Source organism: Aminobacter sp. MET-1 (assembly GCF_026521175.1).
Taxonomy (GTDB): Bacteria; Pseudomonadota; Alphaproteobacteria; order Rhizobiales; family Rhizobiaceae; genus Aminobacter.
On record NZ_JAMSHL010000009.1, the window covers coordinates 56,074 to 221,897 of the forward strand.

Here is a 165,824-nt window from a genome sequence, read left to right on the forward strand (position 1 = left end):
AAGCAAAGGTCAAGAAGCAGACCGGATTGGGTGGAGTTCTCGCTCGGCTCAAGTCCCGCAAGAAGTGATGCCGTCAGGCGGAGGTAGCAGGCGATCATGTTTGGCAAGAGAGGAAATGACGACGGCGGCCGTTCGGCACCGAGTTTCCGTCCGCTTGCGACGCAGCCGTCGCCCGCCGCACCACCCGCCGACACCCTGGCAGCGCCGCGCCCCGCTGCACCTGCGCCGGCAGCGCCCGTCGCCGCTCCACGTCGCATGGTCGAGTCCACGCCGGCTTTCGCACACGAGCCACGCAAGCCTCAGCGCGAGCGCAGCGACAATTATTACGATACCAAGAGCCAGGTTTTCTCGGCGCTGATCGACACTATCGATCTGTCGCAACTCGCCAAACTTGATCCCGACAGTGCGCGTGAAGAAATCCGTGACATCGTCAACGACATCATCGCCATCAAGAACTTCGCGATGTCGATCGCCGAGCAGGAGGAGCTGCTCGAGGACATCTGCAACGACGTGCTGGGTTACGGTCCGCTCGAGCCGCTGCTGGCGCGCGACGAGATCGCCGACATCATGGTGAACGGCGCCAAGAACGTCTACATCGAAGTCAACGGCAAGGTCGAGCAGACCAACATCCGCTTCCGCGACAATCAGCAGTTGCTCAACATCTGCCAGCGCATCGTCAGCCAGGTCGGCCGTCGCGTCGATGAATCCTCGCCGATCTGCGATGCGCGCCTGCCTGACGGCTCCCGCGTCAATGTCATCGCTCCGCCGCTGTCGATCGACGGTACGGCGCTCACCATCCGCAAGTTCAAGAAGGACAAGCTGACACTCGACCAGTTGGTCAAGTTCGGCGCCATCTCGCCGCAGGGGGCGGAGGTGCTGAAGATCATTGGACGCGTCCGCTGCAACATCGTCATTTCAGGCGGTACCGGTTCGGGCAAGACGACGCTGCTCAACTGCCTGACCAACTATATCGATCGCGAAGAGCGCATCATCACCTGCGAGGACTCGGCCGAACTGCAGCTGCAGCAGCCGCATGTCGTGCGTCTTGAAACGCGTCCGCCCAACCTTGAAGGCGAGGGCGAGGTGACAATGCGCGACCTCGTCAAGAACTGCCTGCGCATGCGTCCCGAACGCATCATCGTCGGCGAGGTGCGCGGACCTGAGGTCTTCGATCTGCTGCAAGCGATGAATACCGGCCACGACGGCTCGATGGGCACGATCCACTCCAACAGCCCGCGTGAATGCCTGAACCGCATCGAATCGATGATCGCCATGGGCGGCTTTTCGCTGCCGCAGAAGACCGTGCGCGAGATCATCGTCGGCTCCGTCGACGTGATCATCCAGGCTGCCCGCCTCCGTGACGGCTCGCGCCGTATCACCCACATCACCGAGGTGATCGGTATGGAAGGTGATGTCATCATCACCCAGGATCTCGTCCTCTACAACATCAAGGGCGAGGACCAGAGCGGTCGCCTGTTGGGGCACCACGTCTCCACCGGCATCGGCCGCCCGCATTTCTGGGAGCGTGCTCGCTACTATGGCGAGGAATCGCGGTTGGCGACGGCGTTGGAAGCCATGGAGAAAGGAGCTGCCTGACATGCGGGAGTCCGATCTCAGGCACGCGGGGAGCTAGTCCATCATGTTCGGGCTCGACCCCACGATGCTGCTTTTCATCGTCCTCGCCGGCCTGAGCGCCGGGCTGGTCGCCTATGCGTTCCTGTACAGGCGCATTGAGAGCGAGAGCAACACCGAGCGCCGGCTGTCGACCATTCGCCAGGCCGAGACCGACCGTTCGGTGGTCAGGGCCTCGCGTGATCGCACCGCCGAAATAGCCAAGCGCCGCAAGTCCGTCCAGGACTCCCTCAAGGAGCTTGAGGAGAAGCAGAAGGCCAAGGATCGCAACATCAGGAAGCCTCCGATTAAGGTGCAGATCCGCCAGGCCGGCCTTCAGGTGACCATGGAGCGTTTCTACATCTACTCGGCTGTGGCAGGCGTTGCTGTAACTGCCCTGCTGTTTATCCTCGGTGCGCCGTTGATCCTGCTGCCGGGCGGCCTGCTTGTCGGTGCGGTCGGCCTGCCGCGCTGGTTTGTCGCCTTCCATCGCAATCGTCGGGTCAAACAGTTCCTCGAAGAGTTTCCCAATGCCCTCGACATCATCGTGCGCGCGGTGAAGTCCGGCCTTCCGCTGAATGACGGTATCCGCCTGATCGCGTCGGAATCGCCGGAGCCAGTGCGCGGAGAATTCCGGCGCATGGTCGAGGCTCAGCAAGTGGGCGTTTCGATCCCGGATGCCGCTTTGCGCATGACAGAGACCATGCCGTGCCCCGAAGCGGGTTTCTTCGGCATCGTCATCCAGATCCAGGCCCAGGCCGGTGGCAATCTCTCCGAGGCGCTGGGCAACTTGTCGCGCGTGTTGCGTGATCGCAAGAAGATGAAGGCCAAGGTCCAGGCGCTTTCGATGGAAGCGAAGGCCTCAGCTGCGATCATCGGCGCCTTGCCGATCATCGTCGCGACCCTCGTCTATCTGTCGAGCCCCAACTACATCATGCCCCTGTTCGTCACGAGCACGGGCCATCTTATCCTGGGCATCTCCGGCATCTGGATGTCGATCGGCATCTTTGTCATGCGCAAGATGATGAATTTCGAGGTCTAGCGGGAATGACCGATCAAGTCGTCAAGGCGCTCACCGATCCGTCATTCCTGATCGCATTGCTGGTCGGCATCGCGGTGTTCGCAACCGTTTTCACTGCCATGCCGTCGCTTATGGGCAATCCGCTCAAGGCGCGCATGAAGGCCGTGGCGCTCGAACGCGAAGAACTGCGTGCCAAGCAGCGTGTTCGCTTTGCGGCTGAATCCGACCGCAGGCAACGCGGCCTCCGCGAGCAGCAATCGATCAAGATGCGTTCTATCGTCGAGCGGCTGGACCTGCGTCGCGCACTTGTCGACGAAGGCACGCTCAACAAGCTGAAGGTAGCGGGCTTCCGCGGCCAGAACCCCCTGACGCGTTTTCTGTTTTTCCGCCTGGTGTTGCCCATTGTCGGCTTTGCGTTCGGCTTGGTCTACGTGTTCCTGCTCGGCGGTGTCGCGGACAAACCGCTGTTCATGAAGCTGTTTGTCTGCATCCTGATGGCCTATGTCGGCTTCTACCTGCCGGTGCTCTACGTCTCCAATCGGGCCACCAAGCGCAAGCAGTCGATCCAGCAGGCCTGGCCCGACGCGCTCGACCTGATGCTGATCTGCGTCGAATCTGGCATGTCGGTCGAGGCGGCGCTGCGCAAGGTTGCCGACGAGATCGGCTCCCAATCGGTCGATCTCGCCGAAGAGTTCGTGCTCACCAATGCCGAGCTATCTTATCTCAGCGAACGCCGCATTGCCTATGAAAACCTTGCGTCCCGGACCGGCCTGGACACCGTGAAATCAGTCACCCAGGCGCTGGTGCAGGCGGAGCGCTACGGCACACCGGTCGCCCAGGCATTGCGCGTGCTTGCAAGCGAAAGCCGCGACATGCGCATGACAGCGGCCGAGAAGAAGGCGGCCGCGCTGCCGCCGAAGCTCACCGTGCCGATGATCCTGTTCTTCCTGCCGGTGCTGTTCGCCATCATTCTGGGGCCGGCCGGCATCCAGATCAGCCAGCGCGGTCTCTTCGGCGACCAGCCGCACGCCAGCAGTGAGTAGGGCGACTGCTATTTGAGGAATGAAAAAACCGCGTCGGTCGACGCGGCTTTTTTTTTGATTCGGTCGCTGTCCTTAGGGTCAGTTCTTCTTCGACTTGCCTTCGGACTTGATCTGGTTCCAGGCATTCTGCTGCGACAGCATCGAACGAAGATAGGCTACGTTGGCCTGGGCCTGTTCGGGCGAAAGCTCCTGGCCGGCGATCTGTTCGGCCTCGTCGAAACGGCCCTGCAGTCCCACAGCCAGCGCGAGGTTCTGGCGAACGCGGCTGTCGGCGCCGGGCTGCGAGACAGCCGAACGCAGGTAGGTTTCTGCCGATTTCAGGTCGCCCTCGAGCACATAGGACATGCCGAGATTGGACAGGATCGAAGGTTCGTTCGGCTGCAGGTCGAGCGCCTTGCGGTAGAGATTGCGGGCTTCCTGCGTCTGGCCGAGCTGGTCGAGGATGGCGGCCTCCGCCGAGACCAGCTTCCAGTCGGGATATTCAGGGGTCTGGGCGCGGCGCACGGCGCTGAGCGCCGGCTGGAGTTCGCCCGATGCTGCCAGTGCCTTGCCATAGGCGGCGAGCACGTCCCGATCCTTGGGATAGCCGATGGCGAGCTTGCGCATCACTGCCAGCGACTGGTCGGTCTGGCCCTTGACCTGAAGGGCGGTTGCGTATTGCAGGGCAACCGGCTTGTTGTTGGGATCGCTGGCATATTTGCGCCCAAGCTCGGTGGAGGAGCCGGGCAGCGAACCGGTCGACATCTGGTCGACTGCGGCGCCCGAGCGCGAGATCGAGCCGGTGGTCATCTTGCTGGTGCCGCAACCGGCGACGCCCGCCATCAACAGCGTCACGAAGGCCGCTCTCGCAAGGCGTTTTCCCGTTGCGTTCATCGAGCGATTGGTCAACATCGGAGCTAGCTCTCCATTCGTCCGCGGCCGTTCGCCGGCCATCTTCCCGCCTTGGAGAAATAATCTGTTAACCCTAACGGATGGTTAAGGGCGTCCTGATGTGACGTGACATCCGACAGCGAAGGATAAGGAAATGCCGGTCGAACTTCTCGATGCCAAGCCAGACGATGCCCTGCCAATCCACCTGGTGGCCAAGGATGGCCTGGAGCAGGCCGGGTTGCAGCCGGCCATACGTGCCTGGGCCGAAGCCAATGGCTTTGCCGGCGAGGCGGGCAAGGTTCTTGCCGTGCCCGGGGTGGACGGCAATCTGGCCGGCGCGCTGTTCGGTACCGGCAAGGACGAGAACGGCCTTGGCTTCGGCGCGCTCGCCCGCGGCTTGCCTGTGGCCAACTGGCACTTTGCCCGGCAGCCGGCCCATCCGGAACTCGCCGCTCTCGGTACGGTCCTCGGCGGTTATGTCTTCACCCGCTACGGCAAGAAGCCGGGCAGGGAACTCGGCCTTTCGGTGCCTGAAGGTGTCGACAGTGCGCGGCTGAAGCGGCTCGTCGATGCAGTTTTTCTCGTTCGCGATCTGGTCAACACGCCGACCAACGACATGGGGCCGTCCGAGCTCGAGGGTGCTGTCAGGGCGCTGGCGCAGCAGCATGGCGGGCAGGTTGCGGTCACGCTCGGCGATGATCTGCTTCGCCAGAATTTCCCGATGATCCACGCCGTCGGCCGCGCTTCCGCCGATGCGCCGCGCCTGATCGACCTGACCTGGGGGGCTGAGGATGCGCCGAAGGTGACGCTGGTCGGCAAGGGCGTGTGCTTCGACACCGGCGGCCTCGACATCAAGCCGGCGTCCAGCATGCTTTTGATGAAGAAGGACATGGGCGGTGCTGCCAATGTCCTCGGCCTCGCCGCGATGATCATGGGCGCGAAACTGAAGGTTCGGCTCCGAGTACTGATCCCGGCCGTCGAGAACTCGATCTCTGCCAATGCGTTCCGTCCCGGAGACGTGCTCCAGAGCCGCAAGGGGCTGACGGTCGAAATCGGCAATACCGACGCCGAGGGACGTCTCGTGCTGGCCGATGCGCTCACACTCGCCGACGAGGAGCAGCCGCATCTGCTGGTCGACATGGCAACGCTGACCGGGGCCGCGCGCGTCGCACTCGGACCGGACTTGCCGCCGTTCTACACCGACGATGAGGCCTTGGCGGCAGAACTGGCTGCGGCATCACTCGCCGTCGAGGACCCTATCTGGCGCATGCCCTTGTGGAAGCCCTACGACGCCAAACTGTCGTCCAAGGTGGCTGACATGAACAATGTCACCACTGACGGTTTCGCCGGCTCGATCACAGCGGCGATGTTCCTCAAGCGCTTCGTCGACAAGACGTCGTCCTGGGCCCATTTCGACATCTTTGCCTGGAACCCGACCGATCGGCCTTACGGTCCCGTTGGCGGCGAGGCGCAGGCCATCCGTGCCTTGGAGAAGGTCATTTCGGCGCGCTTCGGCTGATCGTTCGGCGGGGCGGGGGCTCATACCTTCGCCCTGCCATCGTCTCAAAATCTTCTTGAATGAAACGGAACCGAAACAGATTGTGTGGATGCTGGCGGAATGCCGATCGCGTTGCGCCCGAGCCAGTCGCTGAAACTGCTGCAGCAGTTTGCCTTGTCCGAGGTGCGTGACGACGCGCCCGACCTGACGTTGCGCCAGATGGCGATCCTGTTGACCATCTATCTCGAACCGCCGCCGCACACGGTGCGCGGGCTTGCCGCCAAGCTGAACGTCAGCAAGCCCGTCATCACCCGCGCTCTCGACACTATGGGCGCGCTCAAGCTGGTGTCGCGCCACCGCGACGAGCTCGACAAGCGCAACGTGCTGATCAGGCGCACGGTAGAAGGCGCGCTCTATGTTGAGCGTTTGGGCGATGCTATCATCGCCAAAGCACTGGAGCTTCCGATTTGACCATCCACGACAGCCGCCTTCACGCCTTCCGCCCCGACCTTGCCGATGCTCGCCTTGAGGGGCAGGTTGCAGCCCAGCGCTTCGTCGCCGGCCGACCGGCACGCATTACGGCCTCCGTCGCCGATGTCCGCAAGGCCGGGCGCCCCGATTCGGGTCTCAACACGCAGTTGCTTCACGGCGACGACGTTCTGGTGTTCGACGAGGCCGAAGGGTTCGCATGGCTACAGGCTGAGCGCGACGGTTATGTCGGCTATGTCTCATCGGCCGATCTCGCGCCCCGCACGTTCGAGCCGACGCATCTGGTGACGGCGCTCCGGACCTTCGTCTATCCGGGACCCGATATGAAGTTCCCGCGCGGCGGCCAGCTGTCGATCGGGTCGCGCGTCGCTGTCACCGGTTTTGCCGAGACTCGCGGCACGAGCTACGGCATCCTGCCGTCTGGCGAGGCGATCGTGCTCCAGCATCTGGCGCCGCTGGGAACCACCGCCGACGATTTCGTTGCGGTCGCCGAACGCCTCATCGACACACCTTATCTGTGGGGCGGCTTCAGCGCCTTCGGCATCGACTGCTCGGGCCTCGTCCAGCTGTCGATGCGCATGGCCGGCAACAACGTGCTGCGCGATTCGGACATGCAGGAAGCGTCGCTCGGCACGCTGGTCGACGCCGGTCCTGATTTCTCGCGTCTGGAGCGCGGTGACCTCGTCTTCTGGAAGGGCCATGTCGCCATCATGACCGACACGGAAAACATGATTCACGCCAACGGCCACACCATGACCGTCGCCCGCGAGGGCCTGCGCGCTGCCATCGACCGTATCGGCTATCTCTATGGCGGGCCGACAGGTTTCAGGCGACCATGACTGCTTTCCACTCCCCGTGTACGGGGAGAGGATGCCGGCAGGCAGCTGAGGGGCGGCGCAAGCCTTAGAAGCCTGGTACAGCCCCTCATCCGGCCCTTTGGGCCACCTTTTTCCCGTAAACGGGGAGAAGAAAATTCGCCTCAGTACCCCGCCGCGCGGTCGACCAGGTTTTCCAGGGGGGCGCCGCGTTCAAAGGCGTCCATCTGCTTGAGCATTGGCCCGACGAGATGCGCCGGGTCAGACGTCGCGGCTGCGTGCGGCGTCACATAGACCTTGGGATGTCCCCAGAGCGGGCTGGTCTTGGGCAGGGGTTCGACCTCGAACACGTCGAGGCTCGCTTCCTTCAGCGTGCCGTCGTCGAGTGCGCGCAATATGTCGGCGTCGTGCTGCAGCTTGCCACGGCCAGCATTGATGAGCACGGAGCCGCCGAGCCCGTTGCGCCGGCGCAGTTCCTTGAGCAGCCCGTAATTGACCATGCCCTTGGTCGTGTCGGTTAGAGGCAGCAGCACGACAAGGATGTCGGTGGCGTTGAGGAACGGCACCAGCCCGACATCGCCGGCGAAGGTGGTGACACCTGCGACATCCTGCGGCCTGCGGCTCCAGCCATTGACGCGGAAGCCGATGGCGCTGAGCGCGTTGGCGGCGGCGCGGCCAAGATTGCCCAGCCCCATGATGCCGACGGAGATGTCCTCGGCCGGCCGCTGCGGTGGCTCGTGCCAGACCTTCTTGGTCTGCTGTGCCCGGTAGAGCTGGCCCTGGCGATGATGGTCTAGCACCCGCCACAGCACATATTCGACCATGTGCTGGGTCAAATTGTCGGCGACGACGCGGACGATCGGCACGTCTGGCAGGGTCGTGTCGGCGAAGACATGGTCGACGCCGGCGCCGATCGAGAAGATGGCCTTGAGGTTCGGCAGCTTGGCCAGCAGGCCGGGCCGCTGCTTCCAGACGACCGCATATTCGATGCTGGGATCGGCCTCGCCATTTGGTTCGAGCACCACTTCGCGCTCTTCCGACAGCATCTCGTACCAGCGCTGCGGGCTGAAACCGGTGATTGCGAGAAGTATCTTGCCCTTGGCTGCCATGCTGCTGTCCTGAATGCCCTGCTATTCGCTGACCACGCCCGACGGCGCTGTTTCGATCTTGAACGCCGCCGAGATCAGCGCCCTAGTGTAATCGGTTTGCGGGCGCTCGAAAATCTGCTCGGACGTGCCCGTTTCCACAACCTTGCCGTTGCGCATGACGATGACCTCGTTGGCCAGCGCGCGCACGACCTTGAGATCGTGGCTGATGAACAGATAGGCGAGGTCATGCTTGGCCTGCAGGTTGCGCAGAAGATCGACCACCTGCGCCTGCACGCTCATGTCGAGCGCCGACGTCGGTTCGTCCAGCATGACGAAGCGCGGCTTGAGCACCATGGCGCGGGCTATGGCTATGCGCTGGCGCTGGCCGCCGGAGAATTCATGCGGGTAGCGGAAGCGCGTCTCGGGATCCAGGCCGACCTCGCGCAGCACGTCGACGACCGCCTTGTCGCGCGCCGCGGCGTTGAGGCCGGGCTCGTGGATCTTAAGGCCTTCCTCGATGATGTCGGCTACGGCCATGCGTGGGCTGAGCGAGCCGAACGGGTCCTGGAAGACGATCTGGAGCTCGCGCCGGAGCGGCCGCATGGCGTTGAAACTGAGCTTGTCGATCTCGCGGCCGTTGAAGTCGATCTTGCCTTGCGACGAGATCATCCGCGCCAGTGCGAGGCCGAGCGTGGTCTTGCCCGAGCCGGATTCGCCGACGACGCCGACTGTCTGGCCGGCGCGGACCGCGATGTCGATGCCGTCGACGGCCTTCACATGGTCGACCGTCTTGCGGAAGAAGCCCTGCTTGATCGGGAACCAGACCTTTACGTCGGAGCCGGACATGACCGTCAGCGCCCCGGCATTCGTCTCCGGCGGCTTGCCCTTCGGTTCGGCCGCCAGAAGGTGCTTGGTGTAGCTGTGCTGCGGGTGGGCGAAGATCTCCTTCGTTGGACCCGTTTCCACGATCTTGCCGCGCGTCATCACGCAGACGCGGTCGGCAATGCGGCGGACGATGCCGAGGTCGTGGGTGATGAACAGCATCGACATGCCCTTGCGGGCCTTGAGCTTGGCGAGCAGTTCGAGGATCTGTGCCTGCACGGTGACGTCGAGCGCCGTCGTCGGTTCGTCGGCGATCAGAAGCTCCGGCTCGTTGGCGAGCGCCATCGCGATCATCACGCGCTGGCGCTGCCCGCCCGAAAGCTGATGCGGGAAGGCCTCGAGTCGCTTCCTGGGGTCGCGGATGCCGACCTCTTCGAGCAGTTCGAGCGTGCGGGCCTTCGCCTGCTTGTCGCCCATACCCTGGTGCAGGGACAACACTTCGACGATCTGCCGCTCGATGGTGTGCAGCGGATTGAGCGAGGTCATCGGCTCCTGGAAGATCATGGTGATCTTGTTGCCGCGCACCTTGCGCAACGCATTCTCGTTCAGGGCGAGCAGATCCTGGCCGCCAAACATGATGCGGCCAGATGGGTGGCTCGCAGGCGGGTAGGGCAGCAGCTTCAGCACCGAAAGTGCGGAGACCGATTTGCCCGAGCCGGATTCGCCGACCAGCGCCACGGTCTCGCCCTTGGCGATGTCGAACGAGATGTTGTCGACGGCGACAGTCGTCGTACCGCCCTGGGCGAAGGCGACTGTCAGGTCCTGGACGGAAAGGAGAGGGGACATACTCACTTGAATGTCTTCCTCGGATCGAAGGCGTCGCGCACCGCTTCACCGGCAAAGATGAGCAGCGACAGCATCAGCGAGATGACCACGAAGCCTGACAGGCCGAGCCACGGTGCATTGAGGTTGCGCTGCCCCTGCTTGAGCAACTCGCCGAGCGAGGCCGAACCGGGCGGCAGGCCGAAGCCGAGGAAATCGAGCGAGGTCAGCGTCGAGATAGAGCCGTTGAGGATGAAGGGCAGGAAGGTCAACGTCGCCACCATCGCGTTGGGCAGAAGGTGGCGGAGCATGATCGTCCGGTTGGGTACGCCGAGCGCGCGCGCCGCATTCACATATTCGAAGTTGCGGGCGCGCAGGAATTCGGCGCGCACCACGCCCACCAGCGCCACCCAGGAGAATATCAGCATCAGTCCGAGCAGGATGAAGAAGCCCGGTGGTAGGATGGCGGACACGATCAGCAGCAGATAGAGCACTGGGATCGCCGACCAGATTTCGATGAAGCGTTGGAACAGAAGGTCCGTCCAGCCGCCAAAATAGCCCTGCATGGCACCGGCCGTCACGCCGACCATCGCCGAGCCCAGCGTCAGCGTCAGGCCGAACAGCACCGAGATGCGGAAGCCATAGATGACGCGGGCCAGCACGTCGCGGGCCTGGTCGTCCGTGCCGAGCCAGTTCCAGTTGCCGACGGTGCAGTTGGGGTCGTCCACGCCCTGCGTGTAGCGCTGGCAGCGCACCTCCTTGGGGTACAGCCAGGATGGCTTTGCCGGTGCTGCCTCGGGAATCTCGTTGTTGGTGGTACGGTAGGAATATCGGATCGGCGGCCATATCGCCCAGCCATCGGCAGATATCGCCTCCTGCACCACGGCCATGCGGTAGTCGGTGATCGGCAGGAAGCCGTCGGCGCCGAGGAACGTCTCCTCCGGATAATCGCTGACGATGGGCGAGAAGAATTCGCCCTTGAAGCGGATCAGAAGCGGCCGGTCGTTGGCAATGAGTTCCGAGAACAGCGACAGCACGAACAGGACGAGGAAGATCCACAGCGACCAGTAGCCGCGCTTGTTGGCCTTGAAACTGTGCCAGCGACGCTTGTTGAGCGGTGAGAGCCAGGCCCGCTTTGCCGGCGGTGTCATCGTGTCGGTCGCGGACATCAGACGTCCCTCCGCTCGAAGTCGATGCGGGGATCGATCCAGGTATAGGTGAGGTCAGAGATCAGGCTGACGAACAGGCCCATCAGGGAGAAGATGTAGAGATTGGCGAAGACGACAGGATAATCGCGGTCGAGCACCGAGCGGAAGCCGAGCAGACCGAGGCCGTCGAGCGAGAAGATGTTTTCGATCAAAAGCGAGCCGGTGAAGAAGGCCGAGATGAAGGCGCCCGGAAAGCCGGCGATCACGATCAGCATCGCGTTGCGGAACACGTGGCCGTAAAGCACTTGCCGCTCGGACAGGCCTTTGGCGCGGGCGGTGACGACATATTGCTTGCGGATTTCGTCGAGGAACGAATTCTTGGTCAGAAGCGTCGTGGTGGCAAAGGCCGACAGCACGAGTGCGGTGAGCGGCAGCGTGACGTGCCAGAGATAGTCGAGGATCTTGCCGCCCAGCGACAGCTGGCTGAAGTTCTCCGACGTCAGGCCGCGCAGCGGGAACCAGTCGAAGAACGAGCCGCCGGCAAACAGCACCATCAACAGGATGGCAAACAGGAAGGCGGGGATGGCGTAGCCGACGATGACGACGCCGCTGGTCCAGATGTCGAAGGTGGAACCGTCCTTCACCGCCTTGCGGATGCCGAGCGGAATCGAGATCAGGTAGGACAACAGCGTGATCCAGATGCCGAGCGAGATCGACACCGGCATCTTCTCCAGGATCAGGTCGATCACCGAGATGTCGCGGAAGTAGCTGTCGCCGAAATCGAAGCGGATGTAGTTCCACATCATCATGCCGAAGCGTTCGAGCGGCGGCTTGTCGAAGCCGAACTGCTTTTCGAGCTTGGCGATGAATTCGGGGTCCAGCCCCTGCGCGCCGCGATACTTGGACGTGGTCTCGCCGCCGGCAACGTCGAAATTGGTGTGGCCGCCGACGTCGCCGCCGCCACCCGACAGACGGTCGCCGGCGTCGCCGCCCTGGCCGGTCAGCTTGGCGATGACCTGTTCGACCGGTCCGCCGGGCGCGAACTGGATGACGGCGAACGAGATTGCCATGATGCCGATCAGCGTCGGGATCATCAGAAGGATGCGCCGGAGGATATAGGCGCCCATCAGGCGATGCTCCCATGTGCAAACGGGGCTTCAGGAGCAGTCATTTCAGGTCTTGCCAATACGTGCAGCCTTGTCCTTGTCGAACCACCACATGGCCTCGACGGGAAAGCCGAAGTCCGGCTTCGGCTCCTTATAGCCGAACATGTCCCAGAAGGCGGCGCGGTGATTCGCCGAAAACCAATTTGGAATCCAGTCTAGCCGGGCGCGCAAGACCCGGTCGAGCGCACGCATTGCCGCTGTCAGCGCAGCCCGGTCGCCGGCCGCCCCGACCGCGTCGATGAGCGCATCGATGGCGGGATCAGCGGTGCCCGGAAGATTGGTCGAGCCCTGCAGGTTGGCCGAGCGCGAGTGGAACAGCCCGTCGATCTCGTCGCGGCTCGGCGTCGCCGAAAACGATGCCGCAGCCGATATGGCGTCGTAGTCGAAACTCGTCTGCCGCGCCTGGTACTGGGTCGAATCGACCATGCGTACCGAGGCGTCTATACCGATGGCCTTCATGTTCTCGACCCATGGCGAGAAGACCCGGACAAAACTGTCGTCGTCGACCAGCATTTCAAGGGTCAGTGCCTCGCCCCTGGCGTTGCGCAGGCTACCGCCCTGGCGGCTCCAGCCGGCGTCCGCCAGCAGCCGCGAGGCAGTGGCAAGCATCTTTCGGTCGCGGCCTGAGCCATCGGAGGCCGGCTGCACCAAGGCTTCGCCGAAGGCTTCGTCGGGGATCTTGCCGCGCAGGGGGTCGAGCAGCGCCAGCTCGGCAGGCGAGGGCAGGCCTTCGGCGCGGAAGTCCGATCGCTCGAAGGTCGACTGCGAGCGCTGGTAAGCGTCATAGAAGAGATTGCGGTTGGTCCATTCGAAGTCGAAGCACAGCGCAATGGCGCGCCGCACGCGGGGATCGCGGAAGCGTTCGCGCCGCTGGTTGACCGCCAGGGCCTGCATCGACGGCCGCTTTTCGCTCGGAAACTCCCGCTTCACCACCTTGCCCGAGGTGAAGGCGGGGAAGTCGTAACCGGTGGCCCAGATGCGCGAGGTGAACTCCTGGCGGAAAAAGATGTCACCCTTCTTGAAGGCTTCGAAGGCCGCCTGCCGGTCCTGGTAGAATTCGATGCGAATGCGGTCGAAATTGTAGAGCCCGCGACTGACGGGCAGGTCGCTGGCCCAATAATCGGCGACGCGCTCATATTCGATCGCCTGGCCGGCAAAGACGCGGCCGACCTTGTAGGGGCCCGAGCCGAGCGGCGCTTTCATCTGCGAAGCGTCGAAGGGGTTGGTTTCGAAGAAGGCCTTGGCCGGTATCGGATAGGTGGCGATGTCGAGGATGGTGCGGTCCGACTGCTTGCCGTCGAAGCTGAGCCGAAGCGTGTGTGGGTCGAGTGCCTTGGCCTCCTTGAGGTGGCTGAGCGGCAGGAGCAGGCTGGGATGCCCGTCCTTCTTGAACAGATCGAAGGCGAAGGCGGCGTCTTCGGCGGTGAACGGCGTGCCGTCATTGAAGCGCGCCTCGGGCCTCAGCGCGAAGTCGAAGCTGTTGCGGTTGTCGGAGATCGTTACCGATTGCGCCAAAAGGCCATAGATCGCGTCGGGCTCGTCGATCGCCCGCACCATCAGGGAATCGAAGCACATTTCCATGCGCGGCGGCGCGTCGCCGCGGGCAACGAAGGTGTTGAGCGTGTTGAAGGTGAGCGGGCTCTGGTTGAAGTACCAGTAGGCGGGTGAGAAGTTGAACGTGCCGCCCTTGGGCGCGTCGAGATTGACGAAGTCGAAGTGAGTGAAATCAGGGCCGTATTTCAGGTCGCCGAAGGCGGACAGCCCGTGCAGGCCGGTGCCGGTCGGACTTGCGGCGAAGACGCGGCTCGGGATGAGCGGGGCGGCGATGGCCGCCGCACCCAGTGCCAGGAATTCCCTGCGGGGAAGGCGCGTGTTCAATTGACGCCCTTGTACTTGGCGGCCAGCGCCGCTTCCTTGTCCTTGTCGATCCACCAGGAATCGAGGTCCACGCCAATGTAGCTTGGCTGCTTCTCGGGAATGCCGAATTTGTTCCAGTAGGCGATGCGCACTTTCCCCAGGTGCCACTGCGGGACCATGTAGTAGTTCCACAGGAGAACCCGGTCGAGCGCATGGGTGGCGGCCAGCAGGTCGTCGCGGTCGGTAGCGAAGATGACGCGTTCGACGAGCGCATCGACGACCGGGTCCTTGATGCCGGCGAGGTTGCGCGATCCGGGCGTGTCGGCGGCCTTGGAGCTGAAGAAGTCGCGCTGCTCGTTTCCGGGCGACTGCGACTGCTGGAAGCCCGACAGCGCCAGCATGTCGAAATCGAACGAGCGGGTACGGTTGATGTACTGGCTCTCGTCGATGATACGCAACGTCGCGTCGATGCCTAGGCGGCGCAGGCTGTCGATAAACGGCGTTGCCACGCGTTCGTCGATGGGGTCGTTGCCAAGGAACTCGATGGTGAACTGCTCGCCGGTCTTTTCATTGACCATCTTGCCGCCGCGGTTCACCCAGCCGGCTTCCTTGAACAACTGAACGGCGCCGCGCAGGTTTTCGCGGCCTGCCTGCGGCGTGTCGTAGAGCGGCAGCTTGAATTCCTGGGTGAACAGTTCTGGCGGCAGCTTGTCGCGGAAGGGCTCGAGTATCTCGAGTTCCTTGCCTTGCGGGATGCCGCTGGAGGCAAGCTCGCCGCCTTCGAAGTAGCTGTCTGTGCGCTTGTAGGCGCCAAAGAAGATGTTGCGGTTCATGGTCTCGAAATCGAAGGCCATGGTGAGCGCCTTGCGCACGCGCGGATCCTGGAACTGCGGCCGGCGCGAGTTCATCACATAGGCCTGCATCGGCTGCCCCGACGTCGTCGCATACTCGACCTTGGTGACGTCGCCAGCCTGGAAGGCCGGGAATGTATATTCGGTCGCCCAGCGTTTTGCGCTCGACTCGGCGCGGACATCCTGGAAACCACCCTTGGTGAATGCCTGCCAGGCGGCATTGTCGTCGAGGAAATAGATGTAGCGCCGCTTGTCGAAGTTCTCGCGGCCGACCTTCACCGGCAACTGCGCGCCCCAATAATCGGGCACGCGCTCCCAGACGATCTCCGAGCCCGGCTTGTAGCTCGAAATCTTGTAGGCGGCCGAGCCGAGCGGCGGTTCCTGCGTCGGGCGGGTGATGTCGCGCTTCTTGCCTGAAGCGTCGGTGCCCTCCCACCAGTGCTTGGGCAGAACCACGAGGTCGCCCATGATCTTGGGCAGCTCGCGGTTGCCCTTCTGGTCGAAATGGAACGTCACCTCGCGTTCGCCGGTGGCGACCGCCTCGGTCACATTGGCGTAGTACTTGTTGTAGAGCGGGCTGTTGGCCTTCAGCGTCTTGAACGACCAGATGACGTCGTCGACGGTGATTGGCTGTCCGTCATGCCATTTGGCGCGCGGGTCGAGACGATAGGTCGCCGAGGAAAAGTCCGCAGGGAACTTGTAGGCATCGGCGACGAGCGGATGACTGACGCTGCCTTCGTCGACCGACTGCTCCATCAGCGTGTCGTACAAAAGGCCGCCGCCGAAGCCGGCGAAGCCCGCTGCCGGATTGCCGGGCACGATGTAGGGATTGAAGCTGTCGAAGGTGCCTGATGTCGTCGTATTTAGCGTGCCGCCCTTGGGCGCATTCGGATTGACGTAGTCATACTGCTTGAAGTCGTCGCCATATTTCGAGGCGCCGATCAGCGCCGAACTCGTGTGCCACTCGCCGTCCTCGGCATGTGCCGGCATCCAGGCGCCCGAAAGAAGCACAGCCGCCATGCCGGCTGCTGCGATTGTCCTGTTCAGGCATGCCTTCATGGAGCTCCCCTTGGATCGTTATCTGGCGACACTCTAATTCATTCGCCGCGCATGGAAACTGCGGGCCCGACGATTGTCGTCGCTTGTTTGCCGAACATAACAAAAAAGCCGGGCTGAACCCGGCTTTTTCAAGATGCGTCGATGACAATTTGTTCAGTGGGACGTCGCCGGAGCCGCGCCCTCGGCAGGCTTGGCCTCGCCATTTGCCGGCGCAGCAGGTGCTGCACCTTCGGCTGGGGCCGGGGCGGCGCCGGCAGGTGCGGGAGCTGTACCTTCCGCCGGAGCGGCGGCAGGCGTCGCAGCCGGAGCAGCGCCCGGGGCCGGGAGCGGAGCCGGGCTGTCCGACTGCGAGTTCAGGTAGGCGATCAGGTTGGCGCGCTCGTCATCCTTCTTGATGCCGGCGAAGCCCATCGCGGTGCCCTTGATGTAGGCCTTGGGCGAGGTCAGGAAGTGGTTGAGGTGCTCGAAGTCCCAGACAACCGTGCTGCCCTGCGAGAATTCCTTCATGCCGCCCGAATAGGCGAAACCTTCATGCGAGGCCATCGGACGATTGACGACGCCCCAGAGGTCCGGGCCGACCTTGTTGGGGCCACCCTTCTCGATGGAGTGGCAGGCGGTGCACTTCTTGAAGACGGCAGCGCCCGCCTCGGCGTTGGCGCTGGCCAGCAGCTGGGCGATCGGCACGGCCGCCGCTGCAGCTTCGCCGCCACCGGCGCCAGCACCGGCCTCTTCGGCCGCTTCGATGGTGAAGCCCGGCTTTTCCGGAACCGGCGACGCGAAGATCGCATCCGACACCAGCGAGATCGAGAAGACCACGAAGGCCGTGCCCAGCAGACCGCCGAGCACCTTGTTCATTTCGAATGAGTCCATACGCCCCTGGCTCCCTTATCCGACAGCTCGCTGTCCTCTGCGACCGCTGCCGTGCGTCGGTAATGTCTATAGCCCGGCCGGACCGGGTCAAATCGCGCGGAAACTAGGTCTTTTGCTTGCCGGTTGCAACACATATAAGGGCGCTTCCAGTGAGACTTTTTGACACTTTCCAGCAGCCTTCGAGACAGCCGACCAATCAATGTCCACCCTTGTCCTGATCCCCGCCAGAATGGCCTCTACGCGCTTGCCGGGCAAGCCGCTCGCCGATATCGCCGGCCGCCCGATGATCGTCCATGTTGCAGCGCGCGCCACAGAAAGCGGTCTCGGCCGTGTCGTGGTCGCCACCGACACCGAGGCCGTCGCCGAGGCAGTGAGGGCGCAAGGCTTCGAGGCGGTGATGACCCGAGCCGACCATGAGTCGGGCTCCGACCGCATCTTCGAGGCGCTGACCAAGCTCGATCCCAAGAGTGAGGTCGAGACCATCGTCAATGTCCAGGGTGACCTGCCGACCATCGATCCAGGTATTATCCAGGCGGCGCTGAGGCCGCTGGAGAACGCTGTCGTCGACATCTCGACGCTTGGCGTGGAGATCACGCGCCAGGAGGAAAAGGTCGATCCGAACGTACCCAAGATCATCGGCTCGCCGTTGTCGGCCGAGCGCATGAGGGCACTCTACTTTACCCGCGCCACGGCACCGTGGGGCGACGGCCCGCTCTACCACCACGTCGGGCTCTATGTTTACCGCCGCACCGCACTCGAACGCTTCGTCAGTCTCAGCCCGTCGCCGCTCGAAAAGCGCGAGAAGCTGGAGCAATTGCGGGCGCTGGAGGCGGGCATGCGCATCGACGTCGAGATCGTCGACACCGTGCCGCTCGGCGTCGACACGCCCGAACATCTCGAGCGCGCCCGCGAACTTCTTTCAAAATAGAAAAGACAGGCCAGCCATGCCGACGACGACCAACAAGATCTCCTTCCAGGGCGAGCCGGGCGCCAATTCCGACACAGCCTGCCGCAACATGTTTCCCGACATGGAGCCGCTGCCCTGCGCGACCTTCGAGGACGCTTTCAATGCGGTGGAGACCGGCAAGGCCGACCTGGCGATGATCCCGATCGAGAACACGATCGCCGGTCGCGTCGCCGACATTCATCATCTCTTGCCGGAATCGAAGCTGCACATCGTCGGCGAATATTTCCTGCCGATCCATTTCCAGCTGATGGTCCTGCCGGGCGTGCAGCGCTCGGAGATCAAGACCGTGCATAGCCACATCCATGCGCTCGGCCAGTGCCGCAAATACATCCGCAAGAACGGCTGGAAGCCGGTCGTGGCGGGCGACACCGCCGGCGCCGCCAAGCTGGTGTCGGAGGTCAAGGACCGGACGATGGCGGCCCTTGCGCCGCGTCTCGCCGCCTCGCTCTACAGCCTCGACATGCTTGAAGAGAATGTCGAGGACACCGACACCAACGTTACCCGCTTCGTGGTGCTGACCAAGAACAAGCAGTGGGTCGAACGTCCGAGCCCTGATGCCAAGATGATGACGACCTTCATCTTTCGCGTCCGCAACGTGCCGGCCGCGCTCTACAAGGCGATGGGCGGTTTCGCCACCAATGGCGTCAACATGACCAAGCTGGAGAGCTACCAGCTGGGCGCCTTCACCGCGACGCTGTTTTATGCCGACATCGAGGGCCACCCTGATGATGCTGGCGTTGCGCATGCGCTGGAGGAGCTGCGCTTCTTCTCGCGCGAAGTGCGCATCCTCGGCGTCTACCCGGCGAGCGATTCCCGCGACGAGTGGAAGGTCGCCGACTGACCGGTCATCCGCCGCTCTCTAAACCTCGTCCGCCCAGGCGCGGATGAGGTGATGGGCGATGGCGTGGCGCGGCGGCACCCTCAGTTCGCCCGGATGGATGCCCGAGAGCATCTGTAGGACTTCCTCGCGCGAAAACCAGCGGCAGTCCTCGAGTTCGTCGGTGTCGGCGACGATATCCTCGTTCAGCGCCTCGCCGAAGCAGCCGATCATCAGCGAATAGGGGAATGGCCAGGGCTGGCTGGCGTAGTAGACGACACGGCCGAGGCGGATGCCCGCTTCCTCGAAGGTTTCGCGGCGTACCGCGGCCTCGATCGTCTCGCCGGGCTCGATGAAACCGGCCAGCGCCGAATACATGTTGGGCTGGAAATGGCGGCCGCGGCCGAGCAGGCACTTGTCGCCCGCAACCGTCAGCATGATCGCCACCGGATCGGTGCGTGGGAAATGTTCGGTGGCACAGGCGGTGCAGACCCGCTTGTAGCCGCCCGCCCGCATCTCTGAAGGCGCGCCGCAACGGCCGCAGAAACGGTGGCTGGCGTGCCAGGCGAGCAGGGCAGCCCCCTGTGCCAGCGCGCCAAGCGCTGCCTCGTCGACGATGGCCTGCGTCACCACGGAGCGGAAATCGACCGACTTCAGCGGTGCAGGCACGCTGTCCGGTTCGATGCCGACAGGCACCGCGAGCGTCGCTGTGCCGTCCGTGCGGCCGAGCAGTACCGCATCGTCCAGCCGACCGCCCAGCATCCTTGCCGTGGCCAATTGAAAGTAGGGATTTGCCATATCATTGGCGAAGTCGATGACCAGCCGGCCGGAGGCAACCAGAAGCAGGCGCGTTGCGGGCTCGGCGAGCGCCAGCCGGGCGGAATCGTCGCTGCGCTTCTCCGACTGGCGGTCGATGAGGTTGCCGGCAAAGCCGATGAACTGGCTCGCCTCCCGTTCGGGTGCGTTGGACAGGCTGAAGGGCATTTGGGAACTCTGTGAAATGAAGCGCTAGAGAGCAGTCTTGATGCTCTCTGCGAAGCGGTGGAGATCGTCGCTGCGGTAGGGTTCGCGCACGCCGTGCCCCCAGACAGGGCCAGGCCAACCCGGATCGCCCTCGGAGCGGGCAACGATGTGGAAGTGCAGCTGGCGCACGATGTTGCCGAGCGCGCCGCTGTTGATCTTGGTACAGCCGGTCACGCGTTTCAGCGCGTTGGCCACCATGTTGCTCTCGAAGGTGAGCATGGCCTGGTCGAGCGGGGTCAGGTCGTGCAGTTCCTCGATGCCGAGGCGCTGCGGCACCAGAATCAGCCACGGCCAGCGCTTGTCGTTCATGATGCGTAACTCGCACAACCCGAGCCACATCAAGGGCTCGCTGTCGGTGTCCAGACGCGAGTCCAGCGCAAACCCGGTGTTGAGCACCGACATCATTGGCGTTTCCCTTGTTTCTTCAAAAGCTAGAGCGTGGCCGCAATGGCTGCAAGCGAATCATTGAGATTGCGATGCCATGCTGTGCCGTGATGCTGATATGGTGTCGATGCACTGATATGCACTGAACGGAGGTCGCGATGTTGGCCGGTCAGATCGCACTTGCCTGTGCCGCAGCCTTTGCCGGTGCTGCATTCTACATCAATTTTGCCGAACAGCCCGCACGTCTAGGCCTCGACGACAAAAATCTGCTGGAGCAATGGAAGCCGAGCTACGCTAGGGGCTTCGTCATGCAAGCGAGCCTGGCTGTCGTGTCGGGGCTGTTGGGCCTGCTCGCCGTCTGGCTTTCGGCCGATTGGCGCTGGATCGTCGGCGCGCTGCTGATGCTCGCCAACTGGCCCTATACGCTGCTGGTGATCCTGCCCACCAACAAGCAGATCGAGGCGATAGCAAGCGACGATGCCGGCACGGCTTCGCGCACTCTCATCATGCGCTGGGGCACCTTGCATGCCGTTCGCACCGCGCTTGGCTGTGCGGCGGCAGTCGCCTATCTCTGGGCGCTCAATTCACAGGGCTTCTGAGGCGGTTCGGCGCACCTCCTCCAATCGCCGGCCTGGCTCTTGCAATTGGGCGAACAATTGCCGATATGGAGGTTGGGAGGTTGGTGGTGGACGATCCACTCGCCAACCGGGTCAGGTCCGGAAGGAAGCAGCCCTAACGAGCCCGGAACGGGTCATTGTTCCAGCCTCCCGCCTCTTCGCCCTTCTCCGCGTCATTGACGGCGTCCAGCCGTGCGGGCGAAACTCGTTTCGCGGAATCGACCCGACGGCGGTCGGGCAGGGGCGCCAGGACCACTAGGCGAGCGAACGGGGCGGATGAGCGAAGCCGGACAAACCGATAAGAGCAAGAACGGCGCCTACCGCGTCCTTGCGCGCAAATATCGCCCAGCAGATTTTGCGGCCCTCGTCGGCCAGGAGCCGATGGTCCAGACGCTGACGAATGCGTTTGCCACCGGCCGCATCGCGCAAGCCTGGATGCTGACCGGCGTCCGTGGAGTCGGCAAGACGACCACAGCCCGCATCCTCGCCCGTGCGCTCAACTACAAGACGGCTGATATCGACCGTCCGTCGGTCGACCTGACCATTCCCGGCGAGCACTGCCAGGCGATCATGGAAGGCCGCCATGTCGATGTCATCGAGATGGACGCGGCCTCTCATACAGGTATCGACGACATCAGGGATATCATCGAGCGCGTCCGCTACGCCCCGGTGTCGGCCCGCTACAAGGTCTATATCATCGACGAGGTGCATATGCTCTCGACGCAGGCCTTCAATGGCCTGCTGAAGACGCTCGAGGAGCCGCCGCCTCACGTCAAGTTCATCTTCGCCACCACCGAGATCCGCAAGGTTCCGATTACGGTGCTGTCGCGCTGCCAGCGCTTCGACCTGCGCCGTATCGACGCCGGCAAGCTCGTTGGCCACCTCTCCAACATCGCTCGCCAGGAAGGCATCGAGGTCGAGGACGACGCGCTCGCTATGGTCGCTCGCGCGGCTGAAGGTTCGGCGCGCGATTCGCTGTCGATCTTCGATCAGGCTATTGCCCACGGCGCCGGCAAGGTCACGGCGGAGGCCGTGCGTGCCATGCTCGGCCTCGCCGATCGTGCCCGCGTCGTCGACCTGTTCGAAAACGTCATGAAGGGCGATGTCGCGGCGGCTCTCGATGAACTCAGGGCGCAATACGACACCGGCGCCGACCCGGTCGCCGTGCTCAACGACCTTGCCGAATTCACCCATCTCGTCACACGCCTGCGCTTTGTGCCGACGGCAGCCGACGATGCGTCGCTGTCCGAGGACGAGCGCAAGCGCGGCCTGGAATTTGCGCAATCGCTCTCGGTCCGCGTGCTGTCACGCGCGTGGCAGATGCTGCTCAAGGGCATTCCCGAGGTGCAGTCGTCCAACCGGCCCGTGAGTGCCGCCGAAATGGTGCTGATCCGGCTGGCGCACGCCGCCGACCTGCCCACCCTCGACGAGGCGTTGAGATCGCTCGGCGATGCGCCGTCGCAGCCGGCAGGTGGCCCGCGCAATGGCGGCATGCCGGCAGGCGGCGGCAACGGTGGTCCGGCTGCGTCCGCCGTGTCGCAGGCGCGCATGCCGGTGACCAATGGCGGCGGCCAGGCGATGCGGCTGGTCGAGGCTGCGCCCGCGCCGGTGGCCTTTGCCGCGCCTCAGCCGCAGCCCGAACCCGTTGTCGACGCGGTGCCGGTGCGGTCGATGACCGAGCTTGCCAATCTGGCCGAGGCCAATCGCGAGATGGCCTTCAAGGTGCTGATCCGCCGCGCCGTGCGCCCGGTCCGCATCGAGCCGGGGCACATGGAAGTCAGCCTGACCAACGATGCCCCCAGGACTTTCCTCAACGACCTGACGGTCAAGCTCAAGGCCTGGACAGGCCGCCATTGGCTGGTGTCGCTGTCGAAGGAAGAGGGCGGGCCGACGCTGGCCGAGATCGAGGCCACCAAGCGCGAGGTCGCCCTGACCGACGCCAAGGCTGACCCGACAGTGGCAGCGATTCTGGCGCGCTTTCCCGGTGCCAAGATCATCGACGTACGGTTGCCGACGACGCCGGAGGCTGTGGATGCGGATACCGACGCCGAACCGCTGCCCGATCCGGGCATCGGGTTCGACAATGACGATGACGACCCGTTCTGAGACGAAAAGGACAAGACCATGAAGGATCTGCTCGGCCTTATGGGCAAGGCGAAGGAAATGCAGGCCAAGATGCAGGCCATGCAGGAAGAGATCGCACTGCTTGAGATGACCGGCCAGGCCGGCGGCGGCCTGGTGACGGTAACGCTGACCGGCAAGTCCGAGATGAAGGCGCTGAAGATCGACCCGTCGCTGGTCAAGGAAGGCGAGGGCGAGATCATCGAGGACCTGATCGTCGCCGCCCACAACGATGCCAAGGCCAAGGTCGAGGCAGCGATGCAGGAAAAGACCAAGGCTCTGACCGCCGGCCTGCCGATCCCGCCCGGCATGAAGCTGCCGTTCTAAAACGAGCGAATAGCGAACAGGGAATAGTGGCGCTTGGTTTTCAGGCGCCATTTCTCTTTGGACTGTTCGCTACAGATATTCCTGCCATCTGCGGGCGGTGACTTGCGGCTGCAGCCCTATGTCCTCCCATAGGCTTGATGGAGGGCGAACAGAACGCCGAGGTTTGCGCCGGCGCACTGTAATTTTGACGTAGTGAACAATTCTCTTCATGAAGGTTGAGGCGATGGCTTTCATGAAGGGCACTATCGTGCCATGCTTTTGTTCAGTAAAATGAAGTGTCCTCAGCGAGATACATGAGGAAAATTCATGCTGATTGCGCCGGGTCAGATACCTCCATTCCAGACGCTTCGGGCGTTTGTCGCGGTCGCGCGAGCGAAAAGCTTCACCAAGGCAGCCGACGTCCTGGGTGTCACCCAAACCGCCGTCAGCCATCAGATTGCACAGCTCGAGGGCTGGATCGGCGCCCCTCTCTTCTCACGCGACAGGAACGGCGTCCTGCCGACAAGGCTCGGCAACGAGCTGCTGCCCGATGTCTCCTCGCTGCTTGAAAATCTGTCTGATGTTCTGGGGCGCGCCCGCCGAGGCAGTTCCGCGAGCCGCAGGCTCAGGGTGTCGACGTCGCCCGAGTTCTCGTCGCAGTGGCTGGCGCCAAGGCTGCAGCAATTCTGCGCTGCCCATCCCGATATCGACCTGAGCGTGACGGTCGAATATCGCCGGACCCGGTTCGCCGCCGATGAGGTCGATGTCGCGATCTGGCTGGCCGGACCGGTGGCGGAACATGGCGCTGAGCCGCTGACCAACGACGAGGAATTCGTGGTTTGCGCGCCGATTCTGGACCGGGCGTTGCCGGAGAAGGACGGACTCACCGCAGCCCCGCTGCTGCGCTACGCCGGAGCGCGTCACACCGTCCTCGACTGGGGGCGGTGGCATGGCCAGATGTACGACCGGTCGCAGGCGGCGCCGGTCGAGGATTTCGACAGCGGACCGTGCTACCCGACTTTTGCGGAAATGCTGGAGGCGTGCCGCGGAGGCGAGGGCTTCGCTCTCGTCCGAAGCTCGCTGGTCGCCTCCGACCTGCGCGCCGGACATCTCGTCCGCTGCTTCTCGGAAAGCACGGTTTCGGATCTTCAATATCAGCTGGTGGTGAGCCCGGAACGGCGACGCGACGCCGAGGTGCTGGCATTTCGAACTTGGCTGTTCGCCGAGATGTCGGCAGCGCACAAAAGCTAGGCGCTGCCGGCCAGCCTGCCGCGCCGTCAGGTCCTAGAACTGCGTCACCACGCTGATTCCCAGTCCCTCGAAGCGGTCCATGGCCATCAGCGCCTGAGGCACCTCATCGAGGCCGATGTGCCTGCCTATGAGCATCTGCGGGGCAAGTTTGCCCACCTCGATCATCTGCATCATCGCTTCGTAGCGGAAGGCCTGCATGCCGTGGCTGCCGACGATTTCGAGTTCGTGGGCGATCACCTTGCCCATCGGGATCTTCGGATCGGCGTGGTCGCCGAGCATCAGCCCGACCTGGACATGGCGGCCGCGGCGCCGGAGATTGGCGATCGAGTTGTAGCAGGTGGCGGGGTGGCCGAGCGCGTCGAGCGAAAGATGCGCGCCGCCGGCAGTGAGTTCCCGCACCGCGCCGACCACGTCGGTCTCGCGCGCCGCGTTGATGGCCGCCACCGCGCCCATCCTGCGGGCGAAGTCGAGCTTGTCATCGGAGAGATCGATGGCAATGACATTCGCCCCGGCTGCCGCCGCGATCATGATGGCCGACAGGCCGACGCCGCCGCAGCCATGGACTGCCACCCATTCACCCGGCTTGACCCGGCCTTGATCGATGACCGCTCGGAACGAGGTGACGAAGCGGCAGCCGAGGCTGGCTGCCGTGACGAAATCCATGCTGTCGGGCAGTCGCACCAGGTTGGTATCGGCGAAGTCGACGGCGACATGTTCGGCGAACGAGCCCCAGGCGGTGAAGCCGGGCTGGAACTGGTGCTCGCAGACCTGGTGGTTGCCTGAGGTGCATTCGAAGCAGCGGCCGCAACCGCCGACGAACGGCACCGTCACCCGGTCGCCGGCCTTCCAGCGCGTGACCAGCGGCCCCGCCGCCACGACGATGCCCGCGAGCTCGTGGCCAGGCACATGCGGCAAAACGATGTCCGGATCGTGTCCCATCCAGCCATGCCAGTCGCTGCGACAGAGCCCGGAGGCCTCGACCTTGATGACCACGCCGCCGGATGCCGGCGCCGGATCGGCGACCCGCTGGACGCTGGGCGCCTGGCCGAACTGCTCGAAAAGCACTGCTTTCATTGCGCGATTTCCCGTTTCGCCTGCCATTTTGCACGGCCATTACCCGCGATCCTAGACGACGGCGACCGGCTTTCGCGAGCCCCGACAGGCAGCCACCCGGCGCTTGGCCATCTTTTTGCCCGAAAATGCGGGATTCTAGCCTCATTCCGGGGTTCGTGGCGGGCTTTGGAGAGGGGCGCTTTTGATCGCCATGAGATGGAAGATGCCGATTCTGGTCGGCGTCGTCGCATCCCCGTTTGTCGTGTCCGGCTGCACCACAAGCAAGTTGACTGACGGGGTCACAACCAGCTCGGTCAGGTCCTATGGCTACAGCGCCAAGGACAAGGAATGCCTGGCCAGGGCCATGTTCTTCGAATCCAATCGCTCGAGCCGCGATGGCCTTGTGGCTGTCGGCTCGGTTGTCATGAACCGCCTGAAATCGGGCGAGTATGGCGACAGCGTATGTGGCGTCGTCGGCCAGAAGGGCCAGTTCGCGCCCGGGGTGCTGTCCAAGCCGATGAATTCCGCAGCACTGCCGGACGTGCAGGCTGCGGCGGACGCCGTGCTCAAGGGCGAGCGCCACCCAAAGGTTACGCCCAGCGTCATGTTCTTCCACACTGCGGGCCTAAAGTTCCCCTACAAGAACATGCATTACACCACGGTTGCCGGCGGCAACGCCTTCTACGAGAAGCGCAGCCGCAGGAAACCGTTCCCGGGTGCGCCCGATCAGCAGGAGATGCTCGTCGCTTCAGCCGACCAGCAAACATTGCCCGGCATCAACGACAACAGCCCCGTCACCGTCGCCTCGGCGGCGACCGATGCATCTCTGGCCAGCGCCATGTCGTTTGAGGCGAGCCCCAAGCAGGCCGACGCCATTGGCGCGCTGATCGCTGCGCAGGACCGGCCGATGAATAAGTGAACAGGGAATAGCGAATAGTGAGTAGGGGTGTGCCCCGGCGGCGGTCGTGCTTCTTCACTATTCGCTACTCACTATTCACCAGTCGCTTTATACCCCTCACATGTCCAAGAGAATCGCCGGTCCCGAGATCGAACGCCTGATCCAGCTCCTCGCCAAGGTGCCGGGACTGGGGCCGCGTTCGGCACGGCGCGCAGCCCTGCACCTGATCAAGAAGAAGGAGCAGCTGCTGGCGCCGCTGGCCGCTGCCATGGGCGAGGCCGTCGACAAGGTTCGCGTCTGCTCGACCTGCGGCAATGTCGACACCTCCGATCCCTGCATGATCTGCACCGATCCACGGCGCGACCCGTCGACCATCATCGTCGTCGAGGACGTGTCCGACCTTTGGGCGCTGGAGCGGGCAGCAGCCATGAATGCGCGCTTCCATGTGCTTGGCGGCACGCTGTCGCCACTCGACGGTGTCGGTCCGGACCAGCTGACCATCAAGCAGCTTGTCACCCGTGTCGCCGAGGGCGGCGTGAGCGAGATCATCCTCGCCGTCAACGCAACTGTCGAAGGCCAGACGACGGCGCACTACCTGACCGACCAGCTCTCCGGCTTCGACGTCAAGGTGACCAGGCTGGCGCATGGCGTGCCCGTCGGCGGCGAACTAGACTATCTAGATGAGGGAACGTTGGCGGCAGCGCTCAAGTCGCGGACAGCCTTTTGACGCAATTGGCTTGCAGGGAGGTTGGATGAACAGACTTTCTGCACGGCTTTCGTTCCTTCGCCCCCCCCTCTGGCCAGAGGGGGGGGCGAAGAAACGCAAACTCTCAGTTCTGGCCGCCCTTGCCGCAGCACTCATCACGTTCGCCGCCCCCGCATCCGCCGCCCCCATCGACGACCAGTTCCAAGCCTGGCTCGCCAAGGATCTCTGGCCGGAGGCCAAGGCCAAGGGGATTTCGAAGGCGACCTTCGACGCGGCGTTCCAGGGTGTTTCGCCCAATCTCAAGCTGCCTGATCTGGTTCTGCCGGGCGAGAAGCCGCAGACCCCGAAGAAGCAGCATCAGGCCGAGTTCGGATCGCCAGGCAACTATTTCGCCGAAAAGACCCTTGGCGCGGTCACCGCAGGCGGCCGCACCCGCGCCGGCGCCAATGCAAAGACGCTTGCCGCAATCGAGAAGCGCTTCGGCGTGCCCGGTGGCGTGGTGCTGGCGATCTGGGGCCGCGAGTCCGGCTTTGGCGCAGCCAAGATGCCTTACGATGCCTTCGAGGTTCTGGGCACCAAGGCTTTCCTTGCCACCCGCAAGGACATGTTCCGCAAGGAGCTGCTGGCCGGCCTCGAAATGGTCCAACGCGGCATGGTCAGCCGCAAGGACATGCGCTCGTCCTGGGCCGGCGCGCTCGGCCAGCCGCAGTTCCTGCCGACGTCATTTTTGCAGCATGCCGTCGATTTCGACGGCGACGGCCGCGCAGACATCTGGAACTCCACGCCCGACACGCTGGCCTCCATCGCCAACTATCTCGTCCACTATGGTTGGGTGAAGGGCCGCGACTGGGGTTTTGAGGTGTCGGTGCCCGACAACGTCACCTGCGCGCTGGAAGGCCCCGATAAGGGCAAGAAGATTTCCGATTGGGCCGCCATGGGCATCACCCGCACCGGCGGCAAGCCGTTCCCGCAAAGCGAGATGCGTGCCGAAGGCTTTCTGATGATGCCGGCGGGGCGCAACGGGCCTGCCTTCATCGTCACGCCCAATTTTTACGTGCTCAAGGAATACAACGAGAGCGACGTCTACGCGCTGTTCATCGGCCACGGTGCCGACCGGATTTCCGGCGGCGACAGGCGTTTTTCGGGCAGCTGGGGCAAAGTCGACGGGCTCTACCGCTCCGACGTCGCTACTATGCAGCGCGGGCTTGTAAAGCTCGGCTACGACGTCGGCGGTGCCGACGGACTGCCCGGCTTCAAGACCCGCCGCTCGATCGGCGACTGGCAGGCGAAGAACGGCCGGCCGGCGACGTGTTTTCCCGACAAGGGCATCGTCGAGGCGATGCGGTAGTTTCCTTCTCCCCTTGTGGGAGAAGGGAAGGGTGGCTAAGCCGCCTTCGCCAACCCGGCGCCGACTTCCGCCAGGATCTCATACGAGCGCTTGCGTGCCTGATGGTCGAACACTTGCGCCGTCACCATCAGCTCGTCGGCACCGGTTCGGGCAATGAATGCCTCGACGCCGCGCTGGACGGTTTCGGCTGAGCCGACGATGGCGCAGGACAAGGTCTGAGACAGCATCTGGCGCGACATCGGGTCGAGATCGCGCTCGTAGCCTTCGACGGGGGCGGGCAGGCGGCCGGGCCGGCCGCTGCGCAGGTTGACGAAAGCCTGCTGCACCGAGCTGAACAACAGCTTCGCTTCCGCATCGCTGTCGGCAGCAACGATGTTGATACCGGCCATGACATACGGCTTGGACAGCCTCTCCGACGGCTGGAAGCGCGAGCGGTAGATCTCGATCGCGTGGTCGAGTTCGGTCGGCGCGAAATGCGAGGCGAAGGCGTAGGGAAGGCCAAGCATGGCCGCGAGTTGGGCGCCGTAGAGGCTGGAGCCCAGCACCCAGACCTCGACCTGCTCGCCTTCGCCGGGCACGGCGCGCAGGCGCTGGTCAGACGTCGCCGGCTCGAAATAGCCCATCAGTTCGACAACGTCCTGAGGGAAGTTGTCGACGCTTGCTTCGAGGTTTCGCCTGAGCGCCCGTGCGGTCAGCATGTCCGTGCCGGGCGCGCGGCCGATGCCGAGGTCGATGCGGCCAGGATGCAGAGCTGCCAGCGTGCCGAACTGCTCCGCAATCACAAGCGGCGCATGATTGGGAAGCATGATGCCGCCGGCACCGACGCGGATGGTGCTGGTGCCGGCTGCGACATGGGCGATCACCACGGAGGTCGCGGCACTGGCGATGCCGGCCATGTTGTGGTGCTCGGCCAGCCAGTAGCGGTGGAAGCCGAGTTTTTCGGCGTGGCGGGCGAGGTCGAGCGTGTTCTTGAGCGACTGGGCGGCGGTGCTGCCTTCGGTGACGGGCGAAAGGTCGAGCACGGAAAGGGTGGTCATGATGCGGCTCCGGCGGGATTTGTCCCGCCGGATATAGGAAGCGCTGGGGTCATCCACAAACCTTCCCGTTGAAGGTAAGTTTTGGTCCAGCCGTTTTCGACCGCCTTGGCCGGATGCGTCAGGCTGCCGGCGCCGTGTGCTCCACCGGCTGCGAGGCGGCCAGTTCCTTGCGCACCAATGGGGCCACCTTGGTGCCGTAGAGTTCGATCGCCTTCATGATCTTGGCGTGCGGCATGATGCCGATCGCCATCTGCAGCAGGAAGCGGTCGTTCTTGAACAGCTTGTGCTGGGCGACGATCTTTTCGGCCACCACTTCCGGACTGCCGACGAACAGTGCGCCCTTTGGGCCGCGCGACTGGTCGAAATGCGCCCTTGACGTCGGGCCCCAGCCACGCTCGCGGCCGATGCGGTTCATCACTTCGGCCTGTGGCTGGTAGAAGTCGTCGGCCGCCTGTTCGGTGGTCTCGCCGATGAAGCCATGCACGTTGATGCTGGTGGCGAGCTTGGTGACGTCCTGGCCGCCACGGCGCGCAGCCTCCCGGTAAAGATCGAACAGCGGCGCGAAACGGGCCGGCTCGCCGCCGATGATGGCAAGCGCCAAAGGCAGGCCGAGCACGCCGGCGCGCGCCGCCGACTGCGGCGTACCGCCGATGGCGATCCAGATCGGCAGCTTGTCCTGATAGGGGCGGGGATAGACGCCGCGGTCGTTGATTGGCGCGCGATGGGTGCCCTGCCAGGTTACGCGTTCGCTGTCGCGCAGGGCGAGCAGAAGGTCGAGCTTTTCGGCGAAGAGGTCGTCATAATCCTCGAGATTGTAGCCGAACAGCGGGAAGGATTCGATGAACGAGCCGCGCCCGGCCATGATCTCGGCGCGGCCGCCGGAGAGCTGGTCGAGGGTGGCGAACTGCTGGAACACGCGCACCGGATCGTCCGACGAAAGCACCGTCACTGCACTGGTCAGCCTGATGCGCTTGGAACGCTCGGCTCCGGCGGCAAGTGCCACTGCGGGGGCCGAGGCGGCATAATCGGGCCGGTGGTGTTCGCCGAGGCCGAACACGTCGAGGCCGACCTGATCGGCCAATTCGATCTCTTCGATCAGATTGCGCAGCCGCTGGTGCGGCGCGATGGCGCCGGGGCCGGCTTCGGGGCTGACGTCGGCAAAGGTGTAGAGACCGAGTTCCATGACACTGCGTCCTTGGGTTTGCTTTATCGTCAACAGGTAGCTATAGGGTGCGGCAGCCGCCAGCCTTCAGGCGGTGAACAATCTTTGTCGCTTCATGAACGGTCATGACGTTTCCTAGCTGCAACAAGCGGGGAAATCATGGCTGGCATGCGCAATTTGCGCTTGAACTTGCGCTTTCGCTGCGTATGTAAGCGGCGTCACTTGACTTCAGGGAAATGACTCTTGGCAATTTACAGGGAAAAGAACTTCGGCGAGCGGCGCGATGCCGCCGGCGCGGCGAAGAAAGCACTGCTCGAAAAATTCAAGGCCCGTCCGGCTGCCGACGATCCGGAAGTGATCGCGCGTCAGGCTGAACGCAAGGCCATCCTCGAGGCTCGCGCCATCCGCGAAGCCGAGAAGGAAAAGCTCCGTCAGGAACGCCTGGCACGCGAAGCGGCCGAGAAGGCCGAGCGTGAAGCCAAGGCCGAGGCCGAGCGCCTCGCTGCCGAAGCAGCCGCGCTGGAAGAAGCCGCGCGTCGCGAGGCAGAAGAAGGCGACCGTATCGCTCGCCTGCTCGCAGACGAAGCGGAGCGCAAGGCCAAGCGCGATGCGCGTTACGCAGCGCGCAAGGCTCGCGGCAAGCGCATGCCTCCTTCGGCCAACTACGGCTGATAGGCCGGAGTGCCGTGCGTCCCTACGGACGCACGAAGGACGCTTTGACTTACTGAGTCTGCCAGTCGAGCCTTCCGAAAGCCTTTTCGGTTTTCGGGCTGACGCGTGAGACAACAAGTCCGAAATTCATGACGGCTCGCACTGGAGATGCCAAGCTCCGGTCGCGGGCCGCTTGTGCACGCCTATGGGGCTGCGGTTGTACAGATCATGCTGGCTGGATGAAATTGCGGCCCGCCGGTGAGGGCAGGCCGCAGATATGTGCGATGATGTTCAGGCGACCAGCTTGAGGCCGACGATGCCCGACACAATCAGGGCAATGCAGGCCAGGCGAAGTGCTGTCGCAGGTTCGCCGAGCAGCCAGATGCCAAGCATCGCGGTGCCGACCGTGCCGATGCCGGTCCATATCGCATAGGCGGTGCCGACAGGCAGCGTCTTCAGCGCAAGGCCGAGCAGGCCAAGGCTGACGATCATCGAGGCGATGGTGAGCACCGTCGGCATCGGCTTGGAAAAGCCGTCGGTGTATTTCAGGCCGATGGCCCAGCCGATTTCAAACAGGCCGGCAAAAAAGAGATAGGTCCATGCCATGGAACGCTCCAGCAAGTTGGCGGGTCGTCCCGACCGATCTGTAAAGGGGGAGGTGCAGGGTCGTCCCTGCACCTTGGAAGATAGAAACTTCCGAGAGCCGATACAACCGCGCCAGCAGTCTTGCCGGGCATATCAGCTATGCGGTTTTACTTGTCCTTGAGCTTGGTGGCCTGCACCGGAGGCGCCTTGAAAGCCGGCGTTGGGGCAGGCTTCTTGGCGTCTTTCTTGGGTTTCCGGGCTTCCTTGCCCGCCTTCATCGCACCCTTGGCCATGATTCGTTTCTCCCGCTTCTGGAATGCTGAGTGAAACGCGAAGTCGCGCCGCTTGCAAGAGGGCGGAAACATGGCAGTGGGGCCGGTGCGGAAACCGCTTGAGCATCGCGGGGCGGCCGCTACATTGATCCGGACGAGGGATCGATGGCAGCGCAGTCGGGCTCCAGATTTGTCATTTTTGCGGCGATCGCCGGCAATCTGCTGATCGCCGCGACCAAATTCGTCGCGGCCTTCTTCACCGGCAGTTCGGCCATGCTTTCGGAGGGTGTGCATTCACTTGTCGATACGGGCAATGGCGGACTGCTGCTCTATGGCCTGCACCGCGCCGCGCGGCCGCCGGACAGACAGCATCCCTTCGGCCATGGCCGCGAGCTCTATTTCTGGAGCTTCATCGTCGCCCTGCTGGTCTTCGCGCTCGGCGCCGGCGTCGCCTTCTACGAGGGTGTGATCCACATCCTGCATCCCGAGCCGATAGAGAACCCGCTGGTCAACTATGTCGTGCTTGGGTTGTGCATGGTCTTCGAAGGCGGCTCCTGGTTCGTCGCGCTCAAGGAGTTCCGCCGCAGCAAGGGCAATCTTGGCTACATACAGGCCGTGCGCCGCAGCAAGGACCCGAGCGTCTACACCGTGCTGTTCGAGGACAGTGCGGCACTGCTTGGCCTCGGCATCGCTTTGGCGGGCATTTCGGCAGCGCATTATTTTGAACAGCCATGGATGGATGGGGCCGCTTCGATCGGCATCAGTCTGATTCTCGCCGCAACGGCCGTCTTCCTGGCGGTCGAAAGCAAGGGGCTGCTGATGGGAGAGCCGGCGCTGCCTGATGTCCAGGAGGCGATTCTCGTCATTGCCCAGGCCGATCCGGCGGTGGAAAAGGCGAATGGCGTGCTGACCGTGCATCTCGGCCCCGAGCAGATCGTCGCCGGGCTCAGCCTGGATTTCGTCGACCACCTCTCGGCGGCCGACATCGAGACCTGCGTCGAGCGGCTTGAGGCCAGGCTCAAGGCAGAGGTGCCCGAGGTGACGGCAGTGTTCGTCAAGCCGCAGACATCGGGGCGTTGGCACGAGCGCCGCAGGAAGATCGAGGAAGGCAGCGCCTCCTAGAGGCGTACCTCGAAAAGGGAGAAAAGTGATGAAGATCGAAGGCGGCTGCCACTGCGGCGCCATCACCTACACGGCCGAGGTCGATCCGGAGAAGACCGCGATCTGCCACTGCACCGACTGCCAGAAGCTGACCGGCACGGCATTCCGCATCACCGTGCCCGTGCCGGAGGACAAGATCCGGTTTTCGGGCACGCCGAAGATTTATGTGAAGACGGGCGAAAGCGGCAACAAGCGCGCGCAGGGCTTCTGCCCCGAATGCGGCTCGCATCTGTTTGCGACGTCGGTGGGCGAGGGGCCGAAGGTCTATGGCCTGAGGACCGGTACCTCCGACCAGCGCGAGCATCTTGTGCCGCGCAAGCAGGTCTGGCATCGCTCGGCCCTGCATTGGCTGCCGGAATTCGAGGGTATGGAGACGGTGGAGAAGGCCTAGCTCAGTCTTCTTCGACGACGCGCAGGCGCAGCTGGCCGGTCTTGGAATCGGCGGCCCGTGCCGCCTGCTGTCGTGGCGCTTCCTCGGCGTCGCCACCCTGGCCGGCGCCGAACTCCAGCGCCTCGATCTTCTGGCCGCGTTTGGTGACCTTGGACGTCGATACCAGGATGTCGTCGATGTCCTTGGAGGCCTGGCCGAAATGGGTCTGCAGCTTGCGCACGCGCTCGTCGACGCGGCCGACATCCTCCATCAGCCGGATCACCTCGCCCTGGATCAGATGCGCCTGCTCGCGCATGCGGGCGTCCTTGAGGATTGCCTGGATCACCTGGATCGACAGCATCAGCAGCGACGGCGAGACGATGACGACCCGGGCGCGGTGGGCACGCTGCACGACGGCTTCGAAGTTCTCGTGAATCTCGGCGAAAACAGACTCCGACGGCACGAACATGAAGGCCGTGTCCTGGGTTTCGCCTGCGATCAGGTACTTTTCGGCGATGTCACGGATATGCACCTCGATGTCCCGCCGGAAGGACTGGGCTGCAACTTTCTGAGCATCGGTGCCCTCGGCGGCGCGAATGGCATTCCATGCCTCGAGCGGGAATTTTGCGTCGATGGCCAGCGACGGCGCATCGTTGGGCATGCGGATGAGGCAATCCGGCCGGCTGCCGTTGGACAGCGTCGCCTGGAATTCATACGCGCCAAGCGGCAAGCCGTCGGCGACGATCGCCTCCATGCGCGACTGGCCGAAGGCGCCGCGCGTCTGCTTGTTGGAGAGAATCGCCTGCAACTGCACCACCTGGCCGGCGAGCGACTGGATGTTGCCCTGCGCCGTGTCGATCACCGCCAGCCGCTCCTGCAGCTTCGCCAGGCTTTCATGCGTCGACCGGGTCTGCTCCGCCATCGTCTGGCCGAGGCGCCCGGTCATGGCGTCGAGCCGCTGGCTGAGCGATTGGGTCAGCTCCGCCTGGCGCGAGCCGAAGATCTCGGCGACGGTGCCGAGTCGGCCCTGCATTTCGGACTGTGCCTGCAATATGCCGGCCATGCGGGCCTCGGCGTCGCGGGCGTGGTCGGCGGCTTCTGCTGCGGCCACCGAGCGCGCCTTGGCCGCGCGCCATAGCGCTACGACCAGCACCAGCAGCAGGGCAAAGATCAACAGTGCGCCGAAGGCCAGCGCCTGACCGAGCGTGACAATGGTGGCGCCAAGCTGGGCGACTGGTTCGGAGAGGATCGTGGAAAGCGGGCTCATCCGTCGCAACATAGCCGATTCGCGGCCCGATGTTAGATCAAAGCAAGAACATTGGCCGTAACTGCCGGTTGACGGTTTCCGCGGGACATCTTAGGTGAGGCACATGACGATCAAGCCGCTCATTATCCTGCCCGATCCGCTCTTGCGCCTGGTTTCCAAGCCGGTCGAGCGCATCGATGACGCCACCCGCAAGTTCGCCCGCGATATGCTCGACACCATGTACGATGCGCCAGGCATCGGCCTTGCCGCCATCCAGGTTGGCGAGCCGCTGCGCATGCTGGTGATCGACCTTGCCAAGGAGGGCGAGGAGCCGGCGCCGATGACCGTCATCAACCCCGAGATTCTGACTCGCAGCGACGATCGCTCGGTCTATGAGGAAGGCTGCCTTTCGATCCCTGACTATTATGCCGAGGTCGAGCGCCCGGCCCATGTGCGGGTCAAATATTTCGACGAGAACGGCAAGGAACACGAAGTCGAGGCTGACGGCCTGCTGGCGACCTGCCTGCAGCATGAGATCGACCATCTCGATGGCGTGCTGTTCATCGACTACATCTCCAAGCTCAAGCGCGACATGGTGATGAAGAAGTTCAAGAAGCTCGCCAAGGACCGCCCGCCGAGCCGCATGGCCGGCTGAAGCGGACTTGCCACGGGGGCTGGAAAGATGCTTGCCCGAACGGGTAGGCGAAAGACGCCCACCGCCTGACCTTGCTGATCGGAGATTATTCCGAGCGCATCTTGTCCTTCAACCTGAATGCGGCGGTATCGTACGGCAAGATCATCGCACTGAGGGAAAGCATAGGGCGACCGATACTCGCGATGGACGCCATGATCGCTGCCATCTGCATCGTTCATGGGGCTAAGCTGGCCACGCGCAACGTCGGGGACTTCGACGGGCTTGACCTCGGGCTCGTAAACCCGTTTGAAGCAAATGCCTGAATGGTCGGCTGTCGCCGGCCGGGCCTGTTTGCCGGACTGCATATCTTATGAGCCTTCGCGTCATCTTCATGGGCACGCCGGATTTTTCCGTGCCGACGCTGCGCGCCATCGCCGAAGCCGGCCATGAAGTCGTTGCCGTCTATTCGCAGCCGCCACGCGCCGCAGGCCGTCGCGGGTTGGAATTGACGCCATCGCCGGTGCAGCGTGAGGCCGAGCGTCTTGGTATCGAGGTGCGCACGCCGCTGTCTCTCAAAAGCGAGGCAGAGCAGGCGGCGTTTCGTGAATTGAACGCCGACGTGGCGGTCGTCGTGGCTTATGGGCTGCTGCTGCCTAAGGCGATCCTCGATGGCACCCGGCTCGGCTGTTACAACGGCCACGCTTCGCTTCTGCCACGCTGGCGCGGTGCGGCCCCGATTCAGCGCGCCATCATGGCCGGCGACACCGAGACAGGCATGATGGTCATGCGTATGGAGGAGGGGCTGGACACCGGCCCGGTGGCCCGACTTGAAAAAGTCGCGATTACACCCGAAATGACAGCCGGCGAGCTGCACGACCTGCTGATGCAGGCCGGCGCTGCCCTGATGGTGGAGGCGCTGGCCGAACTCGAGGCCGGCAGGCTGGAAACGGCGCCACAGCCATCTGATGGCGTGACCTACGCCAAAAAGATCGATAAAGCGGAGACGCGCATCGATTGGACTTTGCCCGCACCGGAAGTGGACCGCCGCATTCGCGGCCTTTCGCCTTTCCCGGGTGCATGGTGCGAATTCGAGCTTGGCGGCAAGATGGAGCGGCTGAAATTGCTGCGTTCCGGATTGACCGCTGGACAAGGAGAGCCGGGAACGGCTCTCGACGACCGGTTGGAGATAGCCTGTGGCAAGGGTGCCGTCAGGTTGGTCGAGGTGCAGAAGGCGGGGGGAAAACCCGTCACCGCGGATGAATTTCTGCGCGGTGCCAAGATCGTAAAAGGAATGAAATTGTCATGAGCATGATGTCGATCAGGGCGGCTACGCCGCGCGACCGCGAGGCGATCCGTCTCGTCGAGGAACACGCATTCGGTCAGCGGGCCGAAGCCGGACTGGTGGATGCGCTGGTCGCCGATGGCGACGCAATCGTCGAGCTGGTGGCGGAGGAAGACGGCCAGGTCGTTGGCCATATCCTGTTCTCGCGCCTCTATGTGCAGAACGGCGGCAAGACCTTCCCGGCTGTGGCGCTGGCGCCGCTGGCCGTCGAGCCCGATTTCCATGGCACCGGCATCGGCGGCGCGCTCGTGCGCGAAGCCCATATCCGCCTCAAGGATGCCGGCGAAGTGCTCGCCGTGGTGCTGGGCGATCCGGCCTATTACGGCCGCTTCGGCTACAATCGCGAGCGCGCGGCGAAGTTCGAGAGCGACTATCAGTGCGATGCGCTGCAGGCTCTGGCCTGGGGCGATGCGCCTGAGACCGGCAAGCTGGTCTACGCCTCGGCCTTCGGCACAGCCCTCGCTGCCTGACCAAGCATCCGCATGCCGCGCTATCGCCTCGATATCGAATATGACGGTCGCGCCTATGCAGGATGGCAGCGGCAGGCCGACAACCATTCGGTTCAGGCGGCGATCGAGCAGGCGGTGCTGAAGTTCTCGGGCGACCAGGTGACGCTGCGCGGCGCCGGCCGTACCGATGCGGGCGTGCATGCCACCGCACAGGTGGCGCATGTCGATCTCACCAAGGCCTGGGCCGACGACAAGGTCCGCGACGCGGTCAATGCGCATCTCCAGGCGGCTGGCGAGACGGTCGCCGTCCTTGCCGCGCGGCAGGTAGCAGACGAGTTCGACGCCCGCTTCTCGGCGACGGGACGCCACTATATCTACCGCATCCTCAACCGCCGCGCGCCGGCGGCGATCGAGCGCGGCCAGGTCTGGTGGGTGCCCAAGCGCCTCGATCACGAAGCCATGGCCGAAGCGGCCAAGGTGCTGCTGGGTCGCCACGACTTCACCACCTTCCGTTCGACCCAGTGCCAGGCCAACAGCCCGCTGAGGACGCTTGAGCGCTTCGAGGTGACGCGCCACGGCGACAGGATCGAGATCGCGGCTTCCGCCCGTTCCTTCCTCCACAATCAGGTGCGCTCCATGGTGGGCAGCCTGAAGCGCGTCGGCGAGGGCGGCTGGACGGCGGACGATCTCAAGGCCGCGCTCGAAGCGCGCAACCGCGCCGCCTGCGGGCAGGTAGCGCCGCCTGATGGCCTCTACCTCACTGGCGTCGACTACTAGACGGCAGCGGCTGCAGCGTTTCCGTTTTTCTTCGAATTGCGGAATCCCTCTATCTCTTTGTTTTTGCGCAATTCCGGACAGAAAACCGCTGCGCACTTTTCCTGGAATTGCTCTAGTAGATCGGGTTCGTCCCGAGCTTGGGTGCCGGCCACTCCTGGGTGATTTCAGGCTGTACGGGGCGTTCGAGATAGGTCGACAGCACCACATAGCTGCGTGTCGAGGTCACGCCAGGCGTGTCGTAGATGCGGGCGAGCAGCCCTTCGAGGGCGCGCGTGTCCTCCGTCCGCACCTTGAGCAGTATGCAGGCGTCGCCAGCAACGGTGTGGATCTCCTCGACCTCGGGAAATGACGAAACCGCCATCAGTTCCGGTGTCTTGCCCCAGCCCCGCGTGTCGACATGGACGAAGGCCAGCAACGGCTTGCCGACGGCCCGAGGGTCCGCCATCGCCACTGTCTGGCGGATGGCGCCCGAGCGGCGCATGCGCTTGACCCGCTCATGCGCGGCCGGCGCCGACAGGCCAACCTTCTCGCCCAGTTCGGCATAAGAGACTGTTGCATCCTCCACCAGGGCGCTTAACAGCCTTCGGTCCGCCGCATCGATGGCGCGCTCCGGCGGCCGGTTCTGCCGAATGCCGTCTGTTTCTTCATCCATGCGGAAATTCTCCGTTGAAGCTGAACATCATTCGGAGAATATGCGCCCATGTCGAACGTCGATCAATCTTTTCCCGCCGTCGTGGAGCCGTTGGCCCGCATCCCCAGGTCGGCCTATCTGCTGACGGCCTGCATCGCCGTCATCGGCTCCAATTCGCTGGTGCTGGGGCCGATCGCGCCTGAGGTTGCCCGCAGCTTCGGCACCTCGGTTCCGTTGGTCATGGCCGCAGCCTCGGCCTTCGGTCTCGGCACGGCGGCGAGCGCGTTATTTCTGGCCCGCTACATCGACCGTTTCGGCGCAAGAAGCATGCTGCAATGGGCGCTTGGCCTTTTGGCCCTGGCGCTAGCCGGCAGCGCTCTCGCGCCGACAATCCCGGTGCTGATCGCAGCGCAGCTTGTTGCCGGCATTGCCGCCGGCATCGCGCTGCCAGCGATCTATGCAAGTGCGGCGGCAATCGCCCCGCCCGGCCGCGAAAGCGGCACCATCGGGGTGGTGCTGACCGGCTGGACGCTGTCGATGGTCGCAGGCGTGTCGCTGTCGGCCGTCATTGCCGATCTCATCCATTGGCGCGCCGTCTTTGCTATCGTCGCCGCGCTGGCCTTGGCCGCAGTTGCGGGCGTGGCGGCCGTGTCGCTGTCAGACAGGCCCAGCGGTAGCGTTGCTCCGGCTCCATTGGAGGCGCTGCGCACGCCCGGTATCGTGCCGCTGCTGATTGCCTGCGGCGCCTTCATGACGGCTTTCTACGGCGTCTATGGCTATCTCGGCGATCACCTGCACGAGGCGTTGGGACGCCCGGTCAGCGCCAGCGGCCTGGCGGCCGTGTCCTATGGCATCGGCTTCGGCGCGGCAGCACTGCTCGACGGGATCGTCGACCGGCTCGGAGCCCGTCGCGTCATGCCCATCGCCTATCTCGCCGCCGGCGGCGTCTATCTGCTGCTGGCAGCGGTATCGGGCAGTTTTGGCGGCTTGATTGCGTCCATGGCGTTGTGGGGGCTGATCAACCATTTCGGGCTCAACGTTCTGGTCACGCGCCTGTCGGCGCTCGATCCTGCCAGGCGGGGCACCATCATGGGGCTGAACAGCGCCGTAACCTACCTGGCAGTCTTTGTCGGCACGACCGCATTCGGTCCGCTCTATCAGGCCCTGGGGTTCGCAGCATCGGCACTGGTGGCCGCCGCCCTGATGCTGGTCGCAGCCGCCGCCGCGTGGCATTGACGGGTCAGTTGGGCACGGAAATCCCGAGCAGCGACTTCATTGCCAGAAGCGCGATCAGCGACACGACAAACAGGCTGGCGAACACGGCCGAACCGATCGCTGCCCCCTTGCCGATGGCGGCGTTGGTCATGCGCCAGGTCAGTGCCATGGACAGGCCGAACAGGGCCAGGGACAACAGCGACCCGAAGCCCTGGGCATCGTCGGGCACCAGCATGTGCAGCAGGGCAGCCGGAAGCATCAGCCAGGCGATGATCGCCGAGGTCCAGTTGCTCGCCACGACATAGTGGACGAAGCGGTCGCCGACGCCGGCGCGGCGGGCGACGAGCGCAAAGACGACAAGCGGCACGATCCAGGCGCTGATGTCGACCAGGGCAAGGCTGACGACGGTGCTCAGCCGGTCATTGAACGCCGCCGATTGCACCGCGAAATCGTTGGCCAGGCCCACCCAGCCGACAATGAGTGCCGGCGCGGCGACCAGGATGGCGAAGAACGAGTTCCAGAAACCGTCGGCGCTGAGGTCGAGCAGGCGCAGGCCGTCGGGCTTGCCCAGCATCAGTCGCCAGGCACCCGACAGGCTCTGCTGGATTTCCTCGCTGGCCAACATCTGCCTAAGCCGTTACCCGAACCAGTCTTCGATGAAGCGCTGGTAGACCTGTGTCAGTTGTTCCAGTTCGGCAAGCGGCACGCGTTCGTCGACCATATGCATGGTCTTGCCGACAAGGCCGAACTCGACCACGGGGCAATAGTCCTTGATGAAGCGCGCATCCGACGTGCCGCCCGTCGTCGACAGCTTGGGCTTGCGCCCGGTGACGGCCTTGATCGAACCGGACAGGGCTTCGACCAACTTGTCGTCGCGGGTCAGGAAGACGTGGCTCGGCGTATCGCGCCAGACGATGTCGAACTCGATCGGCTCCTTGCGCCCCTTGCGGTACTTCTTGCGGCCGCTGGCCTTGTCCAAACGGTTGTGGATCTCGGCCTGCAGCGTCTCGGCCGTCCAGGTGTCGTTGAAGCGGATGTTGAAGGATGCCGTCGCCTTGGCCGGAATGACGTTCGTCGCCGGGTTGCCGACATCGAACGTCGTAACCTCCAGGTTCGACGGCTGGAAATCCTTGGTGCCCTTGTCGAAGACAGGGTTGAGCAGGGCGTCGACCAGCGTCATCAGCCCGCGCACCGGATTGTCGGCAAGATGCGGGTAGGCGGCGTGGCCCTGCCGGCCATGAACGGTGATCGTGCCCGACAGCGAGCCGCGGCGGCCAATCTTGATCATGTCGCCGAGCTGATCCGGATTGGTCGGCTCGCCGACCAGCGACGCGTCCCACTTCTCGCCGCGTCCGGCAGCCCAGTCGAGCAGCTTGACGGTGCCGTTGATCGACGGGCCTTCCTCGTCGCCGGTGATGAGTAGTGAGATCGAACCCTTGGGGCCGCCCTTGGCTTCGACATGGCGTGCGACCGCCGCGATGAAACAGGCGATGCCGCCCTTCATGTCGACGGCGCCGCGGCCGTACATCTCGCCATTGTCGATGGCGGCCGAAAATGGCGGATGCTTCCAGGTGGCCTCGTCGCCGACAGGTACGACATCGGTGTGGCCGGCAAACATCAGATGCGGCCCGTTGCCCGAGCGTCGCGCATAGAGGTTCTCGACATCAGGCGTGCCGGACTCCGAGAAGGTCGGGCGCTCCACGGTGAAGCCGAGCGGCTTCAGCATCGCTTCGAGTGCGGTCAGCGCACCGCCTTCGGCCGGCGTGACCGACGGGCAGCGGATGAGGGCGGCGAGGTTCACGGAGGGGTCTGTCGGCATTTTCATGGCGACAGCGATAATTGAATCGGTGCCCCCTGTCACGACGTTCGGTTGCCTCAGGGGCATCCGCCTCCAGCTTCGCTAAAGCGTCATGACCTCGCCTGAAGGAAGGCGACCGTCCGCTCGAGCGCAGTGCGGCCGGCGTCGACGTCGAGGTTGAACTGGTATTCGTGCGGCAGTGGCGGCTGGTAATCCCTGGCGAAGAACAGCGTGTCTGTCTTGACGCCGAGCTTCTGCGCGGCCTCGGCCAGCCGATGCGACTGTTCCTCCAGCGGATCGGCATTGCCGACGGTGATGAAGGCCGGCGGGAAGGCTGCGGTCATGTTCTCGATGATCGAGAATTGCCGGATGCGCGGGTCGCCGTCGAAGTCCCGGTTGCCGAGATAGGACCAGAACACGGTGCGCAGGAAGCCGCCGGCGGCACCGTCGAAATTGGCGAGTCGCGGGTCGTAGCCGCCGCAGTCGAGCACGATGCCACGCAGCGGGGCGGCGCCGATGGCAGGAACGATGTTCATGCCCTGTCCATAGCCGGGCGTGGTGACGACGTTGGCGAGCTGCGCCGCGATCTGGGCGCCGGCGGAATCGCCGGCAAGGAAGATGCGCGTGGGGTCGATGTAGAATTCCCCGGCCTTTGCATTCAGGAAGGCGAGCGCCTCATTGGCCTGGATGACGGGCGTGGGATATTTCGCAGCCGGCGCGATGGAATAGTCGATGCCGACGGCAACAAAGCCCTTGCTTGCGAGGATGCGCAGGTAATTGGCGACGTGCTCCTTGCTGCCTGAAATCCACGCCCCACCATGCACCCACATGATGACGGGCAAGGCCTTGTCGGTGCCTTCGATTTCGGAGGGATAGAACACGTCGAGCCTGTTGGCCGCGTCCGGTCCGTAGGGAACATCGAGCTTTTCCGCGATGCCGTCTGGCACATGCTTCTGCAACGCTGCCGCCGCCGCATCGCCGCCACGGTCGAAGAAGTAGCGGATGACGACAGCCGCCGGCCACGGGCTGAGCTGGAAGGCCGCGAAGCCGGTGACGGCTAGCACGATCAAAGCCCCCACCAGACCGATCAAAAGCCTCCTGAGCATCAGCCCTCCCAACGATGCATGTCGACGGCAGAGGATGGCACGTCTCGTGGAGGTCGGCGAGAGCTGGCGTTGCCAGGGAGGTCTGCCGTCACTCGGGCGGGGTGCTGGGATGCCCCATGGTTTCCAGTGGCCGCCGAAGACATCGGCGATTTTTAAGTCGCATTTTAAGTCTCCTGCAAGCAGCGACTGGCACTGTAGCGGTATGAGAATCGCCACGATCACCCATTGGGCCTACGGCATCACCGTCGTGCTGACGGCGCTTTCCGGCGTCTCGTTCATGTTGTCGTCCAACAGCGCCCTTCAGGAGCGCGCCGCGGCTGAAGCACATCTGACGCTCGACACGCTGAGCGAAGAGCTAGCCCTTGGCGCGGAAGTCCGCAGCGACGAGGCGAGGCTGTACGTGATGCGCGGCGAGGAGCGCCATCTCCAGGCATTCCGTTCGGATGAGGCTGCCGAACGGCGGCTGGAGGCTGTCACGTCGGAACTGGCCGCACGCGATCCCGCGCCGGCGGAAGCCGCCGCGCTGCAGGCGATCGACGGCCAGGCGGAGGAACTGGACAAGCTCGAAGCGGCCGCGATCCAGGCCTATCAGAATGGAAACAAGGCAGCCGCACAGGAAGCCCTTTTCGGCGCCGAGCATGAACGGGTTCAGAACGCTCTCCTCCAGACGGTCGCCCATTTTCGTGACCTGACCGCTGCACGCACGACCGCAGCACTCGATGCGGCGCGCGACCGCAGCAACTGGTGGAGCCTTGTCGCCAAGATCATGCTGGCGACCACAGGGGCGCTGTTTGTTGCCGTGCTCTATTTCGTCCTCAGCCGACGGGTGGCGATGCCACTGCGGCACATGACCGGGATCGTCAGTCGCCTGGCCAAGCAGGATTACAGCGTCGAGGTTCCGGTCAACCGTCGTGCCGACGAGATCGGTGAGATGAGCGACGCCATCGAGGGTTTCCGTACCAATCTGATCGAGCGCGAAAAGCTCGACGCCGAGCGACTTGCCGACCAGCATATGAAGGACCTCATCCTTCAGATGATGCACCGCGTGCAGGCATGCCGTGACCAGGGGGAACTGACCGACGTGGTCGTGCGCTTCGCACCGCAGATATTCCCCGACCTTGCTGGCGGTCTCTACGTTCTCAACGAAGGCAGGACATCACTGGCACGTGTCGGCCTGTGGCACAATCCGGAGCACTCGGCGGCGGAGTTCCCGGCCGCCGCATGCTGGGGCCTGCGGCGTGGCCGCTCACATCACAGCGGCGTCAATGGCGCCGATGTTCCGTGCCAGCATGTAAATCCGCCCGGCGTGGCGACGCTTTGCGTTCCCCTGACGGCCCAGGGCGACATGATCGGGCTGCTGTATCTCGAAGAGCGCGAAGATGGCGCACTCGAGCCGGCGGGTTCGCGGCTCTACCTCGAACTGATCGCCGAGAATGTCGGCCTCGCCATTGCCAATCTGCAATTGCAGGAAAAGCTGACGGCACTCGCCGTGAGCGATCCACTCACTGGCCTGTTCAACCGTCGGTTCCTTGACGAGACGCTGCAGCGGCACGCCCGAGATCATAGGGACGAGCCGGTTGCCTGTCTGATGATCGACATCGACCACTTCAAGCGCTTCAACGACCAGTTCGGCCATGATGCCGGCGACCTTGTCATGCAGTTCGTCGGACAGTCGCTGCGCGAAGCCTGTGGGTCATCAGGCGATGCTTTCCGCTTCGGCGGGGAAGAGTTCACCGCGCTTCTGCCGTCCTTCGGCGAGGCAGACGGGGTGGCGCTTGCCGACACGCTGCGCGAAAAGATCGGCGCCGTGGCGCTCTCCCATGCCGGCCAGGTTCTTGGCGCGGTCTCCGTTTCCGTCGGGGTGGCGGCCTCTCCAACGGGCGGTTCGGTCGAAACGCTTGTGACGCGGGCCGACGCTGCCTTGCTGGAAGCGAAAGCCGGTGGCCGCAACCGGACCATGGCCGCAAGCAAGATCAGAAAGTCGGCCTGAGGCCTCAGGCCGACTGACGATGCCATGTCCCGCATTGCATCGGGAATTGCCAGACGGGGTCTGCTGTCGCCTATAGTGGCTGCCGGGAGGGCCCATGGCCAAGGACCACCAGACAATCGTTGTTGCGGGTGCCGGCAGCATCGGCTGCTACGCCGGCGCGTGCCTTGCTCTTGCGGGACGTGATGTGCGCCTGCTGGCGCGGCCGCATATGGCTGAAACGATCAACCGCGAGGGGCTGGTTTTCAGCGATCTAGATGGTCGTCGTACGGCGATCGCGGGCAGGGCGATGACGGTCGACGCCGATCCTGCCGTTCTTGCCGATGCCGACATCGTGCTGGTGACGGTGAAGAGCGGCGACACCGCCGGCATGGCCGAAAAAATCGCCCGCCATGCCCCGGCCACTGCAACCATTGTCAGCCTGCAGAACGGCATCGACAATCCGGCACGGCTGCGCGCCGTGGTGGGCCAAAGACGCGTCGTTGCCGGCATGGTGCCGTTCAATGTCGTGCAGTCGGGCGAAGGTGAGCGCCCGCTGCGTGTCCACCGCGCCAGCGACGGCACTGTCCTGATCGAGGTCGGTGACGAGCCGCTGCGGGCGCTGCTCGATGTCGAGGGATTCCCGGTTTCTACTCATGCCGACATGGCCGGCGTGCAGTGGGGCAAGCTCCTGATGAACCTCAACAATGCGCTGGTGGCCCTGTCCGACCTGCCGCTGGCGACCGAACTGGCCGACCGGCGCTGGCGCCGCCTGTTGGCCGCCCAGATATCGGAGGCGCTGGCTGCGATGCGCGGCAACGGCATCGTGCCGGCCAAGGTGGCCGCCGTGCAGCCTGGCTTGCTGCCTTATGTCCTGCGCCTGCCCGACTGGCTCTTCCTGCGCCTGGCGAAACGTATGCTGGCGATCGATCCCGAAGCACGCTCGTCGATGTGGGAGGATTTGGTGCGCCACCGTCGCACCGAGGTCGACGATCTCCAGGGGGCGGTTGTCAGGCTGGCGCGCAAGGCCGGCATCGAGGTGCCGGTAACCGAACAGGTTATCGCGCTGGTGCGCGCGGCCGAAGCGGCCAAAGCAGGCTCGCCGCGATTGGCACCGGAGGCAATCGCCTAGCTCTGTCGCGTGGCCTCGATCAGCGTGATCTTCTGCCAGATTTTGCGCGACAGGTTCGAGCCGAGATCCTCGATGTCGTTGACGGCACCCGTGACCACCTCGTCCTGGATGGCCTGTGCGAACAGCGCCGCGAGTTTGCCGGTGACCGACAGCATTTCCGAGCAATAGTCGAGATAGCGGGCCAGCTCGGCCGGATCCTTGATCCGCTGCGGCGAATGCGCAGTCGGCGTGAACGTGCCCGAGAGTGCTGCCGGGTCCTTGGTCAGCTGGTGCATGTCGATGACATGGATCAGCGAGCGCAGGCCATGCAGCTCCTTGAAGATCTGCTTGCGCTTGAGACGCTGCTCGACGCTATTGAGGGCGAGGAAGCCGACGCCGCCAAGGATCAGCGTGTTGAGCGTTGCCTCCACGCCCTGCACGAAGTCGAAGGCGCCGGTCGAGATACGGTCGAAGGACAGGATCGAGCCGACGAAGACGAACATGCCGGCGCCAAGGGCGATCACCGACCAGGTGATGATCCTGAGCCACCAGATCGGCCGCGCCAGCTTTTCGGCCGCCGTGGCAAGATCGCGTGACATGACGACCAGTTCGGAGGCAACGCTGGCGAGGCCCGAATTCGGGAACCGGTCGCCGATGCGCGCCTCAAGCGACCGCGCGGTCTCTGCTATCTTTTCGGGATCGAGTGTTCTGTAGGACATCGCACCCGCCCCTCTGCCACTAGCGCGGTGCGTTGGTGTGCTCGCCGAACTGGTTCGGCCCGGGCGTGCCCGGATAGATGCACAGCGCCACGAAGGCGAAGATCGAGACGATGGGGATGAAAAGCGCGACCGCAAACAGGCCGGGCTTGTCGATGTCGTGCAGCCTTTTGACGCTGAAGGCGATATGCGCCCAAAGGAAGGCGAGGAAGATCAGGCCGAACAGGAACGACCACACCTGCCCGGCCGAACTCTCGGGGTGCACGCGCATGAACTGGTAGAGCGGGAACGACACCACCATCAGCATGAACAGGAAGCCAAGCAGATAGGCGGCGCGGTTGACGCGGCCTGAAAACTTGAAGAACAGCCAGAAGAAATCGATGTTGTTAGGCAAGCGGGTCCGGTCCGTATTGGTTTGCGCCGCGGTCGCCTTCTAGGATGCCCAGTTCTACCAGGATCCAGACACAGCCGATGACCGGAACGATTGCGATAAGGCTCCACCAGCCTGTTTTGCCGCGATCATGCCAGCGCTTGGCAAAGACCGCGAGCGCTATGTAGTACACCGCAAGGCCGAAGACAAAGGTGGTGGCGCTGCGGGCCAAGAATCGGGTGAAGTGGGAGCTGGGATCCAGGCCGTTCAGTCCGAGCGTCCTGAGAAGCGCAGCGTACGCGCCCATGATCGCCATAACGACCGCAACGCCCGCCCAAAACTTGGTCCGGTTGATGCGTCCCTTGTAGCTCGTCAGCAGGTACTTCCAGTCCACGCGACCCTCCGAAGCCAGTCCGCCGGCGCGACAAACACGCCGGCGGAACTTGCTTCGGTTTCAATGAAAGATCAATCGCGCAGCAGCTCGTTGATCGAGGTCTTGGAGCGGGTCTTGGCGTCGACGCGCTTGACGATGACGGCGCAATAGAGGCTCGGGCCCTGATCGCCGTTCGGCAGCGGCTTGCCAGGCATCGAGCCGGCGACAACCACCGAATTGGCCGGCACTTCGCCGTAGAACACTTCGCCGGTCGCACGGTCGACGATCTTGGTCGACTGGCCGATGAAGACGCCCATGCCGAGCACCGAGCCTTCGCGCACGATGCAGCCCTCGACGACTTCCGAACGCGCGCCGATAAAGCAGTTGTCCTCGATGATGGTCGGGCCGGCCTGCATGGGCTCGAGCACGCCGCCGATGCCGACGCCACCGGAGAGGTGCACGTTCTTGCCGATCTGGGCGCAGGAGCCGACCGAGGCCCAGGTGTCGACCATGGTGCCGCTGTCGACATAGGCGCCGACATTGACGAAGGACGGCATCAGCACCACGCCCGGCGCGACATAGGCCGATTTGCGCACCACGGCCGAAGGCACCGAGCGGAAACCGGCCTTTTCATAGTCGACCGCTCCCCAGCCGTCGAACTTGGACGGCACCTTGTCCCACCAGGAAGCGCCGCCCGGAGCGCCGGAGATCAGCTCCATCGGCTTGAGGCGGAAGGACAGCAGCACCGCCTTCTTGAGCCACTGGTTGACGTGCCATTTGCCGTCGTCCTGGCGTTCGGCGACACGTGCCGCGCCTTTGTCGAGCAGGTCGAGCGATGCCTCGATGGCGTCGCGGATTTCACCGCGCGTCGATGTCGAAATGCCGTCGCGTTCCTCGAACGCCCGGTCGATGATCTTTTCGAGGCTGGCCACGTCAGGCTTCGACATAAACATCTCCGTTACTAGCCGTTAAGGCTAAGGCTTCTAAGCTGGCATAAAATCGCGCGGACCCTATGTCAGGCTGTAGTGGGGGTCAATCGCGGTGGCGACATCGAATGCCGCGGTAAACGGGAAATTGGACACTGAGTTGAATATGAATCCGATGGACAAGACTGGCTGGACGCCGCTGCCGCACTCCGACCAGGATCTGGAGCGCGCCAAGAGCGTGCCCGACACACCGCAGACCCGGGCCCCGACCTATCGCCTCGCCTGGAACGACGAAGATTTCATGACCCAGCGCGAGTTGCGCCCGGTCAGGCTGCAGCTCGAACTGCTGAAGACCGAGATGACGCTCGCCGAGCGTGGCATCCGTTCAACGGTCATCCTGTTCGGCGGCGCGCGCATTCCCGAACCGGGCGGCGAGGCGTGGGCGGCCAAGAACGAGACCCAGCGCAAGAACCTCGAGGCCAACAGCAGATATTACGACGAGGCGCGCAAGTTCGCCCGCCTGTGCTCGCAGCACTCGGCCGCGTCCTACTACCGCGAGTTCGTTGTCGTCACCGGCGGCGGTCCGGGCGTGATGGAGGCCGGCAATCGCGGCGCCGACGACGTCGGAGCACCCTCCATCGGCCTCAACATCGTTCTGCCGCACGAGCAGGCGCCCAACCCCTATGTGACGCCGGAGCTGTGCTTCAACTTCCACTATTTCGCCATCCGCAAGATGCATTTCGTCATGCGCGCCAAGGCGGTTGCCGTGTTCCCCGGGGGCTTCGGCACCCTGGACGAATTTTTCGAGACGCTGACGCTGATCCAGACCGGGCGCATGGAGCGCGTGCCCGTCATCCTGTTCGGCAAGTCATTCTGGAAGCGTGCGATCGACCTCGATTTCCTTGCCGACCAGGGCACGATCACGCCCGGCGACCAGGACATCATCGACTTCGTCGACACCGCCGACGAGGCCTGGGAGATCATCAGCCGGTTCTACGGCCTTTGATCGCTTCGCTGGCGTTGCGTCCAGCGGCTGCGGCCGGTGGACCAGCGTCACCAGCACGAAGGAAATGATCATCAGGAGATACCAGGAGCCGAGCTTCTGGATCGACACCGGCGACCAGCCGTCATGCTGGCCGGGATAGATCCAGGCGCGCGACCAGGTGCCGATGTTTTCGGCGAACCAGATGAACAGTGCCACCAAAAGGAAACCCAGAAGCAGCGGCATGCGGTGGCGGAAGCGAAAGACGCGGTAATGCACCGCCGTCCTGAGGTAGAGCAGGGCGGTCACCGCAAACAGGCCGTAGCGGATGTCCACGGTGAAATGGTGGGCGAAGAAATTGACGTAGATCGCCGCGCACAGAAGCACCGTTGCCCAAAGCGGCGGGTAGTGGGTATAGCGCATGTCGAAGATGCGGCTGACGCGAGCTAGATATGAGCCGACAGCGGCGTACATGAAGCCGGAGAACAACGGCACGGCACCGATGCGGAACAGGCTGTCTTCCGGATAGGACCATGAGCCGGCCGATGTCTTGAACACCTCCATCGCTGTGCCGACGATGTGGAAGATCAGGATGACCTTGGCCTCGGATGGCTTCTCCAGCTTCAGCGCCAGCATCGCCGCCTGGATGGCAAGCGCCGACAGGAACAGGAAGTCGTAGCGCGTCAGCGTTGCCTGTTCCGGCCACCACAGTCTTGTCGCCATGATCAGCGCCAAAAGCAGCCCGCCGAACAGGCAGGCCCAGGCCTGCTTGAGGCCGAAGACCAGGAACTCGACGAGCGCGCCCGAAACACCCCCTGTCGGCAGGCGGTCGAGCACGGCATGCGCCGCGGCATCGATCCGCCCCTCGACCGAGGTGAAACGCTTCACTTCGAGGTGGCTTCCACGAGCGTCGTCAGGAAGGTGGCGAGGTCGTCGGTGACGAAGTCGACGTCGTCCTCGTTCTCGGCATCGCGTTCCCAGATCTCCGAGAAGGTCGGCTCGAAGTTGCGCGGCACGATCAGCACCGTGGTCATGCCCAGCGCCTTCGGTACGGCGAGGTTGCGGGCGAGGTCCTCGAACATGACGGCGTTGGGGCCGGCCACCTTGTGAAGTTCGGCGAACTTCTCGTAGGTCGCCCGCGCCGGCTTCGGCGTCAGGCCGGCCGCGACGATGTCGAAGATGTCGTCGAAATGCTCGAGGATGCCGAGCTGGCGCGCGGTGCGCTCGGCGTGGCTGCGATTGCCGTTGGTGAAGATGAACTTGCGGCCGGGCAGCTGGTGGATGGCAGCGCCCAGCACCGGATCGGGCACCAGCCAGGAATAGTCGATGTCGTGGACATGCTCGAGGAAGGCGTCGGGGTCGATGCCGTGGCGGTTCATCAACCCGTTCAGCGTGGTGCCATATTCCAGGTAGAGCTCCTTCTGCAGCTTGCGCGCATCTTCGCGCGACAGCGTCAGAAGCTCAGCCACATAGCCCGTCATCTTGACGTCGATCTGCGAAAACAGATTCGAGTGGTGCGGGTAGAGCGTGTTGTCGAGGTCGAACACCCAGTCGGTGACGTGGTCGAAGCGGGCGGGATCTGGAACTTGGGTCATGCGGTCCTTATGGCACGGTTCGTGGAATTTGGAAGCGCCCGTACTTCATCACAATTGACCCCGACCTTGGCGAAATTCGGCAAGGTGGGTCAAATTTTAACTACCCGCGAAAGATGAACTTCAGTTGATGCTGGCATTCCATCAGCCGGCAGGGAGCAGAAATTGAAGCGAGTCTTTTTCCGTACAGGTCTAGTCACGGTTCTGGCCGTCCTCGGGTCGTTGGCGCTCGTCCTCACCTTGGTGCCGATGCTCGGCGGCAAGATCGACGATCTGACCTACACCCTGACCCTGGTCTGCCCGGTGGTGATCGCCTTTCCGATGGCCTTTTATACCTTCTGGCAGGGCATGAAGCTCGAGGTGGCGCACCAGGACCTGACCCGCGCCCACGCCCAGCTCGCCGCCGCCCACAGGCGTCTGTCGGAGAAGGCGAGCCGCGACGAGATGACCGGCATGCTCAACCGCGAGAACTTCTTTGCCGCTCTCGACGGTTCGCGTCGCAAATCCGACCGCGGCGCCTTGCTGATCATCGACGCCGATCATTTCAAGCAGATCAACGACAGTTTCGGCCATCTCACCGGCGACCAGGCGCTGCTGGAGATCGCAGCCGCCATCACGCGCGGCGTCCGTAGCGGCGACATTCTCGGCCGCATCGGCGGCGAGGAGTTCGGCGCCTTCCTGATCGGCGCAACGCCTGAGGAAGCCAAGCTGGTCGCCGAGCGCGTCCGCAAGGAAGTCGAGCAGCTGCGCTTCCAGCCCAGCGTCGAGCGCGCGGTGCCGCTTACCGTCAGCATTGGCGGCACCACCTGTGCTGTCGACGCCAATGTCTCCGAACTGATGCGGGCGGCCGACAAGCGGCTCTACGAAGCCAAGCGCCGTGGCCGCAACCTGACGATCATCGACAAGGAAATGCCCGAGGCGGCGTGACTGCGCTCGAATCGGAAGCATCGCCTTGATGCGGGATGGTGGCGTTTGCCGCCGTCCCTTTTGGCACTTGAATCTGGCCGATACCGCTCGCCATGGCGAAAGTCTTGTACGAAAAATGCGGTACATTCCGGTCGATCCGGTGCCAAAGATGAAGTTGGGCTTCGACAGCCGGACGATTCGCCCTACATCGAACGGGTCTCTGATGATGCCGACGTGACTGGAGCAACATTTTCCTGGGCTGTCGAAATCAGGCGGTTCGGAACGACATCGGTCTGCATGATGCGATCTCAATGCGGAAACTGTATGGGCCACGGTTCTCTCTGAGGGCCGTGCCGAACGGTCCGGGCTCAGCTACCGCAGTCAAAGGAACCGGAAATGACGTTTACCCATAGCTCGCCAGCCACGCCCGAGGAGGCGTATCCGAGACGCTGGATTGCGATGGCAATCCTGCTCCTGGCCGGGTTCATGAACCTGATCGACGTGACCATCGTCAACGTCGCGCTGCCGCGGCTTCAATCCGGGCTTGGTGCGACGAGCAGCCAGATCGAATGGGTGGTGGCAGCCTATGTGCTGGCCTTCGCGCTCGGCCTGCTGCCGTTCGGCAGGCTCGGCGACGTGGTCGGGCGCAAACGTCTGTTTCTGATCGGCGTGGCGAGTTTTACGGTGTTTTCGGCACTGTGCGGGCTGGCGCCGACAATGGCGACGCTGATCGTCGCGCGCGTGCTGCAGGGGCTGGCCGGCGCCATGATGATGCCGCAGGTGCTGGCGATCACCCAGGTGATCTTTCCGCCGCAGGAACGTGGGTTTGCCTTCTCGCTTTTCGGTCTGTCGGCGGGCCTCGCCTCTGTCGCTGGGCCTCTTGCCGGTGGCCTGCTGATCAGTGCCAACATCCTTGGCCTCGACTGGCGGCCGATCTTCCTGGTCAACATCCCGGTTGGAATTCTGGCGGTGATAGCAGGGCGGGCCCTTATCCCCGACATGCCCGGGCGGCCTGAGCTGACGCAGGATCCATTGGGTATCCTGATCGCCAGCGCTGCGGTCTTTCTGCTGGTGTTCCCGCTTATCGAGGGCCATGCCTATGGCTGGCCGTGGTGGACCTTTGTGATGATCGCACTGGCAGTTGTCGTGATGGCCAGCTTCTTTGCGCATCAAAAGGCGCGGGCGAAGCGCGAACAGAGCCAGTTGCTGCCGGTGGCCCTGATGACCAACGGCAATTTCCTGCTTGGGTCGGCGATGACTATGACGTTTTTCTCAGGTGTCGCAGGCTTCTTCCTGGTGCTGGCCGTCTTCCTGCAAACCGGGTTTGGACTGACGCCGCTGCAATCAGGATTGACGACTGTGCCGTTCCCTATCGGCGTGCTGATCGCCTCGCTCATTTCGGGGCGGCTGGGCAGCCGTTGGCCTCACAGGCGCATCGTCGCCGGAGCGCTCGTCATGGGCACTGGCATGGGCTGGCTGCGCTTCGTCGTTGCCGGTGTGGGGGATGCCGTTGACCACTGGAACTTCGTCCTGCCGTTGCTGATGTGCGGTTTCGGCATGGGCATCGCCATCTCGTCGCTGTTCCAGACCGTGCTGTCGACCGTGCCGCCGCGCGACGCCGGTTCGGGGTCGGGTGCGGTGCAGGCCTTTCAGCAGATCGGCGCCGCACTTGGCATCGCCGTCACCGGGCAGATCTTCTTTTCGACCCTGGACGGCAGCGCGGGCCAGCCTCCGCATGTCGCCTTTGTCTCGGCTATGGAGCGTGCGCTTGTCTACGAGATGGTGGCCTTCGCGCTCGTGGCGGCGATGGTGTTCTTCCTGAAGCCGGCAGCGCCGCAAGGCAGCCATGGCAAACGTGTCGAAAGCCAGCAACCGCTTCCCGTGGAAATGTAACGGCAGCGCCTTCTGCCCGGTTCCTGCGGCTTACAATATCGCCTTGAAAACCGTTCCGATTTTCGAGGCGATGCTGTAGACGCGGAGGTGCGGCCACTCCGGTCGCCTCCCAGCCGATACTGACGATCATGCCATTGTGGATTCCCATCACCATCGCTGCCGCCTTTCTGCAGAATCTGCGGTCGGTGGTGCAAAAGCACCTCAAGGGCGTAATGGGCACCACGGGTGCCACCTTCGTCCGCTTCGGCTTCGGCTTTCCCTTCGCTCTCGCTTTTGTCGGCGTGCTGCATTTCGCGGTTGGCTACGAGTTGCCGGCGCTTAACAGGACCTTCTTCATCTGGGCGGTGGTCGGCGGCCTCGGCCAGATCGCCGCCACCTTCCTGCTGATCCACCTGTTCTCGTTCCGCAACTTTGCCGTCGGCACCGCCTATTCGCGCACCGAACCGGCGCAGGCAGCTCTCTTTGGTCTGCTCTTCCTTGGCGAGCGGGCGACAACAGGCGCCATTGCCGCGATTGCCATCAGCGTCTTCGGCGTGATGCTGATCTCGGTCGCCCATATGGCCTTCAATGTGCGGACGCTGGTGACCTCGGTCGCCAGCCGCAATGCTCTGATCGGCCTTGCCTCCGGCACGTTCTTCGGCATCTCGGCGGTCGCCTACCGTGCCGCCTCGCTGGCACTGGGCGGTCCCAATTTCATGATGCAGGCAGCGGTGACGCTGGCGGTGGTCATCGTCTTCCAGACGCTCTTGATGTTTGCCTGGATCGTCTGGAAGGAGCGCGACGAGCTGCCGCGCATCGCCAAGGCCTGGCGGCCGGCGCTGTTCACCGGCCTGGTGGGCGCTTCCGCATCCTTCGGCTGGTTCATGGCGATGACGCTGCAACAGGCTGCGATCGTCAAGTCGCTGGCCCAGATCGAGATGTTGTTCACCTTTGCGTCGTCGGTGTTCTTCTTCCGCGAGAAGATCAACCGGCTGGAGGTCGCCGGCTGCATCCTCATCGTCGGCGGCATCCTGGTGCTGCTCGCGGTCGGCTAGCTGCAGGTTTCACCCTTGCCCTGTCCCCGCTGAAGGGGGGAGAGGCGCGCGCGGGCAGGGGCGGATGAGGGCAGTGCCCTAGATCATCGATGGGTCGAGCGTCGGCTGGTCCTTGAAGCGCCCGATGATGCCGGCGATGTCGCCGCTCTGGAACGCGTCCTTGAGCGCATCGAAGGACGGCAGCACGAAATAGGCGCGCTGGAACTTGTCGATCTCGTAGGTCGTTCGCATCACCGTCTCGACATTGAACGGCACATGGTGCGCGTCGCGGCTTTCGACCGCGAACTGCAGCTCGGTGAAGGACGACATCAGGCCGGCGCCGAACGCCTTGAGCGGCTCGCCCGGTGCCTGCATCAGCCCGTATTCGACCGCGTACCAGTAGAGCCGGGTGATCATCTCGTCGCCGCCGAGCGCGATGTAGTCGCCGGCCTTCTCGCCGTAAAGCTGCATGAAGTCGGCGAAGGCCGGTTGGCTGAGCACCGGCACATGGCCGAAGAAATCGTGGAACATGTCTGGCTCGACGATGTAGTCGAGCTCTTCGCGCGTCCTCAGCCAGTTGGTGACGGGGAAACGGCGATTGGCGAGGTGATCGAAGAACGGCTGTGCCGGGATCAGGCCGGGCACCGCGACGATCTCCCAGCCGGTGAGCTTGCGCAGCTTGTCGCTGATCTCGTGGAAGTCGGGGATCTTTGCGGTCAGGCCGAGGGCCTCCATGCCGTCGAGATAGGAGTGGTGCGCCAGCCTTTCGGTGAGCTTGGTCTGGCGGTCGCACAGGGTGCGCCACACCTCCTGCTCGGCTGCGCTGTAGTCATATTTCTGCTCGACGGTGAAGTCCGAGCGGCACAGCGAATAGTCGCCGCGCAATCCCTGTTCGGCGCATTCGCGCGCATAGTCCTGAACGCTGACACCCACGACCTTTTCCTCCCCGGACATGGTTTCCGATAATGAGAGGATAGCTCCTGGTGCCGAGTGGAGTTCACTTCATTGCGAGAACTCTGGCTGAAATTGAGGTATATTCACCTTGACTGCAGGGACTGGGAGGAAATATGCCTCATCTCGACGATTACGAAATCCGCATGCTCGACATCCTGCAGCGCGACGGGCGCAAGCCGATCTCGGAGATCGCGCAGGAGATCGGGCTTTCCAACACGCCCTGTACCCGCCGCTTCGAGGCGTTGCAGGAAGCTGGTATCATCAAGGGTTTTTCGGCCCAGGTCAGCCGTCGCGCCGTCGGCCTGATGGTCGAAGTGTTCGTACAGGTCCGCCTGGTCAGCCACAGCGACGGCTCGCCGGAAAAATTCATCGCTGCCGTGCAGCGCATGGACGAGGTCTCGGCCTGCTGGACGATGACCGGTGACTACGACTTCCTGCTGCATGTCATGGTGCCCGAGGTCGACGATCTCAACGGCTTCGTCATGCACCGCCTGATGCGGCTGTCGGGCGTGCGCGACGTGCACACGCAACTCGTGCTGCAGAACATCAAGGGCCCGGGCCACGTGCCGCTCGCGCATCTGAAGCGGTAGCGCCCGCGGCCATTGCGCGGGCGCACCACGGCCTTTCAACCTTAAAAACCGACGATCGCGAACCGAAGCAGCAGCGAGGCGATGCCGAGCGCGATCAGCATGAAGCCGAGGCCGATTGGCGAGCCCCAGCCGTCCCAGGACATGGAGCGTTCCGCATATTTCCATTCTTCGTCCCGCGTCATCGGAACAGCGTGATGTTCGGTTGGCATGTCTGCCTCCTGCATGAGCTTGATTTTCCATGTGGTTCGCCGCATATTTCGCCTGTCGATGAAATATACGATAGATTGATATTTAGATGATCGAACTAAATTCGTCAAGCGTGGAACGGAATGCCCGCATGCATGCGATCACCCAGGCCGTCATGCGCTGGCAGGAGGCGACCCAGGCCTATGACGAGGCCGTCGGCGAGCGTGCCGGTTTGAACATCGCCGAGCGGCGGGCGCTGGCCTTGCTGATGGAGGGGGCACAGCCGGCAGGTGCCATTGCGACGGCAACGGCGCTGACGCCCGCCGCCGTAACGGCCCTGATCGACAGACTGGAAAAGCGGGACCTGGTCCGCCGGACGCGCAGCGCCGAGGACAGACGAAAGGTCATGGTCGAAGGCGGCGATGCCGCGCGCGAACTGGCCGAAACCTACTACGGACCGGTCGCCAGAGCGGGTGCTGCGATGCTAGATCGCTACAGCGATACGGAACTCGGCGTTATCGAGCGGTTCGTTCAGGACGCGCTCGCGCTGCAGGAGAAGGAACTGGCGCGCCTGTCGGGAGCTTGAGGCAGCGTCCGCGCGCATGCAGTGAGGCGAAGTCGATCGCTCGGCTTCGCCTCGATAGCGCTTCTTACGGAACGATCAGCGTGCCGGCGCCGTGTTCGGTGAACAGTTCGAGCAGCACCGAATGCGGGGTCTTGCCGTTGAGGATGACGACGCCTTCGACGCCGCGCTCGATAGCCTCGATGCAGGTCTCGACCTTGGGGATCATCCCGCCCGAGATCGTGCCGTCCCGGATCAGCGCCTTGGCGTCGGAGACGGTCAGCTCGTCAATCAGCTTCTTGTCCTTGTCGAGCACGCCGGGCACGTCGGTGAGGAACAGCAGCCGCGAGGCCTTGAGCGCGCCGGCGATGGCGCCTGCGAAGGTGTCGGCGTTGATGTTGTAGGTATGACCGTCACGTCCGGGGGCGACGGGGGCCAGTACCGGGATCATCTCCGAGCGCGCGAGCAGGTCGAGCAGCGTGCGGTCGACTTCGACCGGTTCGCCGACGAAGCCGAGGTCGAGCACCTTCTCGATGTTCGAATCGGGGTCGATCATGGTCTTCTTGGCCTTTTCGGCGAAGACCATGTTGCCGTCCTTGCCGCATAGGCCAATGGCCCATTCGCCCTCGGCGTTGATGAGGGCGACGATCTCCTTGTTGATCGAGCCGGCCAGGACCATCTCGACGATCTCGACCGTCTTCTGGTCGGTGACGCGCAGGCCGCCCTCGAATTTCGATTCGATGCCCATCTTGTTCAGCATCGCGCCGATCTGCGGGCCGCCGCCATGAACGACGATCGGATTGACGCCCGATTGCTTGAGCAGGGCGATGTCGCGGGCGAAGGCGCGGCCGAGCGTGACGTCGCCCATGGCATGGCCGCCATATTTCACCACGACCGTCTTGTTCTCGTAACGCTGCATGTAAGGCAGGGCTGCTGAAAGCAGGGCTGCCTGCATTTCGGCGTTGGCGGCGACGTTCGTCGACATCGGCATGATCCCGGATAGATGGATGATTTTGCGGGTCTTAGCCAAAAACCGGGCAAGGGGCAAATGGTTCGGTTGGTCCAAAGCGGCCGACGGCGAAGCTGCTTCGGGTTGCAGGATATGGCCGCGATAAACAGCAGTTGCAAATCGGCTAGCGCAACGTAACTTGGCGACAATGACGCCGCAGGACATCACCAAGCTGATAGTGCGGACTTCGATGAAGGATCGCGGAGCTTTCGATCTGCTTTACCGGCAGACGAGTGCGAAACTTTTCGGCGTCTGCCTGCGTGTATTGAATGACAGGGCAGAAGCCGAGGAGGCACTGCAAGAGGTCTTCGTCAAGATCTGGACGAAGGCCGACCGCTTCGCAGTATCCGATCTCAGCCCCATTTCGTGGCTCGTGGCCATCGCGCGCAACCATGCGATCGATCGCATCAGGGCGCGGCGACAGCCGACCGTTGCCATCGACGAGGCGATGGAGATCGCCGATCCGACGCCGGGGCCGGAGGCGGCCGCGGTTGCGGGCGACGAGGCCGGGCGCATACGAGGCTGCCTGGATGAGCTGGAACAGGACCGGGCTGCCGCCGTTCGCGGCGCCTATCTCAAGGGGGAGAGTTATGCCGAACTCGCGGAACGCCACGGCGTGCCGCTCAACACCATGCGTACCTGGCTGCGCCGCAGCCTGATCAAGCTCAGGGAATGTCTGGAAAGATGACACTGGCGGAAGACAACGGACCGGAACATGGAGGCGACGATATCGTTGCCGCCGAATATGTTCTCGGCGTGCTTACCGCCAACGAGCGGAGCCAGGCTGCCGCGCGCATCGACAACGAGCCCGGCTTTGCCCGGCTGGTCGATCGTTGGGAAGTTCATCTGTCGCCGCTTGCATCAGCTTATCCGGAAGTTACGCCGCCCGAGACGGTGAAACCGGCCATCGACCGCCGCCTGTTCAGCGGGGCCATCACGGCATCCGGGCCTGCTGCCTCGTCGAGCCTCTGGTCGAGCCTGGCTTTCTGGCGCGGGCTGGCCGCTGTCGCCGTGGCGGCGCTCGCCCTCTACGTCGCCGTGCCCTACATGGCCCCGCCGGCGGTTGCGCCGCAGGAGCGCATGGTGGCTTCGCTGGCTGCCGACGGCAGCGATGTCAAATACATGATCATGTATGACGAAAGGGCCGGCGAGATCGGCCTGTCGCATGTCGCCGGCGAGCGTGGCGCGGGCAAGGACTTCGAGCTCTGGATGATCGAGGGCACCAACGCGCCGGTGTCGATGGGCGTCATCCCCACCGGCACCACCATGAAGATGCCGGTCAAGGAAGACATGCGTCAGAAACTCGCTGCTGGGGCGGTGCTGGCCATCAGCCTCGAGCCCCAGGGTGGTTCGCCCACCGGCCTGCCAACCGGCCCCGTCGTCGCCGCGGGCGACCTGCGCAACATCTGATCCACCGTTCAAGTTTTGTCGGGCCGGGCTGAAACTTTGCCCGACGGCTGCTCGTTACTTTCTGTCTGTATGAATTAATATATTGATTTTGTTTGGAAAAAATTGATTTTCCTGAAACTTCCCGTGATCGGGACCGTATCTTCTTGTGTCTTTCCACAGCGGAAACAACCCCAAGGAGTTACGACATGCGTAAGATCTCTCTCGCTTTGCTTGCCGGCACCTTCTCTGCTCTCGCCACCTTCGCCTATGCCGAAAACCCGATGGTCGGCGGCGCTGCCATGTACGCCAACAAGAACATCGTCGAGAACGCGGTGAACTCGAAGGACCACACCACGCTCGTTGCTGCGGTCAAGGCTGCCGGTCTGGTCAAGACGCTGGAAGGCAAGGGCCCGTTCACGGTGTTCGCGCCGACCAACGAGGCCTTCGCCGCGCTGCCCAAGGGCACTGTCGAAACCCTGCTCAAACCTGAAAACAAGGACAAGCTGGCCAAGATCCTGACCTGCCATGTCGTCGGTGCCAAGGCGATGGCCGCCGACGTGATGAAGATGGTCAAGGACGACGGCGGCGCCCACAAGGTCAAGACTGCTGGCGGCTGCGAGCTGACACTCAAGGACGACGGTGGCAAGGTCACCGTTACCGACGAGAACGGCAATGTCGCCAACGTCACCATCGCCGATGTCGCTCAGTCGAACGGTGTCATCCATGTCATCGACAAGGTGTTGCTGCCCAAGATGTGAGCTCGCCTGACCGTGTGATTGCGCAGCATCGTTGCTCCCCGAGATGCCGCGCAATCAACCCCGGCGCCTCGCCTGCGGCTTCAAGTCGTGGCGGGGCGCTGATCGTTCAAGCCCAGTTGATTTCGCAGGCTGACGTCGGGAGCCTATGATGCGACAGGAGATATCAGATGAAACGCCGTACGTTTCTGCTGGGTGGCGCAGCATCCGCCGTTCTTTTCGCCACGTTGGGGCCGAGGCGCTTGATGCTCGGCGGACAGGCGCGGGCCGAGAGCTTCGAGGTGACCAGGACCGATGACCAGTGGCGCGCGACCCTGACACCGGCCCAGTTCGCCGTGCTGCGCCAGGAAGACACCGAAAGCCCCTGGACCAGCCAGCTGCTCAAGGAGCACCGCAAGGGCATCTTCCACTGCGCCGGCTGCGATCTCGCCGCCTATTCGTCTGAGGCCAAATACGACTCTGGCACGGGTTGGCCGAGCTTCTGGGAAGCCTTGCCCGATGCCATCGGCACCAAGACCGACACGTCGCTGCTGATGACCCGGACCGAGGTCCATTGCCGGCGCTGCGGCGGCCATTTCGGCCACATCTTCGACGACGGTCCCCAACCCACCGGCAAACGCCATTGCATCAACGGACTGGCGCTGACCTTCAAGCCGGCGACCGCCTAGCCGCCGTTGACCACCAGGGCGATCGCTGCCCGGAGTTCGTCCATGCCTTCGTTCTTTTCGGACGAAGTGGCGAGCACGACCGGGAAGGCGGCGGCGCGCTTCTTGATCTTGGCCAGCGTCTCCTCGATCAGCCTGGGCACGCCGGCCGCCTTGATCTTGTCGGTCTTGGTCAGCACGATCTGGTAGGAGATCGCCGCCTTGTCGAGCAGGGTCAGCACTTCCTCGTCGTTCTTCTTGATGCCGTGGCGGGAATCGATCAGCACATAGACGCGCTTGAGCGTCACGCGGCCGCGCAGATAGTCGAACACCAGCTTGGTCCAGGCGTCGACCTGCTCCTTCGGCGCTTTGGCATAGCCGTAGCCGGGCATGTCGACCAGCGCCATCGGCGGCAAATCGCCCTCGGCGCCGGAATAGCCATCGGGCACGAAGTAGTTGAGCTCCTGGGTGCGTCCCGGCGTGTTCGACGTGCGCGCCAGTCCACCCTGGCGGACCAGCCCGTTGATAAGCGACGACTTGCCGACATTGGAACGGCCGGCAAAGGCGATTTCGGGCGGCCCCTCTGGCGGCAGGAACTTCATCGCCGGCACACCGCGGATGAAGATCCACGGCCGGGTGAATGTCTCGGTATCGACCGGGGGCCTTGTCAAAGTCTGTTCGTTCAAACCGCAGCCTCCAGCTGAGCAATATCCGAGCCGCGAATGGCGTTCAGGTTGCGACCGATCTTTTCGACGGGCCAGTTCCACCATGCAATTGCCAGCAGCTTCTCGATGGTCTTGTCGTCGAAACGCTTCTTGACGACGGCCGAAGGATTTCCGGCAACGATCGCATACGGCGGTACATGCCGGCTGACAACCGATTTCGCAGCAATGATGGCGCCGTCGCCGATATGGACGCCGGGCAGGATCACCGCTTCCATGCCGATCCACACGTCATTGCCGATGATCGTGTCGCCGCGCACCTCCTGCCGCCAGGTGTCGACGTCGAAGCCGTCTTCCCAGCCATGTCCGAAGATGTTGAAGGGGTAGGTCGAAAAGCCCGACATCGCATGGTTGGCGCCGTTCATGATGAAGCGCGCGCCTTCGGCGATGGCACAGAACTTGCCGATGATCAGCTTGTCGCCGATGAACGGATAGTGGTGCAGCACGCATTTCTGCTGGAACAGGTCCGGGCCTTCGGGATCGTCATAGTAGGTGAAGTCGCCGATCTCGATGTTGCCGGCGTCGACGAGGGGCTTGAGGAAGCCGACGCGCTTGTGCATCGGCATCGGGTGCTTGATCGAAGGGTTGGGTCCATGCATGGCAGCTCTTCCATGTGACGGCGAACAGGATGGCAGTATAGCGCGGTCCGACGCAATGCCGACATCGCTACCGGTTCATCTTTGCCGGATGGCTATTGGGGGCGTCTCGTGGGCATTCGCGCAGGGGAGGGGCCGGGAAACCGGGGTCTCGCAAGGGACCTGCAAGACCCCGGCCTTGCCGAGACGGTTTTGTGCCAGCCGGGGGGAGGCCGGCGGACCGCCACCCCGCAGAACAAGCCTGGGAGGCACCTGGCAATAACGCGGCATCGCGGCAAAGAGTTTCAGCGCCCCGATGCCTGACAGCACAAAAGAAAAAGCCCCGGAAGTTCCGGGGCTTTTCGATTGCCTTGGCTGCTATTCGGCCGGCTTGGGCTTTTTCTTGAACAGCGTTCCGAGATTGTCCCACAGTTCGATCTTGGCGCCCTGGCGCTTCATGATGAAGCCCTGCTGCAGGATCGACAACGTGTTGTTCCAGGCCCAGTACAGCACCAGACCGGCAGGGAAACCCGCCATCATGAAGGTGAAGATGATTGGCATCCAGGTGAAGATCGCGGCCTGGGTCGGATCCGGAGGCGTTGGGTTCATGCGCATCTGCAGGAACATGGTCACGCCCATGATGAGCGGCCACACGCCGATCATCAGGAAGGCAGGCACGCCCCACGGCAGCAGGCCGAACAGGTTGAACAGCGACGTCGGATCCGGTGCGGCCAGGTCGTGGATCCAGCCGAAGAACGGCGCATGCCGCATTTCGATTGTGACGTAGAGCACCTTGTAGAGCGCGAAGAACACCGGGATCTGGATCAGCACCGGCCAGCAGCCTGCCAGCGGGTTGATCTTCTCGGTCTTGTACAGCTCCATCATCGCCTGCTGCTGCTTCATCTTGTCGTCCGCATATTTCTCGCGGATTTCAAGCATCTTCGGCTGCACCTTCTTCATGTTCGCCATCGACTTGTACGACTTGTTGGCGAGCGGGAAGAAGATGGCCTTGACGATGACGGTGGTGGCCAGGATGGCCAGGCCGAAATTGCCGAGGAACTTGTAGAGCGTGTCGATCAGCCAGAACATCGGCTTGGTGATGAAGTAGAACCAGCCCCAGTCGATCATCAGGTTGAACTGACGGATCTGGCGGTCCTTTTCATAGGCGTTGATCTTGGCCACTTCCTTGGCGCCGGCGAACATCAGCGTCTCGACCGTGGCCGACTGGCCGGCCGCGACCGTGATCGGGTCGGTCAGGTAGTCCGACTGATAGCGCGGACGGCCGTCGTCGAAATAGGAGAAGCGCGGCTGGAACGCCTGCTTGCCCGAGGGCACGAGTGCAGCTGCCCAATATTTGTCGGTGATGCCGAGCCAGCCGTCGGTGGACTTGCCGGGCAGGACCTGCTTGTCCTTCTCGATGGTCGCGTACTTCAGTTCCTGCAGGCCTTCGGTGCCGGTGACGCCGATCAGGCCTTCGTGCAGCACGTAGGTCGAGGCATGCAGCGGCTTGTCGAAGCGGGTGATGCGGCCGTAGTTGGCCAGCGACACGTCGGCGCTGCCGGCGTTCGTCACCGTGTCGGTGATGGTGAACATGTAGTCCTGGTCGACCGCGATCTGACGCTTGAAGGTCAGGCCCTTGTCGTTGACATAGGTCAGCGTGACCGGGGTCGCGGGCGTCAGCGTCTGGTTGCCTTCGGCGGTCCAGACGGTGTCGGGGCCAGGCACGGTGCCGGTCGCCTCGCTGCCGACGAAACCGATTTCGCCGTAGAAGCCGGATGGCAGCGACTGCGGGTTCAGCAGTTCGATGATCGGCGAGTTCGGCTCGACCGTGACCCGGTAATCCTTGAGGCTGAGGTCGTCGACGCGTGCGCCGGTGAGATTGATCGAGCCCTTGAGGCTCGGCGTGTCGATGGCGACGCGATTGGAGGTGGCGACGGCCTGGGCACGGTCAGCGGGGGCTGCACCCTGGACTGCAGGCGTGCCGGGCACGCCTGCCTGCGGCTGGGTGGTCGGAACGCTGCCTGCGGTGCCGGCCGGCTGGGCAGCCTTCTGCTCCTGCGCGACCCGTTCGGCCTGAACGCGTGCTGCCTCGCGCTGCGTCTCGACGCGCGGGTTCATGTAGAACACCTGCCAGAGCGTCAGGATCAGCACCGACAAGGCGATGGTGATAAAGAAATTACGGTTGTTTTCCATCGAAAGCCCTTATCGCGTTCCGCGAATGCGCCGAGAAAGTTCGGCCGTGATCTGGCCGAAAGGGGCGGTGAGCACATCTTCGCGCCCGACGATCACATAGTCTTTGCCGGCGGCCATGTCACCTGCGGCATGTGTACGAACGGCTTCCCTGAGGCGCCGTTTGACACGATTGCGGACAACCGCATTGCCGACCTTCTTGGTGACGGTATAGCCGACCCTCGGCCCCGCTTGGTCGTCGCGATCCAAAACCTCGACGAGAAAAAACCGCCCGCGCCGCTTGTCACCGCGGCGGACGGCCAGAAACTGTTTTCTTTTCAGAAGCCGTTCGGGGCCGCGTCCGTGCGGAGCAGACCCCTCTGGCTTGCCGTCAGCGGGCAAGGTTCCCGCCTATGGCTTAGGCGGAGAGCCGCTTGCGGCCGCGGTTGCGGCGAGCTGCGACGACGCCACGACCACCCTTGGTTGCCATGCGAGCACGGAAACCATGACGGCGCTTACGGACGAGTTTGGACGGCTGATAGGTACGCTTCATTTGTTTTTATACCGCGGGGTGCGGCCCTTCTTGATTCTGTCACTTTGTAACAGGAGCTTGGCTCGGCTTGCTTCTACGCGATCAAAAACCGCGACGGAAGCGGGGCCCGAGCGTGAGCGGGCTTATAAAAAGAAGGTGTGGCGGAGTCAATCCGGCTGCCGATCGCCACTTCAGGTTGCCGGCGGTGCGATGAACATGCCGTCTGCGCCAGCGAATTGGTCGGCTCTGTATCTTCTTTGTCGTTCGTGGAATTTGCAAGTGCGCGGCGATAACCTATCTTTGCCCGTGAAGGGAAGGTTTCCGCGTCGAGCGGCGTTCCTTCTTGAGAGGCAACCGGCATCCCCCGGTGCGGGATTGCAGCAAAGGCGCAGATGACTGAAGCAGCCGATACCGTTGCCGATGCCGGCAAGCAGGCTGAACGCTCGGTCCCGCTGTCGCGCGGCCTGTCGAGCAAGTTGCTGTTGCTGACCGTTGCCTTCGTGCTTTTCGCCGAAGTCCTGTTCTTCCTGCCGTCGATCTCCTCGTTCCGTATCCGCTGGCTCGAGGAGCGGCTGGCGACCGCGGCGGCCGTCGCCACCATCCTGGTCCAGGGCGACCCCACGACGCTGTCGCGCTCTGCCCAGAATGACGTGCTGATGGCCATCGGCGCCAAGGCGATCGCCGTACGTGACGGCGGCGTTTCGCGCCTGCTCGTCGTTTCGGAAATGCCGCCGCAGGTCGACGAGCACATCGACATTTCCAACGCCACGGTGCTCGGCTCGATGCCGGCCGCGATCGACACTCTGCTTTTCGGCGGCAGCCGCATGCTGCGCGTCTACGGTCCGGTCGGCGACAGCACCAAGGAATTCGAGCTTGTGCTGCCCGACTATCGCCTGCACAGGGCCATGCTCGCCAATGCGCGCTATATCGCGGTCGTTTCGCTGCTGATCTCGCTGTTTACCGCAGCGCTGCTCTATGGCGCCATCGACCGCATCATGATCGGGCCGATCCGCAACATGACGCGTTCGATGCTGACCTTCTCCGGCGCACCCGACGATCCGGCAGGCGTGATCGTGCCCGAGCCGCGTGCCGACGAGATCGGCGTCGCCGAACGCGAGCTGTCGATGATGCAGGCGCGGCTGCAGAAGATGCTGAGCGAGCAGAAGCACCTGGCCGATCTCGGCCTCGCCGTGTCCAAGATCAATCATGACATGCGCAACATCCTGGCCTCGGCGCAGCTGATGTCAGACCGCTTGCGCGTGGTGAAGGACCCTTCGGTGCAGGCCTTTGCGCCCAAGCTGGTGCGCACGCTCGACCGTGCAGTTGCCTATTCCGAGAACGTGCTGGCCTATGGCCGTGCGCAGGAGCCGCCGCCGGCACGCCGCCGCCTGCGGCTGCGCCAGCTTGTCGACGACGTCCATGGCCTGCTCGGCCTCGATCCCGAACAGGGCATCGAATTCTCCAACGCCATCGATTCGGATTTCGAGATCGATGCCGATGCCGACCAGCTGTTTCGGGTTCTGACCAATCTCTGCCGCAACTCGGTCCAGGCGATGGCTGGCGTCTCCGACAATGCCATCGTCAACCGCCTGACGGTCCAGGCGGAGAGGGAAGGCAGCGTCAGCCGCATCCTGGTTGCCGACACCGGCCCGGGCCTGCCGCAAAAGGCGCGCGAAAACCTCTTTGCCGCCTTCCGCGGCTCGGCCCGCAGCGGCGGCACCGGCCTCGGGCTGGCAATTGCCTACGAGCTCGTGCGCGCCCATGGCGGCATGCTCGAGCTGGTCGAAAGTGCTGGCGGCCGCACGGTCTTTGCCGTCTCCATCCCCGACCAGCCGGTGCGGCTCGACGACGCCCGCAGCAACCTGCGCCGTCCGGCCTGACGAAAAAACTTTGCCGGCAGCGGCTTGCAATTCGCAAATCCAGCCGCTAGGTAGCGCCCATCGCTGCGGTCGATCGGCCGGAGCGTGTTGGCCGTCCAAACGGCCTGTTGCGCGCCCGTAGCTCAGCTGGATAGAGCACCAGACTACGAATCTGGGGGTCAGAGGTTCGAATCCTTTCGGGCGCGCCATTTCTTTTTCCCAATCCGGAACACAGCTACGCACAGGGCTCGCCATTGGTCCCTGAAGCGCATGCGGCGCCTCCCCCACCACAATGCTGTGCTCGGGCGCGGCAGCACGCCTGTGGAACTGGACTACCGCCACGGGCGACTTTCCGCACACCATGAAACTTGGAGTTCCGTCCGGGGACGCGTGATATCCATCGCCCGCGCCAAGATTGCGCGAGGGGGCTGGCCTAGCGATATCGGTGCCCATCGTCTTGCCGGCATGCCTGCCGCGGCGTAAACGGCAGCTTTTTGAAATTGCAGCATTTCCGGTTACGCTATTGCATTCTTTCGCCTCTGACTTTGCTCCGCATGCCTATACTGCTGACCGCCTGGCCCAGATGCAGGGTTTCCTGAACGGGCTTGCCCTGGCCGCGGGCGATCTGCTCGAGACGCATCTCGCATTCCCCCGGGAGGTCCATTACGTCGCCGACCTGCAGCGCTGGCTGCTCAGTCAGATGACGGTCGCCATGCATTTCGAGCATGAGCGCGATCCGGCGTTGCCGCCGATTTCCCCCAAGAATCTGATCGGGGCTCTCAAGGAGACGCGGATCGCCAGCCGCAACACGGTCCACTCCTTTCTGCAGGAGTTGAAGCGTTACGGTTTTGTCGTGCCGATGCCGAGCCTGGACAACCGCAACAGGCATTCACGGGCGACCGAGATGAGCGAACAACTGATCCGGCGCTATTTCGACATTCACCTGAGGGCGCTCGACCTGGTCGACAGCGGGCAGCGTTTTGCCTTGTCCTGTCGGGCGCCGCAGCTTTTGCCCCATGCTCAGCCTCGTTTCGTGCGGTTGTTGCTGGCGCAGGAGGAGTGGCACAGGCCGCCACAAAGCATCGCAAAATTCGTGCGTTCCGATTCAGGCAGCAGCGTGCTGCATGACCTGATCAAGGCCGTGCCGTCGCTGTCGTCGGACATGATGTCGCCGATCTGGGTCGGAAAGGTGTCGCCCAACGCGCTGTCGCAGCGCTACCGCCTCTCGAGAACGCACGCCGCGCGGCTGTTCGCGCAGGCGAGGGAGACTGGCCTCCTGGGCTGGAAGAACAAAAGCAATCGGGGCGATTGCTGGATCTCGCCCGATCTGGTCCGTGCCTACCGCCACTGGCAGGCGCTTAAACTGGCTGCGGTTTCGCAAGCCTTCCGTGAGGCCTGCGAAACCGCCGATCTTCACCCCCTGGCTGCCTGACCGGCTGTCGAAGGGGAGGGCCGCCGAGCTTACTCGTGGATCGTGTACGAGCCCATCTCGCAGAGGTCCTGCGTGTCGGTGGTCGTGTCGAGGTCCGAGCCCTCTTCGAATTCGAACTTCATGTCGTATTTGCAGACGTCGCGGCCGTCGGCGATGGTGATCTCGATGCTGTCGCCCGGGTTGAGCACCTGCTTGCCGAACACGTCGCCTTCCCAGCTTTCCACGCCGACCGGCGAGGTATAGAAGCGCGTCAGAACCGACTTGGTGCCGTTCTTGAGCGTGAAGACGAGATCTTCGGCCTTGGCAGGCGCCGACGCGAGGACGACCGTCGCCAAGGCAATGGCGAAGCTGAATTGTTTCATGATTTCATCCAGTTATGGGTTGTGAGACGTGTTCTCGGCAGCGATGTACACGAGCGTCGAACCCAGTTGAAGCTGGCTGCCGTTCCATGTTTGGCACTATCGGAGTTGGCGGGCGCCGGGTGAGGGAACGATGCCCTTGCCGGAGACCGGTGCCTGAGGCCGTCGGGCCCCGGTAGGGAATTTCGGTCAAGTAGCTGCGCGGTTTCTCGGCAGATGCCCGCGAGCGCGGCGGTTGACGCGAAGGTGCCGGCCACATCCCCAAAAAAGTTTGTCGGCCGCTTGCAATTCGCAAATCCAGCCGCTAGGTAGCGCCCATCGCTGCGGTCGACCGGCCGGAGCGTGTTGGCCGTCCAAACGGCCTGTTGCGCGCCCGTAGCTCAGCTGGATAGAGCACCAGACTACGAATCTGGGGGTCAGAGGTTCGAATCCTTTCGGGCGCGCCATTTCTTCTCCCGACGCTTCTTTTCCAGCCAACCTCGCTTTCGGCTGTTGCGTTGCGCTGCCTCTCCCTTTGCATGTTGTTTGACCAACAATGATGTGCGTTGCACAACATTTGGAGTTGCACGTTAGCTGCCACGAAAATAGGCTCGCTCGTCCCTCCGCGCGCCCTGCCGGCGCCAGGGCGTCGAAACAGCAGAGGCTTCAAATGACACGATTTCACACCCTCCTCGCGGCTGGCGTTGCCGGCCTCGCGACGACGCTCGTCGCCGCGCCGGCTCTGGCCCAGGGCAAGACGCTGACCATCTCCTGGTGGGGCTTCAACGGCGACAAGCTCGACGAGTACATCATCAAGCCGTTCAAGGAGAAGTGCGGCTGCGAGATCGTGTTCGAGACCGGCAACAACGCCGACCGCCTGAACAAGATCAAAATCCGCAACGGCGAGGGCGTCGACGTCGCCTACTTCACGGACGCCTATTCGCAGATCGGCATCAAGGAAGGCCTGTTCCAGCCGATCGACAAGTCGAAGGTGCCGAACCTCGACGGCCTCTATGATCTCGCCAAGGCTCCCCAGGGCGAATTCGGCCCGGCCTACACCATCGGCCGCGTCGGCGTGATCTACGACACTGCCAAGGTGAAGACGCCGGTCACCTCCTGGAACGACCTCTGGAAGGAAGACTTCAAGAGCGCGCTGTCGCTGCCGGGTATCACCACCACCGCCGGCCCGATGGCCGTCATGATTGCTGGCATCCATGCCGGCGTCGACCCGTTTGCCGACACCGACGGCGCGTTCAAGGCGGTCGAGGCGCTGAAGCCCAACGTCGTCAAGAACTACAACACCGGCTCCGAGCTGGTGAATCTGTTCTCGACTGGCGAAATCTCGGCTGCTGTCGCCCAGGACTTCACGCTCGCCCAGATTCAGGCTGCCGTGCCGACCGCCGCATGGGCCAATCTCTCTGACGGCGCCATCGCCACGCTGAACACCATCAACATCCCGAAGGGCGCTGCCAACGTTGAACTCGCCCACGAGTTCATCAACTTCGTGCTGTCGAAGGAAGTGCAGCAGAAGACTGCCGAGAACGGCGTTGATGCGCCTGTCGTCAAGGCTGTCGAGCTGACGCCCGAGCAGGCCAAGCTGTGGACCTATGGCGCCGACATGATCGCGTCGCTGAAGCAGGTCGACTACGAGAAGCTCAACACGGCCAAGACCGAGTGGGTTGATCGCTGGAACGAAGTCTTCGGTATGTAAGACCAAACGACGGGGAAGGGCGTCTGCCTTTCCCCGTTCTTGTACATATCACTGAATATTCTGCCCCTTTTGCCCGCTGCCAGGCCCTTTGCGGCATTCTGCGCCTTTCACTCTCGCGCAATGAAGGCTAGCAAGCCCCGAAAGTGCTGCTCCCTGTCTGGAGCGCGCCGGGCTAAACTGGAAGAGATCGGAACTTCATGCTGAAACGCTTTGCCGGATGGTGGATCGCCGGGCCTGCAACGCTGGCGGTTCTGGTATTCTTGGTGCTGCCGGTGGCCGCCACCATTGCTACGACCTTCGGCGAGGACGGCGGCATCTTTGCGCCCTACATCGCATTCTTCAACAGCGGCTTCCGCCGCACCGTGCTCTGGCGAACCATCGAGATCTCGCTGGCAACGACCGCCATCTCGCTCGTCGTCGGTTTTCTCACCGCCTATGTGGTGTCGAAGACTCCTGGCAAGCTGAAGAGCCTTTTGATCATCGCCGCCGTTTTCCCGCTGCTGACCGGCGTCGTCGTCCGCTCCTTCGCCTGGCTGATCATCCTGGGCAAGAACGGCATCCTCAACAACTTCCTCGTCGGCATCGGCGCGGTCTCCGAGCCGCTTCCGATGCTCTACACCCAGGGCTCGGTCATCGTCGCCATGGTCTATCTGTTCGTGCCGCTGATGATCCTGACGCTCGTCGGCGTGCTGGAGAACATCCCCGACGACGTCGTCCAGGCCTCGTCGTCGCTTGGCGCCACGCCGGCAGCGACCTTCCGGCAGGTCATCCTGCCGCTCGCCGTACCCGGCCTCATCGTTGGTGCCGTGCTCGTCTTCACTGGCTCCTTCACCGCCTACGCCACGCCCCAGCTTCTCGGTGGCGAGCGCCAGATGGTGATGGGCACGCTGATGTACCAGCGTGCCATGGTGTCGTTCGATTGGGTCGGCGCCTCCACAATCGCAGCAATCATGGTGGTGATCACTGTCACCGTGGTTCTTGCCATGAGCCGCGTTGCGCGGCGTCTCAACCCGATGGCGACATGATGACCAGCCGTATCAATCCCCTGCTCATCCTGTTCACCGTCCTGGTCTACATCTTCCTGATGGGGCCGCTGATCATCGTGCTTGGCGCGTCGGTCAGCGACACCACCTACCTGACCTTCCCGCCGCAGGGCCTGACACTGCGCTGGTTCGAGAACATCTTCGAAATCAGCGCCTTCCGGCGCACCATCATCACCAGCCTCGAACTCGCTTTCCTAGCGACCGGGCTGGCGCTGCTGGTCGGCATCCCCGCCGCCTATGCGCTCAACCGCTACCGCATCAAGCTGCCGTCCTGGCTGTCGACAGTCTTCGTGCTGCCGATCCTGGTGCCAGAGATCGTGCTCGGCTTCTCGCTGCTGAAGTCGGTTGCGGTGGGCATGCAGACGCCGATCTTCCTGACGCTGCTCGTCGGCCACATGCTTCTGGTGCTGCCCTATTGCGTGCGTGTCGTCTCGGCGAGCCTCGCCTCTTTCGACTTTTCAATCGAGGAAGCCGCCGTCAGCCTCGGCAGCCCGCCGGCGAAGACGTTCTTCACCATCGTGCTGCCCAATGTGCGCTCGGGTGTGATTGCCGCCTTCATCCTGGCTTTCATCACCTCGATCAACGACGTGTCGACGTCGCTGTTTCTCACCGGTCCCGGCGTTTCGACGCTGCCGATCCAGATCCTCGCCCATGTCGAGCAGTTCTTCGACCCGACGATCGCGTCGGTGTCGGTGCTGCTGATGCTGCTGACCGTCGCAGTCATGGCCATCGTCGAGCGTACGCTCGGCCTCACCTTCCTTGCGAAATAGACCAATGACCCAGGCACTTACTGTCCAGAATCTCACCGCTCACTACGGCGCCACCAAGGTGCTGGAGGACCTGTCGCTGTCGGTCGGCAAAGGCGAGCTCGTCTCGCTGCTCGGCGCCTCGGGTTGTGGCAAGACGACGACGCTGCGCCTCATTGCCGGCTTCCTCGAACCGACCTCCGGCTCGATCCGCCTCGGCGACAAGGACCTGACCCGGTTGCCCGCCTACAAGCGCGACATCGGCCTGGTGTTCCAGAACTACGCGCTGTTCCCGCATCTCAGCGTGCTCGACAATGTCGGCTTCGGCCTGAAGCAACGCGGTGTGGCCCCTGCCGATCGCGAGAAGCGCGCCAAGGCGATGCTAGAACGCGTCGGCCTGTCCCAGCTCGCCGACCGCCTGCCTGGCGCGCTGTCGGGCGGCCAGAAGCAGCGCGTGGCGCTCGCCCGCGCACTCGTCATCGAGCCGCCGCTCCTGATGTTCGATGAGCCGCTGTCCAACCTCGACGCCAAGCTGCGCGTCGACATGCGCGTCGAGATCCGCCAACTGCAGCGCGCCAACGGCACCACCTCGGTCTACGTCACCCACGACCAGGAAGAGGCGTTCTCGATCTCCGACCGCGTCGCCATCATGAATGCCGGCCGCATCATGCAGTTCGATACGCCCGAGACGCTGTACCAGCGCCCGGCCAATGCGTTCGTCGCCCGCTTCGTCGGCTTCGAGAACCTGGTGCCGATGAAGGTTGCGGCGCGCGACGGCGCGACCGTGTCGGCCGTCACCGAGGACGGTTCGCAGCTCAAGCTGTCGCAGGACCGCTTCGGCGCGATCCCCGATGCGTTCGTGCTTGCCGCACGCGCGGACGGCCTGTCCGTCTCGACCGACGCCAACGCCGAAGGCATCCCGGCGACGCTCGGTCTGCGCACCTATCTTGGCCGGGCCTACCAGTACCAGGCCGACACTGCTGCCGGCCAACTGATCGCCAACGGCTCGCTGTCGGCGCCGCTGGAGCCGGGCGCCCAGGCCAAGCTTGTGCCCGTGCCCGACCAGTGCTGCGTGCTGAAGCCGGAGTGAGCCGAGGAGCGACCATGTCCATCCTCATCACCAACGCGACCGTCCTGCCCTGCACCGAGGACATGCCCGTCATCGACAGGGGCTGGGTCCACGTCGAGGGCGACATCATCAAGGCCGTTGGCGGGGGCGATGCCCATGAGATCGCCGGCGCGGAAATCGTCGATGCCGACGGCGATCTCGTTATGCCCGGTATCGTCAACCCGCATTGCCACATGGCGATGACACTGTTCCGTGGTTTGGGCGAAGACGTCGATGACCGGCTCTACCGCTACATTCTGCCCTTGGAGCGCAAGTTCGTGCGGCCCGAGGCGGTGCGTGCCGGCACGGCCCTGGCGGCGCTCGAACTGATCGAGGGCGGCGTCACGTCGGTCGCCGACATGTATTACTTCGAGGCCGAGGTCGCCCGGATCGTCGCCCAATCAGGCATCCGCGGCGTGCTCGGCCAGACCATCGCCGACTTCGACCCGCCGGATCACAAGTCGGTCGATGAGGGTTTCGCGCTGACCGAAGCGCTGGTCGCCGAATTTTCCGGCCACAACAGAGTCATCCCCTCGATCGCGCCGCATGCACCCTACTCGACCGGCATGGCGACCATGGAGCGCATCGCACGTTGGGCGGACGATCATCCCGATGTGCCCGTGCAGATGCATCTTGCCGAGAGCGACCAGGAGATGGAGTGGGCTGAGAAGACCCACGGCATGCGACCGGTCGAGGTGGTGGAGAAAGCGGGACTCCTGCGTAAGGGCCTGATCTGCGCCCACTGCCTGCATGTCGACGCATCGGACATCGAGCGCATGGCCCATGCCCAAGTCTGCGTCGCCCACAACGCCCGCTCCAACGGCAAGGCTGGGCGCGGCATCGCACCCGTTGAAGCGATGCGCAAGGCCGGCATTCCCGTGGGTATCTCGACCGATGGCGCGATGAGCGGCAACACGCTCGACCTGTTCTCGCAGTTCGCCCCGGTGTCGATGTTCGCTAAGCTCCTGGGCCACAGCCGCAAGCCGATGGCCTCGGTCGACGTCGTGCGCATGGCAACCCGCGATGGCGCGAAGGTGCTCGGGCTGGACGCAAAAGTCGGTTCGCTCGAACCGGGCAAGCAGGCCGACCTCATCCGCGTCAGCTTGGCCTCACCGCGCCAGCAACCTATCTACGACATCTACTCGACGCTGGTCTTCGCCACCATGCCGACCGATGTGCAGGACGTCATGGTGGGCGGCGACTGGCTGATGCGCGACCGCAAGGTGCTGAGCCTCGAACGCAAGAAGGTGCTGCGCGACGCCCTGCAGGTGGCGCAGAGCTTCAAGGCCGAGATGGCCCGTATCGACGCTGCGGGCTGATCAGCCGCGGACGAGCGTCCGACAAATACAGGGAAGGACAACATCATGAACAGATCAGAAGCCTCGGCGCAGCTCGACAAGGTGCTTGCTAATGTCGACGCCAATATTGACGGCAGCCTGGAGCGTCTCTTCGACCTGATCCGCATCCCTTCCGTGTCGACCGATCCTGCGCATGCTGAGGACTGTAAGCGCGCCGCCGAATGGCTGACGAAAGAGCTCGGCTCGTTGGGGTTCGACGCCTCGGTGCGTCCGACCGCGAGACATCCCATGGTGGTCGGCCACGACCGCACGGGGAAAGGGCCGCACGTGCTGTTCTACGGCCACTACGATGTCCAGCCGGTCGATCCGCTCAATCTGTGGCACTCCGATCCGTTCGAGCCGAAGCTGGTGCCTCAGCCCGACGGCGAGACCCACATCGTTGCCCGTGGCGCCTCCGACGACAAGGGCCAGTTGCTCACCTTCGTCGAGGCGTGCCGCGCGTGGAAAGCCATCACCGGCAGCTTGCCGATCCAGGTGTCGGTGCTGTTCGAGGGCGAGGAGGAGATTTCGAGCCCTAGCCTGCCGCCCTTCCTCGACATGACCGGCGCCGAGCTCAAGGCCGACGTCGTACTCGTCTGCGACACCGACATGTGGGACGCCGAGACGCCCGCAGTCACCACCATGCTGCGCGGCGTGTTGAAGGAGGAGATCGTCATCTCCTGCTCCAACCGCGACCTGCATTCGGGCATCTACGGCAACGCCGCGCGCAACCCGCTCCAGGTGCTGTCCGACATCATCTCCAGCCTGCGGACATCAGACGGCGGTGTTGCTGTCGCCGGCTTCTATGACGGTGTCCGCGAACTGCCCGATGCCATCAAGGCGCAGTGGCAGCGCCTGCCTTTCGACGACAAGGGCTTTCTGGGCGACATCGGCCTGTCGGTCCCCGCCGGCGAAAACGGCCGCTCCGTGCTCGAGCAGGTCTGGGCGCGCCCGAGTTGCGAAATCCACGGCATCATTGGCGGCTACACCGAGGAAGGCTTCAAGACCGTCATCCCGGCCAAGGCGCAGTCCAAGATTTCGTTCCGCCTCGTCGCCGGCCAGGATCCCCAGAAGATCCGCGACGCCTTCCGCGCCCACGTCCGCGCCCGCATCCCGGCCGACTGCTCGGTCGAGTTCATCGACCACGGCGCAAGTGCCGCGACCGTCATGCCGATCGACGGCGATTTTCTCGGAAAGGCGCTCGGCGCGCTGACCGAGGAATGGGAGCGCGAGGCGGCCGTCGCCGGCAGTGGCGGCTCGATCCCGATCGTCTCCGCTTTCAAGGAAAAGCTCGGCATGGATTCGCTGCTGATCGGCTTCGCGCGCTTCGACAACCGCATCCACAGCCCGAACGAGAAATACGACCTGTCGAGCTTCCGTAAGGGTATCCGTTCCTGGGCGCGGATTCTCGCGGCGTTTGCGGACAACAAGGGCTGAGGTTGCCGGGCGGGCGCGTTCTTTGAGGCTCGCCCGCCGATGGTTTTCGTGACCGGATGAAGGGGTTTACGGGCTCGCACCTCAGGATGAGGGGCGGCGCTGATATCCCTGACGGTGAGGGCGCTTTCGAGCGCTTCCGCCTCAGTAGCCCTCATGGTTCGACAGGCTCACCAGGAGGTGCAGCGCAGTTCGCTACCAAACCACCTTGTGGCTCTCGCCCGTCTGCACGTTCACGAACCCCTCGGGCACGGCATCGGTCGGCGCAACCAGCACCCAGCGCCACGGCGCGCAGGTGAGGGTGGCGAACTGCAGGCGCTCGGGAAAGCCGGGAAACCAGCGCGGTGAAAACGTCGGCTCGTAGAGCCAGTCGATCTTGTTGGCTTCGGCGTAGAGCGTTTCCATCTCGGCATCGAGCGCCTCGGCGGGACGATTGGTCATCAGGCCGCCGACCTCGTAATGCACGTCGGCCACCACCTTGCCGCCCGTCACCAGTGCCCAGCCGCCCTGGTTTTCCGAGATGCGGTTGACCACTTCGGCCATGGCCGCGTCAGACGAGCCGACCACCCAGATGTTGTGCTGATCGTGCGCCACCGTGCAGCCCACCGCCGTGTCGGGCGTTTTCGGCCCGCAGCCGAGCCAGAACATTTTTGCGACGCGGCCCTTGCCCGAATAGCGGTCGACGACGGCGAATTTGGTGATGTTGCGGTTGCTGTCGCGCTGCACGGCGCCATCGGCAACGGCAAGTTCCGTGGTGATGAAATTGTCGTCCCAATGGAACGGGCGCAGCAGTGCCACCTGCATCGTCGCACGGCCCGGTTCGGCAGATATGGCGAAGTCAGCGGCGGTGAGCTTGCGGCCGACATTGACCGTCTTCGTTGCCCAGTCGGGCCAGTCGATGGCAGGCAGGTTGCCGGTAAAACGCTTGCCCTCGGACACCTGTTCGCCGTCGGCCCAGACCTCCGCGATCGACACGGTCGCCGCCTTGTCGAGCAGCACCATATCGGCGAAGCGGCCGGGGGCGATGGAGCCGACGAAGGGTGTCAGCCGCATGTGCCGCGCCGGGTTGATCGACACGCACTGGTAGGCGATTTCAGGCGCCAGGCCGCTTTCGATGGCGAGGCGGACATTGTGGTCGGTCGCGCCCATCTTCAGCGTGTCGGAGGCGCTGCGGTCGTCGGTGGCGAAGGCCACCTGGCTCCAGTCGCGCAGGCCGCGTTCGAGCAGGCCCTTGATGATGTCGGGCATCGAATGTGGCCTGATCTCGACGAAGATGCCGCGCCGAAGCTTGTCCCACGCTTCCTCGGGCGTCCATGCCTCGTGGTCGGAGGACAGGCCGGCGGCGGAAAACGCATTGATCGACGGCAGGTCGCGCAGGCCCGCGCCATGACCCTCGACCACGCCGCGCTTCTCGAAGGTCGCCTGGATCATGCCCCAGAGCCGGCCATAGGACGGGTTCTCGGGGTTCCACACCGCAGGCCAGTCCATGACCTCGTCGAGGCCGGCGACCATGGTGCTTTCGCCGAGAAAGCCGATCTGCTCGGCATAACCGAAATGGCCGCCGCCGCCTTCATAGGCCGTCGGCGGCACGGCCGAGCCGGGCAGCGGGAAAATCTTCATCGGCGAGCCGGCGCGGCGCGCCGTCAGCCAGAATTCGAGATTGTTCGGTCCGTTGACGTTGGAGAATTCGTGGCTCGCCTCACACGTCCAGGTGTTGCCGCGCGGCATGACCAGCGCGGCCTCGTGTTCTGGTGTCAAATGCGAGCTTTCGATGTGCTTGTGCACCTCGCCGAAGCCCGGCACAGCCGAAAGATGGGTGCGGTCGATGGTCTCGCGCGCCGTGCCCGAAAAGCTGCCAGCGGGGCCGACGTAAGCGATGCGGCGGCCGCGGATCGCGATCTCGCAATCGTCCATCCAGGTGCCGGTGTGCACGTCGAGCACGCGGCCGAGCTGGACGAGGCGGTCGGCCTCGCGCTTGCCGAGGGCAACGAGGACAAGGTCCTGACGTATCAGGATTTCGTCGGCGGGATCGATGAGGAGATCGGCGGGCAGGGGAGCTGTCGTGGTCATGGCCTCGCCTCTACTGCATCGCCCGCGAAATCGGAACCCGTTTCCGCTGGGCCAGCATAAGGCAAGTTTGATCGAGAGGCGCTGGTGCAAGCATTTCGGCTTGATTCCTCCGATGCGATGATGTGAAGCCAGCGGACTCTATTTGGAATGAAAGGTCGCGCCATGCAGCTGAAGCCTACCCGCAAGGTGATCATCGACACCGATCCCGGCATCGACGATGCGGTGGCGATCCTTTTGGCTCTGAAGTCGGCCGAGTTCGACGTCATCGGCATCACCACCGTCGCCGGCAACATCGGCATCGCCACCACCACACGCAATGCCGGCCGCATCCTGGCGCTCGAAGGCCGCGTCGACGTGCCTGTCGTCGCCGGAGCTTCCGGGCCGCTGTCGCGGAAAGGTTTCGACACCGCCGACATCCACGGCAATGACGGCCTCGGCGGCGTGGCTTTCCCCGATGCGCTTTCACAGCCCGTGTCTGGCGACGCCGTAACATGGCTGCGAGACACGCTGGTGGCCGCCGAGGCTGGCAGCATCGACATCCTTGCGCTTGGCCCGCTCAGCAACATCGCCCGCCTTGTCTCCGAGCATCCGGATGCGGCCAAGCGCATAGGCCGCGTCATCGCCATGGGTGGCGCGGTCTACGAGCCGGGCAACATCGGCCCGCGCGCCGAGTTCAACATCGCCGCTGACCCTGAGGCCGCCGAGATCGCCTTCGCCGCCGGGCTCGACATGACACTGATCCCACTCGACGTTACCCGCAAGGTCCGCGCCACGCGCGACGACACCGCCATGCTTCAGGCCTCTGATGTGCCAGCGGCCGTTGCCTCCGGGGCATTGATCGACGCCTACTTCCAGTCGACCACGGGCGGCGAGAGCCGGCCGCTGCACGACCCCTGCGTGATGTTGCTGGCGCTGGATGAGGCGCTGTTCGGCTGCGAGACGCTGAAGCTCGCGGTCGACACCGGCACCACGCGTGACGCTGGGGCGCTGACGGTTTCAGACGATGGTGCTGCGGTTTCGGTGGCGCTGAAGGTTGAGAGCGCGGCAGTGTTGAAGCTGCTCTATGACAGGCTAAAGGCGGAGTAGCGCTTCATCATCCCAGACGCCGGAGGGAAGGGCAGCAATTCGGGATCTATGCGACGGACAGAGGGATTTGGCACCGAGAGCGTCGCCGGGCCCAACCGATCCCCTTACTTGCGTTGTCCGGCTGTTGGCCTCGCGCCCTAAGGCGCGAGGTCCTGCTCCACCAGTGTCGTCCAGAACCTGACGCCGCTCGCCAGTGCGTCGTCATTGAAGTCGTAGCGGCTGTTGTGGTGGAGGGCGCCGTCGACGGCGGGGCCGTTGCCGAGCCAGACATAGGCGCCCGGAACCTCCTGGCTGAACATGGCAAAGTCGTCGCCGGCGGTCGACGGCGGAAACTCGGTCATCACCTTGTCGATGCCGAGTGCCGCCTGGGCCGCTGCCAGCGCCCGGCGTGTCGCGTCTTTGTCGTTCACGACAGGAGGCATCTGCCTGAAGTAGCGGTACTCCGCCTCGATCCCGTAGAGCTTCGCCGAGCCCTCGGCCAGCGCGCCGATCTCTTCTTCCAGCTGGTCGCGCACGGCGGCCGAATAGGCGCGTGACGTGCCGCCGATCTTCACCAGATCGGGGATGACGTTGAGTGCTTCGAAGCTGCCGGCTTCCATGGCGCAGGCGCTGACCACCGCCGGCTGCAGCGGATCGACACGGCGCGCGACGATGGTGTGGAGCGCGGTTAGGAACTGGCCGGCTGATGTCATCGCGTCACGGCCGAGATGCGGCTTGGCGCCATGGGTGCCGATGCCCTTGAAGGTGACGGTCCAGCGGTCGGACGAAGCGAGCTGCGGACCCGCCACGACAGCCATGCTGTCGGCCGCGATACCGGGCATGTTGTGCAGGCCATAGACGGCGTCGACGGGGAACTGGCTGAAGAAGCCATCCTCGATCATCGCTTTGGCGCCGCCACGGCCTTCCTCGGCCGGCTGGAAGATGAAATGCACCGTGCCGGAAAAGTTCTTGCGGCGGGCGAGCTCGCGGGCGGCGCCCAGCAGCATGACGGTGTGGCCGTCATGGCCGCAGGCGTGCATCTTGCCCGATACGGTCGACTTGTAGGCGCGCTCCTCTGCCATTTCGGGCATTGCGAGCGCGTCCATGTCGGCGCGCAGCGCGATGCGGCGCGAGCCCTCGCCAAGCTTGAGCGTGCCGACGACGCCGGTCTTGCCGAGGCCTGCCTGCACCGCGATGCCGGCTTCGGCCAGCATCTTCTGGACGATGGCAGAGGTGCGCACCTCCTCGAAGCCAAGCTCGGGATGGGCGTGGATGTCGCGGCGCAGCGCCGTCAGCATCTCGATTTCGCCCTTGTCGTGCCCGGCCGTCGATGTCATCACGCAAACTCCGTTCGGCCCGTCTCATCAATCCGTAGCGCCCAGGGCCATCGGCGCCGCATGTCCCCTTCTGCAACAGAAAGGCCCGTTGTGCCACTCGCTCCGCATCAATTCTGGCAGACAGTTTTTCCCGCGGGCACATTCGACGCCGCACCTGTCGACGGCTTCAGCGACCTCTATCCGGCCTTGCTGCCCGACGGGCGCCAGATCGCGCTGCCCGTCCGCGTGTTGCCGGGCGACGGCAGCCGGGCGGTTGCCTCGATGATCGTCAACCAGGCCAGTTTTGCCGTCGAGGACGCGCTGTCGGATGCGATGGCAGCGCATGCCGGTGCCTATGCGCCCGAAATCGTCATCGGCGTGCCGACGCTCGGCCTGCCGCTGGCCAATGGCGTTGCCCGCCGTCTCGGCCATGAGCGCATGGTGGCGCTCGGGACGTCCAGAAAATTCTGGTACAGCGAGGAGCTGTCGGAGCCGATGAGTTCGATCACCAGCCCGCAGCACGCCAAGCGGCTCTATCTCGACCCGCGCATGCTGCCGCTGCTCGAGGGCAGGCGGGTTCTTGTCGTCGACGATGTCATAAGCTCCGGCACCTCGATGCTGGCGGTGCTGAAGCTGTTGGAGAAGGCGAACATCAGGCCGGTGGCGGCTGTCTTCGGCATGCTGCAGGGAGATGTCTGGCGGCAGGCGATCAGGGAATTCGACGCCGGTTTTGTTTCGCATGTCCATGGCGCCATCGCTTCGCCACGGCTGGCGCGCACCGCGCAGGGCAAGTGGCTGCCCATTCAGACCTGAAAACGCGCGTTTGGCCGCATCGGGCCTGCGTCAGCTGACCGTGTTTTCCTTGCTTTCGCAATCGCGGCCGCCCTGGCCACTCGGCTTCGGGCAGTTCTCGCCGGTGCAGTCCTGCGACGACTGTGCGTGCGCCTTGGCGATGGGCGCAAGCGATGCGACCGGAAGCAGGCCGGCGATGGAAAAGGCGAGGATCAGCAGGCGCATTTCGCTTTCCTTTCCGTGTGTTCAGGGCAGGTAACGCCTGGCAGATCGGTTGCTTTTTGAGGCGTACCGGACAGCGCAGCGAAGCTGAGCATACCCTAATGTTTCGGAGTGCGGAACAAAGGTACATGCATGTCCATGCATGAGCCATGTTTCAGCCCTTCCGCATTTGCATTTGCGGTTGTTGCGATTTCCGTCTAAGGCCAAGCCCATGCTGCACCTGCCAGAGAAACTGCTCGCCGGTTACCGCAACTTCATGACCGGCCGTTATGCGGCCGAGACTGACCATTACCGATCCTTGGCCCGCGAAGGGCAGACCCCCGAGACCATGGTCATCGCCTGCTGCGATTCGCGTGCAGCGCCCGAGACCATCTTCGAGGCCGGACCAGGTGAACTCTTCGTCGTCCGCAACGTCGCCAATCTGGTTCCGCCCTATTCGCCCGACGGCGAGTTCCACTCGACCTCGGCCGCACTCGAATTCGCGGTGCAGGCGCTCAAGGTCAAGAACATCGTCGTCATGGGCCACGGCCGCTGTGGCGGTATCCGTGCTGCGCTCGACCCCAACATGGCGCCGCTGTCTCCGGGTGACTTCATCGGCAAGTGGATGAGCCTCGTCGCGCCCGCCGCCGAGAACGTCGCCAGCAATTCGATGATGACCCAGACCGAACGCCAGACTGCGCTCGAGCGCATCTCGATCCGTTATTCCATCGCCAATCTGCGCACCTTCCCTTGCGTGAAGATCCTCGAGCAGAAGGGCAAGCTGGAGCTTTTCGGCGCCTGGTTCGACATCTCCACCGGCGAGTTGTGGAGCATGGATCGCGAAACCGGCGATTTCGAGCGTTCGCCCATCACCTGATCGTTTGGCCTCATGCCCAGGGCTTGAGTCGATTGCAGGCTTCGGCTTAGCCTCGCGAACGGGTGACACTGTCGCCCGTTCGCGAGGAGCATGTTCATGACAGTCGTCCCTACGCCCGTGCCCATGCGCCATCAACTCGACGGGCGTCACCGCCAGATGTTCATCGGCGGCAGCTGGGTGGATGCGGCCTCAGGCGAGCGTTTCGAAACGCGCAATCCTGCCACTGGCGAAGTTATCGCCACCGTCCCGCGCGGCGGCAAGCAAGACATCGAACGCGCCGTGGCTGCGGCCCGAACTGCCTTCGACGGACCGTGGAGCCGCTTCAAGCCGCATGAGCGGCAGAAGCTGCTGCTGCGCATCGCCGATCTGTTCGAACGGCACTGGGACGAAATCTGCGTCTCCGACACCACCGACATGGGCCTGCCCATCGCCAGGGCGCGTGCCAATGCCAACCGGGTGCTCGGCATGCTGCGCTTTTATGCCGGCATGGCCACCGCCATCCATGGCCAGACGATAGAGAACTCACTGCCTGGCGACATCGTCTCCTACACCACGAAGGAACCTGTCGGCGTGGTCGGCGCCATCATTCCATGGAATGCGCCGACGGCCGCCTCGGTCTGGAAGATCGGTCCGGCTCTGGCCACCGGTTGCACGATCGTGCTCAAGCCGTCGGAGGAAGCGCCGCTGACCCCGCTGCTGATTGCCGAACTGATGGCAGAAGCGGGTGTACCTGACGGCGTCGTCAACATCGTCACTGGCACTGGCCAGCAGGCAGGAGCGCCGCTGGCCGAGCACATGGATGTCGACAAGATCGTTTTCACCGGCTCGACCGCAACCGGCCAGAGTATCCTCCGCGCCTCGGCCGGCAACCTCAAGCGTGTCTCGCTGGAACTCGGCGGCAAGTCGCCTGTCATCGTCTGCGCCGATGCCGATCTTGAGCGGGCCGTGCCGGTCGCTGCCATGTCGGTCTTTGCCAATTCCGGCCAGATCTGCATTGCTGGCTCGCGCCTGTTCGTGGCCCGGCCGATCCACGACGACTTCGTCGAGCGTCTCGCCGCCTATGCCAAGCGCCTGCGCATCGGCGATGGCATCGACCCCACGACCGAGATCGGCCCACTGATTTCGGCGCGCCAGTTCGAGCGGGTGCAAGGCTATCTGCGTTCGGGCGCAGAGGAGGGCGCGCAGCTCGTCGCCGGCGGCGAACGGCTGACGCAAGGCGCGCTCGCAAAAGGCCATTTCGTCGCCCCGACCGTCTTCGCAGGCGTCTCCGACACCATGACGATCGCGCGCGAGGAGATTTTCGGCCCGGTCATCTCTGCGTTGCCCTTTGACACGCTCGACGAGGTGATGACGCGCGCCAACGACACGCCATATGGGCTCGCGGCAGGGGTGTTCACGCGGGACCTGTCGACCGCGCACCAGCTGTCGCGCCGCCTGCGTGCCGGTTCGGTGTGGGTCAACACCTACCACGCCATCGACCCGGCCATGCCCTTCGGCGGATACAAGATGAGCGGCTACGGCCGAGAGGGCGGTATCGAGCACGTCGACGAGTACCTCAACACCAAGGGTGTGTTCATCCGCATCGACTAAGCGTTTCGCTCAATCCATCAGCTGGTAGTCGTAGAGCTTGCGGTAAAGGCCGTTGGCCTTGATGAGGTCGGTGTGGCGACCCTGCTCGGCGACCCGGCCCTTGTCCATGACCACGATGTTGTCGGCCTGATGAACGGTCGAAAGCCGGTGGGCGATGGCAATGGTGGTACGCCCCTCGGACAACAGGGCCAGCGCGTCGCGGAACAATGCCTCGGACTCGGCGTCGAGCGCGCTCGTCGCTTCGTCGAGCAGGAGGATGTTGGCGTCGCGCAGGATGGCGCGGGCGATCGACAGCCGCTGCTTTTGCCCGCCCGACAGGAAGGCGCCGTTTTCGCCGACCTGGGTGTCGTAGCCCTTAGGCAGCTCCATGATGAAGTTATGTGCGTTGGCGGCCTTGGCTGCTGCGATCGCGTCTTCCTCGGTGGCGCCTTCGCGGCCGAGCTGGATGTTGTGCAGAATCGTGCCGGAGAACAGGAACGTGTCCTGGCTGACATAGGCGATGCGGTCACGCAGTGAATGCAGCGTCGCCTGGGCGATGTCCTGGCCGTCGAAGGCAACTGCGCCGCCGTCGGGGTCGTACATGCGCATGATCAGGTTCATGACCGTCGACTTGCCGCTGCCGGAGGGGCCGACGAGTGCGGTCATCTTGCCGGGCGGAAAGAGGATGTCGAGCTCACGCAGCACCGGCTCACCGTTACGGTATGAGAAGCTGACGTCCTTGAACTCGACTTGTCCGGGGCCGGCGGCCAGTGCCATGGCGCCAGGCTGTTCGGTGAGGGTGAGCGGCCGGTCGGCCAGCTCGAACATCATTCGCACGCCGATGAGGCCGCTTTCGAGCGAAACGCGAACGCGCGCCAAGCGCTTGGCCGGTTCGTAGGCGAGCAGAAGTGCCGTGATGAAGGCCATGATCGCGCCGGGCGTCTGGCCGCCCTGGATGACCAGGAAGCCGCTGACCAGCACGACGCCGGCGATGGCGAGGCCGGCGAGCGTTTCCATGATCGGGCTGGTGCCGGCCTCCAGCGCGGCAATCGAGTTGGCGCGCCTTTCGACGTCCGACACGGCCTTGTGCATGCGGCCGCGCATCAACTGCTCGAGGTTGAAGGATTTGACGATGCGCACGCCCACCGTCGTCTCCTGCATCACCTGGACGATCTGGGCGAGCGACAGGAACTCGGCCTCCATGATCTTGCGCACCCGGCGCAGGATTTGATTGACGCCATAGATGGCGATCGGCCCGACGATGAAGGCGACGAGCGACAGCACCGGTTGCTGGAACACCATCACGGCGATGAGCCCGAGCAAGGTGAACAGGTCGCGCACGAAGGATGTGACGACGAGGTCGAGCACCGCGCGCGCCGCCTGGGCGTTGTGGGTTACGCGGGTGATGAGGTCGGCCGAAGGCATCGAATGGTAGAAAGAGATGCCTTGGGCCAGGATGCGGTCGTAGATCCGGCGCTGGCGTTCGGCAATGATGGCATTGCCGACGCGGCTGAGATAGAGCGCCTGTACGAAGGTGGCGATGCCCTTGGTGATGAAGATCGCCGCCACGGCCGCAGCGATCAGGTAGACTTGGTTGATGTCCCTGCCGATCACGAACTCGTCGGTGATGTGCTTCATGACGAGCGCGCTGGCCGCCGTCATGCCGGCGGTCACCAGCATCGCGGCAATAGCCACGCCATAACCGAATGCGTGCTTGCGGAACGACTCCTGCACCAATCTCCATATCAGCAGGTGATTCTGTGTCGGACGAAAAAATCGAGCCAAATCAATAGGTCCCTGGGCCGCTGTCGTGCGTGCGGATATGTTAAGGGACGGACAGGCCTTCGGAAACCGCCAGCCGTCCGCATCGGACGTTCAATCACAGCCGCGAGAACGCGGTGGACAGGCCGGGCAGGGCCGATTGCTGCCATATACGATTTCGCTTACGTTGACCAAACGATAAAAAACACGTCTTCCAAAAAGCATGCACAACCAGCCAGAGGTGGATAGAATGCAAAGCAATTCCAACAATTCGGGCATTTCCAGACGCACCCTGATCAAGGCTGCCGGCGCGTCCGCCGCGGTTGCAGCCGTGGGGCTGCCGGTCCGCCTGTTTGCCGCCGATCCGATCAAGGTCGCCGCCGTCTACACCGTTCCGGTTGAACAGCAGTGGGTCAGCCGCATCCACAAGGCGGCCAATGCCGCCAAGGACCGTGGCGACATCGAATATGTCTATTCGGAAAACACCGCCAACAACGACTATGAGCGCGTCATGCGCGAATATTGCGAGGCCGGCCACAAGCTGATCCTCGGCGAGGTCTTCGGCGTCGAGGACGCCGCCCGTGCGGTCGCCAAGGACTATCCCGGCGTCGCCTTCCTGATGGGCTCGAGCTTCAAGCCCGATGCCGCCGTGCCGAACTTCTCGGTCTTCGACAACTACATCCAGGACGCCTCCTATCTCTCGGGCCTCGTTGCCGGCGCCATGACCAAGTCGAAGAACATCGGCATGGTCGGCGGCTATCCGATCCCCGAGGTCAACCGCCTGATGAACGCCTTCATGGCCGGTGTGAAGGAAGTGGCTCCCGACACCAAGTTCCAGGTTGCCTTCATCGGCTCGTGGTTCGATCCGCCCAAGGCCAAGGAAACTGCCTTCGCCCAGATAGACGGTGGCGCCGACCTGCTCTACGCCGAGCGTTTTGGTGTCTCCGATGCGGCGAAGGAAAAGGGCAAGCTGGCCATCGGCAACGTCATCGACACCCAGGCCGATTATCCCGAAACCGTGGTTGCCTCGGCGCTCTGGCACTTCGAGCCGACGCTCGACAAGGCGATTGCAGAGGTTAAGGCGGGCACCTTCAAGGCCGAGGACTACGGCGTCTATTCCTTCATGAAAAATGGGGGCTCGTCGCTGGCGCCGCTCGGCACCTTCGAAGGCAAGGTGCCCGACGAGATCAAGGCCAAGATCGCCGAGAAGGAAAAGGCGATCAAGGACGGATCGTTCACCGTCGAGATCAACGACGCCGAGCCAAAGTCGAGCTGATGACAGCGTTCTTCTCCCCGTTTACGGGGAGAAGATGCCGGCAGGCAGATGAGGGGCAGCGAATGCCCTTCCAATGTCGGCGCTGCCCCTCATCCGGCCCTCCGGGCCACCTTCTCCCCGTGAACGGGGAGAAGAGACCTCCAGCCGCCGCCGCTTCATGACAACTGAGCTCACCCCAGTCCTCCGCCTCTCCGGCATCACCAAGCGTTTCGGCCCGCTGACGGCCAACGACGCTATTTCCTTCGAGCTGAAGCGCGGCGAGGTGATTGCGCTGCTCGGCGAGAACGGCGCCGGCAAGACGACGCTGATGAACATCCTTTTCGGCCATTACGTCGCCGACGAGGGCACGGTGGAGGCGTTTGGCAAGCCGCTGCCGCCGGGCGATCCGCGCGCCGCCCTCGATGCCGGCATCGGCATGGTTCACCAGCATTTCACCCTCGCCGACAATATGACGGTGCTGGAAAACATCGCGCTCGGCACCCAGAGCCTGTGGCGCCCGCGTCTCGACCGAACAGCCGCACGCGGCCGCATTGAGCAGTTGTCGGCCGATTTCGGCCTGGCCGTCGATCCAGCAGCTACCGTTTCCACTCTGTCGGTGGGCGAGCGTCAGCGCGTCGAGATCCTCAAGGCGCTTTACCGCGACGCTCATGTGCTGATCCTCGACGAGCCGACGGCGGTTCTGACGCCGGCCGAAACCGACGCCCTGTTCCGCACGCTGAAGCTGCTCGTTGCCAAGGGCCTGTCGATCATCTTCATTTCCCACAAGCTCAACGAGGTGATGGCCGTCAGCGACCGCGTGCTGGTGCTGCGCTCCGGACGGCTCGCCGGAGAGCGCGAGACGAAAGCGACCGACCGCAAGGAGCTCGCCGCCCTGATGGTCGGCCAGGAGGTCAAGCCGGCCGAAGTCAGCCCGGTCAAGGCCGGCGCGCCCCTGCTGGTGCTCGACCGCGTCTCGACTGCACGCCACAACGGCGCCGGTCTCGACGAGGTGTCGCTGACACTCAACGCCGGCGAGATCACCGGATTGGCCGGCGTTTCCGGCAACGGCCAGGCGGCGCTTGCCGCACTCATATCGGGCACGCAGCGCCCGACAGGCGGCGCAATCTCCGTCGCCGGCCAAGCGGTTGGCGACTGGTCGCCGCGTGCCGCGCTCGGCCATGGCGTCGCTCGCATCCCCGAGGACCGTCACGCCGTCGGCACCATCGGCGATATGAGCGTCACCGAGAATGTCATCGCCGAGCGCTACGGCAGCCCGCGCTTCAGCCGCATGGGTTTCCTCGACTGGAAGGCGGCGCGCCGCTTCGCCGAGGAGATCATTGCCGACTACGACGTCAAATGCCCGTCGCCGGAGGCGCGTATCCGCCTGCTTTCGGGCGGCAACATGCAGAAGCTGATCCTCGGCCGCGCGCTCGACCCCGAGCCGGCGGTCATCCTCGCCAGCCAGCCAACGCGCGGCCTGGATGTCGGTGCGGTCGCCTATGTCCATCGAATGCTGCTCGCCGCGCGCGAGCGCGGGGCGGCGGTGCTGTTGATCTCCGAGGACCTGGAGGAAATCCTGGCGCTGTCCGACCGCATCGTCGTGATGTCCAAGGGAAGGTTGTCCGCACCATCGTCGCGCGGGGAGCGGACCATTCGGGAACTGGGCGAGCTGATGGCCGGACATGGCGAAGAAGGGCAGGCGGCGTGAGCGATGGGCTGATCCTTGTTGGGGCGGCTCTCGACGTTGCCCCCCTCTGTCCTGCCGAACATCTCCCCCTCAAGGGGGGAGATTGGCAGCTCCAGCCTCGCCGTCATTCTTGCAGCGTTGGCGGTTGGCGCTGGCCTGCCCATAGCATGATCTCCCCCCTTGTGGGGGAGATGTCCGGCAGGACAGAGGGGGGCGCTGCCCCGCTAACGTCTGCCAATCTGAAAGCGTCTCAAGCCGTTGGAAGGCATCATCATGCGGCTTGAACCCAAACCCGCACCATCGCTGGCTGTCACTCTGCTGTTCCCGCTGGCGGCGGTCGTCGCCACGCTGCTCTTCACTTCGCTGCTGGTGCTGGCCGCCGGCGCTTCGCCATTGTCTGTCTTCTACCTCGTTGCCAAGGGCGCTGCGGGTTCGCAATTCGCCTTGCTCGAAACCCTGACGCGCGCGACGCCGCTGATCTTCACCGGGCTTGCCGTCGCCGTCGCCTTCCGCGCCAAGCTCTGGAACATCGGCGCCGAAGCGCAGCTTTATGTCGGCGGCATCGTCACCGTGGTGCTCGGGACCGGCGCGCTGCCGTTGCCTTCTGTCATCCTCATTCCCGTGATCATGGTCGCCGCCATGGCCGCAGGCGCGTTGCTGCTGCTTGGTCCGGCCGTGCTGAAAACCCGCTTCGGTGTCGACGAGGTGGTGACCACGCTGCTGCTCAATTTCATCGTGCTGCTGTTCGTGTCGATGCTGCTAGAAGGTGTGCTCAAGGACCCGATGGGACTGGGCTGGCCGCAGTCGCAGAAGGTCATTGCCGAGGCGCAGCTGCCGCGCATCATCCAGGGCAAGCGCCTGCATTACGGCTTCGTCATAGCCATCGTCTCGGCCATCGTCGTCTGGGTCATCATGAAGAAAACCGTGCTCGGCTACGAGATGCGCGCCGTCGGTCACAATCCGGAAGCGGCACGCTTCGTCGGCATCCCGGTCAACCGCGTGCTGATGAAGACCGCGCTGCTTTCCGGCGGACTGGCTGCGCTTGCCGGCTTCTCCGAGGTCTCGGGCCTCAAGGGCAACCTCACGCTCGACCTGTCGCCGGGCTATGGCTATTCAGGCATCGTCGTTGCGATGTTGGCGATGCTGAATCCACTCGGGGTGCTTGCCTCTGCGATCTTCGTTGCCGGCATCTTCGTCGGCGCCGACGCCATGAGCCGCGTCGCCAAGGTGCCGAGCTACATCGCCGACGTCATGGTCGCCACCTCGCTTTTGACGATGGTGGTGGCGATCTTGCTGACGCGGTTCAGGGTGAGGTGGAGGTGATGATCGTTATGATCCGTCGTGTGCCCCTCTGGCCTGCCGGCCATCTTGCCCACAAAGGGGGAGATCAGCCCCGTATGATGGCCTCGCTCAACCGCCCAAGACGAAGCAGAAACTCCCTGTCCATCGATATGAGCGACGGCGCCGCTGAAATTGGTGCGGCGATGGCACCGATCTCCCCCCTTGCGGGGAAGATGGCCAGCAGGCCGGAGGAGGGCCTCGTAGAGCGCCGGCATCGGCTGATGAATGCAATATCAAGGCGGAGAGCCCTCTGATGGACGCGTTTGAAATCCTCTTCACCGCTTCCTTCTGGGTCGCTGCCATCCGCATCGCTTCGCCGCTGATCTTCGCCACAATGGGCGAGCTGATCTGCGAGCGTGCCGGCGTGCTCAATCTTGGCATCGAGGGCATCATGACCGCTGGCGCCTTCGCCGGCTGGTTCACCGTCTATGCCGGCGGCGACCTGTGGACCGGCGTGCTGGTGGCAGCTCTTGCAGGCGCGATGTTCGGCCTGCTGCATGCGACGCTGACCGTTCCACTGGGCTTGTCGCAGCATGTCGTCGGCATCGGCGTCACGCTGCTCGCAACCAGCCTGACCTATTTCACCTATCGCCTGGCGCTGCCGGAAGTGACCTCGCCGCCCAAGATCGAGCCGTTCCAGCCGCTGCCGATTCCCGGCCTGTCGCAGATCCCCATTGTCGGCGAGGCGCTGTTTTCGCAGACGCCGCTGACCTATCTCGCCTTCCTCACTGTCGCGGTGGTCGCCTGGGTGCTCTACCGCACGCCCGTCGGCCTAGCAGTCCGTGCCGCCGGCGAAAACCCCTCGGCCGTGGAGGCGCAGGGCATCTCGGTGACCGCTATCCGCATGGGGGCGGTGATGGTCGGCAGCGCGCTGATGGCTGTCGGCGGCGCCTTCCTCACCATGTCGGCGTTCAACTCGTTCTTCTTCCAGATGATCAATGGTCGCGGCTGGATCTGTATCGCCCTTGTGGTCTTCGGCTCGTGGCGGCCGGGCAAGGCGCTGATCGGCGCCATCCTGTTTGCCGCCTTCGACGCCTATCAGGTTCGTCTGCAGCAGATGTCGGGCGGCATCGTGCCCTACCAGGTGTTCCTGATGATGCCTTATGCGCTGTCGATCCTGGCCCTGATCCTGGTGGCGCGCCGCGCCACCTATCCGAAAGCGCTGATGATCCCATATCAGAAAGGCGAAAGATGAGCTTCGACCTGATCGTCAAGGGTGGCACCCTTTCAGATGGAACCATTGCCGATATCGGCATCAAGGGCGACAGGATCGCTGCGATCGAGCCGAAGATCGACTCGCCTGCCGGCCAAGTTGTCGACGCCTCAGGCAATCTTGTCTCGCAGCCTTTCGTCGATCCGCATTTCCACATGGATGCGACATTGTCTTACGGCCTGCCGCGCATCAACGCCTCTGGCACATTGCTCGAAGGCATCTCATTGTGGGGCGAACTCAAGCCGCTTTTGACCCATGAGGCGGTCAAGGAGCGCGCACTCGCCTATTGCGACTGGGCCGTTTCGATGGGCCTGCTCGCCATTCGCACCCATGTCGACACATGCGACGACAGGCTGCTCGCCGTCGAAGCCCTGCTCGAGGTCAAGAAGGAGATCGCGCCCTATATCGACCTTCAGCTCGTCGCTTTTCCGCAGGACGGGCTCTACCGCTCGCCCACGGCACGCGCCAACACCATTCGCGCCTTGGATATGGGCGTCGATGTCGTCGGTGGCATTCCGCATTTCGAGCGCACCATGGCCGATGGCACGCGGTCTGTGACCGAACTCTGCGAGATCGCAGCGATGCGCGGCCTGATGGTCGACCTGCATTGCGATGAGACCGACGACCCGCTGTCGCGCCACATCGAGCAACTGGCCTACGAGACCCAGCGTCTCGGCCTGCAGGGCAGGGTGGCCGGCTCGCATCTGACCTCGATGCACTCGATGGACAATTATTATGTCTCGAAGCTTTTGCCGTTGATTGCGGAGGCCGGCGTGTCGGCGATCCCGAACCCGCTGATCAACATCATGCTGCAGGGGCGCCACGACAGCTATCCCAAGCGCCGCGGCATGACCCGCGTACCGGAGATGCTGAAGGCCGGCATCCGCGTTGGCTGGGGTCAGGACTGTGTGCTCGACCCATGGTATTCGCTCGGTACTGCCGACATGCTCGACGTTGCCTTCATGGGCCTGCACGTCGCCCAGATGTCGTCTCCTTCAGACATGCGCCGTTGCTTCGACATGGTCACCAAGGTCAACGCCGAGATTATGGGCCTCGATCATCTCGGGCTCGAAGTCGGCAAGACGGCGAGCCTCGTCGTGCTCGATGCCGGCAATCCCATCGAGGCGGTGCGCCTGCGCGCCGAGCGGCTTTGTGTCGTGGCCAAGGGCAAGGTCGTGGCCCAGCGCCCCAAGCGCGACACGGCGCTGTCGATCAAGGGCCGCCCGGCGACCATCAACCGTCGCCATGTGGTGCCGCCCCAGGCGAATTGATCAGCGACAATTTGGAGGCTCCCCTCCCCAGCCTCTCGGGCCACGTCACTCCTCCGGGGAAAGGTGCCGAACGTGGCGAGACGGAGAAGGGGGCTGCATGGGCGCGCCCAGCACTGTCGGTCAAGGCCGCTCTTTCTGAAAATCAGCTGGAAGCATAAAGTCGCCAGCTGGAATCAAGTTTGAATGCGAGGCGTCGCCATGAAGCTCAGGACCATCTTGTTGCTGCTTACTGCGGTCGTGCTTGCCGGTTGCGTGTCGGCGGAAGAACAGCGCGCCCGCGACGAGGCAAAGTGCCGTTCCTACGGCTTCAGCCAGCGCAACGATGCTTTTGCCGAGTGCCTGCAGCGCATCGATCTCGACCGCCGCGCCGAATTCCGCGACCGCCAGGCTGCGTTCGACGACTGGAACAGGCCTGTGGTGATCTACCGCCCCGTCGTCGTGCCGCCCAAGCCGTAACCGCTGGTTCTGCGACGCTGGAACGCATGGTCCAGGACTTTTTGCCCTCGCCATGGTGAAGTTCCGGGCATAGATAGGCGCGATCCGGGCCCGTTGCCCGGCGGACGCTGACACCATGACATTTCGACAAGCCCTCGCTCTCCCCAAGAGCAATCTCGTTCTCGCGGGCGTGCTGCTCATGCTTTTGGGCGACTTCATGTTCGCTCTCAACGATGCCATGGGCAAATGGCTGGTCGAGAGTTTTTCGGTCGGGCAGGTTCTGCTGATCCGCTCCATCGGCGCCTTCATCATCCTCGGGCCGATGCTGGCCCGACAGGGGCTTGCGCCGCTGACCAAGGTCGAGCGTCCGGGCCTGCAGGTGCTGCGCGTGGTGCTGGCCACCGCCGACACCGCTTTCTTCTACGCTGCGGTCGCCTATCTGCCGCTGGCAGACGTCATGACCTTCTACATGGCAGGCCCGATCTACATCGCCGCACTCTCGCACTTCTTTCTGGGCGAAAAGGTCGGTTGGCGCCGCTGGATCGCCATCGTGCTCGGCTTCTGCGGCGTCGTCATCGCGCTGCGCCCGTCGACGGCGTCGCTGTCCTGGCCATCGCTTTTCGCCGTCGTCGGCAGCCTGTCTTTCGCCATCAGCCTGATCCTGAGCCGTAAGCTTCGCGCCACCAACGACACCACGCTCGTCACCTGGCAGACCGTCGGCGCACTGGTCATGGGCGGCATCCTCGCCGCAGCCGATTGGAGGCCGCCGAGTGCCGTCGACTGGTCGGCCATGCTGCTGCTTGGCGTCGTCGCCTGCGCGGCACATCTGATGATCACCCGCGCGCTCAAGCTCGCACCCGCCTCGTTGCTCGCGCCGCTGCAATACACGCTGCTGCTGTGGGCGGTGGTGATGGGCATTGTCTTCTTCGGGGACTATCCGGATGCACAGATCCTGCTCGGCTCGGCGGTCATCGTCGTTGCAGGCCTGTTCATCTTCCACCGCCAGAAGGTGGTGGATAAGGCCGAGCCCGAGACAGTGCCGACCAGCGTGCACTGAGGGCGCTGCGCGGGTATTCGCCGGCCCAGTGATCTGTTCGAGTGGGCCGCGCCGGAGTTGTCACCCAGATACGGGGCGCCGGATGGCGAGTCCCGCCTCGGCGAAGAAGTGGGGACCAGCCAAGAGGGAGCCGGTCGAAGCCAGCGCGTCTTGGTTATCGCCCGAGCACCAGCGCCCAGTAGCGTTTGTCGCTGCCTTTGCTCTCGCGCACATAGGCGAGGCCGAATTTGCTGAAGCGCGGGTCGAGCATATTGCGGCGATGGCCGGCGGAATTCATCCACATCGAGAACAGCTTGGCCGGCTCCATGCCGCCATGGGCGATGTTTTCGGCCGCCGCACCTTCGACGCCGCCGTCTTTCATACGCGCGGCGAAATCCTTGCCCCAGCCGGTGGTGTGCTCCATTTTGCCGCTGCGCGCCATGTAGGCCGCTTGCTGCAGAGCCGCGCGCTCCAGCGTCGAGTCGGGGCTCAGCGGCGGCAAGCCATTCTCGGAGCGGATCGTCTGCAGATAGGCGATGCCTGTCGACGACGCGCCGGCCCCATCGCCGGCGACATTGGACCCCGTCTGGCAGGCGGCCAGGAACAGCAGGGACCCAAAGGCGGTCGCCCGCATAACCGTGCCCGTCAGTCGCGCCATGATCTTGTCCTTGTTTCGTCGTCCGTCCTTGGCCGACCGTTGATAAGGCAGATCATGGCTTTTTGGCGAGTGCCGCACGCCCGGCTGGACGCGCCAAGGGTCGCACTTGGACGCGCTAAGCCTTCACCCTTGTCGCCGCCGGATCGAAGAGCGGCTCGAGATGGATTGTCGCCGGCACGCGCTCCATGGCGACCACCAGCTCGTAGTTGCCGCCTGTGAGGAACGCATCGTCGACGCCGCCCGCATTGCGGACATAGCCGAAGCCGATGTTCTTGCCGACCGTGTAGCCGTAGCCGCCGCTGGTGAGGTAGCCGACCGGCTGGCCATCGCGCAGGATCGTCTCACGGCCGACGAGAACGACGTTCTTGTCGTCGACGGTGAAGCAGGCAAGGCGTTTGGTCAGCGGTGCGTTGCCGAGCTTTTCCAGAGGCTTGCGGCCGAGGAAGTCGGTGTCCTTCCTGAGCTTCACCGCCCAGCCGAGGCCGGCTTCGAACGGCGTGTCGTTGGGCGTGATGTCGGAGCCCCAGGCACGGTAGCCTTTTTCCAGGCGCAGAGATTCCAGCGCGCGGTAGCCGACAGGGCGGATGCCGTGCGGCTTGCCCGCCGCCATCAGTGCATCGAACACCTCGCCGGTGGCGCCGATCGGCACATGCAGTTCCCAGCCGAGTTCGCCGACATAGGTGACGCGCAGCGCCCGTACGGTCGCCCCGGCGATCTCGATCTCGCGGACATGGCCAAAGGGGAAGGCTGCGTTTGAAACGTCCGCATCCGTGACCGCTTCGAGTACCTTGCGTGCGTTCGGCCCCATCAGCGATAGCGTGCCGAACTGTTCGGTGACATCGACCAGTCTCGCGTCCAGCCCCGACGGGATGTGATCGCCGATCCAGGCGAGGTCGTGGGTGCGGAAGCCGGTGCCGGTGACGATGTAGAATTTATTGTCCGCCAGCCGTGCTACGGTCAGATCCGCCTCGATGCCGCCGCGCGTGTTGAGCAGCTGCGTGTAGGTCAGGCGCCCTGCCGGCTTCGACACGTCATTGGCGCAGATGAAGTCGAGCGCTTTCTGAGCATCCTTGCCTGCCATCTCGTATTTGGCGAAGGACGACTGGTCGAACACGCCTACCGCCTCGCGCACATGCTTGTGCTCGTCGCCGACCGGCTCGAACCAGTTCTGCCGGCCCATGGCGTAGACGTCCTTGGCTTCCATGCCTTCCGGCGCGAACCAGTTGGGTCGCTCCCAGCCGAGTTTGGAGCCGAACACGGCGCGGTGCGCTTTCAGCCGCTCATAGAGAGGCGAGACTATGTAGGGCCGTCCGCTCGCATATTCCTCATGCGGATAGCCGATCGTGTAGTGCTTGCCATAGGCCTCGAGCGTGCGGTCCGACACCCATTGGCGATCGCGATGCAGACCCGAGAAGCGCCTGATGTCGACCACCCAGAGGTCCAGCGGCGCCTCGCCATCCACCACCCACTGCGCCAGCACCCAGCCGGCGCCACCGCCCGAGGCGATGCCGAAGGCGTTGAAGCCGGCGCCGACGAACATGTTCGCGCATTCCGGCGCCACGCCCAGGATGAAGTTGCCGTCGGGGGTAAAGCTTTCGGGACCGTTGATCATCTGCTTGACGCCGACATCGGCCAGTCCCGGCACACGCTCGATTGCCTGCACCATGTGCTGCTCGAAATGATCGAAATCGTCGTCGAACAGTCGGAATTCCCAGTCGTTGGGCACGTCACCAGTCGTCCAGCCCTGCGGGTTCGGCTCGTAGCCGCCCATGACAAGTCCGCCGACCTCCTCCTTGAAGTAGGTGCGGCGGTCGGGGTCGCGCAGCGTCGGCGCATCGGTGGCGAGCCCGGGCAGTTTCTCGGTGATGATGTACTGGTGCTTCACCGGCTGCAGCGGCACGTTGATGCCGGCCATCGCGCCCACCTGCCGTGCCCATTGGCCGGCACAGTTCACCACCTTGTCGCAGGCGATGTCGCCCTGGTCGGTCTTCACCTTCAGTATGCGGCCGTCCTTCATTTCGAAGCCGGTCACGCGCACATTCTCGAACAGCCTGGCGCCATGCATGCGCGCGCCCTTGGCCAGCGACTGGGTGATGTCGGAGGGGCTGGCCTGGCCGTCGGTCGGCAGCCACGAGGCCCCGACCAGGTCCGACGTGTCCATCAGCGGCCACATCCGCTTGACCTCATCAGGTGACACCAGCTGCATGTCCATGCCGAAGCTCTTGGCCGTCGTCGCCAGCCGCTTGTATTCGGTCCAGCGATCCTGGTTGGTGGCGAGCCGCAGGCAGCCGGTCATCTTCCAACCCGTGGCGAGCCCGGTCTCTGCCTCCAGCCCCTTGTAGAGTTCGACCGAATATTTGAGCACCCGCGTGATCGACGCCGACGAGCGCAGCTGTCCCACCAGCCCCGCCGCGTGCCAGGTCGAGCCCGAGGTCAGCTTGCCCTGTTCGAGCAGGATCACGTCGGCCTTGTGGTCGCGTGCCAGGTGATAGGCCGTCGAGCAGCCGATGATGCCGCCGCCGATGACGACGATCTGCGCGTGCGAGGGGAGGGCCATGACTACAGTTTCCCGTACTGGTTCTGGTAGGTTTCGAGCGCCGCCTCGAACTTGCAGAGGTTTTCGGCGGTGTAGGCGACGTAATCGCTGCCGGGTGCTGTGAGGTACAATTCCGAGACCATGCTCCACATCGCCTCGCGCAGCAGCGAGGCGCATTGCATGGCCGCATGGGAGCGGCGGATTGCCTGGTCGGGCTTGCCGCCGAAATAGACGGTCAGCAACTCGTCCGACTCCTCCGCCGTCATGCCGGCATTGGACGCCGTGCCGGCCAGATCGAACATCGCGGTCGAGAAGCCGGCATATTCGAAGTCGATGAGCCACAGCCTGTCGCCGTCGTCGAGGAAGTTGGCAGGCAAAAGGTCGTTGTGGCTGAAGATGACCGGCAGCGGCGCCTGGGCTTTTTCGAGCGCCTCCGCCAGTGTCAGGTAGCGCGGCAGTTCGGCAGCCATCCGGCTGCCACCAGCCTGGAGCGTGCGGGCATAGTCGCGGATGACATGGAAGGCCCAGAACATGAAACCTGCGCCCGAGACATGCCGCGGCATCTCCTCGTGGAAGCGCCTGACCAGAAGCGCGATGCGGGCGGCGTTGGCCCGCACGTCGTCCGCGTCATAGGTCCTGGCGCCGAGGAATTCGCTCACCATCACGCCAGGCTCGGCATATTGCAGTTCGGGCGCAAAGCCTGCCTCGTGGGCCGCGCGCGCCACCATCACCTCGCGGTCGCGAAACACATGGTGGAAGGGATAGTCCTTGCCGAAGCGAACGACGTGGCGCCCGGTCCGGTCCTCGACCAGCCAGCTTTCATTGCTGATGCCGCCCTTGAGCGGTGCAATCGTCACCGGGCCGTGCCACAGCGGCAGGGCGTGGATGCGGTCTTCGCTGTTCGACATCAAGCCCCTCCGTGCTGTGTCTTGGCGCGTTCCCCTCGCGCCCTGGTCCGGTTGCGTCCCAGTCTTGTTATCGGGCAGTCTCACGCGGCGGCAGCGGCAGTGTCAATCCGGAGTTGTGGTTTTTGCTGTTCTTTTGACCGTATATGTTGAGAATCTCGCCATGAATGCGATAGAGTCAGTCAGAGAAAATCTCAAAATCGGCCATTTAGGCCGTTCGAGCGGGGCCGCCTGATGAACCACTCCAAGCGTCACAGCGAAATCCTGCGCCTGCTCGAGGATGAGGGCACGATCACCATCGCCGATCTCGCCGACAAGCTCGGCGTGTCGCTGGAAACCGTGCGGCGCGACGTCAAGCCGCTCACCGCAAATGGTTCGATCCTGAAGATGCACGGCGCCATCGGTCTGCCGTCGGTGGTCGGAGAGGCGCCGTTCGAGCGGCGCATGCGCGAAAATGCCGAAGCCAAGCGCGCCATTGCCCGGGTGGTTGCAGCCACCATCCGGGACGGCGACTCGGTCATGCTCGACACCGGCACGACGACAAGCTACCTCGCCCGCGAACTGCTTGGCCATCGCCGGCTGACCGTCGTCACCAACTCGTCCGACATTGCCCGCACCCTTGCCACGGTCAACGGCAACAAGGTCTACATGGCCGGCGGCGAGTTGCGCAGTGACAGCGGTGCTGCTTTCGGCGTTTCGGCCATCGAATTCGTCAGCCGTTTCGCCGTCACCCACGCGGTAATCTCGGCCGGAGCCGTCGACGCCGAAAACGGGGTGATGGACTACAATCTCGAGGAAGCCGAATTTGCCCGCACGGTGCTGGCGCGTGGCCAGCGCTCGGTTGTTGTCACGGACCACACCAAGTTCGGCCGCAAGGGGCTTGTCCAGGTCTGTGGCTTTCAGGGGGTTGGCGAACTCGTCACCGACATTACGCCGCCCGCCGACCTGACCGACGCGCTGGCAACGGCGGGCACCGAGTTGACCGTCGCCGGCTAGAGCAGTTCCAGGAAAACAGCGGCGCGGCTTTCCGTCCGAATTGCTCAAAAACAAAGAGATAGAGGGGCTGCGTTTTGAAGAAAAGCGGAAGCGCTCTAGGCTCTGTTCTTTGGGAATACCAGCCGGAAACACGCGCCCTTTTTGTCCTCGGTGCAGGCGAGTTCGATACGGCCTCCATGCATCTGCATGATCTCCTGCACCAGGTTGAGCCCGAGCCCGGCGCCGTGGCCGCGCTGGCGCAGCCGGTAGAACGGTTCGAAGATCGTCTCGCGCTCCGCCGCCGGCACGCCGTCGCCTTGGTCCGACACCTCGATGGTGGCTGCCCGCGTCACCTTGACGGTGATCTGGCCTGAATTGCCGCCGTGCTCGATAGCGTTCTGGACCAGATTGGTGATGGCGCGCTCGATCGCCGTCTGGTCGCCACTGACCACCACCTTGCCGGGCACGGGCTCGAACGACATCTCGTAGCCGGCGGCAAAGGCCAGCGGGGCAAGATCGAACACCACGCTGCGCGCCACTGCCACCAGTTCGACATTTACAAGCGTTTCCGACTGTCGGCCAAGGCGCTGAATGTCGAGCAACTGGTCCGTCAGGTTCGACAGTCGTGCTGTGTCCTGCAGCAGCCGCGCCCGATCGGGTGTTGGCGGCAGCGAGGTGATGCGCGTGTTGAGGATGGCGACCGGCGTGCGCAATTCATGGGCGGCATCGACCAGGAAGCGTTTGTGCCGCTCATAACCCTTGTCGAGGCGGTCGAGCGCGCCGTTGACGGCTTTCACCAGCGGCGAGATTTCGGTGGGAATGCCGTCGACGGGAAGGCGGACGCCACGCTCCTCGACGTCGATCTGCTCGGCAAGTGCCGCCGCCCGGCGCATACCCTTGAAGGCATTGCGCACCACAAGCGGGATGACGATCAGGGTCGCCAGTCCCATTACGCCGCCTACGGGCAGGATGACATCGGTAAACAGCTCCGGCGTCACCGACACCAGCGCCATGATGTGGAATTCGCCTTGGGCACCGGTGAAAATCTGCACGCGGCCGGCCGCAGTATCGGCCCACTGCACGGTCGCCGACGTCTGCGTGCCGCCCAGCTTCTTCACGAAGATTGCGTTGTCGATGTAGTCGAGGGATGCCGGAATGTCGGTCAGCAGGGCCGGCACCTTGCCTTCCGAAATCGAGTGGCCGTCGGTATCGCGCACGATGAACCAGAGGTCGGGAACTTCGGCGCGCAATCCCGCGAGCAATGGCCCTTCCTTGAGGGTCAACTTGCCTGCGTCGTCCTTGCGCACTGTCTTGCGCAGCACGTCGATTGCCCGACCTTCGTAATTGTCCGGGATCACGCCGGCGATGGTCAGCCCGCCGAGCAGGATGAAGATCATCAGCGTCAGCAACGCCACCTGCAGCACCACAAGGCGCCACACCAACCGCCATTTCAGCGAGAGCGGGCGGAAGAAGCGCTTGACGGAGCGAAACAGCCGCGAAAGTCTCATGCGATCTCGCGCAACAGGTAGCCGACGCCACGCACGCCGTTGATCTCGACGCCGCATTCGGCTTCCGAAAGCTTGCGGCGCAGGCGCGACACATGGGTGTCGAGCGCGTTGGACTGGATCTCGTCATCGAGACCGAACACGGCTTCCATCAACGATGTGCGCTGCACCATGCGGCCCATGCGCCTGAACAAGGCTTCCAGCACCAGCAACTCGCGCCTGGGCAGCGTCATCGGCTCGCCGCGCACCGAAACCTCGCGGTGGCCGAAGTCGAAGGACAGGTCGCCGGCGCGGATGACCTGGGTCTGCATGTTCGCCGGTCGGCGCAGCAGCGCCCTCAGGCGCGCCAGGAACTCCTCGAAGGCGAAGGGTTTTGCCAGGTAGTCGTCGGCGCCCATGTCCAGCCCGTCGACCCTGTCGGAGATATCGCTGCGCGCCGTCAGCACCAGCACTGGCGTGGTGTTGCCGCGGGCGCGCAGCTTGGGCACCAGTGTCAGGCCGTCGCCGTCGGGCAACTGGCGGTCGAGCACGATGGCGTCATAGGCATCTTCGTTGGCATAATCGCCGGCCTCGAGCAGGGACGCCGCATGGTCGACCACCATGTCGTGCCGCTTGAGCGCCGTGCGTAGCGCGGAAGCCAGTTCCGGCTCGTCTTCGACCAGCAATATGCGCATCTTTCCCTCGACGGACGTCTTTACAAAGCGATGTGCGGCCCGGCTAGCGCTGTAACATTGCGAATACATTGCGAAAAGACGACGGCTCTCCTTACAACTGCCGAAATGCCATGGCCGGCTCAATTTCCCGCAATGCATGTGTAATCCTGTGGCCGCAAACAGCCAGCACAGGATGCCGGCGAGTGATTCGCTCCCGGATGATGTGCAAAAGAGGGTCGAAATGGCTGCAAGCGATACTTTGTCATTCCTCAGGGCATGGGCCTCGGCCCCCCTCAAGATAGGTTCCATCGCTCCGTCGGGCACCAGCCTGGCGTCGTTGATGACGCGCGAGATCGGCGCCGACGCCGGCAAGGTGCTCGAGCTTGGTGCGGGTACCGGCGTCTTCACCAAGGCACTGCTGGGGCGCGGCATCAGGGAGCAGGACCTGACGCTGATCGAGTTCAACTCCGATTTTGCCCATCTGCTGCGCCACCGCTATCCCGCCGCGCGCATCCTCGAGATCGACGCTGCGGCACTGCGCCATCTGCCGCTGTTCGACGGACCTGAACTGGGTGCTGTCATCAGCGGTCTGCCGTTCCTGGCCATCCCCCCGCGCCAGACGTCTTCGATCCTCGAAGGCGTGTTCTCCAACCTGCGGCCCGGCGGCGCCATGTATCTGTTCACCTATGGCTTCCGCTGCCCGATCGACCAGTCCTTGCTCGACAGGCTTGACTTGGAGGTCACGCGCGTTGGACACACCTTCCGCAACATACCGCCGGCTTCTGTCTACCGTCTTGTCAGAATGAAGCCGGCCAAGAGCTACGACTGGCGCTTTGTATGATCCCATCCTTTCTCGGTTTCGGCCTTGTCGGCGCGGCCTGCCTCGCCTTCACCGAGAAGATCTCTCCGGTGCCGCCGTCGCATGTGCTGCTGCTGTTCCTCGGCATGACGGTCGCGCCTGACATTCCCACGCTCGTCCAGTTCATGGCCGCGACCACGGTCGGTTCGACGCTCGGCTCGATGATCTGGTATGCGGGCGGCACCTGGCTCGGCCATGAACGAGCCGATGCCTTCGTCAAGCGCTTCGGGCGCTACGTGTTCCTGCGGCACGAAACCTATCAGCGGCTGGCGCAGGCCTATCGCCGCAACAATTTCCGGGCTTCGCTGGTGGCGCAGCTAGTTCCCGTCGCGCGCACCTATCTGGCGCTCGAGGCCGGCGTGCTCAGGCTGTCATTCGTGCCCTTTGCCCTTGCCACGCTGATCGGCGCATTCCTCTGGAACGGTGCGTTCCTGTTCGGCGGCTATCTGATGCGCGACGGCGACCACGACCCGGTGACGATCGGCTTCCGGATCGTCGCCATCGTCGTGGTGGCCGAGATCGTCTTCCTGCTGGCGCTGCGCCACAGCGCCCGAAAAGCACCAGAAACATCTGCCCCGAAACCGGACTCGGTTTTCGGGGAGCACGATGCGCAACCCCGATAGGTCAGGGCGCGCTCCGGGCGATATGCCGTGTCATTCCACGACGCGATAGATGTTCCAATAGGACGAGCCTGAGACCACCAGCGGCTCGAGCTTCTTGCCCCATTGAGCATGGGCCTCGATCTTGGAAATCCGGGCGAAGAAATCTTCGAGCTGCGCCAGGCTTTCGACATGATGATTGGCCTCGATCGTCGCTTCCTTGGCGCCGATCGAGCCGGTCAATATCTGCATCGCCATCTTGTCGGTGCCCGCCTGCGGGCCGATTTCGCGCTCCCACTGGCGCATGAGCTTGATTGCACTCTGCTTGTGCCCGAAGCGGGCGTCGATCTTCCAACGTGCCACGAACATGCTGCTCTCCCTCAAGGGTTGGGCGGCCTCCGTCTTTTACTTTAGCACTTGCTTGGATTTCTAACGAATGTAGCGGGGGCAAAAAGGAAAACGGCCGGGTCTTGCCCCGGCCGCACTGTGTCAGAAGTCCAATCTGTCGCTTCAGGCTGCGTCCTGCTTGGGACGCCGGATGGTGACGGAGGCCTCGATCACGGTCGGCTTCATGCCCACGCCACCGGCGTCGACCAGCTCGAAGAACTGGCGCCGCATGCGCGGATCCCAGAACTTGTTGATGTGCTCGGCAATGCCCGCGACGCCTTCGTCATGCGGCTTGGAATCGAAGAACGTGGCGATCTGGTTCGCCATGTAGACGAGCTTCTGCTTGGTGCTCATCCTGTCTTCGTCGTCATGCGACATTTTTCGCGGCTCCGGTATTCAAGCGGTCGGGATGGGTGAAGATGTCGAAATCGTCGCCGCGCACGAGTGCCACGAGCGTCATACCGGCCTGTTCGGCGGTACGGATGGCTAATGCCGTGGGCGCCGAAACGGCGATGATGAAGGGGGCGCCGATTGCCGCGGTCTTCTGCACCATCTCGACCGAGACGCGGCTGGTCACCACGACAGCGCCTGAGCCGCCGTCGATGCCGGCCAGGCTCAGAGCGCCGGCCAGCTTGTCCAGCGCGTTGTGGCGCCCGACATCCTCGCGCGCCGCGACCACGCCCTTGCCGGGCACATAGAAGCCGGCAGCGTGGACCGCGCCGGTCTCGGCATGCAGCGGCTGCATTTTGGAAAGCATTTTCACGGCCTGCACGATGTCGTCGGCGGAAAGATGCAATGCCGGCCGGTGCACGTCGCAGACGGAACGCATCGCCTCCTCGATGGATTCGATGCCACACAGACCGCAGCCGACAGGGCCAGCGAGGCGGCGCCTACGCTGCTCGAAGCGCGTGTTGGCCTTGTCGAACAGCCTGATCTGGATGTCGATGCCGGCCTCGACGTCGAGCACCTCGATGGCCTCGATCTCGGCTGCCGATCCGACGATGCCTTCGGTCAGCGAGAAACCGAGGGCGAAATCCTCGAAATCGGCAGGGCTCGCCATCATCACTGCATGCGTGGTGCCGCCATAAGACAGCGCCACCGGCGTCTCTTCGGGCACCATGCGGTTGGCCACCGACGTGCCGCTCGCCCGGCGGGCGAGGCGGGAGGTCGCGGAGATGGCGGGACGGTCGGTCATCGTTCGTCTTCCCGTTCACGGGGAGAAGATGCCGGCAGGCAGGTGAGGGGCAGCGCAAACCTTTCGGGGCTGGCACAGCCCCTCATCCGGCCTTGCAGGCCACCTTCCCCCCGTGAACGGGGGGAAGAAAAGGCTTGCGTCCCGCGCACGATCCTACTCCGCCGCTTCCATGTGGCCGGCGATGCGGCGGCTCTGCTGGGCCTGGTCGTTGTAGTCCTTCTGCCAATCCGACGGGCCGTTGGAAGGCGACACCTGCACCGCCGTCACCTTGTATTCCGGACAGTTGGTCGCCCAATCCGAGAAGTCGGTGGTGATGACGTTGGCCTGCGTGTCGGGGTGGTGGAAGGTGGTGTAGACCACACCAGGCGATACCTTGTCGGTCACAGTTGCGCGCAGCGTCGTTTCGCCAGCACGGCTGACCAGCCTGACCCAGTCGCCATCGCGCAGGCCGCGGTTTTCGGCGTCATGCGGGTGGATTTCGAGCAGGTCCTCGGCATGCCAGGCAACGTTTTCGGTACGCCGGGTCTGGGCGCCGACATTGTACTGGCTGAGGATGCGGCCGGTGGTGAGCAGCAGCGGGAAGCGCGGACCGGTCCGTTCGTCCGTCGCCACATATTCGGTGCGGATGAACTTGCCCTTGCCGCGGACGAAGCCGTCGATATGCATGATCGGCGTGCCCTCGGGCGCCTTGTCGTTGCACGGCCACTGCACCGAGCCCATCTTCTCCAGGAAGTCGTAGGAGACGTTGGCGAAGGACGGCGTGGTCTTGGCCACTTCGTCCATGATCTCGGACGGGTGCTGGTAGTTCCAGTTGAGGCCCATTGTCTGGGCGAGCTTCTGCGTCACCTCCCAGTCGGCATAGCCGTTCTTCGGGGTCATCACCTTGCGCACGCGGTTGATGCGGCGCTCGGCGTTGGTGAAGGTGCCGTCCTTCTCGAGGAAGGTCGAGCCCGGCAGGAAGACGTGGGCGTAGTTGGCCGTCTCGTTGAGGAACAGGTCCTGCACGACGACGCATTCCATAGCGGCCAGGCCGGCCGAGACGTGCTTGGTGTCGGGGTCGGACTGCAGAATGTCTTCGCCCTGGATGTAGATGCCCTTGAAGGTGCCGTCGACGGCGGCGTCCAGCATGTTGGGGATGCGCAGGCCCGGCTCGTCGTCGAGCTTCACGCCCCACAGGCTGTCATAGATGTCGCGCACGGCGTCGCCCGAAATGTGGCGATAGCCCGGCAGTTCGTGCGGGAACGAGCCCATGTCGCAGGCGCCCTGCACGTTGTTCTGGCCGCGCAGCGGGTTCACGCCGACGCCCTTGCGGCCGATGTTACCGGTCAGCATGGCGAGGTTGGCGATGCCGATGACGGTCGTCGAACCCTGGCTGTGCTCGGTCACGCCGAGGCCGTAATAGATCGCGCCGTTGCCGCCGGTGGCATAGAGCCGCGCGGCGCCGCGAATGGTCTCGGCCGGCACGCCCGACAGCTTCTCGACTTCCTCGGGGCTGTGGCGCGGGTCCGACACGAACTCGGCGTAGTCCTGGAACTCCGACCAGTCGCAGCGCTCGCGGATGAAGGCCTCGTTGAACAGGCCTTCGGTGACGATGACATGCGCAATCGCGGTAACCACCGCGACGTTTGTGCCCGGCTTGAGCGCCAGGTGATGCTCGGCCTGGATATGCGCGGACTTCACCATCTCGGTGCGGCGCGGATCGATGACGATCAGCTTGGCGCCGGCGCGCAGCCGCTTCTTCAGGCGCGAGGCGAACACCGGGTGCGCCGAGGCCGGGTTGGCGCCGATGATGAGTGCCACGTCGGTGTGCTCGACCGAATCGAAGTCCTGCGTGCCGGCCGACGTGCCGTAGGTCTGGCCGAGGCCGTAGCCGGTCGGCGAGTGGCAGACGCGGGCGCAGGTGTCGACATTGTTGTTGCCGAAGCCCTGGCGGATCAGTTTCTGGACGAGATAGGTCTCTTCATTGGTGCAGCGCGACGAGGTGATGCCGCCGATGGCGCCACGTCCGTACTGGTACTGGATGCGGCGGAATTCCTTGGCCGTGTGGGCGATCGCTTCTTCCCAGCTGACCTCACGCCACGGATCGGTGATGTTCTCGCGGATCATCGGGTTGAGGATGCGCTCCTTGTGGGTGGCGTAGCCATAGGCGAAGCGACCCTTGACGCAGGAGTGGCCGCGATTGGCCTTGCCGTCCTTCCACGGCACCATGCGCACCAGCTCTTCGCCGCGCATTTCGGCCTTGAACGAGCAGCCGACGCCGCAATAGGCGCAGGTGGTGACGACCGAGTGCTCGGGCTGGCCGATCTCGATGACCGACTTTTCCGTCAGCGTCGCCGTCGGGCAGGCCTGCACGCAGGCGCCGCATGACACGCACTCGCTGTCGAGGAACAGTTCATGCGCGCCGGGTGACACGCGGCTGCCGAAACCGCGGCCTTCGATGGTCAGCGCAAAGGTGCCCTGCACCTCTTCGCAGGCCCGCACGCAGCGCGAGCAGACGATGCACTTGGACGGATCGTAGGTGAAGTAGGGGTTGGACTCGTCCTTGGCCATCCACTTGAAGTTTTCGACGCCATTGTTCTTGGCGCGAACGTGGTTGTCGCCCTCATAGCCATAGCGCACGTCGCGTAGGCCTACCGCGCCCGCCATGTCCTGCAGTTCGCAGTCGCCATTGGCTGCGCAGGTCAGGCAGTCGAGCGGATGGTCGGAGATGTAGAGCTCCATCACGCCCTTGCGGATGTCCTTGAGACGCCCTGTCTGGGTGTGGACCACCATGCCGGGCATGACAGGCGTCGTGCAGGACGACGGCGTGCCGTTGCGGCCCTCGATCTCCACCAGGCAAAGCCGGCAAGAGCCGAAGGCGTCGACCATGTCGGTGGCGCAGAGTTTTGGAATGGCGATGCCCGCTTCCATCGAGGCGCGCATGATCGAAGTGCCCTCGGGCACCGTGACCGAAAAGCCGTCGACGGTCAGCGTGACCTGCTTTTCGGACTGGGAGGCAGGGGTGCCGAAGTCGATTTCGTGTACGAGACCCATGTTCTGTCTCCTATTCCGCAGCCTGAGCGACCGTAGCCGGCCGGAAATCTTCGGGGAAATGGTTGATGGCGCTCATCACCGGGTAGGGGGTGAAGCCGCCGAGAGCGCAAAGCGAACCGAATTTCATCGTGTTGCAGAGGTCGCTCACCAGCGCGAGCTGCTTTTCCGGCTCGATGTTCTGCTTGAGCTTGTCGAGCGTCTCGACGCCGCGCGTCGAGCCGATGCGGCAGGGCGTGCACTTGCCGCAGCTTTCGATGGCGCAGAATTCCATGGCGAAGCGTGCCTGCTTCAGCATGTCGGCGCTGTCGTCGAACACGGTGATGCCGGCATGGCCGATCAGGCCGTCGCGCTTGGCGAACTCTTCATAGTCGAACGGCGTGTCGAACAGCGCGCGGGGGAAATAGGCACCGAGCGGGCCGCCGACCTGAACCGCCTTGACCGGACGGCCGGTCGCCGTGCCGCCGCCGATCTCGTCGACGATCTCGCCCAGCGTCAGGCCGAAGGCCACTTCGAACAGGCCGCCATGCTTGACGTTGCCGGCGATCTGGATCGGGATGGTGCCGCGCGAGCGGCCCATGCCGAAGTCCTTGTAGTGCTGGGCGCCCTTGTCCATGACGATTGGAACGGAGGCGAGCGAAATGACGTTGTTTATGACGGTTGGCTTGCCAAACAGGCCCTGGATCGCCGGCAGCGGCGGCTTGGCGCGCACCACGCCGCGCTTGCCTTCCAGGCTGTTCAGCAGAGAGGTTTCCTCGCCGCAGACATAGGCGCCGGCGCCGGAGCGGATTTCGATGTCGAAGCCCTGCGAGGATCCCAGCACGCTCTTGCCGAGCACGCCGGCTTTCCGCGCCACCTCGACCGCCTTGGTCATGGCGGTGATGGCGTGCGGATATTCCGAGCGGATGTAGACGTAGCCCTTGGTGGCATGGGTCGCCAGGCCGGCGATCGCCATGCCCTCGATCAGCACGAAGGGGTCGCCTTCCATGATCATGCGGTCGGCGAAGGTGGCCGAGTCGCCTTCGTCGGCGTTGCAGACGATGTATTTCTGCTCAGCCGCGGTATCGAGAACCGTCTTCCACTTGATGCCGGTCGGGAAGCCTGCGCCGCCGCGGCCGCGCAGGCCAGACTCTGTCACCTGCTTGACGATGTCGGCAGGCGCCATCGCCACCGCATTGCGCAGGCCGGTCAGGCCGCCATGGGCCTCGTAGTCGGCGAGCGACAGCGGGTCGGTGATGCCACAGCGGGCGAAGGTCAGGCGCGTCTGCCTGGCGAGGAAGGGAAGCTTCTCAGGGTCGCCCAGCGACAGCTTGTGCTGGCCGCCATCGGCGAGGCCGGCGTCGAACAGCGAGGCGACGTCCTTGGCCGCAACCGGGCCATAGGCGACGCGGCCGGCTTCGGTCGCGACTTCGACCATCGGCTCCAGCCAGTACATGCCGCGCGAACCGTTGCGCACGATTTTCGCATCGATGCCGCGAGCGGCAATCTCATTTGCGATCGCCTTGGCGACCTTGTCGGCGCCGAGCGACAGAGCGCCGGAATCACCGGGGACGTAGATCGTCACGCTCATGAGCGGACCTCCTCGGCGATTTCATCGATCTTGTCGGCATCGAGGCGGCCGATCACTTCGCCGTCGAGCATGGCGGCGGGGGCGCAGGCGCACAGCCCGAGGCAATAGATCGGCTCGAGCGTGACTGCGCCGTCCTTGGTCGTCTCGTGGAAGCCGATGCCGAACTTCTGCTTGATCTGGGCGGCGATCGCCTCGCTGCCCATCGACTGACAGGCTTCCGCCTGGCAGACCTTCAGCACATGCCGGCCGGCCGGGTGATGGCGGAAGTCGTGGTAAAAGGTGAAGACGCCATGCACTTCGGCGCGCGACAGGTTCAGCGCATCGGCGATGATCGGCAGGGTTTCCTGCGGAACGTAGCCAAATTCTTCCTGGATGCCATGGAGAATCGGGATCAGCGGACCCTCGAGGCTCTTCATTTCGCTGATCACTGCCGCAGTTCTTGCGGCGAGTTCGGTACTTGCTGGCTGCATGACCACGCAGCGCCCTCCCTGACACTGGCGCCATCTTGGGCGCTATATCCCTATTGAAGCCGATCTGAAGGACCGGAATCAATAAAGCTGTTTCGTCACATGATAAAAATTTTCTATCGAGTAACGATTTCAGGGCCAGTGTAGATCAGGACTGGCGGCGAAAATCGCCTGCTAGCGCCATGGCTTCGTCAAGCAGCGCCTGCACGAGCGTGGTGTTCGGATCGCGTTTTGCCACCACCAGTCCGACCGTGTGGCTGGCGTCGGGCTCGATGATCGGGATTGCCCGGATCGGCTCGGCGAAACCGAAGGTTTCCGCCAGGTTGAGCGGCATGATCGACGACCATTTGCCGGTGCGGATGTGCGAAAACAGCACGATCATCGAGTTCGATTCGAGCGTCGGGCGCACCTGCACGCCGGCTTCGGCGAGATGCTGGTCGATGATGCGACGGTTCTGCATGTCGGGCGTGAGCAGGCAGAGCGGCAGCGTGCTCACTTCCTCCCAGGTGACCTTGTCGCGATCTGAATATTCGTTCCCGGCAGCCGTGATCAGTTGGTAGCGCTCCGCATAGAGCGGCACGCTGGTCACCCGACCCAGCGGTTCGTTGTCGAGATAGGTGATTCCCGCGTCGACCTCGTAGTTGCCGAGCAGCGACAGCACCTCGATCGAGGTGCGCGACAGAATCGAGAAGGTGACGCCGGGGTGTTTTTCGCGAAACGGCGTGGTCAGCTTCGGCACCATGGCGAGTGCGGTCGGGATGGCCGCGATGCGGATACGCCCCGACAGGCCGTGGCGCGCGGCGCGCATTTCCTCGCGCATGGCGCGCGTGTCGCCGACGATGCGCCTGGCCCATTCCAGCACCTGCCGGCCCTCTGGTGTCAGACCCTGGAAGCGCGACCCGCGCTGCACCAACATCACGCCGAGGATGTCCTCGAGCTGCTTGATCCCGGCCGACAACGTCGGTTGGGTGACGCCGCATTCTTCGGCTGCGCGTCCGAAATGTTGCTCTCTGGCGAGTGCGATGAAGAATTCAAGCTTGTCGATCATGCCGGCAAGCTAACTGCAGCCGCCGCCTTGCGCCAGACTGGTTGCGCTGCGGTTTGTGTGTTCCGTGCTGGGTTGTGTGGCGGTTCGGGAGGCGTTGGTGCAGGCCTGTGCTTGTAGCGCTCGTCGCTTCATGCCGTGGCGCCCTCATGATGTCCGCAACGGTGCAATACGAGCTATTCGGCCGTGCATTCGCACCAGCCATCTCATCGCGCCTCCGGCACCGATAGGGCTACCTGCGGTCCAACCTACTGGTTTATCAGGTTCAGGATATTCCCGTCGGGATCGGTGAACCACGCCACGCGCAGGTCGCCGAAGACGTGCACGTCGCCGTCGAGCTTAGTGTCCGGCATGTCGTAGTGCTCGAAGACGACACCCCTGAGCTTCAGCTCCTTGACCAACCGGTCGATATCGCCACCCACCGCCCAGGTGACTGCGGTCGCCTTGTTGGTGCCGGCGAATTCGGAGCGGTAGACGTTGACGAGCGAGCTGCCGCTCTTTAGCACGGCAACTTCCTCGCCCATGGCTTCGACCTCTGACAGCCCAAGCGTGCCGATGTAAAAGTTCCTGGCGCGGCCGAGGTCCCTGACCGCGATGTTGGCGATGGCGTTGGTGTGTCCAAGCATGTCGTCCTCCTTCGCAAGGTACTGGATTGCACCGACGGAAACCTCGCCCGCCACAGCGGACGAGGCAAAAAAAGCTCAGCCCCGCTCGGCGGTGGCCTTGAGATTGGCGAGGCCCTTTTCGAAGTCCTTGCCGATCATCTTGTCGAAGTTCATGACCGTCTGCATCACCTTGGTCATGAAGGTCGATGGTCCCCGCATGGCCCATTTCACCCGGGACGTCTGTCCCTGGGGCACCATCGTGAATTCGGCCATGTTGTGTGCCTCGAACGGCCGGAGGAAGTCGAGCTTGATGGCGATCTTGTTCGGTGCTGCCGCCTCGACGATCTCCATGCGACCTGAGCCGACTTTCTTATTGCCGTTCCATTCATAGACCGCGCCGCGGCCGGACTCCGCACCGCTCATCTTGCGCTTGAGGTCGGGGTCGAGTCCTTCCCAGGGCGACCAGTCGCGCCATTTGTGGAAGTCGTTGATCAGCGCGAAGACCGTTTCCGGAGCGGCGGCGACGTCGATCGTCCGCTGGACGACGAAATTGTTCGGTTTGGTCGCGGCAATTGCCAGAATGGCAATGATCGCCAGAACGATGATGCCGACTATGATGGCGAGAATGGTCATGTCAGTTGCCTTCCGTGCCTTAGCGGACGAACGGGATCAGAGCGCGAAGCCGCTCGTTGCGCAAGTAGAGGCCGCCCCAGAGCATTAGGCCGAGATAGACGCCGAACAGCGTGTGCGTGAACAGCGGATTGCCGATGCGCACATGGATGGCGATGGCGCCGCCGAGATAGCCGGTAAGAAGGATCGCACCGAGCACGGCGGTGCGCGGCCAGGCATAGAGCACCGTGCAGGCCAGCGTCAGCACTCCCAGCGTGCGGGCCAGTTCCGGCGGAAAGCCGAGGGCTGCGGTGGTGTCGATCACCACCTGCAGCGGAACGAGCTTGATGACTGCATCGAAGATCAGGAAGGCGATGACCAGGCCGCTAAAAACGCGACCGGTCCACAGGGCGGAATTGGAAATGGCGGGAGTTTCGATTGCCGAATGCATGATGTGGTGCCTCGTTGGTGTCTGCTGCAAGGACGCAGCAGCCTGGTCGATCCCGACATGCCCGCCGAAAAAACCTTGTCCCCAACAGAAGGGGCGGCCTGGCTCTTTGCCATAGGCCTTTGCCGACTGCCATTTCGGGTAGCTTGGTTCTTCCGCCAAACTGCATTATCTCATGCCCATCACAGTGCAGCAGGTTCTTCACATGACAGTCACCAAAGAAACCGTCCTGGAGCGTCTCAAGACGATCAACGGCCCGGATTTCTCAGGCAACATCGTCGAGCTCGGGCTCGTCTCGGAAGTTTTCATCGCTGACGGCAAGGTGTTTTTCTCGATCACCGTACCTGCCGCGCGCGCCCAGGAGATGGAGCCGCTGCGCGCCGCAGCCGAACGCGTCGTCAAGGCCATTCCCGGCGTCAGCGGTGCCGTTGTCGCCCTGACCGCCGAGAAGAAGGGCGGCGGCATGGAAGCGCCGGTGCCGACGAAGCCCGCGGCACCCCGCCCAGCGACCGCACCTGCGGCACGGCCGGCTCAGCATGCGCCCGCCTCGCAGTCGCAGGGCAAGCGCGGTGTGCCCGGCATCGCCTCGATCATCGCGGTCGCCTCCGGCAAGGGTGGTGTCGGCAAGTCGACGACGGCGGTCAACATTGCCCTCGGCCTCGCCGCCAACGGCCTCAAGGTCGGCGTGCTTGACGCAGACATCTATGGCCCGTCGATGCCCAAGCTTCTCGGCATTCATGGCCGCCCCGAGACGGTTGACGGCAAGATCCTGAAGCCGATGCAGAACTATGGCCTCAAGGTCATGTCGATGGGGTTCCTCGTCGATGAGGAAACGCCGATGATCTGGCGCGGGCCGATGGTCATGTCGGCCCTGACCCAGATGCTGCGCGAGGTCGAATGGGGGCCGCTCGACGTGCTCGTCGTCGACATGCCTCCCGGCACCGGCGACGCCCAGCTGACCATGGCCCAGCAGGTGCCGCTGGCAGGTGCGGTCATCGTCTCGACGCCGCAGGATCTGGCGCTGATCGATGCCCGCAAGGGTCTCAACATGTTCAAGAAGGTCGATGTCCCGCTGCTCGGCATCGTCGAGAACATGAGCTATTTCGTCGCCCCCGACACCGGCAAGCGCTACGACATCTTCGGCCATGGTGGCGCGAGGAAGGAAGCCGAACGCCTCGGCGTCACCTTCCTGGGCGAAGTGCCGCTGGAAATGGGCATCCGCGAAAGCTCCGATGCCGGAACGCCTGTTACCGTCTCCAAGCCCGACAGCGCCCAGGCGCAAACCTATCGCGCCATTGCCGCCAAAGTCTGGGAGCGCCTGCAGGAGGAAAAGGGCGCCGCCGAAGCGACAACACCGACCATCGTGTTCGAATAGGTAAGGGGACTCAGCCGGGAGAGGGGCGGACTATCCTCCGCCCACCTTCTCGCCGAAGGTCGAGAAGAATTGTCCGGCGAGCTTCTTCGAGGTCGAGGTGATGAGCCGGCTGCCGAGCTGGGCGATCTTGCCGCCGACATCGGCCTTGGCCGCATACTTCAGGATGGTCGCTTCGGGTCCGTCCTCGACGAGCGTGACATCGGCGCCGCCCTTGGCGAAGCCTGCGATGCCGCCCTTGCCCTCGCCCTCGATGGTGTAGGAGTGCGGCGGCTTGAGGTTCTTGAGCGTGACCTCGCCGGCAAAGGTTGCCTTGATCGGCCCTATCTTGAGCACCACCTTGGCGGCCATTTCAGTGGGCGACGACATCTCTAGGCTCTCGCAGCCGGGAATGCTTTCCTTCAGGATCTCAGGATCGTTCAGCGCCTTCCAGACCACATCGATGGGGGCCGCGATCTTTTCCTCGCCTTCGATCACCAGAGCCATGACGTCCTCCCGACTGACCTGTTTCCAAAAGGGGTAACGGACGACGCAGGCCTTGTCTATCGCACCGAGGTTCCGGACACGTCTGTCCATACTCTTACCGCTTGTTAAGACCCGCATGGGATGACCGGTCCTGAATACTTGCGAGGGCGACGTGCTCAAGATCATTTTGAAGGCCAGCGCCATCACGGCCGCTGTCATCGCCGTCAGCCAGGTGGTTTCGTTTGCCGGCCGCTATGTCGCTGGCCAGCCCTTCACCTGGTTCGTGTTCATGATGAACTCGCTCCTGCCCATGCTCACCGCCTTTCCGGCCGGCCTCTATGTGTTCTGGCAGAATGCCAAGCTGCGTCGGGCGCTGGACGATCTTTCGGTGCTCCATGCCAAGCTGGAGACCAAGGCCAATCGCGACCAGATGACCGGGTTCCTCAATCGCGAGGCCTTCTTCGAAAGGTTCAAGCAAGTGCGTCGCAAGACTGACGAAGGAGCGCTTCTGCTTATCGACGCTGATCACTTCAAGAAGATCAACGACACCTATGGCCACCTTGTCGGCGATGAGGCGCTGAAGCTGATTGCGGGAGCGATCGACGCCACCACGCGCCAGCCCGATGTCGTCGGCCGCATCGGCGGCGAGGAATTCTGTGTCTTTCTGCCGGCCGTCGGCCGTAGCGAGGCGGCCGAGATCGCCGAACGGATCAGGCTTGCCGTCGAGCGCCTCGAATTTTTGCCGAATGGCATCAGGCATCCGCTGACCATCAGCGTGGGCATCGCGCTTTCGATCGGGCAGCAGCCGACCTCGCAACTGATGCGGCGCGCCGACCGCTGTCTCTACGAGGCGAAGGGCCGCGGCCGTAACACCGTCGTTATCGAAGACGCGCTGGAGGTTGCGTAAGCCTGGGGTTCGCCGCCCCCTCAGCCCTTGCGGCCGATCGGGATGATCTCTCGCGACGCTTGCGTGAACTCTGCGCCCTGCCAGCTGCCGAGCCAGCGGTCGACGACAAGGCCCGCAGTGGCGATCATCGCGGCGAGTGGCTCCTGCGCCGGGAAGGCGATGCGCGATTGAGCATGGAACAACCGGCTGTTTGCCGGGACGCGGTAGAAGGTGTCGTAGGTGACGATGCCTGTCGTCTCATCCTGCACGGCATCGTTCCAGGCTTCCACCGGGCCGTAGACGGGATGCTCGACGCTGCGTTGCGAGTCGCCGGGACCCCAGCCCAGCCAGGCCTCTGCCAGCGGATTGCGGGTGTCGAAGATGAAGCGCCCACCGGGCGCGAGATGGGCCGCGATGGTGTTCAGCGCCGCCTGTTGCTCCTCCGCCGTCAAGAATACCTGGAAGGCGTGACCGGTCAGGATGACCAGGTCGAAGGACTTGCCGAGGCGAAGCTTGCGGGCGTCGCCCTCGACCCATTCGACCAGGTCGCCGCCGGGTCGTTTGCGGGCGACATCCAGCATGGCCGGCGCCGGATCGGCGCCGGTTACTGTGCGGCCGGGCGCAAGCATTGCCGTCAGGGCGCCGGTGCCGCAGCCGAGGTCGAGCACGCTGCGGGCGTCGCCGGTGAACTGCAGGATGAAGTCGACATCGTCGCCGCCTTCGTTCTCGAGGTCGTAGAACTGCACGAGTTCGGGGTCGATGTAGAGACGGTCGTCGATCAAGGCACTGCTCGCTTTGACATGTGAAATTGCGCATCGGCCCGAAAAGCAGGTTCGGGGTTTCGGGCCAGTGACTGGCGGCGCATTCTTATCATCGGGGCGCTGCGATAAAAGCCCCGCAGGCGGCAGATGCGGGCCGACAGAAGCGGCATTGCGCGATGTTCACGCGCCATGCCGTCGTCGCTCTTGCAGCGGTTTGGTCCTTGCCATAACGATGCAAGTCCGGATTTCGGGAGGAATTGATGGCCGGCACTAAGACGACGAAGAAGCTCCGTTCGCAGGAGTGGTTCGACAATCCCGACAATCCCGGCATGACCGCGCTCTATCTCGAGCGCTACCTGAATTTCGGCCTGACCCGCGAGGAACTGCAGTCGGGCAAGCCACTGATCGGCATCGCCCAGACCGGCTCCGACCTGTCGCCATGCAATCGCCACCACATCGAGCTCGCCAAGCGTGTTCGCGACGGCATCGTTGCAGCGGGCGGCGTGCCATTCGAGTTCCCTTGCCACCCGATCCAGGAAACGGGAAAACGCCCCACCGCTTCGCTCGACCGCAACCTCGCCTATCTCAGCCTGGTCGAAGTGCTCTACGGCTATCCACTTGACGGCGTGGTGCTGACCGTCGGCTGCGACAAGACCACGCCGGCGCTGCTAATGGCAGCCGCCACTGTGAATATCCCGGCCATCGCGCTGTCAGTGGGGCCTATGCTCAATGGCTGGCACAAGGGCGAACGCACCGGCTCGGGCACCATCGTGTGGAAGTCGCGCGAAAAGCTGTCGGCCGGCGAGATCGACTACGACCAGTTCATGGACATCGTCGCCTCTTCGGCACCATCGGTCGGCTATTGCAACACCATGGGCACGGCAACGACGATGAACAGCCTGGCCGAGGCGCTGGGTATGCAGCTACCAGGTTCGGCCGCGATCCCCGCACCCTATCGCGAGCGCGGCCAGATCTCCTACGACACCGGCAAGCGTATCGTCGACATGGTGCGCGAGGACCTGAAGCCTTCCGACATCATGACGCGCGAGGCGTTCGAGAATGCCATCGTCGTCAACTCGGCCATCGGCGGATCGACCAATGCGCCCATCCATCTCAACGCCATCGCCCGCCATCTCGGCGTGGTGCTCGACAATGACGACTGGCAGAAGGTGGGCCACCATGTGCCGCTGCTGGTCAATCTGCAGCCGGCCGGCGAATATCTTGGCGAGGATTACCACCACGCCGGCGGGGTGCCGGCCGTTGTCGCGGAGCTCATGAAGGCCGGGCTCCTGCCGCACCCGGATGCCATCACTGCCAATGGCCGGACGATGGGCGAGAACTGCGCTGCGGCCGAGAACATGGACACCAAGGTCATCCGGTCGGTCGCCGACCCGCTGAAGAAGGACGCCGGCTTCATCAATCTGAAGGGCAATCTGTTCGACAGCGCGATCATGAAGACGAGCGTGATTTCAGGCGAATTCCGCGAACGCTATCTGTCGAATCCTGGGGATCCCGAAGCTTTCGAGGGCACGGCAAAGGTGTTCGACGGACCGGAGGATTATCACGCCCGCATCGACGATCCGGCCGAGGCCATCGATGAGAACACTATCCTGTTCATGCGCGGGACCGGTCCTGTCGGCTATCCTGGTGCTGCCGAGGTAGTGAACATGCAGCCGCCGGCCTACCTGATCAAGCGCGGCATTCATGCACTGCCCTGCATTGGCGACGGCCGCCAGTCCGGCACCTCGGGTTCACCGTCGATCCTTAACGCTTCGCCGGAAGCCGCTGTCGGCGGCGGGCTGGCGCTGCTGAAATCGGGCGACCGCGTGCGCATCGACCTGAGAAAAGGGACGGCCGACATCCTCGTCAGCAACGACGAGATCACCCGCCGCCGCGCCGAGTTGCAGGCCAATGGCGGTTATCGTTACCCCGATCACCAGACTCCATGGCAGGAGATCCAGCGCGGCATGGTCGACCAGCTGTCTGAAGGCATGGTGCTCAAGCCGGCAGTGAAGTACCAGCGAGTCGCTCAAAGCAAGGGTGTTCCGCGCGACAATCACTAAGCGCGTGGGCTCAAGGCGGCAGAGCGCCAGTATCTGAGCATCGCCGCCCCGCTGCTATGCGGGGCACTGGGGCACAAACACCCGAGCTAATCGCCCGCCGCATTTGTGGCTTTGCCGGAGCAGACCGGCTGGTCCAGAGTTTCTGCGAGGATGCTGTGCCGGTTGATCTCGGCGTGCGCGGCGTAGTGACCAAGATGCTGCGCAGCAGCGGCGGCCCCAATGCCGAGAGCCAGGGCCGCGGCAAATGCCGCGACCCAACGATGCCAACCGGGCGCCGCTCTCAGCAAGCGGCGCCGAACTGCCAACACAGCGACGATCAGAGCTCCGAGTGCACAGCACATAGCCTGCTCAGCCGTGCTTGCCGCAGCCGCAGCCGGCCGGATGGTAGCGTCCCGTCATCTCGACCATGCCGCCCTTGCCATACATGTCGTGCGGCCTGACCCAGTCGGCGAGCAGGTGGAACGGCCCGTTCTCGGCGCGGCCCTTGGGCATCACGTCGAGAAAACCATAGATGCCAAGAAACTGCTCCGCGCCGCGACCGAAGGTCGAATAAGTCTGATAAATCTGGCCGTCGTCGTCCTTGTAGAAGACGCTGTCGCCGGAGAGATCCTCGATAGGGAAGTCGAGCGGCGCGAAATTGTAGATGGCCTTCTTCGCCGCCAATTGCTCGGGCGTATAGGAGACGTTGAAGTCGTAGTTGAAATCGCTGCCGAAGGACGAGACGAAGCGCGCCTTCCAGCCCATGCGCGCCTTGAGCGCCTCGGCTTCGGCAAGCGGCGCACGGGTGATCGCAACGTAGCTGACGTCGTGGTTCTCGAGGTGGACAAGCACGCTGTCGACGTTGTCGAGCTCGAACGAACAGCCGACGCAGTGGTGCTGCTGACCCGGCGCCATCATGAAATGCTTGACGAACAGCTGGCTGCGGCCGTCGAACAGGTCGGATAGCGACAGCCGACCCTCAGGACCGTCGAAATGATACTGTTTGTCGATCCTGACCCAGGGCAGTTCGCGCCGTTCAGCGCTCAAGTCGTCACGCGCCCTGGTCATTGCCTTTTCCTTGGCGAGCAGCGCCAGACGCGCCGCAATCCACTCGCCTCGCGATACGATTTCATGCTGCATGTCACTCTCCATCGTTTGGACACAGGTTTCCAATCGGCCGCCGGATGGTGGCCGTCATGCACGGTTCGAAGTTCGATGCTTGCGGCTAAAGGTAAGCGGTCACTGCCGGCGGCCGGTCCCAGGCGTCGTTCTTGCCGTCCTCATAGATGATTGGCACGGCGGCCAGTTCGTCGGCAGAGATGTCGTCGAGACAAGCGATGTTCACGGCGTAGAAATCGCCGCCCATGATTTCGAAGCTGGCCGAGGCGAAGGGATGGACGCCACAGCGGCTGCAGAATCTGTGGCGGATGGTCGACGTGCCGAAGCGATATTCGGTCAGCATCTCGGCACCCGTGACGACTCGGAAGCCGGCGGGGCGGGCAAAATTCTTCCAGAACCGCGTCTTGGCGCACCAGGAACAATTGCAGCGGAAGCTCGACGTCCACCAGACGCCGTCAAGCTCGGGCTTCGCGCGTTGACCCTCGGGCGCCAGATCGAGCTGACATTCGAAATGCACGGCTCCGCAGTGGCAACTGCCGCGATAGGATTTCAGCATCTTCGTTTCTCCTCGCATGGCGCGTCGTTCCGATGATCGACAACGATCATCGGTGACAGCTGTTTCAATCGGACAATCGGTGCGCCGGCGGCTTCAGCCAGCGCGCGAAAGGTCAAACCACGGGCCGGCCGGCGAGCGCATCGGCCAGGCGATCGAGGCATTCGCCCCAGCCACCCAGATGCGAGTCGCGGGTTTCGACGTCGAGGAACGGCTCCTGGCGGAAGGTCAGTCGCGTACCGTCGCCCTCGGCCTTCAGCGTCACCGTTACCAGGGTCTGCCAATCGGGGTCGTGATCCCAGGCGAAGGTGAAGACGATCCTCTGGTTCTCGACGATCTCGCGGAAGGAGCCGGACATGCCGTTGTCGAGATGGCCGTGGATCAGGAGATGATAGCTGCCGCCTTTGCGGAACTCGTGCGTCTCGCAACTCGACGTGAAGCCTTTCGGCCCCCACCAGCGGCAGAGATGCTCGGGGCTCGACCACATGCGGAAGACGAGCGCCGGCGGCGCTTCGAAGACGCGTGAGAATTCGAGGACAAATGACTGGGCGGCGACAGTGTCAGTTCTTGCGGTCATCCGGATCTCCCTTGGGCGTCTGCAGTTCCTTGAGATAGTCGGCCATGCGGTCGAAGCTCTGATCCCAGAAGCGGCGGTAGTGCTCGACCCAGTTGGCAATGTCCTTGAGCGGTCCGGCCTCCAGCCGGCACGGGCGCCACTGCGCCTCGCGACCGCGGCTGATGAGACCGGCACGCTCCAGCACCTTCAGATGGCGCGAGATCGCAGGCAGGCTCATCTCGAACGGCTCGGCCAGTTCGTTGACCGTCGCCTCGCCCTGGGCAAGCCGGGCGAGGATGGCTCGCCTTGTGGGGTCGGCGAGGCTGGCGAAAGTGGCGTCGAGGCGATCTTCGGTCATTTATTTAGCAAACTTGTTAATTAACGTAATTGTTAAATACTGCTAGGGCGGAGTGGAGTCAAGTCACGCGCTACCAACGCCGCACAATGGCGGTGCAGAAGCCCTGCGCGATGGAATAGAGGCCCGCCTCGCCCGTTCACTCTGCCATCATCAAGGAGAGACAAAAATGTTCCTGACGCCCAAGCCGCGCTCGATACGCTTTCGCTGCCGCTCTGAGGACGATGGCGTGATCCCGCCGCCGGTTCCGGCCAAGACCTTCATGCCCGACTGGTTCCGCAAGCTGCCGGCGGTCGATCCCGAGAAGCTGTCGACCGGCGACAGCGGGCTGACGGTCAAGCGCTGCATGCCGTTTCTCGACGCCATGACCGCCGGCTGGATCATCCGGCTCGCGGCAACCGTGCGCATGGAGATTTCGAACGGCGGCGCGAAGGTCGACACCGCCTGGGATTTCGACCGCACGCTGGTCAGCAACCACGGCGCCCACCAGGTGGCCGGCAACCCGCGCGCGCCGCTGCCGCCCTGCAAGTTTCACAACTACTGGAGCATCCGCACGCCGCCGGGCTGGAGCTGCCTGTTCGTGCAGCCGCTGAACCGCCCCAACGGCATCTTCGAGATCGTCTCGGGTGTTGTCGACACCGACAGCTACACGGCCGACATCCATTTCCCGTTCTTCGCCACCGGCACTGATGGGCTTCACATCATCGAAAAGGGCGCGCCGATCGCGCAGGTCATCCCCTTCGAGCGCAAGGCACTGGAGCTTTCGGCCGACATATGCGCCGAGAGCGAGGACGAAAAGCAGGACCGTACCCGTGTCTTCCGTAACACCATCTCCGCCGAGGGATGGTACCGAAAGTTCGCCCGCGCCCAGCGCTGAGACGCCTTTTCAAGGTACGACAAAAAGGGCCGGCGGCGAACCACCGGCCCTTTTTCCTTGCTTCCGCCGAGATCAATCGTTGTCGGACGACGAGTTCGAGCTGGAATTGGACGAGGAATTCGAGCTCGAATTGCTGGAGGAGTTGGACGAGCTGTTGGAACTGGAGTTGGACGAGGAGTTTGACGAACGGTTGGAACTCGAATTGCTTGACGAGTTCGACGAGCTGTTCGACCAGCTTTTGCCATCGGATTTCTTGCCGCCCGTAAGAACCGTCTTGAAGAAGCGGCCGATGTCGTCATCGGCGTGTGCAGGCGTCTGCGCCAGTGGTGTTGCAAAGATCAGCGCACCAAGAATGGCGAGGGTCTTTTTCATCTGTCATCTCCTGTTCGACAATCTTGCTGATTGCCGGGGAGGAACGGGAGGCATTGGCGGTTATTCCATCGCTGGCGGAAAATCCGCCGACTGTATTTCTGCCGGTGTTTGAATTCCGCACCGGCGTGGCCTAACTGGAAACCAAAGCAACGGACGCAGACATGGCCAGACGACGTTCTTCCCTCGGTTTCCTCGGCCTGTTCGGCCGATCCAGCGACCTGCGCGAACTGGATGGTGCGCTGCGCGCGGTCGACCTGCATCCGGCGCTGGTGCCGGAGGGGGTGAAGCTGACTATGGTCAACCTGATGAAGGACCATTGGCCGGACGAGCCGCCGGTTTCGGCCTATGCGCCCATCGCCCAGCTGTTTGGCTACTGCATTGCTGGCGCGGACGCCTTTGCCGACGCCAATGGCGGCGACATGACCCAGCGCGTCGAGCACCGCATCGAGGCAGCACTTGAGGCCGAGGAAGGCTTCGACGCCCAGATCATCCTGCTCGCGCTGCATGCCAAACTCATTAATCCCGACGTCGTCGAGCGCTTCGGGCTCAGCGCGGGCTAACCTTACGTTTCGACCGACGGTTCTTTCATCAAGGTCGCCGGGTCGGGACTGGTGAGCGCGAGCAAGGGCAGGGCGGCGGCGCCGATGAGGGCGCAGCTCTGGCCGAGGCCGCTGACTTCGACGCGTGTCTCCGCCGCGTCCGAGCGGACCGACGGGCCGGGATCGCCCATGCGCTCCAGCAGCTTGTGCAGCAGCCAGACGGGTGCCGTGCCGCCGAGCACGATCGCCTGGGGATCGAAGATATTCTCAAGGCTGACGAGCGCCCGCGACAGCGCTGACGCCGCGCCATCCAGCCAGGCCTGCGGCAAGGTTTCCGGCGCAAGCGGTGCGTCCGCCGGCAGAAGGTGCCGAAGCCCATCGAGTGCCAGATAGCCGTGCAGGCAGCCGCGGTTGCCGCAATGGCATTTCGGTCCCTTGGGATCGATGAGGATGTGGCCGAACTCGCCGGCGTTACCACGCCCGCCATGCACCGGCACGCCGCCCTGCACGATGGCGCCGCCCACGCCTTCGCCGAGGAACAGATAGAGGAAATCGCCGCGTCCCTTGGCCTGGCCATGGGTGTATTCTGCCATGGCGGCGGCATTGGCGTCGTTTTCGAACACCAGGGGCGCCGACGCAAACAACGCCTCGAACGGCTTGGCGAACTCCGCCTGCGCATCGGCGAGACCGCCTGTGGCCGACCAGCGGCTGGCGAGTGGACGCGAGACGACGACACCAGTGCCGAGCCGCGACAGCCGGCCAGCCGCGGCATCAATCTCGCGCGAAATAACCTTGAGCGCGTCCACTCGCTGGCCATGATCGCCGTCGAAGGCACGCGCCTCGGGCCGCGCCAGGACATTGCCGGCGAGGTCGGTGGCGATGGCGTGGCAGAGGCCGGCCGCGACATGCAGGCCGAGGCAATAGCCGGCGCCCGGATTGATCTCGATGTCGATCTGCGGCTGGCCGCGCTGGCCGCGACGGCGGCCGGTCTCGCGCACCAGCCCGGTGTCGATCAGATCCTCGATGATGTTGCGGATGCCCTGCGGGGTGAGGCCGGAAAGCCGCGCCAGCTCGACGCGCGACAGGCTGCCGTGGCGGCGCAACGCGTCGAGCACGACGGTGCGGTTGTAGCGCCGGGTGAGAGTCGCCGAATTGCCGTTGGCCATGTTTCCTCCCTCGATTCCGGTCTCGCTAGCATATAAAAGTAAAACAACGAAATTTCTTTATTGACTCCGGAGTGGCTTCCTCTAGCCTCGCGGCGGATCGAACAGGCTCGCCATGGGGACGGGTCGCAGGCCGAAGGAGGAAAAGTTGATGCAGTCGATCGACCGCGTGAAGCTGAGGGAGATGTTTGCGCCGCCTGGCGACCTGGTGGTGCAGAAGGTGCTGGACCGGCTCGACAAGCACTGTTTGCATTTCCTGTCGCTGTCGCCGTTCCTGCTGATCGCGACGCAAGGGAACAACGGCGCCGACGTATCGCCGCGCGGCGACCCGGCCGGTTTCGTCAAGGCGATCGACAGGCAGACGATCCTGATCCCCGACCGGCCCGGCAACAACCGGCTCGACACGATGGAAAACATCCTCGACAACCCGAGCGTCGGCTGCCTGTTTTTGGTTCCTGGGCTGGGCGAAATCCTGCGCATCAATGGCGAGGCCGACCTCGTCGTCGGGCCGGAACTGGAGCAGCTCGCCTTCCAGGGCAAGACACCGCCGGTCGCCATCCGCATAAGGATACGCGAGGCGCTGTTCCACTGCGCCAAGGCGGTCATCCGCTCCAAGGTCTGGAATCCGACAACCTTTGCTAAGCGCGAGGATTTCCCGCCGCTGGGCGCGGTGTTGGCCGACCAGATCGCCGGTCTCGACAAAGACGAGATGATCGAATGGATCCGCGTGGGCGACCAGCGGACGCTTTACTGAGGTGTGACATGATCGAAATCAGCTTCACCGAGGCCGATGGCAACACGCGCACCCTGAGCGCCGAATCCGGCGGCACGCTGCTCAATGCCATACTCGGCGCCGGCATCAAGGGCATCGTCGCCGAATGTGGCGGCGGTTGTTCGTGCGGCACCTGCCATGTGCATGTCGCCCGTGAATGGACTGACAGACTGCCCGCACCGGCCGACGACGAAACCGACATGCTGTCGCTGGCCGAGGGCGTGACCGAACAGAGCCGTCTCGCCTGCCAGATCAGGCTGGTGCCCGAACTTAACGGGCTCAGCGTGGCGCTGCCGGGAGCAGCCTGATGCAGCGCATCGTCATCGTCGGTGCCGGCCATGCCGGGGTCCAGGCGGCTGCCTCGCTGCGCGACCAAGGCTTTAGCGGAGCGATCGAGCTCGTCAGCGCGGAAAATGCATTGCCCTATCATCGCCCGCCGCTGTCGAAACGCTTTGCCGAAGGGCTGACCGACGCGGCGATCGCGCTCAGGCCGGCGGCCTTCTATTCGGCGCAAGACATCAGTCTGCGGCGAGCCACGGTGGTGGAGGAGATCGACGCCAGCGAACAGCGCCTGACGCTGAGCACCGTCGAACAGCTCGCCTATGACCAGTTGATCCTTGCAACAGGCTCCCGCAACCGCAGGCTCGAGGTTCCGGGCGAAGAGCTGAGCGGCATCGTCTCGATCCGAAATCTCGGCGATGCGTACCGGCTGGCCACATCCGTCGTCATCGGCACGAGGGCCTTCGTCGTCGGCGCAGGTTATCTCGGTCTTGAAGTGGCGGCTGCCCTCGCCAAGCGGGGCGTGAAGGTCACTGTCGCCGCATCGCGTCCGCTGCCGCTTGGGCGGTCGGTGTCCCCTGATACAGCGAGCGTGCTGGCGACGGCGCTGCGGGACATGGGCATCGAGACGATTGTCGGTGCCGGTATTTCCGGCTTCGAAGGCAATGGCCGGCGGATATCGGGAGTGCGGTTCGCTGACTGCAGCCTGTACGAGACGGACCTGGTGGTCATCGGAATAGGGGCCGTGCCCAATGTCGAGCTGGCCCAGCATGCGGGGGTCGAGGTCGACGACGGCGTCTTGGTCGACGCGGCGCTGGCGACCTCGGCGGCCGGCATATCGGCCATCGGCGACTGCGTGCGAGTTCGGGGCATTGCGCGCCTGGAAAGCGTCGCCAATGCAACCTTTCAGGCCCGCTGCATTGCGGCCCGGCTCTGCGGTAGACCGGCGCCCGCGGCAGAGACGCCGTGGTTCTGGAGCGACATTGGCGATCTCAAGCTGAAGATGGTCGGACTGCGGCAGCCTGACGACGTGGTGCGGACGCTAACGGCCGACGGCGGCCACGTCGCGTTGTGCTTCCGCAACGGCGAACTCGCTGCAGTCGAGACGATCAACGCCAACCGCATTCATGTGGCTGCGCGGCGCATTCTCGATGCGGGCGTCCAACTCGGAGTGGACGCGGTATGTGCCCCCGATTTCGACATGGTCGCTCTCGCGAAGTCGCTCGCCGCGCGACCGATCGAGGCTTCACGCGCGGCGTAGCTGCAGCGTACGAAAGGGCCGCCGTGTGCCTGTGCGACTACCCGCCCATGCCGCTGCGCGGCAGATGGATGAGTTCGCCAAAGCGGGCGCGGAGCTTGTCGTCGGTCGCCTTCGAAACATGCCTTGGGAAGCGTTCGGCGAGCACGCGCTTCTTTTCGGCAATGGCCTTGCCGAGCAGGTCGGGCTTGCCTTTCTCGTTCCATTCCTTGGGCGAGAAGCGATCGGCGACGGCGGGATAAAAATACTCCGTCTGCATCAGCCTCAGCGTCTGCTCGTTGCCGAGATAGTGGCCGGGGCCGTTGAGGCATACTTCGGAGATGGTGGCGATTGACAGCGCCTCGTCCGAAACCTCGATGCCACGCACGCAGCGCAGGCATTGGCCCAGCATATCGTTGTCGATGATCAGGCTCTCCAGGCAGAAGCCGAGCAGCGAGGCATGCATGCCCGCGGACTCATAGACCAGATTGAGGCCCGACAGCCCCGCCATGACATTGGTGATGCCCTTCTCGTAGCCGGACTGAATATCGGGCAGCTTGGAGTCGGCCATGCCGGCGGCCGAGCCTCCGGGCAGGTCGTAGAATTGGGCCATCTGGGCGCAGGCGGCCGTCAGCAGCGCCTGCTCGGCCGAGCCGCCGGACATGGCGCCGGTGCGCAAATCGGAGACGAAGGGCCAGGTGCCGAAGATTGCCGGGTGCCCCGGTTTCAGCGCGTTGACATAGACGAGGCCGGCCAAAACTTCTGCCACTGCCTGGACGACAGCGCCGGCAATTGCCGCCGGTGCCGTAGCCCCAGCCTGACCGGCGGACAGCAAAAGAATCGGGATGCCGCCTTCGACACAAGCTTCGAGCACGCCGCAGGCATCCTCGGCGAACTTCATCGGCGGCACGACGAAACAGTTGGAATTGGAGACGAAGGGCCGGGCGCGGAAGTTCTCCTCGCCGCCGGCAATTTCGTAAAGCATCTCCAGTGCCGGCGCGACGTTCTCGCGCACGGTGAAGCTGGTGCCGACATGCTTGGAAGTGCCGGAGACGCAGGCGTAGAGCGTGTTGAAATCCATCTCCAGCGGATCGGGAATGTCGCGCGGCACCATCGGCCGCTGGAAGAAGTGGATGTTGTCGAGCCCGTCGACGATGCGGGCGGCGTCATAGATGTCCTGCAGCAGGCTTTCGCGATATTCGCGCTTCTCGACGTCGACGAGGTGAACGGCGGCACCCGCCGTGCCGTAATGGACCCGCTTGCCCTGGATCACCATGTCGTGCTTGGAGTCCTGGCCGCAAAGCGTGAAGTTGCGGGCGGCGTTCCTGATGGTGGACAGCACCAGCGCGCGGGGGAAGCGGATGCGGCCGTCATCGCTGTAGGTGGCGCCGACCCGTTTCAGCGCCTCGATGCAACTCGGGATGGCGTTGGCGAAGCCGACGGTTTCAAGCAGCGTCAGCACCGCCTCGTGGATACGCTCGAGTTCGTTCTGGCCGAGCGGTTTGAAATGGCCGCCTTCGAGGCCGGCGCGGACAGGGCGTATGTCCTCGGCCAGGGGTGCTGAACGCAGCGCTCGTCGCGCCTCGCGCCCGCCGGATCGGCGTGAGCGTTGGTCTGCCAATGCGTCATGCGTTTCCGCGACTGCTGGCATGCATATCCTCCGATTTTTGTGAGGCTGGCCCGCAGTGATTATGCCACCGTCGTTCAGCCTCGTTCCCTGGAGACGACTATGCCGCGTCCATTGGCCCAAGCCATGGGCCAGCGGATTGTGCGAGATATGCCAGATACAAATGCAAACCGGCGGCCCGAAAGGACCGCCGGCAAACAAGATCGGAAGAGGTTTCAGGCGGCGGCGGGACGACGTCCGGCAGCGGTCGCAAGCTCGCGGATTCCGGGCTCGATATGCTGGAGGGCGATCGAGGAAATGCCAAGCCGCATAAAGCGTGTAGGCTTGTCGCTGTGCTCGAAGAAGCGCTCGCCCGGCTCGATGATGACCGAGCGTGCCGCAGCCGCCGCCGCAAGGCCGCGGGAGTCGGTTCCGCGCGGTCCTTCCAGCCACAGCGACGTGCCGCCTGCGGCATCGGTCGCCTGCCAATCTGGCAGGAATGCTGACATAGCCTGGACCAATCGTTTGCGCCTCTCGCCGAATGCGGTCGACAGGCGGCGCACCAGCGCCTCGTGATGGCCGAGCGACAGGAACAGCGCGACCGCGCGCTGGTTGTTGGCTGGCGGATGGCGCAGCATGAAACGGCGCAGGGCGCGCAGCTCCGAGATCAGCCCGGCGGAGGCGACGATGTAGCCAAGGCGCAGGCCAGGGGCGAGCGTCTTCGACATCGAGCCGACATAGACGACGCGGCCCGAGCGGTCGAGGCTCTTCAGCGCCTGCTGCGGTGCCTCGTCGAGCAACTGGCTGTCATAGCCGTCCTCGATGATGATCTGGTTGTTGCGCATGGCGCGCGCCAGAAGATCCTGCCGGCGCTCGGCGCTGAGCGGCACCATGGTCGGGCACTGATGGCTCGGCGTGACGAAGACAAAGCCCGCATCCGACGGGATGGCCGAGGTGACGATGCCCTGCTGGTCCACCGGCACGGGCTCGATATCGGCGCCGGCGAGGCGGAAGATCGAGCGCGCATCCGGGTAGCCCGGGTCCTCCATCGCCACCTTCGACCCCTTGGTCATCAGCAGCGAGGCAAGCATGTAGAGCGCGTTCTGGGCACCCAGCGTGACGATGATCTCGTCGGGATTGGCGAAGATGCCGCGACGCGGCAGCAGTCGCGCCTGGATCTGCTCGATCAGAAGCGGGTCGTCGCGGTCGACCATGTCGGCCGCCCAGTTGCGGATCTCGAGCACGGCCAGCGCCATGCGGTTGCATTCGCGCCATTCGGCGGTCGGAAACAGGGTCGGGTCGAACTGGCCGTAGACGAACGGATAGGATGACTTGATCCAGTTGTCGAGCTTGGCCGGCGGCTGCATGTCGGAGGCGGCGATCTGCCGACGCGCCTTCCAATCGATTTCATTGGCCTGGTCGGGGGCCTTCTGCTGCGGCTTGGCCGGCGTCGCCAGAACTTCGGGATTGACGAAATGGCCGCGACGCTCGCGCGCCACGAGGAAGCCCTGATCGACCAGTTGCTGGAAAGCAAGCACCACCGTGCCACGCGCCACGCCGAGCTTTTCGGCAAGAATTCGGCAGGATGGCAGCGGCATTGACGCCGCGATCTGCCTGTCGAGAATGGCCGCCACGATCGCCTGCCGGATCTGGGCCTGAAGGGTCTGGCCCGATTCCGCCGAGATCCTGAAGAGGCCGGACCAGATCGCCGTGTCGTTTCGCTGTGGCATAGTGACGTTTCCTGCATGTCCAGTCTTTTTGATTTTGCTGGACCATAGAAAGCTATCCTTGGCTCAACGTCTTGCACCAATCAATTTTTCTAATCCTTGGGATTTATGCCAGTGAACTTTCCGGTTCCAGTTGCGGAAGTCTTCGGTTGAACCGATTGAAATTTGCCACGATAGTCCGCCGCGGCATTTCTCAATGAGTCCCCAGGTCTGCTAGGATGATGCCAGCAGCTGACAATCCCCGGAGGTCCCAGGTGATCGACCAACCCTTCAAGGCGGCACTGGCCGCGCTTCGCAACCACCATCAGGACGCGCAGATGAACATGCGCGCGGCGTTTGCCTCCGATCCCAGGCGCTTCAAGAGCTTTTCGGTCACTGACGGCGACCTTCTGTTCGACTGGTCGAAATGCGCTGTCGATGCCGAGGCCATGTCGCTGCTGGAAAAACTGGCGCTTGTCGTCGACCTGCCCGGACGGCGCGCGGCGATGTTCCGCGGCGACCGCATCAACGTAACAGAGGACCGCGCGGTGCTGCACACCGCATTGCGCAATCCCAAGGGTGAGCCGGTCATACTCGACGGCCACGACGTGACCATTGACGTTCATGCCGTGCTCGACGCGATGTCGGCCTTTGCCGATGCCGTCCGCTCGGGCAAGGCCGCTGGCGCCACCGGCAAGAAGATCACCGACGTCGTCAACATCGGCATCGGCGGCTCCGATCTCGGCCCGGCCATGGCAACGCTGGCGCTGTCGCCCTACCATGACGGACCGCGTTCGCATTACGTCTCCAATGTCGACGGCGCCCACATCCACGACACGCTGAAGGGGCTGAATGCCGAGACGACGCTGTTCATCATCGCGTCGAAGACCTTCACCACCGTCGAGACCATGACCAATGCCGAGACGGCGCGACGCTGGGTGCAGGCAGCACTGGGCGCCAACGCCGTGGGCCAGCATTTCGCCGCCGTGTCGACCGCACTCGACAAGGTGGCTGCCTTTGGCATCGAAAAGGACCGCGTCTTCGGCTTTTGGGACTGGGTCGGCGGCCGCTATTCCCTTTGGTCGGCGATCGGCCTGCCGATCATGATCGCGGTCGGCCCGAAGAATTTCGGCGAATTCCTCGCCGGCGCGCACGCCATGGACAAGCACTTCGTCGAGGCCCCGCTGCTCAAGAACATCCCGGTGCTGATGGGCCTCGTCGGCTTCTGGAACCGGGTGGTCTGCAATCATCCGGCACGCGCGGTCATCCCCTATGACCAGCGCCTGTCGCGGCTGCCGGCCTATTTGCAGCAGCTCGACATGGAATCGAACGGCAAGAGCGTGACGCTGGCCGGCGGCGGCGTGGTGACGCCGACCGGCCCGCTGGTCTGGGGCGAACCGGGCACCAACGGCCAGCACGCCTTCTTCCAGCTTTTGCACCAGGGCACCGATTTCATCCCGGTCGAGTTCCTGGCGGCGGCCGAAGGCCATGAGCCGGACCTCCAGGAGCATCACGACCTCTTGCTCGCCAACTGCCTGGCGCAATCGGAAGCGCTGATGAAGGGGCGCACGCTCGAAGAGGCGCGGCGGCAGATGCTGACCAAGGGCATGAAGCCCGAAGAGGTCGACAAGATCGCGCCGCATCGCGTCTTCTCGGGCAACCGTCCGTCGGTGACCATTCTCTACCGCAAGCTCGACCCGTTCACGCTTGGCCGGCTGATTGCGCTCTACGAGCACCGCGTCTTCGTCGAGGCGCAGCTGTTTGGGATCAACGCCTTCGACCAATGGGGCGTAGAACTGGGCAAGGAACTGGCCACCGGACTGCTGCCTGTCGTCCAGGGGCGGGAAAATGCCGCGCGAAGCGACGCCTCGACAGCCGGCTTGGTGGAGCATATTCACCGGCTAAGGGCATCGAGCGGCCAGTCGGACGCTTGAAGAACGCTCCAGGTTTCTAGACCCACGCGCCGCCCCGAAAATCGAAACGGATTTTCGGGGCGGCGCAGAATTTCAGATCCGCATCGTGTGTTCCGAAGATCCGGGGCGCGATGCGCAGGGAGTAAATGATTTGCGGGGCATCAAGGGCATCCTCTTCGACAAGGACGGCACGCTCGTCGACTTCCAGGCGACGTGGTTCGCCATCGGCGACCACATGGCGATGAAGGCTGCGGGCGGCGACCGCAAGCGCGCCGATGCGCTGATGACGGCAGCCGGCTACGACTTCGATGCCCATTGCTTCAAGGCCGACTCGGTGTTTGCCGCGGGCACCAATGCCGACATCGTCGAGCTCTGGTATCCCGAGGTCGATGATGCCGAGCGGGCGGCGATGGTCAAGCATTTCGACCAGGTGACGGCAGAGGAAGGCGCGGCCAAGGCCGTGGCGCTGCCGGGCAGCAAGGACGCGCTGGCAAGCCTGCACAGCGCCGGCTTCAAGCTTGGCGTCGCCACCAACGATTCGACCGGTGGAGCCGAGAAGACGCTGCTGTCGCTGGGCGTCGCCCAGATGTTCGACGCTGCCTATGGTTATGACGCGGTCGCCAACCCCAAGCCGGCACCGGATGCGATCCACGCCTTTTCCGACCTCACCGGCTTGAAGCCGTCGGAGATCGCCATGGTCGGCGACAATCGCCACGACCTCGAAATGGCGAGGGCCGGCGGTGCGCTGGCGATCGCCGTGCTGTCGGGCACCGGCACGCGGGAATCGCTGACGCCGATGGCCGATGTGGTGCTCGATTCAATCGCTGACCTGCCGGCCTTCCTCGCCCGCGAGGCCTGAGGGGCCTGCCGCGTTCATCGACCTGCTCCCAGGGACACTCCAATGGCTGATGAGCTGACCATCCGTCGGGCGACCCGCGAAGACCTGCCCGAACTGGTGCAACTCTATCGCCATCTTGTGCCCGACGATATGCCGGTCGGTACCGAGCAGGCGGAGGACATCTGGGAACGCTTCTCGCATTACGGGCCGAGCGGCATCTTCCTTGGGTTGGTCGATGGCGAGCAGGTGGCAACCTGCACGCTGGTGGTGGTACCCAACTTCGTCCGCAGCGGCGCCAACTACGCGCTGATCGAGAATGTGGTGACGCATGCCGACTTCCGTGGCCGGGGCCACGGCAAGGCCGTGCTGCTTGCGGCCGTGGACGCCGCATGGTCGCTCGGCTGCTACAAGGTGATGCTGCTCACCGGCTCGAAGGAACCGGCGACGCTGGGGTTCTATCGCAACGCCGGGTTCCAGACGACGAAGACGGGGTTTGAGATGCGAAGGCTTCCAGCGCGAGAAGCGTGAAGCGGTTTGTTCGAAGCGCGATCGCTCAGTGTGCTTGCGCCTTCGGATCGACTTGATCCTTGACCCGCAGGTGATCTTTCGGCAGCCGCGAACGGGCAATACGTCATCTGTCGTATTTCTGCTTCGAGTGGAGCAGTCTCCGGGTGCCAGCGCGCTCGGTTGACCGCTCGGCGATGAAGAATGTCCGTGTTGAAGTGACGACTATCCCAGCAGGTACCTCGCCGCACCGGTCGAGGCGATGCCCAGCAGCACTGTCGGCAGCATCGACAGGCGGGTTGCGCAAAGCACCGTAACTGCGAGGCCGAGGAGGTCGGCGGGGCGGTCGGCGACGAAGGCGGGGGCGATGACAGAGATGAGGACGCAGCCGGGTGCGGCCTCCATGACAGCGGTGGCGCGGGCGCTGAGGGTGCGGTTGCGCAGGAGCACGTAGCCGCCGACACGGGTGAAATAGGTGACGGCGGCCATCAGCAGGATGGTCACGAGGTTCAGAAGATCGATCATGCGTCACCTGCGAGGTAGTAGGCGGCGGCCAGGCCGGAGGCGGCGCCGGCGGCGATGAACCAGGCGCCGGGCAGCACGAGGTGGGTGACGGCTGCGACCACGAGGCTGACCAGCCAGGGGCGAGCCGCAGCCGCCGTCGTCCACATGCCGCGCATCAGCACGAGGAACACGGCGGGAAACGCCATGTCGAAGCCGAGCGCGTCGATGTCGCCCATGACAGGGCCGAGCAAGGCGCCTGCGGTGGTGAAGGCAACCCAGGCGACATAGACCGCGAGCGACGCGCCCATGTAGTAGGGCAGGCTGAAGGCAGGCAGCGACGTGCCGGTGGCGGCGCGTTCCTTGCTGTCTGCGAGCGACATTGCCCAGCTTTCGTCGCACATGAAAAACAGCGAGGCGAAGGCCTTGCGTTTCGAAAGGTGCCGTAGATAGGGCGCGAGCGCCGCCCCCATCAGCAGGTGGCGACTGTTGACCAGGAGCGTGACGAAGACGATCAGCAGGATGTGGGGCGGCGAACTCCAAAGCTGGATGGCCGCGAACTCCGAGCCGCCGGCGAAGTTTAGCCCGGTCATCAATGGCACTTCGAGGCCGCTCAGGCTCTTGCGCGCCGCCTGCGCGCCGAGAACCAGGCCGTAGGGCACGATGCCGAGCAACACGGGCATGCAGGCGGCGATGCCGCGCCGGAACTCCGATCCGGTGGTGGCGCCGGCATTTGCCGCCAGCGCGGGGGCTTGGATGATGGTCATGCGACAGCGTCGGCGCGCCGGCGGCGCGCGCGTCCTTCGGTTCGTTGAGGGCGGTTCGTTGCGGGATCGATGGCTGAATGAGTATGCTGATTTCGTCGCAATCGGGTTGCGAATATGGCAGCGAAATGAGAAAAATTGGCAGAATGGACCAAGATGTACTTTCGGGATGAAATCTGATGCCAATCCAGCTCGATGATATCGACCGACGCATCCTGCGTGCCCTGCAGCGCAACGGGCGGCTGCCCAACAATGAACTGGCGCGCGAGGTCGGGCTGTCGCCGTCGCCCTGCCTGCGGCGGGTCAAGCTGCTGGAGGATGCAGGGGTGATCGACCGCTATGTTGCACTGGTCAATCCGAGCAAGATCGGCAAGGGGCAGACCTTCTTCACCCGCATCTGGCTGCAGGCGCAGGATGAGGACACGATCGAGCACTTCGCCCGCGAGATTTCGCGCTTTCCCCAGGTGCTGGAATGTTACCTGATGCTGGGCGACTGCGACGCCATGGTGCGCATCGTTGCCGCCGACATCGACGAATATCGCCGCTTCCAGTCGGAACATCTGAGCCGCATCAAGGGCGTGCAGAACGTCAAGACCGACGTGCCGAGCCAGATCATCAAGCGGACGTCGGAACTGCCGCTATGAGATTCAGGTGAGGCCGGTCTGACTTGGAATCTCGGCGGTGTGCCAGGCAAAGAAAAAGCCCGCCTGATGGCGGGCTCTTGATGATGACGGTCGAAACCCGACTATCCCCTCAGTTCGCGCCTGAGAATCTTGCCGACATTGGTCTTCGGCAGTTCGGTGCGGAACTCGATGTATTTCGGGCGCTTGTAGCCGGTGAGGTTTTCGCGGCAGTAGGCGAGCAGGGTCTCGGCCGACAGGTCGGGATCCTTGCGCACGACGAACAGCTTGGGCACTTCGCCCGAATGCTCGTCCGGCACGCCGATGGCTGCGACCTCGAGCACGCCGGGGTGCTGGGCGACGACGTCCTCAAGTTCGTTCGGATAGACGTTGAAGCCCGAGACCAGGATCATGTCCTTCTTGCGGTCGACGATCTTGGTGTAGCCGGTCTCGTCCATGAAGCCCATGTCGCCCGACTTGAAGTAGCCGTCGGAGGTCATGACCTTGGCGGTTTCGTCCGCGCGGTTCCAGTAGCCTGCCATGACCTGCGGGCCCTTGATGCAGATCTCGCCGACCTCGCCGAGCGCAACATCCCTGCCGTCCTCGTCGCGGATGGCGATGTCGGTGGAGGGCAGGGGCAGGCCGATGGTGCCGGTGAAGTCGGGCGACGAGCACTTGTTGGCGGTCGCCACAGGCGAGGTTTCCGACAGGCCGTAGCCCTCAGTGATGTGGTTGCCGGTGAGCTTCTTCCAGCGCTCGGCCACGGCCCGCTGCACGGCCATGCCGCCGCCGAGCGACAGGATCAGGCCCGAGAAGTCGAGCTTGCGGAAGTCCTCGTTGTTGCACAGCGCGTTGAACAGCGTGTTGAGGCCCGGGAAGATGTTGAAGTTGAACTTCTTCAGCTCCTTGACGAAGCCGGGGATGTCGCGCGGGTTGGGGATGAGCACGTTGAGCGCCCCTTGCTGCATGCCCATCAGCGCGTTCACCGTGAGTGCGAAGATATGGTAGAGCGGCAGCGCGCAGATGAAGGTCAGATGCGGCGGCTTGGGCCGAACCGTGTAGGCATCTTCCACCCACAGCGCCAGCTGGGCGACGTTGGCGAGCACGTTGGAGTGGATCAGCATCGCGCCCTTGGAGACGCCTGTCGTGCCGCCGGTATATTGCAGGAAGGCGATGTCGGTGGCGGCGACCTCGACGGGCTTCAGCTGCCTGGCCTGGCCTTCGTGCAGGGCGGCCATGAACTTGACGTGGCCCGGCAGCGACCAGGCCGGCACCAGCTTCTTGACCTTGCGCACCACCAGGTTGACCAGGATGCCCTTGACGCCGAGCATCTCGCCCATCGAGGCGACGACGACATGCTTGACATTGGTCTTGGCGACGACCGCCTGCAGCGTGGTGGCGAAGTTCTCGAGGATAACGATTGCCTCGGCGCCCGAATCCTTGAGCTGGTGCTCGAGTTCGCGCGGCGTATAGAGCGGGTTGACGTTGACCACCGTGTAGCCGGCGCGCAGCACCGCCATCATCGCGACGGGATATTGCAGCACGTTGGGCATCATGATCGCGACGCGCGCGCCCTTGGCGAGGCCCTTCGACTGGAGCCAGGCGGCAAAGGCGGTCGACATGCGGTCGAGCTCGCCATAGGTCAGTGACTTGCCCATGCACGAGAACGCCGGCCGGCCGGCATATTGGTGGCAGGCAGCGGCGAGCAGGTCGCCGATCGACTGATGGGCCAGCGGCGCGATCTCGCTCGCCATGTTGGCGGGGTAGCTCTTGAGCCAAGGCTTTGGGTCGGCCTTGGCGGCCGGCTTGGCCAATGTGGCTGCGGTGGGTTTGGCTGCCGAGCCGTTCATCTTGGCCGGTGTGATTGCGGCCAGCGCGGCGGGGGCGGCTTTCGCCGGGGATGCAGCCTTTTTGGCAGCCGGCTTCTTCGCTGCAGGTTTGGCCTCGGCCTTTGCCGGAGCGGCGACCTTTGCGGGCGCGGCCGGCTTCAGTTCTTTCGCCGCAGGAGCCTTTGTTGCTGATGCCGCGACCTTGGCCGCTTTGGTGGCGGATTTCGCTGCAGGAGCAACAGTGTTCTTTGCCGGACTCTTTGCTGCTGCGGGCTTGGCGGCGGCAGGAGCAGCAGTGCTCTTCGCTGGTGCAGGCTTCGGGGCAGTCTTTGCAGCAGGCTTTGCTTCAGCGGCTTTGGCAGGCGCAGCCTTTGCCGGCTTGGCCGCGGTGACCTTGGCTTCAGTCTTTGGAGCAGGCGCCTTGGGCGCTGCGGCCTTCGCTGCCGTAGCCTTCGCGGCGGCTTTGGCCGGGGCCTTTTCGGCGACAGGCTTTGCAGCCGGCTTGGCGACGGCCTTCGGAGCGGCCTTGGTCTCCGTTTTGGCTGTTTCGGCCGGCTTGGCCGCCGCTTTCGTAGCGGTGGTCTTTGGGGTGCTCGCCTTGCCCGACGATTTTGCCAATTGCGCCTCCCTGGCTGTTCTTGTGTTTCCGGCCTGATGGTCGCCGGTTTTTCGGAGCCCCCTTTTGGTCGCAGCGCTTCAAGAACAGTGCCGCGTTGGGGCATGTTGTAGATTGTTTGTATTGCCAGCTGACGTTAACGGCAAGTATCACCCAGCGTCAGCTTTCCCGATGAAATCTAGAATGTTGAAAACGGCCCCGTCGACCGCCGTTGGTTGTGAATTGTCGCGGTCGGATTTGATTAAGCATGCTCTTGTGAAAGCGCGGCCGAAGTCGAACGCGGGCAAAGCACAATCAATGCTGCAATATACGACTATGGCGAAGCCGGTTGTGGGTAAATTATTCTGCTTACCAAACGGCAGGTAGGTGGGGAGTTCCAAAGCTGAATGAACGGTGCTTATATGCGCGCCTGCGAGCCTGTCAGGTAGGGGCTTGGGAAATCATTAGGGAGTGTTCAATGATTAAAAAAACGACCTTTGCGGCCGCGTTGCTGGCTGCAACCGTCCTGAGCGGTGCGGCGAGCGCTAAGACGTTCGTTTACTGCTCGGAAGGTTCGCCGGAGGGCTTCGATCCGGGTCTGTACACCGCCGGTACGACGTTCGACGCGTCTGCGCACACCGTCTACAACCGCCTGCTCGAGTTCAAGAAGGGCACCACCGAGACCGAGCCGGGCCTGGCCGAAAGCTGGACGATTTCCGACGATGGCCTGGAGTACACCTTCAAGCTGCGTCCGGGCGTCAAGTTCCAGACCACCGAGTTCTTCACGCCTTCGCGTGAGCTGAACGCCGACGACGTCGTCTTCTCCTATGAGCGCCAGCTCAAGGCCGACAATCCCTGGAACAAGTACGTGACCGGCGCTTCGTGGGAATACGCAGCCGGCATGGGCTTCCCGGAAGTCATCAAGTCGGTCGAGAAGGTCGACGACATGACCGTCAAGTTCGTGCTGACCCGCAAGGAAGCACCGTTCCTGGCCAACATCGCCATGCCGTTCGCTTCGATCATGTCGAAGGAATATGCCGACAAGCTGCAGGCCGATGGCAAGATGAACCAGCTGAACCAGATGCCGCTCGGCACCGGTCCGTTCAGCTTCGTCGCCTACCAGCAGGACGCCATCATCCGCTACAAGGCCAACCCGGATTACTGGGGCGGCAAGCAGAAGATCGACGACCTCGTCTTCGCGATCACCCCTGACGCATCGGTTCGTTTCCAGAAGCTGAAGGCCGGCGAATGCCACCTGATGCCGTTCCCGAACGCTGCCGACGTCGCTGCGATGAAGGCTGACTCGAACCTGAAGGTGATGGAGCAGGAAGGCCTGAACGTCTCGTACCTGGCCTACAACACCACCCAGGCTCCGTTCGACAAGGTTGAGGTCCGCAAGGCTCTGAACCAGGCCATCAACAAGCAGGCCATCGTCGACGCCGTGTTCCAGGGTGCAGCTACCCCTGCAACCAACCCGATCCCGCCGACCATGTGGTCGTACAACAAGGCCGTCGAAGACGACAAGTACGATCCGGAAGCAGCGAAGAAGGGTCTTGAAGCCGCTGGCGTCAAGGATCTCAAGATGAAGGTATGGGCGATGCCGGTTTCGCGTCCCTACATGCTCAACGCCCGCCGCGCTGCCGAGTTGATCCAGTCCGATTTCGCCAAGGTTGGCGTCACGGTCGAGATCGTCTCCTACGAGTGGGCCGAGTACCTCGACAAGTCGAAGGCCAAGGATCGTGACGGCGCCGTCATCCTCGGCTGGACCGGCGACAATGGTGATCCGGACAACTTCCTCGACACCCTGCTCGGCTGCACGGCCGTTGGCGGCAACAACCGCGCTCAGTGGTGCGACAAGGACTTCGACGCTCTGGTGAAGAAGGCCAAGGACACCACCGACGTAGCTGAGCGCACCAAGCTCTACGAAGAGGCCCAGGTCGTGTTCAAGAAGCAGGCCCCTTGGGCGACCCTCGACCACTCGCTGTCGGTTGTGCCGATGCGCAAGGGCGTTGAAGGCTTCGTTCAGAGCCCGCTCGGCGACTTCGCCTTCGACGGTGTTGACATCACGGAGTAAGGTTGCCTAAACAAGGCCAACCTGGGTTGGGGCGCTTGGATGACAAGCGCCCCAATGCACATTTTGTGCTACCCTTACCTTTCTCGGAACATTCACTTAAAGGTTCGACATGCTCCGGTTCCTGTTGGGACGGCTAGCCGTCCTCATCCCGACATTCGTCGGGGTTTCCATCATTGCATTCTCATTCATCCGGCTTCTTCCCGGCGATCCCGTAGCCCTCCTTTCGGGCGAACGTGTCATGTCTCCCGAGCGCCACGCGGAAATCTCTGCCCAGCTCGGCTTCGACCGGCCCATCGTCGTCCAGTATCTCGACTATCTCTGGGGTGTCGTACAAGGCGACTTCGGCACCTCGATCGTCACCAAGCGGCCTGTCATCGACCAGTTCTTCGAGCTGTTCCCGGCGACCGTCGAGCTTTCGCTCTGCGCCATCATCTTTGCTGTCGTGCTCGGCATTCCCGCCGGCATGATCGCCGCCATCAAGCGCGGTTCCTTCGCCGACCAGGCGATGATGGGCACCGCACTCGTCGGCTTCTCGATGCCGATCTTCTGGTGGGGCCTGCTGCTGATCATGCTTGTTTCCGGCATGCTGGGGTGGACACCCGTCTCCGGCCGCATCTCGCTGATGTTCTATTTCCCGCCCGTCACCGGGTTCATGCTGATCGACTCGCTGTTGTCCGGCCAGGCCGGCGCGTTCAAATCGGCCGTCAGCCACCTGATCCTGCCGACGATCGTTTTGGGCACCATTCCGCTGGCCGTCATTGCGCGCCAGACGCGTTCGGCGATGCTCGAAGTGCTGTCGGAAGACTATGTGCGCACCGCGCGCGCCAAGGGCCTGTCGACCTTCCGTGTCGTCGGCATCCATGCGCTGCGCAACGCCATGATCCCGGTGGTCACCACTGTCGGCCTGCAGGTGGGTGTCATGCTCGCCGGCGCGATCCTGACCGAGACGATCTTCTCCTGGCCGGGCATCGGCAAGTGGATGGTCGATTCCGTATCGCGGCGCGACTACGCCGTCATCCAGGGTGGTCTTCTGCTGATCGCCGCCGTCATCATGTTGGTGAACCTCGCGGTCGACCTGCTGTACGGCCTCATCAATCCGCGTATCCGGCACTAGGAGGGCGTCATGTCTCAAGCTGCTGCAACCAGCGCCGTTTCGACTGACCCGTCCCGCAGGGCGCGTCTGGCCGAATTCTGGTACTATTTTTCCGAAAACCGCGGCGCCGTTATCGGCCTCGTGTTCTTCATCTTCCTGGTGCTTCTGGCGATCTTCGCGCCGCTGATCGCGCCGCACGATCCGACCCAGCAATACCGCGACGCGGTTCTGGTTCCGCCGTTCTGGCAGGAAGGCGGCCGCACCGACTTCCTGCTCGGCACCGACGCCGTCGGCCGCGACATGCTTTCGCGCCTGATCTTCGGCACCCAGTTCTCGCTGTTTGTCGGCGTCATCGTGACCACGCTGTCGCTCGTCGTCGGCGTCATCTTCGGTGTCATCGCCGGCTATTTCCGCGGCTGGGTCGACACGGCCATCATGCGCGTCATGGACATCATCCTGGCCTTCCCGTCGCTGCTGCTGGCCCTTGTGCTGGTCGCCATCCTCGGGCCTGGCCTGGTCAACGCGATGATCGCCATCTCGCTGGTCTACCAGCCGCATTTCGTGCGCCTGGCGCGCGCCGCGGTGATGAGCGAAAAGACCCGCGACTATGTCGTTGCCGCCAAGGTGGCGGGCGCAGGCAACATGCGCCTGATGTTCAAGACGATCCTGCCGAACTGCATGGCGCCCCTGATCGTCCAGGCGACCCTGTCGTTTTCGAGCGCTATTCTGGACGCCGCCGCACTCGGCTTCCTCGGCATGGGCGCACAGCCACCGACGCCGGAATGGGGCACGATGCTGGCCGAGGCCCGCGAGTTCATCCAGAGCAAGTGGTGGGTGGTGACGCTTCCGGGCGTGGCGATCCTGATCACAGTGCTGGCGATCAACCTGATGGGCGATGGCTTGCGCGACGCGCTCGACCCGAAGCTGAAGAGGTCCTGAGATGGCGCTTCTTGAAATCGAAAACCTGGTCGTCGAGTTCCAGACGGCCAGCGGCCCGTTCCGGGCAGTCAACGGCGTGTCGATGAAGGTGCACGAGGGGGAGGTTCTCGCCATCGTCGGCGAGTCCGGTTCGGGCAAGTCGGTGTCGATGCTGGCAGCGATGGGCCTGCTGCCCTGGACGGCCAACGTCACGGCCGACAAGCTGACCTTCAATGGCCGCGACCTGCTGTCGATGCCACCAGCCGAACGGCGCCAGATCATCGGCAAGGACATTGCCATGATCTTCCAGGAGCCCGTGGCGAGCCTCAATCCGTGCTTCACCGTCGGCTTCCAGATCGAGGAAGTGCTGCGTGTGCATCTGGGCCTCGACAAGGCCGCGCGCCGCAAGCGCGCGATCGAACTGTTCGATGCTGTCGGCATTCCCGACCCGGCCGAGCGTCTCGGCTCCTATCCGCACCAGATGTCGGGCGGCCAGTGTCAGCGCGTGATGATCGCGATCGCGATTGCCTGCAATCCGAAGCTGCTTATCGCCGACGAGCCGACCACGGCTCTCGACGTGACGATCCAGAAGCAGATCCTCGACCTGCTGATGAAGCTGCAGGCCGACCATGGCATGGGCCTTATCATGATCACCCACAACATGGGCGTCGTGGCCGAGACTGCCGACCGCGTGGTCGTGCAGTACAAGGGCCGCAAGATGGAAGAAGCCGACGTGCTGACGCTGTTCGAGAATCCGAAGAGCAACTACACGCGCGCTCTGCTCGCCGCCTTGCCTGACAACGCGACCGGCGACCGTCTGCCGACGATCTCCGAGCTGTTTGTCGACGACCAGATGGAAGGGGCAGCACGATGAGCGTCATTCTCGAAGCACGCAACATCGTGCGCGACTATCATGTGCCGGGCAGCCTGCTGAAAAAGGCCAAGACCGTGCACGCGGTCAAGGGCGTGAGCTTCAGCGTCGAGCAGGGCAAGACGCTTGCCATCGTCGGCGAAAGCGGCTGCGGCAAGTCCACGCTCGGCCGCATCCTGACGCTGATCGACCCGGCGACGTCGGGCGACCTGCTGATCGAAGGCAAGAAGATCGACATCGCCAAGGGCGACATGACGGCGGAGATGCGCCGCAAGGTGCAGATCGTCTTCCAGAACCCCTATGGCTCGCTCAACCCGCGCCAGAAGATCGGCGACATTCTCACCGAACCGCTGGTCATCAACACCAACACCCCTGCCGACGAACGTCGCGACCGGGCGATGACGCTGTTGAAGAAGGTTGGCCTCGAGGAGAAGCACTACAACCGCTACCCGCACATGTTTTCGGGCGGCCAGCGCCAGCGCATCGCCATCGCGCGCGCGCTGATGCTGAACCCGAAGCTTCTGGTACTGGACGAGCCGGTCTCGGCGCTCGACCTGTCGGTGCAGGCACAGGTGCTGAACCTGCTTGCCGACCTGCAGGACGAGTTCAAGCTGACCTACGTCTTCATCAGCCACGACCTCAGCGTCGTGCGTTACATCGCCGACGATGTGATGGTGATGTATTTCGGCGAGGCGGTCGAATATGGCAGCCGCGACGAGGTGTTTGCCGATCCCAAGCACAGTTACACCAAGACCCTGTTTGCCGCGACGCCGCGCGCCGATGTCGAAAGCATCCGCGCCCGCCTCGCCAGGAAGAAGGCTGCCTGACGGCACCCATCTTCCACTGACGGCTTGATGCATCGGCCCGGAGATCGATTTCGATTTCCGGGCCGATGCATTTTCAGCGGCGCGTGACGCGCTGTTGTTTGCACAATGAGCACAATGTTTTGGGCCACGGCCCCAAAACGCCAATTTCGTCTCTCGCAAAAGCTCTGGCGCCGATCATAATCCGCGGCATCGATTTGAAGGATCGGCCCTGATGCCGGGCCTGATGCATGGAGGCGGATATGGCGGGTTTTGATATTTCCAGGCGCAAGCTTTTGGCGGGGTCGGCGTTTCTCCTGGCCTCGACGGCCCTGCCGTCGATCGGCTGGAGCCAAGCGAAAAAGGGTGGACGGCTGGTTGTCGCCGCCGATTCCGAGCCGCGTAACCTCAATCCGGCCATCGTTGCCTCCAACGGCGTGTTCTTCGTGTCGAGCAAGGTGATCGAACCGCTTGCAGAAGCCTCGTTCGACGGCGAGGGCGGGCTCGCGCCACGGCTGGCGACGAGTTGGGAAGGCTCCGTGGACGGCCTGTCGGTAACCTTCAAGCTGCGCGAGGGTGTGACCTGGCACGACGGCAAGCCGTTCACCTCGGCCGACGTGGCGTTCTCGGCGCTCAACATATGGAAGCCGTTGCAGAATCTCGGTCGCGTCGTGTTCAAGAACCTGGAGGCGGTCGAGACGCCTGATGCGCACACGGCCGTCTTCAAGTTCTCCAAGCCGACGCCGCTGCAACTGATCCGCAACGCGCTGCCGGCGCTGACGTCGGTGGTGCCAAAGCACATCTACGAAGGCAGCGATATCGCCGCGAACCCCGCCAACAACGCGCCTGTCGGCACGGGCCCGTTCACGTTCGCCGAGCACAAGCCGGGAGAATATTACCGGCTCGCTCGCAACGACAAATATTGGGGCGAGAACGAGCCCGCGCTCGACGAGATCATCTATCGTGTGCTGCCCGACCGGGCAGCGGCGGCCGGCGCGCTGGAGGCCGAAGAGATCCAGCTCGCGGCCTTCTCGGCCGTGCCCTTGGCCGACCTCGAACGCATCTCCAAGGTGCCTGGCATCAAGGTGATATCAGAAGGCTATGAAGCGCTGACTTACCAACTGGTGGTCGAGATCAATCATCGCCGCAAGGAACTGGCAGACCTCAAGGTGCGCCAGGCGATCGCGCATACCATCGACAGGGACTTCGTCGTCAAGACGGTGTTCTTGGGTTACGCCAAGCCGGCGACCGGCATCGTGCCGCAGAATGACAAGCAGTTCTACACGCCCGACGTTGCGACCTACGGCTTCGACGTCGCCAAGGCAAATGCACTGCTGGACGAAGCCGGTTACGCCAGGAAGGACGACGGCAAGCGTTTTGCCCTGAAGCTTCTGCCGGCGCCCTATTTCAACGAGACCAAACAGTTTGGCGATTATCTGCGCCAGGCGCTGGCCGCAGTCGGCATCGAAGCCGAGATCGTCAACAATGACTCGGCCGCGCATCAGAAAGCCGTCTACACCGACCATGCCTTCGACATCGCCATTGCGCCGCCGGTGTTCCGCGGCGACCCGGCGATCTCGACCACCATCCTGGTACAGTCGGGTATCCCCGACGGCGTGCCGTTCTCCAACCAGGGCGGCTACAAGAACGACGAGCTCGACGCGCTGATCGCCAAGGCGGCGGAGACGCTGGATCCCGCGGCGCGCATCGAGCTCTACAAGGAGTTCCAGAAGAAGGTGGCGGCCGATCTGCCGCTGATCAACGTCGCCGAATGGGGCTTCATCACGGTGGCGCGTGACACGGTCAAGAACGTGTCGAATAACCCGCGCTGGGCGGTTTCGAACTGGGCGGACACCTATGTCGAAACGTGACATCATCGCCTGAGCTGGGATGATGATCCGTTACTGAGTATGCCTCTGGACGTAGCAGTGCCTGAACATGCCCTCAACCCTTACCTCTCCCCACAAGGGGGAGGGGGATTTGATGTCGTGCGCCCTCCATTTGCGCTCCCTTCGTTTGGGCTGCTCGCTTTGACAGAGGTGGTAGCGCCGGAATTCCCCTCCCCCTTTTGGGGAGGGGCTAGGGGTGGGGGTAACTGCCGTGCTCCGACAACCTCCACCCGCACTCGGCAACTCCTCCCCACAAGGGGAGGGTAGGCAGATGAACCGCGCCTGGCGCCTGCTGAAACGCCGGCTGGTCGGCAGCATTCCGGTGCTGCTGATCGTGGTCATAGGCTCGTTCCTGCTGCTCGAAGCCGCCCCCGGCGACGCGGTCGACGCCTATGTCGCTTCGGTCGGCGGCGATGCCGGCATGATCGAGGCGCTGCGGCAGAGCTGGGGGCTGGATGCCTCGCCGATGACGCGGCTTGTCGCCTATCTCTGGGCGCTGTTGCATCTCGATCTCGGCCATTCGGTCGCCTTCTCCCGGCCGGTGCTGGATGTCGTTCTGGAGCGGCTCCCGAACACGCTGCTCTTGATGGGGGCGGCAACCGCGTTGTCCTTCGCGCTTGGAACAGCGCTCGGCATCATAGCGGGGGCGCGGCCCGGCAGCGCCCGCGACCGCTTCCTGTCGATCGGCTCGCTGGCGCTCTACGCCGTGCCCGGCTTCTGGCTGGCGCTGGTGCTGACCATCGTCTTTTCGGTCGAGCTGCGCTGGCTGCCACTTTCGGGCATGGAGACCATTGCATCAGGCAAGACCGGCCATGCCCGGGCGCTCGACATCGCCTGGCACATGGTGCTGCCGGTAACGAGCCTCGGCCTGATCTATCTTGCGCTCTATCTCCGCATGATGCGGGCGGGCATGGCCGAGGTCTGGCGCATGGATTTTACCCTGGCGGCCCGTGCGCGCGGCATTCCGAGGCGGCGTATCGTGATGAGCCATGTCGCCCGCAACGCGCTGTTACCGCTGGTCACCATGCTGGGCCTGCAGTCGGCACAGATGCTGGGCGGCAGCGTGGTGATCGAAAGCGTGTTTTCGGTGCCGGGCCTCGGCCGGCTGGCGCAGGAGGCGGTGGGGTCGCGCGACACGCCGCTGCTGATCGGCATCATTCTCGTCAGCGCCGTGTTGGTGATCGTCATCAACTTGCTGGTCGACATCGCCTATGCCGCGCTCGACCCGCGCGTCGGCGCCAGCGAGGCGAACGCATGAATCTCGGTCGCCTGTTGCGTTTGCCTGAGGCCGTTGCCGGCTTCGCCATCCTCGGTCTGCTTGCCGCTATGGCGCTGGCCGCCCCGTTGCTGTTCCCCGGCGATCCGCTGGCGATTGCCGGTCAGCCGCTGCTGCGGCCTTTCCAGGATTGGGCGCTGCCGCTCGGCACCGACCGTCTCGGCCGCGACGTGCTGGCGGGGCTGTTCCATGGTGCCCGCACGTCGCTGGCCGTTGGGCTCGCCGCCGCCGCTGCCTCGATCCTCGTCGGCAGCATCGTCGGTACGGTGGCGGGCTTTGCTGGTGGGCTGGTCGACGAGGTGCTGATGCGCATCACCGACGCCTTCCAGACGGTTCCGGGCTTCCTGCTGTCGCTGGCGCTGGTCAGCGTTGTCGGGGCGTCGCTTACAGTGGTGGTGGTCGCGATTGCACTCAGTGCCTGGACCGGACCGGCACGCATTGCCCGTGCCGAAGTGCTGTCGATCCGCGAGCGCGACTTTGTCGCCTCGGCACGGGTCATCGGCATGAACCCGGTCGAGATCGCCTTCCGCGAGGTGCTGCCCAATGCGTTGCCGCCTGTACTGGCGCTGTCGTCGGTAATCGTGGCCGCCGCCATCCTGACCGAGGCAGCGCTGTCCTTCCTCGGTCTCGGCGACCCCAACCGCGTGACCTGGGGTGGCATGATCGCGGAGGGCAGGGCGGTGCTGCGTTCGGCGCCTTACCTTTCCGTCATCCCCGGCATCGCATTGGTGCTGGCGGTGCTCGGCGTCTACCTCGCCGGCGAGGGCGTGGTCGAAAGCTCGGCGGCTCGGGAGGGGCAGGCATGACGCGGCTGTTGTCCCTGCGCGGACTTGGCGTGCGCTACAGGGGCGCTGCTACGCCCGCACTTGAAGACGTCGACCTTGATCTCGCAGCCGGCGAAAGGCTGGCGATCATCGGCGAAAGCGGTTCGGGCAAGAGCACGCTGGCGCGTGCCGTGGCCGGGCTGTTGCCGCAAACGGCCACACTTCAAGGCACGCTCGCGTGGCCGGGGCTTGATCAGCCGGCGCGCAATGGCGGCGACATCGGTTTCGTCTTCCAGGACCCGGCGTCGAGCCTCGACCCGGTCATGTCGGTCGGTGATCAGGTGGCCGAAGTGGCGCATGCCAATCTCGGCCTGAATTGGCGCGCCGCGCGCCGCTTGGCGGTCGAGTTGCTCGACCGGGTGCAACTGCCGGAGCCGGCGGTACTTGCGCATTCTTATCCGCACCAGCTCTCTGGCGGGCAGAAGCAGCGCGTGGCGATTGCGGCCGCGATTGCTGCGCGGCCACGACTTTTGATCGCCGACGAGGCGACGAGCGCGCTCGACACCATCGTGCAGGCCGAGATCGTGGCGCTGATCCGCGAGTTGGTGACTGAGGACGGCATGGCGCTGATCTTCGTCAGCCACGACATCGCACTCGCCGCCAACCATGCCGACCGCATCGCTGTCTTCCGCCATGGCCGCATGGTCGAGATGGCTATGACGGCGGAGTTGGTATCTCGGCCGAAGACCAACTACAGCCGTGCGCTGCTTGCCGCGCATCTCGGGCTCGATGCCCATGCCGAGGCACGGATATGAGCGCCTTGCTGCAGGTCGAGGGGCTGTCGAAACGTTACCGGCGCGGCGACAGGGATTTCGCTGCACTCGACGGCGTATCGTTCGACATAACAACCGGCGAGACGTTGGCGCTGGTCGGTCCATCGGGCTCGGGCAAATCGACGATCGCGCGCATACTGCTGAGACTGGTCGAGCCTGATGCAGGCCAAATCCGCTTTGATGGCGAGGACCTGCTCGGCCTCCGCGGAGAAGCCCTTCGCGCCGTCAGGCCGAAGCTGCAGATGGTGTTCCAGGACCCGCTTGCAGCCTTCAATCCGCGCGCCACGGTGGCGCGGCTGATCGACGATCCGTTGCGCATCCACGGCTTGGCCGGTCGCGCGCAGCGGCCTCGGGCAATCGCAGCGCTGCTCGCGCGTGTCGGGCTTTCGCCCGAACTCGCCGGTCGCCGGGTGCATGAGATCTCGGGCGGCCAGCGCCAGCGCGTGGCGATTGCCCGGGCGATTTCGGCAAGGCCCCGGCTGATCGTGCTCGACGAAGCGGTGGCGGCACTCGACGTGCTGGTGCGCGGCGATATCCTGCGGCTACTCAGGGAACTGCAGGCCGAAGAGGGCATCGCATACCTCTTCATCTCGCATGATCTGGGCGCGGTGCGCGCCATCGCCCATCGCATCGCCATCATGGATGCAGGCCGCATCGTCGAGCAGGGCGCGGCGGCTGCGGTGATTGCAGCGCCGGCCTCCGTTACCGGTAGGGCGCTGGTGGCGGCGACGCCGGAGCTGCCTGTTATCAAGGAGACTGCCTCGTGACCGAACATGCCATACGGGCCGAAAAGCTCGCCGCCGAACTCGACTCTGCCTTCCGCAATCGAGCCGACCTCTATCGGTTGATGCTCGCGGAACTGTCGGCCGAGCTTGGTGAGGCGAAGGCCGAGGAGCTGCTGGTGCGGGCGATCGAAAAGCGCGGCCGGGAAGTGGCGGAAGTTGCCTTTGCCCGGTTCGGTCCCAACGATGCCCGCGCCATCGGCGAGGCCTTTCTCGCCGTCAGCCCTGATGGCGGGCGCATGTATCCGACCGACGTCGAGCGCAGCGACACCCACATCGCCTTTAAGGTCAAGCGCTGCCCACTGAAGGACGCCTGGGTGGGGGCGGGCGTAGGCGACGGCACGCTGACGACGCTGTGCCGGATTGCCAGTGCGTTCGACCGCGGCCTGTTCGAGGCGACGGGCGTGCGTTTCGACAACGTCACCTGGACGCCCGGCCACGGCAACGGCTGCTGCCACATCTGTCTGACCGACCGCGACGCCTGAGATCATCTTTCGATGTCTGGGGGCGCTCGCCTGCGTGCAGAGTGGCCGGGCCTGCAACCGCGATGGACTTAGGCCGCTTGCTCGTGCGACGATTCCCTCGGTCGCGTTGAGTCGCGTCCGGCAGAAACGAGGAAATGCGATGTACAAATTCGAGGTCTACAAGGACAAGGGCGGCGAATTCCGGTTCCGCTTCAGGGCGTCCAACGGCGAAGTGATGTTCAGTTCGGAAGGCTATTCGGCCAAGGCATCGGCGCTGAAGGCAATCGAGTCGATCAAGAAGAATACGCCGGCTGCAACGGTGGAAGACCAGACCACGGCGGTCGCCTGATTGCATTTCCGGGGCGGGCCGCCTGCCGGCCCGCCGCCAGTTCCTGATTGGGCATGATCTTGTCCGACACCGGTGACCACTTTTCGGGATCGTGCCCTGCTCGTCGTTGAAACTGCGCATCGCGACCAGACGCGATCCGGCCGATGCGCCTGAACCTGGAGGGATCCCATGGGTATCGAAAGCCTGATCATCTTCCTGATTATCGGCGCCGTCGCCGGCTGGCTCGCCGGCCAACTGGTCAAGGGTTATGGCTTCGGCCTGATCGGCAATGTCGTTGTCGGCATTGTCGGCGCGCTCATCGCCGGCTGGCTGTTCCCTGCACTCGGCATCAGCCTGGGCTCGGGCATCATCGCAGCCATCATCCATGCCACCATAGGCGCCGTGATCTTGCTCGTACTGCTGAGGCTGGTGAAGCAAGCCTAGCTGTACGGCGAACGACAAAAACCCCGGCACAGGCCGGGGTTTTTCTTTAGTGCCGAGACACATGGCGTTGGCATCGACAACCGTGAAGGGCTATCCCGCCGGCACGGCCTCGGCTGTCGATGCAACATCTTTCCTGTCCTGATCGAACTGGGCAGCTCCGGTCAGCGGACCGAGCCAGTGCTCGCGCCGCTTGACCCAGAGTTCGTAGCTTGGCGCGAGGTCGGTTGGGACCTCGTCCAGGCTGCCGATCGGAACTTCCGCTTCGCCTGCGCTTAGCCACGCAACGCGGCCGCCGCAGGTCGTGCAGAAGCTGCGGGCGGTATAGGTGCTGGTGTAGCCGGTCTCCTGCTTGAAGGCTTCGATGGGCCACACGGCGTAAGCCGCATAGGGTGCGCCGCTGCTCTTTCGGCAGTCGGCGCAGTGGCAGATGCCGACGCGAAGCGGATTGCCGCAGACGCGAAAGGTGACACCGCGGCAAAGACAGCTTCCGGTTCGGACTTGCACTGCAGCAGGGTCCTGCATGGCCGGCCTCCCTTCGTGCGTAGAAACGTCGTGATCTGGCTGTTCGTTCCCGCTTGTGGTGAGAGGCCTGATGTTACTCGGGATAAGCACCCTGTTGGCGAACTGCTAGCTGCGAACGGGAAACTCGATCCGAACCTTGAGGCCGGGGCGGTTGTCGTCGAGCGTGAGTGCGGCACCGTGCAGGTCGGCGACGGCGCGCACCAGTGCCAGCCCCAGGCCGCTGCCCGGCGTGGTGCGGCTTTTCTCGGTGCGGTAGAGGCGCTGGAATACCTTGTCGCGTTCGGCCGGCGGAATGCCCGGGCCGTTGTCGCTGATTTCGGTGACGACAAGATTGCCGAGATTGGCGGCCGAAATGGCGATCCGCGTTCCCTCCGGGCAGTGGCGGATCGCGTTCTCGATCAGATTTGCGAACATCTGGACAAGGAGCTCGCGGTCGCCCGCTATCGCATGGAGATTCGACAGGCTGCCCTTGACCACAAGCGACTTGCGGTCGTCGTCGGCGACGTCGGCGTAGATTTCGGCCATCGAGCCCACAACCTCGCCGAGGTCGATTGCGGCGAAACGCGATTTGCGGGCTCCCGCCTCGATCTGGGCGATGCGCAGGAGAGCATCGAAGGTCTCGTTGATGCGGTCGCTCTCCACCCGGGCCTCGGCAAGTTCGTCGGTGACCGGCTTGCCCTTGTCGTTCTTGCCGATCGCCGTATCGATGGTCATCTTGAGACGGTTGAGCGGTGTCTTGAGATCGTGGGCGATGTCGCTGCTGACCTGCCGCATGCCCTCGACAAGTGCTGCCAGTCGTTCCAGCGCGCTGTTGACCTGAGACGAGACGGCATCGATGTCGTCGCCATTGCCGGTGAGCGGGATGCGCGCGCCGAGCTTGCCGTTGGAGACGTCGACCATGGTATCGGCGATGCTGTCGAGGCGCTTGCGGATGCGCGCCGCAAGCATGGCGCTGAGCGCAAAGGCAGTTACCGTGACGATAGCCAGCGCCCAGCCCATGCTCTTGAGCGCGATCAGCGCCAGCCGGTCGGTTTCGGCGAGGCTGAGGCCGATCGACAGCCAGTTGTCGTTCACCTTGCCCGAGACGACGCGGTAGTTGGCATTGCCGTCGACCCCGGCGTCTTCAGCCGAGAGCAGCGACAGTCCGCTTGAGGTCGGCGGCTTGGAGAAGTTGCCGGCAAGGCGCCGTCCGGACGGATCGAGCAGGACGAAGATGCGGTCCTCGCGCTTGCTGAGGCGCGAATAGGTGTCGACCGCGGCGACGATATCCTCGAGCTCGCGGTCGGTATCGGTGGCGGCGACGATGGCCCAGATCTCGCGTGCCGACTTGTCGAGTTCGGCCGTAAGTTCGGCCCGCATCAACTGATAGGCGACGAAGCCCATGGCCAAAAATGCGCTGACGAAAAGCGTGCCGAAGCCCAGCGCGAGGCGGAACGGCGTGCTGCGGAACAGGCTAGTGCGGAGCATGCAGGCTGTAGCCCGTATTGCGCACCGTATGCAGGAGCGGCGTGTCGAACGGGCGGTCGATCTTGGCGCGAAGCCGGCTCATATGCGTTTCGACGACACTGGTCTTGGGGTCGAAATGCAGGTCCCAGACGCGTTCGAGCAGCATGGTGCGGGTCAGCACCCTGCCTTCGTTGCGCATCAATATCTCGAGCAGGGTGAATTCGCGCGGCTGCAGGTCTATGGGCTGGCCGCGCCTGGTCACGCGTCGCTTGACGAGATCGAGCTCGAGGTCGGCAACCGCAAGCACCGTCTTCTGGTCCTGGACCGGGGGACGTCGCGACAGCGCATTGACCCGCGCCAGAAGCTCGGAGAAGGCGAAGGGCTTGACCAGATAGTCGTCGCCGCCGGCTTCCAGGCCTTCGACCCGGTCGTCGACACCACCTATGGAAGTGAGGAACAGCACCGGCGTCTTGACGTTCGCCGCCCTGAGCGCCTTGACTACCGACAGGCCGTCGAGATTGGGCACCATGCGGTCCATGACCAGAACGTCGTAGGATGTCCGCATTGCCTGGAACAGTGCGTCCTGTCCGTCGACGATGACGTCGCAGACATGTCCGGCCTCGGAAAAACCCCTCGCTGTGTAATCCGCGGTCTTGTTGTCGTCCTCAACGACAAGAATGCGCATGCTGCCTCGCCCCGTTGCGCGTTGCCTCGGCGCCGTTTCCGGCCGGCCGGTTGCCATGTGCCTTAATACCACTTCGTGGTCATTCCGTGGAGGTGGGGGTGGGAGAGATGCGAGCCGTGGAAGTGTGGGGCGCTGCGGGCGAGGGCACCAGTATGCGGCGCAGGGTCGTGTCCCTGAGCACGAAGTGGTGGAACAGTGCTGCCGCAGCGTGGATGCCGATGAAGGCGATGAACACCGGCTTGGCAAGCGCGTGCACATCACCCATCCAGTCCCACAAATAATAGGCGAGCAGGCCGGTGATGGGTGTAGCAAACAAGAGCCCGTAGAAGGCCCAGTGCATCGCCTTCGCCGCCAGTGCCATCCAACTGGGCGTTGCCGGATCGGGCACGGGTGTTCCCGACGTGGCGCGCAGGCCGAGCCGGAGAAGGGCAAGCACGAGGATTGAAAGGCCGATCCAGTAGTGGACTGTAGCAAGGGTCTGGTCGGCGGGCGAGGGCTGGCCGCCATCGGCAAGCGCGTCGACGGTCGCCGTCATGCTTTCGCCTGCCAGAAGCTGGAACACCACCAATGTGGCGATGAGCCAGTGCAGGGCGATCTGAAGTTTCGAGTAGCTGGTCGCCGAAGTGGCCATCTGCGGGCATCCTTGTTGCGAGTGGGGGCTTTTGCCGGCGGGCATCGCTCCGCCGGCGAGATTTTGAACCGTGACGGCTTCAATCCGCGGCCGTTTCGCCTGGCAATGTTGCGGCCCGGCTGGCCTGGGTCACCGTCATGAACAGGATCAGCGCTGCGATGCCGGCGAGGAAGATGAAGCTGGTGGTGGTGGCGCCGAACCCGAGGCCGCCATATTGCGCGGGCTGCGAGAACAGGTCGCCGAACGAGGCGCCAAGCGGCCTGGTCAGGATGTAGGCCAGCCAGAAGGCAAGGATGCCATTGAGGTTGAGCGCATAGTAGGCAAACGCGATTGCGGCGATGATCGAGCCGAAGATGACACCGGTCTCAAGATAGCCGAGGCCGAGGCCTTCGGCGGTAAGGTCGCCGGCCGCCGTGCCAAGCGCGAAGGTGAACAGCACCGCGAGCCAGTAGAACGTCTCGCGCCGCATAGTGGTGATCGAGTGGATCGAGAGCGTCCTCTCGAACGCGTACCAGAGCGCGAATGTGGCGGCGAGCACGACCGAGAAGAACAGCGTCGACGCTTCCAGGCTGACGCCGAAATTGTCGACGAGGTTGTCGGTTACCAGTGTGCCGACGACGCTTATCAAGACGACCGTCACCCAGTAAATCCAGGGAATGTAGCGAATCTGGGCGAACTGCAGGGCAAGCGCCACAATCAGAAGCCCGCTCAGAAGCCATGAGGTCGTCGCCAGTCCGAGATCGAGGTCCAGGTTCATGTAGTCGGCGGCGGTTTCACCGACGGTGACTGCCAGGAGCTTGATCAACCAGAAGTCAAAGGTGACTGCGGGGACCTTATTCTGCGTCTGCCCACGGTTAAACAGCGTCATCATGACGTTCTCTTCCTTGTTGCAGGGACTGTCTCGGGAGAGGCCTGGTGACCACGCGCTGGAGCGCCGCGCATCCTGCGGAACGCACAAAAGACGCTCCAGCGTGTTGAAGCAGCGTCCTTCTGGACGCGTGGCGCTCTAGGCGCCCAGCACCTTCAGGGCCTGTTCGAAGAACGCGTCGGCGCCGGCGTCGTCGTCGGCCTTGCAGCGTTCGAGGCCCTTGCCCTTGAGCTCGGCGGCCTTGGCCTTTTCGGCGTCGCCGACCTTGGTGGCCTTCAGTGCGGCGTTGACGTCGCCCATCATTTTCTCGCAGGGAACCGGACCGGCCGCGTGGGCGAGGCCGGAGAGCGAAGCGAAGGTGGTTGCGATTGCAAAGGCTGTGACAGCAAGGGTTTTCGTCATATCCATCATCCCGTTGGATGCCGGAAGATCCGGCGGCTCTTCAGACGTGCGGATGGTCGACTCATGTGGACCAGTCCGGCGCCGAAATGTCTAAGGGGCCGAAGTCTACTGGTCCTGTCTGACGGCTTACGGTTTCGTAAGAAACAACGATGGCAGCCAAGATAGTCGACCTTACGAAACGGTATGGTGGCGGCGATGTCGCGGTAATGACGCGATGCGAGGTTTGGCTGGGCGGTGGCCGCTGTCGCGGACGGGTGGTTTCGATCTGGGTGGGACCGCGATCCTCTCGGACATCCCGTCATGAAGCGACGGCGGCCTGCCCGCTTTCGGCACGCATCGCAAAGAATGTCGGCGCAGGCGGGACCGGTCAGTCGGCCGGCGCCCAGTCGAACTCCAGCTCTTCACGAAACGCAAAGCGTGCGATGTGGTCGGCGACCACCTGCTCGAGACGCAAAAGGTCGCCGGCCTCGACCTCGACGGTCAGCGCGCTGTCGTCCGCCGTCATATGCACGATGCGGCCCTCGCCGAGATCGATCTGGCCGCGAACGGACGAGAATTCCACCGCGAACTTGTGGCTCCAGTGTTTGCACAGTTGCTGCAGGTAGCGGCTGGCGTGCTCGGTGGAAACGACGGCGATCGACTTGGGCATGAGAGCTCCTTTCGGGTCCGGCGCGACTGACATCGCCACCGAAACTGGAGCGCAAGCATGGCGGAAGCGGGACCGGGCGGCAAGCGTGGGGAGAGCAGCGTCGAGACGACGTTGAAGCGCATCCGCTCCGCGCCCGGCAATTTGCCAACTCGAATTGTTGATTGTGAAGCCGATCGGCTTTGCGCAGGCGAACCGCTTGCCGCTGCGTGCAAGCGGGCCGCCCGATGTCGCGTCGCGGGAGGACAGGGGCGGGGTCGACGCAACACTCAGAGACTCGATTTGCGGATTTGCGCCGGCCGGATGCACCCGCCACATGTCACGATTGTCCGCCCGCCGAACGAGCGGGTCAATTAGCTCGATGGATTGGGCAGGGCAGGCGGCGCTAGACCGTGCCTACTTCGGCGTAATGCCCGAAGTCGGCATAGTGCTGGGTTGAATCCGCCTCGGCCTGGGCTTTGTAGGCGCGTGGCTCTCCGGTCCATTCGCCCTCGAAAATGCCCAACTCCTTACATTTCCAGCAATACGCCTGATATTGCGATCCAGCCGGCGGTGGCGGTGGTTGATAGGCCGGCTCACCACCGGAAACCGGAGCCGACTCCTCGGTCCAATCGTCACCCATCGTCTGTGCACCATCCGGCACAGCATGATCTGTGAGCATCTCGGGGATTTTCGGCCTGTATGCCATTGCACCATCTCCCTGTGGTACCGGCCGGACAATAGCGCGATCGGGGACCGGTTTCCAGCAAAGGGGCAGTCTGGCACCGGCGGAGAACACTGAGAACAAACGCCGGCGCAAGGCGCTACGGAACAGTATCGATTGTCGGCCGAATGGTGGTGGGTAGCCACGCCTGCAAGCCGCAGCTTGCGTCGGCTATTCAAGGCTCTTCGGCAGCGGCAGGCTTGAGCAATTTTGATGCATGTCCCGGGCCAGCTGCTTTCGCTTTTTCGCCTGATGTTCTTTGCCCGCCAGCGCGATGCCCAGACCGTAGGGCCCGCCGAGCATGCCAGCCGAGAAGCTCAAGGTCTGCTTTTCCCCGGCCTCGTAGTCGCGGGCGGCAGCACGGATTTTCACGCATTCCGCCGACCGCCATTTCGGATCTTGCGGAGACAGCGAAGCGGCATACTCGGAGGGCTGCGGTGTCGAGCATGCCGCTAGCGCAACGGGCATCAACACGGCCAGGAACCTTGTCTTCATATCTCACACGCTCCTCTAGGGCGATCCAGCGCACCCCGACTGTCGGGTTCACCCCTGATTAATGTAATGTCAACCCATGTGGGTCCAGGTGCGAGCAGACGGGTGCCGTTCGGCCCTCCGTTTCACCCGCGCCGGCCATTGAGGCGACAATTCTGGGTCGCGGCTCTCGCCGCCGTCCGCTCACCCGGTCATGAATGTGCCCAGGGCGTGCCGATCGGCGGTGTGTCGTGATGTTCGCAGGGCGATCACGATCAGCCTGGGCACGCTTCATCCTGACAGCGCCCAGCACATCCGGACCGCAGCCTTGGCTCCGCGACCAATGACACGTCCAGCGTGGAGCTTCGCAAGCTTCTAATTTTCTTGAGAGATTTTGGTGCCGCTTAGGTGACTCGAACACCTGACCCCATCATTACGAATGATGTGCTCTACCAACTGAGCTAAAGCGGCTTCCAGGCAGCGCAACCCTTTTGGCCGCGCGACGATGTGTGCCTGATAACTTCAAAGCGCCGCGATTGCAAGACGCCTTCTGAGCCTTTTGTCAGACGGCGTAAACGCGCGGCCCGTCTCGATTTGGCATTGTGCTCGGCGGGCCAGAATATGCTCCTGATGGAGCCCTGGCCATGACGGGCAGGGCGCCGCAATCCGTCGCTTATCAGGCCATTCGGCTGTCGGTTCAGGCCGTCAGTCTGGCCTTGGCTTCGGCATACTCCCGGGCCAGACGGTCGACCAGCTCGGTCACCGGCACCACCTTGTCGACGACGCCAATGCCCTGGCCGCAGCCCCAGATATCCTTCCAGGCCTTGTATTTGGCCGCTTCCTCGAAATCCATCTTGGAAGGGTCGGCGACGGCGAGGTTGTCGGGGTCCATGCCCGAGGCGCGGACCGAGCCCTTGAGATAATTGCCGTGGATGCCGGTGAAGAGATTGGAGTAGACGATGTCGGCCGCCTTGGATTCGACGATCATCTGCTTGTAGGCGTCGGCGGCGCGGGCCTCCTCGGTGGCGATGAAGGGCGAGCCGATATAGGCGAGATCGGCGCCCATGGCCTGGGCAGCGAGCACTGCACCGCCATTGGCGATGGCGCCTGACAGCAGCAGCGGGCCGTCGAACCACTGCCGGATTTCCTGGATCAGGGCAAAGGGTGACAGCGTGCCGGCATGGCCGCCGGCGCCGGCCGCGACCGCGATCAGGCCATCGGCGCCCATCTTGATCGCCTTGCGGGCGTGGCGGTCGTGGATGATGTCGTGCAGCACGATGCCGCCATAGGAATGGACGGCCTGGTTGACTTCCTCGACAGCGCCCAGCGACGAGATGACGATCGGCACCTTGTATTTCACGCACAGGCGCAGATCGTGTTCGAGCCGGGTGTTGGAGCGGTGGACGATCTGGTTGACGGCGAAGGGCGCTGCCGGCCGGTCCGGATTGGCAGCATCGTGAGCGGCAAGGTCTTCCGTCACCATGGCCAGCCATTCGTCGAGCTGCGCCTCGGGGCGGGCGTTGAGTGCGGGGAAGGAGCCGACGATGCCGGCCTTGCATTGCGCCAGCACAAGCGGCGGGTGCGATATGATGAACAGGGGCGCGCCGACAACGGGAACGCGCAGCTTCTTCTTGAGGATGTCAGGCAATGCCACGTGTCGCTCCCGTCATTTTGACGTTTCCGTAAACGTCACTTCTATACCAGATCGTGCCGGGGCGGCAATGCGCCGGTTCGCGCCGACGGTGACGGGGCGAACAGGAGGCTCACGGGCAATGCCGGAACACTAGGGGAATGCTCGGCGGCATCCGGATTGGCATCATCTGTGGCATCCCCGTTAGCATCCCCATTGGCATCATTGTATTCAGTTTCGCGACAAAACGCCTGCACCGCCGTTGATTGATGCCGTCTGTGTCGCTAACCATCGGCGAAACAGGCGCCGCGCAGAGGGACTTCGGTTGGATTCGATCGAAAAGGCGATCCGGAACGCTTTCGAAAAGGGCGATCCCGAGAACCGCGAATATCGCGAGAAGGTGTACCGCGCGGCCTTTGCCGCGCTGGATCGTGCGCTCAAGGCCAATCCGGCCATGACGGTCGAGGTGGCGATCAACCGCCGCAGGGGACTGCAGGCGAAGATCGCCGAGATCGAATCGGAGTTCCAGCCGGCCGCGCCCGCAGCACCCGAAATGCCGGTCGCACCGCCGCATGTGGCCCCTGACGTCGCAGTGAATGGCAATGGCGGTCGGGCTCCCAGCATTTCGATCGGCGGCAATGGCGGCCGGGTGACGCCAGTCGTTCCCGACATCATGCCGGATGCGCCGATGCCGCCGCCGGCGAAACCCATGGAAAAGTTGAGCCGGCGCGAACGCCGCAAGGCTGATCGCGAGGCCCGTCGTGCCGAGCGGCGCAGACCGTTTGCAGCGATGTTCTTTGCCGTGACGGTGCTGGCCATGGCCGCGATCGGTGTCTGGTGGGGGGTGCAGACCGACCTGTTCAAGTCGGCCGCAGAGCGTGACACGTCGGTGCACAATCGGCCCAAGCAGCTAGAGAGCGAAGATTTTTCGCCGAACGCCGGCAGCGTCGGCCCGGCGAAGCCCGGCGATGTCGACGCGTCGCGCAACTGGATCACCGTCTTCTCGCCTGCTGACGCGGCCGACGTGAGCGCCCCCAACGGCACCACTGCGGCAGTGACCAAGGACGACACCGGCAGCTTCCTGCGCATCAGTTCGGGCACGACAGGCTCGGCCATAAGCTTCGATATCGGCCAGGGCGTTCTCGAAAAGATCGCCGGCAAGCATGCGGTGTTCGACATCGTCGCCCGCGCCGAGGACGGCAAGGAAACCCAGATGGCTGTCGCCTGCAATTTCGGCGAGCTCGGCGACTGTGGCCGCAAGCGCTATCTCGTTGGCTACGAGCGTGGCGAATACCTGTTCGAGATGGACGTGCCCGACAAGCAGCCGGGCGCTGGCGGCTCGATCGCCATCAACGCCGACATCGACAAGGAAGGCAAGGCCGTCGACATCTACGAGATCAGGGTCTCGGTCACCGAATAGGCTTGCTGCGCGACTCAGTCGAGCAGCGCTTGCAGCGTCTCGATGCGGTCGGCTTCGGCCGGCGGCTTGTCCCAGCGCAGGCGCGATATGCGCGGAAACCGCATGGCGACGCCCGATTTGTGGCGCGTCGAGCGGTTGAGGCCCTCGAAGGCGACTTCCAGCACCAGCCCGTTCAACCTGTCGGCGCGCACCGAACGCACCGGCCCGAAGCGCTCGACGGTGTTGTCGCGGACATATTTGTCGATCTGTTTGAGTTCCTCGTCGGTGAAGCCGAAATAGGCCTTTCCCACCGGTACCAGCTCTTCCGCTCCTTCCGCGCCCGACCAGACGCCGAATGTGTAGTCGGAATAAAAGCTCGAGCGCTTGCCATGGCCACGCTGGGCATACATCAGCACGGCGTCGACCGTGTGCGGATCGCGCTTCCATTTGAACCACGGGCCCTTGGGGCGGCCGGCGAGATAGGGCGAATCCAGCCGCTTGAGCATGACGCCTTCGATGATCGGATGCGGCGGTTCGCGCCGCATCGCCTCCAACTGATCCCAGCTGTCGAAGGCGACCAGCGGCGACAGGTCGAAGCGGTCGGGGTCGAGCGCGGCGATGAAGGCTTCGAGGCGCTCACGGCGCGTCGTAAAGGGCAGCTCGCGCAGGTCTTCGCCATTGAGCTGCAACAGGTCGTAGCAGCGCACGAAGGCGGGATAGCGGTCCTGCATCTTGACTGACACGGTCTTGCGGTTGAGCCGCTGCTGCAGGTCGGAGAAGGTGCCGGTCGCTTGGCGCGGCACACCGACCAGCAGCTCGCCGTCGAGGGCGGCATCGAAATCCATCGCCGCCACCACGTCGGGAAAGGCACCGGAAACATCGTCGCCGGTGCGCGAGTAGAGCCGGCGGATACCGCCCTCCGACACCGCCTGGACGCGGATACCGTCCCATTTCCACTCGGCGGCATAATCGGTGGGGGCGAGTTTTTCCAGGTCGCCGTCACTGACTGGGTTGGACAGCATGACCGGCCGGAACAGCGCCTTTGCCACCTTCTCGGGTTTTGGTGCCGCGCCTTCCAGCCAGGCGAACAGGCCGGTGTAAGGTGACGTCAGGCCATGCCACAGCTCCTCGATCTCGGCGACGTCGACGGAGCCGAGGTCGGCCAGCGCCTGCTTGGCGAGGCGCGCTGAGACGCCGATACGCAACCCGCCGGTGACGAGCTTGATGATGGCGAAACGGGCCGAGGTCCCGGCCTGGTCGAGCAGCCGGGCAAGCACTGCCGGGCCGTCTGAGCGGCTGGCGGATTGCAGTTTTTGCACGACCTCGGCGAGCGTGATGTCGTGGTTGGGCCGGGTTTCGGGTGCCTCAGGCCAGACCAGTGATACCGTCTCGGCAAGGTCGCCGACATAATCGTAGGAATAGCCGAACAGCACAGGGTCCATGCGTTCGGAGACAAGCTGGCGCAGCATTGCCGGCTTGACCGAGGCAATGTCGAGCTCGCCGGTAAGGGCGGCAAGGGCCAGTCCGCGGTCGGGGTCTTCGACGGTGCGGAAATAGTCGGTGAGCAGCTTCAGCTTGCCGTTGCGGGACGGCGTCAGCACGAGGCGGTCGAGGAGTTCGGCGAAGCGGTTCATGGGGTGAAGGCTCGCCTTGAGGCGCGAGCTTCGTCCCACCCCCCTCTGGTCTGCCGGCCATCTCCCCCGCAAGGGGGGAGATCAGTCTCGTCGCCGGCGGCGCTCGTCTTGCGACGCTGCAGCGAAAAAACTTGCAACGCCGGTGATTGGCTGGTCGGGCGATGACAGCGTGATCTCCCCCCTTGTGGGGGAGATGGCCGGCAGGCCAGAGGGGGACGCTGTCCCGCGATGTCTTCCGTTTGGCCGCTTCCTACAATTCGAGCAACCCAGCCGGGCGCGACAGGCCAGGGGCGTGGAGGCAGAGGCGCAAGCTTGTCCACCATCAATCTCCCTCATCCTCATACCCGACCAGATGCAGTGGCCGTGCCGCGATCCCGTTGAGTTCGCACCAGCGCACCAGTGCTTCCTCGCGGCCATGGGTGACCCAGACCTCGCCGGCGCCCGTTTCGGTGATGGTGGCGGTCAGCTCGTCCCAGTCGGAGTGGTCGGAGATAACGAGCGGCAGTTCGACGCCGCCTTGCTTGGCGCGCTGGCGGATGCGCATCCAGCCGGATGCGAAGGCGGCGAGCGGATCGGGGAAGCGGCGGGACCAGCGGTCGGCGAAAGTAGACGAGGGCGCGACGACGATGGCGCCGGCGAAATCGGCCTTGACAGCGTCTTCGACGGTTGCCGGTCGGAGGTCGCCGAGGTCGACACCCTGGCTCTGGTAATATTCGCTGAGCCTGGTCATTGCCCCGTGGATGTAGATCGGCTTGTCGTAGCCCTGGTCGCGCAACAGCCTGATCACGCGCTGCGCCTTGCCGAGCGCATAGGCGCCGACGAGATGGGCGCGTTCGGGAGACTGCTTGGTGGACCTCAGAAGCTTGCCGATCTCGTCGGAGGCGTCAGGATGGCGGAAGACGGGCAGGGCGAAGGTCGCCTCCGTGATGAACACGTCGCAGGGCACGACCTCGAAGGCAGCACAGGTCGGGTCCTTGGCGCGCTTGTAGTCGCCTGACGCGACGATGCGCATGCCGTTGCGCTCGACCGAAATCTGGGCCGAGCCGAGCACGTGGCCAGCCGGGTGGAACGATACGGTGACGTCGCCGAGCCTGATCTTCTCGCCCAGCGGCATCGCCTGGCTGGCGCCGGCAAAATCCGGTCCGCAACGGATCGCCATAATGTCGAGCGTCTCGCGCGTCGCGAGCACCTTGGCGTGACCCGGGCGGGCATGGTCGGAATGGCCGTGGGTGATAAGCGCGCGGTCGACCGGCCGCACCGGGTCGATGTAGAAATCGCCCGGCGAGCAGTAGAGCCCTTCGGGACGGGAATGGAGGAGGTCACTCGGCCGCATCCCCTCAAGATAGGCATTTGCCGCTTGCGTGGAAGCCCGGTTTGGCAGTAATGCGCGCCATCCTCCTCATCATGGATGCCGCGCTTGACGCCGTTGCAGCTCTCTTCCAACGACCTGCTTGCCGACCGGCGGGCGGACTATGCCGAAATGCTGTTTGGTTCGGGCGACCATGCCGCCGCCGCCGAACTGATGCTTGGGGCGCTCGAACTGGCGCCGAACTGGGCGATGGGCTGGTTCCGGCTGGGCGAGATGCAGGAAGCGGCCGGCCAGAAGGAGGCAGCCGCCGAGGCGTGGCGCATGTCACTGAAGCTCGAGCCGGCCGACCGGCCAGGTGCCACGCTCAAGCTGCAGCTGATCGGGGCAGCCGCGGCTGCCGACAGCCCACCGAGCGCCTTTGTCGAAACGCTGTTCGACCAGTACGCCGAAAAATTCGATCACGCGCTGGTCGAGACGTTGCATTACCGCGTGCCGGAACTGCTGGCGGCGGCGATCGGTGCTACGGGGCACAACACGTTTGCGCATGCGGTCGATCTCGGCTGCGGCACAGGCCTGATGGGCGTCAAGCTGCGGCCGGTGGCGGAGCGCCTCGACGGCTACGACATCTCGGCCGAGATGCTGCGCAAGGCGCGTGACAAGGGCGTCTATGACAATCTGATCAAGGCCGATTTGCAGGAGCTGGAGCCAGTGGGGCAGACGGCCGATCTCGTCACTGCGGCCGATGTCTTCATGTATCTCGGCGCGCTCGACCGGGTGTTTGCCAGCGTCATGAAGATGCTGGCGCCGGGGGGCATCTTTGCCTTTTCGGTCGAGAAGTTTTCGGGTGCCGGGCCGTTCGAGTTGCAGGCCTCGCGCCGCTATGCCCATTCCGAAGCCTATGTGCATGGCCTCATCGCCGCTGCCGGGCTGAAGCTGGTGTCGCTGGACGCCGCGATTATCCGTCAGGACCGCCGCGAGCCGGTCGAGGGCCTGATCGTGGTGACCGAGCGGGTGGCCTAGCGCCGGCTGCTGCTCGGGCTGCCCAGCATGCCGCGCGAGCGCAGCGGCTTTTCCGCCGGCTTGGCGGTGGGGGAGACCTGTTGCTGCAAGGCTTCCAACTGGGCCTGAAGGTCGCGGACGAGTTTTTCCAACTCGCTGATGCGGGCTTCGTGGGAGATTGCGTCGGTCATGCGGGTGGTCCTGAATTTGGCTTCCCATCTGATACGGCAGTGCTTCGGATGCAAGCCTGTTGCTCCGCGATCCGGGTATCTTGATCCCTTTTTGTTCCAGATTTCGCTTGGCGTAACCTGTTCCCCGCGCTAGGCATGGGGCGTGACGAGCCAAGCGCGACTGGAGACGAATTCGACCGCCGCCATGCTGCCGGAACCATTCGTGCGATGGTTCGCTGAGCGCGGCTGGTCGCCGCGTGCCCATCAGCTCGACCTGCTCGCCAGCGCCCAGCAGGGCAATTCGGTGCTGCTGATCGCGCCGACTGGCGCGGGCAAGACGCTGGCCGGGTTCCTGCCGGCGCTGGCCAATCTGGCGATGCGGCCGAAGAAACGTCCCGGCGAGCCGCAGCGCGGCGTGCATACGCTGTACATTTCTCCGCTCAAGGCACTCGCCGTCGACATCGAGCGCAATCTCGGCAAGCCGGTCGACGAAATGAACCTGCCGATCACGATGGAGACGCGCACCGGCGACACGCCGCAGCACAAGCGCGCTCGCCAGAAGCTGTCGCCGCCCGATATCCTTTTGACGACACCGGAGCAGCTGGCGCTGCTGATCGCTTCGCCCGACGCTGACCGCTTCTTCAACGGCCTGCGTTATCTCGTGCTTGACGAGCTGCATTCGTTGGTGACCTCCAAGCGTGGGCACCTGCTGTCGCTCGGGCTGGCGCGCCTCAGGGCCTTCGTGCCCGACCTGCAGACGATCGGGCTGTCGGCGACGGTGGCCGATCCGGACGAGCTCCGGCGCTGGCTGGTGCGGCAGCACCCGCCAGGCGAGATGGCTGACCTCATCACTGTCTCAGGCGGCGCCAGGCCCGAGATCACAATCCTCGATTCCGAGGAACGCGTGCCGTGGTCGGGGCATTCGGCGCGTTATGCCATCCCCGATGTCTATGACGCGATCCGCCGGCACCGGACGACGCTGTTGTTCGTCAACACCCGCAGCCAGGCCGAGCTTTTGTTCCAGGAACTTTGGCGCGTCAACGACGACAATCTGCCGATCGCTCTGCATCACGGCTCTCTCGACGTCGGCCAGCGCCGCAAGGTCGAGAAGGCGATGGCCGACAATGTGTTGCGCGCCGTCGTCGCCACCTCGACGCTCGACCTCGGCATCGATTGGGGTGACGTCGACCTGGTCGTCCATGTCGGCGCACCCAAGGGTGCGAGCCGTCTGGCCCAGCGCATCGGCCGCGCCAACCACCGGATGGACGAACCCAGCCGGGCGATCCTGGTGCCCGCCAACCGCTTCGAGGTGCTGGAGTGCCGGGCGGCCCTCGAGGCCAATTATCTCGGCGCGCAGGACACACCGCCGCTGATCGACGGCGCGCTCGACGTGCTGGCGCAGCATGTGCTGGGCTGCGCCTGTGGCGCACCCTTTGACGCCGACGAGCTTTATGCCGAGGTGACGGGCGCCGCCCCCTATGCCGGGCTCGACCGCGACAGCTTCGACCGTGTCGTCGATTTCGTCGCCACCGGCGGTTACGCGCTGCGCAGCTACGAACGTTACGCCCGCATTCGCAAGACCAAGGACGGCAAGTGGCGAGTGTCCAATCCGCGCATCGCCCAGCAATACAGGTTGAATGTCGGAACAATCATCGAAGCGCCGATGCTGAACGTGCGCTACACCCGCGCCAAGGGCAAATCGGGCGCGGGCACCGCAGCCGCGCTGACGCTGCGCGGCGGGCCGGTGCTCGGCAAGATCGAGGAGTACTTCGTCGAGACCTTGTCGATCGGCGACATGTTCATGTTCGCCGGCAAGGTGCTGCGCTTCGAGGGCATCCGCGAGAACGAGTGTTATGTGTCGACGGGCGGCAGCGGCAACGTGCTGGTGCCGTCATATGCCGGCGGCAAGTTCCCGCTGTCGACCTATCTCGCCGACCAGGTGCGCGGCATGCTGGCCGACCCCGCGCGCTGGAAGGCGCTGCCGGAGCAGGTGGCTGACTGGCTGCGCATCCAGCAGGAGAAGTCGGTGCTGCCGCGCAAGGAGGATCTCCTCGTCGAGACTTTCCCACGCGGCGAACGCTTCTACATGGTGGCCTATCCCTTCGAGGGCCGTCTGGCACACCAGACGCTCGGCATGCTGTTGACCCGCCGGCTGGAGCGCATGGGCGCGCGGCCGCTGGGCTTCGTCGCCACCGACTACTCTCTGGCCATCTGGGCGCTTGGCAATCTGGGCGCGATGTTCAAGGCCAAAAAACCGTCGCTGGCCGAGCTGTTCGATGAGGACATGCTGGGCGATGATCTTGAGGCCTGGCTCGCCGACAGCTGGCTGCTCAAGCGGACCTTTCGCAATTGCGCCGTGATTTCGGGGCTGATCGAGAAGCGTTTCCCCGGCCAGGAAAAGAACGGACGCCAGGTGACGGTTTCGGCCGACCTCATTTACGACGTCTTGCGCAGCCATGAGCCCGACCACATCCTGCTCAAGGCGACACGGGCGGATGCCGCGAGCGGGCTGCTCGATGTCAGGAGACTGGCTGAGATGCTCTCGCGCATCCGCGGGCGAATCGTGCACAAGATGCTCGACCAGATTTCGCCGCTGGCGGTGCCTGTCATGCTCGAGATCGGCAAGGAGCCGGTCAATGGCGAGGCGCACGACTCCCTGCTGCTCGAGGCAGCGGACCTGATCGAAGAGGCGATGGGAAGCGCATGAACATAGCCGCGCGCGATCTGACCAGGGAAGGCTGCGAGACCATCGCCATCGCTGGCGTGCGCGCCGCTTGTGACTGGCGCGGCGTGGTGCATTTCCCAGAACTCGACCTGCTCGTCGTTTCCGACCTGCACCTGGAGAAAGGCTCGTCGCACGCCCGCCGTGGTCGGCTGATCCCGCCCTACGACACGGCAGCGACGCTGCAACGCCTGGCCGAGGTGGTCGAGGACTACGCGCCGCGCATCATCGTCAGCCTCGGCGACAGTTTTCACGACGGTGAGGGTGCAGCGCGCTTGCCCGAGCCGTTTCGCGACAGCCTGACGGCGATGATGAAGGGCCGGAACTGGTTCTGGATCGCGGGCAACCACGATCCCGACGCGCCGGCCGATTTGCCCGGCGAGACAGTCGAGGAGCTGGCGGTCTCAGGCCTGGTGTTCCGCCATGAGCCGTCGAAGGGCCACGCCGCGGGCGAGATCGCTGGCCACTTGCATCCTTGCGCGCGCATCGTCCAGCGCGGCCGCTCGGTCCGCCGCCGCTGTTTTGCCAGCGATGGCGAACGGCTGGTGATGCCGGCCTTCGGCGCTTTCACCGGTTCGCTCAACGTGCTCGACCGGGCCTATCGCGGCATGTTCCGCGATGGCGCGCCTACCGCGTATATGATCGGGACGAGCCGGGTGTACCCGATTGCCGGGTCGCTGCTCAGGCCGGGGTGATTTCCGACGTGACGGCCATTCAACCGCCGAGTGCCGGAGATCGACGCTTAAGCGCGACCAGGCTGGATCGCCGCCGCGTCAATCCTTCCTGAAGATGATCCTTCCGAGCCATCCGGTGAACATTGCCAGCCCGATGGCAAAGAGGCCGTAGCCGAAGCCGTGGTCGGAGGCGAAGCGGAATATGGTCTGCTCGAAGCCCGACTTGACGATGGCGAGTTGGGTCGAGGTTTCCTTGATGAACAGGCCGTTGCGGAACAGGAAGGCGCGCGCCTTGTGGGTGCCGACGGGCACGTT

General features: G+C 63.9%; 167 protein-coding genes, 3 tRNA genes, 1 other RNA gene and 2 pseudogenes (1 of these 173 running past the window's edge). 92 read left to right on the top strand and 81 right to left on the bottom strand.

Going from position 1 to position 165,824, the window contains the following annotated elements; translation table 11 throughout:
* The 4 genes in view from NDO48_RS14580 to NDO48_RS14595 are tightly spaced (at most 43 nt apart) and all read left to right on the top strand, a layout consistent with a single transcriptional unit that may run on beyond the window.
* Positions 1–68 carry the 3' end of an AAA family ATPase gene (locus NDO48_RS14580; RefSeq protein WP_018426234.1) on the top strand. Its footprint begins 1,216 nt before the window's first position, so 68 of the gene's 1,284 nt are visible here — the last part of the coding sequence; its start codon lies beyond the left edge, outside the window; the stop codon is at positions 66–68.
* 28 nt (positions 69–96) lie between these two features.
* A complete protein-coding gene (locus NDO48_RS14585) occupies positions 97–1,596 on the top strand; it encodes a CpaF family protein (protein WP_018426235.1) in 1,500 nt (499 codons plus the stop codon).
* Between the two features lie 43 nt (positions 1,597–1,639).
* On the top strand, positions 1,640–2,653 hold the full coding sequence (locus NDO48_RS14590; RefSeq protein ID WP_018426236.1) for a type II secretion system F family protein: 1,014 nt from the start codon (positions 1,640–1,642) through the stop codon (positions 2,651–2,653).
* A gap of 5 nt (positions 2,654–2,658) precedes the next feature.
* Entirely contained in the window at positions 2,659–3,675 is a 1,017-nt protein-coding gene (locus NDO48_RS14595) for a type II secretion system F family protein (protein WP_018426237.1), read from the top strand.
* Between the two features lie 78 nt (positions 3,676–3,753).
* On the opposite strand, the gene NDO48_RS14600 is transcribed toward NDO48_RS14595, so the two are convergent.
* Positions 3,754–4,566, bottom strand: coding sequence for a tetratricopeptide repeat protein (locus tag NDO48_RS14600; protein ID WP_018426238.1), 813 nt, complete (start codon positions 4,564–4,566; stop codon positions 3,754–3,756).
* A gap of 133 nt (positions 4,567–4,699) precedes the next feature.
* On the opposite strand from NDO48_RS14600, the gene NDO48_RS14605 reads away from it, so the two are divergent.
* The 3 genes from NDO48_RS14605 to NDO48_RS14615 all read left to right on the top strand — a co-directional run bounded on the left by NDO48_RS14605 (position 4,700) and on the right by NDO48_RS14615 (position 7,371).
* Positions 4,700–6,064, top strand: a complete 1,365-nt coding sequence (locus NDO48_RS14605) for a leucyl aminopeptidase family protein (RefSeq protein WP_267321687.1) — start codon at positions 4,700–4,702, stop codon at positions 6,062–6,064.
* A gap of 99 nt (positions 6,065–6,163) precedes the next feature.
* Complete coding sequence (locus NDO48_RS14610) at positions 6,164–6,514, top strand: MarR family transcriptional regulator (RefSeq protein ID WP_018426240.1); 351 nt, start codon at positions 6,164–6,166, stop codon at positions 6,512–6,514.
* A complete protein-coding gene (locus NDO48_RS14615) occupies positions 6,511–7,371 on the top strand; it encodes an NlpC/P60 family protein (protein ID WP_267321688.1) in 861 nt (286 codons plus the stop codon). The genes NDO48_RS14610 and NDO48_RS14615 overlap by 4 nt, the downstream gene beginning before the upstream one ends.
* 140 nt (positions 7,372–7,511) lie before the next feature.
* Here NDO48_RS14615 and NDO48_RS14620 read toward each other — a convergent pair whose 3' ends face one another.
* From NDO48_RS14620 to NDO48_RS14650, 7 genes are all read right to left on the bottom strand, one after another.
* Positions 7,512–8,456 carry a 2-hydroxyacid dehydrogenase gene (locus tag NDO48_RS14620; RefSeq protein ID WP_267321689.1) on the bottom strand — a complete coding sequence of 315 codons (945 nt, stop codon included), beginning with the start codon at positions 8,454–8,456 and terminating at the stop codon, positions 7,512–7,514.
* Positions 8,457–8,477: 21 nt separating this feature from the next.
* Positions 8,478–10,109, bottom strand: coding sequence for an ABC transporter ATP-binding protein (locus tag NDO48_RS14625; RefSeq protein ID WP_267321690.1), 1,632 nt, complete (start codon positions 10,107–10,109; stop codon positions 8,478–8,480).
* Positions 10,106–11,248 carry an ABC transporter permease gene (locus NDO48_RS14630; protein ID WP_267321691.1) on the bottom strand — a complete coding sequence of 381 codons (1,143 nt, stop codon included), beginning with the start codon at positions 11,246–11,248 and terminating at the stop codon, positions 10,106–10,108. Before NDO48_RS14630 ends, NDO48_RS14625 begins: the two co-directional genes overlap by 4 nt.
* Positions 11,248–12,354 (bottom strand): microcin C ABC transporter permease YejB, encoded by a 1,107-nt coding sequence (locus NDO48_RS14635; protein ID WP_018426245.1) that lies wholly within the window; start codon positions 12,352–12,354, stop codon positions 11,248–11,250. The genes NDO48_RS14630 and NDO48_RS14635 overlap by 1 nt, the downstream gene beginning before the upstream one ends.
* A gap of 45 nt (positions 12,355–12,399) precedes the next feature.
* Positions 12,400–14,271, bottom strand: a complete 1,872-nt coding sequence (locus NDO48_RS14640; RefSeq protein WP_267321692.1) for an extracellular solute-binding protein — start codon at positions 14,269–14,271, stop codon at positions 12,400–12,402.
* Positions 14,268–16,160 (bottom strand): extracellular solute-binding protein, encoded by a 1,893-nt coding sequence (locus NDO48_RS14645; RefSeq protein ID WP_267321693.1) that lies wholly within the window; start codon positions 16,158–16,160, stop codon positions 14,268–14,270. Before NDO48_RS14645 ends, NDO48_RS14640 begins: the two co-directional genes overlap by 4 nt.
* A gap of 153 nt (positions 16,161–16,313) precedes the next feature.
* On the bottom strand, positions 16,314–17,030 hold the full coding sequence (locus NDO48_RS14650; protein WP_018426248.1) for a c-type cytochrome: 717 nt from the start codon (positions 17,028–17,030) through the stop codon (positions 16,314–16,316).
* A 199-nt stretch (positions 17,031–17,229) separates the two neighbouring features.
* Here NDO48_RS14650 and NDO48_RS14655 point away from each other — a divergent pair, with 199 nt between their 5' ends.
* Both NDO48_RS14655 and NDO48_RS14660 read left to right on the top strand, forming a co-directional pair.
* Positions 17,230–17,958: a 3-deoxy-manno-octulosonate cytidylyltransferase gene (locus NDO48_RS14655; protein ID WP_267321694.1), complete on the top strand. Its 729-nt coding sequence runs from the start codon at positions 17,230–17,232 to the stop codon at positions 17,956–17,958.
* A gap of 16 nt (positions 17,959–17,974) precedes the next feature.
* Positions 17,975–18,838 carry a prephenate dehydratase gene (locus NDO48_RS14660; RefSeq protein ID WP_267321695.1) on the top strand — a complete coding sequence of 288 codons (864 nt, stop codon included), beginning with the start codon at positions 17,975–17,977 and terminating at the stop codon, positions 18,836–18,838.
* Between the two features lie 18 nt (positions 18,839–18,856).
* Here the strand turns inward: NDO48_RS14660 and nudC are convergent, their stop codons facing one another.
* Both nudC and NDO48_RS14670 read right to left on the bottom strand, forming a co-directional pair.
* On the bottom strand, positions 18,857–19,798 hold the full coding sequence (gene nudC / locus NDO48_RS14665; RefSeq protein ID WP_267321696.1) for an NAD(+) diphosphatase: 942 nt from the start codon (positions 19,796–19,798) through the stop codon (positions 18,857–18,859).
* 24 nt (positions 19,799–19,822) lie between these two features.
* A complete protein-coding gene (locus tag NDO48_RS14670) occupies positions 19,823–20,242 on the bottom strand; it encodes an HIT domain-containing protein (protein WP_018426252.1) in 420 nt (139 codons plus the stop codon).
* A 137-nt stretch (positions 20,243–20,379) separates the two neighbouring features.
* On the opposite strand from NDO48_RS14670, the gene NDO48_RS14675 reads away from it, so the two are divergent.
* The 5 genes from NDO48_RS14675 (at position 20,380) to NDO48_RS14695 (ending at position 24,516) form a co-directional block, all read left to right on the top strand.
* Positions 20,380–20,820 (top strand): DUF1772 domain-containing protein, encoded by a 441-nt coding sequence (locus tag NDO48_RS14675; RefSeq protein WP_018426253.1) that lies wholly within the window; start codon positions 20,380–20,382, stop codon positions 20,818–20,820.
* Positions 20,821–20,895: 75 nt separating this feature from the next.
* Positions 20,896–20,992, top strand: an RNA gene (ffs, locus tag NDO48_RS14680) — signal recognition particle sRNA small type.
* A 122-nt stretch (positions 20,993–21,114) separates the two neighbouring features.
* Positions 21,115–22,944: a DNA polymerase III subunit gamma/tau gene (locus NDO48_RS14685; RefSeq protein WP_018426254.1), complete on the top strand. Its 1,830-nt coding sequence runs from the start codon at positions 21,115–21,117 to the stop codon at positions 22,942–22,944.
* Positions 22,945–22,962: 18 nt separating this feature from the next.
* Positions 22,963–23,286 (top strand): YbaB/EbfC family nucleoid-associated protein, encoded by a 324-nt coding sequence (locus NDO48_RS14690; protein WP_018426255.1) that lies wholly within the window; start codon positions 22,963–22,965, stop codon positions 23,284–23,286.
* 306 nt (positions 23,287–23,592) lie between these two features.
* On the top strand, positions 23,593–24,516 hold the full coding sequence (locus tag NDO48_RS14695; protein ID WP_267321697.1) for a LysR substrate-binding domain-containing protein: 924 nt from the start codon (positions 23,593–23,595) through the stop codon (positions 24,514–24,516).
* A 33-nt stretch (positions 24,517–24,549) separates the two neighbouring features.
* Here NDO48_RS14695 and NDO48_RS14700 read toward each other — a convergent pair whose 3' ends face one another.
* Positions 24,550–25,590 (bottom strand): zinc-dependent alcohol dehydrogenase family protein, encoded by a 1,041-nt coding sequence (locus NDO48_RS14700; RefSeq protein WP_267321698.1) that lies wholly within the window; start codon positions 25,588–25,590, stop codon positions 24,550–24,552.
* Positions 25,591–25,792: 202 nt separating this feature from the next.
* On the opposite strand from NDO48_RS14700, the gene NDO48_RS14705 reads away from it, so the two are divergent.
* The 3 genes from NDO48_RS14705 to NDO48_RS14715 all read left to right on the top strand — a co-directional run bounded on the left by NDO48_RS14705 (position 25,793) and on the right by NDO48_RS14715 (position 28,521).
* The gene (locus NDO48_RS14705; protein WP_267321699.1) at positions 25,793–26,488 is read left to right on the top strand and encodes a cell wall hydrolase; all 696 of its coding nucleotides are present in this window, start codon (positions 25,793–25,795) and stop codon (positions 26,486–26,488) included.
* Positions 26,489–26,588: 100 nt separating this feature from the next.
* Entirely contained in the window at positions 26,589–27,194 is a 606-nt protein-coding gene (gene recR / locus NDO48_RS14710; protein ID WP_267321700.1) for a recombination mediator RecR, read from the top strand.
* Between the two features lie 25 nt (positions 27,195–27,219).
* Positions 27,220–28,521 carry a lytic murein transglycosylase gene (locus tag NDO48_RS14715; protein ID WP_267321701.1) on the top strand — a complete coding sequence of 434 codons (1,302 nt, stop codon included), beginning with the start codon at positions 27,220–27,222 and terminating at the stop codon, positions 28,519–28,521.
* 35 nt (positions 28,522–28,556) lie between these two features.
* Here NDO48_RS14715 and NDO48_RS14720 read toward each other — a convergent pair whose 3' ends face one another.
* Positions 28,557–29,558: an LLM class flavin-dependent oxidoreductase gene (locus tag NDO48_RS14720; protein WP_018426261.1), complete on the bottom strand. Its 1,002-nt coding sequence runs from the start codon at positions 29,556–29,558 to the stop codon at positions 28,557–28,559.
* 118 nt (positions 29,559–29,676) lie between these two features.
* A complete protein-coding gene (locus NDO48_RS14725) occupies positions 29,677–30,741 on the bottom strand; it encodes an LLM class flavin-dependent oxidoreductase (RefSeq protein WP_018426262.1) in 1,065 nt (354 codons plus the stop codon).
* Between the two features lie 222 nt (positions 30,742–30,963).
* Here NDO48_RS14725 and NDO48_RS14730 point away from each other — a divergent pair, with 222 nt between their 5' ends.
* On the top strand, positions 30,964–31,392 hold the full coding sequence (locus NDO48_RS14730) for a DUF6481 family protein (protein WP_018426263.1): 429 nt from the start codon (positions 30,964–30,966) through the stop codon (positions 31,390–31,392).
* 270 nt (positions 31,393–31,662) lie between these two features.
* On the opposite strand, the gene sugE is transcribed toward NDO48_RS14730, so the two are convergent.
* Positions 31,663–31,977, bottom strand: a complete 315-nt coding sequence (sugE, locus tag NDO48_RS14735; protein ID WP_018426264.1) for a quaternary ammonium compound efflux SMR transporter SugE — start codon at positions 31,975–31,977, stop codon at positions 31,663–31,665.
* Between the two features lie 146 nt (positions 31,978–32,123).
* Positions 32,124–32,249: a hypothetical protein gene (locus NDO48_RS14740; RefSeq protein WP_267321702.1), complete on the bottom strand. Its 126-nt coding sequence runs from the start codon at positions 32,247–32,249 to the stop codon at positions 32,124–32,126.
* A 144-nt stretch (positions 32,250–32,393) separates the two neighbouring features.
* Here NDO48_RS14740 and NDO48_RS14745 point away from each other — a divergent pair, with 144 nt between their 5' ends.
* The gene (locus NDO48_RS14745) at positions 32,394–33,350 is read left to right on the top strand and encodes a cation diffusion facilitator family transporter (protein WP_267321703.1); all 957 of its coding nucleotides are present in this window, start codon (positions 32,394–32,396) and stop codon (positions 33,348–33,350) included.
* Positions 33,351–33,378: 28 nt separating this feature from the next.
* Positions 33,379–33,780, top strand: a complete 402-nt coding sequence (locus NDO48_RS14750) for a GFA family protein (RefSeq protein ID WP_267321704.1) — start codon at positions 33,379–33,381, stop codon at positions 33,778–33,780.
* A 1-nt stretch (position 33,781) separates the two neighbouring features.
* On the opposite strand, the gene NDO48_RS14755 is transcribed toward NDO48_RS14750, so the two are convergent.
* The gene (locus NDO48_RS14755) at positions 33,782–35,026 is read right to left on the bottom strand and encodes a DNA recombination protein RmuC (protein WP_018426268.1); all 1,245 of its coding nucleotides are present in this window, start codon (positions 35,024–35,026) and stop codon (positions 33,782–33,784) included.
* A gap of 103 nt (positions 35,027–35,129) precedes the next feature.
* Between NDO48_RS14755 and def the strand changes: the two genes are divergently transcribed.
* The 5 genes and pseudogenes from def (at position 35,130) to truA (ending at position 38,207) form a co-directional block, all read left to right on the top strand.
* Complete coding sequence (def, locus tag NDO48_RS14760; protein WP_018426269.1) at positions 35,130–35,660, top strand: peptide deformylase; 531 nt, start codon at positions 35,130–35,132, stop codon at positions 35,658–35,660.
* A gap of 143 nt (positions 35,661–35,803) precedes the next feature.
* Positions 35,804–35,962, top strand: a pseudogene (locus NDO48_RS14765) (type II toxin-antitoxin system VapC family toxin); the annotation flags it as partial.
* Between the two features lie 47 nt (positions 35,963–36,009).
* Positions 36,010–36,945, top strand: a complete 936-nt coding sequence (gene fmt, locus NDO48_RS14770) for a methionyl-tRNA formyltransferase (RefSeq protein WP_018426271.1) — start codon at positions 36,010–36,012, stop codon at positions 36,943–36,945.
* A complete protein-coding gene (locus NDO48_RS14775; RefSeq protein ID WP_018426272.1) occupies positions 36,942–37,451 on the top strand; it encodes a GNAT family N-acetyltransferase in 510 nt (169 codons plus the stop codon). The genes fmt and NDO48_RS14775 overlap by 4 nt, the downstream gene beginning before the upstream one ends.
* A gap of 12 nt (positions 37,452–37,463) precedes the next feature.
* Complete coding sequence (gene truA / locus NDO48_RS14780) at positions 37,464–38,207, top strand: tRNA pseudouridine(38-40) synthase TruA (RefSeq protein ID WP_018426273.1); 744 nt, start codon at positions 37,464–37,466, stop codon at positions 38,205–38,207.
* Between the two features lie 112 nt (positions 38,208–38,319).
* Here truA and NDO48_RS14785 read toward each other — a convergent pair whose 3' ends face one another.
* A complete protein-coding gene (locus NDO48_RS14785) occupies positions 38,320–38,859 on the bottom strand; it encodes an Lrp/AsnC family transcriptional regulator (RefSeq protein ID WP_267321705.1) in 540 nt (179 codons plus the stop codon).
* A gap of 48 nt (positions 38,860–38,907) precedes the next feature.
* Here NDO48_RS14785 and NDO48_RS14790 point away from each other — a divergent pair, with 48 nt between their 5' ends.
* Positions 38,908–40,074: an MFS transporter gene (locus NDO48_RS14790; RefSeq protein ID WP_267321706.1), complete on the top strand. Its 1,167-nt coding sequence runs from the start codon at positions 38,908–38,910 to the stop codon at positions 40,072–40,074.
* A gap of 4 nt (positions 40,075–40,078) precedes the next feature.
* Here the strand turns inward: NDO48_RS14790 and NDO48_RS14795 are convergent, their stop codons facing one another.
* The 3 genes from NDO48_RS14795 to NDO48_RS14805 form a co-directional block, all read right to left on the bottom strand.
* The gene (locus tag NDO48_RS14795; protein ID WP_018426276.1) at positions 40,079–40,678 is read right to left on the bottom strand and encodes a hypothetical protein; all 600 of its coding nucleotides are present in this window, start codon (positions 40,676–40,678) and stop codon (positions 40,079–40,081) included.
* A gap of 12 nt (positions 40,679–40,690) precedes the next feature.
* Positions 40,691–41,878, bottom strand: a complete 1,188-nt coding sequence (gene dapE, locus NDO48_RS14800) for a succinyl-diaminopimelate desuccinylase (RefSeq protein WP_267321707.1) — start codon at positions 41,876–41,878, stop codon at positions 40,691–40,693.
* Positions 41,879–41,961: 83 nt separating this feature from the next.
* Positions 41,962–42,957: an alpha/beta hydrolase gene (locus NDO48_RS14805; RefSeq protein WP_267321708.1), complete on the bottom strand. Its 996-nt coding sequence runs from the start codon at positions 42,955–42,957 to the stop codon at positions 41,962–41,964.
* A 202-nt stretch (positions 42,958–43,159) separates the two neighbouring features.
* Here NDO48_RS14805 and NDO48_RS14810 point away from each other — a divergent pair, with 202 nt between their 5' ends.
* Together NDO48_RS14810 and NDO48_RS14815 are read left to right on the top strand one after the other, a co-directional pair.
* Complete coding sequence (locus NDO48_RS14810) at positions 43,160–44,947, top strand: diguanylate cyclase (RefSeq protein WP_267321709.1); 1,788 nt, start codon at positions 43,160–43,162, stop codon at positions 44,945–44,947.
* Positions 44,948–45,041: 94 nt separating this feature from the next.
* Positions 45,042–46,055 carry a 2-dehydropantoate 2-reductase gene (locus NDO48_RS14815; RefSeq protein ID WP_267321710.1) on the top strand — a complete coding sequence of 338 codons (1,014 nt, stop codon included), beginning with the start codon at positions 45,042–45,044 and terminating at the stop codon, positions 46,053–46,055.
* Here the strand turns inward: NDO48_RS14815 and NDO48_RS14820 are convergent.
* The 4 genes from NDO48_RS14820 to dapD form a co-directional block, all read right to left on the bottom strand.
* Positions 46,052–46,753 carry a hypothetical protein gene (locus NDO48_RS14820; RefSeq protein WP_267321711.1) on the bottom strand — a complete coding sequence of 234 codons (702 nt, stop codon included), beginning with the start codon at positions 46,751–46,753 and terminating at the stop codon, positions 46,052–46,054. The two genes, NDO48_RS14815 and NDO48_RS14820, sit on opposite strands and share 4 nt — an antisense overlap.
* 19 nt (positions 46,754–46,772) lie before the next feature.
* The gene (locus tag NDO48_RS14825; RefSeq protein ID WP_018426282.1) at positions 46,773–47,144 is read right to left on the bottom strand and encodes a DUF805 domain-containing protein; all 372 of its coding nucleotides are present in this window, start codon (positions 47,142–47,144) and stop codon (positions 46,773–46,775) included.
* On the bottom strand, positions 47,137–47,514 hold the full coding sequence (locus tag NDO48_RS14830) for a DUF805 domain-containing protein (protein ID WP_267321712.1): 378 nt from the start codon (positions 47,512–47,514) through the stop codon (positions 47,137–47,139). Before NDO48_RS14830 ends, NDO48_RS14825 begins: the two co-directional genes overlap by 8 nt.
* A 71-nt stretch (positions 47,515–47,585) precedes the next feature.
* Entirely contained in the window at positions 47,586–48,440 is an 855-nt protein-coding gene (dapD, locus tag NDO48_RS14835; RefSeq protein WP_018426284.1) for a 2,3,4,5-tetrahydropyridine-2,6-dicarboxylate N-succinyltransferase, read from the bottom strand.
* Positions 48,441–48,585: 145 nt separating this feature from the next.
* Between dapD and NDO48_RS14840 the strand changes: the two genes are divergently transcribed.
* Positions 48,586–49,425: an LOG family protein gene (locus NDO48_RS14840; protein WP_018426285.1), complete on the top strand. Its 840-nt coding sequence runs from the start codon at positions 48,586–48,588 to the stop codon at positions 49,423–49,425.
* 15 nt (positions 49,426–49,440) lie between these two features.
* Here the strand turns inward: NDO48_RS14840 and NDO48_RS14845 are convergent.
* Positions 49,441–50,289: pseudogene (locus NDO48_RS14845) on the bottom strand (DUF817 domain-containing protein); the annotation flags it as partial.
* Positions 50,286–50,996, bottom strand: a complete 711-nt coding sequence (locus NDO48_RS14850; RefSeq protein ID WP_018426287.1) for a pyrimidine 5'-nucleotidase — start codon at positions 50,994–50,996, stop codon at positions 50,286–50,288. The pseudogene NDO48_RS14845 and the gene NDO48_RS14850, both read right to left, overlap by 4 nt.
* A 162-nt stretch (positions 50,997–51,158) precedes the next feature.
* On the opposite strand from NDO48_RS14850, the gene NDO48_RS14855 reads away from it, so the two are divergent.
* From NDO48_RS14855 to NDO48_RS14865, 3 genes are all read left to right on the top strand, one after another.
* A complete protein-coding gene (locus tag NDO48_RS14855) occupies positions 51,159–51,920 on the top strand; it encodes a GGDEF domain-containing protein (protein WP_026226836.1) in 762 nt (253 codons plus the stop codon).
* A gap of 375 nt (positions 51,921–52,295) precedes the next feature.
* Positions 52,296–53,792 carry an MFS transporter gene (locus NDO48_RS14860; RefSeq protein WP_267321714.1) on the top strand — a complete coding sequence of 499 codons (1,497 nt, stop codon included), beginning with the start codon at positions 52,296–52,298 and terminating at the stop codon, positions 53,790–53,792.
* A 128-nt stretch (positions 53,793–53,920) separates the two neighbouring features.
* Positions 53,921–54,826, top strand: coding sequence for a DMT family transporter (locus NDO48_RS14865; protein ID WP_026226837.1), 906 nt, complete (start codon positions 53,921–53,923; stop codon positions 54,824–54,826).
* A 78-nt stretch (positions 54,827–54,904) separates the two neighbouring features.
* Here the strand turns inward: NDO48_RS14865 and phhA are convergent, their stop codons facing one another.
* Positions 54,905–55,759 carry a phenylalanine 4-monooxygenase gene (phhA, locus tag NDO48_RS14870; RefSeq protein WP_267321715.1) on the bottom strand — a complete coding sequence of 285 codons (855 nt, stop codon included), beginning with the start codon at positions 55,757–55,759 and terminating at the stop codon, positions 54,905–54,907.
* A 113-nt stretch (positions 55,760–55,872) separates the two neighbouring features.
* Here phhA and NDO48_RS14875 point away from each other — a divergent pair, with 113 nt between their 5' ends.
* The gene (locus tag NDO48_RS14875) at positions 55,873–56,349 is read left to right on the top strand and encodes an Lrp/AsnC family transcriptional regulator (RefSeq protein WP_267321716.1); all 477 of its coding nucleotides are present in this window, start codon (positions 55,873–55,875) and stop codon (positions 56,347–56,349) included.
* Positions 56,350–56,390: 41 nt separating this feature from the next.
* On the opposite strand, the gene NDO48_RS14880 is transcribed toward NDO48_RS14875, so the two are convergent.
* Positions 56,391–56,558, bottom strand: coding sequence for a hypothetical protein (locus NDO48_RS14880; protein WP_198292841.1), 168 nt, complete (start codon positions 56,556–56,558; stop codon positions 56,391–56,393).
* Between the two features lie 128 nt (positions 56,559–56,686).
* Here NDO48_RS14880 and NDO48_RS14885 point away from each other — a divergent pair, with 128 nt between their 5' ends.
* Positions 56,687–57,121: a MarR family transcriptional regulator gene (locus NDO48_RS14885; protein ID WP_267321717.1), complete on the top strand. Its 435-nt coding sequence runs from the start codon at positions 56,687–56,689 to the stop codon at positions 57,119–57,121.
* Between the two features lie 64 nt (positions 57,122–57,185).
* Here the strand turns inward: NDO48_RS14885 and argB are convergent, their stop codons facing one another.
* Positions 57,186–58,088 carry an acetylglutamate kinase gene (gene argB, locus NDO48_RS14890; RefSeq protein ID WP_018426295.1) on the bottom strand — a complete coding sequence of 301 codons (903 nt, stop codon included), beginning with the start codon at positions 58,086–58,088 and terminating at the stop codon, positions 57,186–57,188.
* 166 nt (positions 58,089–58,254) lie between these two features.
* Here argB and NDO48_RS14895 point away from each other — a divergent pair, with 166 nt between their 5' ends.
* The 4 genes from NDO48_RS14895 (at position 58,255) to msrB (ending at position 60,918) form a co-directional block, all read left to right on the top strand.
* On the top strand, positions 58,255–58,794 hold the full coding sequence (locus NDO48_RS14895; RefSeq protein ID WP_018426296.1) for a sigma-70 family RNA polymerase sigma factor: 540 nt from the start codon (positions 58,255–58,257) through the stop codon (positions 58,792–58,794).
* Positions 58,791–59,516, top strand: coding sequence for an anti-sigma factor (locus tag NDO48_RS14900; protein WP_267321718.1), 726 nt, complete (start codon positions 58,791–58,793; stop codon positions 59,514–59,516). Before NDO48_RS14895 ends, NDO48_RS14900 begins: the two co-directional genes overlap by 4 nt.
* A 185-nt stretch (positions 59,517–59,701) precedes the next feature.
* Positions 59,702–60,253 (top strand): fasciclin domain-containing protein, encoded by a 552-nt coding sequence (locus NDO48_RS14905; RefSeq protein ID WP_026226840.1) that lies wholly within the window; start codon positions 59,702–59,704, stop codon positions 60,251–60,253.
* Between the two features lie 167 nt (positions 60,254–60,420).
* Complete coding sequence (gene msrB, locus NDO48_RS14910) at positions 60,421–60,918, top strand: peptide-methionine (R)-S-oxide reductase MsrB (RefSeq protein WP_018426299.1); 498 nt, start codon at positions 60,421–60,423, stop codon at positions 60,916–60,918.
* Here msrB and yihA read toward each other — a convergent pair.
* The 5 genes from yihA to rpmH form a co-directional block, all read right to left on the bottom strand.
* Positions 60,915–61,580 carry a ribosome biogenesis GTP-binding protein YihA/YsxC gene (gene yihA, locus NDO48_RS14915; RefSeq protein WP_267321719.1) on the bottom strand — a complete coding sequence of 222 codons (666 nt, stop codon included), beginning with the start codon at positions 61,578–61,580 and terminating at the stop codon, positions 60,915–60,917. The genes msrB and yihA overlap by 4 nt on opposite strands.
* The gene (locus NDO48_RS14920) at positions 61,577–62,215 is read right to left on the bottom strand and encodes a CatB-related O-acetyltransferase (RefSeq protein ID WP_018426301.1); all 639 of its coding nucleotides are present in this window, start codon (positions 62,213–62,215) and stop codon (positions 61,577–61,579) included. The genes yihA and NDO48_RS14920 overlap by 4 nt, the downstream gene beginning before the upstream one ends.
* A 354-nt stretch (positions 62,216–62,569) precedes the next feature.
* Entirely contained in the window at positions 62,570–64,384 is a 1,815-nt protein-coding gene (gene yidC, locus NDO48_RS14925) for a membrane protein insertase YidC (protein WP_018426302.1), read from the bottom strand.
* A gap of 9 nt (positions 64,385–64,393) precedes the next feature.
* A complete protein-coding gene (rnpA, locus tag NDO48_RS14930; RefSeq protein ID WP_026226842.1) occupies positions 64,394–64,762 on the bottom strand; it encodes a ribonuclease P protein component in 369 nt (122 codons plus the stop codon).
* Between the two features lie 16 nt (positions 64,763–64,778).
* A complete protein-coding gene (gene rpmH, locus NDO48_RS14935; RefSeq protein ID WP_008833937.1) occupies positions 64,779–64,913 on the bottom strand; it encodes a 50S ribosomal protein L34 in 135 nt (44 codons plus the stop codon).
* Between the two features lie 371 nt (positions 64,914–65,284).
* Here rpmH and NDO48_RS14940 point away from each other — a divergent pair, with 371 nt between their 5' ends.
* From NDO48_RS14940 to NDO48_RS14950, 3 genes are all read left to right on the top strand, one after another.
* A complete protein-coding gene (locus NDO48_RS14940; protein ID WP_018426304.1) occupies positions 65,285–66,772 on the top strand; it encodes a sensor histidine kinase in 1,488 nt (495 codons plus the stop codon).
* 111 nt (positions 66,773–66,883) lie between these two features.
* A tRNA-Arg gene (locus tag NDO48_RS14945) sits at positions 66,884–66,960 on the top strand.
* Between the two features lie 236 nt (positions 66,961–67,196).
* Positions 67,197–68,183 (top strand): hypothetical protein, encoded by a 987-nt coding sequence (locus NDO48_RS14950; RefSeq protein ID WP_157632682.1) that lies wholly within the window; start codon positions 67,197–67,199, stop codon positions 68,181–68,183.
* 29 nt (positions 68,184–68,212) lie between these two features.
* Here NDO48_RS14950 and NDO48_RS14955 read toward each other — a convergent pair whose 3' ends face one another.
* Positions 68,213–68,545 (bottom strand): hypothetical protein, encoded by a 333-nt coding sequence (locus tag NDO48_RS14955; protein ID WP_018426341.1) that lies wholly within the window; start codon positions 68,543–68,545, stop codon positions 68,213–68,215.
* A 366-nt stretch (positions 68,546–68,911) separates the two neighbouring features.
* On the opposite strand from NDO48_RS14955, the gene NDO48_RS14960 reads away from it, so the two are divergent.
* From NDO48_RS14960 to NDO48_RS14990, 7 genes are all read left to right on the top strand, one after another.
* A tRNA-Arg gene (locus tag NDO48_RS14960) sits at positions 68,912–68,988 on the top strand.
* Positions 68,989–69,191: 203 nt separating this feature from the next.
* Positions 69,192–70,232, top strand: coding sequence for an ABC transporter substrate-binding protein (locus NDO48_RS14965; RefSeq protein ID WP_018426342.1), 1,041 nt, complete (start codon positions 69,192–69,194; stop codon positions 70,230–70,232).
* 200 nt (positions 70,233–70,432) lie between these two features.
* Positions 70,433–71,257 carry an ABC transporter permease gene (locus tag NDO48_RS14970; protein WP_267321746.1) on the top strand — a complete coding sequence of 275 codons (825 nt, stop codon included), beginning with the start codon at positions 70,433–70,435 and terminating at the stop codon, positions 71,255–71,257.
* Positions 71,254–72,045, top strand: coding sequence for an ABC transporter permease (locus tag NDO48_RS14975; RefSeq protein ID WP_040456004.1), 792 nt, complete (start codon positions 71,254–71,256; stop codon positions 72,043–72,045). The genes NDO48_RS14970 and NDO48_RS14975 overlap by 4 nt, the downstream gene beginning before the upstream one ends.
* Before the next feature lie 4 nt (positions 72,046–72,049).
* A complete protein-coding gene (locus tag NDO48_RS14980; protein WP_267321720.1) occupies positions 72,050–73,111 on the top strand; it encodes an ABC transporter ATP-binding protein in 1,062 nt (353 codons plus the stop codon).
* A gap of 14 nt (positions 73,112–73,125) precedes the next feature.
* Positions 73,126–74,448, top strand: a complete 1,323-nt coding sequence (locus tag NDO48_RS14985; RefSeq protein WP_267321721.1) for an amidohydrolase — start codon at positions 73,126–73,128, stop codon at positions 74,446–74,448.
* 45 nt (positions 74,449–74,493) lie between these two features.
* Positions 74,494–75,903 carry a M20/M25/M40 family metallo-hydrolase gene (locus tag NDO48_RS14990; RefSeq protein ID WP_267321722.1) on the top strand — a complete coding sequence of 470 codons (1,410 nt, stop codon included), beginning with the start codon at positions 74,494–74,496 and terminating at the stop codon, positions 75,901–75,903.
* A 192-nt stretch (positions 75,904–76,095) separates the two neighbouring features.
* Here the strand turns inward: NDO48_RS14990 and NDO48_RS14995 are convergent, their stop codons facing one another.
* Positions 76,096–77,970: an adenine deaminase gene (locus NDO48_RS14995; protein WP_267321723.1), complete on the bottom strand. Its 1,875-nt coding sequence runs from the start codon at positions 77,968–77,970 to the stop codon at positions 76,096–76,098.
* A 162-nt stretch (positions 77,971–78,132) separates the two neighbouring features.
* Between NDO48_RS14995 and NDO48_RS15000 the strand changes: the two genes are divergently transcribed.
* Entirely contained in the window at positions 78,133–79,056 is a 924-nt protein-coding gene (locus NDO48_RS15000) for a nucleoside hydrolase (RefSeq protein WP_267321724.1), read from the top strand.
* Positions 79,057–79,193: 137 nt separating this feature from the next.
* Here the strand turns inward: NDO48_RS15000 and NDO48_RS15005 are convergent, their stop codons facing one another.
* Entirely contained in the window at positions 79,194–80,372 is a 1,179-nt protein-coding gene (locus tag NDO48_RS15005) for a M20 aminoacylase family protein (RefSeq protein WP_267321725.1), read from the bottom strand.
* Between the two features lie 90 nt (positions 80,373–80,462).
* Between NDO48_RS15005 and NDO48_RS15010 the strand changes: the two genes are divergently transcribed.
* Positions 80,463–81,164, top strand: a complete 702-nt coding sequence (locus NDO48_RS15010) for a phosphoribosyltransferase (RefSeq protein WP_267321726.1) — start codon at positions 80,463–80,465, stop codon at positions 81,162–81,164.
* A 30-nt stretch (positions 81,165–81,194) separates the two neighbouring features.
* On the opposite strand, the gene NDO48_RS15015 is transcribed toward NDO48_RS15010, so the two are convergent.
* Positions 81,195–81,368, bottom strand: a complete 174-nt coding sequence (locus NDO48_RS15015) for a hypothetical protein (protein WP_018426352.1) — start codon at positions 81,366–81,368, stop codon at positions 81,195–81,197.
* A gap of 208 nt (positions 81,369–81,576) precedes the next feature.
* On the opposite strand from NDO48_RS15015, the gene NDO48_RS15020 reads away from it, so the two are divergent.
* Together NDO48_RS15020 and NDO48_RS15025 are read left to right on the top strand one after the other, a co-directional pair.
* On the top strand, positions 81,577–82,221 hold the full coding sequence (locus NDO48_RS15020) for a carbonic anhydrase (RefSeq protein ID WP_018426353.1): 645 nt from the start codon (positions 81,577–81,579) through the stop codon (positions 82,219–82,221).
* A gap of 96 nt (positions 82,222–82,317) precedes the next feature.
* Positions 82,318–83,811 (top strand): aldehyde dehydrogenase family protein, encoded by a 1,494-nt coding sequence (locus NDO48_RS15025; protein WP_267321727.1) that lies wholly within the window; start codon positions 82,318–82,320, stop codon positions 83,809–83,811.
* 9 nt (positions 83,812–83,820) lie between these two features.
* On the opposite strand, the gene NDO48_RS15030 is transcribed toward NDO48_RS15025, so the two are convergent.
* Positions 83,821–85,575: an ABC transporter ATP-binding protein gene (locus NDO48_RS15030; RefSeq protein WP_026226851.1), complete on the bottom strand. Its 1,755-nt coding sequence runs from the start codon at positions 85,573–85,575 to the stop codon at positions 83,821–83,823.
* A 226-nt stretch (positions 85,576–85,801) separates the two neighbouring features.
* Between NDO48_RS15030 and NDO48_RS15035 the strand changes: the two genes are divergently transcribed.
* The 7 genes from NDO48_RS15035 (at position 85,802) to NDO48_RS15065 (ending at position 93,810) form a co-directional block, all read left to right on the top strand.
* Positions 85,802–86,827 carry a BMP family protein gene (locus tag NDO48_RS15035; RefSeq protein ID WP_267321728.1) on the top strand — a complete coding sequence of 342 codons (1,026 nt, stop codon included), beginning with the start codon at positions 85,802–85,804 and terminating at the stop codon, positions 86,825–86,827.
* 157 nt (positions 86,828–86,984) lie between these two features.
* On the top strand, positions 86,985–88,514 hold the full coding sequence (locus NDO48_RS15040) for an ABC transporter ATP-binding protein (protein WP_267321729.1): 1,530 nt from the start codon (positions 86,985–86,987) through the stop codon (positions 88,512–88,514).
* A gap of 252 nt (positions 88,515–88,766) precedes the next feature.
* A complete protein-coding gene (locus NDO48_RS15045; protein ID WP_267321730.1) occupies positions 88,767–89,816 on the top strand; it encodes an ABC transporter permease in 1,050 nt (349 codons plus the stop codon).
* Positions 89,817–90,087: 271 nt separating this feature from the next.
* Positions 90,088–91,029, top strand: coding sequence for an ABC transporter permease (locus tag NDO48_RS15050; protein WP_267321731.1), 942 nt, complete (start codon positions 90,088–90,090; stop codon positions 91,027–91,029).
* Positions 91,026–92,318: an amidohydrolase family protein gene (locus NDO48_RS15055; RefSeq protein ID WP_267321732.1), complete on the top strand. Its 1,293-nt coding sequence runs from the start codon at positions 91,026–91,028 to the stop codon at positions 92,316–92,318. The genes NDO48_RS15050 and NDO48_RS15055 overlap by 4 nt, the downstream gene beginning before the upstream one ends.
* Positions 92,319–92,516: 198 nt before the next feature.
* Positions 92,517–92,774 (top strand): hypothetical protein, encoded by a 258-nt coding sequence (locus NDO48_RS15060; RefSeq protein ID WP_018426362.1) that lies wholly within the window; start codon positions 92,517–92,519, stop codon positions 92,772–92,774.
* A 115-nt stretch (positions 92,775–92,889) separates the two neighbouring features.
* Positions 92,890–93,810, top strand: coding sequence for a DMT family transporter (locus NDO48_RS15065; protein ID WP_026226853.1), 921 nt, complete (start codon positions 92,890–92,892; stop codon positions 93,808–93,810).
* A 154-nt stretch (positions 93,811–93,964) separates the two neighbouring features.
* On the opposite strand, the gene NDO48_RS15070 is transcribed toward NDO48_RS15065, so the two are convergent.
* The 3 genes from NDO48_RS15070 to NDO48_RS15080 form a co-directional block, all read right to left on the bottom strand.
* Entirely contained in the window at positions 93,965–94,447 is a 483-nt protein-coding gene (locus NDO48_RS15070; protein WP_040456007.1) for a CAP domain-containing protein, read from the bottom strand.
* Positions 94,448–94,562: 115 nt separating this feature from the next.
* The gene (locus tag NDO48_RS15075; protein WP_267321733.1) at positions 94,563–97,004 is read right to left on the bottom strand and encodes a GcvT family protein; all 2,442 of its coding nucleotides are present in this window, start codon (positions 97,002–97,004) and stop codon (positions 94,563–94,565) included.
* Between the two features lie 2 nt (positions 97,005–97,006).
* Positions 97,007–97,891 (bottom strand): choline/ethanolamine kinase family protein, encoded by an 885-nt coding sequence (locus tag NDO48_RS15080; RefSeq protein WP_267321734.1) that lies wholly within the window; start codon positions 97,889–97,891, stop codon positions 97,007–97,009.
* A gap of 231 nt (positions 97,892–98,122) precedes the next feature.
* Between NDO48_RS15080 and NDO48_RS15085 the strand changes: the two genes are divergently transcribed.
* On the top strand, positions 98,123–98,884 hold the full coding sequence (locus tag NDO48_RS15085; RefSeq protein ID WP_018426367.1) for a DeoR/GlpR family DNA-binding transcription regulator: 762 nt from the start codon (positions 98,123–98,125) through the stop codon (positions 98,882–98,884).
* Between the two features lie 95 nt (positions 98,885–98,979).
* On the opposite strand, the gene NDO48_RS15090 is transcribed toward NDO48_RS15085, so the two are convergent.
* Positions 98,980–100,371, bottom strand: coding sequence for a sensor histidine kinase (locus NDO48_RS15090; RefSeq protein ID WP_018426368.1), 1,392 nt, complete (start codon positions 100,369–100,371; stop codon positions 98,980–98,982).
* A complete protein-coding gene (locus tag NDO48_RS15095; protein ID WP_018426369.1) occupies positions 100,368–101,042 on the bottom strand; it encodes a response regulator transcription factor in 675 nt (224 codons plus the stop codon). Before NDO48_RS15095 ends, NDO48_RS15090 begins: the two co-directional genes overlap by 4 nt.
* A gap of 220 nt (positions 101,043–101,262) precedes the next feature.
* On the opposite strand from NDO48_RS15095, the gene NDO48_RS15100 reads away from it, so the two are divergent.
* The gene (locus NDO48_RS15100; RefSeq protein ID WP_026226856.1) at positions 101,263–101,862 is read left to right on the top strand and encodes a class I SAM-dependent methyltransferase; all 600 of its coding nucleotides are present in this window, start codon (positions 101,263–101,265) and stop codon (positions 101,860–101,862) included.
* Positions 101,859–102,503, top strand: coding sequence for a DedA family protein (locus NDO48_RS15105; RefSeq protein WP_018426371.1), 645 nt, complete (start codon positions 101,859–101,861; stop codon positions 102,501–102,503). Before NDO48_RS15100 ends, NDO48_RS15105 begins: the two co-directional genes overlap by 4 nt.
* 30 nt (positions 102,504–102,533) lie before the next feature.
* On the opposite strand, the gene NDO48_RS15110 is transcribed toward NDO48_RS15105, so the two are convergent.
* The 10 genes from NDO48_RS15110 to NDO48_RS15155 all read right to left on the bottom strand — a co-directional run bounded on the left by NDO48_RS15110 (position 102,534) and on the right by NDO48_RS15155 (position 111,838).
* Entirely contained in the window at positions 102,534–102,848 is a 315-nt protein-coding gene (locus NDO48_RS15110) for a hypothetical protein (RefSeq protein ID WP_267321735.1), read from the bottom strand.
* Between the two features lie 141 nt (positions 102,849–102,989).
* On the bottom strand, positions 102,990–103,244 hold the full coding sequence (locus tag NDO48_RS15115; protein ID WP_018426373.1) for a formate dehydrogenase subunit delta: 255 nt from the start codon (positions 103,242–103,244) through the stop codon (positions 102,990–102,992).
* On the bottom strand, positions 103,234–104,061 hold the full coding sequence (gene fdhD, locus NDO48_RS15120) for a formate dehydrogenase accessory sulfurtransferase FdhD (protein ID WP_018426374.1): 828 nt from the start codon (positions 104,059–104,061) through the stop codon (positions 103,234–103,236). Before fdhD ends, NDO48_RS15115 begins: the two co-directional genes overlap by 11 nt.
* Positions 104,062–104,214: 153 nt before the next feature.
* Positions 104,215–107,094, bottom strand: a complete 2,880-nt coding sequence (gene fdhF / locus NDO48_RS15125) for a formate dehydrogenase subunit alpha (protein ID WP_018426375.1) — start codon at positions 107,092–107,094, stop codon at positions 104,215–104,217.
* Between the two features lie 10 nt (positions 107,095–107,104).
* On the bottom strand, positions 107,105–108,661 hold the full coding sequence (locus tag NDO48_RS15130; RefSeq protein WP_018426376.1) for a formate dehydrogenase beta subunit: 1,557 nt from the start codon (positions 108,659–108,661) through the stop codon (positions 107,105–107,107).
* Entirely contained in the window at positions 108,658–109,137 is a 480-nt protein-coding gene (locus NDO48_RS15135; protein WP_026226857.1) for a formate dehydrogenase subunit gamma, read from the bottom strand. Before NDO48_RS15135 ends, NDO48_RS15130 begins: the two co-directional genes overlap by 4 nt.
* A gap of 139 nt (positions 109,138–109,276) precedes the next feature.
* Positions 109,277–110,176, bottom strand: a complete 900-nt coding sequence (locus NDO48_RS15140; RefSeq protein ID WP_018426378.1) for a LysR family transcriptional regulator — start codon at positions 110,174–110,176, stop codon at positions 109,277–109,279.
* Between the two features lie 245 nt (positions 110,177–110,421).
* Complete coding sequence (locus NDO48_RS15145) at positions 110,422–110,799, bottom strand: VOC family protein (protein ID WP_026226858.1); 378 nt, start codon at positions 110,797–110,799, stop codon at positions 110,422–110,424.
* A gap of 75 nt (positions 110,800–110,874) precedes the next feature.
* Positions 110,875–111,411, bottom strand: a complete 537-nt coding sequence (locus NDO48_RS15150) for an SRPBCC family protein (protein ID WP_018426380.1) — start codon at positions 111,409–111,411, stop codon at positions 110,875–110,877.
* A gap of 19 nt (positions 111,412–111,430) precedes the next feature.
* Entirely contained in the window at positions 111,431–111,838 is a 408-nt protein-coding gene (locus tag NDO48_RS15155) for a DoxX family protein (protein WP_018426381.1), read from the bottom strand.
* A gap of 202 nt (positions 111,839–112,040) precedes the next feature.
* Here NDO48_RS15155 and NDO48_RS15160 point away from each other — a divergent pair, with 202 nt between their 5' ends.
* Entirely contained in the window at positions 112,041–113,210 is a 1,170-nt protein-coding gene (locus tag NDO48_RS15160) for an Mrp/NBP35 family ATP-binding protein (protein WP_026226860.1), read from the top strand.
* Between the two features lie 30 nt (positions 113,211–113,240).
* Here NDO48_RS15160 and NDO48_RS15165 read toward each other — a convergent pair whose 3' ends face one another.
* The gene (locus tag NDO48_RS15165; RefSeq protein WP_018426383.1) at positions 113,241–113,693 is read right to left on the bottom strand and encodes an SRPBCC family protein; all 453 of its coding nucleotides are present in this window, start codon (positions 113,691–113,693) and stop codon (positions 113,241–113,243) included.
* A gap of 151 nt (positions 113,694–113,844) precedes the next feature.
* Between NDO48_RS15165 and NDO48_RS15170 the strand changes: the two genes are divergently transcribed.
* Positions 113,845–114,579 carry a GGDEF domain-containing protein gene (locus tag NDO48_RS15170; RefSeq protein WP_018426384.1) on the top strand — a complete coding sequence of 245 codons (735 nt, stop codon included), beginning with the start codon at positions 113,845–113,847 and terminating at the stop codon, positions 114,577–114,579.
* Positions 114,580–114,599: 20 nt separating this feature from the next.
* On the opposite strand, the gene NDO48_RS15175 is transcribed toward NDO48_RS15170, so the two are convergent.
* A complete protein-coding gene (locus tag NDO48_RS15175) occupies positions 114,600–115,340 on the bottom strand; it encodes a class I SAM-dependent methyltransferase (RefSeq protein WP_018426385.1) in 741 nt (246 codons plus the stop codon).
* Positions 115,341–115,579: 239 nt separating this feature from the next.
* Between NDO48_RS15175 and NDO48_RS15180 the strand changes: the two genes are divergently transcribed.
* Positions 115,580–117,382 carry an IlvD/Edd family dehydratase gene (locus NDO48_RS15180; protein ID WP_018426386.1) on the top strand — a complete coding sequence of 601 codons (1,803 nt, stop codon included), beginning with the start codon at positions 115,580–115,582 and terminating at the stop codon, positions 117,380–117,382.
* A 348-nt stretch (positions 117,383–117,730) separates the two neighbouring features.
* On the opposite strand, the gene NDO48_RS15185 is transcribed toward NDO48_RS15180, so the two are convergent.
* The 4 genes from NDO48_RS15185 to NDO48_RS15200 form a co-directional block, all read right to left on the bottom strand.
* Complete coding sequence (locus tag NDO48_RS15185; protein ID WP_157632683.1) at positions 117,731–118,501, bottom strand: DUF899 domain-containing protein; 771 nt, start codon at positions 118,499–118,501, stop codon at positions 117,731–117,733.
* Between the two features lie 85 nt (positions 118,502–118,586).
* Complete coding sequence (locus tag NDO48_RS15190; RefSeq protein ID WP_267321736.1) at positions 118,587–119,036, bottom strand: GFA family protein; 450 nt, start codon at positions 119,034–119,036, stop codon at positions 118,587–118,589.
* Between the two features lie 112 nt (positions 119,037–119,148).
* Positions 119,149–119,610, bottom strand: coding sequence for an SRPBCC family protein (locus NDO48_RS15195; RefSeq protein WP_018426390.1), 462 nt, complete (start codon positions 119,608–119,610; stop codon positions 119,149–119,151).
* Complete coding sequence (locus NDO48_RS15200) at positions 119,594–119,947, bottom strand: ArsR/SmtB family transcription factor (RefSeq protein WP_018426391.1); 354 nt, start codon at positions 119,945–119,947, stop codon at positions 119,594–119,596. The genes NDO48_RS15195 and NDO48_RS15200 overlap by 17 nt, the downstream gene beginning before the upstream one ends.
* A 166-nt stretch (positions 119,948–120,113) precedes the next feature.
* Between NDO48_RS15200 and NDO48_RS15205 the strand changes: the two genes are divergently transcribed.
* From NDO48_RS15205 to NDO48_RS15215, 3 genes are all read left to right on the top strand, one after another.
* Complete coding sequence (locus NDO48_RS15205; RefSeq protein ID WP_018426392.1) at positions 120,114–120,821, top strand: DUF6065 family protein; 708 nt, start codon at positions 120,114–120,116, stop codon at positions 120,819–120,821.
* A gap of 79 nt (positions 120,822–120,900) precedes the next feature.
* On the top strand, positions 120,901–121,305 hold the full coding sequence (locus NDO48_RS15210) for a hypothetical protein (protein ID WP_018426393.1): 405 nt from the start codon (positions 120,901–120,903) through the stop codon (positions 121,303–121,305).
* A gap of 49 nt (positions 121,306–121,354) precedes the next feature.
* Positions 121,355–121,753 (top strand): hypothetical protein, encoded by a 399-nt coding sequence (locus NDO48_RS15215; RefSeq protein WP_018426394.1) that lies wholly within the window; start codon positions 121,355–121,357, stop codon positions 121,751–121,753.
* Between the two features lie 2 nt (positions 121,754–121,755).
* On the opposite strand, the gene NDO48_RS15220 is transcribed toward NDO48_RS15215, so the two are convergent.
* Positions 121,756–122,898, bottom strand: a complete 1,143-nt coding sequence (locus NDO48_RS15220) for an ROK family transcriptional regulator (RefSeq protein WP_018426395.1) — start codon at positions 122,896–122,898, stop codon at positions 121,756–121,758.
* Between the two features lie 148 nt (positions 122,899–123,046).
* On the opposite strand from NDO48_RS15220, the gene NDO48_RS15225 reads away from it, so the two are divergent.
* The 3 genes from NDO48_RS15225 to NDO48_RS15235 are packed head-to-tail and all read left to right on the top strand — an operon-like array spanning position 123,047 to position 125,207.
* Positions 123,047–123,649 (top strand): MSMEG_1061 family FMN-dependent PPOX-type flavoprotein, encoded by a 603-nt coding sequence (locus NDO48_RS15225; protein WP_026226864.1) that lies wholly within the window; start codon positions 123,047–123,049, stop codon positions 123,647–123,649.
* A gap of 8 nt (positions 123,650–123,657) precedes the next feature.
* A complete protein-coding gene (locus NDO48_RS15230; protein WP_018426397.1) occupies positions 123,658–123,975 on the top strand; it encodes a 2Fe-2S iron-sulfur cluster-binding protein in 318 nt (105 codons plus the stop codon).
* Complete coding sequence (locus tag NDO48_RS15235) at positions 123,975–125,207, top strand: NAD(P)/FAD-dependent oxidoreductase (protein WP_267321737.1); 1,233 nt, start codon at positions 123,975–123,977, stop codon at positions 125,205–125,207. The genes NDO48_RS15230 and NDO48_RS15235 overlap by 1 nt, the downstream gene beginning before the upstream one ends.
* Before the next feature lie 37 nt (positions 125,208–125,244).
* Here NDO48_RS15235 and NDO48_RS15240 read toward each other — a convergent pair whose 3' ends face one another.
* Together NDO48_RS15240 and NDO48_RS15245 are read right to left on the bottom strand one after the other, a co-directional pair.
* Positions 125,245–126,834, bottom strand: a complete 1,590-nt coding sequence (locus NDO48_RS15240) for a trimethylamine methyltransferase family protein (RefSeq protein ID WP_018426399.1) — start codon at positions 126,832–126,834, stop codon at positions 125,245–125,247.
* A 191-nt stretch (positions 126,835–127,025) separates the two neighbouring features.
* Entirely contained in the window at positions 127,026–128,519 is a 1,494-nt protein-coding gene (locus NDO48_RS15245) for a PLP-dependent aminotransferase family protein (protein WP_018426400.1), read from the bottom strand.
* Between the two features lie 218 nt (positions 128,520–128,737).
* Between NDO48_RS15245 and pgi the strand changes: the two genes are divergently transcribed.
* The 3 genes from pgi to NDO48_RS15260 all read left to right on the top strand — a co-directional run bounded on the left by pgi (position 128,738) and on the right by NDO48_RS15260 (position 131,774).
* Positions 128,738–130,429 (top strand): glucose-6-phosphate isomerase, encoded by a 1,692-nt coding sequence (pgi, locus tag NDO48_RS15250; RefSeq protein ID WP_051091937.1) that lies wholly within the window; start codon positions 128,738–128,740, stop codon positions 130,427–130,429.
* Between the two features lie 130 nt (positions 130,430–130,559).
* Positions 130,560–131,267, top strand: a complete 708-nt coding sequence (locus tag NDO48_RS15255; protein ID WP_018426402.1) for an HAD family hydrolase — start codon at positions 130,560–130,562, stop codon at positions 131,265–131,267.
* Positions 131,268–131,309: 42 nt separating this feature from the next.
* Positions 131,310–131,774 (top strand): GNAT family N-acetyltransferase, encoded by a 465-nt coding sequence (locus NDO48_RS15260; protein WP_018426403.1) that lies wholly within the window; start codon positions 131,310–131,312, stop codon positions 131,772–131,774.
* Between the two features lie 201 nt (positions 131,775–131,975).
* Here NDO48_RS15260 and NDO48_RS15265 read toward each other — a convergent pair whose 3' ends face one another.
* Together NDO48_RS15265 and NDO48_RS15270 are read right to left on the bottom strand one after the other, a co-directional pair.
* Positions 131,976–132,275 (bottom strand): AzlD family protein, encoded by a 300-nt coding sequence (locus NDO48_RS15265; RefSeq protein ID WP_018426404.1) that lies wholly within the window; start codon positions 132,273–132,275, stop codon positions 131,976–131,978.
* Positions 132,272–133,018 carry an AzlC family ABC transporter permease gene (locus tag NDO48_RS15270; RefSeq protein ID WP_267321738.1) on the bottom strand — a complete coding sequence of 249 codons (747 nt, stop codon included), beginning with the start codon at positions 133,016–133,018 and terminating at the stop codon, positions 132,272–132,274. The genes NDO48_RS15265 and NDO48_RS15270 overlap by 4 nt, the downstream gene beginning before the upstream one ends.
* A 176-nt stretch (positions 133,019–133,194) precedes the next feature.
* Here NDO48_RS15270 and NDO48_RS15275 point away from each other — a divergent pair, with 176 nt between their 5' ends.
* Positions 133,195–133,659, top strand: coding sequence for a winged helix-turn-helix transcriptional regulator (locus NDO48_RS15275; protein ID WP_018426406.1), 465 nt, complete (start codon positions 133,195–133,197; stop codon positions 133,657–133,659).
* Between the two features lie 101 nt (positions 133,660–133,760).
* Here the strand turns inward: NDO48_RS15275 and NDO48_RS15280 are convergent, their stop codons facing one another.
* Entirely contained in the window at positions 133,761–136,082 is a 2,322-nt protein-coding gene (locus NDO48_RS15280; RefSeq protein WP_323848105.1) for a long-chain fatty acid--CoA ligase, read from the bottom strand.
* 455 nt (positions 136,083–136,537) lie between these two features.
* Between NDO48_RS15280 and NDO48_RS15285 the strand changes: the two genes are divergently transcribed.
* The 13 genes from NDO48_RS15285 to NDO48_RS15345 all read left to right on the top strand — a co-directional run bounded on the left by NDO48_RS15285 (position 136,538) and on the right by NDO48_RS15345 (position 148,598).
* Entirely contained in the window at positions 136,538–138,133 is a 1,596-nt protein-coding gene (locus NDO48_RS15285; protein WP_018426408.1) for an ABC transporter substrate-binding protein, read from the top strand.
* Positions 138,134–138,242: 109 nt separating this feature from the next.
* Positions 138,243–139,247 carry an ABC transporter permease subunit gene (locus NDO48_RS15290; RefSeq protein ID WP_018426409.1) on the top strand — a complete coding sequence of 335 codons (1,005 nt, stop codon included), beginning with the start codon at positions 138,243–138,245 and terminating at the stop codon, positions 139,245–139,247.
* 9 nt (positions 139,248–139,256) lie between these two features.
* Positions 139,257–140,165, top strand: coding sequence for an ABC transporter permease subunit (locus tag NDO48_RS15295; protein WP_018426410.1), 909 nt, complete (start codon positions 139,257–139,259; stop codon positions 140,163–140,165).
* Position 140,166: 1 nt separating this feature from the next.
* The gene (locus tag NDO48_RS15300) at positions 140,167–141,018 is read left to right on the top strand and encodes an ABC transporter ATP-binding protein (RefSeq protein WP_018426411.1); all 852 of its coding nucleotides are present in this window, start codon (positions 140,167–140,169) and stop codon (positions 141,016–141,018) included.
* On the top strand, positions 141,015–141,842 hold the full coding sequence (locus NDO48_RS15305; RefSeq protein WP_018426412.1) for an ABC transporter ATP-binding protein: 828 nt from the start codon (positions 141,015–141,017) through the stop codon (positions 141,840–141,842). The genes NDO48_RS15300 and NDO48_RS15305 overlap by 4 nt, the downstream gene beginning before the upstream one ends.
* A 239-nt stretch (positions 141,843–142,081) precedes the next feature.
* Positions 142,082–143,689: an ABC transporter substrate-binding protein gene (locus NDO48_RS15310; RefSeq protein WP_026226868.1), complete on the top strand. Its 1,608-nt coding sequence runs from the start codon at positions 142,082–142,084 to the stop codon at positions 143,687–143,689.
* 289 nt (positions 143,690–143,978) lie between these two features.
* Complete coding sequence (locus tag NDO48_RS15315) at positions 143,979–144,965, top strand: ABC transporter permease (RefSeq protein ID WP_267321739.1); 987 nt, start codon at positions 143,979–143,981, stop codon at positions 144,963–144,965.
* Positions 144,962–145,789: an ABC transporter permease gene (locus tag NDO48_RS15320; RefSeq protein WP_018426415.1), complete on the top strand. Its 828-nt coding sequence runs from the start codon at positions 144,962–144,964 to the stop codon at positions 145,787–145,789. Before NDO48_RS15315 ends, NDO48_RS15320 begins: the two co-directional genes overlap by 4 nt.
* Positions 145,786–146,562, top strand: coding sequence for an ABC transporter ATP-binding protein (locus NDO48_RS15325; RefSeq protein WP_018426416.1), 777 nt, complete (start codon positions 145,786–145,788; stop codon positions 146,560–146,562). The genes NDO48_RS15320 and NDO48_RS15325 overlap by 4 nt, the downstream gene beginning before the upstream one ends.
* Entirely contained in the window at positions 146,559–147,347 is a 789-nt protein-coding gene (locus NDO48_RS15330; protein ID WP_018426417.1) for an ATP-binding cassette domain-containing protein, read from the top strand. Before NDO48_RS15325 ends, NDO48_RS15330 begins: the two co-directional genes overlap by 4 nt.
* Positions 147,344–147,847 carry an L-2-amino-thiazoline-4-carboxylic acid hydrolase gene (locus tag NDO48_RS15335; RefSeq protein WP_018426418.1) on the top strand — a complete coding sequence of 168 codons (504 nt, stop codon included), beginning with the start codon at positions 147,344–147,346 and terminating at the stop codon, positions 147,845–147,847. The genes NDO48_RS15330 and NDO48_RS15335 overlap by 4 nt, the downstream gene beginning before the upstream one ends.
* A gap of 139 nt (positions 147,848–147,986) precedes the next feature.
* On the top strand, positions 147,987–148,175 hold the full coding sequence (locus NDO48_RS15340; protein WP_018426419.1) for a YegP family protein: 189 nt from the start codon (positions 147,987–147,989) through the stop codon (positions 148,173–148,175).
* A 168-nt stretch (positions 148,176–148,343) separates the two neighbouring features.
* Positions 148,344–148,598 carry a GlsB/YeaQ/YmgE family stress response membrane protein gene (locus tag NDO48_RS15345; protein ID WP_018426420.1) on the top strand — a complete coding sequence of 85 codons (255 nt, stop codon included), beginning with the start codon at positions 148,344–148,346 and terminating at the stop codon, positions 148,596–148,598.
* Between the two features lie 90 nt (positions 148,599–148,688).
* Here the strand turns inward: NDO48_RS15345 and NDO48_RS15350 are convergent, their stop codons facing one another.
* From NDO48_RS15350 to NDO48_RS15400, 11 genes are all read right to left on the bottom strand, one after another.
* On the bottom strand, positions 148,689–149,120 hold the full coding sequence (locus tag NDO48_RS15350) for a GFA family protein (RefSeq protein ID WP_267321740.1): 432 nt from the start codon (positions 149,118–149,120) through the stop codon (positions 148,689–148,691).
* Positions 149,121–149,225: 105 nt separating this feature from the next.
* A complete protein-coding gene (locus NDO48_RS15355; protein ID WP_018426422.1) occupies positions 149,226–150,587 on the bottom strand; it encodes a sensor histidine kinase in 1,362 nt (453 codons plus the stop codon).
* Complete coding sequence (locus NDO48_RS15360) at positions 150,574–151,251, bottom strand: response regulator transcription factor (RefSeq protein ID WP_018426423.1); 678 nt, start codon at positions 151,249–151,251, stop codon at positions 150,574–150,576. The genes NDO48_RS15355 and NDO48_RS15360 overlap by 14 nt, the downstream gene beginning before the upstream one ends.
* A 79-nt stretch (positions 151,252–151,330) precedes the next feature.
* On the bottom strand, positions 151,331–151,882 hold the full coding sequence (locus tag NDO48_RS15365) for a cytochrome b (RefSeq protein WP_018426424.1): 552 nt from the start codon (positions 151,880–151,882) through the stop codon (positions 151,331–151,333).
* A gap of 79 nt (positions 151,883–151,961) precedes the next feature.
* The gene (locus NDO48_RS15370) at positions 151,962–152,753 is read right to left on the bottom strand and encodes a hypothetical protein (RefSeq protein ID WP_018426425.1); all 792 of its coding nucleotides are present in this window, start codon (positions 152,751–152,753) and stop codon (positions 151,962–151,964) included.
* A gap of 135 nt (positions 152,754–152,888) precedes the next feature.
* On the bottom strand, positions 152,889–153,152 hold the full coding sequence (locus tag NDO48_RS15375) for a hypothetical protein (RefSeq protein WP_157632684.1): 264 nt from the start codon (positions 153,150–153,152) through the stop codon (positions 152,889–152,891).
* 367 nt (positions 153,153–153,519) lie between these two features.
* Entirely contained in the window at positions 153,520–153,801 is a 282-nt protein-coding gene (locus tag NDO48_RS15380) for a DUF2218 domain-containing protein (protein WP_026226870.1), read from the bottom strand.
* A gap of 382 nt (positions 153,802–154,183) precedes the next feature.
* The gene (locus tag NDO48_RS15385) at positions 154,184–154,486 is read right to left on the bottom strand and encodes a hypothetical protein (protein WP_026226871.1); all 303 of its coding nucleotides are present in this window, start codon (positions 154,484–154,486) and stop codon (positions 154,184–154,186) included.
* 186 nt (positions 154,487–154,672) lie between these two features.
* A complete protein-coding gene (locus tag NDO48_RS15390) occupies positions 154,673–154,996 on the bottom strand; it encodes a hypothetical protein (protein WP_040456521.1) in 324 nt (107 codons plus the stop codon).
* Between the two features lie 371 nt (positions 154,997–155,367).
* A tRNA-Thr gene (locus tag NDO48_RS15395) sits at positions 155,368–155,443 on the bottom strand.
* 226 nt (positions 155,444–155,669) lie between these two features.
* Positions 155,670–156,626, bottom strand: coding sequence for an NAD(P)H-dependent flavin oxidoreductase (locus NDO48_RS15400; protein ID WP_267321741.1), 957 nt, complete (start codon positions 156,624–156,626; stop codon positions 155,670–155,672).
* 301 nt (positions 156,627–156,927) lie between these two features.
* Between NDO48_RS15400 and NDO48_RS15405 the strand changes: the two genes are divergently transcribed.
* Entirely contained in the window at positions 156,928–158,022 is a 1,095-nt protein-coding gene (locus NDO48_RS15405; RefSeq protein WP_267321742.1) for a hypothetical protein, read from the top strand.
* Between the two features lie 14 nt (positions 158,023–158,036).
* Here NDO48_RS15405 and NDO48_RS15410 read toward each other — a convergent pair whose 3' ends face one another.
* Positions 158,037–159,635 (bottom strand): cisplatin damage response ATP-dependent DNA ligase, encoded by a 1,599-nt coding sequence (locus tag NDO48_RS15410; protein WP_267321743.1) that lies wholly within the window; start codon positions 159,633–159,635, stop codon positions 158,037–158,039.
* A 322-nt stretch (positions 159,636–159,957) separates the two neighbouring features.
* Positions 159,958–160,968: a ligase-associated DNA damage response exonuclease gene (locus NDO48_RS15415; protein WP_018426433.1), complete on the bottom strand. Its 1,011-nt coding sequence runs from the start codon at positions 160,966–160,968 to the stop codon at positions 159,958–159,960.
* A gap of 75 nt (positions 160,969–161,043) precedes the next feature.
* On the opposite strand from NDO48_RS15415, the gene NDO48_RS15420 reads away from it, so the two are divergent.
* A complete protein-coding gene (locus NDO48_RS15420; protein ID WP_018426434.1) occupies positions 161,044–161,964 on the top strand; it encodes a methyltransferase domain-containing protein in 921 nt (306 codons plus the stop codon).
* On the opposite strand, the gene NDO48_RS15425 is transcribed toward NDO48_RS15420, so the two are convergent.
* Positions 161,961–162,134: a hypothetical protein gene (locus NDO48_RS15425; RefSeq protein WP_018426435.1), complete on the bottom strand. Its 174-nt coding sequence runs from the start codon at positions 162,132–162,134 to the stop codon at positions 161,961–161,963. The genes NDO48_RS15420 and NDO48_RS15425 overlap by 4 nt on opposite strands.
* A gap of 184 nt (positions 162,135–162,318) precedes the next feature.
* Between NDO48_RS15425 and NDO48_RS15430 the strand changes: the two genes are divergently transcribed.
* A complete protein-coding gene (locus NDO48_RS15430; RefSeq protein WP_018426436.1) occupies positions 162,319–164,820 on the top strand; it encodes a ligase-associated DNA damage response DEXH box helicase in 2,502 nt (833 codons plus the stop codon).
* Complete coding sequence (gene pdeM / locus NDO48_RS15435) at positions 164,817–165,530, top strand: ligase-associated DNA damage response endonuclease PdeM (protein ID WP_267321744.1); 714 nt, start codon at positions 164,817–164,819, stop codon at positions 165,528–165,530. Before NDO48_RS15430 ends, pdeM begins: the two co-directional genes overlap by 4 nt.
* Before the next feature lie 78 nt (positions 165,531–165,608).
* On the opposite strand, the gene NDO48_RS15440 is transcribed toward pdeM, so the two are convergent.
* On the bottom strand, positions 165,609–165,824 hold a 216-nt coding region (locus NDO48_RS15440; protein ID WP_267321745.1), incomplete at its 5' end, for a TIGR02186 family protein.

What these genes read in the sequence shown, in the direction of transcription:
- NDO48_RS14585 (WP_018426235.1), top strand. Translation starts at nt 97, where the DNA reads ATGTTTGGCAAGAGAGGAAATGACGACGGCGGCCGTTCGGCACCGAGT.
- NDO48_RS14590 (WP_018426236.1), top strand. Translation starts at nt 1,640, where the DNA reads ATGTTCGGGCTCGACCCCACGATGCTGCTTTTCATCGTCCTCGCCGGC.
- NDO48_RS14595 (WP_018426237.1), top strand. Translation starts at nt 2,659, where the DNA reads ATGACCGATCAAGTCGTCAAGGCGCTCACCGATCCGTCATTCCTGATC.
- NDO48_RS14600 (WP_018426238.1), bottom strand. Translation starts at nt 4,566, where the DNA reads ATGTTGACCAATCGCTCGATGAACGCAACGGGAAAACGCCTTGCGAGA.
- NDO48_RS14605 (WP_267321687.1), top strand. Translation starts at nt 4,700, where the DNA reads ATGCCGGTCGAACTTCTCGATGCCAAGCCAGACGATGCCCTGCCAATC.
- NDO48_RS14610 (WP_018426240.1), top strand. Translation starts at nt 6,164, where the DNA reads ATGCCGATCGCGTTGCGCCCGAGCCAGTCGCTGAAACTGCTGCAGCAG.
- NDO48_RS14620 (WP_267321689.1), bottom strand. Translation starts at nt 8,456, where the DNA reads ATGGCAGCCAAGGGCAAGATACTTCTCGCAATCACCGGTTTCAGCCCG.
- NDO48_RS14630 (WP_267321691.1), bottom strand. Translation starts at nt 11,248, where the DNA reads ATGTCCGCGACCGACACGATGACACCGCCGGCAAAGCGGGCCTGGCTC.
- NDO48_RS14635 (WP_018426245.1), bottom strand. Translation starts at nt 12,354, where the DNA reads ATGGGCGCCTATATCCTCCGGCGCATCCTTCTGATGATCCCGACGCTG.
- NDO48_RS14645 (WP_267321693.1), bottom strand. Translation starts at nt 16,160, where the DNA reads ATGAAGGCATGCCTGAACAGGACAATCGCAGCAGCCGGCATGGCGGCT.
- NDO48_RS14650 (WP_018426248.1), bottom strand. Translation starts at nt 17,030, where the DNA reads ATGGACTCATTCGAAATGAACAAGGTGCTCGGCGGTCTGCTGGGCACG.
- NDO48_RS14655 (WP_267321694.1), top strand. Translation starts at nt 17,230, where the DNA reads ATGTCCACCCTTGTCCTGATCCCCGCCAGAATGGCCTCTACGCGCTTG.
- NDO48_RS14660 (WP_267321695.1), top strand. Translation starts at nt 17,975, where the DNA reads ATGCCGACGACGACCAACAAGATCTCCTTCCAGGGCGAGCCGGGCGCC.
- nudC (WP_267321696.1), bottom strand. Translation starts at nt 19,798, where the DNA reads ATGCCCTTCAGCCTGTCCAACGCACCCGAACGGGAGGCGAGCCAGTTC.
- NDO48_RS14670 (WP_018426252.1), bottom strand. Translation starts at nt 20,242, where the DNA reads ATGATGTCGGTGCTCAACACCGGGTTTGCGCTGGACTCGCGTCTGGAC.
- NDO48_RS14675 (WP_018426253.1), top strand. Translation starts at nt 20,380, where the DNA reads ATGTTGGCCGGTCAGATCGCACTTGCCTGTGCCGCAGCCTTTGCCGGT.
- NDO48_RS14685 (WP_018426254.1), top strand. Translation starts at nt 21,115, where the DNA reads ATGAGCGAAGCCGGACAAACCGATAAGAGCAAGAACGGCGCCTACCGC.
- NDO48_RS14690 (WP_018426255.1), top strand. Translation starts at nt 22,963, where the DNA reads ATGAAGGATCTGCTCGGCCTTATGGGCAAGGCGAAGGAAATGCAGGCC.
- NDO48_RS14695 (WP_267321697.1), top strand. Translation starts at nt 23,593, where the DNA reads ATGCTGATTGCGCCGGGTCAGATACCTCCATTCCAGACGCTTCGGGCG.
- NDO48_RS14700 (WP_267321698.1), bottom strand. Translation starts at nt 25,590, where the DNA reads ATGAAAGCAGTGCTTTTCGAGCAGTTCGGCCAGGCGCCCAGCGTCCAG.
- NDO48_RS14705 (WP_267321699.1), top strand. Translation starts at nt 25,793, where the DNA reads ATGCCGATTCTGGTCGGCGTCGTCGCATCCCCGTTTGTCGTGTCCGGC.
- recR (WP_267321700.1), top strand. Translation starts at nt 26,589, where the DNA reads ATGTCCAAGAGAATCGCCGGTCCCGAGATCGAACGCCTGATCCAGCTC.
- NDO48_RS14715 (WP_267321701.1), top strand. Translation starts at nt 27,220, where the DNA reads ATGAACAGACTTTCTGCACGGCTTTCGTTCCTTCGCCCCCCCCTCTGG.
- NDO48_RS14720 (WP_018426261.1), bottom strand. Translation starts at nt 29,558, where the DNA reads ATGACCACCCTTTCCGTGCTCGACCTTTCGCCCGTCACCGAAGGCAGC.
- NDO48_RS14725 (WP_018426262.1), bottom strand. Translation starts at nt 30,741, where the DNA reads ATGGAACTCGGTCTCTACACCTTTGCCGACGTCAGCCCCGAAGCCGGC.
- sugE (WP_018426264.1), bottom strand. Translation starts at nt 31,977, where the DNA reads ATGGCATGGACCTATCTCTTTTTTGCCGGCCTGTTTGAAATCGGCTGG.
- NDO48_RS14740 (WP_267321702.1), bottom strand. Translation starts at nt 32,249, where the DNA reads ATGGCCAAGGGTGCGATGAAGGCGGGCAAGGAAGCCCGGAAACCCAAG.
- NDO48_RS14745 (WP_267321703.1), top strand. Translation starts at nt 32,394, where the DNA reads ATGGCAGCGCAGTCGGGCTCCAGATTTGTCATTTTTGCGGCGATCGCC.
- NDO48_RS14750 (WP_267321704.1), top strand. Translation starts at nt 33,379, where the DNA reads ATGAAGATCGAAGGCGGCTGCCACTGCGGCGCCATCACCTACACGGCC.
- NDO48_RS14755 (WP_018426268.1), bottom strand. Translation starts at nt 35,026, where the DNA reads ATGAGCCCGCTTTCCACGATCCTCTCCGAACCAGTCGCCCAGCTTGGC.
- def (WP_018426269.1), top strand. Translation starts at nt 35,130, where the DNA reads ATGACGATCAAGCCGCTCATTATCCTGCCCGATCCGCTCTTGCGCCTG.
- fmt (WP_018426271.1), top strand. Translation starts at nt 36,010, where the DNA reads ATGAGCCTTCGCGTCATCTTCATGGGCACGCCGGATTTTTCCGTGCCG.
- NDO48_RS14775 (WP_018426272.1), top strand. Translation starts at nt 36,942, where the DNA reads ATGAGCATGATGTCGATCAGGGCGGCTACGCCGCGCGACCGCGAGGCG.
- truA (WP_018426273.1), top strand. Translation starts at nt 37,464, where the DNA reads ATGCCGCGCTATCGCCTCGATATCGAATATGACGGTCGCGCCTATGCA.
- NDO48_RS14785 (WP_267321705.1), bottom strand. Translation starts at nt 38,859, where the DNA reads ATGGATGAAGAAACAGACGGCATTCGGCAGAACCGGCCGCCGGAGCGC.
- NDO48_RS14790 (WP_267321706.1), top strand. Translation starts at nt 38,908, where the DNA reads ATGTCGAACGTCGATCAATCTTTTCCCGCCGTCGTGGAGCCGTTGGCC.
- NDO48_RS14795 (WP_018426276.1), bottom strand. Translation starts at nt 40,678, where the DNA reads ATGTTGGCCAGCGAGGAAATCCAGCAGAGCCTGTCGGGTGCCTGGCGA.
- dapE (WP_267321707.1), bottom strand. Translation starts at nt 41,878, where the DNA reads ATGAAAATGCCGACAGACCCCTCCGTGAACCTCGCCGCCCTCATCCGC.
- NDO48_RS14805 (WP_267321708.1), bottom strand. Translation starts at nt 42,957, where the DNA reads ATGCTCAGGAGGCTTTTGATCGGTCTGGTGGGGGCTTTGATCGTGCTA.
- NDO48_RS14810 (WP_267321709.1), top strand. Translation starts at nt 43,160, where the DNA reads ATGAGAATCGCCACGATCACCCATTGGGCCTACGGCATCACCGTCGTG.
- NDO48_RS14815 (WP_267321710.1), top strand. Translation starts at nt 45,042, where the DNA reads ATGGCCAAGGACCACCAGACAATCGTTGTTGCGGGTGCCGGCAGCATC.
- NDO48_RS14820 (WP_267321711.1), bottom strand. Translation starts at nt 46,753, where the DNA reads ATGTCCTACAGAACACTCGATCCCGAAAAGATAGCAGAGACCGCGCGG.
- dapD (WP_018426284.1), bottom strand. Translation starts at nt 48,440, where the DNA reads ATGTCGAAGCCTGACGTGGCCAGCCTCGAAAAGATCATCGACCGGGCG.
- NDO48_RS14840 (WP_018426285.1), top strand. Translation starts at nt 48,586, where the DNA reads ATGAATCCGATGGACAAGACTGGCTGGACGCCGCTGCCGCACTCCGAC.
- NDO48_RS14850 (WP_018426287.1), bottom strand. Translation starts at nt 50,996, where the DNA reads ATGACCCAAGTTCCAGATCCCGCCCGCTTCGACCACGTCACCGACTGG.
- NDO48_RS14860 (WP_267321714.1), top strand. Translation starts at nt 52,296, where the DNA reads ATGACGTTTACCCATAGCTCGCCAGCCACGCCCGAGGAGGCGTATCCG.
- NDO48_RS14865 (WP_026226837.1), top strand. Translation starts at nt 53,921, where the DNA reads ATGCCATTGTGGATTCCCATCACCATCGCTGCCGCCTTTCTGCAGAAT.
- phhA (WP_267321715.1), bottom strand. Translation starts at nt 55,759, where the DNA reads ATGTCCGGGGAGGAAAAGGTCGTGGGTGTCAGCGTTCAGGACTATGCG.
- NDO48_RS14875 (WP_267321716.1), top strand. Translation starts at nt 55,873, where the DNA reads ATGCCTCATCTCGACGATTACGAAATCCGCATGCTCGACATCCTGCAG.
- NDO48_RS14880 (WP_198292841.1), bottom strand. Translation starts at nt 56,558, where the DNA reads ATGCCAACCGAACATCACGCTGTTCCGATGACGCGGGACGAAGAATGG.
- NDO48_RS14885 (WP_267321717.1), top strand. Translation starts at nt 56,687, where the DNA reads ATGCATGCGATCACCCAGGCCGTCATGCGCTGGCAGGAGGCGACCCAG.
- argB (WP_018426295.1), bottom strand. Translation starts at nt 58,088, where the DNA reads ATGCCGATGTCGACGAACGTCGCCGCCAACGCCGAAATGCAGGCAGCC.
- NDO48_RS14895 (WP_018426296.1), top strand. Translation starts at nt 58,255, where the DNA reads ATGACGCCGCAGGACATCACCAAGCTGATAGTGCGGACTTCGATGAAG.
- NDO48_RS14900 (WP_267321718.1), top strand. Translation starts at nt 58,791, where the DNA reads ATGACACTGGCGGAAGACAACGGACCGGAACATGGAGGCGACGATATC.
- NDO48_RS14905 (WP_026226840.1), top strand. Translation starts at nt 59,702, where the DNA reads ATGCGTAAGATCTCTCTCGCTTTGCTTGCCGGCACCTTCTCTGCTCTC.
- msrB (WP_018426299.1), top strand. Translation starts at nt 60,421, where the DNA reads ATGAAACGCCGTACGTTTCTGCTGGGTGGCGCAGCATCCGCCGTTCTT.
- NDO48_RS14920 (WP_018426301.1), bottom strand. Translation starts at nt 62,215, where the DNA reads ATGCATGGACCCAACCCTTCGATCAAGCACCCGATGCCGATGCACAAG.
- yidC (WP_018426302.1), bottom strand. Translation starts at nt 64,384, where the DNA reads ATGGAAAACAACCGTAATTTCTTTATCACCATCGCCTTGTCGGTGCTG.
- rpmH (WP_008833937.1), bottom strand. Translation starts at nt 64,913, where the DNA reads ATGAAGCGTACCTATCAGCCGTCCAAACTCGTCCGTAAGCGCCGTCAT.
- NDO48_RS14940 (WP_018426304.1), top strand. Translation starts at nt 65,285, where the DNA reads ATGACTGAAGCAGCCGATACCGTTGCCGATGCCGGCAAGCAGGCTGAA.
- NDO48_RS14955 (WP_018426341.1), bottom strand. Translation starts at nt 68,545, where the DNA reads ATGAAACAATTCAGCTTCGCCATTGCCTTGGCGACGGTCGTCCTCGCG.
- NDO48_RS14965 (WP_018426342.1), top strand. Translation starts at nt 69,192, where the DNA reads ATGACACGATTTCACACCCTCCTCGCGGCTGGCGTTGCCGGCCTCGCG.
- NDO48_RS14975 (WP_040456004.1), top strand. Translation starts at nt 71,254, where the DNA reads ATGATGACCAGCCGTATCAATCCCCTGCTCATCCTGTTCACCGTCCTG.
- NDO48_RS14980 (WP_267321720.1), top strand. Translation starts at nt 72,050, where the DNA reads ATGACCCAGGCACTTACTGTCCAGAATCTCACCGCTCACTACGGCGCC.
- NDO48_RS14985 (WP_267321721.1), top strand. Translation starts at nt 73,126, where the DNA reads ATGTCCATCCTCATCACCAACGCGACCGTCCTGCCCTGCACCGAGGAC.
- NDO48_RS14990 (WP_267321722.1), top strand. Translation starts at nt 74,494, where the DNA reads ATGAACAGATCAGAAGCCTCGGCGCAGCTCGACAAGGTGCTTGCTAAT.
- NDO48_RS14995 (WP_267321723.1), bottom strand. Translation starts at nt 77,970, where the DNA reads ATGACCACGACAGCTCCCCTGCCCGCCGATCTCCTCATCGATCCCGCC.
- NDO48_RS15000 (WP_267321724.1), top strand. Translation starts at nt 78,133, where the DNA reads ATGCAGCTGAAGCCTACCCGCAAGGTGATCATCGACACCGATCCCGGC.
- NDO48_RS15005 (WP_267321725.1), bottom strand. Translation starts at nt 80,372, where the DNA reads ATGACATCGACGGCCGGGCACGACAAGGGCGAAATCGAGATGCTGACG.
- NDO48_RS15015 (WP_018426352.1), bottom strand. Translation starts at nt 81,368, where the DNA reads ATGCGCCTGCTGATCCTCGCCTTTTCCATCGCCGGCCTGCTTCCGGTC.
- NDO48_RS15020 (WP_018426353.1), top strand. Translation starts at nt 81,577, where the DNA reads ATGCTGCACCTGCCAGAGAAACTGCTCGCCGGTTACCGCAACTTCATG.
- NDO48_RS15025 (WP_267321727.1), top strand. Translation starts at nt 82,318, where the DNA reads ATGACAGTCGTCCCTACGCCCGTGCCCATGCGCCATCAACTCGACGGG.
- NDO48_RS15035 (WP_267321728.1), top strand. Translation starts at nt 85,802, where the DNA reads ATGCAAAGCAATTCCAACAATTCGGGCATTTCCAGACGCACCCTGATC.
- NDO48_RS15040 (WP_267321729.1), top strand. Translation starts at nt 86,985, where the DNA reads ATGACAACTGAGCTCACCCCAGTCCTCCGCCTCTCCGGCATCACCAAG.
- NDO48_RS15045 (WP_267321730.1), top strand. Translation starts at nt 88,767, where the DNA reads ATGCGGCTTGAACCCAAACCCGCACCATCGCTGGCTGTCACTCTGCTG.
- NDO48_RS15050 (WP_267321731.1), top strand. Translation starts at nt 90,088, where the DNA reads ATGGACGCGTTTGAAATCCTCTTCACCGCTTCCTTCTGGGTCGCTGCC.
- NDO48_RS15055 (WP_267321732.1), top strand. Translation starts at nt 91,026, where the DNA reads ATGAGCTTCGACCTGATCGTCAAGGGTGGCACCCTTTCAGATGGAACC.
- NDO48_RS15060 (WP_018426362.1), top strand. Translation starts at nt 92,517, where the DNA reads ATGAAGCTCAGGACCATCTTGTTGCTGCTTACTGCGGTCGTGCTTGCC.
- NDO48_RS15065 (WP_026226853.1), top strand. Translation starts at nt 92,890, where the DNA reads ATGACATTTCGACAAGCCCTCGCTCTCCCCAAGAGCAATCTCGTTCTC.
- NDO48_RS15070 (WP_040456007.1), bottom strand. Translation starts at nt 94,447, where the DNA reads ATGGCGCGACTGACGGGCACGGTTATGCGGGCGACCGCCTTTGGGTCC.
- NDO48_RS15075 (WP_267321733.1), bottom strand. Translation starts at nt 97,004, where the DNA reads ATGGCCCTCCCCTCGCACGCGCAGATCGTCGTCATCGGCGGCGGCATC.
- NDO48_RS15080 (WP_267321734.1), bottom strand. Translation starts at nt 97,891, where the DNA reads ATGTCGAACAGCGAAGACCGCATCCACGCCCTGCCGCTGTGGCACGGC.
- NDO48_RS15085 (WP_018426367.1), top strand. Translation starts at nt 98,123, where the DNA reads ATGAACCACTCCAAGCGTCACAGCGAAATCCTGCGCCTGCTCGAGGAT.
- NDO48_RS15090 (WP_018426368.1), bottom strand. Translation starts at nt 100,371, where the DNA reads ATGAGACTTTCGCGGCTGTTTCGCTCCGTCAAGCGCTTCTTCCGCCCG.
- NDO48_RS15095 (WP_018426369.1), bottom strand. Translation starts at nt 101,042, where the DNA reads ATGCGCATATTGCTGGTCGAAGACGAGCCGGAACTGGCTTCCGCGCTA.
- NDO48_RS15100 (WP_026226856.1), top strand. Translation starts at nt 101,263, where the DNA reads ATGGCTGCAAGCGATACTTTGTCATTCCTCAGGGCATGGGCCTCGGCC.
- NDO48_RS15105 (WP_018426371.1), top strand. Translation starts at nt 101,859, where the DNA reads ATGATCCCATCCTTTCTCGGTTTCGGCCTTGTCGGCGCGGCCTGCCTC.
- NDO48_RS15110 (WP_267321735.1), bottom strand. Translation starts at nt 102,848, where the DNA reads ATGTTCGTGGCACGTTGGAAGATCGACGCCCGCTTCGGGCACAAGCAG.
- NDO48_RS15115 (WP_018426373.1), bottom strand. Translation starts at nt 103,244, where the DNA reads ATGTCGCATGACGACGAAGACAGGATGAGCACCAAGCAGAAGCTCGTC.
- fdhD (WP_018426374.1), bottom strand. Translation starts at nt 104,061, where the DNA reads ATGACCGACCGTCCCGCCATCTCCGCGACCTCCCGCCTCGCCCGCCGG.
- fdhF (WP_018426375.1), bottom strand. Translation starts at nt 107,094, where the DNA reads ATGGGTCTCGTACACGAAATCGACTTCGGCACCCCTGCCTCCCAGTCC.
- NDO48_RS15130 (WP_018426376.1), bottom strand. Translation starts at nt 108,661, where the DNA reads ATGAGCGTGACGATCTACGTCCCCGGTGATTCCGGCGCTCTGTCGCTC.
- NDO48_RS15140 (WP_018426378.1), bottom strand. Translation starts at nt 110,176, where the DNA reads ATGATCGACAAGCTTGAATTCTTCATCGCACTCGCCAGAGAGCAACAT.
- NDO48_RS15145 (WP_026226858.1), bottom strand. Translation starts at nt 110,799, where the DNA reads ATGCTTGGACACACCAACGCCATCGCCAACATCGCGGTCAGGGACCTC.
- NDO48_RS15150 (WP_018426380.1), bottom strand. Translation starts at nt 111,411, where the DNA reads ATGACCATTCTCGCCATCATAGTCGGCATCATCGTTCTGGCGATCATT.
- NDO48_RS15155 (WP_018426381.1), bottom strand. Translation starts at nt 111,838, where the DNA reads ATGCATTCGGCAATCGAAACTCCCGCCATTTCCAATTCCGCCCTGTGG.
- NDO48_RS15160 (WP_026226860.1), top strand. Translation starts at nt 112,041, where the DNA reads ATGACAGTCACCAAAGAAACCGTCCTGGAGCGTCTCAAGACGATCAAC.
- NDO48_RS15165 (WP_018426383.1), bottom strand. Translation starts at nt 113,693, where the DNA reads ATGGCTCTGGTGATCGAAGGCGAGGAAAAGATCGCGGCCCCCATCGAT.
- NDO48_RS15180 (WP_018426386.1), top strand. Translation starts at nt 115,580, where the DNA reads ATGGCCGGCACTAAGACGACGAAGAAGCTCCGTTCGCAGGAGTGGTTC.
- NDO48_RS15185 (WP_157632683.1), bottom strand. Translation starts at nt 118,501, where the DNA reads ATGCAGCATGAAATCGTATCGCGAGGCGAGTGGATTGCGGCGCGTCTG.
- NDO48_RS15190 (WP_267321736.1), bottom strand. Translation starts at nt 119,036, where the DNA reads ATGCTGAAATCCTATCGCGGCAGTTGCCACTGCGGAGCCGTGCATTTC.
- NDO48_RS15195 (WP_018426390.1), bottom strand. Translation starts at nt 119,610, where the DNA reads ATGACCGCAAGAACTGACACTGTCGCCGCCCAGTCATTTGTCCTCGAA.
- NDO48_RS15200 (WP_018426391.1), bottom strand. Translation starts at nt 119,947, where the DNA reads ATGACCGAAGATCGCCTCGACGCCACTTTCGCCAGCCTCGCCGACCCC.
- NDO48_RS15205 (WP_018426392.1), top strand. Translation starts at nt 120,114, where the DNA reads ATGTTCCTGACGCCCAAGCCGCGCTCGATACGCTTTCGCTGCCGCTCT.
- NDO48_RS15215 (WP_018426394.1), top strand. Translation starts at nt 121,355, where the DNA reads ATGGCCAGACGACGTTCTTCCCTCGGTTTCCTCGGCCTGTTCGGCCGA.
- NDO48_RS15220 (WP_018426395.1), bottom strand. Translation starts at nt 122,898, where the DNA reads ATGGCCAACGGCAATTCGGCGACTCTCACCCGGCGCTACAACCGCACC.
- NDO48_RS15225 (WP_026226864.1), top strand. Translation starts at nt 123,047, where the DNA reads ATGCAGTCGATCGACCGCGTGAAGCTGAGGGAGATGTTTGCGCCGCCT.
- NDO48_RS15230 (WP_018426397.1), top strand. Translation starts at nt 123,658, where the DNA reads ATGATCGAAATCAGCTTCACCGAGGCCGATGGCAACACGCGCACCCTG.
- NDO48_RS15235 (WP_267321737.1), top strand. Translation starts at nt 123,975, where the DNA reads ATGCAGCGCATCGTCATCGTCGGTGCCGGCCATGCCGGGGTCCAGGCG.
- NDO48_RS15240 (WP_018426399.1), bottom strand. Translation starts at nt 126,834, where the DNA reads ATGCCAGCAGTCGCGGAAACGCATGACGCATTGGCAGACCAACGCTCA.
- NDO48_RS15245 (WP_018426400.1), bottom strand. Translation starts at nt 128,519, where the DNA reads ATGCCACAGCGAAACGACACGGCGATCTGGTCCGGCCTCTTCAGGATC.
- pgi (WP_051091937.1), top strand. Translation starts at nt 128,738, where the DNA reads ATGCCAGCAGCTGACAATCCCCGGAGGTCCCAGGTGATCGACCAACCC.
- NDO48_RS15260 (WP_018426403.1), top strand. Translation starts at nt 131,310, where the DNA reads ATGGCTGATGAGCTGACCATCCGTCGGGCGACCCGCGAAGACCTGCCC.
- NDO48_RS15265 (WP_018426404.1), bottom strand. Translation starts at nt 132,275, where the DNA reads ATGATCGATCTTCTGAACCTCGTGACCATCCTGCTGATGGCCGCCGTC.
- NDO48_RS15270 (WP_267321738.1), bottom strand. Translation starts at nt 133,018, where the DNA reads ATGACCATCATCCAAGCCCCCGCGCTGGCGGCAAATGCCGGCGCCACC.
- NDO48_RS15275 (WP_018426406.1), top strand. Translation starts at nt 133,195, where the DNA reads ATGCCAATCCAGCTCGATGATATCGACCGACGCATCCTGCGTGCCCTG.
- NDO48_RS15285 (WP_018426408.1), top strand. Translation starts at nt 136,538, where the DNA reads ATGATTAAAAAAACGACCTTTGCGGCCGCGTTGCTGGCTGCAACCGTC.
- NDO48_RS15290 (WP_018426409.1), top strand. Translation starts at nt 138,243, where the DNA reads ATGCTCCGGTTCCTGTTGGGACGGCTAGCCGTCCTCATCCCGACATTC.
- NDO48_RS15295 (WP_018426410.1), top strand. Translation starts at nt 139,257, where the DNA reads ATGTCTCAAGCTGCTGCAACCAGCGCCGTTTCGACTGACCCGTCCCGC.
- NDO48_RS15300 (WP_018426411.1), top strand. Translation starts at nt 140,167, where the DNA reads ATGGCGCTTCTTGAAATCGAAAACCTGGTCGTCGAGTTCCAGACGGCC.
- NDO48_RS15305 (WP_018426412.1), top strand. Translation starts at nt 141,015, where the DNA reads ATGAGCGTCATTCTCGAAGCACGCAACATCGTGCGCGACTATCATGTG.
- NDO48_RS15310 (WP_026226868.1), top strand. Translation starts at nt 142,082, where the DNA reads ATGGCGGGTTTTGATATTTCCAGGCGCAAGCTTTTGGCGGGGTCGGCG.
- NDO48_RS15315 (WP_267321739.1), top strand. Translation starts at nt 143,979, where the DNA reads ATGAACCGCGCCTGGCGCCTGCTGAAACGCCGGCTGGTCGGCAGCATT.
- NDO48_RS15320 (WP_018426415.1), top strand. Translation starts at nt 144,962, where the DNA reads ATGAATCTCGGTCGCCTGTTGCGTTTGCCTGAGGCCGTTGCCGGCTTC.
- NDO48_RS15325 (WP_018426416.1), top strand. Translation starts at nt 145,786, where the DNA reads ATGACGCGGCTGTTGTCCCTGCGCGGACTTGGCGTGCGCTACAGGGGC.
- NDO48_RS15330 (WP_018426417.1), top strand. Translation starts at nt 146,559, where the DNA reads ATGAGCGCCTTGCTGCAGGTCGAGGGGCTGTCGAAACGTTACCGGCGC.
- NDO48_RS15340 (WP_018426419.1), top strand. Translation starts at nt 147,987, where the DNA reads ATGTACAAATTCGAGGTCTACAAGGACAAGGGCGGCGAATTCCGGTTC.
- NDO48_RS15345 (WP_018426420.1), top strand. Translation starts at nt 148,344, where the DNA reads ATGGGTATCGAAAGCCTGATCATCTTCCTGATTATCGGCGCCGTCGCC.
- NDO48_RS15350 (WP_267321740.1), bottom strand. Translation starts at nt 149,120, where the DNA reads ATGCAGGACCCTGCTGCAGTGCAAGTCCGAACCGGAAGCTGTCTTTGC.
- NDO48_RS15355 (WP_018426422.1), bottom strand. Translation starts at nt 150,587, where the DNA reads ATGCTCCGCACTAGCCTGTTCCGCAGCACGCCGTTCCGCCTCGCGCTG.
- NDO48_RS15360 (WP_018426423.1), bottom strand. Translation starts at nt 151,251, where the DNA reads ATGCGCATTCTTGTCGTTGAGGACGACAACAAGACCGCGGATTACACA.
- NDO48_RS15365 (WP_018426424.1), bottom strand. Translation starts at nt 151,882, where the DNA reads ATGGCCACTTCGGCGACCAGCTACTCGAAACTTCAGATCGCCCTGCAC.
- NDO48_RS15370 (WP_018426425.1), bottom strand. Translation starts at nt 152,753, where the DNA reads ATGATGACGCTGTTTAACCGTGGGCAGACGCAGAATAAGGTCCCCGCA.
- NDO48_RS15375 (WP_157632684.1), bottom strand. Translation starts at nt 153,152, where the DNA reads ATGACGAAAACCCTTGCTGTCACAGCCTTTGCAATCGCAACCACCTTC.
- NDO48_RS15380 (WP_026226870.1), bottom strand. Translation starts at nt 153,801, where the DNA reads ATGCCCAAGTCGATCGCCGTCGTTTCCACCGAGCACGCCAGCCGCTAC.
- NDO48_RS15385 (WP_026226871.1), bottom strand. Translation starts at nt 154,486, where the DNA reads ATGGCATACAGGCCGAAAATCCCCGAGATGCTCACAGATCATGCTGTG.
- NDO48_RS15390 (WP_040456521.1), bottom strand. Translation starts at nt 154,996, where the DNA reads ATGAAGACAAGGTTCCTGGCCGTGTTGATGCCCGTTGCGCTAGCGGCA.
- NDO48_RS15410 (WP_267321743.1), bottom strand. Translation starts at nt 159,635, where the DNA reads ATGAACCGCTTCGCCGAACTCCTCGACCGCCTCGTGCTGACGCCGTCC.
- NDO48_RS15415 (WP_018426433.1), bottom strand. Translation starts at nt 160,968, where the DNA reads ATGCGGCCGAGTGACCTCCTCCATTCCCGTCCCGAAGGGCTCTACTGC.
- NDO48_RS15420 (WP_018426434.1), top strand. Translation starts at nt 161,044, where the DNA reads ATGCCGCGCTTGACGCCGTTGCAGCTCTCTTCCAACGACCTGCTTGCC.
- NDO48_RS15425 (WP_018426435.1), bottom strand. Translation starts at nt 162,134, where the DNA reads ATGACCGACGCAATCTCCCACGAAGCCCGCATCAGCGAGTTGGAAAAA.
- NDO48_RS15430 (WP_018426436.1), top strand. Translation starts at nt 162,319, where the DNA reads ATGCTGCCGGAACCATTCGTGCGATGGTTCGCTGAGCGCGGCTGGTCG.
- pdeM (WP_267321744.1), top strand. Translation starts at nt 164,817, where the DNA reads ATGAACATAGCCGCGCGCGATCTGACCAGGGAAGGCTGCGAGACCATC.